Genomic DNA, 215289 nt, shown 5'->3' with positions numbered 1-215289 from the left:
ATTCCAGTTTTGAACAACTCGTGTTAAAAGCAACCGGCCCTGTACTCGTTGACTTTTGGGCGGCATGGTGTGGTCCTTGTAAAATGATTGCCCCTATTCTAGACGAAATCGCCGAAGAATATGCAGGGAAAATTACCATCACTAAACTGAACATTGATGATAACCCGCAGACCGCGCCTCAATACGGCATCCGTGGTATTCCCACACTGCTGCTGTTTAAAGATGGCAGCGTGAAAGCGACCCAGGTTGGTGCAGTGTCTAAGACACAACTGAAAACGTTCATCGATAATAATATCTGATTGTTCATTTTAGTGCATATTATTAAGACGTCCGGGGGCGGCAACAAATTATCAGTGTTCACCCGCTGGACGTCTTGTCTGAAGCATGTTAAGTTACCGCCAGCTGATCAGGTATTGTTTAAATTCTGCTGACAGCATAGCATACTGACTACTCTGTAGTGTCTGAAAGTCTGTTATCTCCGGATACATCTTGGTATCCGATACGCCGGTCACATTATCCGGTTATCCCTCGGAGATAAATCTAATTTGCGGGAATGTCACCCAATTTGTTCTCTCAAAATAGGATGTGTATCACATCTTGCCTTGCGCCCGGTGTGCACAGTCAGTCTTGCAGGCGATTACGCGGAAATACACATAACAGTCGTATAAACCGTGAACATCGGTTCTGTAACAAATTAACCTGGTAACGCTGACGTTACCTTACTATTCACGTTCATAATCCGAGATACACCCCGAGTCAAAGAACCCACCATTATGAATCTTACCGAATTAAAAAATACGCCGGTATCAGACCTGATTACCCTTGGCGAAAACATGGGGCTTGAGAATCAGGCCCGTATGAGAAAACAGGACATCATCTTCTCTATCCTCAAGCAACATGCGAAGAGCGGAGAGGATATTTTCGGTGATGGCGTGCTGGAGATATTGCAGGATGGATTCGGATTCCTCCGCTCCGGTGACAGTTCATACCTCGCAGGTCCTGATGATATCTACGTTTCTCCAAGCCAAATCCGCCGTTTTAACCTCCGTACCGGTGATACCATTTCAGGTAAAATCCGTCCGCCGAAAGAAGGCGAACGTTACTTTGCGTTATTAAAAGTTAATGAAGTTAACTTTGATAAACCTGAAAATGCCCGTAACAAAATCCTGTTTGAAAACTTAACCCCGCTGCACGCAAACCGACGTCTGCGTATGGAACGCGGTAATGGTTCAACAGAAGATTTAACCGCGCGTGTTCTGGATCTGGCAGCGCCTATCGGCCGTGGTCAGCGTGGTCTTATCGTGGCACCGCCGAAAGCCGGTAAAACCATGTTGCTGCAAAATATTGCGGCAAATATCGCGCACAACTATCCTGATTGCGTTCTGATGGTACTGCTTATTGATGAGCGTCCGGAAGAAGTGACCGAGATGCAGCGTCTGGTGAAAGGCGAAGTGATTGCCTCTACGTTTGATGAGCCTGCGGCCCGTCACGTTCAGGTTGCTGAAATGGTTATCGAGAAAGCGAAACGTCTGGTTGAGCATAAAAAAGACGTTATTATTCTGCTCGACTCCATCACCCGCCTGGCTCGTGCTTACAACACCGTTGTACCATCATCCGGTAAAGTATTAACCGGTGGTGTGGATGCGAATGCCTTACATCGTCCTAAGCGTTTCTTTGGTGCGGCACGTAATGTGGAAGAGGGCGGAAGCCTGACCATCATCGCAACCGCGCTGGTTGATACCGGGTCTAAGATGGATGAAGTCATTTACGAAGAATTTAAAGGAACAGGTAATATGGAATTACACCTGTCCCGTAAAATTGCTGAAAAACGTGTCTTCCCTGCGATTGATTACAATCGCTCCGGTACACGTAAAGAAGAGCTGCTGACGACTCAGGATGAATTACAGAAAATGTGGATCCTGCGCAAAATTATCCATCCGATGGGTGAGACTGATGCAATGGAGTTCCTGATCAATAAGCTGGCGATGACGAAGACGAACGAAGATTTCTTCGACTTTATGAAACGCTCGTAGCTTTTCGACGACACTTTATAACTAACGCCGCATGCAATGTGGCGTTTTTTTTTACCGGTTATGTTTGAAACCCTTGCCGGGTAGGGCATGGTATGTTTCTTGCATATATTATTTTGCCTGAAAATGGCAAGTTCTGCGCGGTGCTGTCAGCCGGCAGGGATAATAAAAAATAGCTGAAAAGGGTTGTTGTGAATCTCACTATGTTAACTGAACTCCTAATCATATTTGTGTTCGCTACAGTAACGGTCTTTGTTGCCCGTAAAGCCGGCGTCGCTATCGGTTTGGTGGATAAACCCAATTACCGCAAAAAACACCAGGGACTGGTCCCGTTAGTCGGCGGGATTTCTATATTTATCAGTGTCTGTTTTGCGTTCCTCATCAGTGATGAGTTTATTGCACATAAATTTATTTACCTCGGTTGTGCGGCGCTGCTTGTTTTTGTGGGTGCGCTGGATGATCGGTTTGATATCAGTGTGAAACTGCGCGCAGGTATTCAGGCGGCAGTTGCTATCGTGATGATGGTGTTTGCCAACCTGAAGCTCGACAGCCTGGGTCATGCATTCGGCGGATGGGAGCTGACCCTCGGTCCGTTCAGTTATGTGCTGACATTGTTCGCGGTATGGGGCGCGGTAAATGCGTTCAATATGGTGGATGGCATTGACGGGCTGCTCGGCGGGCTTTCCTGTGTGTCTTTCGGCGCGCTGGGAATTTTGTTTGCGGTGAGTGGTAACAGTGGTCTGGCGTTCTGGTGCTTTACCTTTATTGTCGCGATCCTGCCATATATCTGCTTTAACTTAGGGCTGTTCGGCCGCCGCTTTAAAGTCTTTATGGGTGATGCGGGCAGTACATTGATCGGTTTTACGATTATCTGGTTACTGACGTCCGCATCACAGGGCGCGCAGCCGCATGCGATTAATGCGGTTACGGCACTGTGGATTATTGCTATTCCGCTGATGGACATGGTGGCAATCATGTACCGCCGTCTGCGTAAAGGAATGAGTCCGTTCTCACCGGATCGCCAGCATATTCATCATCTGATTATGCGTTCCGGGTTTACGTCCCGTGAATCTTTTGTGGTGATAACCCTGGCGGCTGCTGTGTTAGCCGCGATTGGTATTGCCGGACAGATGCTCAGCTTTGTCCCTGAATGGGTGATGTTGGCACTGTTCTTGCTTGCTTTTATTATGTATGGCTACTGCATTAAACGCGCCTGGAAAGTCGCCCGTTTTATCAAACGCCACAGACGCCGTATGCGTCGCAAATCGGCCACACACTAAATTTTTAACCACAGAGGCTCGTGTTGATATGCGTTCAGAAAATAATCCGGACCCGCAACAAATGCAGTATGACCAGGAATTAGATATCCGCGCGCTGTTTGTTTCATTGTGGCGCGGCAAGGTATGGATAGTTGGTATTGCTGTTGTGTTTGCGCTGGTATCTCTGGGTGCCAGTTACTTTATGCAGCAAAAATGGAACTCGACGGCGATCACTGATTATCCGACGGTTAATAATTTAGGCGGATATTATTCACAGCAGCAATTTATGCGCAATCTGGATAACCATCTGAATGCGGCTCAGGAATCGGCGGCACTGCTGCCTATCCCGAATGAAGCTTACCAGGAATTTATTACTCAGGCGGCCTCTTATGATACCCGTCGTGATTTCTGGCTACAGACGGATTATTACAAATCCCGCATGGAAAATGATGCCAAAGCAGATGCTGCATTGCTGGATGAGATGATCAACAACATCACGCTGACCCCGCGTGATGATACTAAAAAACTGGTCAATGATACGCTGACATTAACCGCTGAATCAGCGGAAGAATCCGCCGCACTGCTGCGTCAGTATATTGATTTTGCCAGCAACCGTGCAGCTCTGAATCTGAATGATGAACTGAAAGGCGCGTGGGCAACCCGCACACAGTCACTGAAAGCACTGGTGAAGCGTCAGAAGATGGTGGCTGAATCTCTTTATCAGCGCGAAACCGGTCTGCTGAAAAATGCGCTCACGACTGCACAAAAACAGGGTATCAGCCGCAGCCAGACAGATATTCCTGTCAATGAACTGCCGAAATCACAGCTCTTTTTATTAGGCACACCAATGTTGCAGGCACGCCTGGAAACACTGGAAGCCACCGGGCCGGATTTTGATAAAGACTATGAGCAGAATATCGCCATGTTAGCGACACTGAATGTCGGTCCGACACTGGATGACAATTTCCGTGCATATCGTTACCTGCGTACACCGGATGAGCCAATCAAGCGCGACAGTCCGCGCCGTGCGTTCATGATGATTATGTGGGGCTTTATCGGTGCGCTGGCGGGAGCCGGTGTGGCATTAGCCCGTCGTCGTCCGTAGTTGCAATAGTTGCGATAAGAAATAACCGGCCGGAAACCTGCGTTCCGGCCTGTTTTAAGGTGGGAAACCGCCACCGGCTTAACGCCGGATATCATATAAATAAAAGAGAATCTCAGTGAAAGTATTGACTGTATTTGGTACCCGTCCTGAAGCCATCAAAATGGCTCCGCTGGTACATGCGCTGGCCGCAGATAACGCTTTTGAAGCAAAAGTCTGTGTCACCGCGCAACATCGTGAAATGCTGGATCAGGTCTTACACCTTTTTGAGATCACTCCTGATTATGATCTCAATATTATGCGCCCGGGGCAGGATTTAACGGATATCACCTGTCATATTCTTGAAGGTCTGAAACCGGTTTTTGCCGATTTTAAACCCGATGTCGTTCTGGTTCACGGCGACACGGCAACAACTATGGCGACCAGCCTGGCGGCGTTCTATCACCGCATCCCGGTCGGACATGTTGAAGCCGGTCTGCGTACCGGAAATCTCTACTCGCCGTGGCCGGAAGAGGCCAACCGGAAAATCGCCGGACATCTGGCGATGTATCATTTTGCACCCACCGAAAACTCACGTGAAAACTTACTGCGTGAGGGGATAAACGGCAGTCATATTTTTGTCACCGGTAATTCGGTGATTGATGCGTTGTTGTCTGTCCGTGACCGTATCCTGCAGGATAAAGATTTGCTGGATCAACTGGATGCGAAGTATCCGTTTATCGACAGCAGCAAAAAAATGATCCTTGTGACCGGTCACCGCCGTGAAAGTTTTGGTGATGGTTTTGAGCGGATTTGTCATGCGCTGGCCGAAATCGCCACTGCACATCCGGAAGTCCAGATTGTGTACCCTGTCCACCTCAACCCGAATGTGAGTGAACCGGTAAAACGTATTCTGCATGATATCAGCAACATTGTTTTAATCAGCCCGCAGGATTACCTTCCTTTTGTGTATCTTATGAACCATGCTTATATGATCCTGACCGACTCCGGTGGTATCCAGGAAGAAGCACCGTCATTAGGTAAACCGGTTCTGGTGATGCGTGACACCACCGAGCGCCCGGAAGCGGTTGACGCGGGTACTGTTCGTTTGGTCGGCACAGAAACCGACACTATCGTTCGCGAAGTAACACGATTGCTGACCGATCCGGCGGCTTATCATGAGATGAGCCGTTCACATAACCCGTACGGGGACGGAAAAGCGTGCCAGCGTATTCTTGAAGCATTGAAAAACAATCAGGTGACATTATGAGTTTTGAAACTATTTCTGTTGTCGGTCTGGGTTACATCGGTTTGCCAACAGCGGCAGCATTTGCTTCCCGTCAGAAAAAAGTAGTTGGTGTGGATGTGAACCAGCATGCGGTTGATACCATTAATCGTGGTGAAATTCATATCGTGGAGCCGGATTTAGGCGCCGTTGTGAAAACAGCCGTTGATGGCGGTTTTCTGAAAGCTTTTACCAAACCACAACCTGCGGATGCGTTCCTGATTGCAGTGCCGACCCCGTTTAAAGGGGATCATGAGCCGGATCTGATCTTTGTTCAGTCAGCGGCAGAATCTATTGCGCCGGTACTGAAAAAAGGGGATTTGGTTATCCTTGAATCCACCTCTCCGGTTGGTGCGACTGAGCAGATGGCAGAATGGCTGGCGGCAGCCCGCCCGGATCTGACTTTCCCTCAGCAAGCGGGTGAAGACGCGGATATTGATATTGCCTACTGCCCTGAGCGTGTATTGCCGGGTCAGGTAATGGTTGAACTGATTAAAAATGACCGTGTTGTCGGCGGCATGACAGCAAAATCGTCAAAACGCGCCAGCGACCTGTATTACATCTTCCTGGAAGGGGAGTGTGTAATCACTAACGCACGTACCGCTGAAATGTGCAAACTGACTGAAAACAGCTTCCGCGATGTTAATATTGCATTTGCCAATGAATTATCACTGATTTGTGCCGATCAGGGCATTAACGTCTGGGAACTAATCAGTCTGGCAAACCGCCATCCGCGTGTGAATATCTTACAGCCGGGCCCGGGTGTGGGCGGACACTGTATCGCAGTTGACCCGTGGTTTATCGTGGCGCAGAACCCGAAACAGGCGCGTCTGATCCATACCGCGCGTCTGGTTAACGATGGCAAACCACTGTGGGTTATCGACCAGGTGAAAGCCGCTGTTGCGGATTGCCTGACAGAAACCGGCAAACGCGCAAGTGAAGTGACCATTGCCTGCTTTGGTCTGGCATTTAAACCAAACATTGATGATTTACGTGAAAGCCCGGCCGTTCATGTTACTAAAATGGTGGCTGAGTGGCATGCAGGGAAAACCCTGGCGGTTGAACCGAATGTTCACGAACTGCCGAATAAGCTGAAAGGGCTGGCAGAGCTGACATCAATCGACAAAGCGATTGCTGACGCGGATATTATCTTGCTGCTCGTTGACCACACGCCATTCAGAAATATTCCGGGCAACCAACTGACACAGAAATGGATCATCGACACCAAAGGAGTATGGCGTTGAAACGCATTTTAGTGACAGGCGGAGCCGGTTTTATCGGCTCTGCTGTTGTTCGTCATATTATCCGTGATACGACTGACAGTGTTGTGGTGGTCGATAAACTGACCTACGCCGGGAACCTTGAGTCCCTGGCGCCGGTCGCTGATGATGCACGCTATGCCTTTGAACAGGTTGATATTTGCGACCGTGCGGCACTTGACCGCGTGTTTGCACAGTATCAGCCGGATGCGGTGATGCATCTGGCAGCTGAAAGTCATGTGGATCGCTCCATTGATGGTCCGGCTGATTTTATCGAAACCAACATTGTGGGCACTTACACACTGCTGGAGGCCGCCCGTCATTACTGGCAGGCTCTGGATGCAGAGAAAAAATCCGCTTTCCGTTTTCACCATATCTCCACTGATGAAGTGTATGGTGACCTGGAAGGACCGGATGGCTTTTTCACTGAAACCACACCGTATGCACCGAGCAGTCCGTATTCTGCATCCAAAGCGTCCAGTGACCATCTGGTGCGCGCCTGGCTGCGGACTTACGGCTTCCCGACCATTATTACCAACTGCTCAAATAATTACGGACCGTATCACTTTCCGGAAAAACTGATCCCGCTGGTGATCCTCAATGCGATTTCAGGCAAACCACTGCCGGTTTACGGCAAAGGCGAACAGATCCGCGACTGGTTGTTTGTGGATGACCATGCGCGTGCACTCTATACCGTTGTTATGCAGGCAAAAATTGGCGAAACCTATAATATCGGCGGTCATAATGAGCGCAAAAATATTCAGGTTGTCGAAACCATCTGTTCACTGCTGGAAGAGCTGTATCCTCAAAAGCCCGCCGGTGTTGCTCGGTACCGCGATTTAATCACTTATGTGACTGATCGCCCTGGTCATGACCTGCGCTATGCGATTGATGCTGACAAAATTGAGCGTGACCTTGGCTGGCGTCCGCAGGAAACCTTTGAGTCCGGGATACGCAAAACGGTGGAATGGTATCTGAATAATGAAACCTGGTGGCGCCGGGTGCAGAACGGCTCTTATGCCGGACAGCGCCTCGGGCTGGAAAGGGATAAGTAAGGGACTGATATGAAAGGCATTATTTTGGCTGGTGGCTCCGGCACACGGCTGCATCCTATCACCCGCGGGGTGTCGAAACAGCTGCTGCCGATTTACGACAAGCCGATGATCTATTATCCGCTGTCCGTGCTGATGCTCGCGGGGATCCGCGAAGTGCTGATTATTTCAACACCGGAAGACTTGCCGTCGTTCCGTCGTCTGCTGGGCAATGGTGATCAGTTCGGGATCTCGCTGAGTTATGCGGAACAGCCATCTCCGGATGGTCTGGCGCAGGCGTTTATCATCGGTGAAGAATTTATCGGTGATGATACTTGCAGCCTGGTGCTGGGTGATAACATCTTCTTTGGTCACGCGTTCAGTCCGAAACTGAAAACCGTTGCTGCCCGCACACAGGGCGCGACCGTCTTTGGTTATCAGGTTATGGATCCGGAACGTTTTGGTGTGGTGGAGTTTGATGATGAATTCCGCGCGCTCTCTATTGAAGAGAAACCGGCACAGCCAAAATCCAACTGGGCGGTAACCGGACTTTATTTTTATGATAATCAGGTGGTTGATATCGCGAAGCAGGTAAAACCTTCTGAGCGCGGCGAGCTGGAAATCACCAGCATCAACCAGATGTATCTGGAGCGCGGCGAACTGAATGTCGAGCTGCTGGGACGCGGGTTTGCGTGGCTGGATACCGGCACACACGACAGCCTGATTGAGGCCAGTACCTTTGTACAGACAGTCGAGAAGCGTCAGGGCTTTAAAATTGCCTGTCTGGAAGAGATTGCATGGCGCAACGGCTGGCTGAGTGATGAACAGGTGGCAGAGTCCGCCCGTCAGCTGGCGAAAACCGGTTATGGTCAGTATCTGAAGAATTTACTCCATGTCCGTCCGCGCCAGTATTGAGTCACTCGCGTGGGAAAGTGACTTTTTTGCCCTGAAAACGGCAAAACTGACGCTTTCCCGGGATGCAGTCCTCCTGACAGTCGCAGATTTCGCGCCGTATGACCTGGTGCAGGCAAAAATCACCACCGGCGACCTGAATGCTCTGGATGGTTTATCTGCACTGGGTTTTTCTTTAGCCGAAAGTGAAGTGGATTTCGCGCTGAAATTGCAGGCTGGCACAGAAAATGCAATGTCTTACAGACCGCTGTGTTATGCCGCCAGTGATGATATTGCGGTCATAAAAACAGCGGCGGCACAGGTTTTTGCACAGAGCCGCTTTCGTGCCCCCTGGTATCAGCCGGACGACAGCGCCCGGTTCTATGCAACCTGGGCGGAAAAAGCGGTACTGGGTACATTTGATAAAGATTGCCTGCTGGTTCGTAATGAAAAGAATGAAACAGCCGGGTTTGTGACACTACGCAAACCGGATGAACAGAGCGCCCGCATAGGTCTGCTGGCGGTGCTGCCGGGCAATCAGGGTCAGGGAATTGGCCTGAAATTAATGTCGGCGGCGCAACAGTGGTGTGCAGAACATCACTGCCGTGTATTACGGGTTGCAACACAGCTCAGTAATCTTGCGGCAATGCGCCTTTATACAAAAAGCGGCGGTACGATTGACAGTACAGCCTATTGGTTATACCGAGGATGCAATGATTCCATTTAATAAACCACCTGTAGTCGGCACAGAAGTTGGGTATATGCAGCAGGCCATGACCAGCGGCAAGTTGTGTGGTGACGGACAGTTCACCAAAAAATGTGAAGAATGGATGGAAAAACGGTTCGGCAGCGCCAAAGTCCTGCTGACACCATCCTGTACTGCATCATTGGAAATGGCAGCAATTCTGCTGGATATTCAGCCGGGTGATGAAATCATCATGCCGAGCTACACCTTTGTATCAACCTCGAACGCCTTTGTGCTGCGCGGCGCGAAAGTGGTATTTGTGGATATCCGCCCGGATACCATGAATATTGATGAAACCAAAATCGAAGCGGCAATCACAGATAAAACCAAAGCAATTGTGCCGGTGCATTATGCGGGCGTGGCCTGTGAAATGGACGCCATCATGGCACTGGCGAAGAAATATAACCTGTATGTGGTGGAAGATGCCGCACAGGGCGTGATGTCGACTTACAAAGGCCGCGCACTCGGGTCAATTGGTCATATCGGCTGTTACAGCTTCCATGAAACCAAAAACTATTCTTCCGGTGGCGAAGGCGGTGCAACGCTGATTAATGACCCGGCGATGATCCCGCGTGCAGAAATTATCCGCGAGAAAGGCACCAACCGCAGCCAGTTCTTCCGTGGTCAGGTGGATAAATATACCTGGCGTGATATCGGCTCCAGCTATCTGATGTCTGACTTACAGGCCGCTTATCTGTGGGCGCAACTGGAAGAAGCAGACAAAATCAATGAGCGTCGTCTGGCATTCTGGCAGATTTACTATGATGCCCTGACGCCGCTGGCGGAAGATGGTTTGCTTACATTGCCTGTTGTACCGGAAGGTATGGAGCAGAATGCGCATATGTTTTACATCAAACTGAAAGATGTGGAAGAGCGCACAGCATTCAATGAATTTATGAAATCACATGATGTATTGACGGTATTCCATTATGTGCCGCTGCACAGCTGTCCGGCAGGGGTGGAGTTCGGGCGCTTTAATGGTGAGGATATCTTTACCTCCCGTGAAAGTGATCGCCTGGTGCGCCTGCCGATGTTCTACAACATGAAAGAAGACGAGCAGCAAACTGTGATCCGTCTGATTAAGGATTTCTTCGCGTAATATGTCTTTAGCCAGAGCATCAATCTGGACGGCCGGCTCCACCCTGATCAAAATCGGGGCGGGGTTGTTAGTCGTCAAACTGCTGGCGCTGGCCTACGGCCCGTCCGGTATCGGGCAGGCGGGAAACTTCCGCCAGTTGGTTACGGTACTCGGTGTGTTGTCCGGTGCCGGTATTTTTAACGGCGTCACAAAATATATTGCCGAGCACCATGAGGACGCTGATAAGCGCCGGGCAATATTAGGCACGTCATCGACTATCATTCTTATTTTTTCGACCCTGCTGGCGATTGTATTTCTGCTATTCAGTGCGCAAATAAGTGTGCTGCTGTTCGGACACGATTCATATCGTGAAGTTATCGTTGCAGTGGCTTTTATTCAGATGGGAATTGGTTACGCTAACTATTTCCTTGCGATTTTAAAAGGTTACCGTGACGCCAGCGGCAATGCCCTTGCGATTGTGGCGGGCAGCCTGATTGGTGTGGCGGCGTATTATCTTTGCCTGCGTCTGTGGGGTTACGGCGGTGCACTGGCGGGGCTTGCGCTGGTGCCTGCACTGATTATCTTCCCTGCACTGATTATTATGCTGCGCCGTAAACGCTTCCCGTTGTCTGACCTGAAACCGGCCTGGGATCGCGCGATTGCTTCGCATCTGGGGAAATTTACCCTGATGGCGCTGATGACGGCGGTGACACTGCCGGTCGCCTATATTCTGATGCGAAACCTGCTGGCAGACCGCTACAGTTGGGATGCGGTAGGGATGTGGGTTGGCGTCACCAGTATTTCAGATGCGTATTTACAGTTTATTACCGCATCATTTTCTGTCTATTTGCTGCCGACACTGGCGCGTTTACAGGAAAAAACGGCGATCCGCCGCGAAATTATAAAATCGCTGAAATTTGTATTACCTGCTGTGGCTGTCGCAAGTTTTATGGTCTGGCTACTGCGGGATTTTGCTATCTGGTTGCTGTTTTCTGACGAATTTACCGGAATGCGTGAGCTGTTTGTCTGGCAGCTTACCGGTGATGTGCTGAAAGTGGGTGCATATGTGTTCGGATATCTGGTGATTGCCAAAGCCGCACTGCGGTTTTATATCCTCACTGAAGTGACGCAGTTTGCGTTACTGACGCTATCCGCGTACTGGCTTATCCCTGCACACGGTGCTGTCGGCGCGGCGCAGGCGTATATGGTGACCTATATTATCTACTTCCTTTTGTGTTGTAGCGTATTTCTGATCTATTGCAGGCGAGCATGATAACTTTAATTCACGTTTTAGGATCTGATATCCCGCACCATAACCAAACCGTGCTGCGCTTCTTCAATGATGTGCTGGCACCTGCACTGCCGCGTGATGAAATGCCGGAATTTATGGTCGTTTCCACAGCCGGACAGCTTCTGGCGCAATATCCCAACCTGGAACTGGATGTTTATCCGGATAAAAAAAGCCTGGCAAATGCGGTCACTGTAAAAGCGAAACGTGACCGGCAGTGCCGCTTTTTCTTTCACGGTCAGTTTAATGCCCTGATCTGGCTGGGATTACTGTTTGGAAAAATCAAACGTCATCAGTTTTTCTGGCACATCTGGGGGGCTGATTTATATGAAGATTCCTGTCAGCTTAAATTCAGACTGTTTTATCACCTGCGCCGCCTGGCTCAAAAACGTGTCGGGCATGTCTTCGGGACGCGCGGGGATTTAAATTATTTTGAACAGTTCCGTCCACAGGTACCGGGGGATTTACTCTATTTCCCGACCCGCATGGACCCGTCCCTGACGGTTTTAACACCGCCTGAACCACGCAGTGATGATAATGTCATGATCCTGCTGGGTAACTCGGGTGACAGCTCAAATCGTCATACAGAGGCGCTGACACGCATTCATGCGCAGTTCGGTGACAAGGTAAAGATTATTATTCCGATGGGATATCCGGAAAATAACAGCGCTTATATTGCCGAAGTTGAAGAGTTTGCAGAGAAACTGTTTTCTTCACAACAAGTTGACATTCTGAAAGATAAAATAGACTTTGATGTTTATCTCAATCAACTGAGACAGTGCGACCTCGGCTATTTTATCTTTAACCGTCAGCAGGGGATCGGCACACTTTGTCTGCTGATTCAGTTCGGTATTCCGTTTGTTATCAGCCGTCAGAACCCGTTCTGGCAGGATATGACAGAGCAGCAGGTACCGGTTCTGTTTTACGGTGATGAGCTGACTCCGGCTGTTGTAGCGCTGGCGCGTGAGCAACTGTTTGCGCTCAACCGTGAAAAAATCGCCTTTTTCAGCCCGAACTTTATTCAGGGCTGGGAGCGTGCGCTGACCCTTTCGCAGGAGAAAAAGTCATGAGTCAGTTTGATTTTATCGGGCTGTTTGCCGTCTGGTTTATCTCACTGATGTTCATCCTGCTGCTGACCTACCGTGAGTTCCGGCGGGTTCGTTTCAATTTTAATATCTTCTTTTCCCTGCTTTATCTGCTGACATTCTATTTTGGTTTCCCGTTTACGTTTACGCTGGTTTTTCAGTTTGATGTACAGGTGGTACCGGCTTCCTCGTTGTTGCAGGCATTGCTGGCATCAACCAGTTTCTATGCTATTTATTATGTGGCGTATAAAACCCGGTTACGCAAAACGCAATCAACGGGCAGCCGTCCGTTATTCAGCATGAATCAAACAGAAACAAACCTGACCTGGATGCTGCTGGCAGCGATTGCCATTGGTACTGCCGGAATTTTCTTTATGGAAAACGGGTTGCTGTTGTTCAAGCTGAAAACCTACAGCCAGATTTTCTCAAGCCAGGTCACCGGCGTGGCGCTAAAGCGCTTTTTCTATTTCTTCATTCCCGCCATGCTGGTGGTGTTCTTCCTGAAACCGACCTTTAACCGCTGGATTGGCTTCCTGATAGCGACAGTGGCATTCGGGATCATGACTTATATTATTGTCGGCGGAACCCGTGCCAATATCATTATTGCGTTCGCACTGTTCTTGTTTATCGGGATTGTCCGTGGCTGGATCTCTTTGTGGATGCTGGTCAGCGCCGGTGTGTTCGGTGTGGTGGGTATGTTCTGGCTGGCGCTCAAACGTTACAGTCTGGATGTCAGCGGCGCAGAAGCATTCTATACCTTCCTCTATCTGACCCGCGATACATTCTCGCCGTGGGAGAACCTCGGGCTGCTGCTGGATAACTACGACAAAATCGAGTTTCAGGGACTGGCGCCGATCATCCGTGATTTCTATGTCTTTATCCCGGGCTGGCTGTGGCCTGACCGGCCGGATACCGTACTGAATGCGGCAAACTATTTTACCTGGGAAGTACTGAATAACCATTCCGGGCTGGCGATTTCCCCGACACTGATAGGATCGCTGGTGGTCATGGGCGGGTTCTGGTTTATTCCGCTCGGCGCTGTGGTGGTCGGATTGATTATTAAATGGTTTGACTGGCTCTATGTTCAGGGGCAGCGGGAAACTAACCGTTACAAAGCGGCTATCCTGCATGCATTTTGTTTCGGGGCGATATTTAACATGATTGTACTGGCCCGCGAAGGAATGGACTCATTTGTTTCCCGCGTGGTGTTCTTCTGTCTTATTTTTGGTTTTTGTCTGGTGGTGGCGAAATTACTGTACTGGCTGTTCGAAGTGGCCGGGGTCATCCGTCATTATGTGATTTCACAGGGCAAACGCACCCGTCTTTCATCGTAAGGAATGAGTATGGAACCGTTATCAGCTGATGCCGGCAGTACGGAACAAATCCCGCAATACAGTATCCGTAATTACCCGATTCGGGGATTCCGCGATCAGGCACATTTTCTGAATCATTTGTTTGCGGACGGACAGATTAAATGCGGAACACTGGTGGCAATGAATGCCGAGAAAGTAATGACCGCAGAACAGGACGAGGCACTGAATACGCTGCTGAGCAATGCAGAGTATCTGTATGCTGACGGCATCAGTATTGTCCGTGCAATACGCCGTAAATATCCGCAGGCGGATGTTTCCCGTGTTGCCGGTGCTGATTTATGGGAAGCACTGATGGCGCGGGCCGGGCAGGAAAACACGCCTGTTTTTCTTGTTGGCGGTAAACCGGCGGTTCTGGCGGAAACAGAGGCTAAGCTGAAAGCGCAATGGAATGTGAATCTTGCCGGTACTCAGGATGGATATTTTACCCCGGAGCAGCGTGATGCACTGTTTGAGCGCATCCGTGACAGCGGGGCAAAGATTGTGACTGTCGCCATGGGATCGCCGAAACAGGAAATCTTTATGCGTGATTGCCGTAAGGTTTATCCGGATGCCCTTTATATGGGCGTAGGCGGTACCTACGACGTGTTTACCGGACATGTGAAGCGTGCACCTAAAGTATGGCAAAATATGGGGCTGGAATGGCTTTACCGCCTGTTATCGCAACCAACCCGCTTTCGCCGCCAGTTTAAATTGCTGAAATTTCTTGGTTATTATTACGGAAATAAACTGTAAACAGGGCATTTCAGGGGGCTTTTTGCGGAAAAATGCTCTCTTTCTCAGCGAAACGGATAAAGACTGAGCAAACGATACATTTGTGAAAAAAAGCACTGGACAGATAATAGAGAAATCCGTACTATTCTTTCCCGCAACGGCGTAAAGCGCCCGTAGCTCAGCTGGATAGAGCGCTGCCCTCCGGAGGCAGAGGTCTCAGGTTCGAATCCTGTCGGGCGCACCATTAAGTGTGCACAAGTTACGGATTAAGTATTTCGCTGTTGTAAGTAGTTGTAGTTTGTAGTAAAATGTTACGATGTGATGGTGGCTATAGCTCAGTTGGTAGAGCCCTGGATTGTGATTCCAGTCGTCGTGGGTTCGAGTCCCATTAGCCACCCCATTTTACATGTAGCATTGACTGTAGTGATGAACCTGCGAGGGTGGCGGAATTGGTAGACGCGCTAGCTTCAGGTGTTAGTGTTCTTACGGACGTGGGGGTTCAAGTCCCCCCCTTCGCACCATCATCATGAAAAGTCAGACTTTCGGCGAGTAGCGCAGCTTGGTAGCGCAACTGGTTTGGGACCAGTGGGTCGTAGGTTCGAATCCTATCTCGCCGACCATATTCAGAAAAAGCCCCGCTTATAGCGGGGCTTTTTCGTTTCTGCCGTTCTGTTATTTTTCATATTATTGCTTTCCCCTCTTTGTCTCTTCTGTTTAACTAATCCTGCTAATCCTGCTAATCCTGCTAATCCTGCTAATCCTGCTAATCCTGCTAATCCTGCTAATCCTGCTAATCCTGCTAATCCTGCTAATCCTGCTAATCCTGCTAATCCTGTTTATCTGACTATTTGTGGAAAAAAGGCTGGTGAATATCTTTTGTGTATTTAACGACTGAGTTATTTATATTGAAAATCAATTGGTTATATGGTTTGTGGGTATTTGGCGACAATAGGCATAATTCATGTCGTTAATATGAGACACTTAATCCATTGATTTATAATAAAAATAATATTGATATCAAAAAGCGTCTCAAAAAAGAGACAGTGTGGGCGGAATTGCACCGGTCATTTAACTCAGGGGAGTGGAGCAGAAAAAATAAACCCACGGGATCCGTGGGAAAATAAGGGGGCGTAATAGTTGGCACGGGTTGTGCATTACTCTGCGTGTAGATGCTCATCTCATTTCTTATGATTGCGAAAGCTTCATAAACCCGGAGATGATGCAGAGCTAGATTCGGTGCCTATTGTCCGGGTTATCGATGTAAAAGATCCCGAAATCTTTACATCAACAACAGGACGTAACGTTGAGTGAGGCACCACCCGTCTGTAGACCTGATTGTATTTTTATACACCTATCGTTTCACGATAGGTGTTTTTTTATGTCTTATTTTTGCCATCAATACATGATGCAGTCAATCTCTTTTAATGACGTATCAGTGTATAGTTAATGGTTCTCATCCGGCAGTGTCAGTGTGTCCAGCAGTGCATTGCGGCGGATCATTGCTGACTCTTCATATTTTTTTTGTTTATCCAGCACATCGGCAAGCCAGGCGGCATCATGTGTATCTCTGCGGGTATTCAGGGCGGATTTGAAGTATTGCTCCGCGTCTTCCCACCGGCCTTCCTGCATTGCCATTTGCCCCAATGTACTATTGAGCAACGGTTGTTTGCTGTCATCTTTTTGTAGCTGGTTCAGTATCTTACGGATAGCTTTCGGATTTTCTGTCCGGATGCGTGGCAGCAGTATCAACAGGCGGTCATCTTTCTGTCGTTTCAGCCCGTCAAGTATCACGGCTTCTGCATCACTCATATCATCACCAGCAATAAAGTGCTGTGCAGCGGCTACCGCCAGATCCGGATTATGACGCAGATGGCGGCTCAGATTTTTCCACCAGTGGCGCAGCGCATCACTGCCATCCTGATCGGCAACCTGCTGCATCATACCGAGCCAGGCGCGGGTTTCTGTCTGCTCAACCTGCTCATCAGTAAACTCACCCGATTTTTTCATTGCCGGCAAGATGGCAACCAGGGATTTCCAGGCACCGGAGCGTGCATAAACCTGCTCTGCCAGACGCAGTACTTCCGGATGGCGTGGGGCAATATCCAGCAGGTTATCAATTGCAGTGCGTGCTGCCGGAATTTCATTACGGGTCAGCAAAATACGTGCGCGGGTGATATCAACTGGTAACTGGTGATTTCCGGCCAGCTCTGCTGCCCGCTCAAGATACTGATTAGCGCGGATATTATCACTACGCTGTTGTGCTGCTTCTGCGGCGAGTAAATAGTTGACCAGCGGTTGTTCGGCATTATCTGCGCTGCGGCTGAGTAATTTTTCCACCTGACGGAAATCGCCTTCTGCCAGTTTAAGCAAGGCGTCATTGGTCAGGCTGCGGGCGCGGTTGCGTTTATGTCCGCCAAACCAGCCCAGAGTCCGGGAACTGCCGGTTCTCAGACGACGCCAGCACCAGCCGAGTAATATCAGCGCGGCCTGTAATCCGAGAAAGCAGATAACGAGTCCGGTGACACTGGTTTCAATGTCATAATCATCAGTCTGGATCAGCACATAGCCCTGATGTCCGGCGACCAGCGGTCCGATAATGATCCCCGCGATCAGGACAAGGAACAGAATAAAGAGTTTAAACATCCGTTATCCCTCCTGTTTTGGTGCTGCTTCCGGCTCAGCTGGTGCCGGCTCTGTGGGTACTGCCTGTGGTTCGGCAACAGGCGGTGGCGGAGCTTCATCATTGAGCAAACGGCGGATCCGCGTCTGTACCAGTTTATCCAGCAGTGGCTGGCTGGACAGGCTGTCCGGTATGCTCATGGCAACAGGCTGCGCGGCTAATTCATCAATTTCTTTCAGGAATGCGGTATTTTCCGGGTCATTATCCGCAAAATATGCACGAACCCAGGTGGAGACTGAATCCAGAGCCTGCTTGTAGCTCTCTTCCTGGTGACGTGGTACCGCCTGAGCGGCAATCAGTAACTGGGCGCGGATATTTTCACGGACATAAATATCCTGATTCGGTGCCAGCAGAGGTGCGGCGCTGCTGTCGCGACGGCGGATAGTAATAAAGTCACTCATAAAGCTCTGCCAGCTTTTGGTCAGGTTTGTCCGCCAGTCTGCAACGGATGATGTGATACCTTCGCTGTCGCTGCTGTCCATCGGCGCACCGTCACGGCTGCCGTCATCAATACGCAGGTTATCAACCTGATTTGCCAGTTGATTCAGGCGCAAAATGGTGCCATCAAAATCGATCTGGCTGACTGCTGATAGCGCAGTGATATCATTGCGCAGTGCGGTCCGGACATCCAGCAGACCGGGATCGTTCATTTCTGCCAGGCTGGCATCGGCATTTTTCAGTAATACCATGGCGGTGACAACATCCTGATCATTCCATAGCTTGCGTTCTGCCATTTTGACCAGAAAATCAGCCTGTGCTATCAGCCAGCTTTTTACATCTGCACTGGACAAGGCGCTGACACGGCTGCGCAGTAAATCCAGCTCATGTTTCAGTGTGACATCCTGTTGCTGATACTGAGCGCTGAGTGCTGATTGCTGAGTGATAAATTCCTGCATTTGTTTATGGCTTTGCAATTGTTCCTGCTGCAATTGCGCCATCTGTAATTTCAGCTGTGCATTTTCCGCTTCCAGCCTCTGTGACAGCGTTTGCGTATTGACCTGCGATGCGTACCATACACCGCCGCCGATCAGTAAAATAACGGCGAGTGCAACGGCACTGCGCAGAAAACCGGATTGTGGTTTTTTTTCTGCGGCAGAGGGTTCGGGCGGGATGTGTCCGCGCGTTGGTGCTTCCGGCTGTGCGGTCGTGCTGTTTTTAGCTGACGCCGCTTTTTCAGTGACGTTTTTTCCGGCAGATCTTTCCCGGGCTGCGGTTTGTTTATCCGCCTGCACCGTTGTATCAGATACAGCATCCTGTGTGTCAGGCGTATCAGCAGAACCGGTATTTTTTTCGTGTTCCGTCATAAATGGCGTCCCATATTGATTCATTGAAGAGCCTGAAGTAAGGCTTCATTGTCTGCGCTGCGGGCAATAATAATATGTTGCCAGCCCAGAGAGTGTGCAATCACCGCCAGTCTGTCACTGACAACGACTATCCGGCACTGAAATAACCAGCTGATATGTGCCGGCGGAATAAGTTGTCTGAGCAGTTGCAGCATTTCGCCGCTGGTGACCACCAGGGTGTTCACTTGTTGTTTTTGCCACCGCAGGGCGCACTCTCCGCCATCATACACAACAGGCTCACGGCGGTAACATTCGCAGTAATTTACGTCAGCACCGCGTTCGCGCAGGGTCTGAGCAAGATGCTCTCTGCCGCCGTTACCGCGCAGTAAAAGGATACGGTGTCCGGTCAGTGTCTGTAAATCCGGGCGGGTCAGCAGATGCTCACTGGTTTCGCCGCCGGACATAAACGCGGCGGATAATCCGGTCAGAGTCTGAAAATACTGTGCAGTTGACTGCCCGATACCATAATAGCAAAACTTATCAGACCACAGGTAATTCTGTTGAATCAGCTGCTCATTTGCGTGATAAACCGCATTCTTTGACAGCAGAAAAAGGGCATCACCGGGAGAAAGAGCCGCCATTTTTGTGGTCAGCAGCGGCAGTTCGTCTCCGGGTTGTATCCGGATAAGCGGGGCAAAAACAGCATTCTGCCCGCGCGCGCGCAGTGCGCTGACCAGGGTTTCACCCGCCGGGGAAGGGCGGGTGACCAGGATAGTCATGCAGGTGCATGCCCCTGATAAACCTCAGTCAGGATAGCCCGTGCGCCTTTATCCAGCAGCTCTTCTGCCAGAGAAACGCCGGCGGCGGTGGCCTCCTGCGGCGTACAAAGCCGCTCACCACGGATAACTTCACTGCCGTCCGGTGCGCCGACCAGCGCCCGTAGCCAGATATTATCACCCTGCCAGACTGCATAACTGCCTATTGGTACCTGACAGCCGCCTTCAAGGCGGGTATTCATCGCACGTTCCGCCCGGACACAGATATCTGTCGCATCATGATTGAGTGCGCTGAGCAGAGAACGGGTGTGTTCATCATCCAGACGGCACTCAATACCCACAGCACCCTGGCCGACTGCCGGGAGCGACTCTTCCGGTGATAATGCGCAGCGGATGCGGGCATCCAGTTTCAGGCGTTTCAGTCCGGCGGCGGCCAGGATAATGGCATCATATTCACCGTTATCCAGCTTACCCAGCCGCGTGCCCACATTACCGCGCAGGTCGCGGATCACCAGATCCGGGCGGCGTTCCCGTAACTGACACTGGCGACGCAGGCTGGAGGTACCGACAATGCTGCCGGGCGGTAATGCATCAACAGACGCGTACTGATTGGAAACAAAGGCATCGCGCGGATCTTCACGCTCACAAATAGTGACTAAACCCAGCCCGTCCGGGAAATCCACCGGGACATCTTTCATGGAATGCACGGCAATATCTGCCCGGTTTTCCAGTAATGCCATCTCCAGCTCTTTCACAAACAGACCTTTACCGCCCACTTTTGCCAGCGGCGTATCAAGAATAATGTCACCTTTGGTCACCATCGGGACCAGTTCGACATGCAGCCCCGGATGCCGCTTTTCAAGCGCCTGTTTAACAAATTCGGCCTGCCAGAGAGCGAGCGGGCTTTGACGGGTAGCGATGCGCAACAGTTGATTGGTCATGATAATTATCTGGGATCCTTGTCTTTTTATCCGGATTTCTGGTGTGAAGGGTAACCGGAAAAATAAGAAAAACTGCCCTTGTTTTATCATTTTGCTGATTATTTTTCCAGTTATGTGACGAGATCTGCCCGGCAGATAAGGCTGAAAAATGACGAATTTTATTATCAGGTGGCAGGAGTATGTCAGGAGGTGATTAAAATATATTTTAAATAATGAAATTAATTTGTAGTTCTGGTAATTAATTAAATCCTTTCAATTTAAATAACTAATTAATTGTATTATTAAAATAAGTGAAATAGACATACAGGGATACGTGATGTTACTTTTTTGGTTAAAAAGAATACAGACTGATGCCCGCGCAAGATTTACGGATTATTTCCTTACACTATTTGTGTGTATCATGATAATTTTTATAGAAAATAGAGTATTTACAACTATTTATATCCGGATTGATGACTTTGGGTAATCGTGCCTTTTTTAGTCTCATGCTTTACCCTTTGCCCTGAAGGTGTTAGATTGATCACGTTTCCGGCAATTTAACATTGATTCCAATTCTTATCATTTTCAGCGTCATCATTAGTCTGTATTCATTTGCACATAAAGCCGGGCATCAGGTCATTTCCAGTTACATGAAATAAAATCAGGCGAACCCTTTGTATCTCTATATTGAAACTCTCAAGCAGCGTTTGGATGCAATAAATCAGCTCAGGTCAGAGCGCGCGACCATCGGGATGAGTCGGGCGTTTACAGAAGTGTATGGCTTGTTGCCCGTATTGTTGCATCATCACCATCCTGATATGCCGGGCTATGTACAGGGTAGCGTGCCGCATGGCGTCTGTTTCTGGGCATCTGACGATTTTCAGACTGACTGGATGAGTGATTTTTCCCGTCAGCATGGTGAATGCAAGCCGTGCAATGCCAACGGCGAACTGCCGATCACCGGCATCTACTCTATGGGCAGTACCTCCTCTGTCGGTCAGAGCCATTCGTCTGATCTGGATATCTGGGTTTGTCACCAGTCCTGGCTTGATAATGATGAAAAACAGAATTTACAGCGCAAATGCACATTGATTGAAGAGTGGGCTGCGGGTAAAGGGATTGATGTCACATTCTTTCTGATCGACGAAAACCGTTTCCGTCATAATGCCAGCGGCAGCCTGAACGGCGAAGACTGCGGCTCGACCCAGCATATTTTACTGCTTGATGAATTTTACCGCACTGCTGTGCGGATGGCCGGTAAGCGCCTGCTGTGGACGATGGTACCGGCAGAAGAAGAACATCACTACGATGAATATGTGATGTCACTTTATGCGCAGGGTGTATTAACCCCGAATGAATGGCTGGATTTGGGCGGATTGGGTGAATTATCAGCAGAAGAGTACTTTGGTGCCAGTTTGTGGCAACTGTATAAAAGTGTTGATTCACCGTATAAAGCCGTTATCAAAAGTTTACTGCTGGAAGCTTACTCGTGGGATTACCCGAACGGGCAGCTTCTGGCTACAGAGTTTAAGAAACATCTTCATGCCGGTGAGATAGTTCATTACGGACTGGATGCCTACTGTATGCTGCTTGATCGCATCACGCGTTATCTGAAAGCGATTAATGATGAAACCCGCCTCGATTTAATCCGCCGCTGCTTTTACCTGAAAATCTGTGAAAAACCGCCTGCCGGAGTCAGTGAACGCGCATCCGGCGGCTGGCGCTGCCAGGTGCTGGCGGAGATGGTTACCGCATGGGGATGGTCACCGGAACGTCTGGCGGTACTTGATCGCCGTAATGACTGGAAGATTGAGCAGGTGCGCGATGCGCACAATGAGTTGCTCGACACCATGATGCAAAGCTATCGTAACCTGATCCGTTTTGCGCGGCGCAACAATCTGAGTGTCAGCGCCAGCCCGCAGGATATCGGCGTTCTGACCCGGAAACTGTATGCTGCATTTGAAGCACTGCCGGGGAAAGTGACCCTGGTGAATCCGCAGATTTCGCCGGATCTGTCAGAAGAGAATCTGACCTTTATTTATGTTCCTCAGGGGCGCGCCAACCGCAGCGGATGGTATCTGTATAATCAGGCGCCGACCATTCATACTATTATTGGTCACCAGCCGCTTGAATATAACCGCTACCTGAATAAGCTTGTTTCGTGGACCTACTTTAACGGGCTGCTGACAGACAAAACCCGTGTGTATATTCATAACGGTAAATCTCACTGTGATGAACAAAAATTGCATGAACTGGTGCATGATGTTTCACAGAATTTCCCTATCAGCCTGCCGGCACCGACCCCGCGTGCGCTTTACAGTCCGTGTGAAATCCGTCATCTGGCGATTATCGTCAATCTGGAGCAGGATCCGACGGCTGATTTTGCGCAGCAGGTTGTTCATTTTGATATGAGCAAACCTGATGTATTCAGTTTCGGTCAGGATCAAAAGTGCCTGGTCGGCAGTATTGATTTGCTTTACCGCAACTCATGGAACGAAGTCCGGACACTGCATTTCAGCGGCGAACAGTCGGTGCTGGAAGCCATCAAAACGATTTTGGGTAAGATGCACCAGGATGCCGCACCGCCATCAGGCGTGGAGGTTTTCTGTTACAGTCGTCATCTGCGCGGGCTTATCCGTACCCGTATTCAGCAACTGGTTTCTGAGTGTATTGAGCTGCGCTTAACCACTAACCGCCAGGACCCGGGCCGCTTCAAGGCACTGCGTCTTGCCGGTCAGACATGGGGATTGTTCTTTGAACGTCTGAATGTCTCAGTACAGAAACTGGAAAATGCTGTCGAATTTTACGGCGCTATCTCCAATAACAAACTGCGTGGATTTCCGGTAAAAATCAGTACGGAAACCGGGCATCTGCCTGATGTGGTGGATGGCTATGCGAGTGAGGGGATTATCCAGTTTTTCTTTGAAAACCGTGATGATAACGGCTTTAATATTTACGTGTTGGATGAATCAAACCGCGTGGAGATTTATTCAGGTTGCGAAGGTAGTAAAGATGATCTCGTCCGTGATGTCAGTCGTTTTTACTCGTCTTCCCACGACCGTTTTACTTACGGCTCCAGCTTTATCAATTTCAATCTGCCGCAGTTTTATCAGATTCTGAAAACAGACGGGAAAACACAGGTGAAACCTTTTCACGGTAATGTATTTTCGCATCTGGCGGTTGAAGAGCGCGGTGATACCCTGTATTCGGATTTTCACACTGAGATAGCACCACTTCAGTATCAGGCCGCCGGGCAGCGCGGCTGATGTTTGTGCGCGGCACAGGTTTGTATCATCAGCCTGTGCCGTCAGTCTGTCATGCCTGAGGGTGTCAGAAGCTGAATGCTTCACTACTCTGTTCGCTGACCGCCTCTGACAGCATGGTAAAAAACTCCCCGCCGCTGCGATCACAAATCCATTTATCTGATTTCAGACTAAAGTGATAGCCGCCGTTACGGGCTGCCAGCCAGATCTGATGAAATGCTTCCTGCCGGTTAATAATAATTTTTGAGCCATTTTCAAAGCTCAGAGTCATTACGCCGCCATTGGTTTCGCAGTCAATATCAGCGTCGCCATCGTAATTATCTAATTTATCTTCAATATTCTGCATCAGAACATCGGCTGTCTGGTGAAATTCTGTATCGTTCATCGTCATTTCCTATTTGCTTTTCGACATCTAACTGCGATTATAGAGGGTATTGACCGATGATTAACAGGCATGACTATAAATGAAGAAAAAAATGATCTGTGCGGCATCCGCTGTGATGCTGCTGACCTTGTCCGGCTGTGGACTGAAAGGCCCGCTTTACTTCCCGCCGGCAGAGCCTGCCGCGGCGAAAAGTGCCCCTGCGGATAACGCAGATGTACCGCCGGCTGTACAAAAGAATAAAGCGGCTGAAACCGGCAGCACGAAATAACAGTGACCGGACAGCCACCGGATAATTTCCCCGGTTACTGACGCATACACAGGATCTGAACATGCAGTTCACCAAAATGCACGGTCTGGGCAATGATTTTATGGTGGTGGATGCCATCACCCAGAATATCTATTTTTCACCGGAGCTTATCTGCCGCCTGGCAGACCGGCACACCGGCGTTGGTTTTGATCAACTGCTGGTGGTTGAAGCACCTTATGATCCGGAACTGGATTTTCACTACCGTATTTTTAATGCAGACGGCAGCGAAGTTGCCCAGTGCGGTAACGGCGCGCGCTGTTTCGCCCGGTTTGTCCGCCTGAAAGGGTTGAGTAATAAACGGGATATCCGGGTCAGCACACAGTCAGGGCGGATGGTGCTCAGTCTTACGGATGATGACAATGTCCGGGTGAATATGGGCATACCGGAGTTTGATCCTGCACTGGTGCCGTTCCGGGCGGTGAAAGAAGAAAAAACCTATATTATCCGCGCAGCAGAGCGCACGGTTTTGTGTGGCGTGGTATCCATGGGCAATCCGCACTGTGTTATCCAGGTGGAAAATACAGAGGTAGCGGAAGTGGATGTGATAGGCCCTGTGCTGGAAAGCCACGAGCGTTTTCCGGAGCGGGTGAATATCGGATTTATGCAGATACTCGCGCCCGATCACCTGCGTCTGCGGGTTTATGAGCGCGGTGTGGGTGAAACACGGGCCTGCGGAAGCGGTGCCTGTGCGGCAGTGGCTGTCGGTATCCGTCAGGGATTACTGTCGGACAATGTCCGGGTTGATTTGCCGGGCGGACGCCTGTTTATCAGTTGGGAAGGCGAGGGAAAACCGCTGTTTATGACCGGTCCCGCCACCCATGTATTTGATGGTGTTATCCATCTTTAAATGTCATAAAGAGGATGAATATCGATGGACAGTCTACAGGATACGGCTGCCACGCAGGCTGAACGTCTGTGTGAACCGGATGATGCCGCCGTTCTCGCTTACCTGAAAGCACACCCGGATTTCTTTATCCGCAATGCCTCACAGATTGCAGAAATGACTATCCCGCATCCGGTAAAAGGAGCGGTTTCTTTGGTTGAATGGCAACTGGGGCGTCAGCGTAACCGGATTGATACTCTGACGGATGACCTGGCTCAGCTGATGATGGCGGCCGGGGAAAATGAACAACTGTTCTCGCGTCTTCTCAAACTACTGGCTTCTCTTTCTGCTGCCACATCACTTGATGATTTTTCCGACCGTCTGAATATCTGGGCAAAGAGTCTGAAACTCAGTCATGCGCGGATCCGTCTGTTTTCAGATTGCTGGCGTCTGGGTGCGCCGTTCCGTAATCAGGAACTGGCACTGTCCCGCTCACATTTTGAAACGATGCGACTTTCCCGCTTTGGTGATCGCAACCACTTTCTCGGTCGTCTGACCGCACCTGAAATTCAGCTGCTGCTGCCGGACAGTGCATTTGTCGGTTCAGCGGCGGTATCCCTGCTCGGCGCACAACATGATCTCGGTGTGGTGGTATTCGTCAGCCGTGATAAAGAGCATTACCATAACGGTATGGGAACGGCGATGCTGGATCAGGTTGCGTATTTTCTGCCGCAATTGCTGCAACGCTGGGCAGAACTGGCATGACCGGCACACCAACAGAACAATTGCTTGTACCCGTGGAGCAGTTTTTGCAATATCTGCGGGTTGAGCGCCGGTTAAGTCCGGTGACTATCACAAACTACCGGCGGCAGCTCACGACACTTGCCGGGATGATGATCAGCAGCAAAATCACAGACTGGGCGCAACTCGAACCGGCAACCGTCCGGATGCTGGCGGCAAAAAGCCGCCGCACAGGTTTACAGCCGGCAAGTCTGGCCCTGCGCCTCTCTTCCCTGCGCTCATTTCTGGACTGGCGGGTTAGTTGCGGTGAGATGTCCGCGAACCCCGCAAAAGCCGTCAGCGCCCCGAAACAGGGGCGTCATCTGCCGAAAAATATGGATGTCGATGATATCACCCGCCTGATGGATATAGAAAGCAATGATCCGCTGACCGTACGTGACCGTACCATGCTGGAAGTGATGTACGGTGCGGGATTGCGACTGTCTGAGCTGGTCGGGCTGAATACAGGTGATATCGACCTGGCAGGTGGTGAGGTGCGGGTGCTGGGGAAAGGCAGTAAAGAGCGCAAAGTCCCGCTCGGGCGGATGGCTGTCAGTTGCCTGGAGCGCTGGCTGGAATTGCGCGAATTGTATGACCCGGACTCCACGGCAATATTTATCTCCACCAAAAGCGGCAAACGGATTTCCGGACGCAATGTGCAGAAACGTTTTGAATACTGGGGTATGCATCAGGGGCTGAACAGCCATCTTAATCCGCATAAACTGCGTCATTCATTTGCGACACATATTCTGGAATCGAGCGGCGACCTGCGCGCGGTACAGGAATTGCTGGGGCACGCGAATCTGTCCACCACACAAATTTATACCCATCTGGACTTTCAGCATCTTGCTAATGTGTATGATGTTGCACATCCGCGCGCCAAACGAGGAAAACCCTGATGCGTTTTTACCGCCCCCTTTTACCTGTCCGCGCCATGACCTTTGATCTTGACGATACGCTGTATGATAATCGTCCGGTGATGGATAAAACGGAAGAGGCAGTAATTGCATTTATTCGTCAGTATGACCCGCGTTTCAGTGAGTTACCTGCGGATTATATTACTGTCTTCCGTAACCGGGTACGCCGGCAGCATCCGGATATTTATCATGATGTCAGCCGCTGGCGTATGCTCTCCTGGCGCTCCTTCTTTCTGCATTACGGCTATACCGCTGCACTGGCACAGACCGGTACGGATGCTGTTATGGATCATTTTGCACAGTGGCGCAGCCGTATTGATATACCGCAATCCACTCATGACACCCTCGCTTTGCTGGCTGAAAAAATTCCGCTGGCGGCGATCACCAACGGTAACATGGAGCCGGAAAAGTGCGGACTGGCGGACTATTTCACCTTTATCCTCAGAGCCGGTGCTGACGGACGCTCAAAACCCTTCTGTGATATGTATCAGACTGCCGCAGAGCGTCTGATGCTACCGCCCGCCAATATCCTGCATGTCGGTGATAATCTGAATACGGATGTGGAAGGCGCACTGCGCAGCGGAATGCAGACCTGCTGGATAAATCTTGACGGACGCGATGTTTATCATGATGCCGAAACCCGCCTTTTACCGCATATTGAAATTACACAGTTGGATTCTTTAGTCGGACTGTTATAATTTTATCTGTATAAAAAAACAGTCCTCTCGGGCATAACACAGCCGGGGAGGCGCTCTTTCTCTTGCGGCGACAGCCGAACAACCATTGATGGAAATTATGGACGTCTCTTATCTGCTTGAAGGCCTGAATGATAAACAGCGTGATGCGGTGGCAGCACCCCGCTCAAACATGCTGATTCTGGCGGGGGCCGGGTCCGGAAAAACCCGGGTACTGGTTCACCGTATCGCCTGGCTGATGGCGGTGGAGAACGCATCTCCTTTTTCCATTATGTCGGTCACGTTTACCAACAAGGCGGCGGCAGAGATGCGCCACCGTGTTGAGGGATTGGTCGGTACCAGCGAGGGTGGCATGTGGATTGGTACGTTCCACGGCCTGGCGCATCGCTTGTTACGGGCGCACCATCTTGACGCCGGGCTGCCGCAGGATTTTCAGATCCTCGACAGCGACGACCAGATCCGCCTGATCCGCCGCCTGATAAAAGCCATGAATCTCGATGAAAAACAGTGGCCGGCCAAACAAGGCTCCTGGTACATCAACGGGAAAAAAGACGAAGGTCTTCGTCCGCAACATATTGAAAGTTATGGTAATCCGATAGAAGCTACCTGGCTGAAGGTTTATCAGGCTTATCAGGAGGCGTGTGATCGTGCCGGGTTGGTGGATTTTGCCGAATTACTGCTGCGCGCCCACGAATTGTGGCTGAATAAACCGGTCATTTTGCAGCACTACCGTGACCGTTTTACCAATATTCTGGTGGATGAGTTCCAGGACACCAATAGTATTCAGTATGCCTGGATCAGAATGCTGGCGGGCGATACCGGCAAAGTGATGATTGTCGGGGATGATGATCAGTCAATCTATGGCTGGCGCGGGGCGCAGGTTGAAAACATTCAGCACTTCCTCAACGATTTCCCGGGAGCGACCACTATCCGCCTGGAGCAGAATTACCGCTCCACTAATAATATCCTGAAAGCAGCGAATGCTCTGATTTCTCACAATAGTGACCGGCTGGGGAAAAATCTCTGGACGGAGGGCGAAGATGGCGAGCTGATTTCACTTTACTGTGCGTTTAATGATCTGGATGAAGCCCGTTATGTGGTGAGCCGGATCAAACAGTGGCATGAAAACGGCGGAGCACTGGCAGATTGCGCAATTTTGTACCGCAGTAATGCCCAGTCCCGTCAGCAGGAGGAGGCGCTGTTACAGGCGGCAATGCCGTACCGCATATACGGCGGTCAGCGCTTTTTTGAACGCCAGGAAATCAAAGATGCTCTTGCGTATCTGCGCCTGATGTCCAATCGCCATGATGATGCGGCTTTTGAGCGCGTGGTGAATACGCCGACCCGTGGTATCGGCGACCGCACACTGGATGTGGTACGCCAGACCGCCCGTGAGCGGCAGCTTACTCTCTGGGACAGCTGTGGTGCCCTGCTGGAAGAGCGGGCGCTGGCAGGTCGTGCAGCATCCGCACTGGGACGTTTTATTGAGCTGATTAACCTGCTGGCACAGGAAACGGATGGGCTGCCGCTGCATGTGCAGACTGACCGTGTGATCCGCGATTCCGGTCTGCGTGCGCATTATGAGCAGGAAAAAGGCGAAAAGGCCCAGGCGCGTATCGAAAACTTAGAAGAGCTGGTGACAGCAACCAATCAGTTCAGTTATCAGGATGCTGATGAAGGAATGACACCGCTTCAGGCATTCTTGTCTCACGCGGCGCTGGAGTCCGGCGAAAGCCAGGCAGATGCTTATCAGGACGCGGTTCAGCTGATGACACTGCATTCGGCAAAAGGGCTGGAGTTCCCGCAGGTCTTTATCGTCGGTGTCGAAGAGGGCATGTTCCCGGGCATGATGTCGATGGAAGAGAGCGGGCGTCTGGAAGAAGAGCGGCGTCTCGCGTATGTCGGCGTGACGCGTGCCATGAAGAAACTGACCCTGACGTATGCGGAAACCCGCCGTCTGTACGGCAAAGAAGTGTATCACCGCCCGTCACGGTTTATCGGCGAATTGCCGCCGGAATGTGTGGAAGAGGTGCGCCTGCGTGCCACAGTTTCCCGTCCGGTAAATCATCAGCGGCTCGGTACGCCAATCACCACGAATGACAGCGGTTATACTCTCGGACAACGTGTCCGCCATGATAAGTTCGGTGAAGGTACCATCATCAATATGGAAGGCAGCGGCGAGCACAGCCGCCTGCAAATTGCGTTTCAGGGCGAGGGGATCAAATGGCTGGTCGCCTCTTATGCAAAACTCGTAAAACCCTGATTACCGGCAGAGAAGCGGTGTCAATTCGCGAATAAGCGGTTGACACCCTTTTTCATCTGCGCATACCATGCGCACACTTTTTCTTTTCCCGATGCTCCCGGAGGCCACACACTATGCTGAGCGCATTTAGAGTTGATAATAAGCGTTTACACCGTCTTGATTTAGAAGAGGGTGATACCCTTGCTGATGCGCTGTGGGTGGATGTTTCCGAACCGGAAGAGAGCGAACGTGCCTTTATCCAGGCACAGTTAAACCAGGAGCTGGCGACCAGCCCGGAGCTGGATGATATCGAAGCCTCCGCCCGTTTCTTTGAAGATGATGACGGTCTGCATGTTCACTCCTTTTTCTATTACGAGGATGCGGACGATCACGCCGGAAACTCCACTGTGGCATTTACCCTGCGCGACGGGCGTTTATATACCCTGCGGGAACGTGAACTGCCGGCGTTTCGTCTTTACCGTATGCGCGCCCGCAAGCAAACCATGCTGGACGGCAACGGATATGAAATTCTGCTGGATTTGTTTGAAACCAAAATCGAGCAGCTCGCAGATGTGATTGAAAATATCTACAGTGAACTGGAATCCCTCAGCCGCGCCATTATGAAAGGCAAGCAGGATGACGCGTTTGATAAGGCGTTGTCTAATCTGGCAGAGCAGGAAGATATCGGCTGGAAAGTGCGTTTGTGTCTGATGGATACACAGCGCGCACTGAACTTTTTAGTCCGCCGCACACGTCTGCCGGTTAATCAGCTGGAGCAGGCGCGCGAGATTCTGCGCGATATTGAATCCCTGCTGCCGCACAATGAATCGCTCTTTCAGAAGGTAAACTTCCTGATGCAGGCGGCGATGGGCTTTATGAATATTGAGCAAAGCCGCATCATCAAAATTTTCTCCGTGGTATCAGTGGTATTCCTGCCGCCGACACTGGTTGCTTCCAGCTACGGGATGAACTTTAAGTTTATGCCTGAACTGGACTGGTCGATGGGCTATCCGGCGGCTATCGGGATTATGTTTGTGGCAGCACTCGCACCGTATCTCTATTTCAAACGCAAAAACTGGCTGTAAGCGGATATCAGAAGAAGGTAAATGATATGCCCTTTGCAATCAGCATATAAAGGGCAGTCCAGACCCCGGCGGAGAGCAGGCAGGTAAACAGCACCCGCGTGTGGGAAAAACGCAGTAATCCGGCCGCCATCGGGATCAGATAGCGCAGTACGGCAATAAATCGTGACGTGAATAAAATAACCAATCCACTGTTTTGTAAGCGATTTTGTGCTTTCCCGAGCGCGACATGATATTTCGCCATCAGACCGGGGAAATAGTTACGGGTGATGATAATTCTGCCGAGATAGTATGAAAGCAGTGAGCCACCGGTGGCGCCCAGAGTGATGACCAGCCAGATAATCACAACCGGAACGACAGGAAATGCCAGTGTGACGACCGTCATCAGCATCACGGACGCGGGCGGCAATACTGAAGACAAAATGATGGTCGATTTGCTCAGCGCGATAAAAAACAGGATTAATAACAGCCAGACAGGATGGCTGTGCAATATCGCCAGATGACTATGTATCCATTCCATGAGCCTGCCTCCCCGGATTTTACTGATTGGCGCACCAAACCATACTAACAGGTATCAGCGCGGCATAATAAATTACGCTTTTTTGTAGCGGTGCCGCTGGGTATAGAGTGCATCCAGTGTGAAAACAATCAGACCCGCCCAGATAAAGGCAAATGTGATTAACCGCTCTGTTGAAATCGCCTCACCGTATACCATTGTTGCCAGAACAAACATCAGTGTCGGCCCGATATACTGGAAAAAGCCCAGCGTAGAGAGGCGCAGATGATTAGCTGCTTCTGTAAACAGCAGCAGTGGCACGGTCGTGATAATACCGGCGGCAATCAGCAGCAGGTTCAGTGTCAGCGGATTGAGCGTCATATTGCTGGTGGCGCTGTCAGTGAAGAAAAGCAGATAAACACAGGCTACCGGCAGCAGCCACAGAGTTTCAATCAGCATACCGCCTTGTGCATCCACGCCCAGTTTTTTACGCAGCAAACCATACACACCGAATGTCATTGCCAGGCTCAGCCCGATGACCGGCACCGTACCGAACTGCCAGAGCTGGATAAGCACGCCGGTGCAGGCCAGAGAAACAGCAAACCATTGCAGACGACGGAAGCGTTCGCCCAGGAAAAGCATCCCGAACAGCACGTTGACCAGTGGATTAATAAAGTATCCCAGGCTGGCTTCCAGCATATGATCATGGTTCACCGCCCAGATATAAATCAGCCAGTTCGACGCAATGGTACAGGCGGTAACCGCGAGTATCAGCAGTTTTTTCGGCTGACTCAAAATCAGGCGGATGCGCGGCCACTGGCGTGACACCGTGATAAGCAGGATCATAAAGAAGAATGACCAGATTATCCTGTGTGTCAGGATCTCATCTGCGGGGACTTCTTTGATCATTTTGAAATAAACCGGGGCTATTCCCCAGATAAAGTAAGCGCCGAGAGCACAAAGGACGCCTTTTACTGTCTGTTGCTGGCTCATGATAGTCCAAGTCTGAATAAAAAAGAGAGAAAACGGCCTTTTGGGATGATTACATTTGTATTGAAATTAGATTGTTATCATATAATTAATCACGTAACTAATTATAAGTAAAGTGTGATCATCTGCGGAATATTTCACCGGTCAAAGAGACGTTAAAAAGATGTGAAAGTTTAACGTGCATCACAAAAATACACCAGCAGGGACGCAGAAAAAAGATTCGGTGCAGATCGAATATCTGTTCCGGATGTGCGGATACTCTGTTATCTGATGTCAATCTGAGCTAGCATAGGAACATCTTTTCACCGGCAGAATGCATTGCCAGGATTTCTACTTCACCTGAGGAGCTGCGTGTCTACCGCTGAAGTTATCAACACCCTGCCCGATGCTGACGCTCTCCTGCGCCAGGTCTTTGGTTATCAGCAATTCCGTGCCGGTCAGTCCGATATTATCGCGACCATTACCGCCGGACGGGATTGCCTGGTTGTAATGCCGACGGGCGGAGGTAAATCACTCTGTTATCAGATACCTGCACTGATGTTGCCGGGGCTGACAGTAGTAATTTCTCCTCTTATCTCCCTGATGAAAGATCAGGTTGATCAACTGCGCCTGCTCGGCGTGGAAGCCGGATATCTGAACTCAGCGCAGACACCACAGCAGCAGCAACAGGTCATCGAAGGTTGTCAGAGCAACCGTATCCGGATGCTTTATGTGGCGCCGGAACGCCTGCGGATGGGCAGTTTTCTTCAGCAGTTACAGCGCTGGCAGCCATCACTTCTGGCGGTGGATGAAGCCCACTGTATCTCACAATGGGGGCATGATTTCCGCCCTGAATACAGCGCTATCGGCGAACTTCGCCAGTATCTGCCTGATTTACCGATCATTGCACTGACCGCCACGGCGGATGACACCACGCGCACGGATATCAGCGCGCGTCTGCGGCTCAATGACCCGCTTATCCACATCAGCAGCTTTGACCGCCCGAATATCCGCTACACGCTGGTGGAAAAATACAAACCCTTTGATCAGCTCTGGATGTTTGTCCGGGGTCAGAAAGGTCAGTGCGGTATTATTTACTGTAACAGCCGCAATAAAGTCGAAGATGTTGCTGCGCGCCTGCAAAAGCGAGGGCTGAGTGTTGCGGCGTATCATGCCGGACTGGAGAATTCACAGCGCGAATCGGTTCAGGATGCATTTCTTAAAGACAACTTACAGGTTGTTGTTGCGACCGTCGCGTTCGGAATGGGAATTAATAAATCCAACGTCCGGTTTGTGGTGCACTTTGATATCCCGCGCAATATTGAATCTTATTATCAGGAAACTGGTCGTGCCGGACGTGACGGCGTCAGCGCCGAAGCGGTTCTGTTTTATGACCCTGCTGATATGGCATGGCTGCGCCGCTGTCTGGATGAAAAACCGGCCGGTCCGCAAAAAGATATCGAACAGCACAAGCTGAATGCGATGGGCGCGTTTGCGCAGGCACAAACCTGCCGCCGTCTGGTGCTGCTGAACTATTTCGGCGAAAACCGCCAGACGGCCTGCGGTAACTGTGATATCTGCCTTGATCCGCCAAAACAGTATGACGGATTGCTTGAAGCACAGCAGGCGCTTTCCTGTATTTACCGTGTCGGGCAGCGCTTCGGACTGGGGTATATTGTGGATGTGTTGCGCGGCTCGAATAACCAGCGGATCCGCGAATACGGGCACGATAAGCTTTCTGTTTACGGGATAGGCAAAGACAAAAGTCAGGAACATTGGGTCAGTGTTCTGCGCCAGATGATACATTTAGGGCTGATAACGCAAAACATTGCTAATTATTCTGCATTACAATTAACTGAATCCGCCCGTCCGGTTCTGCGGAGCGAATTGCCGCTGCAACTGGCGGTTCCGCGAATTCAGAATGTAAAACCCCGGCAGACAGCGCGCACCTACGGCGGCAATTATGATAAAAAGCTGTTTGCTAAACTGCGTAAGCTGCGCAAATCCATTGCAGATGAAGATAATATTCCGCCATTTGTGGTCTTCAATGATGCCACGTTAATTGAGATGGCGGAGCAGTGCCCTGTCAAAGCACATGATTTACTCTTGATAAATGGTGTCGGAGAGCGGAAACTGGAACGATTCGGCAATGCGTTTATGGCCCTGATCCGGGAGCATCTTACCGGAACCGATGACTAAAGGAGTACTCTATGCTGTCACCGGATAGCCTGAAAGCAGCCTGGCTGGAACGCGAGGCGCAATACTCTGCCTTTGTGAACGGCCCGTTACTTGATTTCTGGAACCAGCGGGATGAGCGTACTTTTCAGGGCGCGGACGATATCACTATCCGCTATGTGCAGTTTACCCGTCCCGCACACACTAAAGTGCTGGTTATCAGCTCCGGCCGGGGCGAAAGTTACGTTAAATATCCGGAAGTATTATACGATTTTTTTCATCAGGGCTTTGATGTCTTCATTATGGATCACCGCGGGCAGGGGCTTTCCGGGCGGATGCTGGATGATCCGCAAAAAGGCCATGTTGAACGTTTCACTGACTATATTGATGATTTTTCCGCTTTTACCAATATCGCCCTGGCAACAAAACCTTATACCCGCCGTTATGCACTGGCGCACTCGATGGGCAGTGCAATATTGAGCGGATATCTGTTACGCGAGCCGGATATATTCCGTGCTGCGGTATTATGTGCCCCGATGTTCGGCATTAAATTACCGATGCCGATGTGGCTGGCAAATATGATTGTGAACCGGGCCGACAACCGGCCTTCGGAACGCAATGAGTATGCGGTATCAACCGGAAGGTGGCAGCCGTTGCCGTTTTTAATCAACGTGCTGACTCACAGTTACCCGCGATACCGGCGTTACCTGCGTTGTTATGCTGACTATCCGGCTTTGCGTCTCGGCGGACCCACGTATCACTGGCTACGCGAGAGCATTGATGTCGGACAGCAGATAATTGCGCGGGCGGGAGAGATAACCACTCCGCTGATGGTGCTGATGGCATCAGAAGATAAAGTGGTCGACAATCGGGAGCTGTTGGCTTTCTGCGAAAACCGCCGGAAAGCCCGGACAGGAAAAGAAGAAGAACAATTGCCCCTGACTTTTGAGGGCGCATATCACGAAATCCTGTTTGAAGAGGATGCATTGCGTGCAGTTGCACTCAATGCAATTTGCCAATTTTTTGAGCGACACTAACCCAATCCAGGAAATCTTGAATATGTATCATGTAGTTGCTTCGGATTTAGACGGAACACTGTTATCACCTGCACACAGTTTAACCCCTTACACAAAGGAAACGCTTCGTCTCCTGACTATCAACAGCGGCATTAATTTTATTTTTGCCACGGGTCGCCATCATATTGATGTGGCGCAGATCCGTGATTCTCTCGGCATTGATGCCTTTATGATAACCTCCAACGGCGCACGTGTTCATAACACGAAAGGCGAGCTGGTTTTCAGTCATGATGTTGACCCTGATGTGGTGCGCGAGCTGTGCCTGATGGAGTTCGATAACCCGGATATTCTGACAAACTATTATCGTGGTGATAACTGGTTTATCAACCGCGAAAGTCCTGAACAGAAAGAGTTTTTTCAGGAATCCGTGTTTATGTACGAATTATTCGACCGGCATGATTTTCCGGTCGATCAGGTCTGTAAAGTTTACTTCACCTGTGATGATCATGAAAAACTCGTGGCGCTGGAAGCCAAAATCCGCGTGCGTTTCGGTAACCGGGTGAATGTCAGTTTCTCTTTGCGCAGCTGTCTGGAAGTGATGGCGGGCGGCGTATCCAAAGGAGAAGCACTTCAGCAGGTAGCAGAGTCTCTGGGCAAAAAACTGGATGACTGTATTGCATTCGGTGACGGCATGAATGACCGGGAAATGCTGGAGATGGCAGGAAAAGGCTGCATTATGGCCGGCGCACATCAGCGTCTGAAAGATATTCTGCCGGAGATGGAAGTTATCGGATCGAATGCCGATGATGCTGTCGCACATTATCTGCGTCGTTTATATCCGCAATCATAATTTATCTATACCCAACGTCATTCAAGATGCAGCCAACGAACCTGCAGTTTGAATGAATAAGGGTATAAACATAAAACCGCTGACGCAGAATATGCCTCAGCGGTTTTTTATTGTCTGTGATAATTAAATCGTGTTATCAGGAGAATGCCAGGAAAGGTGATATGCATAACAGGATGCCGGTAAATATAATCAGATAAAGCGATGTACCTTTATATTTATGCAACATCGGTACTTTATAGACTAAATAGGCAGGAATAAGGCAACCGACCATCCCGAAAATCGGGCTGCATATTGAAGTGAAGCGCAATACCGGCGCATTGAGAATAATAGCTCCCCATGCGAGCAGTACCGCAAATAACATAATACCGTTTTTCACCCAATTCTCATTGATACGATCAGCCGGCATCATACGTTGCAAAATATTCATCACAATACCTTGTGTCGCTTCACGAAAGCCAAGGTAAACCCCGAAGAATGCGGTCATTACGGCGAAAATATTCAGCATGACACTCACGACAGTTACCCAGCCGCCGGGAAAGAATTTAGCCGCAATCGCCAGCGCAGAAATATTTTGCTCGTAGGCTTTAACGGCTTCTTCATGACCCATTGCCAGAGTAAATGACACGGCATAGAAAAAGACGGTGCAGAACAGAATGATAAAGGCGATATTCATTGCCCGCAGTGCTTTATAACGCGCAACTTCGCGGTTAACGTTCTGGCTGCGGAATGAAATCACCATCGGACTGAGTGTCTGAATAAACAGAATAGATGTCAGTGTGAACGGCAGTGTAATAATCGCTTCTTTAATTAACCGTCCTGCCGGTGGTAATGCGCCAATATTATACAGATACCACATTCCGATCATTGAAATACCGAGTGCGGCGACAACAAAGAGCTTTGTCAGAACCATAAAACTGGAGAGTTTAAATAATAATTTTTCACCACGGGAGGATATCGCAACTAAAATACAAATCAGTACCAGTCCATACCACGGGCTGTCTGATAATAACCCTTCCGTGACACCAAATGTCTGAAAATACGATGCACTGTCATTAGTGATGGCGGTAGAATAAACAAACATCCAGATAACCAGCATGATGAAGTACAGCGCACCTAATAAAATGCCCCAATTCTTACCCAAATAACCGGTAATAACACTCGGGTAGTCTTTACACTCAGGTGATTCTGCCAGTGTATTAATAAACAAACGCTGGAACAGGTACATCGCCGGATAACCAATAACGGAAGAAAGCAGGAAAACCCATAATCCCATCAAACCAACCTGAACCGGTAAAAATACAATTCCCGCTCCGATAGCCATACCAATACTCATTATTACCCAACCAGCATCGGTGTCATCAAATTTAATTGCTGCCTGCCATTGTTCGTCCGTCATTCCTGCACTCGCTGGTGCTGAATTAGTCATATTTATCGCCATAAGTAACACCTTCAATATTTAAATCGTAATCAATGTTTTTTTAAAATAAATGCGATTTAAACAACTTATTATACCCAACGTCATTCAGGATGCAGGCAGGCGGCAAGTTCCGCCCTTCGGGGAGCATAATAAACTATGTGACCCGGCGGGCTGAGCGTAGCCAACGAACCTGCGGTTTGAATGAATAAGGGTATATTTAATAACTTTTTTATTATCAGCAGGCTTTTTATACCTACTATCATAGTGGATATATAAGAGAAAAAATAATGCTTTCTGAGGGCCGCGGGATGGGGTGATATAGAAAAAAATTCTCTTTTAAGGGCAATGCATCGGAAAAAACTCTATTTAGCACAGAAAATAAAAACCAGAGGTATTGTTAGTTTATGAATTTAAGGTAAGAGGTTATTTTGTAAGGTAAAAAATAAAAATCTACTTTCATGGGTGATACTAATATTTATACTATAAAGCCCTTTATTTTGTGTGGACTATCACACTGTAAATGATAATGACTATTAGGTAGGGTGATTATATCGAATGTTACGTGTAGGTAGGCTGTTTTTGGATGAATATACGTTATCTCTTTGGGTGGATATTCACTTCACAGAAAAAAGAGACCGTTATTTATTCCTATAGTATCTGGTAACGTATTCTGGTATATAAACGCGATCATTAAAATACTGTCTGCTTTAAATATCAAAGCCGTACATACCCGCTGACTTATTAACAGTACATAACGGGTAGCGTGAATCATTATAACGATAACCAACGTCATTCAGGATGCAGGCAGGCGGCAAGGGAAGACTGACCTGATCTGGCGGGCGTCGTTCCGCCAACGAACCTGCAGTTTGAATGAATACGGGTATATATGAATTTTAATCAATAATCAGGGCTGTATATGTATAAAAAACGCAATATTATATTTGCTGTGTCAGGTGTTATGTTACTTCTGCTTGCCGGTTGTGATAATGAAGACACTAAATCTAAAGATACCGCGTCTGTTTCAACTTCAGTACAGAGCGGGAACTGGCAGATAAAACCAGGAAAACTATCTTCTGCTAATACTGACGATATTAAGGCAGATTTGGCATTATTAAATCCGGTAATTAATAAATCAAACAGTGAGAACAGTCGTTTATTAGCTGAGATAAACAAGGTGAAAAATGACCCCGAAAAAGTAAAAGAGATATTACTTAAAAATTTTGAAAATCAGTCTGCGATTGAAGGTGAAATTATGGGACTGACTTTCAAAAGCGGAGAAGTACAGGAAATCCGCACACAGATAATCAGCAATATCATGCTGGCAAAAAGAATGTATGACGCTATCGGAAAACCTGATTTTGATCTCACAAAACCCGGTGATGAATTTAAGAAATTAAGTGCGCAGTCATTTCAGATGCAGCAACAGATTGGTATGGCGCTGGATAAACTGAATCAGGAATATCCATAGTCTTCTCTGTTTGGTCAGTACGTACCGTTATTTGTGATGATTGTCGTGAGATTTGACAAAATACTCAGGTACATTGAGTAAACAGGTCAGCCACCGATAATGGTTGACCTGACAAAAATAATAATATGAGAAAGAGTGATTCGGTATTATTAATGTGTAGAAGTCAGGAAATGTCAGATGAAAAAAATACTATTTTTTATATGTTTGGTTTTTTCATTTAATTCTCTTGCGTATATTACAAACGACCCGGATGACCCTAATATAAAGGCCGTGTGCAGAGACGGCTCTTATTCAACATCGACAGGGCGTGGTACCTGCTCTCATCATGGTGGTGTGGATCATTATTTATAAGCGATAAAAAAGCCGGTGATTACCGGCTTTCTCCGTTAAATCACAACCCGCCAGACTTTCTCATCGGATTACGGCCGGAGAGATTTTTGGTGCCGCTGCGCAGAATATTGCCCACCATATCCACGCGTGCTTCAAATGGCGGGAATGGCAGAATAATATTATTTTCCGCGAAGCTGCGCAGGATGCTCTGATGGATCTCATGGCGCGCCGGTAAGCGGTGCCCCATTTCTGCAGCATAGGCCCGCAGTTCAAAGATTTGAATCCCTTGTTGCAAATCAACCAGATAGGCTTCCGGCGTGGGGGTGTCGAGGATCATCGGAGAGTCCTGAGCTGCCATCAGAAGCAGAATGGTCACCTGTTCCGGATTTGCCTCAGCAGGCACCGGAATGGTCAGAACAATACGGGTAACTGTGTCAGAGAGCGACCAGTTGATAAACTGCTCGGTGATAAAGGCTTTGTTCGGCACGATTATCTCTTTGCGATCCCAGTCGGTCAGGGTGGTCGCGCGCGTGTTTATCCGCGTGATGCTGCCGGTCAGGTCACGGATAGTGACGGTATCACCGATACGGATCGGTTTTTCAAACAGGATCATCAGGCCGGACACGATATTGGCGAAGATCTCCTGTAGCCCGAAGCCCAGCCCGACCCCCATTGCAGTCACAAACCACTGCATTTTCGACCATTCGATCCCGATCAGGGAGAAGCCGACAATTCCGCCGATCAGAGTGATGGTGTATTTGGTCAGCGTGGTAATGGCATAACCGGTGCCGGGTGTCAGATCCAGATGCTGTAACAGAGCCAGTTCCAGAAGTGCCGGCAGGTTGCGTACTAACTGAGTGGTGATAATAATCACCAGTATGGCGACAAGGATTGATCCGAGCGTGATCGGCTGGAGAGTATCCACACCATTAATACTGCTGGTGACATCCCACAGCCGGATATTTTCCAGGAAGGAGAAAGCGGTATGCAATTCTGACCACAGCAGAATACAGGAGACAAGCGCTATCATCGTCAGTATTGAGCGGACTAACCCGACCGACTGCGCACTGATGGTATCAAGGTCAATTACCTGTTCTTCAATATCTATCACACCTTCGGCACTGTTGGCATTACTGTTTACATTGCTGTCATCATCACTTTTGGCGCGCTGTGCCAAAATTTCCGCACGGCGCTGTTTGGCGCGCTCAAAGGCAATACGACGGCGCTGGATAAGCATCCACCGGGTGATAATATTGTATACAACCAATAACATAAACCAGATCGCAACAGAGGTTTCCAGGCGTCCGAGCAGTGCCTGCGAGGTTGCAAGATAACCCAGAAGTGCCGCCAGTGCCGCTGCTACCGGAGCCAGCAGGAGCAGCCACCACATCCCTTTGCTGATGACGTTATCACCACTGCCGTGGCGATCGAGATAAAGCGGGACTTCCGCCCTGCGCAGGCTGCTGGTGATGACAAATAGTGCCACACATAGCAGCAGGAAACAGAGACGTCCGAGTGTTGGTGCGAATTCGCGTTCATTGAAATGTTCAAATGTTGTCATTGCCATCATCAGCGGCACAATGACAAAAATAGAGAGCTGATAGAAGCGCATGACCCGTTTGACCCGCACTTCCGGCCAGCGGAACTGTGCGATAAACAAGCCGTTCGGACGGGCAAAAGTGGCACAGAACATAAAGAGCCAGAGAACCGGGGTGGTCGCACTTACGCCGTCGCCGATCGCTTTTGCTATCGGGTACTGCCAGGCATTTTGTAATCCGTAGCCTATAGCAGACCAGAGCACCGGCAGCGGCAGTGAAACCAGAACTGACCAGAACAGCGTGCGCAGTGTGATAGAAAACCGGTCGAGGGTCACTTTTCCGATACGCTGGCTGGTGCGGTCTAAAAATGCCTGATAGTGGCGACGGTAGTTCAGACCGACAAACGCCAGCAGCAGTGTGCTGATGATATAGAGCGCAATTTCCCTGTTCTGCCAGGAAAACATCGTTTTGAATGCACCGCCCAGTTGCGCCAGGGTATCCAGCGAGAGCAGTTTGGTCAGGCTTTGCAGTACTTCAATCGGATAATTAATGTAAACCGGTGTGGCATCCGCGACCCAGAACAGATAGCGGTGGGTCGCATCACGCACTTCAACCAGCACATCACTGAGCTGGCTGGTCGAGACTTTGAGTTTTGTCAGTTCAAGAATTTCGGTGTCGTAGCCGGAGAGCAGGGAGCTGAGCAGTTCTTTGCGGCTCTGAATCAGCTGATGATAAAGTTCAGCCTGGTTTTGCGGGAAAGAGGCTATCAGTGACGCATCCGTTTCAGTTTCGGCAGAAAGCGCATCGAGCATATTTTCATATTTCAGCCGCTCGACACGTAAGTCTGTAATGTCTTTATCCAGTTTCTGCTGCTTCGGCATTTCCGGCAGACGGCTCAGCTGTGCCCGCAGTGCTTCCCCGAGAGCGGTGGAGCCGTTGAGCCACTGCGCCTGTTCCCTGATTGTACCGAGGACCTGACGCACTTTCTGGATATCATTCGCCGCCTGGCGCTGCATATCACCAATCTCGCTCATGTGTGCGGCCTGATTATTCAGATCCTGCGAGAGTGTCCGGTTGGTTTCAATTTGCGACATCAGAAACTGCGGTAAATCCCCGGCCTGTTCTGCGAGCAGCTCAGTGCGCTCAAGTGCGAGTTCGGCTTTCTGCTGGCGTTTGCCATTCAGGACGTCGCGCAGTTGCTGAAGCTCAAGGTCAAGACGCTGATAGCGTTTGCGCAGTAATTCAAGGCGGATGCGGGTCAGTTCCTGGCGGTTATTTGCCGAAAGCTGTGCCAGTTCGAGTTCGTTGACGGTGGCTTTACGCGCCTGTACTTCTGCCAGTGCGAGCGTTGCCTGCGCTTCTGCAAGCGGTGTCAGCGGTATACTTAAACTTTGCTGGCGGCTGGCTGCTTCATTTAACTGGCGGCGGGCCTCTGACTGCTGCTGAGGCAAAAGGGTCAGTGAGTCACTGATTTCGCGGTTTTTATCTTGTTCCTGCTGTAATAATCGTCCCTGCTCCAGTAACTGTCCGCTGAGCTGAATAGATTGCTGCTCCAGCTCAGTGATGGGACGCGTGGTCAGAATTTTGGCAGGTGAATCACTTTCTTCCAGCAATTGCTGACGCAACTCTCTGACCAGTTTAGGAAAATTATCAATAGTGTCCTGGTAGCCCTGCGCTCTGCTGTCAGCGGCTTTACTGTCAGTCAGCCAGTTAAGGGTCGCCTGTAGCGCCTGTGCCATCTCAATATCTTTAGGATCTTTACTGCTTTCTATCCGTTTTAATTCCCGGCGGATTTGAGGTTCATCAATATCCGTTGCCGCGTAAACAGCAGTCAGCGGGGAAAGAAGAAAAACCGCCAGTAAAAATGAGATGATCAGGCGCACAGGGGAGAGTCCTCAGTTGGTCGCAGTGGCGTCCGGTTGTGAGTCAGCGACGGTTTCTTCCGGCGCGTGCGTTTCAGTGTCGGCGCTGATGCGGGTTGCCATCAGTTCACCCATACGGGTTGAGACCCCGTTTGCCAGTGTGCTGTTCAGTGTGACGGTATCAGCCGGAAACAGGTTGATTACCGTGGAGCCGAGTTTAAAGCGCCCCATTTCTTCCCCTTTCTTCAGATTAACCGCGCAGACACTGTCTTTGGCAGGATAAGTCCAGCGCTTGATAATGCCTTCACGCGGCGGCGTTACCATACCGCACCAGACGGTTTCCATACTGCCTACAATTGTTGCACCAACCAGAATTTGCACCATCGGACCGAAATCGGTATCAAACACACAAATCAGGCGCTCGTTACGGGCAAACAGGTTCGGTACATTTGCAGCCGTTAACGGGTTTACAGAGAACAGGTCGCCAGGCACATAAATCATTTCGCGCAGGTGTCCGTCACACGGCATGTGGACGCGGTGGTAGTCACGCGGTGATAAGTAAGTGGTTGCAAACTGCCCGTTACGGAACAGGTCAGCTAACTGCCAGTTACCCGCCAGCAGTGCTTCCAGCGAATAATTATGTTTTTTCGCCTGCAAAATCTGATCATCGCGGATAAGCCCGAGCTGGCTGATGGTTCCGTCAGCCGGCAGTGCCAGTGTATCGCTGCCTTTTACTACCGGGCGGACATCCTCTTTCAGCGTGCGGATAAAAAATTCGTTGAAGGTGCTGTAAGCGATAAATTCGCTCTCTTTCGCTTCATTCATATCCACTTTGTAGGCTTTGGCGAATGCTTTGATAACCAGTTGTGTCAGCCAGCCAAGTTTTTTATTGGCAAAACGCCCCGCCAGTTGAGTAAGCCACTGTTTAGGCAATAAATATTGTAATCTTATTTTAAGAGTATCCAGCACATCGACCTCTGGTATTGTTTATTATCAGCCGGTTTTTTCGGCGAAATCTGAACAAAAGGGGGCTATTGTACCTGTGCTTATTGCGCTTGTCAGTCTTCACCGACCGTAAAGTTACGGCGTGGTTTAACCTGAGCCATACTTTCCAGGATCCGGTGGTAATTTTCAAAGCGTTCTTTGCAGATTTTACCCTTTTCCACGGCATCCCGCAGGGCGCAGCCGGGATCATCCCCGTGTTTGCAGTCGCGGAATTTACAGTGACCCAGATATTCACGAAACTCGGTAAACCCGAGTGTGACCTGTTCCGGTGTCAGGTGCCACAGACCAAACTCACGCACGCCCGGAGAGTCAATCACATCCCCGCCATGCGGAAAATGATACAGCCGTGAGGCTGTTGTGGTGTGTTGCCCCAGCCCTGAGTTATCAGAAACGTCATTAACCAGAATGTCATCCATTTCAGGCAGTAACTTATTCAGTAAGCTGGATTTACCCACACCGGACTGCCCGGCGAAAATAGAAATTCGATCTGCCAGTTCGGCAACAAGCGCATCCATCCCTTCACCTGTGTAACCTGAGACTTCCAGAACCCGGTATCCGATATTACGATAGATGTTCATTAACTCATTGACCCGGACGCGGCTTTCGTTATCCAGAAGATCAATTTTATTCAGAACGATAAGCGGCTCGACACCCACTCTTTCGCAGGCAACCAGGTAGCGGTCAATGATATTGAGTGACAGCTCCGGTAAAATTGCGGAGACAATGACAATCTGATCAATATTCGCCGCAATGGGTTTAATACCGTCATAAAGGTCGGGGCGGGTCAGAACAGATTGGCGATCGTGTACGGCTTCAACAATACCGTTTACGCGTCCGGTTTCTGCATTTTTCAGCGCAGGGCGCCAAAGTACCCGGTCACCGGTCACCAGGGACTTGATGGTGCGTCGCATATTACAGCGCTGTACCGTGCCGTCAGCCGCTTCAATATCGGCGTGCTGACCAAACCGGCTGATAACCAACCCTTCCCGGGCATCACCGAACAGGCTGTCATCTGGTTCAGGTTTCCGTTCCCGGCGCAGTGTCCGCTGCTGATTCGCCTGAACACGCCGTTCCTGACCTTTGGAAAGTTTTTGTTTAGCCAACGAAACCTCGTCTGTCTGTACACTATAATAAATATGGAGGTCCGGTCTTTGTGCTGACTCGCAGACAGACCGGTAAACCGCTATGATACACCATTAATTTTATGCGTCATCCTTCAATCGGCAGGTCTGTTTCTGAAGGCAGCGCGGCATATACCCAACGTCATTCAAGATGCAGGAAGGCGGCAAGCTCCGACCGCCGGAGAGCATAGGTAAACTATGTGATCCGGCTGGCTGGCCATAGCCAACGAACCTGCGGTTTGAATGAATAATGGTATAAATCTATTGATAAACTATAGGACATAACATGGCTGTCAGTGAACAGAATAGCGAACAAAACCTTATCTGGATTGATCTGGAAATGACCGGGCTTGATCCTGAGCGCGACCGGATTATCGAAATCGCCACTATTGTCACGGACGCCAACCTGAATATTCTGGCAGAGGGACCTGTACTGGCGGTGCATCAGTCTGATGAGCAGTTAGCTTTAATGGATGAATGGAATGTCCGCACTCATAACGCAAGTGGATTGGTTAAGCGTGTGCGTGACAGTCATTTTTCAGATGCACTGGCGGAGCAGGCAACAATTGAATTCCTGGAAAAATGGATACCAAAGGGCGTTTCGCCTATTTGCGGAAACAGTGTAGGGCAGGATCGTCGTTTTTTATTCCGCTATATGCCGCTGCTGGAGCAGTATTTTCATTATCGTTATCTGGATGTCAGTACGCTGAAAGAGCTGGCCCGCCGCTGGAAACCTGAGGTTCTGGATGGCTTTACCAAGAAAAATACCCATCAGGCGCTGGATGATATCCGCGAGTCAATTGCTGAGCTTGCTTATTACCGCGATACGCTTATCCGGTTGTAAGTCCGGCAGAGTAATTTCGGGCTGTATGATTTCTGTCCGGTAAGCGTCTGGTGTTTGTTGTTTTGCGTATTTCATCGTGATTTTGCCGTTTTTATCGGCGGTTGAATAAAAAAATTCATTTTTTCGTGCCGGAGGGCTTGCCAGAAAATGAATTTTTCGTATAATGCGCTCCCCATACCGAGATAGATTTTACATCTGAACCGGTGTGGGCAAATTGCAAAATATGCGGGAATAGCTCAGTTGGTAGAGCACGACCTTGCCAAGGTCGGGGTCGCGAGTTCGAATCTCGTTTCCCGCTCCAATTTTGCAGATTGTCAGGTGGTATGCCGTTTTTGATGCGGGAATAGCTCAGTTGGTAGAGCACGACCTTGCCAAGGTCGGGGTCGCGAGTTCGAATCTCGTTTCCCGCTCCAAATTTTAGTTATCAGGTATACGCCGTTGTGATGCGGGAATAGCTCAGTTGGTAGAGCACGACCTTGCCAAGGTCGGGGTCGCGAGTTCGAATCTCGTTTCCCGCTCCAATCTCTTTTCTTCTTATATCGTTTTTCTCTTCTGCTCGTTTTCTGTAGTAAAAATACCATTGTCGTTTTTATTTTTTCTGTCTTTGTGAATGCCCGCCGCTTTTAGTTAAATTGTTGCCGGTATAAATAAGCATCTGTGCCCGCCGTTTGCGGAGAATAATCGCCTGTCATGGTCCATAATGGAATAATGTTGATTATTTAACCGGTTAAGCCGAGTTTTCTGAAAAAACCAGGTAAAACGCTTGCTAATCCGGGGCTGGCGAAATAAAATGTGCGCCCTCTCTGATGAAGGTCAGGCAGCGGATCATCGGTGGTGATTATTTAAACTCAAACAGATCGCCAACGGGACTTTCCGGTAGGTTTTCGGGTTAGTTTCTGGTTTATACCCTCTTTCAGGGGATAATTAAGGTAAACTGACAGATTATTTTTGTCCGCATGTTATTTTTTATCCATAATCAGATGCGCCACGTTATTAACATCCTGCGCGCTCAGTCACACTTTCCTGCACAGAGTTATCCACAGATCAGATTTTGGTGCCTATTCTTCTGAATACGGTAAAACTTCACATATCGCTTATTTAATTCATTGATATTTATATATTAATTTAATTTATGCTATTTGCGTGACAGCTCTCTTGCATTTTTTCTTCACGTTGATAGACAAGGTTTTTTTATATTATTCACAACTCATAGCATTGTGGATAACTTTTTCTGCTATAGGGGGCGGGTTCAGGCGTCGCGGGGTAAACCTTTAGAAATGGCACGAATAAGTCGTTTTTGTTGTGAAGTCTGTATTTCAATACCGGATTCATCTCTTTTCACATACTGACAGGCAACCGCCCAGTCAATATGCTCATCCAGCCAGTCTGTCAGCCCTTTTTTCTCTGTCAGGGCGATCACAATATTATCTTCATAAGGCGCATTGCCGAGTGCAACGCTGATATTTCTCAGCCAGCGCAGATACCCTATACGCCGTATCGCGGAGCCTTCCGTGATGCGTAGAAAGGTGGCTTCATCCCATGCAAAAAGTGTCAGTAACTCAGGCGTATGCAGCTGTTTACGCGGCGAAAAATCATCTTCATCAGTCAGTTGTGAGAAACGGTTCCATGGGCAGATAAGCTGGCAGTCGTCACAGCCGTAGATCCGGTTACCCATCAGCGGGCGGAATTCTTCCGGAATTGCGCCTTCCAGCTCGATAGTCAGATAGGAGATACAGCGGCGGGCATCAATAGTATAAGGCGCCACAATTGCCTGTGTCGGGCAGGTGGTCATACAGGCCACACAGCGCCCGCACTGCTCTTCAACCGGTTGATCAACAGGCAGAGGCAGGTTAATCAGAAGTTCTCCGAGAAAAAACCAGGAGCCGGCATCACGATTTAAAACAAGTGAGTGCTTACCAACCCAACCGAGTCCGGCCTTCGCTGCCAGCGGGCGTTCGAGTACCGGCGCAGAATCAACAAAGGGGCGGTAACTCAGGGAATGATTGAGTGCCAGAGCATCACAGTGTACCTGAATACGCTCACCAAGCTGTTTCAGTCTCAGACGTAGCAGCTTGTGATAGTCCCGCCCCAGAGCATACCGGCTGATGTAACCCAGTGAGGGGTTCTGCAGTGTGGCGGCAAATGCCGCTTTGGCAGGCAGATAGTTCATCCGCACACTGATAACACGCAACGTGCCGGGCAGTAATTCATGAGGCCGCGCGCGCATCATGCCGTGTCGTGCCATCCAGTCCATCTCTCCCTGATACCCGGCATCCAGCCACGCCTGCAATTTCGGCTCTTCGGCACTGAGGTCTGTATCACAGATACCTAACTGCTGAAAACCAAGTTCATTTCCCCACTGTTTTATCTGTGCGGCGAGGGCGTGTAAATCGGGGCTATTGGTCATGATGTGAGTACTTGCTTACTATGCAGAGGGCGGTCCGGAATGGGACGAAGCTTATCACAGACTGCCGGACACAAAAACCGCACATTATTGTCGTTTTATCGCACACGGCTATGCAGGTATAATGCCGTAATGTGGTATGTTTATTGCGAAACACGCTCAACTATTTCAATAAAAATAACCTGTGACGAATAAAGAACATGAAAGAACGCCTTTTTACGCTGGCAGATGAAGCTGCCACGGTTGCACTGGGCCGCGCATTAGCGCAACAAAGCCAGCGCGGGTTTGTCCTGCATCTTTTCGGTGATTTGGGTGCCGGTAAAACCACGTTCAGCCGCGGTTTTGTTCAGGCTCTGGGTCATTCCGGGCATGTGAAAAGCCCGACATACACACTTGTCGAGCCTTATGAGCTCTCCCCGCGTCCGGTTTATCATTTTGATCTGTACCGCCTGTCTGATCCGGAAGAACTGGAATTTATGGGGATCCGCGACTATTTCGGAAAAAATACAGTTTGTCTGGTGGAGTGGCCGCAAAAAGGGGCGGGTTTTCTGCCGGATGCAGATTTGGAATTGCACTTACGGTATGATGGAGAAGGTCGGGAAGCCCGTTTTGCTGCCCGCTCACCCTATGGTGAGGAACTCCTGGATAAGTTAGCGGAGAAATGAGGAATTGCCGAGAATGAATGCATATCTGACACGGAAACCGGGTTTAACCTCAGTGTCATGGCTGACGGGGCTTCTGTTTTGTATGAGCCTTCTGTTTACGGTCGCCGGACAGGCTGCGGTACTGACAGCGGTGAATGTGACCAATGACGGGGCACAGGGTACATTGTTACTCGATTTCAATGCAAAGCCGGATTACAAACTATTTCCGCTGCATGACCCTGAGCGGCTGGTGATTGATATCCGCCAGTCACAGAAAATTACCGGGCTGCCGATGACGCTCAGTAACGGGCTGATTAAGGTTGTCCGGGAAAGCAAGGCACCTGATGCACAACATCAGCGCATTGTGCTGGAGCTGGCGGAGAAAAACAGTGTCCGCGACGCTGTTGTGAATAAGGGCGGGCAGCCTCAGCTGGTCATTACCCTGACCGGTAAAAACGGTTATTCATCACCGGTATCTGCTCCGGTGGCAGCAGCACAGCCGGTGATCGGTTCCGGTAAACCGCTGCGGATGAATAACAGCGCATCTGCTGTTTCTGCACCGGTCGCAGAGCCGGTTCAGGCAAAAATCCCGGTAGTACCGACAGGTAAAATACCGAAAAACAGCCGTCAGGTTGTGGTCGCGATTGATGCCGGGCACGGCGGGAAAGACCCCGGCGCGATTGGTCAGAACGGACTGAAAGAAAAAAATGTCACTATCAGTATTGCCCGCAAGCTTGAAAAACGTCTGAAAGATGACCCGATGTTTAAACCTGTTCTGACCCGTGACGGAGACTATTTTATCTCGGTTGCCGGGCGTTCAGAGGTTGCCCGTAAATTCGGCGCTAATATGCTGGTTTCTGTTCACGCCGACTCTGCACCAAACCGCACTGCGCGGGGTTCTTCTGTATGGGTGTTGTCTAACCGCCGTGCAAACAACGAATTAGGCAGCTGGCTTGAGAAGAGCGAGAAGCAATCTGAGTTACTTGGCGGCGCAGGTGATGCACTGGCAAATGGCGCGGATCCGTATCTCAGCCAGGCGGTGCTGGATTTGCAGTTCGGTAACTCTCAGCGGGTCGGCTATGCCGTGGCGCAGGATGTTATCCGCCAGCTCCGTCAGGTGGGTAAAGTCCATAAAGGCACACCGGAACATGCCAGTCTCGGGGTTCTGCGCTCACCGGATATTCCGTCTATTCTGGTGGAAACCGGGTTTATCAGTAATGAATCCGAAGAGCAGCTTTTAGGATCAGATTCGTATCAGGAGCAGGTTGCTGCGGCGATCCACGGTGGCTTACGCGCCTATTTTACAGCGAATCCGCTCCAGGCCGCGCCGTCTAAATAACAGAGAAACGGGAGCGATTATGGCAATCCGGATTTTACCGCCACAGCTGGCAAACCAGATAGCCGCCGGCGAAGTGGTTGAACGCCCTGCATCGGTGGTAAAAGAGCTGGTGGAAAACAGCCTGGATGCCGGAGCAACCCGTATTGATATTGATATCGAGCGGGGCGGGGAGAAGCTGATCCGCATCCGTGATAATGGCTGCGGAATAGCCAAAGATGAGCTGGCATTAGCGCTGGCACGCCATGCGACGAGTAAGATCGCCACGCTGGATGACCTTGAAGCCATTATGAGTATGGGATTTCGCGGCGAAGCGCTTGCCAGTATCAGTTCGGTATCCCGCCTGATGCTTACTTCAAGGACTGAAAATCAAAACGAGGCCTGGCAGGCGTATGCTGAAGGCCGCGACATGGCAGTAACCCTGAAACCGGCGGCACATCCCGTCGGCAGTACAGTGGATGTGATCGATCTCTTCTTCAATACCCCCGCGCGGCGTAAGTTTATGCGCACAGAAAAAACTGAGTTCGGTCATATTGATGAGATTGTCCGCCGCATTGCGCTGTCACGTTTTGATGTGGCGATAAATCTGACCCACAATGGCAAGCTGATGCGCCAGTACCGCGCAGTTAAAGCGGACGATCAGCATGAACGGCGCTTAGGGACTATTTGCGGCACTGTATTTATGCAGCAGGCGCTGGCTGTAGCCTGGTCTCATGAAGGGCTGGATATCAAAGGTTGGGTGGCATCTCCGGCGAACTACAGTGGTCCGGCTGATTTACAGTACTGCTATGTAAACGGACGGATGATGCGGGATCGCTTAATTAACCACGCGATCCGCCAGGCGTATGAAGACAAACTGGGCAGCGACCGGCAGCCGGCCTATGTGCTCTACCTGGAGATTGATCCGCGTCAGGTGGATGTTAATGTTCATCCGGCAAAACATGAGGTGCGCTTTCATCAGGCGCGTCTGGTGCATGATTTTATTTATCAGGCCGTACTCAGTGTGCTGAAGCAGCATGAGCAGCCTGCACAATTATTTGCACAGGAAGAGTCTGCCGCCCAAACTCATCATGTGATTGAAAACCGGGCCGCCGCCGGTAAAAATATTTTTGAACATGAGCAAGCGCTCACATCTGTTTCCCGTTCTGCGGGTGCAGAAAATCATTCTTCCCGCAGTGAGCGCAGCGGAGCACTCCCGGCATATTCTGCGGAAAAACCCGTTTACAGCGCAAAAGAAGCCGGAGTATATCAGTCACTAATGCAGGTTCCGGCAGAAACAAAGCCGCAGCTGTTCCCTGAACGAAGCCGTTTTCTGTCAGAAAGCCGGGTTAGTGCGGGAAGTCAGCCGGTAACGGAAAAAAATGAGCGTGTAAGTTTTGGTAAAATCCTTACGCTTTATCCGCCGTGTTATGCGTTAATTGAAACAGATGCAGGGATAGCCTTGTTTTCCCTCAGTAAAGCGGCACATTATCTGCGTTGCCAACAGCTTCTTCCGGGCGTTCAGGGACTGAAGGCTCAGCCGCTGATGATACCGCTTCAGATTACGCTGAACGCGCAGGAGTGTGAGACATTTACGCAATTTTCCGGGGTATTGCATGCTTTCGGCATAGAAGGCTCAATTTCCCGTGGAAAAGCGACGATTCGTACGGTATCGTTACCGCTTCGTCAGCAAAATTTACCGCATCTTATCCCCGCGTTACTGAATTTTCTGGCCGCCACACCTGATGCTGCGTCTGATGCTATTGCCGGCTGGCTGGCAGAGCAGCTTGTCAGTGAACCGGAGGTACAGAGCAAAGCGCAGGCGGTTCAGATAGTCGCTGAGGTTGAGCGGCTCTGTCCGTCCCTGGTACAGAACCCGCCAAAGAATTTATTACAATTGATTGATTTAACTGAGGTTGTTTCGACATTTTGTCATGAATGAACTGAATAATCATAAACCTGCCGCCCTGTTTCTGATGGGACCGACGGCCTCAGGAAAAACGGCGCTGGCGATTGAATTGCGTCAGCACCTGCCGGTGGAAATCATCAGTGTGGATTCTGCACTGATCTACAGGGGTATGGATATCGGAACGGCAAAGCCGACCGCAGCCGAACTGGCTCTTGCCCCGCACCGGCTGATTGATATTCTGGACCCGTCCGTTGCTTATTCTGCGGCTGATTTTCGCCGTGATGCACTGGCCGCCATGAATGAGATAACCGCACAGGGAAAAATCCCGTTGCTGGTGGGCGGAACCATGCTGTACTTCAAAGCCCTGCTGGACGGATTATCACCATTACCGTCAGCAGACCCGGTTATCCGGGCGCAGATTGAGACGCGGGCAGCACAGGATGGCTGGCAGGTACTGCATGATGAACTGTGTGCTGCTGATCCGGTTGCCGGTGCGCGTATCCATCCGAATGACCCGCAGCGCCTGAGCCGGGCGCTGGAAGTGTATTATATTTCCGGCAAAACAATGACAGAACTGACGCAAACGGCAGGGGATAATTTGCCCTTTAATGCTTATCAGTTTGCCATTGCGCCGGCAGATCGTAAAATATTGCATCAGCGAATTGAAAGGCGTTTTCAGATGATGCTGGAAGCCGGTTTTGAGGACGAAGTCCGCGTGTTGTATCAGCGTGGTGATCTTCATCCTGATTTGCCGTCGATCCGTTGTGTCGGCTATCGCCAGATGTGGTCTTATCTGGCCGGCGAAATCGATTATGACGACATGGCGTACCGCGGCATTTGCGCCACCCGCCAGCTTGCCAAGCGGCAGATGACGTGGTTGCGGGGTTGGGAGGGCGTTCAGTGGCTCAACAGCGAACAGCCTGAACAATCTCTTAAAACCGTTATGCAGGTTCTTCGTGCATAGCGCCGTTGATTGTGTACAATTAACGGGTTATGAAAGTTTTTGAGTAGTTATTTTTCGAACCCTGTTTGGGTTTAATCTAAAAAACAACAAAATAAGGATAATACAGAATGGCTAAGGGGCAATCTTTGCAAGATCCGTTCCTGAACGCATTACGTCGCGAAAGGGTTCCGGTTTCTATTTATTTGGTCAACGGCATTAAGTTGCAGGGTCAGATCGAATCATTCGACCAATTTGTTATTCTTTTGAAAAACACGGTCAGCCAAATGGTTTATAAACACGCGATCTCTACCGTCGTACCTTCGCGTCCGGTTTCTCACCACAGTGGTGGCGCAAACCCGGGTACTGGTGGCAGCAGCAATTACCATCAGCCAGCCGGTAATGGCGGAGCACAACAGGATACTGATGGCGCTGAATAAATCAGTGTCCGGACGTCATTCGCGGAAAAACATGGGTAGGGAGACTTTACCTGTGTTTTTTCCTGCGCGTTTTTCACCTGTCCTGAGAGGTTATGCTGTTGTTTGACAGATATGAAGGCGGTGAACGGGCCGTACTGGTCCACGTATTTTTCTCACAGGATAAAAACACTGATGACCTCAGTGAGTTTGAATCCCTTGTGACATCCGCGGGCGTGACTCCCGTCCAGATTGTTACCGGCAGCCGCAGTTCCCCGCACCCGAAATATTTTGTGGGTGAAGGTAAAGCGGAAGAAATCGCCGGTGCAGTGAAAGACAGCGAGGCGGACGTGGTGCTGTTTAACCATGCCCTCAGTCCGGCACAGGAACGCAACCTTGAGCGTTTATGTGAGTGCAGAGTGGTCGGAAGAACCGGGGTTATCCTGGATATTTTCGCCCAGCGGGCACGGACACATGAAGGTAAACTACAGGTGGAACTGGCGCAGTTACGCCACATGTCCACGCGTCTGGTTCGTGGCTGGACGCACCTGGAACGCCAGAAAGGCGGGATTGGTCTGCGGGGACCGGGTGAAACACAGCTCGAGTCTGACCGCCGGATGCTTCGGGATAAAATAAAACTTATCGCCGGTCGTCTGGAAAAAGTAGAACGTCAGCGCGGACAAGGTCGTCAGGCGCGCAGCAAAGCGGATATTCCGACTGTGTCACTGGTCGGTTACACCAATGCCGGAAAATCCAGCCTGTTTAATCACATAACTGACGCGAAAGTCTATGCTGCGGATCAGTTATTTGCGACACTCGATCCGACACTGCGGCGGATTGATGTTGATGATGTCGGCACGGTCGTGCTGGCGGATACCGTAGGGTTCATCCGTCAACTGCCTCACGATTTGGTGGCTGCATTTAAAGCCACATTGCAGGAAACGCGTGAAGCCACTTTGTTGCTTCATATTGTGGATGCTGCAGATAACCGTGCTGATGAAAATATTCAAGCCGTTGATAGTGTACTGGAAGAAATAGATGCAAATGAAATTCCGGTACTGATGGTAATGAATAAGATCGATATGCTGGAGGATTTTGAACCGCGTATCGACAGAAATGAGGAAAATCTGCCGGTCAGAGTCTGGCTTTCAGCGCAGACCGGGGCAGGTATCCCGTTGTTGTTCCGCGCGCTGACCGAACGCCTTTCAGGTGAGATCGCACATCTGGAATTGTGTTTGCCTGTACAGGAAGGCCGTCTGCGCAGTCGTTTTTATCAGCTTCAGGCGATTGAGCGTGAATGGCTTGATGACGATGGCCGGATTTGCCTTGAAATCAGACTGCCCATTGTTGAGTGGCGCCGTCTCTGTAAGCAGGAACAACAGTTAGCCGATTACGTTATCTGATTATCAGGGGGCGTAATATATTAATTAAGAGTGCGTTTTTGCGCTCTTAGCCCTGGAAAACCGATCATAAAAGAGTGGAGCGAAGGCATGGCGTGGAATCAGCCCGGCAATAACGGACAGGACCGCGACCCTTGGGGGAGCAGCAATAAAGGCGGCAACTCTGATGGTAACAAAAGCGGCCGCAACCGTGGGGCATCTGATCTCGACGATCTGTTCCGGAAAATGAGCAGAAAACTCGGTGGTCTTGGTGGTGGTAAAGGCGGAAATAACAACGGGCAGTCCGGCGGAAACAGCCGTCCGCCAATGCAGTTCGGCGGTGGGCGTCTTCTGGGCCTGGCTGCGGCTGCAGTTGTCGTCGTCTGGGCAGCAACCGGCTTTTATACGATTAAAGAAACAGAGCGTGGTGTTGTTACCCGCTTTGGTAAGTTCAGTCATGTTGTTCAGCCCGGTCTGAACTGGAGACCGACCTTTGTTGATCGCGTTACTGCGGTTGATGTGGCGACTGTCCAGGATCTGGCAACGAACGGAATGATGTTAACCGCAGATGAAAACGTTGTCCGCGTTAACATGAACGTACAGTTCCAGGTCGTGAATCCGGAGGATTATCTCTTCAGCGTCACAAACCCGAATAACAGTCTTCGCCAGGCGATGGACAGTGCGGTACGTGGTGTTATCGGTAAGTTCACGATGGAAAAAATCCTGACGGCGAACCGTACCGTTGTCCGTAACGAAACCCAGAAAGTACTCGAAGAAACAATCCGTCCTTATAAAATGGGGATAGCGATTGTGGACGTCAACTTCCAGGAAGCCCGTCCGCCGGCAGAAGTTCAGGCCTCATTTGATGATGTGATTGCCGCCCGTGAAAACGAGCAGCAGTCTATCCGTGAAGCTGAAGCCTATTCGAACGAAGTCTTACCACTGGCAAAAGGTAACGCGCAAAGTATGATTGAAAGCGCACAGGCCTATAAAGCCAGTATCGTGCTTAAAGCACGCGGTGAAGTCGCAAGCTTTGCCAAGATGCTGCCGGAATACCGTGCGGCACCGGATATCACCCGTGAACGTCTCTATATCGAAACAATGGAACGTGTGCTGAGCAATACCCGTAAAGTGATCGCAAATGACAAGAGTAACAGCATGATGGTGCTGCCTCTGGATCAGCTTATGCGTGAACAGCGGGCAGCTCCGTCTGCATCAGCACCTGCGGCATCAGCAGGAACACCATCCAAGCCGGCACCCCGTCCGGCACAAAACAGCAGTCAGAATCCGAATGTACCCGCTGAATACGGCGATACGTACGGGGTTCGTGGCAACTCTGATCGCGTAGGGAGACAATAATCATGCGTAAGTATTTAGCCGTTATTGTTATTCTGGTTTTAGGCGTCCTGTATGCCTCTGTCTTTGCTGTTCAACAGACAGAGCGCGGTATTGTGCTGCGTTTTGGTAAAGTTCTGCGTGACTCAGATAACAAACCGATAGTGTATGAACCCGGTCTGCACCTTAAAGTGCCGTTTATCGAAACTGTTAAAACGCTGCCGGCCCGTATCCAGACGCTGGATATTCAGGCTGACCGTTTCTTAACCAACGAAAACAAAGACCTGATCGTCGATTCCTACCTGAAATGGCGGATCAGTGATTTCAGTCTGTATTATCTCGCGACAAACAGCGGTAATATTAATCAGGCAGAAAATCTTCTGAAACGTAAATTCAGTGACCGTCTGCGTTCTGAGTTTGGTCGTCTGAGTGTGAAAGAGATTGTGACGGACTCCCGTGGTACGTTAACAACAGAAGTTAAAAACGCACTGAATGAAGGTAGCTCAGGTAACGATCCGAAGGCAACTGATGCTGATAACGCTATTGCTGATGCAGCCGCCCGTGTTCAGGAAGAAACCAAAGGCGCACAGCCGCTGGTGGTAAATCCGAACAGTATGGCCGCGTTAGGTATTGAAGTGGTGGATGTCCGTATCAAGCAGATTAACCTGCCGGCGGAAGTCTCTGAAGCTATCTTCCAGCGTATGCGTGCAGAACGTGAAGCGGTTGCTCGTCGTCACCGTTCACAGGGTCTGGAAGAAGCGATGAAAATTCGTGCTATTGCAGACAAAACCCGTACTGAAATGCTGGCAGAGTCAGAGCGCCAGTCATTAACACTGCGTGGTGCCGGTGATGCGGAAGCGGCTAAACTGTTTGCTGATGCATTCAGTCAGGATCCGGATTTCTATGCCTTTATCCGAAGCCTGCGTGCCTACGAGCAGAGCTTTAAGCCCGGCGGTAATGACATTATGGTGTTAAGCCCTGATACGGATTTCTTCCGTTATATGAAGGCTCCGACATCATTGCGTCCGGCGTCTGGTCAGTAAATCCGGTGCCGCCCGGCGGCACGGATAAATCATCAGCATGCTGATGATCGCGACAGATATATAAAGCCCGCTACCGCGGGCTTTATTATGTAAATTGCGCAGCAGACATTTCAGAATGTGAGAAAAAGTGCTGAAAGGGCGGTCATGAGATGCTAGAATCCTTTTTTAAGCAACCAGGTAAAAACGAAATGGGTAATAACGTTGTCGTATTGGGCACCCAATGGGGTGACGAAGGCAAGGGCAAAATCGTCGACTTGCTTACTGAACGAGCTAAGTACGTTGTTCGTTATCAAGGTGGCCACAACGCGGGTCACACTCTGGTTATCAACGGTGAAAAAACCGTCCTTCATTTGATTCCGTCAGGTATTCTCCGCGAAAATGTCGTCAGCATCATTGCTAACGGTGTTGTTCTCGCACCCGATGCACTGTTAAAAGAAATGACTGCGCTGGAAGCCCGTGGTGTGCCGGTACGTGAGCGTTTACTGATTTCTGAAGCCTGTCCTCTGATCCTGCCGTATCATGTCGCACTGGATAACGCCCGCGAGAAAGCACGCGGCGCGAAAGCTATCGGCACGACCGGACGTGGTATCGGACCTGCTTATGAAGATAAAGTGGCCCGTCGTGGTCTGCGTGTCGGTGACCTGTTTGATAAAGAAACTTTTGCGCTGAAACTCAAAGAGATCCTTGAGTATCACAACTTCCAGTTAGTGAATTACTACAAAGAGCCTGCGGTTGATTACCAGAAAACGCTGGATGACATCATGGCTGTTGCTGACATCCTGACCGCGATGGTCGTTGATGTTTCAGATCTGCTGTATAAAGCAACCGTTAACGGTGAGCGGGTCATGTTTGAAGGTGCGCAGGGTACATTACTGGATATCGACCACGGTACGTATCCGTATGTGACCTCATCAAACACCACTGCCGGTGGCGTTGCGACAGGGTCAGGCTTAGGTCCGCGTTATGTGGATTATGTCCTGGGTATCATCAAAGCCTACTCTACCCGTGTGGGTGCAGGTCCGTTCCCGACTGAACTGTTTGATGAAACAGGTGAATACCTGCGTACGCAAGGTCAGGAGTTCGGTGCAACAACCGGACGAAGCCGTCGTTGTGGCTGGTTAGATATCATTGCTATCCGTCGTGCTGTGCAGATTAACTCCCTGTCTGGGTTCTGCATGACTAAACTGGATGTTCTGGATGGTCTGAAAGAAGTGAAAGTGTGTGTCGGCTACCGTTTACCGAATGGTGACGTGATTGAAACCACACCACTGGCAGCAGACAACTGGGAAGGTATTGAGCCAATCTACGAAAGCATGCCTGGCTGGAGTGAAAAAACATTCGGGGCGAAAAGCCGTGAAGAACTGCCACAGGCAGCACTCAATTACATCAGCCGCATTGAAGAACTGACGGGCGTTCCTGTTGATATTATTTCAACTGGTCCGGATCGTTCTGAAACCATGATCCTGCGCGATCCGTTCGACGCATAAGATTTTTCAGACGAAACCAGTCAGGGCCGGGCATTATTGTCCGGCCTTTTGTTTTTTAGCGCCGGGCTTTCTGACATAGTTTGTTGCAGGAAATCCGGCGTTTTCAGTAACACTTTTTGCTTAATAAGCAAAAGAAACACATAATGATTATTCATTACATATCGTGTGATCCCCGCGTGGGATGACAGAACTTTCGGGGTAAAATGTGCAGTTAACCAGTTTTACAGATTATGGCTTACGTGCGCTTATCTATATGGCGTCACTTCCTGACGGCAAAATGACGAATATCACAGAAGTGACAGAAGTCTATGGCGTGTCACGTAACCATATGGTCAAGATAATTAACCAATTGAGTCATTTAGGTTATGTCGAGGCGATCCGTGGCAAAAATGGCGGGATTCGCCTGGGAAAACCTGCTAATACTATACGTATCGGTGAGGTTGTCCGTGCGCTGGAGCCATTGACCCTGGTGAACTGTAGCGGTGAATTTTGTCACATTACCCCGGCATGCCGGCTGAAATCGATTCTGGGCAAAGCTATCCGGGAATTTTTGCAGGAACTGGATAAACACACGCTCGCTGATATGGTGCAGGACAATCAGCATCTTTATAAATTGTTGCTGACGGACAAATAGCGTCGGTCATAAAAACCACGGAGGACAAGATGTCAGTGGAGAAACAATCAAACGACCCTTACCGGGAACGCGAAGCGGAAAAATATGATGCCCCGATCGCGAGCCGTGAATTTATTCTTGAAATTATCCGTAACCATACCAAACCGGTCAGTCGCGATGATCTCGCGCAGGAACTGGGGTTAACCGGGGAAGAAGCACAGGAAGCATTGCGCCGCCGTCTGCGCGCAATGGAGCGTGACGGACAGTTGGTCTTTACCCGCCGTCAATGCTACGCGCTGCCGGAACGCCTTGATTTAATTAAAGGAACCGTTATCGGACACCGGGATGGTTTTGGTTTCTTACGCGTTGAAGGACAGAAAGACGACCTATTTATTGCACAAGATCAGATGAAGCTGTGTATGCACGGCGATGTGATCCTGGCGCAGGTGATGGGTGCCGACCGTAAAGGGCGCCGTGAAGCCCGTGTGGTACGCGTAACTGAACCGAAAACCGGTCAGATAGTTGGCCGTTACTTTATGGAAGAAGGCATGGGGTTTGTCGTACCTGATGACAGCCGCCTGAGCTTTGATATTCTGATCCCGAAAGAATCCATCAACGGTGCCCGCATGGGTAACATCGTGGTGGTGGAACTGACCCGCCGCCCGGCTAAACGCGTACAGGCTCTCGGTGTCATCACCGAAGTACTGGGCGAAAAAATGGGCACCAGTATCGCGGTGGATATCGCACTGCGTAAACATGATATTCCGTATACCTGGCCGGCTCAGGTTGAGCGTCAGGTTGCTGATGTCAGCGAAAACGTTCCGGAAGAGGCTAAAAAAGGCCGCGAGGATTTACGCTCGCTGCCATTAGTCACCATTGACGGCGAAGACGCCCGTGACTTTGATGATGCGGTACACTGTGAAGCCAAACGCGGTGGTGGCTGGCGTCTGTGGGTGGCGATTGCTGACGTGAGTTACTATGTGCGTCCGCAAACTGCGCTGGATGACGAAGCCCGCAGCAGGGGTAACTCGGTATACTTCCCGTCCCAGGTCGTTCCGATGCTGCCGGAAGTGCTTTCTAACGGAGTCTGTTCACTGAATCCGCAGGTTGATCGCCTGTGTATGGTCTGTGAAATGACTATTTCATCGAAAGGTAAGTTATCCGGTTACCGTTTCTTTGAAGCCGTGATGAGTTCCCACGCCCGTCTGACTTACACAAAAGTGTGGAAAATTCTTGAAGGGGATGAAGAACTGCGTGAGCATTATGCGCCGTTGGTAAAACATCTCGAAGAGCTGCATAAACTGTATAAAGCACTGGCGGAAGCCCGTGACGAACGTGGCGCGATTGCATTTGAATCGGAAGAAGCCAAATTTATCTTTAATGCAGAAAAACGGATCGATCGTATCGAGCCGGTGAAGCGTAATGATGCGCACAAACTGATTGAAGAGTGCATGATCATGGCGAACGTGGCAGCGGCAAGATTCGTTGAGAAAAACAACGAACCTGCACTGTACCGTGTTCACGATCGTCCGAAAGAAGAGAGTGTCGGTAATCTGCGGACAGTATTCAACGAGCTGGGACTGACCCTGCCGGGCGGACTGACGCCGGAGCCGAAAGATTATGCACAGGTCATGCGGGATGTGGCTGAGCGTCCTGACTGTGAACTGTTACAGACCATGCTGCTGCGCTCCATGAAGCAGGCAATTTACGATCCGGACAACCGCGGACACTTCGGTCTGGCGTTGCCGGCATATGCGCACTTTACATCGCCTATCCGTCGTTATCCGGATCTGTCGTTACATCGCGCGATTAAATATTTGCTGGCAAAAGAGCAGGGTGAGAAACCATCCAAAACCGGCGCCTGGCATTACGATACACAAAGCATGCTGCAACTGGGGGAACACACCTCCATGACAGAGCGCCGCGCGGATGAAGCAACGCGTGATGTGGCGGACTGGCTGAAGTGTGACTTTATGCAGGATCAGGTCGGTAATGTATTCAAAGGGCTGATTACCAGTGTGACCGGTTTCGGGTTCTTTGTACGTCTGAATGAGCTGTTTATTGATGGCCTGGTACACGTCTCAACACTGGATAATGACTATTACCGCTACGATAATGTCGGCCAGCGCCTGATTGGTGAGTCCTCAAACAATGTATACCGCCTCGGTGATGAAGTTGAAATCCGTGTGGAAGCCGTACATATGGATGAGCGCACGATTGATTTCGCATTGATTTCAAGCACGCGACGCGCCCGCAATGAAGGTAAAACCGCGAGAACCCGCGCGCGCACCGGTCAGACCGGTGATAAACGCCGCAGCGGGAAAAAAGACGACGTTAGCCGTGAGAAAAACTTTGAGCCGGACAGTGCGTTCCGTAAGAAGAAAAAAGACGGTGACGCTCCGAAAGCACCAAAAAGTCCGAAATCACCCCGGACCAAAAAAATTGAAGCGAATATAAAGGCGAAGCGCGCGAAGAAAAAAGCCGCAAAATAATTGCCTTTAGTTCACCTTTTCCCCGGTGAGGCGGCAGCGCCTCACCGGGTATATTATCCTGCAACAAACGGAACGTTATGAGTGAAATTATTTATGGTATCCATGCCGTGGATGCCTTGCTGGCGAGTGATCCCAGCCGTTTTATTGAAGTTTATATTTTAAAAGGGCGTGAAGACCGCCGTCTTATCCCGGTTGCTCAGGCTCTGGAAGCTGCGGGTATCCGTGTTCAGGTGGCAAACCGTCAGTGGATGGACAGCCAGGCTGAAGGCGGCGTACATCAGGGTGTCATTGCCAAAGTCAAAGGCGGGCGTCAGTACCAGGAGCAGGATCTGCCGGATTTACTTGCTGAGCATGAAACGCCGTTTCTGCTGGTACTGGATGGCGTGACTGATCCGCACAACCTGGGTGCTTGTCTGCGTACCGCGGATGCTGCCGGTGTTCATGCCGTGATCATCCCGAAAGACCGTTCGGCTCAACTGAATGCGACAGTTAAAAAAGTGGCATGTGGCGCGGCGGAAAGTGTTCCGCTGATCCGTGTGACCAACCTTGCCCGTACGCTGCGCCAGTTGAAAGATGAAAATATCTGGATTGTCGGTACTGCTGGTGAAGCGACACACGATCTGTATCAGAGCAAAATGACCGGTCCTGTGGCTCTGGTAATGGGTGCGGAAGGTGAGGGTATGCGCCGCCTGACCCGTGACCTGTGTGATGAGCTGATTAGCATCCCGATGGCGGGAGCGGTATCCTCTCTGAACGTCTCTGTGGCAACGGGTGTGTGTCTGTTTGAAGCAGTACGCCAGCGCGGGAAATAATCCCTGATACGTAAACTATTACCTTGTTTTTTGCATCGGGCATGGGTATAGTTATGCGTCAAATTTTTCAGCCGCACTTAAACAAGTTCCTTGCCTCTCAGGGTTGCGGTTGCCCGGACTGGAGGCTAATAATCCGTAAGGAGCACTACTAATGCGTCATTACGAAATCGTCTTTATGGTTCATCCGGACCAGAGCGAACAAGTACCGGCAATGATCGAGCGTTACAAAACTGCTATTACTAATGCAGAAGGTCAGATCCACCGTCTCGAAGACTGGGGTCGTCGCCAACTGGCTTACCCAATCAACAAACTGCACAAAGCTCACTACGTTCTGCTGAACGTTGAAGCACCGCAGGAAGTGATTGACGAGCTGGAAACTATTTTCCGCTTCAATGATGCCGTTATCCGCAGCATGGTTATGCGCGTTAAGCACGCGGTGACTGAACCTTCTCCGATGGTTAAAGCGAAAGACGAACGTCGCCCGCGCGACATGTCTGACGACATTGAAGAAAATGATGAAGCTGAGGAAACTGAAGAGTAATAACGATGTCCGCTAACCGTCTGGTGTTATCCGGCACAGTGTGCAGGGAACCCATCCGGAAAGTAAGCCCGGCCGGAATTCCGCATTGTCAGTTCGTGCTTGAGCACCGCTCACAACAGCAGGAAGCCGGACTTAGCCGGCAGGCATGGTGCAGAATGCCCGTGGTTGCCAGCGGACTAACCATCCAAACCATTACTCGCAGTATAACGGTCGGCAGTCATATAACCGTTCACGGATTCATCAGCACCCATCAGGGTCGCAATGGATTAACGAAACTGGTTCTTCATGCCGAACATATTGAATTAATAGATTCTGGAGACTAGCCTTATGGCACGTTATTTCCGTCGTCGTAAATTCTGCCGTTTCACCGCAGAAGGCGTTCAAGAGATTGATTATAAAGACATCGCTACGCTGAAAAACTATATCACTGAAAGTGGTAAAATCGTACCAAGCCGTATTACCGGTACAAGTGCGAAATATCAGCGTCAGCTCGCTCGTGCTATCAAGCGTGCCCGCTACCTGTCTTTACTGCCTTACACTGATCGTCATCAGTAATCGGCATCGTCCATTTAAGAGGATAAGGTAATGCAAGTTATTCTGCTTGATAAAGTAGCGAACCTGGGTAGCCTGGGTGACCAAGTAAATGTTAAGTCTGGTTATGCACGTAACTTCTTAGTACCGCAAGGTAAAGCTGTTCCTGCTACCAAGAAAAATATCGAATTCTTCGAAGCACGCCGTGCAGAACTGGAAGCTAAATTAGCTGACGTTCTGGCTGCAGCTAACGCTCGTGCAGAGAAAATCAATGCCCTGGGCGTTGTGACTCTCTCTTCTAAAGCGGGTGACGAAGGCAAATTATTCGGTTCTGTCGGTACTCGTGACATCGCTGATGCTGTTACTGCAGCTGGCGTTGAAGTTGCGAAAAGCGAAGTTCGTCTGCCTAACGGCGTTCTGCGTACTCTGGGTGATCATGAAGTTCACTTCCAGGTTCACAGTGACGTGTTTGCAGAACTGAATGTGAAGATTGTTGCTGAGTAATCTCTGATTACGATGTAAACATCTTTGAAAGACGCTGGCTCAGGCCAGCGTTTTTTTATTTTTTACATCATGAACGGCGGTAACTGCCGTCTTTCTGGCGTTTAAAAGTCACGGACTGCCCGCTGGTCTTATCAATTCTCAGTTCTGTAATCGTTTTGTCTTTCCCCCGGATAACCCGTATTTTATCACCGGCCCCAACCTGGTTCAGCGGCTTCTGCGCTCCTTCAACGGCGGTCATCCGAAATAAATCATCAACCGGTAACCCGTTATTACGGAAAACCTGCGCGATTGTCTGTCCTTTTTTTACCGTAAACCGCTGCGACACAAGCGGAGCATCCTGTGCAGTTGTAGCGACAGGTGCTGTTTCTGTTGTGACCGGTGGCTGTTCTGCTGTGGGTTGCGGTGCCGGATCCTGAGTCTGAGCGACAGGCGGCAGGTTATCATCCTGCGGCAGGGTATTTTCGGTTGTGTTCGGCGTGTCGGTAAGCTGACGCTGTGCCATCAGGTCACCCAGCGGATCATCCTGTACCGGTGGTGTCAGACCGATAGTTTGTGGCGGAGACGTTACTGGCAGCTTGGGTGCGGATGGCCATAAAAACAGCACAATAATAACAATCAGCGCGATGGCGGCGATGGTATAAAGATGGAATTTGGGTAGTAACCGCATAGTATTTCCCCGCTATTGTGCATGCGTTATATACCCTTATTCATTCAAACTGCAGGTTCGTTGGCGGAACGATGCCAGCCGGGTCACATACTGATGTATGCTCCCCGTCTGTTTTCCCTTACCGCCTGCCTGCATCCTGAATGACGTTGGGTATAGCTCATCAGACGTTCTTTCAGTGTAGCAGTCGGCTCCCTGAAATTATTCGGAATTAATCCTGTTTTATAATTTGTTTTCCGTGTTTATCTGTAATGGCGGATTGCATCAGTTTTCACTGATAATCGGGTTTACCGGGGTACATGCTGCTGTTATGCTTATCCATCTTACTTATTAATCAGGTATCTCTCATGACACAACCGACTTTTGACACGATGGAAGCACAGGCAAGCTACGGAATTGGCTTACAAATCGGCCAGCAATTACAGGAATCCGGACTGAGCGGATTAGTACCGGAAGCGATTCTTGCCGGTATCACTGACGCATTAGCCAATAATCAGCCTGCTGTCGCGGTTGATGTTCTTCATCGCGCCCTGCGTGAAATGCATGAGCGTGCTGATGCTGTCCGCAATGAAATGCAGGCAGAGCTGGTAAAAGACGGTATGCGCTTCCTGGAAGAGAATGCGAAGAAAGAGGGTGTTTCATCCACTGAGAGCGGTTTACAGTTCTCTGTTATCACTCAGGGTAATGGTCCGATTCCGGCACGCACTGATCGTGTCCGCGTTCACTATACCGGTCGTCTGACTGACGGCACTGTATTTGATAGCTCTGTACAGCGCGGTGAGCCGGCTGAATTCCCGGTCAATGGCGTGATCGCAGGCTGGATCGAAGCACTGACCCTGATGCCGGTTGGTTCTAAATGGGAACTGTATATCCCGAGCAACCTGGCTTACGGTGAGCGTGGTGCCGGTGCTTCTATCCCGCCATACAGCACATTAGTTTTTGAAGTTGAGCTGTTAGAGATCCTGTAAGTACGGATTGTGTTACCAAAAGCAGAATATGCGAAATGGCCGGTTTTCACCGGCCATTTTTGTTTCTATACTCAGGTCTCCGGAGACGTAAACAGGATAACGCGGCTCACTAACTGTTCTGTGAAAGAGGTGAAGGATGCTCAATCAAATTTGTCACCTGGCCCGGCGGGCGGGTGAGGCTATCATGGATATTTATCATCATCCCGACACGATGAATATTTCAGCCAAGGCGGATAATTCACCGCTGACCGCCGCCGATCTCGCGGCACATCATATTATCCTTCAAGAGCTGACTGCACTGACCCCGGACATCCCGGTGCTCTCTGAGGAAGATCCGCAAGCCTGGTCTGAACGTCAGCACTGGACACAATACTGGCTGGTGGACCCTCTCGACGGCACAAAAGAATTTATCAGCCGTAACGGGGAATTCACGGTCAATATTGCGTTGATAAGCAATGGTGTCCCTGTCATGGGCGTGGTGTATGCCCCGGTGGCAGATGTACTCTATTTTGCAGAAGGACCGCGTGCCTGGCGTGAACGTGGCGGGCAGCGGATGCAGATTAAAGTGATAAACGCGGAGTTACCTATGGTGGTTATCAGCCGCTCCCATCAGGATGATGAGCTGGCAGATTACCTGGTGCAACTGGGACCGCATGAAACACAGGCAATTGGTTCATCTCTGAAATTCTGCCTGGTGGCGGAAGGGAAAGCTCAGTTGTATCCCCGCTTTAACCCGACCCATATCTGGGATACCGCCGCCGGTCATGCTGTTGCGTTGGCTGCGGGTGCGCATATCACTGACTGGAATGGCAAGACTCTCGATTATACGCCGCGCGAATCGATGATTAACCCGGGATTTCGTGTCTCCAGTTTCTGACCACCATTTTATCTCTGAAAAGCCAGTGTGATATGCATGTTTATGCAAATTACACTGGCTTTTTTCTGTTTAGTGAAACTACTCGGTATGTTGTTTGTCAGTTAAGTGCTCATGCTTTTTATTATTTATAAAAGTTATAATAATTATAAGGTTATTATTTATATATCATATTATGATGCAGTATGTTTCTGGTGTGATGAAGATCTATTTTCTTATTGTTTTGTGAAGTACATCGTAGCAGAGTGTCATTTTATGTAAAAAAAGTGATTAAAACACATGATTAGTGAACCCTTGGCGGGGATTTTAGTCTACCTTGTAGTATAAAGGTGATGTCAGTAATTTTACCTGCCACCGAAAGACCGAAAGACCGAAAGGTAAAGGGGAGGACATAAGAGTGATGAAAATTTTTGCCCGTTACAACCCGTCTCAGATAGCGCGCTATGTGAAAACATTGTTCCGTGGCCGGCTGTATATCCAGGGAATGGGGGCGTTCGAGTTTGACTACGGTAAGATTTTACCGCCGAAAGTCAGAGATAAACGTCATCTGAGCGCAATGAGTGAGATTAATCAGCAGGTATTGTTGCTCCAGGCGCAACTGGCTTAGTAATCAACAATACCCGGTGAAAAATAAGGGTTGGTTTTACGGCTGTTGACCGCGGGTATCCGGTGTTACGTCAGACTAACCCTCTTTGTTTTCTCCTGCCGCAGGCGGCAAGGGGGAAACCGGTAAAATAACCGCTGTAACCGGGGAGTCCGGAATTCGCGTGACTAATAACTGGTCAATTTTATAGTTATCAATATCAACGACTTCAAATTTATAACCGACGTATTTTACAAAATCTGTGCGTTTCGGGATCCTGCGCAGTTTGTACATCATAAAGCCGGCAATAGTTTCATAGTTGCTGTCATCCGGAAACTCATCAATATCCAGTACCCGCTGCACATCTTCAATCGGCGTACCGCCTTCAACCAGCCATGAGTTTTCATCACGGGCGACAATTTGTTCTTCCTGGCCCTGACCCACCAGGTCACCCATCAATGTAATCATCACATCATTGATAGTGATAACACCCATCACCATCGCGTATTCATTGAGGATGATAGCAAAGTCTTCACCGGCGTTTTTAAAACCTTCCAGGGTATCAGACAAACTGAGTGTGTCCGGGATCATTAGTGCCGGTCGGATTTGCACGCCATCATGCAGGTTCAGACTCTGACCAATCAGTACACGGTTGAGCAGATCTTTGGAATCAACATACCCGAGGACATGATCAAGACCCCCGTCACACACCAGGAATTTTGAATGTGGCTGTGTGGAAATTTTTTCTTTAATACTCTCTTCGCTTTCCTTCCTGTCAAAGTAAACGATACTTTCACGCGAGGTCATGGCAGACGGGACAGTACGGGATTCCAGTTCAAACACGTTTTCAATCAGTTCGTGCTCTTGCTTGCGCAGTACACCGGCGACAGCGCCGGCTTCCACAACGGCGTAAATATCATCAGATGTAATATCTTCATTACGTGCCAGCGGAATTTTGAATAGTTTGAAGAACAGATTAGATAAGCCGTTAAACAGCCAGGCCAGCGGGCGCAGTACAGCCAGACAAAAACGCATCGGCTGAACAATACGGATAGCCACGGCTTCGGGCTTGATCATTCCCATCCGCTTAGGCGTCAGGTCAGCCAGCAGGATAAACATGGAGGTGACGATAATAAATGAACATATGGAGCCGAGTTGCTGTGCGGCGGTATCAGACACAATGTTCTGAAACATGGTGCGCAGAGCCGGTGAAAAAGCAGATTCCCCGACAATACCGGCGAGGATCGCCACGGCATTCAGCCCGATCTGCACCACGGTGAAAAACATACCCGGTGCTTCCTGAAGGCGGAGAACCAGCGCGGCATTCGCGTTGCCCTCGTCGATCATGATTTTGAGCTTTATGCGCCGTGAGGCGGCAAGCGAAATTTCTGATAATGAAAAGAATGCGCTGATGGCGCAAAGTAACAGTACAATTAATACACTATTTAACATATAGGTTCCGAATGGCCGGCACGTTTGCCTGAGGCAGTGCTGTTATTAATTATGCGTGGCGACCGGTTATTTTTGAGAGATATATATACCCGTCATACTTCAAAATGCCCGGGTGCTGACTGCGCCCGGCAGGCGTATCTTGTCGCCTGTATGCATCCCGAATTATGTAGAGTATTGAGCATAAATATCGGATATAAAAAGAGAAATACGCACAGAGTATTGATATTTTCTGTGCGTGGATGTGCAGTATAACACCGGATCAGGAAAAACGGTTAGTTTCTCAGCGAAGGCGGCATGCAAACGCCGATCCCGCCCAATCCGCAATAGCCCTCCGGGTTTTTATCCAGATATTGCTGATGATAATCCTCTGCCACATAAAACGGGCCGGCAGGGCGGATTGCTGTGGTGACCGGCCGGAGATCACCGCTCTCCGACATCGCCTGCTGATATTGCTCCCGCGAGGCGATTGCCTGCACGCGCTGGCTGTCTGATTGTGTGAAAACAGCCGAGCGGTACTGCGATCCGATATCGCCGCCCTGTTTCATGCCCTGCGCCGGATCGTGGTTCTCCCAGAACAGACGCAGCAAATCAACATAGCTTATGATTGACGGGTCATAGACCACCCGCACCGCTTCTGTGTGTCCGGTGTTGCCGGTACATACAGCGTCATAGCCCGGATTCTGAGTGACTCCGCCGGTATAACCTGCGGTGGTACTGTAAATTCCCGGTTGCTGCCAGAACAGACGCTCCACACCCCAGAAGCATCCCATGGCAAAGTAGGCGATATCAAAGCCTTCCGGGACATGATTCACATCATTCCCGGTGACGGTATGACGGGGGCTGATGGTCAGCGCAACAGTACTGCCGGAGAGTGAATTTTCAGCAGAAACAGGTGAAATAATTGTGTCCTGAGGGTAATTAATTATCGTTTTTATCATATGCGGTGGCTCCTGTTTTAAGAATAATCGGTGTATTATCAATAGAATTCAGGTTATTTATCTTATGTATCTATAGTAAACTTCAAATAATTTTCATATTGTTTTCAATCAAATCTAAGACACTCAGGAGTTGATGTGATCCGATACCCTCTTATTTGTGTTGTGGCCGTGTCTCTCACATCCCCTCTGGCATATAGTGCAAATCTTCGCTTAAAAGTGGAAGGGCTGAACGGCCAACTTGAAAAAAATGCAAGAGTCCAGCTTTCGACAATCTCAACGGATGAAGTGGTGGCAGATGGCCGTTTCCGCGCCCGTGTGGAAAAAGCCATTAAAGAAGGTCTGCGCCCGCTTGGTTATTATGACCCCACTGTCACCTTTGAATATCAGGATAATCAGCCACCTGCACGCCCTGTATTGCTTGCCCGCGTTACTCCGGGTGAACCTGTCAAAATTGCCGGGGTGACCGTCGATATTGAAGGTGCGGCAAAGGACGATACTGCGTTCAGTCAGTTTGTGACTAAAAATAAACCTGAAATTGGTACGGTCGTCAATCATGGTGAGTATGAAAGTTTCAAAGGCGGATTATCCGGGCTTGCATTAAAACGGGGTTATTTTGATGCGGAGATGGAAAAAAGCCAGCTCGGTATTGCACTGTCACGCAATGCGGCATATTGGGATTTTGTGTTTAACAGCGGCAAACGATACCGGTTTGGTAAAGTGAATTATGAAGGTTCACAAATCCGCGACACTTATCTGGAAGGATTGGTGCCCTTTAAAGAGGGGGATTATTATACCTCTGAACAGTTAGCTGATTTTAACCGCCTGCTGGCACAAACCGGCTGGTTCCAGTCTGCGATTGTAACGCCAAATATCACGCAGGCACGGACAGATAACAGTGATTATCTGACGATGGATGCCTCTTTTACCCCGCGTGCACAAAATTTTGTGGAGCTGGGCGGCGGTTTTGCCACTGACGTGGGGCCGCGCGTACAGGCAAAATGGAATAAGCCATGGGTTAACTCACGCGGGCACAGTCTGACTTCCAGCATCAGTCTGTCAGCGCCTGAACAAATTATCGACACATCCTACCGGATCCCGCTGAAAGTAAACCCTATTGAGCAATATTATTCTGTTTCCGGCGGCTACAAACGTACTGATCTGAATGATACCAAATCCGATACAGCAACTGTTGGTGTGTCCCGTAACTGGGATTTATCGAGCGGCTGGCAGTACGGTATCAATATGCGCTGGAGCTTCAGCCACTTTACACAGGCAGATATCACCAATACCACCATGCTGCTCTATCCCGGCGTCAATGTCAGCCGTGTCCGCTCCAGGGGCGGGATGATGCCGTCATGGGGAGACAGTCAGCGCTATTCTGTTGATGTATCAAATGAAATGTGGGGCTCGGATGTGGATTTCGCTGTGTTCCGCGCCCGTAATGTCTGGGTCAGAACACCGTGGGAAGGTCATCGTTTCGTGATGCGCGGGACACTTGGCTGGATAGAAACGAATAATTTTGACCGTGTTCCGCCGGACCTGCGGTTTTTCGCCGGGGGTGACGGCAGTATCCGTGGCTATCGCTACAACAAAATCTCGCCCGAAGATGCTGACGGCAAACTGACCGGTGGCTCGAAATCAGCAGTCGGCTCCCTGGAATATCAGTACAACGTGACCGGTGACTGGTGGGGCGCGGTATTTGTGGACAGTGGCGAAGTGGTGAATGACATCAAACGGAGTAATTTTAAAACCGGTGCGGGTGTCGGGGTACGCTGGGCATCACCGGTCGGACCGGTGAAGTTTGATCTGGCGGCACCTGTCGGTGACGATCAGACAAAAAATATTGAGTTTTACATCGGATTGGGAGCAGAACTCTGATGAAATGGCTGAAGTATCTGAAGTGGCCGGCAATCGTTCTGCTGGTGCTTATCCTGATGATCGGCGGCACGCTGGGCTGGGTGCTGGGCACTCAGTCCGGGCTGCATTTTGCCCTGAATATGGCACCGCGTTTTGTGTCCGGTCTGACTCTCGGACAGGTGGAAGGGGATCTTCGTAACCTGACTCTGAAGCAGGTGAAATACACCATGCCGGGCATTGATGTCAGCGTGGATAAAGTAGATCTCGCACTGCGCCTCAGTTGCCTGAAAAATATGACGTTATGTGTTGAAAATCTCAGCACAGACGGCACCCGTGTCACTGTTGATACAACAAAATTGCCGCCGTCAGAAGAAACACCGCCGTCTGAACCACTGACGGAACTGAATGCGCCACTGACTATTTTTCTTGATTCGCTCTCTGTCACCAATACGCAGGTGACCGTTGATGATATGGCGATCAATTTAGATACGTTCCGCACGGCCATGACCTGGGAGGGCGACCAGCTCACACTCAAACCTACTGTGATTAAGGCGCTCTCTGTTGTGCTGCCGGAATCCGACCCTGCGGTTGTTGCGGAAAAACCGGAACCGGTAACCGATGAGCCGGAAAAACCCCTTAGTGAAACCATTAACGCTATTTTTGCCAAACCGCTGCTGGCGGCGTTGCCGGACGTTATTCTTCCTCTGAATATTTCGGTTGAAGGTATTTCCGGAGATAACTGGCAGGTGAGCGGTGATACGCCGGTAACTATAAATTCTCTGCATCTGGCACTGTTTAACAAAGGGCAGACACTGACACTGAGTGATTTCTCAGCGGACGCACCGCAGGGAAATATTAGTATCAGCGGAGAAGCCACTCTCAGTGATAACTGGCCGGTGGTGCTCTCAGTTAAAGGTGCGGTTCGTGATTTTGATGAATTCAGCGGGCAAAATATCGATCTGAATCTGAATGGCGGGTTGCTGGATGAACTGAAGCTGGTTCTGGTACTGAAAGGGCCGGTCAATGCGACCCTGGATGCACAAACGAATCTGACACAGGCGGATTTACCGGTATTGCTGACGCTGGAGAGTCAGAAAGTCAGCTGGCCGTTAACCGGTGAGGCGGATTATCAGCTCGGTGGTGTGAAATTACGCCTTAACGGTAAAGTCAGCGGATATGATCTCTCCCTGCGCTCAGACATCAAAGGGAAGGATATCCCGCCTGCGCTGCTGACGCTGGATGCCAAAGGCAATACAGAACAGCTTAATCTCACCCGGCTGCGCCTGAATGCGTTACAGGGCTTTGCTGAGGTCACCGGTGTGGCGGACTGGCAGAAAGCCATCAGTTGGCAGGCAGTGCTGACACTGTCCGGTCTGAATACGGCAAAAGCCTACCCTGAATGGCCGGCGAAAGTGGATGGCAAAATTACCACACGCGGCAGTCTGTACGGCGGTAACTGGGAATTGTCTGTTCCGGATATCACGCTTGACGGAAAAGTGAAAAATTATCCGCTGAAAGCGCGCGGAAATGTAAAAGGTAACGCCGGCGGGCAGTGGACTATCCCTGAGCTGAAACTGGCGCTGGGTAATAATAAGCTGGATATCAATGGTCAGCTGGCAGACAACTGGAAGCTGGATGCAGATATTAATGCCCCGGCGCTGGGTGGCCTGGTTCCGGGTCTTGCAGGGACCATTAAAGGTAAGCTGAATGTCCGCGGTAATATGGAAAAACCGCAGATTCTGGCGGATCTCACGATCCATAATCTGAAGTGGCAGAATGAGTTGTCTGTCGCCAATGCCACGATCAAAGGGGATGTTACCTCAGCCGAACAGATCAAAGGTCAGCTGGATGTGACTGTTACTCAGCTGAAGCAGGCCGATCTGGTGATAAGCAATCTGACTCTGAATGCAAAAGGAACAGAAGCACAGCACGCGCTGAAACTGACGATGAAGGGAGATCCGGTATCGGCACAACTGATGCTCAACGGCGGGTTTGATCGTAAAACACAAATCTGGAAAGGCTCTCTGAATAATACCCGTTTTGAAACGCCGGTGGGTGAATGGCAGCTCAGCAAAGCAATGGCGCTGACGTATCTGAATGAAAAACAGGAAGTCACAGTCGGTACCCACTGCTGGGTGAACCCGGATGCGCGTATCTGTGTACCGAAACCGATTACAGCCGGCGCATCCGGTAATGCGGCGGTTGCGCTGGAGCGATTTGATCTGTCGATGATAAAACCGTTCCTGGATCAGGGAACGAAACTGAGCGGCGTATTCAGCGGGAACGCGAATGTCCGCTGGTTTGCTGATGGTTCGCAGCCGGTGATGGATGTCTCCCTTAAAGGGAATGGCGTAAAAGTAGTGCAGAGCCTTGAGGGTGTAAATCTGCCGGTGGCGTTTGATACCCTTACACTGACTGCGGCGATGAAGAGTGGCAAACTGAATCTTCAGTGGCTGATTGCTATTGCCGGAAACGGAAAAATCAACGGTAACGTACAGATTTCTGATTTGGAAAAGCGCCGTCAGCTGAGCGGAAATATCGGGATCGACAATATCTCACTGGATTTGATCAAGCCGCTGCTGGGTAAAGGTGATAAAGCCACCGGGCGGCTGAATGCAAATCTGCGCCTCGGTGGTAATGCTGCCGGACCTCTGCTGTTTGGTCAGCTGGGGTTGTCAGATCTTGCTGTCAGCGGGAAGTTGCTGCCGTTTGATATTACACAGGGCGGCCTGACCGTTAATTTTGACGGCGCGCGCTCTGATCTGAACGGACAAATTAACACCCCGGAAGGGCATCTTAACCTCAGTGGTAATGCAGACTGGCGCAAGATGGATGCGTGGTACGCTAAAATCAGTGCTCAGGGTGATAAACTGCGGGTTTCATTGCCGCCGATGATACGGATAGATGTCAGCCCGGATCTGGTTTTTGAAGCAACACCGTCAGTGCTGAAGCTGGACGGAACTGTCAATATTCCGTGGGCGCGGATAACAGTACATGATGTGCCGGAATCGGCGGTTGCATCAACATCTGATGAAGTGATGCTGGACGATAATCTGCAACCGGTTCATGAAAAACCGGTCAGTATTCCGATTCAGAGCAACCTGAAAATCCATATTGGTCCTGATGTGGCGCTTGATGCATTTGGCCTTAGTGCGATGCTGACGGGGAACCTGAGAGTTGCGCAGGACAAACAGGGCCTGGGGCTGAACGGACAGGTTGATATCCCGCGCGGGCGTTTTAAAGCGTACGGGCAGGATCTGCTGGTGCGCAAAGGACAGATTCTGTTCTCCGGTCCTGCCGACCAGCCGTTCCTGAATATGGAAGCGATCCGTAATCCGGATAACACCGCTAATGGTGTCATTGCCGGAGTCCGGGTGACCGGGCTTGCGGATCGTCCGAAAGTGGAAATATTTTCTGACCCTGCAATGTCACAGGAAGAGGCCCTTTCTTATCTGTTACGGGGTGAGGGACTCAATTCCGGTGATGCTGACAGTTCCCAGATGACATCCATGTTAATCAGCCTTGGGGTAGCACAAAGCGGGCAGTTAGTCGGAAAAATTGGTGAAACATTCGGCATTTCAGACCTGGCGCTGGACACTCAGGGTGTGGGTGATAAGTCACAGGTTGTGGTCAGCGGCAAGATAACGAATGACTTGCAGGTAAAATATGGTGTCGGTATATTTGACTCTTTAGCGACCTTGACGTTACGCTATAGGTTAATGCCCAGGTTATATCTGGAAGCGGTGTCTGGCGTCAGCCAGGCGATCGATCTGCTTTATCAGTTTGAGTTCTAATATATGCGAGTGATCGTTTATGGCAGTTTGCGGCAAAAACAGGGAAACCATCACTGGATGACCTACGCCGCCCTGCTGGGTGAGTATACGCTTGAAGGTTATGATCTGTATGATCTGGGGCACTATCCTGCGGTTGTACCGGGAACCGGTAAAATCGAATGTGAAGTGTACCGGATCTCCTCGTCGATCCTGACAGAGCTGGATGAATTGAAAAAAGATGGTCAGGATTACCGGCGTGAGCTGGTTTCAACGCCTTACGGCAGTGCCTGGATTTACCTGTATCAGCGTTCTGTGGACGATTTGGTGCGGATAAACTGCGGTGACTGGCTCAGGCGTCACGGGGAACCTGGGCCGGAAAGCGAATAACATACCTGCAAAAATAAAAAACCGCTGTGAAAACAGCGGTTTTTTTATCAAAACGGGATGCGGATTATTTTTTCGCAGCGCGTTCGAAAGAAGCAATAATTTCTGCTTTTGCTGACGCGGCATCTTCCCAGCCGTCAACTTTAACCCATTTGCCTTTTTCCAGATCTTTGTAGTGCTCGAAAAAGTGAGTGATTTGCGCTTTCAGCAGTTCAGACAGATCGCCCACATCTTTGATGTGATCGTATTCTTTGCTCAGCTTGGTGTGCGGAACCGCAACCAGTTTGGCATCTTCACCGGATTCGTCAGTCATTTTCAGAACACCGACCGGACGGCAGCGGATCACAGAACCCGGCTGTAACGGATACGGAGTCGGAACCAGGACGTCTACCGGGTCGCCATCCAGTGATAACGTATGGTTGATATAACCATAGTTGCACGGATAGAACATTGCCGTTGACATAAAGCGGTCAACAAACAGCGCACCGGATTCTTTATCCACTTCGTATTTAATCGGATCGGCGTTTGCAGGGATTTCGATAACAACATAGATATCTTCCGGCAGATCTTTACCTGCAGGAACATTATTCAGGCTCATGAGCGGTTTCCTTTAAGTCTTCAAACCAAATAGCGTGGCGGACATTATAACGAAAAAAAGGCGGTGGTATACCGCCTTTTCCTCCGCTTACTTCCCGTGTTCGTCCGGGAATTCAGCCATAAAGCTTTCTGCTTTCTCTACCATGGATTTTGTGCCGACAAAGTACGGCGAACGCTGGTGGAGTTTTTCAGGAATGATATCAAGGATACGGTTTTTACCATCACTCGCTTTACCGCCCGCTTGTTCTGCGAGGAAAGACATCGGGTTGCACTCATACAGCAGGCGCAGTTTACCGGTAGGGTGGCTTGCTGTGCTCGGGTAGATATAAATCCCGCCTTTGAGCAGGTTGCGGTGGAAGTCTGCAACCAGTGAACCGATATAACGGGTGGTATAAGGGCGGTTTGTTGCCTCATCTTCATCCTGGCAGTATTTAATGTACTTTTTCACACCCTGCGGGAAGCGGATATAGTTCCCTTCATTGATGGAGTACATATTGCCTTTTTCCGGGAATTGCACGTCTGCCTGGCACAGGCAGAATACGCCTAATGACGGATCATACGTAAAGGCGTGAACCCCGTTGCCGGTAGTGTAAACCAGCATAGTGGAAGACCCGTATACCACATAACCGGCTGCGACCTGGCGGTTGCCCGGTTGCAGGAAGTCAGCTTCGGTTACCGGCTGACCCAGAGGCGTGATACGGTGATAGATAGAGAAAATGGTCCCGACAGACACATTTACGTCAATGTTGGATGAACCATCGAGCGGGTCCATCAGAACAACATATTTGGCATTCTCGGCACGTCCGCCTTCAAAAATGACGATGTCATCTTCTTCTTCGGAAGCAATACCGGCAACTTCACCACGGGCTTTTAGTGCCGCTTTCAGTTTCTCGTTAGCGTAGAGATCCAGTTTCATCTGGACTTCACCCTGCACATTAGAGATACCATTGGTACCAAGGATATCAACCAGCCCGGCTTTGTTGATATCACGATGAATAATTTTAGCACCTAACTTAATCGCAGAGAGGAGAGCAGTCAGTTCTCCGGTTGCGTGAGAAAAGTCCTGCTGTTTTTCGACGATAAATTCGCCTAATGTTTTCATGACGTGCGTCCTGAAGTGGGTGAAATAAAAGTATTACGAAAGCGGTTGCCCGGAAACGCGCGTGCAAGTTTAGCCAAAGAAAATCATAATTGATAGGCTAATCCGTTTCAGTTCTTTTGATAGATGGTTAGAATAGTGACCAACGTCATGCTATTGGATAAAAATAATGCATATTCATATTCTCGGTATCTGTGGCACCTTCATGGGCAGCCTCGCAATTCTTGCCCGTTCGCAGGGACATAAAGTGACCGGCTCCGATCAAAATGTCTATCCGCCGATGAGTAGTCTGCTGACAGAGCAGGGGATTGACCTGATCCAGGGCTATGACCCGGCGCAGCTTGAACCCCGCCCGGATATTGTGGTGATCGGCAACGCCATGAAGCGCGGAAACCCGTGTGTGGAAGCCGTGCTGAACCTGGGTATCCCATATACCTCAGGACCGCAGTGGCTGCATGACCATGTATTACCTGAGCGCTGGGTGCTCGCCGTGGCGGGAACGCACGGCAAAACCACTACCGCCGGTATGCTGGCGTGGATTCTGGAAGACTGCGGCTATCAGCCGGGTTTCCTGATCGGCGGCGTTCCGGGTAATTTTGATGTCTCTGCCACACTGGGTAACAGTCCGTTCTTTGTGATTGAGGCGGATGAATATGACTGTGCATTTTTTGATAAGCGCTCGAAATTTGTGCATTACAGCCCGCGCACACTGCTGCTCAATAATCTTGAGTTTGACCACGCAGATATTTTTGAAAATCTCGCCGCGATTGAAAAGCAATTCCATCATCTGGTACGTGTTGTTCCCGGAGACGGAAAAATTATTGCTCCGGCAAATGATTCTAATCTGAAACAGATGCTCGCTATGGGGTGCTGGAGTGAAGAAGAATATACCGGTGAAAACGCCCGCTGGCAGGCGGAGAAAGTCACAAATGACTGCGGTGAGTTTGATGTGCGCTATGACGGTGACATCAAAGGTCGAGTGAACTGGGGACTGGTCGGCGAGCATAACATGCAGAATGCCCTGATGGCGGTTGCGGGAGCACATCACGTCGGGGTTCCTGTGGCGGAAGCCTGCCGCGCACTGGGTAAATTTATCAATGCCCGTCGCCGTCTGGAGCTGCGTGGTGAAGTGAACGGCATCAGTGTCTATGATGATTTCGCCCATCACCCGACAGCCATACTCGCAACGCTACAGGCATTGCGCAGTAAGGTTGGTGGCACAGCCCGGATACTGGTGGTGCTTGAGCCGCGTTCAAATACCATGAAAATGGGGATCAGCAAAGACGATATCGCTCCGGCACTGGGACGCGCAGATGAAGTGTTTATTCTCCAGCCGGCAAATATTCCGTGGCTGGTGAGTGAAATTACTGAGCACTGTGTCCAGCCGGCGTACTGGAGTGGTGATCTGGATGCGTTGACTGCGATGGTGGCAGAGCATGCCCAGCCGGGCGATCACATCCTGGTGATGAGTAACGGCAGCTTTGGCGGTATTCACGATAAGCTGCTGGAAAAACTGAAGTAATCTGATATTAATTATACCCAACGTTATTCAGGATGCGGGCGGGCTTCGTTCCGCCAACGAACCTGCAGTTTGAATGAATAAGGGTATACAAAAAAAACCGCGCGGCAGCATCAGCTTACCGCGCGGTTTTTTTATGCAGGAAGCCGGTATTACAACTCTTGCTCGAACAGTGCCAGAATGGCCTCACAAAGCTGTTCTGTTGTGAAACCCTGTGCCGGTGTTGAGAAAATTGTGTCATCACCGGCAATACTGCCGAGGATACCTTCTGATTTTCCGATGGAATCCAGCAGGCGGGCAATCAGCTGTGCAGCTCCCGGACTGGTGCGGATCACCACGACAGAGTCGTTATAATCAATATCCAGCACCAGATTTTTTAAGGGGCTGGTGGCGGTCGGAACGCCCAGTTCCGCAGGCAGACAGTAAACCATTTCCATTTTCGCATTACGGGTACGGACGGCGCCGAACTTCGTCAGCATTCTGGAAATCTTGGATTGATTTATATTTTCAAAGCCCTCTTCCTGCAGGGCAGTGACAATCTCCCCCTGAGAACTGAATTTTTCTTCTTTCAACAGCGCTTTAAACGCTTTGATTAAATCTTCTTGTTTAGAAGGTGCGCGCATAGTCATTCCTGAAAAATTGGCAACAAACGCTATTATTATGCGTATAAATGCATTTTTATGCAAATTAAACCCGCACGCCTGAATATATAAAATGGCATCAATGATCAAAACTGGTGAGTGGCTCACGTAATGGGTTTTACTTTTTCTCCCGGCTGGTTTATCCCCATAGGTAAAGGTAATGTTAATCAAATGATGTTGTTAGCAGTCGTTCATTGATATATTAATGAGAGTGGTCATAAGTGCGTTTAAAGTAAAATAATTGTCAGAATAGTGCCCCTTATCTCATTAACAGATAAGCGATTTGTTTAGAATAACGTCACTATAGACAAACAGATTTAAATGCGTGAATATGCAATCAGTCTGTTAAAATATTGTATTTTCAGCCCTCATGCACTGATTCGTGCCAGGCACTGAATCGGTGCTCACAGTTCCAAGTCAAGGAGTATCAGATGAAAGTTGCAGTTCTCGGAGCAGCAGGTGGTATTGGTCAGGCACTCGCCCTTCTTCTTAAAACCCAACTTCCTTCAGGCTCAGATCTTGCCTTATATGATATTGCGCCGGTCACTCCCGGAGTGGCGAAAGATCTCAGCCATATCCCGACAGATGTCCGTATCACCGGGTTCGCCGGTGAAGACCCGACACCGGCATTAGAAGGTGCGGATATTGTGCTGATTTCTGCCGGTGTTGCCCGCAAACCGGGAATGGATCGCTCTGATCTGTTCAATATCAATGCGGGGATCGTTCGTAACCTGGTCGAAAAAGTGGCAAAAACCTGCCCGAAAGCATTGATTGGAATCATCACTAATCCGGTTAACACCACAGTGGCGATTGCAGCAGAAGTACTGAAAAAAGCCGGTGTGTATGACAAAAACCGTCTGTTTGGTGTAACCACGCTGGATATTATCCGTTCCAACACATTTGTGGCTGAACTGAAAGGGAAAAAGCCACAGGAGCTGGAAGTCCCGGTCATTGGCGGACACTCAGGTGTTACTATTCTGCCGCTGCTGTCACAAATTCCGGGTGTCAGCTTCAGTGATGCTGAGATTGACAGTCTGACCAGGCGCATCCAGAACGCCGGTACAGAAGTTGTGGAAGCTAAAGCAGGTGGCGGGTCTGCAACACTTTCTATGGGTCAGGCAGCGACACGTTTCGGTTTATCTCTGGTGCGCGCAATGCAGGGTGAAAGCAATGTGGTGGAGTGTACCTATACCGAAGGTGACGGCAAATATGCGCGTTTCTTCGCTCAACCTGTGGTATTAGGGAAAAACGGGGTTGAAAAACGTTTGGATATCGGTTCACTCAGTGCATACGAGGAAAAAGCCCTGAATGGTATGCTCGATGTTCTGAAAGCGGATATTGCGCTCGGTGAGAAATTTATTAACAGTTAAATTAGTCGAATAGTTGTATTTGTTTTTTTGAATCGTAAATAAAACCGCTAATAATGATTAGCGGTTTTATTGTTTTATAACTATATATAAAAATTAATTAGTTATCTTCTCTCTTATTTTCCTATCTAATAATTCACCTGTGATAGAATTAAAATAACGGCTGGGCCATATCTCAGACGGATGGACTGCAAGAAAGTTTGCAATGATCCATTCTCCTTTAGGCCACGGGCGCGAAAGGGCGTTTGCAAGTGTTGAGGAGCTGAGTCCGGCTCCCCGGGATAGCGCGGCCAGGGTTGTCCCCCGTTTTTTCAGCGATGCGATAATATCGGCAGGGTGCCAGTCGGATTTACCGGAATCCATATATTGAGTCCTTTTTATTTTAGATTAATGTCGTGTTAGTGGTATAAATAACGGGTCGCTATCACATTAAAGGTGAACCAAATTCGTTATTAAGAAAATAAAATACCATTATTTTTCTAAATATTTTCTTAAATTTTTTCTTAAAAATATCTTTTTTGAACTCTGTTACAGAATTAAGAAACAGAATGAAAATGTGTAGGCAGCACAAAGGAAATGACCGCGGTAAGCATATTTACTTACTTAACATAAGGAGCTTGTTGATGAAACGAAAGAGATTTTTACCTGTTGTCAGGCATGATGCGTCAGAGAGGACACCGGGTCGGGTATCATTTTCTGATCTATTTTCATTACACGAATGATTTACAGTGTTTAGGTTGAAAAATGCCGACTATTCATAAAAAGGTGATGTTTTATCCTTGCGTTTGTCAAATAATGTCGAATAATTTGGTGTTTATCCAGAAACTGTTAAAAAATTCAGTGTAACTAACGCATTTGTCATTTTTGGGAAAGTACTTGGCAAACTGACTACGTTTTAACACTTGGAGAGCCAGTTTTTTGCTGAAAATGGGTTGCAGGAGAAAAGATGAAAAAAGAATGGTATTCCGCGAAGGAATTGGTTGGTTTGGCGGGTTTGCCATCATCTCCTCAAGGTGTCAACCTGATGGCGAGACGGGAAAGCTGGCATCAGCGGCGTAAACGCGGCGTGCAGGGTAAAGCGGTTGAATACAGCGTGGATAGCCTGCCGGATGAAGTTCAGGCTATTTTGCATGCATGCGATAACAGTGCAAGTTACCAGGCGAAGCGGCAGGATGCGTTTCTGATATGGGTGGAAGCCTATTATCAGCTGACCCGCGAGGAGCGGGAGAAAATTGTGACATTTATCCTGCGGGAAGGGCTGGCTCAGTTGATCCAGCATCTCGATGCACATGAGCTTCATCTTCCGGGGAACCGGGAGCAGGACGAAAAGCCGGAATAGTAAAACGGGATCCTCAAAAGGATCCCGTTTGCTTATGGTCAGGCGGAGCGGCGTACTGCGATATGCGCAAGGCCTGCCAGTGCGGCTTTATAAGGTGAATCCGGCAATAAGGATAACGCGGCAATAGCTTTGTCCGCTTCTTCTTCAGCCCGGTTATAGGTATATGTCAGGGAGCCGCAACGTTTCATCGTGGCGAGAACCGCCTCCAGCAGATGACGCCCGTTACCCTGCTCAATGGCCTGACGGATAAGTGCGGACTCTTCCGGTGTGCCGTTATGCATGGCATGAAGCAGCGGAAGCGTGGGTTTACCTTCATCCAGGTCATCACCGGTATTTTTACCGAGTGTCGTATTATCTGCATCATAATCCAGCACATCATCAATCAGCTGAAATGCGGTACCGAGATAACGGCCGTAATTCTGAAGGGCAATTTCCTGTTCCGGTGTGGCACCGGCCAGGATCGCGGCAGATTGTGAAGCGGCTTCAAACAAACGGGCCGTTTTACTGTAGATAACCTGCATGTAGTCCGCTTCGCTTACCCCCGGATTATTGCAGTTCATCAGTTGCAGTACTTCACCTTCCGCGATCACGTTCGTGGCTTCTGCCATCAGCTTCAGGACGCGCATGGAATCGAGATCCGTCATCATCTGAAACGATCGTGTGTAGATAAAATCACCGACCAGCACGCTTGCGGCGTTGCCGAACACTTCATTTGCCGTCTGTTTACCACGGCGCATATCCGATTCGTCCACCACATCATCATGCAGCAGTGTTGCAGTATGGATGAACTCGATCAATGCGGCGACCTGAATATGTTTGTCACCTGTGTATCCCAGAGCCCTGCCGGTCAGTACAGCGATCATCGGGCGGATCCTTTTCCCTCCGCCGCTGATAATGTAATAACCCAGTTGGTTGATAAGTGATACGTCTGAGGTTAACTGTTTTTGAATCTTTTGATTGACTGCGGTCATATCATCAGCAGTCAGCGCGATTATTTGTTCTGAGTTCATGATACTGGCTTTAACCTTGTTTTTGACATCCCGATCAAAGGTAATGGTTTATGATAGCAGTGTTTTTTGCCCTTTATGATTGTACTGTAAAAAAGGTTCAAATAAACGGCTATCTGCAAAGTGACGTTTTTTTCCTATTAGATCGGTTTCAGCTCTTGTCATTAGCAGCGTTTTTGCGTAAAATCCGCGCCCTATGTGAATAATTTTATAGTGCACTCTCAGAATCAAATTTATGGGGTGTGCGGAAAGCGGAGTTTATATGTACGCGGTTTTCCAAAGTGGTGGTAAACAACACCGGGTCAGCGAAGGTCAAATCGTTCGCTTGGAAAAGCTGGACATCGCAACAGGTGAAACTGTTGAGTTTGACCAGGTTCTGATGATTGCAAATGGTGAAGACATCAAGATCGGCGCTCCAGTCGTTGAAGGTGTTACAATCAAAGCTGAAGTGGTTACACACGGTCGTGGCGATAAAATTAAAATCGTTAAATTCCGTCGTCGTAAACACAGCCGGAAACAGCAGGGCCACCGTCAGTGGTTCACTGATGTTAAAATCACCGGTATCGCTTAAGAATTAGGAGAGCAGATCAATGGCACACAAAAAGGCTGGCGGCTCGACTCGAAACGGTCGCGATTCCGAAGCAAAACGTCTGGGTGTAAAACGTTTCGGTGGTGAAGCTATCTTAGCAGGCAGCATCATCGTTCGTCAGCGTGGTACTAAGTTCCACGCCGGCATTAACGTAGGTTGCGGTCGCGACCACACTCTGTTCGCATTAGCAGACGGAAAAGTAAAATTCGAAGTTAAAGGCCCGAAAAACCGTAAATATATCAGCATCGAAGCTGCTGAATAAGTTTTTCACGTCTTAACCGAGTCCGAAGCCCTGCAAACCTTTTTGCAGGGCTTTTTATATGCGTAAAACGTCATCCCTGGGCATACGGACCCGATAGTCCGGACACGGCAACGTTACGGAGAAAAATAATGAAATTTGTAGATGAAGCGAAGATCCTGGTCGTGGCAGGAGATGGCGGTAATGGTTGCGTCAGCTTCCGCCGCGAAAAATATATTCCGAGAGGCGGGCCTGATGGCGGAGATGGCGGCGACGGTGGTGATGTTTACCTCGAAGCCGATGAAAATCTCAATACCCTGATTGATTACCGTTTCGAAAATTCGTTCCGTGCAGAGCGGGGACAAAACGGACAAAGTCGTGACTGTACCGGCAGACGCAGCAGTGATGTCTTTATTCATGTGCCTGTAGGTACCCGTATCCGTGACACGGCGACCAATGAGGTATTGGGCGACATGTTGCAGCACGGACAGCGTCTGATGGTTGCCAAAGGCGGATATCACGGCCTGGGCAATGCCCGCTTTAAATCCTCCGTCAACCGGGCACCACGTCAGCGTACCATGGGAACGCCTGGTGAAACCCGCGAACTGATGATGGAACTGATGTTGCTGGCTGATGTGGGCATGCTGGGTATGCCGAATGCCGGTAAATCCACGTTTATCCGCTCTGTCTCTGCGGCGAAGCCAAAAGTAGCGGATTATCCGTTTACTACCCTGGTACCAAGCCTGGGTGTGGTACGGATGGATAACTCACAGAGTTTTGTGGTTGCCGATATTCCCGGGCTGATTGAAGGCGCATCCGACGGCGCAGGCCTCGGTATCCGCTTCCTGAAGCATCTGGAGCGCTGCCGCGTTCTTTTGCACCTCATTGATATTTTCCCGGTTGATGAAAGTGATCCGGTTGAAAATGCGAAGATCATTGTGGGTGAGCTGGAGAAATACAGCGAAAAACTGGCTGAAAAGCCACGTTGGTTAGTCTTCAACAAAATTGATCTTGTGGATCCGGAAGAAGCGAAAGCGCGCGCTCAGGCGATCGCTGATGCGCTGGGCTGGGAAGATAAGTTCTATATGATCTCTGCGGTGAATCACGAGGGCGTGAAAGCACTATGCTGGGATCTGATGGAATTCCTGAATACGCATGCGCGTGAAGCTGCGGAAGCCGCCGTTGTTGTTGTTGATGCGAAAGTCGATTTCATGTGGGATGATTACCACAAGGAACAACTTGAGCAGGCAGACGATCTGACTGATGACCTGGACGATGATGACTGGGATGAAGATGATGAAGAAGGTATCGAATTCATCTACCAGAAATAATATCCTGAGTGATAAGAAACCCGGTGCTGATGCCCCGGGTTTTTTTATGCCCGGATAAAGCCGGTATGAACGTATTTTTATTTATAATAATCAGAAAAATAAGAGCATGCTAATTTCTTAAAAGGAGGTTTTTTTTGCATGGAGCTACACCCGGATAAAACCGGTATAAGTCGTTTATTGAAAAGATTATCTACCGATATTTTATGCGTAAAGTCACATCATTATGGGTAATGATTATCCCCCGAAGGTTAATTATTCAGAGATTAATCTATTTTCATATGTTGATTTTTATATATTTATTTTGTATTAAATGAGTAGCTTATTTCATCATACAATTAAAATTTATTTTTCATGCCATTAAAAGGTATCATTACTATTATCAGGTGCCAGATTATATTGATAACTATACCCTTATTCATTCAAACTGCAGGTTCGTTGGCTACGCTCAGCCAGCCGGGTCACATACTGATGTATGCTCCCCGTCTATCTTCTCTTGCCGCCTGCCTGCATCTTGAATGACGTTGGGTATATATTATTATAGTGATTTGTCAATAAGTTGTATTTATAAATCAGTTACGTATAACGACCTGTTTTTTTTAATCTTTAGTGTGTTGTTTGCTGAATAAAATTACAGCGTTATAAATTATTATAAAATAGTATTAAGTATCCCTGATAATGCAGGGATACTTAATTATACGCAGACTACGATTAATAGTTACGGTAGAGATCTTTATACAAATGACCTTCAAACCGGACCAGCGGTACACGACGGCTGCGCTGCTGAGCAGGCGGAACGGCATAAGCCGAGATAAATTGCACGAATGCAATACGCTGCCCGCTGGCGGTAGTCAGGAACCCTGCCAGATTATAAACGCCCTGTAAGGAACCTGTTTTGGCAGAAAGCTTGCCGTTTACTCCCGCTTCTGTCAGACCGCCCCGGTATTGCAGCGTTCCGTCATAACCTGATAGCGGAAGCATTTTGATAAATTGCAGCTGATCATCATGTTTGGCTATAAATTGCAGCGCATCCATCATTGTCGCAGGTGTTATCAGGTTATGGCGCGATAATCCGGAGCCATCAACCATCACCGTATTGCCCATGTCGATTCCGGCTTTCTCTTTCAGAATATGTCGTACAGCTTCCTGACCAGAGCGCCAGGTGCCCGGCACGCCATAATAACTGCGCCCGATTGTCCGGAAAACTTCATCGGCAATCATGTTATCGGATTTTTTCAGCATTTTTGTCAGCAGATCATGCAGCGGCACAGATTGTGCCTGTGCCAGCACGGTGCCCGGCTGATCCGGATGTGTCTGACGGCGGACATTGCCGCTCAGTGTGATCCCGGCTTGTATCAGCTCATTTTTTACTATTGCCCCGGCATAGCTTGCGCCGTTTTGCACACCAAAGGCCAGCGGCAGAGGTTCACTGCGCTGGTTCATACAGCCGGTGACGGTATAGCGGTTCAGTTCGCCCGGAACGACATCCAGCTCGCAAAAGCGGGCCTCCGCAGAACCGCGCTCCAGGGTTTTTACTTCACTGAACATGGTGACAGGATAGTAACTTGCCGTACGGATAGTCGCGATATCGCCGGGTTTTTCACCAGGGTAAAGCGTGACCGAAAAGCAGTTTCGGTCAATAATTGCCGCACCCGGAGGGGCACTGAAGCATTGTGTCAGGTCATTCCACACCCAGCCCGGCGCTTTGTCATGGCTGGCGTACGCGGAGATATCAATCACCAAATCGCCCTGAATAGTCTGTACACCTGCTTTACGCAACTCATTGACCATATTGCGGATCTGCTGGCGGGTTAGTGTCGGATCCCCTGTAAAACGGGTGATTAAATCCCCTTGCAATGTATTGCCGTTCAGCTGTCCTTTGGTTTCCATGGTAGTAATAAAACGGAAGTCCGACCCCAGTTGCAGGAGGGCGGCAAGCGCAGTGACCACTTTCTGGGTGCTGGCAGGCATTGCCATTTGCTGACCCTGATACTCGACAATAGGCTGTGAATCCCCCACGCGCTGCGCGATCAGAGCCAGGTTTGTACCTGCCGGCAGATATTGGGTATATTGTTCAACCGGGGTGGCCGGTGCGTTACCGGTAAGTAATACAGACAATCCCATCACATAAGCTGTCCGGGTAAAAAAGTTCATTGAGCGACCTATCCATCACAATCCGGGTTGAGAAGCCGTTATACTAAAGCCCCGGGCCGGTAAAAGTAAACGATGACCGACACTGCACACCGGGATAGAATGCCGGGTACGGATTTCAGTACAGCCCGCGCATATAACGCGTTACAGTGCTGATAACGTCCGCATTACGATGACAGTATCAGCGCAAATTTACACGGTTTTACTTAATAGTAGTGTGCCACACATGGCGCATAAGGTACTGTTATCGTTTAATCAGGATGATATGAATATTACTTAGGAATGATTCAGAGGTAGAGAATGAAACAAGTCCCTATGACGGTCCGCGGCGCAGACCAACTGCGTGAAGAATTAGAATTTCTGAAAAATGAGCGCCGTCCGAAAATTATCGCCGATATCGCGGAAGCCCGCGCGCACGGTGATCTGAAAGAAAATGCAGAATACCACGCTGCCCGTGAACAACAGGGTTTTTGTGAAGGCCGCATTCAGGAGATTGAAGCTAAACTCTCCAACGTGCAGGTGATCGATATCACAAAAATCACTAATAACGGCCGGATTATTTTTGGTGCCACAGTCACTGTACTGAATGTCACCACGGATGAAGAACTGACTTACCGTATCGTGGGTGATGATGAAGCGGATATCAAAGCAAATCTGCTCTCAGTCAACTCACCGATTGCCCGCGGGCTGATTGGGAAAGAAGTCGATGATGCTGTCGTTATTCAGACGCCGGGCGGTGAAGTTGAGTTTGAAGTTCTTAAGGTGGAATACCTGTAAGTCTTGTTGTTCAGCAGGCCGGATGACGGTTGCCGGAACGATATTTCATAATTCGGGTATCTCATGCAGAAAAGGCACTGAGGTGCTTTTTTACTGAACTTTACATTTCAGAAGACGACACCGGAACAGATGGAAATCACATAGGTTGCCGGACGGATGATGAAGAAAACGTAAAAGGAATGCCACCAACAAGATGATATATTCAGAAATCTTCTGTTGGTGGCATTTTTTTATAAATATGCAATTATCATTTAGGTAGAATGATCTTCCGTGTTTCTGACGGACGATACAGTACCAGGATCTTACCGATAATTTGCACATTGTACGCACGGGTCTCGCGCACAATCGCATCAGCTATCAATGCTTTCATTTCGCGGTCTTCGCCCGCGATTTTAACTTTGATAAGCTCGTGATGTGTAAGAGCGACTTCAGTTTCTGCGAGAACGCCTTCAGTCAGTCCGTTGTTGCCAATCATGACAACCGGATTTAAATGATGCGCGAGCGCTTTCAGGTGCTGGACTTGCTTTTTAGTGAGGTTCATTGTTTTTTTTACTTAATAACTATTGAAAACGGTGTATTCTACCGCCATATCATGCTTATCACCATCATTAGGTGAGAGGTATTATTCGCGGTAATCGCAGTTTACGTATCGTTAAGCGAAAAAACTGAGTCAGAAATAACAGGTTAGTCGGAAATCACAATGGCCAATAAAAAACGTTCAGCAAGCTCCAGTCGCTGGTTGCAGGAACACTTTAGTGATAAATATGTCCTGCAGGCGCAAAAAAAGGGGCTTCGCTCTCGTGCCTGGTTTAAGCTCGAAGAGATTCAGCAGGGCGACAATATTTTTAAACCGGGTATGACTATTGTGGATCTGGGTGCCGCCCCCGGCGGTTGGTCACAATATGCTGTAAATCACATAGGTCAGTCCGGGCGGGTAATTGCCTGTGACCTGTTACCGATGGATCCTATCGTCGGTGTTGATTTCCTTCAGGGAGATTTTCGTGATGAAAACGTGCTCAATGCTCTACTGGGGCGCGTTGGTGACAAAAAAGTCCAGGTTGTTATGTCAGATATGGCACCAAATATGAGCGGAACACCAGCAGTTGATATTCCGCGCGCGATGTACCTGGTTGAGCTGGCGCTTGATATGTGCCGGTCTGCTCTGGCACCGGGGGGTAGTTTGATTATCAAAGTCTTTCAGGGAGATGGCTTTGATCAATACCTCCGGGATGTTCGTTCCCTGTTCACCAAAGTGAAAGTCCGTAAACCCGATGCTTCGCGGGCCCGATCGCGTGAAGTATACATTGTAGCGACAGGGTGGAAAGTGTAGTACCCTGTGCTTTATTTGTTAACACAGATGTAAAAAGAGGTTAATCCCTTGAGTGACATGGCGAAAAACCTAATTCTCTGGCTGGTCATCGCAGTTGTGCTGATGTCTTTGTTTCAGAGTTTTGGCCCAGGCGATTCAAACAGTCGTAAGGTGGACTACTCTACCTTTATCACTGAGTTAGCACAGGATCAGGTGCGCGAAGTTCGTATTTCCAATCGTGATCTTAACGTCTCTAAAAAAGACGGCTCAAAATACACCACATATTTGCCGATGCAGGATAACCAACTGCTGAACACCATGCTGAACAAAAACGTCAGCGTAGTGGGCGAACCACCTGAAGAACCGGGGATTCTGACCACTATCTTCATTTCGTGGTTCCCGATGCTGCTGTTAATTGGTGTCTGGATCTTCTTCATGCGCCAGATGCAGGGCGGTGGCGGAAAAGGTGCGATGTCCTTCGGTAAAAGCAAGGCGCGCATGCTGACAGAAGATCAGGTGAAAACCACTTTTGCAGATGTGGCCGGTTGTGATGAAGCCAAAGAGGAAGTGGGCGAGCTGGTGGAATACCTGCGCGAACCAAGCCGCTTCCAGAAACTCGGTGGTAAAATTCCGACAGGTATCCTGATGGTGGGACCTCCGGGTACCGGTAAAACGCTGCTGGCAAAAGCTATCGCCGGTGAAGCGAAAGTACCGTTCTTTACTATTTCCGGCTCTGATTTCGTTGAAATGTTTGTGGGCGTGGGTGCATCCCGTGTCCGTGATATGTTTGAACAGGCGAAAAAAACGGCACCTTGTATCATCTTTATCGATGAAATAGATGCGGTTGGTCGTCAGCGCGGAGCAGGTCTGGGCGGGGGTCACGATGAACGTGAACAAACCCTGAACCAGATGCTGGTAGAGATGGATGGTTTCGAAGGTAACGAAGGTATTATCGTTATTGCAGCAACTAACCGTCCTGATGTGCTTGACCCTGCATTACTGCGTCCGGGCCGTTTCGACCGTCAGGTCGTGGTCGGTCTGCCGGATGTGCGCGGGCGTGAGCAAATCCTGAAAGTTCACATGCGTCGTGTTCCGTTAGCGCCGGATGTTGAGCCATCAGTACTGGCGCGCGGTACACCAGGCTTCTCAGGTGCAGATCTTGCCAACCTGGTGAACGAAGCGGCATTGTTCGCGGCACGCGGTAACAAGCGTGTGGTGACAATGAACGAATTCGAAAAAGCCAAAGATAAAATTATGATGGGTGCTGAACGTCGCTCCATGGTGATGACAGAAGCGCAAAAAGCGTCGACTGCCTACCACGAAGCCGGACATGCCATTATCGGTCGCCTGGTTCCGGAGCATGATCCTGTCCATAAAGTGACGATTATTCCGCGCGGACGTGCGCTGGGTGTGACATTCTTCCTACCGGAAGGTGATCAGATCAGTGCCAGCCGTCAGAAACTCGAAAGTCAGATTTCTACTCTGTACGGTGGCCGTCTGGCTGAAGAAATCATTTACGGGCCGGAACATGTCTCAACAGGCGCATCAAATGATATCAAAGTGGCAACTAACATTGCCCGCAGCATGGTGACACAGTGGGGCTTCTCAGAAAAACTGGGACCGTTACTGTATGCGGATGAAGAAGGTGAAGTGTTCTTAGGCCGCTCTATGTCGAAAGCACAGCACATGTCTGATGAAACCGCCCGGACCATCGATGAGGAAATCCGTGAGTTAGTCGGGCGCAACTATAAACGTGCCCGCCAGATCCTGATGGATAACTTAGATGTTCTGCACACCATGAAAGATGCATTAATGAAGTATGAAACCATTGATGCACCACAGATTGATGACCTGATGAACCGCGTAGAAGTGCGTGAGCCTGCCGGTTGGGAAGGTGATAAGCCGAAAGCGGATACCCGTCCGCCGGAAAGCAGCAACCAGGTACCGGTTCAGGAAAATACCGGTTCTGATGATGCGGATGTGCAATCGTCTGAAAACGATAAGCAGCCTTAATCATCACCATGGTTGTATCAACGGTATAAATTTTTGTAACAAAAACCCGGCGGAAACATCAGCCGGGTTTTTTTATGTCTTTATCCCGCCGGGGTCAGGCATTACAATCTGTTTATGTATTGATTAAAAATAGTAAGAAGGCCGGATTATGAAACTTACCGCACGCGGTCAGACACTCTCCCTGGCAACACCACAGGTGATGGGGATCCTCAATGTGACTCCTGATTCATTCTCTGACGGCGGCACACACAACACACCTGTACAAGCACTGGCACATGCCCGCCGGATGATCCTGGAAGGTGCCGCAATTATTGATATCGGTGGTGAATCAACCCGTCCGGGTGCAGCCGGGGTCAGCCCGGAGCAGGAAGCAGAACGCGTAATACCTGTTGTTGAAGCGATTGCCCGTGAATCTGATGTCTGGATTTCAGTCGATACCTCGAAAGCACTGGTTATCCGGGAAGCCGCGAAAGCCGGCGCGCATATCATCAATGATATCCGCTCATTAACAGAGCCCGGAGCACTTCAGGCAGCGGCCATAAGTGGTTTGCCTGTCTGTGTCATGCACATGCAGGGTGAGCCCCGTACAATGCAGCAGGCACCGCATTACGCGGATGTGGTGCGTGATGTTTATGCGTATCTTGACGCGCAGGTGGCACGCTGCATAGCGGCCGGTATTGAAAAAAATCACATAATTCTCGATCCGGGCTTCGGTTTTGGTAAAACTTTAGCGCATAATTACCAGCTGTTAGATAAATTAGACGAATTTCATAAACTGGGATTACCGGTTCTCGCCGGAATGTCACGTAAATCAATGATTGGTCAGCTGATGGATCTTCCCCCGGATGAACGGGTTGCCGGCAGTGTGGCTTGTGCGGTGATTGCCGCAATGAAAGGGGCACACATTATTCGTGTCCATGATGTAAAAGAGACTGTTCAGGCCATGAAAGTGGTGGAAGCGACCCGTTTAGCAAAGGAAAAAAACGATAATGAGTGAGCGCAAATATTTTGGTACTGATGGTATCCGCGGAAAAGTGGGCGACAGCCCGATTACCCCTGATTTTGTGCTCAAGCTGGGCTGGGCTGCCGGGAAAGTACTGGCGCGTCATGGTTCGCGGAAAATCATTATCGGCAAAGATACCCGTATTTCCGGTTATATGCTGGAATCCGCTCTTGAAGCCGGGCTGGCCGCGGCCGGGTTATCGGCCTCATTCACCGGCCCTATGCCGACACCGGCAGTTGCTTATCTGACCCGTACTTTCCGCGCGGAAGCTGGTATTGTTATCTCTGCATCTCATAATCCGTTTTATGATAACGGCATTAAATTTTTCTCTATCGACGGCACAAAATTACCGGATCATGTGGAAGAAGCCATTGAAGCTGAAATGGAAAAACCGCTGACCTGTGTGGAATCCGCTGAATTAGGCCGTGCAAACCGAATTGTGGATGCCGCCGGGCGCTATATTGAATTTTGCAAAGGTACTTTCCCGAACGAACAGAGCCTGAACGGGCTGAAGATGGTGATCGACTGCGCACATGGTGCGACTTATCACATTGCGCCGAATGTCCTGCGCGAGCTGGGTGCGGAAGTTATTGCTATCGGTTGTGATCCTAACGGGATCAATATCAACGAAGAGTGCGGCGCGACGGATGTCCGTCAGTTGCAGCAACGCGTTATTGCGGAAGGTGCCAGTGTCGGACTGGCGTTTGATGGTGACGGTGACCGCCTGATCATGGTCGATCACCTGGGCGAGAAAGTAGATGGTGACCAGATCCTTTACATTATTGCGCGTGAAGCGTTACGTCAGGGGCAACTGCGCGGTGGTGCGGTAGGCACACTGATGAGTAACATGGGTCTGGAGCTGGCACTGAAACAACTGGGTATCCCGTTTGAACGCGCGAAAGTCGGCGACCGCTACGTGCTGGAAAAATTGCAGGAAAAAGGCTGGCGTTTAGGTGCGGAAAACTCCGGACATATCATTTTGCTGGATAAAACCACAACTGGTGACGGGATTGTGGCAGGCCTGCAGGTACTCAGCGCCATGGTGCGCAATAATATGAGTCTGCACGACCTGTGCAGCGGCATGAAACTGCTGCCGCAGATCCTTATCAATGTCCGCTTTACCGGGCAACACGATCCGCTGTCGGCTGACGAGGTTATCCGCGTGACGCAGGAGGTTGAAAAAGAACTGAATGGCAAAGGTCGCGTGTTGTTACGTAAATCCGGTACAGAGCCGCTGATCCGCGTTATGGTGGAAGGTGAGGATGAAGCTCAGGTTACTGCGATGGCGAATCGTATCGCCGATGCGGTAAAGCGGGTGTAGTTACCTTACATTGTTTATAATGTGATAAACCCGTAATTATTATCAGGGGTATGAATGGTTTTGCCGGAAAAAATTATTGAGATTTTACGCCGGCTCTGTCAGAATCCGCCCCTTGTTGTTGTTTTTTTCCGCAACTGATGCGGCAGGCTGAAAATTGACTTGCGTGTCAGCGTTTGTTTGGTTAGTATTCTGACCCGCTCAGCAAGGTAATTCATTTTACCTGTGGGTGTGCAGATTAATACCGAATCAGTCGGTATACCGTACGGGGAACAGGTATATAGTTATGACTTTTTATACAATACTCTTGATCGTTTTTTTACTTGTTGCGATTGCCTTAGTCGGCATGGTATTGCTGCAGCAGGGTAAAGGCGCGGACATGGGTGCTTCGTTCGGTGCAGGCGCTTCTGCAACTCTGTTTGGTTCTTCAGGTTCAGGTAATTTCCTGACCCGCACGACCGGCATTTTAGGAACACTGTTTTTTGTACTGAGTTTAGTTCTGGGCAACATGACCAGCAATAAAGTCGGAACAGGCAGCAAGTTTGATAATCTCGCTGTGCCGGCGCAGACAGAACAGAAAACAGATGTACCCGTAGCACCAGCAGCACCTAACAGCGATATTCCACGCTGATTGTTGCAGGACCGGAAAGTAGTAACGTTTTAAAAACGGGATTGATATGACACCATCAGTCAGTTCCGTCAGAGTAATCAGTGCCGAGGTGGTGAAATTGGTATACACGCTACCTTGAGGTGGTAGTGCCTACAAAACAGGCGTACGGGTTCAAGTCCCGTCCTCGGCACCATTTTAGTTTGAAGCTTGCGTTTTGCAGGTGATCGGCGTAGAATTTTTCACGTTTCGAACGCGGGATGGAGCAGTCTGGTAGCTCGTCGGGCTCATAACCCGAAGGTCGTCGGTTCAAATCCGGCTCCCGCAACCACTTCTTAAAAACGAATCGTTTTTTCCTAGGTTGATTAAATCAACAACTCTTTGAAGTTATCCCCTGATTTGGAAAAGCGATTAAGAAGTGAGAAGTATACAGGGTCCAGTTGTTGCTTAAAGCCCCGAAATTTCGGGGTTTTTTGTTATAAAACAACAGAACTACTGGGCGTTATGCCCTTTTTTTATGTCCTGGGGGTGGTCTTGTCCACATTAGAGCAGAAATTAACAGAGATGGTCACAGCACCTGTCGAAGCACTCGGTTTTGAGCTTGTCGGCCTGGAATTTATTCGTGGTCGTGTCTCAACACTGCGTATTTATATTGATAGTGATGAGGGTATCACTGTTGATAATTGCGCGGACGTCAGCCATCAGGTCAGTGCCGTTCTTGATGTTGAAGATCCTATTACCGTCGTTTATAACCTTGAAGTGTCGTCTCCGGGTATGGAGCGTCCGTTATTTACGGCAGAGCATTATCAGCGGTTCACAGGTGAAGAAGCTAGTCTGACTTTACGTATCGCTATGCAGAACCGTCGCAGATGGCAGGGTATTATTAAAGCTGTTGACGGCGAAATGATCACGGTTACAGTGGATGGCAAAGACGAAGTGTTCGCACTTGGCAACATCCAGAAAGCTAACCTGGTACCCCACTTTTAATATAAAGTTCAAAAGAGGCAACTAGGATGAATAAAGAAATTCTGGCTGTTGTTGAGGCAGTTTCTAACGAAAAATCGCTTCCTCGTGAGAAAATTTTTGAAGCCCTGGAAACTGCACTGGCAACCGCCACTAAGAAAAAATACGAGCAGGAAATTGAAGTTCGTGTTTGTATTGACCGTAAAACCGGCGATTTCGACACTTTCCGTCGCTGGGTAGCAGTTGATGAAGTCACTCAGCCAACCCGTGAAATTACGCTGGAAGCGGCTGAATACGATACGCCGGGCATCCAGCTGGGTGAATATATCGAAGATCAGATTGAATCTGTTACCTTTGACCGTATCACCACTCAGACCGCCAAGCAGGTTATCGTTCAGAAAGTCCGCGAAGCAGAGCGCGCAATGGTCGTTGACCAATTTCGTCAGCATCAGGGCGAAATCATCACAGGTGTGGTGAAAAAAGTGAACCGTGAAAACATTACGCTGGATTTAGGCAGTAATGCAGAAGCAGTTATCATACGTGAAGACATGTTACCGCGTGAAAACTTCCGCCCGGGTGACCGCATCCGTGGTGTCCTGTATGATGTCCGTCCGGAAGCACGTGGCGCACAATTATTTGTGACGCGCTCCCGTCCGGAAATGTTGGTCGAATTATTTAAAATCGAAGTACCGGAAATCGGTGAAGAGATTATTGAAATTAAAGCGGCTGCCCGTGACCCCGGTTCCCGTGCTAAAATCGCGGTAAAAACCAACGACAAACGTATTGACCCGGTAGGCGCGTGTGTCGGAATGCGTGGCGCCCGTGTACAAGCCGTTTCCAGTGAACTGGGCGGGGAGCGGATTGATATCGTATTGTGGGATGATAATCCGGCACAATTCGTGATTAATGCAATGGCTCCGGCAGATGTTGCATCTATTGTGGTTGATGAAGATAACTGCACAATGGACGTTGCTGTGGAAAGCAGTAACCTTGCACAAGCCATTGGTCGTAACGGCCAGAATGTGCGTCTCGCCGCACAACTGCTGAAGAAACATCGCGATAATGACAAGTGGGAACTCAATGTCATGACCGCTGATGAACTTAACGCGAAACATCAGGCGGAAGCACACGCCTCCATTGAAACTTTTGTTAAGCATCTCGACATCGATGAAGATTTCGCCACCATATTAGTGGAAGAAGGTTTTTCCACACTGGAAGAACTGGTCTATGTGCCGGTCAGCGAACTGCTGGAAATCGACGGCCTCGATGAGGAAACAGTTGACGCCCTGCGTGAACGTGCAAAAGCCGTTTTAACAACGCTCGAACTGGCACAGAAAGAGAGCCAGTCAGGTGCAACACCGGCGGATGATTTGTTAAATCTTGAAGGCATGGACCGCACACTGGCATTTAGTTTGGCTTCTCGTGGTATTTGTACTCTTGAAGACCTTGCCGAACAGGGTATCGACGACCTGACTGATATTGAAGAACTGAATGATGAGAAAGCAGGTGTTCTCATTATGGCAGCACGTAATATCTGTTGGTTTGGCGACGATGCATCTTAATTTGTAGCGGGAAGGAGCAGCATGACAGAATCAGTAAAAACACTGGCAGATGAAATTCAGACTTCAGTAGAGCGCCTGGTACAGCAATTTGCTGATGCAGGCATTGAAAAAACTGCGTCGGATAACGTCTCTCAGCAAGAAAAAGAGGCCCTGCTGGCCCATCTGAACCGTGAACAAGGCGGGGCAAGTCAGTCGGGTAAATTAACACTTCAGCGCAAAACTCGCAGTACGTTGAGTGTTCCGGTAACCGGTGGTAAGAGTAAATCGGTTAATATTGAAGTCCGCAAAAAACGCACTTATGTCAACAGCGATACCGTAGAACAGGCGAAAGCCGCGGAAGAGCAGGCGCAGCGTGAAGCGGAAGAGCAGGCAAGACGCGAAGCTGAAGAACAGGCCCGTCGTGAAGCTGAAGAGAAAGCTAAACAGGACGCGAAAGCGAAACGTGACGCTGAAGAAAAGGCAAAACGCGAAGTGGCAGCAGCGCAGGCAACTGATAAAGCAGCAGAACCGGCTAAGCGTGAAGTAGCGGAAAAGAATAACGTGAAAGAAAATAAAACGAAATCAGCACCGGCTGATACACGGGAACACAGCGAGAAAGTACGTCGCGAAGCTGAGGCCGCTGAGTTAAAGCGTAAAGCCGAAGAAGAAATGCAACGTAAACTGGAAGCTGAAGTAAAACGTACAGCAGAAGAAACCCGTCTTCTGGCAGAACAAAATGCAGAAAAATGGTCTGCAGCTCCGGCAGGTGACGAAACTGAAAGCGCTGACTATCACACCACCACGTCTGCTCACGCCCGTGAAGCTGAAGACGAAAGTGATGCGAAAGTTGAAGGTGAAAACCGCGCCCGTACCCGTCCGGTTAAAAATGTCCGCCAGAAGAAAAATAACCGCCATTCCGAGAAAGCCGATCGCGAAGAAGCCCGTGCGCAGCAGCCACGCGGTAAGAAACAGCGTAAAGGCAGCTCACTGCAGCAGAGCTTTAACAAGCCGGTTGCAGCTGTTACCCGTGATGTGGTTATCGGCGAGACCATTACTGTCGGCGAATTAGCCAACAAAATGGCAGTGAAAGGTTCACAGGTTATTAAAACCATGATGAAGATGGGCGCTATGGCGACTATCAATCAGGTGATTGACCAGGAAACCGCTCAGCTGGTTGCCGAGGAAATGGGTCACAAAGTTATCCTGCGTCGTGAAAACGAGCTGGAAGAGGCGATTCTGAGCGACCGCGATATGGGTGAAGCATCTGCTGAGTCCCGTGCACCGGTTGTGACTATCATGGGTCACGTTGACCATGGTAAAACCTCATTACTGGATTATATCCGTTCAACGAAAGTAGCCTCCGGCGAAGCGGGTGGTATTACCCAGCATATCGGTGCTTATCACGTTAAAACGGATAAAGGCGCGATTACGTTCCTGGATACTCCGGGACACGCCGCGTTTACCTCAATGCGTGCACGTGGTGCGCAGGCAACGGATATCGTTGTTCTTGTTGTTGCGGCAGACGATGGCGTAATGCCACAAACCGTCGAAGCTATCCAGCATGCGAAAGCCGCTGGTGTGCCGGTTGTGGTTGCGGTGAACAAAATTGATAAGCCTGATGCAGATCCTGAGCGCGTAAGAAGTGAACTGTCTCAGTACGGTATCCTTTCTGAAGAATGGGGTGGTGAAAACCAGTTCATCAGTGTTTCTGCGAAGCAGGGACTGGGTATCGATGATCTGCTCGATGCTATTCTGCTCCAGGCTGAAGTTCTGGAGCTGAAAGCGGTTCGCGCAGGCATGGCCAGCGGTGTGGTTATCGAATCCTACCTTGATAAAGGTCGTGGTCCGGTTGCTACCATTCTGGTTCAGAGCGGCACCCTGAATAAGGGCGATATCGTACTGTGTGGCTTTGAATATGGCCGTATTCGTGCAATGCGCAATGAGCTGGGTCAGGATGTGACTGAAGCGGGTCCTTCTATGCCTGTCGAGATTCTGGGTCTGTCCAGCGTACCGTCAGCCGGTGATGAAGCTACAGTTGTCCGTGATGAGAAGAAAGCCCGTGAAGTGGCACTCTATCGTCAGGGGAAATTCCGTGACGTGAAACTGGCACGCCAGCAGAAATCTAAACTGGAAAACATGTTTGCGAACATGGAAAGCGGTAAGGTTTCTGAACTGAACATCGTACTGAAAACTGATGTTCAGGGTACATGTGAAGCGATTACTGAATCACTGATGAAATTGTCTACCGACGAAGTCAAAGTGAAAATTATCGGTTCCGGCGTGGGTGGTATCACCGAAACGGATGCAACACTTGCTGCGGCATCCAACGCGATTATCCTTGGCTTCAACGTCCGTGCTGATGCATCTGCACGCCGCGTAGTTGAAAGCGAAAGTGTTGACCTGCGTTATTACTCTGTAATCTATAGCCTGATTGATGAAATCAAACAGGCTATGAGCGGGATGCTGGAACCTGAGTACAGACAAGAAATTATGGGTCTGGCAGAAGTCCGTGATGTCTTCCGTTCACCTAAATTCGGTGCAATCGCCGGTTGTATGGTGACAGAAGGTAACATCAAGCGTAATAACCCAATCCGTGTTCTGCGCGACAACGTGGTTATCTATGAAGGCGAGCTGGAATCTCTGCGCCGCTTCAAAGATGACGTTGCGGAAGTCCGTAACGGGATGGAATGTGGTATCGGTGTGAAGAACTACAACGATGTTCGCCCTGGCGACATGATTGAAGTCTTCCAGATCATCGTAGTCAAACGGACTATCTGATCACCTGACGGTATTACAATACATGATATAATTGGGGGGCTTATATAGCCCCCCAAATTTTCAGGAGAGAAACTATGGCAAGAGAATTCAGCCGGTCTCAGCGCGTTTCACAGGAAATTCAGAAAGAAATTGCGATTATCCTGCAACGCGAAATTAAAGACCCCCGAGTGGGCATGGCAACAGTATCCGGTGTTGATTTATCCCGTGATATGGCTTATGCCACTGTATTTGTTACTTTTTTGAATTTTATAGGTGAAGATCATAATTCAGAACAGGTCAAATTGGGTATCAGAGTCTTAAATGATATTTCCGGTTATATCCGCTCTTTGCTCGGAAAAGAGATGCGTTTACGCATTATCCCGGAGCTTAAATTTGAATATGACAGTTCCCTTGTCGAAGGGATGCGGATGTCCAATCTCGTTTCTGATGTGATTAAACATGACGAAGATATGCGCAAATCTGCGGACGACAAAGAGGATAACTGATGGCGCGCCGTCGTCGTGGCCGTGAAATCAACGGCATTTTCCTGCTGGATAAACCGCAGGATATTTCATCAAATGATGCGCTGCAAAAGGTCCGCCGCCTTTTTAATGCCAGCAAAGCCGGGCATACCGGGGCGCTGGACCCGCTGGCGACCGGGATGTTACCGATCTGCCTGGGTGAAGCGACTAAGTTTTCTCAGTTTCTGCTCGATTCGGATAAGCGTTACCGTGTGATTGCCCGTTTAGGGCAGCGTACAGATACCTCAGATGCGCATGGTGAGGTGATAAGCGAACGCCCGCTGACTTTCACACAGGAACAGCTTGATGTTGCTCTGGATACATTCAGGGGCGATACCTTACAGGTGCCGTCCATGTATTCCGCGCTCAAACATCAGGGGCGTCCGCTGTATGAATATGCCCGCAAGGGAATAACCATTGAGCGCGAAGCCCGTCCGATCACTGTATACGAACTGCTGTTCATCCGCCGGGAAGGCGATGAGCTGGAGCTGGAAATCCATTGCTCAAAAGGCACGTATATTCGCACGATCACTGATGATCTCGGTGAAATGCTCGGCTGTGGTGCGCATGTGATTTTCCTGCGCCGTTTACAGGTGGCAACGTATCCGGCAGAACGGATGGTTACCCTGGAGCAGTTACAGGCACTGCGCAGCAATGCTGATGAAACAGAAACTCCGCTTGAAATGGTATTAGATCCGCTTTTGCTGCCGATGGATACTGCTGTGTCACATTTTCCTCAGGTTAATCTGACGGATGTGACGGCGGCTTATTTTAAGCAGGGACAGCCGGTACGGGCACAGCATGAGCTTGCTGCACAGACGTTAACGCGCGTGACGCAAGGGAATGATGCCTGCTTTATCGGTCTTGCTGTCATCAGTGATGAAGGATTGGTCGCACCGCGCCGTCTGGTGGTTGAACACATACCCGAACAGGCAGAATAAGCACCGGACGCATCTTGCGTTCAGGTGCGTTGCAGCGTAGAATAGTGCGGCAATTTCCTTGAGATGCTGAATTAGAGATCGGCACTCATTTTGTTTATCAATCAATGTATATTGGAGTTTTTTATGTCTCTAAGCACTGAAGCAACAGCGAAAATTGTCGCTGATTTTGGTCGTACTGAAAACGACACCGGTTCAAGCGAAGTTCAGATCGCGCTGCTGACTGCACAGATTAACCATCTGCAAGGTCACTTCTCAGAGCACAAAAAAGATCACCACAGCCGTCGTGGTCTGCTGCGTATGGTTGCTCAGCGTCGTAAGCTGCTGACTTACCTGAAGCGTAAAGATTTAGCTGGCTATACCTCGATTCTTGAGCGTCTTGGTCTGCGTCGCTAATTCGACAAGTTTCAGTGGAAAGGGGCCGAAGATGGCCCCTTTTCTTCTGAAAGCGGCATATCTCGCTGTTATCCGCTTACAACGACTCTTTAAATACAGCGATTCGCGCGACTAATGACAGCGCTTTCCGGCGAACGGAAAAGGCTGTCATTAGTCGCGAGGATGTATCTGAAGAGACCATTTCATCGCTTGCCCCTGCCGGGGTGAGAGACCCAGAAGGATATTATTTTGTTAAATCCGACAATTCGTAAATTCCAGTATGGTCAGCACTCTGTCACTATCGAAACCGGTATGATGGCTCGCCAGGCGACAGCTGCTGTTATGGTTAATATGGACGACACTGCGGTATTCGTTACCGTTGTTGGCCAGAAAAAAATGAAACCGGGTCAGGACTTCTTCCCGTTGACGGTTAACTATCAGGAGCGTACATATGCTGCTGGTCGTATTCCGGGAAGTTTCTTCCGTCGTGAAGGTCGTCCGGGCGAAGGCGAAACGCTGATCGCACGTCTGATTGACCGTCCGTTACGTCCTCTGTTCCCGGAAGGTTTCCTGAACGAAGTTCAGATCATTGCAACCGTTGTTTCAGTTAACCCACAGGTTAACCCTGATGTGGTCGCGATGATTGGTGCCTCTGCGGTACTGGCACTGTCCGGTATTCCGTTCAATGGCCCGATTGGTGCAGCGCGCGTTGGTTTTATCAATGACCAGTATGTGCTGAACCCGACAACTGATGAGCTGGCTGTCAGCCGCCTGAACTTGATCGTTGCCGGTACCAAAGGTGCTGTACTGATGGTTGAGTCAGAAGCTGAGCTGATGACTGAAGAACAAATGTTAGGCGCAGTCGTATTTGGTCATGAACAACAACAAGTTGTTATCGACAACATCAATGCATTAGCAGCAGAAGTCGGTAAAGACAAATGGGACTGGCAGGCAGAGCCTGTTAATCAGGTACTGCACGACCGTGTGGCTGAGCTGTCTGAAAAAGCCCTGGGTGATGCTTACCTTATCACTGAAAAACAAGAGCGTTATGCTCAGGTTAATATCATTAAAGATACAACCATCAGCGCACTGGAGCAGGATTATACTGCGCGCGGCGAAGAGCTGACCAGTGAACTGAAACATGAAGTGTCTGATATCCTGGCAGCGGTTGAGAAATCAGTTGTCCGTACCCGTGTTCTGAACGGCGAACCGCGTATCGATGGCCGTGAAAAAGATATGGTTCGTGCACTGGATGTCCGTACCGGTCTGCTGCCGCGTACCCACGGTTCTGCACTGTTCACCCGTGGTGAAACACAGGCGCTGGTTACTGCAACACTGGGTACTGCGCGTGATGCACAGACTCTCGACCAGGTTATGGGCGAGTACACTGATACCTTCTTATTCCATTACAATTTCCCTCCGTACTGCGTAGGTGAAACAGGTATGGTCGGTTCGCCTAAGCGTCGTGAAATTGGTCACGGTCGTCTGGCAAAACGCGGTGTGCTGGCTGTTATGCCATCAGCCGAAGAATTCCCGTACACCATCCGTGTGGTATCTGAAATTACAGAATCCAACGGTTCTTCTTCCATGGCATCAGTCTGTGGTGCGTCTCTGGCGCTGATGGATGCAGGTGTTCCGATTAAATCAGCTGTTGCGGGTATCGCAATGGGTCTGGTTAAAGAAGATAACAAATACGTTGTTCTGTCTGATATCCTTGGTGATGAAGATCACCTCGGCGACATGGATTTCAAAGTGGCAGGTAGCCGCGACGGGATCAGTGCTCTGCAGATGGATATCAAAATCGAAGGTATCACCAGCGAAATCATGCAGGCAGCTCTGAACCAGGCTAAAGGTGCGCGTCTGCACATACTGGGTGTCATGGAACAGGCTATCAATTCACCACGTGCTGATATTTCTCAGTTCGCGCCACGTATTCACACCATCAAGATCAGTCCGGACAAAATCAAGGATGTGATCGGTAAAGGTGGTTCTGTTATCCGTGCGCTGACTGAAGAAACCGGTACAACTATCGAAATCGAAGATGACGGTACGGTGAAAATTGCTGCAACTGACGGCGACAAAGCGAAAATGGCTATCCGTCGCATTGAAGAAATTACCGCAGAAGTTGAAGTCGGTCGTATCTACAGTGGTAAAGTTGTGCGTATCGTTGATTTCGGTGCATTCGTTGCTATCGGCGGCGGAAAAGAAGGTCTGGTGCATATTTCACAGATCGCAGACAAGCGCGTTGAAAAAGTGTCAGATTATTTACAGATGGGCCAGGAAGTTCCGGTTAAAGTACTGGAAATCGACCGTCAGGGTCGTATTCGCCTGAGCATGAAAGAAGCGGTCAGCGAAGATGCTGCACCTGCTTGTGATGCAACCCCTGATATGAATAACGCTGAATAAAATTTGACGTAAGGCATGGCGTCCTGTAAAAAGGGCGCCATTCGGCAAAAAAGCAAAAATGCACTCGGTTATTGTCAGTCAGAGGATTTTCCTTTAAAAGGATCTGACTTCGGGAGTAGGAAATGAATTTTTTTCTGCGTTGGTGGAGCATTGCGGCTATACTTTTTATCGCAGGATGTAGCGGCGGTAAAAATTGGCACCTTCGGGAGCCTCTTGCGGTACCCTTGCAACCATCTTTACAGCAGGAAGTGATCCTCGCCCGTATGGAGCAAATCCTGGCAAGCCGGTCATTGACTGAGGACGAGTACGCCCAGCTGCTTTATCAGCGTGGTGTGTTGTATGACAGCCTCGGATTGCAGGCATTGGCACGTAATGATTTTACCGTTGCGTTATCAATGCGTCCGGATATTCCGGAGATATTTAATTACCTGGGCATTTATTTTACGCAGGCGGGCAACTTTGATGCTGCCTACGAAGCGTATGATTCTGTATTAGAGCTTGATCCAACTTATAACTACGCGCGTATGAATCGCGGTATCGCTCTGTATTACGGGGGCCGGTATCCGGTAGCGCGGGATGATCTGCAGGCGTTTTATCAAGATGATCCAAACGATCCGTTTCGCTCGCTGTGGCTCTATCTGGTTGATAAAGAGATAGATCCGAAGAAAGCACTGGCTGATTTACGCCAGCGTTATGAACAGGCGAAAGGCGGACAATGGGGCTGGAATATTGCTGAATTCTATCTGGGTGACATCAGTGAAAAAACACTGCTGGCACGCGTCGCAGAATTCTCAACGGATAACACTTCGCTCGCTGAACATCTCAGTGAAACCTACTTCTATTTAGGTAAATATTACCTAAGTCTGGGGGATACGGATAGCGCTGAAACGCTATTCAAGCTGACGGTTGCCAACAACGCACACAGTTTTGTTGAGCACCGCTACGCATTGTTGGAATTAGCTCTGTTAGGTGATGAAGAACAGGACCTGACGGATTCAGATCCACAATAGCTACGAACAAACTTCAACCCATTTTTTTTCACCATCGCTGATGTGATGGGGGGATTATTTGTTCGTTTAATAATCTTATTTGAGCCAGTTCACACTTTTAAATGAAAACAACCGACATGCGTTCCAAAGGGTTGTGTAGACTGGCCGCCATTTTGTATGAGGCACCTTTACATGACTACTGAGACTGAACTCTCTTTTGCTGAAATTGGTTTATCAGCTGATCTTTTGACTGCACTGGATGATCTGGGTTACGAGAAACCGTCCCCAATCCAGCAAGAATGTATTCCACACTTACTCGCCGGCCGTGATGTTCTGGGTATGGCTCAGACGGGGAGTGGTAAAACGGCGGCATTTGGCCTGCCATTACTGCACAATATTGATGCATCACTGAAAGCGCCACAAATCCTGGTGCTGGCACCGACCCGCGAATTAGCGGTTCAGGTTGCAGAAGCATTTACTGATTTTTCAAAACACATGCGTAACGTTAACGTGGTTGCCCTGTACGGCGGCCAGCGCTATGACGTGCAGTTACGTGCCCTGCGTCAGGGACCACAGGTTGTTGTCGGGACACCGGGCCGTCTGCTGGATCACTTAAAACGCGGCACATTAGATTTATCCAAACTGAAAGGTCTGGTTCTGGACGAAGCAGATGAAATGCTGCGTATGGGCTTCATCGAAGATGTTGAAACCATCATGAGCCAGATCCCTGCTAATCACCAGACGGCATTGTTCTCTGCAACAATGCCGGAAGCGATTCGCCGTATTACCCGTCGTTTCATGAAAGATCCGCAGGAAGTGCGCATTCAGAGCAACGTAACAACCCGTCCGGACATCAGCCAGAGCTACTGGACTGCATCCGGTGCGCGTAAAAGTGAAGCACTGGTACGTTTCCTGGAAGCTGAAGATTTTGATGCGGCGATTATCTTCGTCCGTACCAAAAATGCAACCCTGGAAGTGGCTGAAAGCTTAGAGCGCAGCGGCTACAACAGTGCGGCACTGAACGGTGATATGAATCAGTCACTGCGTGAGCAGACACTGGAGCGCCTGAAAGATGGTCGTCTGGATATCCTGATCGCAACGGACGTTGCCGCCCGTGGTCTGGATGTTGAGCGTATCAGTCTGGTTGTTAACTACGATATCCCTATGGATGCTGAGTCTTATGTTCACCGTATCGGCCGTACCGGTCGTGCAGGTCGTGCAGGTCGTGCACTGCTGTTCGTGGAAAACCGCGAACGTCGTCTGCTGCGCAACATTGAGCGCACCATGAAGCTGACTATTCCTGAGGTTGAGTTACCAAATGCAGACCTGATTGGTCAGCGCCGTCAGGCTAAATTTGCTGAAACTATCCGCAGACAACTGGAAAGCAGTGATCTGGATCAGTACCGTGGCCTGCTGAAGAAACTGGTTTCATCTGAAGGTGATGAGACTGAAGTTGATATCGACATGGAAACGCTGGCAGCAGCGCTGCTGAAAATGGCTGAAGGTGAGCGCAAGCTTATCCTGGCACCGGATGCACCGCGTCGTCCGCGTCGTGAATTCAATGACCGTAATGACCGCGGTGATGATCGTCGTCGTGGTGATCGTAATGACCGTGGCGGTGACCGCAATGACCGTGGCGACCGTGGTGGTGATCGTTTCAGCGACCGTGCTGCGGCTGACCGTGGCGCTTCTTCTGCAGCACCGCGTCGTGAACGTCGTGATGTTGGCGATATGGAACTGTACCGTATTGAAGTGGGCCGTACTGATGGTGTTGAAGTTCGTCATATCGTGGGCGCGATTGCTAACGAAGGCGATATTAACAGCCGTTATATCGGTAACATCAAACTGTACGATACGCACTCAACTATCGAACTGCCGAAAGGCATGCCTACTGATATGTTGCAGCACTTCATCCGTACCCGTGTCATGAACAAACCAATGAACATGACATTAGTCGGTGATGCAAAACCATTTACCCGTGAGCGTCGCCCCGGCGGCAGTACTGGTGGTAATGGCGGAAACGCAGGCAATGGCGGCCGCAGCTTCGGTGGTGCTAATCGTCGTGAAGGCGGTTCTGATCGTCCGGCAGGTGACCGTGGTAATGGCGAGCGCCGCAGCGTCCGTCGTGATGAAGGCGGCAGTGCCGCTCCGCGTCGTCGCAGCAGCAGCAGTAACGGCAGCAACAATGCATAATTGATTCTCTGAATCATAAAAAGCCCGGCAGGAGATTGAAATTCTCCGCCGGGCTTTTTTTATGTATACCCTTATTCATTCAAACTGCAGGTTCGTTGGCTGCATCTTGAATGACGTTGGGTATATATCAGGACAAATCAATACTAAACCAGCCCCAGCGCCTCTTTCAGCGGTTTGAGATAGCGGCGGCTGACCGGGATAGTCTCTCCGTTACTCAGGATAAGCTCTGCCTGGCTGTTATCGCCCAGCAGGATTTCCCGCAGCCGGGTCAGATTAACCAGATACTGCCGGTGACAGCGCAGCAGCGGAGTCCGGGTTTCAAGGGTGCGCAGCGTCAGTTCAGTAAAGCCTTCCTGCCCTTGTGCGCTCATCACAAACACACCACTGATACGCGAATTCACATACACCACATCTTCAACCGGCATCAGCCAGATACGATTGTGCCCGCTACACGGAATATAGCGCAGTTGTTCTGTCTGCCCGGGTAATTCCGCCGGGCGAACCTGTCCCTGGCGCAGGCGGTTCAGGGTTTTATCCAGCCGCTCTTTTTCCACCGGTTTAAGCAGATAATCAAATGCATCTTCCTCAAACGCCTGCAAGGCGTACTCTTCAAAGGCGGTCAGAAAGACAATTGCCGGGCGGTGACCGGGATCAAGCATACCCACCATCTCCAGACCGGTGACACGCGGCATCTGAATATCCAGAAACACCACATCCGGTTTCAGACGATGGATTTTACCTATTGCATCAATGGCATTGGTACATTCACCCAGAATATGGATGTCAGGGTATGCATCAAGCAATAAGCGCAGATTTTCACGGGCCAGCGGTTCATCATCAACAATTAAAACATTCATTGTGTCATTATCATTTTTTTAGTTATCAGGCGGCACAGTGGTACCTGCCGATGAATCGAGAGGTAAGGTCAGCGTAATCGTTGTTTGTACTTCGGGCACACAGTGAACACTAAGACCGTACTGTTTACCATAGCGGACCTTGATGCGTTTATCGACCAGGCTCATTCCCAGTCCGTCGCTTATTCCGTCCGGACAGTACAGCCCGGCGTTGTCAGTGATACTGACGACAAGAAGAGGGCCTTCTGTATGCGCTGTCAGGGTAATTTTTCCCTGCTCAAATATCTGTGATGTACCGTGTTTTATTGCATTCTCGACGATAGGCTGCAAAGAAAAGACCGGCAGTCTGGTATGTTTCAATGCATCCGGGATGGCTATCTCCACACAGAGTTGTTCGCGGAAGCGGGCTTTCTCTATTTGTAAGTAAGCATTCACATGCTCAATTTCGGCTGCCAGTGTCGCAATTTCTCCCGGACGTTTTAAATTTTTACGGAAGAATGTCGAGAGATTCTGAACCAGGCTTCCGGCCTGTTCCGCATCTCTGCGGATCACCGCCTGAAGTGTATTCAGGGCATTAAACAGGAAATGTGGATTCACCTGTGCGTGCAGCAGTTTTACCTCTGTTTCCAGTAGTGATTGCTTACTTCGTTCAAACTGCCCGGCCAGAATTTGTGCTGATAACAGGCTGGCGATCCCTTCCCCGAGAGTCCGGTTAATGGAGCCGAACAGACGGTTTTTGACTTCATACAGCTTGATGGTGCCCACCACCTGATTGTTTTCCCCGGTAAGCGGGATAACCAGGGTGGAGCCGAGTTTGCAATGCGGATTAATCGAGCAGCAATAAGGCATTTCATTACCGTCCGCATAAACCACTTCATTATTGATAATAGCCTGGCGGGAGTAAGGGGACGCAATTGGCGTACCGGGAAGATGGTGATCATCACCGACACCAATGAATGCCAGCAGTTTTTCTCTGTCTGTGATCGCCACGGCGGCAACATTCAGTTCGTCATACAGAACCTGCGCCACCTGGCGGCTGTTGGTTTCATTAAACCCCTGGCGCAGTATGCCGTCAGTACTGATCGCCAGTTTCAGTGCCCGTGCGGAAAACGCACTGGTGTATTTTTCAAAAATGGCACGTCTGTCCAGAAGAATACGGATAAACATGGCGGCACCAATGGTATTGGCGATAATCATCGGTGCGGCAATATCTTTTACCAGGTTCAGTGCTTCATTAAACGGGCGGGCGAGTAACAGAATAATAGCCATCTGTGCCAGCTCGGCGATAAAGGTAACACCCGCTGCCGTCCAGGGATTAAATAATTTATTGATTTGCCCGCGCTTCATATAGTAGCGGTGAACCAGCCCGCCAATCAGCCCCTCCACAATGGTGGATATCATACAGCTGAACGCGGTCATTCCGCCGAGGGAATAACGGTGCAGTCCGCCGGTAAAACCCACTAACAGCCCGACTGACGGACCACCAAGCAGCCCGCCGAGTACGGAGCCGATGGCCCGGGTATTGGCGATTGAGTCATTGATATTCAGCCCGAAATAGGTGCCCATGACACAGAAAACGGAAAAAATCAGGTAGCACATCAGTTTATGCGGCAGGCGGACGGTGACTTGCAACACCGGCAGCACCAAGGGCGTTTTACTGAGTACCCAGGCAATGACCAGATACACACACATCTGCTGGAGTAGCAGGAAAATCAGATTAGGATCATACATTTCGCTATCAGATTGCTCGTCCGGGAAAGATTATTTGTAACTAACTGAGATTTTATATCAAAAGTAGTTGTACCGCAGGGGTGTAAGGTTAATATTATCGCTGATACATTGTGACTCAGCGCACAAAGATCTAAGCAGTTTACTGAAGAATCAGTGATACTGACGCGTTTCCCTTCTGGTAGTTTCTGGCGTGATAATTAAGGTCGAAATTAATAATGAAAAAAAGAACCATTTTCCTGATCCTTCTGATGCTGGTACTGATTGCAATGGCGGCACTTTTCCGCGCGCATAACCAGTATCTTTTATTGCAGGGAGAAGTTGATGCGCCTGAAGTCATTGTTGCTTCTAAAGCAAAAGGGCGCGTAATTGACCGGCTGATTGAACGTGGTGATGATGTGAAGCAAGGGCAGGCACTGATCCGTCTGGTCAGCCCGGAGCTTGATGCCCAGATTGCATCGCTGGTGGCGGCACGTGATCAGGCACAGGCGCAGTTAACCGAATCGCTGAACGGCACCCGTGAAGAGAGTGTCCGTAACTATGCTGCGCAACTGGCACAGGCACAGGCTGAGCTGGCAAATGCACAGCGGGATTTTCAGCGCATGAGCAGTATGTCCGGCAAGGGATATGTCTCAAAAACCGAGCTGGACCAGTCACGCCGTGCGCGTGATGTGGCACAGCAGCGTGTACTGGCGGCGAAAGCGCAGCTTGATCAGGCAAAAAACGGTGACCGGAGCGAGCAGCGCCTGCGTTATGAAGCCGCGCTGCGTCAGGCAGAACAAAAACTGGCTGAACTGAAAGTACAGCAGGATGAGTTAACCGTGACAGCCCCTGTGACCGGGGAAATCGGTCCGATACCGGCAGAAATTGGTGAATTATTTAACGCCGGTAGCCCGCTGGTGACGATCATCCGTCTTCCGGAAGCCTATTTTGTTTATAACCTGCGGGAAGATATCCTGGCAAATGTGAAGAAAGGCGACAAAATCACGCTTACGGTTCCTGCCCTGAATAATCAGGAAATTGAAGCTGAAATCCGCTATATCGCGCCAATGGGGGATTACGCCACTAAACGTGCCACCCGTGCCACCGGGGATTTTGACCTGAAAACCTTTGAGGTCCGCCTGTACCCGGCGGAGCCGGTTGACGGGTTAAGACCGGGAATGAGCACATTATGGCGCTGGGATAAATAAGGTTGCTGTGATGAGATTCCCGTCAATCTGGCGCGGCTTTCGCAGCGCGTTTTCACAAGAAACACGCCAGGCTATCCGCAGCCCGGTTTTTCACTGGCTGAGCTGGCTGTTTCCGCTGATTCTGTTTACGCTCATCAGTGCAAATTTTTCGGAAGGTACATTACTGAACCTGCCGGTTTCGTCTGTTGATTACGATCACAGTCCGTTATCACGCACGCTGGTGCGTAATCTGAATGCGGGCTCTCACGCCAGCGTCACATCGCATGATGATCCGTCTGTTGCACTGGAGCGGATAGGCAGCGCGGAAGATTACGCGATGCTGATGATCCCCGCACGCTTTGAAAGTGATGTGTTATCCGGGAAACAACCAACAGTGAGGATGTATTATAATGCGCTGTTTTATGCCTCCGGCAGCTATGCTATCCAGGATTTCAGCGGGCTGATTACAGAACTGAATGCGCAGTACCGCGCCACACTTGCCACAGAGATGGGAAAAACGGTACCAAGGCTGGCGCAGGTGACAATGACCTATGACAGTCTGTTTAATGCCAGCGGCAGTTACATTTATTATCAGCAGTTTGCGGCGACTATCCACATGCTGCAATTATTTGTGGTCACTCTCACTATCTACAGTATGTCACGCGGAACCATGCTGTTATCCATTAAACCGCTGTTCAGCGGCGTGCTCGGAAAACTGGCACCTTATACTTTTTTCTTCACCACCCTCCTGATGATTGAACTCGCAGCACTGGTCACATTTTCCGGTGCGAAAATGGCAGGTAACCCATTGTATATGTTACTTATCGGTTTCTTCTATGTGATGGCGGCACAGAGTGTCGGGTTGCTGCTGTATACCTTCACCAGCAATGCAATTATGGCTTACAGTATGATCGGGATGCTGGTGAGTATCGCGATGGCATTCTCCGGGATGGCGGTGCCTGAGCTGTCGATGATTTTACCGGCGCGGATTATCTCTAATCTTGAACCGCTGACCCATGCCCTTAACGCGATGTTCGATATCTTCCTGCGCGAAGTGTCATTGCAGCATATTTTGTATGTCTGCTCGGTATTGCTTATTTATCCGGTAGTGAGTGCGTTTTTTGTCCGTAACCGGCTGCCGAAACGGCTGGCATTGCAGGGAGGTGCGGCGTGAAACTCTATTTTCAGACCTTCGTGAAAGTCCTGCTCGGGATGCTGGCAAAACCCATGTGGATGCTGCTGGTGGTATCACTCTGTGTTATGAGTCTGGTGTATATCCGTCCTGTACTGTGGGATTTACCGGTTGCTGTAATAGACCAGGATCACTCTGCTGCCAGCCGCTCACTTATCCGCGATCTTGATGCGACCGCAAAAGTAGAATTGCACAGTTACGATAATCTCAATACCGCGCGGCAGGATATGATAATGCGTGAGTTATTCGCCATTATTATCATTCCTGCAGATTTCGAAAAGAATGTCCTTCAGGGTAAAAATATCACTGTACCGGTCTTCGGGGATGCGACAAACCGCCTCGCCAGCGGGCAGATCCAACAGGAACTGGGTAAGGCGTATCAGGAATTGCTGGCGGGTTACAATACGCGGATTTTACAGAATGCCGGATACAGTCCGGAACAGGCATCACTGATTATCTCGCCTATTCAGGCAGAGACAGTGGCGATGTATAACCCGGGCGTCAGTTTTGCGGCGATTGTTTTTCCGGGTTTGTTGGTAATGCTATTGCAGCACTCCCTGCTGATCGCCTGTGTGCGGGTCAGTATCGCGGTGCGCGGTACACCGAAAGGGAAACCTCCGCTGGCGGTCTATCTCGGCGCTCTGAGTGCGCTGCTGCCAATATGGCTGTTTCTTTCGACAGTCTTCTTTGCACTCTGGCCGTGGGTGCTGGGCTACCGGCAGGAAGCGCCGATGTATGAATTGTGGCTGCTGACTTTCCCGTTCCTGCTGGCAGTTCTCGGACTGGGAAAACTGGTGACAGAATGTCTGCGCAGCGTGGAGATGATTTACCTGACGCTGGCATTTGTCACCACGCCGGTATTTTACATGTCCGGGACTATCTGGCCGTTACAGGCGATGCCGGAATGGGTACGTTTTATAGCCTCGGCGCTGCCGTCCACCTGGGCGACAAAAGCCATCGCGGGGATTAACCAGCTTGATCTGCCGTTCAGCAGTGTGCAGGGCGATATTATTATGATGTTGGTGCTGGGGATTATTTACACAGTGATCGGTGTGTTTATCGGCATGCTGCGCGACGGCGAACTGCGCCATATAACTCAGGTGTTGCGGCGGATGTTCCGGCGAAAGCATAAGAAATCAGTATGATATAAAGCAGGTAAAAATAATAAACAAACGGGCGAAACGATAAGGGTTCGCCCTTTTTTATAAATAAATTTTAACTTTATGATTTATTTATAATAATAAACATTATCCATTGATGGTTTAATCAATGACAGGCAGATATTAATCGCCTTTCTTATGTTCATGTGGTTTAAGACCAGGGTGTTTTCCCTTATTTTCAGGGGTAACACGCTGTCTTTTATCTTCTTTCCCTGTTGTATCAGCAACAGGTTTTGGTCCTGGTTTGATTCCCATGATAAAGCTCCTGTATCTTGAATGATGATGGGTATGTAACTTAAATATAATTTAAGTATTATTGGTACGCAGAACACTTTAATACATTATTTTTTTTATTAAAGTTAAATTTTCAGTTTCAGGTATTTCAGGGGCAGATTCATGGAATGGGTGATTGGTATTATTATTTTTCTTGCTGTTATTAATACGATTTTTAAACCAAGGCGCTGCGGTGTATGCGGACAAGGTTTTAAAAAGAAATATCATACATGGACGATAGAGGGTAAAAAGGAGCATCTGTGCCCCAACTGTAATTCGAAGATGACCAGAAGGGTCAGTTCTCAGCGGTTTACTGACCGGTTCGGGAAATGAAAATGACAGTGAATAATTCGTTTTTCACTGTCATTACGGGATGGATGCGATATCACTCCGCCAATTCAAGACCTGCAATGTTGCGCCAGTAGCCGTTACAGTCTTTTGTCTGTGTCAGATCCAGTGGTTGTGTGCCGTCCCGGTTGCGGCGGAAATCGTCGATAACGGCGATATCTTCCGGGGCATCAGGTGAAATGCGCACAATATCCACCAATCCCTGCATTGAGCGAAGATCGTTACCGAGGTTATAACAGTAGCCGCTTTGGGTCTGTGTACCGTTGAGTACAAAGACCTGCTGATTTTCCTGTGAGAGTACTTTGCGCCCCTGCGGGTACTTAATACAACAGGTTTCGCATTCATCTTTACCGCGGTTTTCTGACCGCGCCGTAAAACAGCGGGCGGAATAGGCCAGCGGCAGATGTCCGTAGCTCATCACTTCCACTTCAAATTTGTCGCGGATCTTCAGCTCTTCGCATTGTTTCAGCAAATTAACAAGCCAGTCACGGGATAATTCAACCGGCATACACCAGCGCATCATGCCCTGTTTTTGCAGGATTTTCAGTGCGGGTGCGTTATAACAGTTCAGTCCGTGTCCTGCCACAAAAGGCAGCCCGCGTTCATGCAGCATGTTAATTACACCAAAATCATGGGCTTCCAGCATAAATTCGCCGTTATCCACCAGTTTGGTTATCTCTTTCAGTTCGGAAGGCGCCTGGAGCATTGCCAGGGTGGAGATAACCACCTGTTTGCCGTTTTTCGCCACCGTTTTTGCGAGATCTATCCAGTTATCCGGTTTCATTTCCCGGCGCTTGCTGCACACGGTTTCCCCGAGATAGATGATATCGGCACTGCTTTGTACCGCCTGCTGATAAAACTGCTCCAGCGTTGCGTTCGGCCAGTAATAGAGGACTGAACCTAATGAAAATTGCATTGTTTTTCTCCCCGTTACTGCCATTTGCGGTGATAAGCGCCGAGTGTGGTCTGACGCCCTTCAGACATACTGCCCAGCGTCTGCATCCAGGCGTCATCCGGGGCATAATTTTCCGGGTCGGCTTTACAGCGATCTATCGCCTGCCGCCAGACTTTCGCCACATCAGTGACATACGCCGGGCTGCGCTGACGACCCTCAATTTTCACGGAAGCAATATTTGCCGCCATCAGTTCCGGCAGTAATTCCAGTGTATTCAGGCTGGTTGGTTCTTCGAGGGCATGATAAGGTTTGCTGTCCACACAGTAGCGACCTTTGCACAGTGTCGGATAACCGGCGTTTTCATCAGCACCGTAGCGGTCTATCAGTACATCATTAAGGCGGGACTCCAGTCCCTGCGGGGTTTCCTGCCAGCGGACAAATCGTGCCGGTGAACAGGCACCAACCGTATTCGGTGATTCGCCGGTCAGGTAGGAGGAGAGATAACAGCGGCCTTCCGCCATAATACAGAGACTGCCGAAAGCAAAGACTTCCAGCGGCACCGGGCTGGTGCGGGCAAGTTGTTTTACCTGCTGAATGGAGAGCACACGCGGCAGTACAATGCGGTGGACAGCAAAATTGCGCTGATAGAAGCGGATAGCTTCGGTATTCGTGGCAGACGCCTGAACGGAGACATGGCGCTCAATATGCGGATAGCGCTCTGCGGCATATTCGAGCATGGCAATATCAGCGAGGATCAGTGCATCCGCACCCAAATCTGCTGCCATATCCACGGCACGCTGCCAGCGGCTGAATCCGTCCGGATGCGCAAAGGTATTAATCGCAATATGCAGATGGCGCTGATGACGGTGAACATACTCCACCGCCTGTTCGAGTTTTTTTTCAGTAAAATTCAGACCGGCGAAATGACGGGCATTGGTATCATCTTTTAAACCGATATAAACCGCATCTGCGCCGTTGTCGACGGCGGCTTTCAGTGCGGGTAAGTTACCGGCGGGACACAACAGTTCCATGGTGAGACTCTCAGACTGAATAATAAAATGATCAGAAATTGTAAATGGCAGGCTAAAAAAGGTATTGACCTGAGGCAGGTTAGTGAACAATTTGTCGCAAAAAATAATACCGTTTTCGTGCATATAGGCGGGATGTTGTCTGCCACATGCATGTATCCCGGATTATTTAGAGTATATATCCTTATTCATTCAAACCGCAGGTTTGTTGGCCGCGCTCAGCCAGCCGGGTCACATAGTTTATCTATGCTCCCCGGCGGTCGGAGCTTGCCGCCTGCCTGCAATTCTAATGACGTTGGGTATATAATTGAGTGAATAATGCGAAAATTTGACCGGAAGCCTGAGTTATTACGCAATCTTCTGGCACAATGATGCAGGAATTCAGATTAAGGAGTCAGTACGGTGTTTGCCAAAATTCGTTCCTCGCTCGTGCAAAACGGGCCTGCGTTATTGCGGTTTCCGCTGAAATTAACGCCGTTTACCCTGCAAAAACAGGTTCTTCAGCAAGTTCTGGCGCGTCAGTTTGAAGAGGCGATGACAGAAGGCGATCTCGATTTTCTGGAAGACAAGTGGCTGAAAGTGGAAGTCCGCGATATGGCGCTGTGCTGGTTTATCAGTAATCAGAATGGCCGGCTGGTGGTCAGTGCGGATGAACAGGAAGATGTCAGTTTCAGCGGTAATGCCAATGATCTGGTACTGATTGCTGCCCGTAAAGAAGACCCGGATACCCTGTTTTTCCAGCGCCGCCTGCGTATTGAAGGTGATACCGAGCTGGGGCTGTATGTTAAGAACCTGATGGATTCGATTGATCTCGATGCCATGCCTGCGTTGCTGCGCAGTGCGTTAATGCAGCTGGCTGAATTTATTCAGGCGGGCATGGAAGCGGAGGCCGCGCAATCACACACCGCGGTGCCGTCATGTTGATCCGCACAGAGATCCCGGTTGATGCCGCCGGTATTGATGCATTGCTGCGCACGGCGTTTGGTCGTGATAATGAGGCTGACCTGCTGCACGCACTGCGTGAGGATGCACTGCTGACCTTGGGCGTGGTGGCAACTGATGATGACGGACAGGTAGTCGGCTATGCCGGCTTTACCCCGGTTGATGTGGAAGGCGAGGATTGTCAGTGGGTGGGGCTTGCACCGCTTGCAGTAGCAGAAGAGTACCGCGCTCAGGGAATTGCCCGCCAGCTCGTTTATGAAGGGCTGGACAGCCTCAATGAGTTCGGTTACGGCGCAGTCGTGGTTCTCGGTGACCCGGCAATGTATGCCAAATGGGGTTTTAAACCGGCAGCAGAATTTGATCTGCACTGCAAATGGCCGGACAGCGCCGCATACTTTCTTATTCACCCGCTGGATAACGATGCCACAGATGATTACCATGGCTTAGTCAATTATTCAGATCACTTTGATAGTTGTGAATAATCACCACCGTTAAGATATGCGGTTAAATCAGAAGGCTGGTCAGTGACCAGCCTTTCTTTTTTCTTTTTCGTCAGTTGTTTAACTCTGTACTCTTCCTTTGACGCACGAGCGCGATCAGCCAGTGCTGCCTGATAAACCACGCCCAGACCTGTTTTTCCCCGCAGGTATTTAGCCCCTTTCCCGGACTGATGTGTCGCGAACCGTTTTGCGACATCCCGGGTGATTCCGGTATAAAGTGAGCCGGATTCTGTTCTGATTATGTAAAGAAACCACATTTTTATATCTGGATTACGGGTCATTTTTGTTTAATCGTGCGTTTTAATGGTTATATGAAAGGCGAATATTTTGTTGATTTTAGTCGGGTTATAATCACGCAAGTAACTAATTAATCAATGATATTCCCCATGGTAATTCTGCCGGGTGATTAATTAATTTTATTATCATCAAATATTTTGAATAACTATGGCAAAAATAGCTAATTTTCTTTTTTGTCGAAAGCGCATAGTATGACTCACATCACAGAGAGAGACTAAAAACGTCTCACAATATTATTAAAATTCTAAGGAATCATATTATGAAAATGTCTGCAATCATCCCTGCTGTTTTAGCGTTAAGTGCTGTTTCATTTGGTTCAATGGCTGCAACTGAAGTACAGGATAGTACATCTGTACCTGCAGGCGTTGTATCTGTCAGCAATGTTGACACCCTGGCAAATGTCACTGCTGCCTTGTCCAAAAAAGCTGATGAAGCTGGTGCGTCTTCTTTCCGTATTATCTCCGCTGGTGGTGAAAACCTGATGACCGGTACTGCGGAAATTTATAAATAATCACTGAAGCCTGCCATAAAACAGCCCGGATATCCGGGACTGTCTGAACCAGCACCGGATGATATACTATCACCCGGTGTGGTTTTATTTGGGGATCAATATGGACGGGCAGCACGATTTATCAGAGATCCGACGCTATCTGAAGAAAAATCATGTTTTTACCTTATGTACCACGGCGGATAGAGAGCTTTGGTGCGCGAGTTGCTTCTATGTGGCTGATACTGACGCCATGCTGCTGTATTTCCTCACTGAACCTCATACACAACACGGTACCATGATGCAGCAGAACCCGCAGGTTGCGGGAACCGTTTCTGCGCAGACAGTCACTGTCGCTAAAATTCGCGGGATCCAGTTTTGCGGTGAAGTGATTGTTCTGTCAGATGAAGCAGAAAAACAGGCACGGGCGCAATATTGCCGGCGGTTCCCGGTTGCCATCGCTGCAAAGACCCCGGTCTGGGGTCTGCGGCTCGATGAGATAAAAATGGTTAATAACACGCTGGGGTTTGGTAAGAAGCTGCACTGGTCGCGGATCAGCGCAGATAGTGAATAACCTGATTTGAACTGCCGCGCCAGATAATCATCGGGTCATGCAGATCCTGCACAAATTTCCCGTCGACTAATACATTGATGTGCTCAATAACTTCCCTCTGAGCATCATTCAGTTCATCCAGTTTATAGCCGGTCCACATCCAGATATCTTTCTCCGGCGGGCATTCCAGGCGGATACGCTGCACCAGTGCCAAAATCACCGGGACATTCTGCGGATGCAGCGGATCACCGCCTGACAGTGTAATTCCCTGACGTTTAATCCGTTCATCACAGAGATCGGCGATAATCTGCGCTTCCAGTTCCGGTGTATAAAGCGCACCGGAATCGGTGCGCCAGGTGCTCTGGTTATAGCAGCCGCGGCACTGATGCACGCAGCCTGAAACAAACAATGTACAGCGTGTACCCGGCCCGTTGACGACATCAACGGGATAGTACTGATGATAATTCATATACTCAGCCTAACTGCCCGTTTGACAGATGTTTCACGCGGCGTTTTACTTCCTCCTGCTTCCCGGCGTTGAACGGACGCGCATCCGGGCTGCCCAGATAACCACATACACGGCGGATCACAGACACGCGGGCGGCATCATGGTTGCCGCATTTCGGGCAGACAAATCCTTTGCTGGTACAGTTAAACTCCCCGTTAAAGCCGCATTCATAACACTCATCAATCGGTGTGTTGGTACCATAATACGGAACGCGGTCGTAACTGTAGTCCCAGACATCTTCCAGGGCTTTCAGGTTGTGCTGAAGGTTCGGGTACTCGCCGTAGCAGATGAAACCACCGTTCGCCAGTGGCGGATACGGGGCTTCAAAATCCAGTTTGTCGTACGGATTAACTTTTTTCTCAACATCCAGATGGAAGCTGTTGGTGTAATAGCCTTTGTCTGTCACGCCCGGGATCACACCAAACTCAGCGGTATCCAGACGGCAGAAGCGATCGCACAGATTCTCACTTGGTGTACTGTACAGGCTGAAGGCGTAGCCGGTTTCTGTTTTCCATTCATCTGTCGCACGGCGTAAACGTTCAATAATTGCCACACCCAGCGCACGCTGCTGTTCATCGTCATACATGTGGGTATCTGTACCCGCCAATGCATTAATCGTTTCGTGGATGCCGATATAACCCAGGGAAATGGATGCGCGACCATTTTTAAAGATCTCCGTTACGGAGTCATCCGCTTTCAGTCGCACGCCACAGGCACCTTCCATATACAGGATAGGTGCGACACGGGCTTTGACATTTTCCAGCCGGGCAATACGGGTCATCAGCGCTTTTTTGGCAATAGCCAGGCGTTCATCCAACAGCGTCCAGAACTGCTCTTCATCAGCGTGTGCTTCAATTGCAATACGCGGCAGATTCAGACTGATAACCCCGAGGTTATTACGCCCGTCATGAATTTGTTCGCCGTTCTCTTCGTATACGCCGAGGAAACTGCGGCAGCCCATCGGCGTTTTAAACGATCCGGTCACTTTTACAACCTGGTCGTAGTTCAGAATATCCGGATACATGCGCTTGCTGGCGCACTCTAATGCAAGGCGTTTGATGTCATAATTAGGATCGCCGTACTGATGGTTCAGACCTTTTTTAATGGCAAACACCAGTTTCGGGAAGACCGCAGTTTTATGATTTTTACCCAGTCCGGCAATGCGGTTGCGTAAAATCGCCTGTTGGATCATCCGGGATTCTTCAGAGGTTCCCAGCCCGAAGCCAAAGGTGACAAACGGGGTTTGTCCGTTGGCCGTGTGCAGGGTGTTGACCTCATATTCCAGTGACTGGAATGCGTCATAGCACTCTTTTTCGGTGCGGGAATCGGCGTAACCTTTTGCATCAGGAATTTGCCATTCTTCAGCCGTTTTCAGATGTTTGTTGTAGCTGGCGGCAACAAACGGAGCCAGAATTTCATCAATCCGGTTAATGGTGGTGCCGCCGTAAATATGGCTGGCAACCTGTGCGATAATTTGTGCTGTTACCGCAGTCGCGGTAGAGATGGACTTAGGCTGCTCTATCTCGGCGTTACCCATTTTAAAGCCATGAGTCAGCATGCCTTTTAAATCGATCAGCATACAGTTAAACATCGGAAAGAACGGCGCGTAATCCAGATCGTGATAGTGGATTTCACCACGTTCGTGTGAAATTACAACATCACGCGGTAAAATATGCTGTTTTGCATAATGTTTAGCCACGATGCCCGCCAGCAGGTCGCGCTGTGTCGGAATAACTTTGCTGTCTTTATTAGCATTCTCATTGAGAATGGACATATCACTTTGCTCGACCAGCCCGCGGATCTCATTATTCAGACGGCCACGCAGCTCACGCTCGACATCACGATCATGACGGTATTCGATATAGGTTCTTGCTAACTCTTTGTAATTACCGGACATTAACTGATTTTCAACCGCGTCCTGGATTTCACGGATATCAACATTTTCCCGGTTTTTCATTAACGAAGTGACATGAGACGCCACCTGAGAGCAGTAGTCATTATCATTAATTTGCGCGGCTTCAGCAGCTTTTTTAATGGCATCCCGGATGCGCGATTCATCAAAATTGACCTGACATCCATCACGCTTAATCACGATAGTGTGCACTTTGCTTCTCTCCGGAAATTTGGTTATCCACAGGCAAAAGCCAGCAATAATGCCTCTCTTGGGGGGTGTGGATAACACTGTGAATAAATACTACATCTTGTGTGCTTTGTATTATATAGCACTAGATATAGATTTCCTCCGGAATAAGGCGCTTAAAATTGACCTGTGTCAAAGAATTTCGGTGACATCAGAGAAACCGCACACTCCGGTGAAGTGTAAAAATGTGCGGTCTGGTTACAAAGGTTATGCTAAAAGTTATTTATGTTACTTATAGCCGGTATTTTTATCATTTTTGAAGACGAAAACATAACCGGCAACAGCAATGAGCAGGACACTGACACCGGCACCGATAGCAAGTAAGAAGCCGGTACCGATACCATAGGTATCAATAATCATCCCGACACCGGCAGAGCCGAGAGCAACCCCGACAGCCAGCCCGGTGATAAGCCAGGTGAAGCCTTCTGTCAGCATGTTAGGCGGTGCTTCCCGCTCGACAAATCCGATGGCCAGGATCATGGTCGGTGAGAAGAAGAAACCGGCGACAAACATCGTCAGCCCCAATCCGGTAAGATCAGTGACCAGCAGCAACGGCAGAGTGGTTAACAGTGTTGCTGCGGCCGTGAAGACAAATTGTTTTGTATAACTGAAGGGCAGGCGGACTGCGCCGAAGATAAACCCGGCAATACAGGAACCGGCGGCGTAAACGGATAAAACATAACTGGCACCTTCCGGATATCCCTGCGCATTGGCGAATGCCACCGCCAGAACATCGACTGTCCCGACAATCACACCAAGCGCGAGCAGTGCCAGCATCAGTAACTGAATCGCCGGCAGGCGCAGCACTGTGCCTTTTGCCAGTCCGTCCCGCTTATGTACCGGCGGCTCTGTGCGTTTCTGGCCGACTACCAGGAGTGTGCCGACGACCAGGAAAATAATGGCAACCAGCGGGCCTGCCTGCGGGAAGAGCGCAATACTCAGTGTGACGGAAAGCGGCGGGCCGACAATAAAGCTGATTTCGTCGAGTACGGACTCAAATGAATATGCGGTTTGCAGGCGAGGATCGCCTTTATAGATGTGTGTCCAGCGGGCGCGGATCATCGCCGGCATACTCGGGATAGCCCCGACAAATACAGCGGAAAGCCAGATAGCCCAGTCCGGCGCGTCATAAACAGTACACAACAGGAGTGCGATGGTACCGAGCACACTGATGATAATGCTTTTTGGCAGAATACGGCTTTGTCCGTAGCGATCCACCAGGCGGGCTATCATCGGCGCACAGAAAGCAGCAGAAAAGGTATAAACAGCGGCGGTGATACCTGCCATAAAGAAGGAATCACGCAACTGCGCAATCATCGTAATGATCCCGATCCCCATCATGGCGACGGTCATCCGTGCGATGAAACCCGCGCCGGAGAACGCCCGGGAGCCGGGATGCTGAAAGATGACGCGATAGGAACTAAACATAACAACCTCACAGAATATCCGCCCGTTTTCGCCTTCAGGGGGATAAATATATTTTGTCACTGCCGCCGTCACCGGCGGTAATACGATTCAATGGACAGGTAATTAACATACATTGCGTATGTGAATCTATTGATATACGCGATGTATGTCAATTAAAAAGTGATATAGTGAGCAGATGAAATATGTTAACCCCCGGAGTGACAAGATGGTTCATAAACCACGCGTAGAGATGATAGAAGAGACCAGGAAAAAGCTGATTACTGCTGCCCGCAGGCAGTTTGGTACAGAGGGTTATGCCGCGACAGTGATGGATGACCTGACCGCTCAGGCGGGTCTTACCCGTGGCGCGCTTTATCATCATTTCGGGGACAAACGGGGCTTATTCCTGGCGGTATTACAGAATCTGGATCAGGAACTGGATGCGCGCCTGGATATGGCAGAAAAAGAAGCAACGGATGAATGGCAGGCATTCAAGGCGCGCTGTCAGGGCTATCTGGCAATGAGTCTGGAGCCGGAAGTGCAGCGTATTATGTTTCGTGATGCGGCATCGGTACTGGATTATTCCATTCTTAAATCTAATGAACTGGCGTGTGTGCAGGGAATTACCCGGCGTCTTACCCATCTGATGGAAAAGGGATTGATAAAGCAGGTTTCACCGCAGGTGCTGGCGCTGTTTATTAATGGCGGGTTATATGAATGCGCAATGTGGATAGTCCACAGTGATGAACCAGATATCACGTATAAAAATGTACGGGTTTCATTTAACCAATTAATGGAGAATTTGCGTAATGATATTTAATATAATCCATTTACGGTAATTGTGTTAAATAATATCCATGCGTTACAAATTGTGTAAGTTAGTGAGTTAATGATTCTTTAAATACAGGGAGGGGGATTTTTTAAAATCTCTATTTTTAATGTTTGCTATTTCCTGTGAGTCTGTGAAGTAATGTCTATGTATTACTGATTGTGTAAATTTATGAATTAATGATTCTAAATAATATAGAGAATTGATTATTTTAAAATTATCGTTTTTTAATATAATCCACTATTCACCATTATATTTAATATTCATGGCTATAACATATACAATTAAATAAAAACATAATTCCAACATTTAAAAGCGTCAATAAAATCAATGTCTTGAAATAATTCATTCATTTATAAATAAATTATCGCTACGTAGTTTTACTCTAATTACGCGTAAAATAATCATTTGTCTGTCAATAAGTAATTATACAAATTATATATAAATCACCTCTAAATATTTATATGTAAATTACTAATTACAAGGTGGCAATAATATGAAGATGAAAACGGTCTGTTCTATTTCCTTTTTTGTCGTTCCGGTTTTACTTCCGTTGTCCGGTTATGCCGGAACCGTCATGTGTAATAACACGCTGTATTACTGTGGTACATCGGAAGGCGATGACGTCATTGTTAATACAACAAGCGGAGGAGCCGTTACTCCTTCACTGACAGGCTACGGGATATATCTGAACAACAGTAATTACAAACTGAATAATGTAACTGTTAATACAACCGGTGCTAAATCTGATGCGATATTCAGTAACGGTAACAACGGCAGCCGGTTTATAGCATCCGGCAGTGTCAATATCAAAACAACCGGCAGCAGTTCGGATGGCATTAACTTAGGCGCCCGTGGCGGACCCGGCTCAAGTAATAACCCCTCAGTCAATATCGCCGTGCTTTCGGGAGAAAATGGTGTGATCGAGGCGGAAGGCATGGCTGTCCGGGCAAATAATAACCTGGGTAAAGGTTCGCAGAGTGTCATTGTGCTGGGGGACGGATACACTATCCGGCAGACAGGAAAATCGACGGATAATGGTCTGGAAGGTGATGGCTATGCGGTCTATGCCGGTAACCGCGATGATGATATCAGTGGTTTTGGTGCTGCAGACTGGGCTTTGCGGGGATATCGTAATAATAACAAAGGTGACTCTTATGTCTTTATCGGCAAAGGCGCCACTATTTCTTCTGCTGCCGCATCAAAAGGCAAATATCGCAGCGCCGCTGTTTATGCCAATAAAGGTGGTTTGATTCAGCTGGGTGATAATGTCACTGTCAGCGCACCATCCAATGAATACTATCTTTTTGCCTCAGCTGAAAAACAGAACATCGGCACCAATAACGCTGGTGATGCTGCAGAAGTACGCCCCGGAACTATCCTGCTTAACGGCGATGTGACATTCAGCAATGTGGCGGATGTGAGCAGTGTGGTGATGCACAGTAAAGGTGAAAAATCGCTGATTAAAAGCGGCTATCGCAACTATGCCATTGATAATAATGGTCTTGATATTACAAATGATATTAAAGAAAGCGGCGGAAAATTCATCCTGGACGGCACTCTGCTTGCCACAGAGGGCGGGACAATTGCACTGAATATGCTGGACGGCTCTTATTTTAACGGCATGACTCAGATTGATGACAAACAGTCTGTTATTAACCTGGTTGTTGATGGTGCTGCTGCCCGCTGGCGTCTTGCCGGGGATTCAACCCTGACGCAATTGTCTCTGACTAACGGCGGCACGTTACTGGCTTATCATGAAGAGAATGATGTTGTAACGCCACTGATACTGACCGGTAATGTAAAAAACAGTGGTGGTGTGATTGACCTGACAGATAATAAATCCCTGACAGATACGGCAAAACTGACTTCACTGACTATCAACGGAGACTATCTGGGCGGAATAAACATGCCCTCCGTTGCTAATCCGTATCCTGCCGGTAATGGTGTATTGCGGGTAAATACCATCTGGAACAGTGATGATTCATCATACACAGATAAACTCAATATTAACGGTACTGCCACCGGATTTACCCGCGTTGAAACTAAAAACGGGATTATCGGGGATGTGGAGCAGGGAAAACTGGATAAGTATTCTGTGCCGGTTGTGACGGTCAGTGATCATGCAGCGGGCGCTAATGCATTTTATGGTTTTGCTGATACCAGTGGCGCCGGGCAGGCACTGTTAGTGCAGTCAGGTGATAATAATTATGTCTGGAAGCTGCCGAAGAAAAATGATTCAGGCCCGGGACCAGACCCGAAACCAGACCCGGGACCAGACCCGAAACCAGACCCGGGACCAAACCCGGGACCAGATCCTGATCCTAAAAAACCGGAAGTGCCCGCTTTTAATCTGATGCCGCGTGCAAATATGGAGCTGGGTTACAACCTTATCCGATCATTGCATGAGCGGGTTGGTGAGCAGCAGACAGCCCGTTGGGGAGCATCTGCACAAGCTGATAATCAGATGTGGGGTAAGTTAACCGGCAACCTGGAAAGTGTAAATGCTGAAAATCGTTACGGCTATCAGTCCAAATTATGGGGTGCGCAGTTTGGCTATGATATCAGTATAACGGAAGATGAAGAGAGCAAAACCCGGCGCCACAGTGGTGTGATGGTATCTTACCTGAAAGATAATCTGAGTTTTTATGACAGAAAATCGGTGCGCTTTAATAAGGACACCAAAAAGTATGATATCTATGAAGCCCGCAGCGGTAAGGGACAAACAGATACTGTTGCTGTCGGAGCATATACCACTGCGTACAGTGAAGACGGTACTTATACCGATTTTGTGGCAAATCTCGACTACAGCCGTAACAAATACACCTCGGGCAGAGAGTCAGAAAGCAGTAACCATTCTTATGGCGCGGTATTGTCTGCCGAAGCCGGCAAGCCTTATACAGTGACAAAGAATGAACAGACCGGCAGCCGTTGGTTAATTGAACCGCAGGCGCAGTTAATTTATCAGTACCGGGCATTCAGTTCATTTACAACGGATCACAGTATTAAGGTTGATCAGGATAACCGCCACGGGCTGCGCGGACGGGCAGGCGTGAGACTCGCCCGCAATTCCGGCACACCGGGCTCTGCGCCGGGCACAGTGTATTTTACCGCCAATGTGATTCAGGATTTTGTGAATTCAGATAAGGGCACCCGCGTCGGCTCTGATTACATTAAAGACAAAACACCGGGAACCACCGGCGAACTGGGGGCCGGGTTGCAATTGCCGCTGGGGAAGCAGGCTAATATGTATGTGGATACGCGTTATTCTCACTCTTTGGGTAACAGCAGAGGGAACAGTGAGGGCGTCAGTGGTAACATTGGCTTACGCTATCAGTTCTGATAATAAAAAACCCCGCACAGCAGTGCGGGGTTTTCTTTTTCTTTCTCAGAAAGCGCAGTAATTATTTACGGACTGCGATTGCTTCGATTTCTAATTTCACGTCTTTTGGCAGACGGGCAACTTCAACGCAAGAACGTGCAGGAAAATGCGCTGCATTGTTCTCTTTGAAGAAGGCTTCGTATGCTGCGTTCACAGTAGTGAAGTCATTCAGATCTTTAACGAAAACAGTCGTTTTCACGATATCAGCAACTTTCAGGCCTGCTTTCTCGATGATTGCTTTGATGTTTTCCAGAGATTGGCGTGCCTGAGCAGTAACGTCATCTGCAACCAGACCTGTTTTAGGGTCAACCGGGATCTGACCTGAAGTCATAACCATGTTACCCAGGTCTACAGCCTGTACATATGGGCCGATTGCTGCTGGTGCGTTTTCTGTTGCGATTACTTTAGTCATTACGGACTCCTGTAGGGTTATTATTGCTGTTAATTTTTTAAAAACGCGATCATTATAATCGTCTGAAATATCCGGACAACTGACCTGGATCTATCTTATCCGTTATTAATGATGGCGTGGTGATCAAATTCCTTCTCACAATACTTACAGGTTAACACAATTTCCTGTGCAATGGACTTAACAGTAAAGCTACTTTCTACCGGCTCATTGTGACTGATGCAGTTCCCGTTCGGGCAGACAATCACCCCGGTTATCCTTTCAGGCAGATTAATCGGTAATTTTTTAACTACCTGATAATTTTCAATAATATTAATCGTGGCTTTCGGCGCATAAAACCCGAGCTGGTTTGCCTGCTCCGGCGTCAGAAAGGTATCTTCCAGCTTAATCAAATCTTTACGACCCATATTACCGGACGGCAGATTCAGCCCGATAGTAATGCGGCTGTCTGTTTCCGTCAGGCGGAAAAAGGAGAGCAGTTTAAACCCGACGTGAGCCGGAATATGGTCGATGACAGTGCCGCATCTGATAGCTTCAACCAGTAATTTATGATCCTGAGTCATGATGTGCTCCTTATGCCGGAAAATTTTCGTTTAACACCAGAGATAGCAGCGCCTGACGGGCAAAAATCCCGTTACCGGCCTGCGGGAAGTAGTACGCGTAAGGCGTTTTATCCACATCCGGAGATATCTCATCAATGCGCGGCAGCGGGTGCAGCACTTTCAGGTTTGGCTTCACATTCACAAGATCGGCTGCGCGCAGCACAAATTGCGCTTTGACATTGGCGTATTCTGACGGGTCAAGGCGCTCTTTCTGTACGCGGGTCATGTACAGAATATCCAGCTGCGGCAGAACATCATCGATAGCATTATGTTCGCTGTACGCCACGCCTTTTTCATCCAGCATGTGCAGGATATGGTCCGGCATCGCCAGGGCTTTTGGTGCGATAAAATGCAGGTGGTTGCCGCCAAATTTCGACAGCGCCTGTGCCAGTGAATGCACCGTGCGTCCGTATTTCAGATCCCCGACCATAGCGATGTGCAGGTTTTCCAGCCGTCCCTGAGTTTCCTGAATGGTAAAGAGATCCAGCAATGTTTGTGTCGGGTGCTGGTTTGCCCCGTCACCGGCATTGATAACCGGCACGGCACCTGAAAATTCAGATACCAGGCGTGCCGCTCCTTCCTGTGGGTGGCGCATCACGATGGCATCAGCATACTGACTGATCACACTCATGGTATCTGCCAGCGTTTCCCCTTTTTTGCCCAGTGAGGTGTTGCTGCTGTCTGAGAAACCGACTACCGATGCGCCGAGGCGGTGGATAGCCGTTTCAAAGGAGAGCCGTGTGCGCGTCGAGGCCTCGAAGAAGCAACTTGCTATCACTTTGTGCTTCAGTAATTCAGGCTGAGGGCGTTGTTTCAGTAGTGCGGCTGTGTTTAATACCAGTTCCAGTTCATCGCGGTTAAGGTCATTAATCGAGATGATATCGCGCAGGTATAACGGATTAGCCATTGGGGGTATCCTCATGTTCGTGTTCGGCCAGGCAAAAAAAAACCCCTCAATGAGGGGTTTCCAAAAAAATACGGGAGGAACGCAGACTGCGCCACGTTGTGGCTGTCTGTGATATGCCGCGTTGTGCGGCACCGTCTGTGCGATGCAAGCGGTGTAAATAGTCACGCTGTACATTTTCCCCTTCCGACAAAATTGCGGGGGATTATACGCAACCTGTTATTCCGCGCAAGCGTTTGCATCACTTTTTTTACGCAAAATACCTGCGATTATCCCGATATAATTAAAATTCTATGTCTTTTGAAAGAGATGCCACCATAATGGCTTTAATCGAATGCAACCGGTTTTCGGCCTGATCAAATACCACACTGTGTTTTGACTCAAACACATCATTGGTGACTTCAATACCGTTGGTAAAACCATATTCTTTTGCGAGCGCCAGTCCGATAGTGGTGTCAGTATCATGGAATGCCGGCAGGCAATGCAGAAAAATCACATCCGGATTCTGTGTTTTAGTAATCACATCCTGATTCACCTGGTACGGCGTCAGCAGTTTGATGCGTTCTGCCCAGACTTCTTTTGCTTCGCCCATTGAAACCCAGACATCGGTATACAGCACATCGGCATCTTTCACGCCTTCGGCGACATCTTCCGTCAGGGTGATTTTACCGCCGGTTTGTGCTGCGGCTTTACGGCACTCTTCAATCAGTGATGCGGACGGCCAGCAACTTTGTGGTGCGACAAGCCGGACATCCATCCCGGTCAGTGCTGCCATCTCTGCAATGGTATTTCCCATGTTATTACGGGAATCGCCTAAATATGCAAATTTTACCTCTGACAGAGGCTTTTTCACATGCTCCTGAATGGTCAGCAGATCGGCGAGTAGTTGTGTCGGGTGAAACTCATCCGTCAGTCCGTTCCAGACCGGAACACCGGAATATTTTGCCAGCTCTTCAACGGCTTTCTGTGAATATCCCCGGAACTGAATACCGTCATACATCCGTCCCAGTACGCGGGCAGTATCTTTAATCGATTCTTTATGTCCTATCTGACTGCCGGATGATCCCAGGTAAGTTACCCGCGCGCCCTGATCGTAAGCACCCACTTCAAAAGCACAGCGGGTACGGGTGGAATCTTTTTCGAAAATCAGCGCAATATTTTTACCTGTCATCAGCGGCTTTTCAGTACCGGATTTTTTCGCCTTTTTCAGATAAGCAGAAAGATTGAGCAGTTTTTCAATATCGGCGGGTTTATAGTCAAGTAACCGCAGAAAGGATTGTTGATAAAAAGGGTTCATAGTAATACCTCCGATGAATTTATATTCAATATAAATAAATAAAAATTCAATTGCAACTCCGGGCTGAAATTCTTTTTTTTTATGGGTGGCTCAATGACGCCCGCTGTGGGAAAATGCGCGGGTATCACTTATCAGAGGGCATGGCCATGTCAGAATTAGATGCGTTTTTAGAAGAACAGCGTGAAGAAACCCGCGCGATTATTACTGAGTTATTAGAGGACGGCAGCGATCCTGATGCGCAGTATACTGTTGAGCACCATTTTTCGAGTGAAGATTACGACAAATTAGAAAAAGCGGCAGTTGAAGCCTTTAAACTGGGCTATGAAGTGACTGATGCTGAAGAGCTGGAAGTGGAAGGCGGTCAGGTTGTATTATGCTGCGACATCATCAGTGAGTGTGGCCTGAAAGCAGAACATATTGATGCTCAGGTTGAGCAGCTCGCCCGTCTGGCTGAAAAGATGGACGTGGATTACGACGGCTGGGGCACGTATTTCGAAGATCCTGATGGTGAAGACGAAGACGGTGAAGAAGATGACGAAGGTGATGATGAAGGCGATGACGAAAGTCAGGGCGAAACACCATTACATTGATTATCCGTTCCCCTGAAAAACCTGCCGCGGCAGGTTTTTTTGTTTTTTACTCATCAATATCAGCAGAAAGAGCCGATGGCGGCAGGTTCCGTTCACGGCGTGAATCTGTACTGTTATCCCGCATCATCGGGCGCAGCGGCGAACAGCCGAGATATTCCACATCCAGCATATTGATATCATCTTCCGTCTCCTTCATCGCTTCCACGGTCTGATAAAGCACCGCTCCCTTGTGCTTATTGAGTGACGGGCTGCGGCTCTCTCCGCCGTAGCCTGTCTGCTGTGCGGTATCCTGCTCATCCTGCTGTGTGTGACAAAGCACAGTATTCTGTTGTGCTTCTTCTCTGGGCTGTGTGCCGGTAAGCTGCGGAACCGTCATTCCCTGAATCGCATTGATCATCCTGATCTCCTCTGTTGCCGGATATAAAATGTGACATCAATCACACTAAATACGACTGTAGGGAAATTACCGGGGAATGACTATCAAAAAAGCAACATAGATTATATGTCAGGCGGCACTAACTCTGTCTCATTATTTTTATAGTCAGAAAATAAAAAACCAGTCCGGAGACTGGTTTTCAGGTCATTCAGACAGGATCACAGTGCAGCAATTGTGGCTTTCTGAGCAATCAGTTTTTCTTTTGCTTCGTAGTTTGCCGCCAGGCGCTCACGCTCCTTGGCTACAACTGCTTCCGGCGCACGGCTGACAAAGCCTTCATTCGCCAGTTTGCCTTCGATAGCGGCGATTTCCTTCTCCAGTTTTTCCTGCTCTTTATCCAGACGCGCCAGTTCGTCCTCTTTATTGATAAGATCAGCCATCGGGATCAGGATTTCCGCACCTTCCACCAGTTTAGTCACACAAACCGGAACCGTTTCACCTTCTTGCGTGATACGGATAGAGTCAAGACGCGCCATTGCTTTGAGGAAGTTGCTGTTTTCTGCCACACGGCGCTGTGCATCAGCACTTGCACCACGAAGCATCACTTCCAGCGGTTTACCCGGAGCAATATTCATTTCTGCACGAATATTACGGATAGCAGTGATACTGTCTTTGATCCACTCCAGGTCACGCAGAGCCGGTTCATCAACCTGAGCGGCATCGAATTCAGGGAACGGTTGCAGCATGATGGTATCGCCCGCAATGCCTTTCACTACTTTCACGCGCTGCCAGATAGTTTCAGTGATAAACGGAATAATCGGATGCGCCAGGCGCAGCAGTGATTCCAGAACCGTGATCAGCGTATGGCGTGCTGCACGTTTCTGTGCGTCTGTCCCTTTATGAACAGCCGGTTTGGACAGCTCCAGATACCAGTCACAGAATTGGTTCCAGGTGAATTCATACAGAATGTTGGATGCCAGGTCGAAACGGAAAGTATCCAGCGCTTCGCGGTAGGCTTTCACGGTATTGTTATATTCCGCGAGGATCCAGCGGTCTGCCAGGGAGAATTCCATTTCACCGCCATTCTGACCGCAATCCTGTTCTTCCGTATTCATCAGCACGAAACGGCTGGCGTTCCACAGCTTATTACAGAAGTTACGGTAGCCGGACAGACGTTTCATATCCCAGTTGATATCACGCCCGGTCGATGCCAGTGCCGCCAGGGTGAAGCGCAGGGCATCGGTACCGTGAGCTTCAATCCCGTCCGGGAACTGTTTTTCTGTGCGTTTGGCGATTTTCTCTGCCATCTGCGGCTGCATCATATTACCGGTACGTTTTTCCAGCAGTTCCGGCAGTGAAATGCCGTCGATCATATCGAGAGGATCAAGTACGTTTCCTTTCGATTTCGACATTTTCTGACCTTCATCATCACGGATAAGACCCGTCATGTAGATGGTATTGAACGGAATTTGTGGCTTGCCGTTTTCATCTTTGATGAAATGCATGGTCATCATGATCATGCGGGCAATCCAGAAGAAAATGATGTCAAAGCCGCTGACCAGCACATTGGTCGGATGGAATGTTTTCAGTTCCGGTGTGTTGTCCGGCCAGCCCAGTGTTGAGAATGTCCACAGACCGGAGGAGAACCAGGTATCCAGCACATCTTCATCCTGGCGCAGCTCAACCATCGCCGGGATATTATTTTCGCGGCGGACTTCATCTTCATCACGCCCGACATACACATTGCCCTGGTTATCATACCAGGCAGGGATGCGGTGACCCCACCACAACTGACGGGAGATACACCAGTCCTGAATATCGCGCATCCAGGAGAAATACATGTTTTCGTACTGCTTAGGCACAAACCGGATATCACCGTCTTCGACCGCTTTAATTGCTTCTTTTGCCAGCGGGGCAGTGCGCACATACCACTGGTCAGTAAGCATCGGCTCAATAACCACGCCGCCACGGTCGCCGTAAGGGACGGTCAGGTCGTGCGGTTTGATTTCTTCGAGCAGACCGAGCGATTCAAATTCTTTTACGATAGCTTTACGGGCAGCAAAACGTTCCATACCACGGTAAGCTTCCGGAATGTCATTGCAGCACTCTGTTGATACTTCACCATTGGTATCAAACACTTCGGCTTCGGTACGGATGTTTCCGTTGAAATCCATAATGTTGATCATGGTTAGCTGGTGGCGTTTACCGACTTCATAGTCGTTAAAGTCATGCGCCGGGGTGATTTTCACACAACCGGTGCCTTTTTCCATATCTGCGTGTTCGTCGCCGAGGATTGGAATACGGCGGTTGACGATTGGCAGAATAATTTCTTTGCCGATTAGATCTTTATAACGCGGATCTTCCGGGTTCACTGCCACACCGGTATCACCGAGCATGGTTTCCGGACGGGTGGTGGCGACAACCAGGTAATCTTTACCATCAGCGGTTTTTGCACCATCAGCCAGCGGATAGCGGATATGCCACATGAAGCCTTTAACGTCGCGGTTTTCCACTTCGAGATCAGAAATCGCGGTGTGCAGTTTCGGGTCCCAGTTGACAAGGCGCTTACCGCGATAGATCAGATTATCTTTATACAGGCGGACAAACGCCTCTTTTACCGCGCGGGACAGACCTTCATCCATGGTGAAACGCTCACGTTCCCAGTCCACAGAGTTACCCAGACGGCGCATCTGGTTGGAGATATTACCGCCGGATTCGGCTTTCCATTCCCAGATTTTATCAATAAAGCCTTCACGGCCGTAATCGTGGCGGGTTTTACCTTCTTCGGCGGCGATCTTGCGCTCAACAACCATCTGCGTCGCGATACCCGCGTGGTCAGTCCCGGACTGCCAGAGGGTATTTTTACCCTGCATGCGCTGGTAGCGGATCATGGTGTCCATAATGGTTTGCTGGAACGCATGACCCATGTGCAGATTACCGGTGACATTCGGCGGCGGAATAACAATACAGAAGCTTTCTTTGTCTGTATCACCATTCGGTTTGAAATAGCCGCTCTTTTCCCAGTGCGCGTAAAGTGGCCCTTCGATTTCCGTCGGATTATAGGTTTTATCCAGAGACGGTTCGTTTGTCTGTTGGCTGTCGGTTGTTTTTTCCATTTTTAATCTTTGTTTATCAGTAAATTGGCGGCATGGCCATTGTTAGGGTAAAGCCGGCGCTGCGATAGATTTTATATCGCTCGCGCGCCAACTGTTTCAATTGTTCGTCGATAGGCACAAAGTCTATCACTTCACGGAAGGTTGTCGCAAAATCTGTGAACTGCGGCAGTAATGTAATCAGTAAATCACGCGGCGAATTTCCGCGCTTCTGCGGCCAGCACAGTTCAACAGGCGCACCATAACGCGGCCCTTCACCTGCTAAATTATGGGGAACAAATGCATCCGGCTCGCGCGCCCAGAGGGCTTCGTCGAGTTTTTCAGCCTGCTGTTGAGATTCACAGGCGATAAGTACCCGTTTCCCGTTGCGCCATGCCTCTCCCGCCAACTGACACGTCAGCCACTCGTGGGCTTCAAGGTCATCAAAGGGGGATGGCTGTTCCATCTGATAGAAGGTGGCGTTTTTCATAATATCTCTGATAGCAGAAAAGGGGATTGCACAATAATATCACAATCCCCATTACCTTTATTTATCCGGACTTGCCCTGCAATACCGGTCAGTCGTCGGTGCTGATACCCGCACGATTTAACAGGAATTGTGCCAGCAGTGCAACCGGACGACCTGTTGCGCCTTTATTTTTTCCTGAACGCCATGCTGTACCGGCGATATCCAGGTGCGCCCAATTATAGCGCGTTGTAAAGCGTGACAGGAAGCAACCCGCGGTAATCGCGCCACCCAGACGCCCGCCGGTATTGGCCAGGTCGGCAAAGTTCGACTCGATTTGCTCGTAGAACTCATCTGCCAGCGGCAGTCGCCATGCGCGGTCACCCGCTTGTTCAGAGGCATTCAGCAGCTCGTGTGCCAGCGGATTGTGATTTGCCATCAGACCGCTGAAATGGTTACCCAGTGCGACCATACAAGCACCGGTCAGGGTCGCGATATCAATCACGGTTTCCGGCTCGAAACGCTCGACGTAAGTCAGTGCATCACACAGCACCAGGCGGCCTTCCGCATCCGTATTGAGCACTTCGACAGTCTGGCCCGACATGGTGGTGAGGATATCTCCCGGGCGATAGGCATTGCTGCCCGGCATGTTTTCACATCCCGCCAGGACCCCGACCACATTGAGTGGCAGACTCAGTTCAGCCACCATCCGCATTACGCCGTAGACAGTCGCTGCGCCGCACATGTCATATTTCATCTCATCCATGCCATCGGCAGGTTTGATAGAAATACCGCCGGAGTCGAACGTCAGCCCTTTCCCGACTAATACAATCGGACGTGCTTCCGGGTCCGGATTACCTTTATATTCAATCACCGACATCAGCGATTCATTGCGTGATCCCTGACCGACAGCCAGATATGCCAGCATTCCCAGCTCTTTCATCTGCTCTTCGCCTATAACACGGGTGCTGAGGACAGATGAATGATTGTCTGCCAACTGACGCGCCTGCGACGCGAGGTAAGCCGCGTTACAGATGTTCGGCGGCATATTTGCCAGATCTTTTGCTGCTTTGATGCCGGCAGAAATGGCCAGACCATGACTGATCGCTTTCTCACCGGCAGGCAGTTCGCGGCGGGTAGGCACATTGAAGACCAGTTTACGCAGCGGGCGGCGTAATTCGGTTTTATTGCTTTTCAGCTGATCAAAGACATAGAGAGATTCTTTTGCTGTTTCAACAGCTTGTCTTACTTTCCAGTAATTATTGCGTCCTTTGACGTGTAACTCAGTCAGAAAACAGACCGCTTCCATCGACCCGGTTTCGTTCAGGGTGCTGATGGTTTTTTGAATAATCTGTTTGTACTGGCGCTCATCCAGCTCGCGTTCTTTCCCGCAGCCGATTAACAGGATGCGCTCGGACAGGACATTCGGGACATGGTGCAGAAGCAGAGACTGCCCGACCTTGCCCTCCAGCTCGCCGCGGCGCAGCAGAGCACTGATGTAGCCGTCGCTGATTTTATCGAGCTGTTCCACAACCGGGGACAGACGACGCGGTTCGAAAATGCCGACCACAATACAAGCACTGCGTTGCTTTTCCGGACTGCCGCTTTTTACACTAAACTCCATGCGCTCTCCTGAATCTTAAAGACAAAGACATCTGCTGTCGCTAAAATGTAGCGTTCGCACTAATCTGCACCATCGATTATAAACAGTTTATGATAAGCTACGTGCGCACTTTATGAGTCCTGAACAGCACTAAAATTCCCTTTCTTTCCTGACGGGAAGGAAGAAAAGAGTGGTTTGATACCAGAATTACCCTCAGGCCGGCAAATAATGCACACAAATAGTCAACACAGAACGAAGTTAGCTATTTTCATGCAAAAACACAAGTTTTCACAGGCGTATTAAGCGTGATCATTATTAGATATCTAGTGAGAGAAACACTCAAGGCACAGATTGCGATTCTGTTTATCCTGTTGTTGATCTTCTTTTGTCAGAAACTGGTTGAAGTGTTGGGTGCTGCTGTTGAAGGAAGCATTCCGCCCGGGCTCGTGTTGTCATTACTGGGATTAGGTATCCCGGAGATGGCGCAGCTTATTTTGCCGCTGAGTCTTTTCCTCGGGCTGCTGATGACCTACAGCAAGCTGTATACCGAAAGTGAAATTACCGTAATGCATGCCTGCGGACTGGGTAATAATGTGCTGGTAAAAGCTGCTATGATCCTGGCATTCCTTACCGCAGTTGTGGCGGCAGTCAATGTCGTCTGGCTTATTCCGTGGTCATCTCAGTATCAGGAACAGGTTCTGGCAGAAGTGAAAGCCAACCCCGGCGTGACCGCGATGGTCGGCGGACAATTTAAAACCTCCAATGACGGCAGTATGGTGCTCTATCTGGGGGATGTGAATGGCAGCGAGTTCAAAGATGTCTTTATTGCTCAGCTCTGGGCGAAAGATGAACAACGCCCGTCAATTGTGATTGCCGAAAGCGGACACATGACTGAAAAAAATAACGGCAATCAGGTGGTTACGCTTGATAAAGGCACCCGCTACGAAGGTACTGCATTCCTGCGGGATTTCCGTATTACAGATTTTTCTGATTATCAGGCGATTGTTGACCACCGCAGCGCAAAAGTGGGTGACAATAACTATCAGCAGATGACCTTGTTTGAACTGTGGCCGGAAAATGATAATGCAGCCCGCGCAGAATTTCACTGGCGTCTGACACTTATTGTCTCTGTCGTTGTGATGGCTCTGATGGTGGTTCCTCTGTCTGAGGTGAACCCGCGCCAGGGTCGTGTGTTGAGTATGTTGCCCGCAATGTTACTGTATCTTATTTTCTTTTTATTACAGAGTTCGCTGCGCTCAAGCGGTGAGAAAGGTAAGCTGGACCCGGCTTTCTGGCCGTGGGTGGTGAATCTCAGCTATCTGGCACTGGCTGTGGCACTGAACCTGTGGAACACCACACCGGTACGCCGTCTGCGTTTTGGCTTCACACGTTCTCAGGGAGTTGCCTGATGTTTAAAGTGCTTGTGCTTGACCGCTACATCGGGCGGACTATCCTGCAATCCATTATGATGACGTTGTTCATGCTGGTGTCGTTGTCAGGGATAATCAAGTTTGTCGATCAGCTGCGCAAAGTCGGGCAGGGAGAGTATTCCACGCTGGATGCCGGGCTTTATACCATTATGAGTATTCCGAAGGATATTCAGATTTTCTTCCCGATGGCGGCGCTGCTGGGCGCACTGATGGGTCTGGGCGCACTGGCATCACGTAGTGAGCTGGTGGTGATGCAGGCATCCGGCTACAGCCGTTTGCAGGTTGCCAGCTCAGTGATGAAAACAGCTATTCCGCTGGTGATCCTCACTATGGTGGTTGGCGAATGGCTGGCTCCGTCCGGTGAGCAATGGGCGCGGAACTACCGCGCTCAGAAGACAAGCGGCGCATCACTGCTGGCGACAAACAAAGGAATGTGGGCGAAAGACGGTAATGATTTTATCTATATTCAGCGCGTGGACAGTGAAAACCAGCTTAACGGCATCACACTGTACCGGATGAATGGTGAACACAAACTCAGCTCGATTATGAATGCCGCGAGCGCGGGCTATGACAGCGCCACCAATACCTGGACACTGAACCAGATCCGTGAATCTGTCCTGAAAGACACGTATGTGATTACCGGTGAGCAGCGGCTATCCATGGTCTGGCAGACAAAACTGACCCCGGAAAAACTGAATGTGGCGGCACTGGACCCGGAAGCACTGTCAATCAGCGGGTTATATCAGTATGTGAATTATTTACAGCAGAGCGGGCAGGATGCCGGGCGTTATCAGCTTAATATGTGGAAAAAAGTTTTCGCGCCGCTTTCTGTGGCAGTGATGATGCTGATGGCACTGTCGTTTATCTTCGGACCGCTGCGGTCTGTGCCGATGGGTGTGCGGATTGTCACGGGGATAGCCTGCGGATTTGTGTTCTATGTCTCCAACGAGATTTTCGGCTCCCTGAGTCTGACCTATAAATTCCCGCCGTTCCTCGGCGCATTGCTGCCGAGCCTGCTGTTCCTGGCGATCAGCCTTTATTTACTGATTAAACGTAAGTAACCGGGATCTGCAATTCTGTAACAGAATAATGATGTGATAAAACAACGCCGATCAGTATTTACTGACCGGCGTTGTTGCTTTATTCACAATGAACCGTATTTCTCACAAAAAATCGCGGGTATGTAAATCCGCCAGAGAGCGCACCAAATCATTGACACCATTAGGTAACGGGCTGAATTTACTGCCATCTTTACGGGTCATTACCACAAAGATACCGACATTTTTCTCCGGGATCATGGCCATATAGGTATTAAATCCGCCGCCGCCGCCGGTTTTTTGATAAATAGCCGGAATATCCCCTACAGGCGCCAGATACACCCAGCCGAGCCCCAGTCCATCAGCATTACCCGCAACATCCATCCCTTTGATTTCATTAAGATGTCCACGTTTGAAATAGATAGTCTGCTCTTTGGAGGCTGTTGCTTTGGGTGCTGAATGTCCGGATGAGAGAAAACCCTGCATCCACCTCTGCATATCCGCCGGCGTGGAATAAACCCCGCCACTGCCGGCTGCCGCCAGTGTGCTGTAACAATCACTCGGCTTGAAACCGACCATCAGGCGCTTACATTGTGCGGAAGAAGGATTGTAAGTTGTATCTTTCATGCCTGCCGGTTGCGTAACATATTGTCTGAACAGCTCAGGATAAGGACGTTTTCCGGCTTTTTCGAGCGCATCTGCCAGTAAGTCATACGCAATATTGGAATAGGCGGCTTCCGTTCCCGGCTGGGCGGTCAGTTTTGCTGTTTTCAGCCATGTCCAGCGCTGGTCATGGTTCGGCCAGGTAAACACAGGGCGTCCCCATTTTCCGCCGGGTTGCTCGCGCGGCAGAATACTGGTGTGGCTTGCCAGATGAAATAAGCGGATAGGCTTGCCATTATAAGCCGGAACTTTTGTCTGCCCGTACGTGTATTTTTGCAGCGGATCATTAAGATTTACCAGCCCGTCATCTGCCATTTTTACCAGTACTTCGCTGGTCATCAGTTTACTGACAGATGCAATGCGGATCAGCGAATCTGTCCGTGGTTTGACTCCATTACCCGGACGGGTTTCACCATAGCTGCGGTGAAAAATTTCGTTGTTATCAATCACCACCATAAACATACCGCGGGCATCCGTGCCTGAGAAAATTTTCTCCCCGATTTCATCCACCAGTTGCGGCGCCAGTTTCAGATGCGTTGTACTGTTATCAACAATGGACCAGTCCAGAGGCGGGCGTTCTGCGGGCGAAACAGCTTGCTTCGCAGGCTGTGAGGAACAGGCGGAGAGAGCGATTGCCAGTAATGAAAAAGGCAGCAGATGCACAATATGACGGTGTAATTTACTCATGATGATTTAACAAGCCTTCCGTGCAAACATAAGAATATGAGAATCAATGTAAGTCAGTTATTTTTTGAAGACACGTAACAAAATACCAATGGCGATACCAATAAAAATACCCATTGCAATCCAGCCGACAAAGCCCATATCTACCTCACATTTATCAGGAACCGGGGGTGATTATATAAGCAATTGTATTGATGTCTATTCATCCGGGGACTAATCTCCATAAATAAAACGACAATAACCCGCAGAGCTAAAAACGGGCGTAAATGTATCGGATGTAAAATAAAGCATCATCTTACTGAAATGATGGATTTTTAATCACTCAACAGACCGATGATATGATAATTGTTGCACCTCCCGGTGCCACACGTATAATAACGCCGTTATCGAGAACACACTTCAGTGCCGGAGTGGCGGAATTGGTAGACGCAGTTGATTCAAAATCAACCGCTTTAGGGCGTGCCGGTTCGATTCCGGCCTTCGGCATTCTTAAGTGAAATCAAGCTACCGCAAGGTGGCTTTTTTTGTGCCTGAAATTCGCTATCCGGCTGTTTTTAGCCGCTTTTCTTGTTTGTAAATTATTGTAAAATAACATTTTAATTTCCAATTACCGGCTCGTGTAACGCGTTTCGGTTACGCCGTCGCCGTCCGGGCGCTACCCGGGCAAAAAAAGTCAATTTCAGGGTCAATTCGCTTCGATTTACATTTTGACCCGGAAACTGGGGTATTTGATCGCGTCATGTTTGTACAAATGGTGAGTGTTCAGCCTGAAATGTGGGTGCTGAAGTAGTACTATCATGAGGTAACTTAATAACACAATTATATTATTGGTAAGTAATTGGACAACAAGGTGAGAAAAATGGGGCTTTATCGTATCTTTGACAAAAATCTTACAGCATTAGATAAAACAACATATGCTAAGGAGGGATTACAGGAGCGATATGATTTACAAGAGGCTATCAAAAAAAATATAGAAATTATTGCTCCTGATTGCCTGGTTATTTCTGAGGAGTTCTCCGATTGGGAAGATAGTCGGCGAAGAATTGATTTGTTAGCTATAGATAAGCAGGCAAACCTTGTTGTTATTGAATTGAAACGTGATGAAAGCGGCGCTCATATGGAATTACAGGCATTAAGATATGCTGCGATGATTTCAACAATGAGTTTTAGTAAAGCGTGTGAATGCTACGAAAAATACCTTAAAAGCAATAATATAGATATTGATGCTAAAGAAAGTATTCTCGACTTTGTTGGGTTTGACGAAACAGAACTGGCTAAATTTGGTAAAGATATTCGTATTATCCTGGCTTCTGCTGATTTCGATAAAGAACTAACAACTACAGCGATATGGCTTAATGATAAAGGGGTCGATATCAGGTGTATCAGGCTTTCACCATATAATTTTAATAATGAAATATTAATTAATGCCGAGCAAATTATTCCTGTTCCTGAATTGGAAGAATATCAGGTCAGATTTAGAGAAAAACGTACTGAACAGATCGCCAGCAGCCAACAATCTGAAAGAGATTATTCAGAGTATAAATATAACGGAGTTATATATAACAAACGAAAGCTGGCACTTGCGCTTTTTACTGATTGGATAACTAAACATAACCCTGCTGACTTTAATGAGCTTAAAGATAAGTTAAGCGCTGTTCTGAAAAACAGAACGATTGCTCTGGCAGACCAAATTTCAGAAGAAATAAGAAGTAGGTTTCATCTTCAGGAAGATTGCCTTGTTGAACTTACTTCCGGAGAACTTGTTGCTATCTCTAATCAGTGGGGAATAGGAAATATCGACAGATTGCTCGATTTTGTCCGGCAAGATGGTTTTATTGTGGAAAAAGTAGAGCGGTAAGTCATTTATATCCGCAACTTGTCCATTGTGTGTTCACTGTTCATCCGGTGATGTGGACATGATGAACAGCGGTAACCACTTCGTTTCGTATTTGATAATGTGTCGGGGTATTTGATCACATCATGCTTGTACAAATGGTGAGTGTTCAGTCTGAAATGTAGATGCTGAAGAAAACATGAATGACTAAAGGTTAGTACCCGGCGGATTTGGTTTTTGTTCCATAAATGGAGCGTATCACCTTGGTATGCTCAATTTATGGAACAAAATGAGCTTGTAGTTCAGGCGTTGTAATAGCCAACTGATTTTAGTCACCGCTTTAGCGTGAATCTATAATTGATTTTCTGATTCATTTGGCGGTAGCCCGCTATTATCGGTGATAATAACCGTTACGAGCTATAATATTGACGAAATAATATTGTTATTTTCTTTAGTGTTAATTTACTCAATCCTTTTTGATTTTTTTATCTGATGCTGAGTGAATGAAAAGATAATTATGGTGTATCATCTTTCGTATATCAGAAGTTTCAGGTCTCAAAAAAATATTTAATATTTAATTTTTAAACTACTAAAAATGGAGTATCTATTGTGATGAATTTTCTAAAAATTAGTCTGTTTTTATCCTGCATCCTCCCTGTTTCCGTTTATGCAAATTCGGATTGTGATCTTACCGGTGTGTATGAGATAGCTTCTTCACCAAGAGATGGAGCAGTGGACGTATTTAAGGAAGAAATAGCCAATAGTATTAATGAACAAAGATACATAGACAAAACATACCTCAAGCTGGGCGTTCTTGAAAAGAATCAGATTGTTGATACTTTTACCATTAACAAAGACAATAATAATATTTACGTTTTAAATGGCAATGCACAAAGTATCTCGTACCCTATCAATAAAGATGTAGCGGCTGCTTTAGTGGGACTTCAGGTTGATCTTCTTGGTGGTACACCAAATAGTGTGTATCAATGTGGAGTAGAGTTATACAAAGATAAAAATATTTATTTAGTAAAATTAAATACTAAAAACATAATGAATTCAGAAGGAAAAGAAGATAAATATTTCCCAAGATTGTTTCTTACAAAAAAAACACCGGCTGAAATAAAAAAATATCAATATTTTTTGGCATATAGCTACAGTGTTCCTGGTGTTATTGGCGAGATTAAATTTATTCCGTTAGAAAAGTTAAAATAATAGGTCTGCAAAGACATCATTTGCCAGATGTAATAGTTATATAGTTAAAACAGTAGTTTATATTCGGCCTTTAGTGTCAGCATAATTGTCCCTCTCTGAGATAGATAGTTGTAACCTTAGCTAACACGTTTTTGATTCAGGGCTATACCCAACGTCATTCAAGATGCAGGAAGGCGGCAAGCTCCGATTGCCGGGGAGCATATATTAGTATGTGACCCGGCGAGCGTTGTGCAGCCAACGAACCTGCGGTTTGAATGAATAAGGATATATATCTAATCTGGCACACAGCGCTGTGCCAGATGTAGGACATTATTGTTCTATGAAGGGTTATGGTTCCAGTCGGATTCATCGCTGTAAATCGTGCCTTCGTCATCCATTACCTGAGCGTTGAGGCATTTTGCAATTTTTAACATTTTTCTATACAAATATGTGTCTGGCCATTTTGTGTAAATATTGCCATCGATCCAATCCAGCCATGGATCATCATACAGTGATGGTCCTGACCACTGTGCATGATAATCGCCGTTTTGATAATCTATACTCAATTCATCATCACTATTGATATAGGAAATCCATTCATCAGATGTTATTTGGGCTTCGTCATTTTCTGCCCAATATTCAGCTCTTGTTATGTGAAATTCAACGCCCATAATATTCCTTTGAACACAATTCCGGATTGTGATTTTATCCGATTTACTGTTGTTATGACTTAACTCATACGTACTAACATAGAGATCAATCAGGAATAAATCCATTTGGGTATGTCCAACCCCTAAAATGGAATAACTATAATTAGATTTTCTGCCCTGAAAACAGCAGAGGTCATGATGAAAAAAGTACGTTTTACCTAATTGCAGATCGTCAGTATTTTAAAGCTGGCTGACTCTGGTATGAATATCGACGAAATTTGTCGCCGGAATGGAATAAGCAACACGGCGTATTACAATTGAAAGTAAAAATACGGTGGTATGAAGGAGGCTGATATTAAACGACTTAAAGAACTTGAGGATGAAAATATCAGGCTTAAAAGGTTGTTTGCAGAAGTCAGTCTGGAAAATCATGCTATGAAGGTGCTGTTCACAAAAAAGGGTTGGCGATGACTGAGAAAAAGATCTGCGCTCAGGAATTAACTCAGGCAGGCTTATCGATCATAACTGCCTGCCGGTTGGTATCGTTGCCCAGAACGTCATTTTACCGGGTATATTGTCAGCTGGGCGATGGATTTTATGTGTGACAGCCTGTATTGCGGTAACCGTTTCATAACATTAAATATTATTGATGAAAGTACCCGTGAGTGCCTGGCGATTGAAATTGATACGTCATTACCGGCAGAACGGGTTATCCGTGTTTTATCCCGCTTAAAAGAAGAAAGCGGGTTACCGGAATACATCCTGGTGGACAACGGACCAGAATTTATATTGGATAAACTGATTCAGTTTTGTACAGAAAGCGGTGTCACATTGAATTATATTCAGCCGGAAAACGCTAATCATGACTGTTTCAGATAAGGGTAAGTGGTGTAGGTGACCAGTGTTCCATTACGCATTGGAAGGCTCGCGGATATGTTTGTACCTGAACAGTGTAATGAACGCAAAGACCAGCACCAGTGAGTAACCGGCGAAAATCAACCAGACTTTATGCCAGTCGGTTATGTTATTGATGGTGTACATTTCCACAACTTTGCCACTGACAATGCCGCCAAGAATACAACCAAAGCCATTAGTCATCATCAGAAACATCCCTTGTGCACTGGCACGAATTTCAGGTTTTGCCTCCTTTTCCACAAATACTGAACCGGAGATATTGAAGAAGTCGAACGCGCAACCGTAGACAATCATCGACAGCACCAGCAATATCGTACCAAATGGTGTCGGATCACCGTAGGCAAACAGGCCGAAGCGTAACATCCAGGCCAGGATGCTGATCAGCATTACGTTTTTAATACCGTAGCGGCTAAGGAAAAACGGGATGGTCAGGATGAACAGGGTTTCGGAGATTTGAGAAATAGACATCATCACCGAGGCGTGCTGAACAATAAAGCTGCCGGCGAACAGCGGATCTTTATCAAAGCTGTGCAGGAATGTGTTGCCGAACATGTTGGTTATCTGCAATTCTGCACCCAGCAGCATCGAGAATATAAAAAAGACAGCCATACGCTTATTTTTGAACAGTGCGAAGGCATCCAGACCGAGCATACTGCTCCAGGTCTGTTTGGTCTGCCGGTTAGATACCGGAATATACGGCAGAGAGAGGGTAAACAACGCGAGTATCAGCGAAAGCGCTGCACCGATGTACAGTTGCATGTGACTCAGTTCGAAACCGGAGAAACTCACCGCCCACATTGCCGCAATAAAGCCGATAGTGCCCCAGATGCGGATAGGTGGAAAATCGGTGATGATGTCCATTCCTTCAGATTTCAGACGGTAATAGGAAATGGTGTTGATGAGTCCGAGCGTCGGCATATAGACCAGTGAGTTGAGCAGGATGACTATAAACATCACTCCGGGCGTGGTGACTGCTGCCGCAATAAACAGTGTACCTGCGCCAATCAGATGACACAGTGCATAAATCCATTTTGCGCTGACCCACTTATCAGCCACGATGCCGAGCAGCGTCGGCATAAAGACGGCGGCAATCCCCAGCGAGCTGTACACCGCACCAATGGATGCACCATCAAATTTCAGTGTGACGAACATATAGGAGCCTAACGTGGTCAGCCAGCTTCCCCATAGACAAAATTGCAGGAATGACAATATCTTGAGTTGCAGTTTCAGGTTCATTGTTATTTGCCCCACAACATGTTGAGAGTTGTATAGTTATAAAAAGATTTATGACCACGATTTGGTGCGATTCTATCGCGGTGTTATGAGGCGTTTTGTTACCTTTCTCAAAAAAATGTAATATTTAATTTTTTGCAGAGTGGTTAAGTGATACAGACAGCATTTCCGCAGAGTTACAAATCGGGATAAAAAGGGGCAGGCCCGTAATCGGATCGGTCATCAGGTACTTATTTTCTGCAGTCGTTCTTTTGCGTTATAACGTAGTGACAACTATGCTGACATTAAGGGGAACCTCAGCAACGGACTGTCTAACTCAGCATAATTCGTCATTCAAACTTTGCAGCAATGCCATTATTCCTGATAACGGTAACCGGCACTGTGTATGGTTTTAATTAGTATTGGAGTAACCGGGTCCGGCTCAATGAGTTTACGCAGTTTGGAAATGTATTGGTCCAGTGTGCGGCTGTTAGGCAGGTGGTCATAGCCCCAGGCGTAATTAAACAGCATATCGCGGGTGACAACCTGATTTTTATGCTGCCACAGGCACATCAGAATTTTAATTTCGCGCAGGGATAATTCAATGACCTGATGTCCGCGTTTTGCACAGAGCTCAGCCGGATATACCAGCAGATCGCCGAATTGGAAAGGTTGGTCCGGTGAATTGTGCTTGGTTTTCAGGCAGCGGCGGGCGATGGTTTTAATTCTGGCGCGGACTTCATGAATACCAAAAGGCTTGTTGATATAGTCATCGGCACCCAACTCAAGACCCAGTACCTTGTCAATTTCGTCTCCTTTGGCGGAAAGAAAAACAATAGGCGTATGTTCATCACTCTTTCTGATTTCTTTGCACACCGAGTAGCCATCTAATTCAGGCATCATAATATCCAGAATAAGGAAGTCTGGTTGTTCTTGCTGATATTTTGCTAATGCCACTTTACCGTTTTCAGCCGTAATAATGGTGTAACCTTCGGAGGAGAGCATATCGCTCAATCCATTACGAATGTGAATATCGTCTTCAGCAATTAAAATTTTCATCGTTATTTATCCATACCATCATGCTGTCCGTTCTTTTTCAGCGGCGGGGAATACATAAAGTAAATTCCAGCCCTCTATCGCAGTTTTCTGCCATCAGGGTGCCGGACAGACTCTGAGCTAACTGACGCGCTATTGTCAGGCCAATACCGGTTCCGGTAACCCCTTCGGTAATCTCTGATTTCACCCGATAGAATGGCCGGAAGATATGTTTCAATTCTTTTTCTGACAATCCTTTGCCATAATCCCGCACACGGATATAAATATTTTTATCATCTGAACACGCGCTGAGCCGGACTTCCCTGCCTTCGGCAGCATACTTTTCCGCATTGCTGAGCAAATTGCTGATGATTTGAGTTATTCGGTCGATATCGCTGCAGGTATTCAGCTGTTCCTCAATCGTCAGTACCAAATGAATACCTTTCACCTTAAAGGCCGGCATAAAAATAGTGTGGATCTGCGCCAGTAACTGATTGATATCCACTGGTTGCAGATTGATTTTAGGCGATTTTGTAAACGTCAGCACATTTTGAATCAGACGAGACAGGCGACCGCTTTCACTGATGATCACCTCCAGATAATGAGTATTCCGGCTATCCTCTTCCTGCTCCCTCTCTTTCAGTAGCTCTGCATATAGCATGATATTGGTGAGCGGGGTTTTAAGCTCATGAGATACCTGACTGACAAAACTGACTTGTTGACCGGCCAGACGGGTAGCCCGGTTGAATTCACGATACAACGATAATGCAATAATTCCCACGGACAGGATCACAACAGCCAACAGCCCGATGGTGAAATAATAGAGTGAGTAGTTACTGTTGTTAGCGGCGTAGTAGTCAATTTTCCAGGCATGAAGCGGAAAAGGCAGAGCCTGAACATAGGTCGGCTGTTTGGTTTTATCATAAGCACGGGTCAGTGACTGATACAGCACCTGACCGTTATCTGAGATAACCAGACTGTCCGGCTCATAGTTGAAATCGATGCCGGAAATGATATCTGACAGTAATTTCACATAAGACAACTTAAAGCCAATAATTTGATTGTCGAGTTTATGCCAGTAAATCAGTACCGGCTGTTGCTGCTCCTGCATCACGTACCAGCCGGAATCAGGTTGTTTATCGTCAGACGGATGCTGTCCGGTGATAAGAATGGCCGGGTCCTGAACAATCGGAGTGATTAGCTCAATAAAACGGGATTCTTTTTGATTCAGTGGATTATACGCATCGGGAAATACCAGTTTGTTATGTTCCAGTACAAACAGATCTTCAATATCACTGTCTTGAGCAATCAGTGTATTGAGCGACAGAGGATCCGGTTTCAGGTAGGCCAGAATAGCGCTGAAGCGAATTTGCTTTTGTCCCAACTGCTGCAAAATAAAATTCTGAGTTTGTGCCACCCGGGTTTTTGCCAGTTGCTGAGTCTGGTATTCATTTAAGGTACTTTCCTGTGACAGAGTACGGTATCCGAAATAGCCAATCAGTCCGGTAATCAGGACGGTAATGACTATAAACAGATAAAGAAACTTTTTAGATTTCATTCCATATCCAATCATGTAATTAATAAACCTGAGATTAGATTACCTAATCTCAGGTGAAAAACACTATTATTTAGTTTTTAGATTGCTGCTTTTGTGTCTTATAGGTGTTCTCTTTCATACTTTTACGGGAGACTGCCTCAGACTTGCTATCAAGGTCTTCAGATAATTTTTTATTCTCAACCGCGCTGTTACTTGCTTTAAGTTTAGCTGAAGGGCTGCTGACGGAACCCGATAAAGCATCTAAAGTAAAGGCATTTTGTTGAATAATCCGGTTAGCTTCGTCTTTTTTACCTTCATCGAGTAATGTGATGGCTTTCTCATTTTCAATATTGGCTTTTTGAATTGCCGAGTCAACGACGATCTCTTCCTGCACCGCCTGTTTTACCATCTGTCCGGATTTACTATAAGCAATATCAATGCGGTTTTCCAAATTATCCTTTTTATTGGTTTGTAAATTGTCGTAGCTGATAACCACATCGGCTAATGGCTTCTTCTCGTTCTCTTTGCCTTTAGGCGGAATAACTTCTAACAGAACATATTTTTCCTGATTGGAATACAGCTGGTTCATTTTTACTGTCACGTTATTGCCTTTAATATCACCTTCACGACCCAGAAGACGAACCGGTTTAACACCCTCTTGTAAGCGGATAGTTACCGTGACTTCCTGAGCAACCACAGACATCACATCTTTAAATTCACGTGCAAATGCGGCTTCCAGATCGGCTGATTTCTCAACGAAAGCATGATTACCATCGCTATAGCTGGCCAGCGCGGTCATCAGGTCTTCATTGTAGCTGGCACCTAACCCAATGGTGGTAACGGCAATGCCCTGTTTTGCGGCCACAATACCTAAGTCAGCCAGCGCTTTAGTGCTGCTTGGCCCTACGTTAGCCTGACCGTCAGACAGCAGAATAATGCGGTTTACCTGGTCTTTTTTATGGAATTTATTTACTTCTTTAATGCCTTTGCTGACACCGGCAAACAGTGCTGTCATACCTTGCGGGGTAATTTTGTCATTAATAGTTTCAATCAATTTTTGTTTGTTATTAGCGTTGGTCGCGGGAATAACCACGTAAGCGTCGTCGTCGTAAGCAATAATCGAGATGATATCGTCATCTTTCAGCATGTTGATTGCCAGTATCGCAGCTTCACGCGCCTTTTCGATACGGTCACCGGACATAGAGCTTGAACGATCAATAACTAATGCCAGATTGATGGGGACTCGTTTATCTGTGTCTTTTTTGGTACCCGTCAGAGAAACCTTCAGATAGTTATGCTCTTGTGATCCTTCCAGGATAATTGGCGATGAAAGTTCACTTTTAGTGATGACATAAGGAGCAGGGGTTACGGCAACCGATGCAGCGAAGGCTGAAGCAGATAAAAGGGTCAGGGCAGAAAACAGATACTTTATATTCATCACATAACTCCTGTAATTGGTGGTGTTCGGTTATTATGGGTGAATTGATTTTTGAGTTGTGTGTTTAATGTATAAACATGTAACTAACTGTAACTGCTATCTCTGAACACTAATTATCCATGGTGCACGGGCGAGATAATTGCAGCAACCATTTCTCTGCATTGTAAAATATAACTAACTGTAAAATATTGTATTTTCCAAAATTCCATTTAATTCATACATCGTACTCTTAGCGACCATCCACATCCAATATAACTATTTACAGCCTACAAGCTGTTTATAAGCCTATAGGCTGTACTTTGCATTTACACCTTATAAAGTACTGGCGGTTTCGCTTTGGCGGGGAACAACACCTGATGGTTTTTGGTGTTTATCCTGAAACTTCACTAGCTATGGCTGTATTAGGGCTCTCCCTGAGTATTGGCCTTACAGCTTCTTCGATAGCAATTATGAGTGCTGTTGACGGGAGTAAAGGCGCTGCGGCAGGTTCATTAGAAGCAACTGCCTATGAATTGGGATCGGGATTAGGGATCACTCTTTTCGGGGTATTTATGTCGGCTATTTATACAGGCAACTTCCGGGCACCACCGAATTTACCCGCAGATATCGCGGCTCAGGCAGCACAATCAATCGGAGATAGCTATTTGGTGGCTCATCAACTAATGGCTGAACAAAGTAACGCCGTTATTTTGGCTGCTAAGGCTGCTTTTTCAATGACTCATTCTATTTTGCTCATGACCGCTGCGGTACTGATCGGAGGGCTTTGTGTATTAGTATTTTTCCTACTTGGAAATGGGTGTAAAAAAAATTAATTTTATCCCGTTCAGCAAGACTGTTGCTGTAAACAAATAGCTTTAGATAGAGCGAATTGACAAGTACGCCCTCGTTCTTTTGAGGAAGCATAAGATGAGCCTGAATTATCACCAAAATATTATTAATGATTTACTTCAGTGGATTGAAAAAAATCGTGATGAAACCATCACTACGCGCATTATTGCGGAACGAGCCGGTTTTTCTCTGTGGCATACGCAGCGTTTCTTTAAGAAACATACAGGAATCACGCTTGGCCGATATACTAAAATTATACGATTAGGATATGGTGTTCTCGATTTGTTAGAGGCAGAGCGAACAGTGACCGATATTGCGCTACAGTATGGTTATGATTCATCACAATCTTTTATTCGTTCGATAAAAAATTACACGGGGTTGACCCCGGGGGAAATTAAAAGGTTACCAGAGCGTAAAAAAATGAAATTACATATGATAATTGAATTAGGTTTGCAGTTTTCCTGCCAATGTTCTGTGCAACAAAAAACAGCGCTGCAGTACTTTGCGCACTTTCGCTAATGAGTCACGTTTCTCAATTTTACGCAGCACGTTGCCATTTTGGCTTTTTTAAGCGGAATGCTCCTGCTGCTAAAAATAGGAAATGCAGACATCACATCATAAAGTGGCGTCATCCGGAACGATGTTTCAGGCTCGATAAACACGCTGAAATTCTTCCCGTGACCATCAATTGCAGCCAGCATCCAGAACAGAATCTGTGATTTAAAAATAACTCACGATCTTGTGTGGCCAGGCGGGAGCCTAACAACAGATTCATTGCATCCGCTATTCCCGGGCCGCCATGTGACTCATATTTCAATGCCGGAGATACGCCCGGAGCCTGACAAAAATCTTCCTGAGGCAACCGCATCAGCCAGCCTTCTCTGACCACTTCCGATCAAAGCGCCTGACGATCAGTACCTTTTTCTGACCAAATACGGCTAATTGAGCATCAGCCACCGTAAATCTGAAGGCTTTGGCGATGCGCAAACACAGCCACTTGTTTTCACAGCTCTCCCGCAGATCGATATTATTCTGTTCTATCCGCCCAATCGGGAGCTTAAAAATATGACCGGGTAGTTGCTGAAGTTTTGCAGCAGTACCGGTTATATTTCATTGTTTTTTCTGAAAACGGCTGACCAGCATTAGCCCCAGGAAATAGCAGCCACCAAGGACAGATACCAATGTTCCGGCCGCTATCTGTGACGGCCAGATAAGCGTCTGTCCCAGCCAGTCCGCCCATATCATCAGAACCGCCCCTGTCAGTCCGGCAAAAATCAGCTGTGATTTAACTTTTTGAGCACCACACAAAGCCGCCATATGTGGTGCGATCAGGCCGGTAAAGGCCAGTGGTCCGACAGTCGCTGTCACCAGTGCACACAGCAATGCGACCAGCGTCAGCACCAGCAGGCCGGTACGGCCGGTATGTAATCCGCGGGCCTGAGCGAATGCTCTGCCGATGGATATCAGTGTCAGGCGGCGGCTGAGCGCCAGTATGACAAGTGTTAGTCCGGCAATTATTGATGCGAAAAGCAGGCTTTGCTCTCCGCTGACACGATAGGTGGAACCGGACAGCCACAGCAGTATCCGGTAATTACTCAGCGCCCCCTGCGCCAGAAAGAATTGCACAAAGGCCTCCAGTCCCGCAGTGAGCGCAATCCCGGTAAGAATTAATGTGGCTGGTGCAAACTGGTGCCGGCGTCCGAGTAAAAGCAGAAGTCCGAGTACCAAAGCACTGCCGGTCAGTGCTGCCCCCCAGAGGGAGGTCTGAATCATACTCCCCGTTAACACGCTTATCAGGATAAGTGCAACCGTCGCACCGGATGACACACCAAGAATGTCCGGGCTTGCCAGCGGATTATAAATTAACCGTTGCAACAATGTTCCGGCCAGTGCCAGAGCAATACCTGCCATGGCAGCAGACAGCAGTCTCGGCCATCTCAGAGACCAGCGGAAAGGCTCCGGAGACTCCCACAGAAATCCGGTCTCTGATTGCTGAAAAAAGACAGTGGTAATCAGCCCGGCAAGCAGCAGTAGTATAACGACACTCATCGCGTACGGCAGAAAACGGGGTGAAATAACCGGTTTCAGAATAATTGTCATCTGATCCTGTGCGGTGAAACGGCGGCGACTGAACACAATAAGTGCAGGCGCACCAATGGCAGCAGTCATCACACCGGTTGGGATCACCGTCTGTATCAGTTGCCCGAGTGTCAGTGCCAGAGTGTCAGCAAACAACAGCAGAAATGCCCCGGCAATCATAGAGGAAACCAGCTCCCGTAAAGCGGTGCGTGCGCCGGCAATCCGGACAAGGTTTGGTGCCAGTAAACCAATAAAGCCAATCATACCGGCTGTACTGATCACGACAGAAACCAGCCATGCTGAGAGTACCATAAACAGCAAAAATACCGGCAGAACAGATAATCCCCGGGCTTGCGCTCCCTGGTGTCCCAACCTTAATACAGTCAGTATCCGCGGGGCAAATAACAGGATAAACAGTACGGGCAGCAGACGCGGCATCACTTGTATGACATTCTGCCAGCCATCCTGAGTCAGGTCACCGGCTCCCCACATAAAAATATTTTGTGCAAACTGTGAATTCAGGGTAATCACTGCTGTTGCAACAGCACCAAGCAGGATATTGACCACCATACCGGAAACAATCAGTGGCAATCCGGTAATATTACGGCTTCCCGTAATCAGAATGACGAATGCAAATGCCAGCAGAGCGCCTCCGGTTGCAACGGGAACGGCATAATCAGCAGATAATTCGCTGAAACTGACAGATAAAATAACCAGCGCCAGCCAGGCACCGGATGACGTCCCGAGTGTCATCGGAGAAGTGAGGTTATTTTGTGTCAGTTGTTGCATCAGGCTGCCGGTCAGCCCCAGTGTTGCGCCGGCCAGCAATGCCATGCAAAGTCTTGGTAACTGTCCGTAAAGATAAAATACAGCCGGAAACGTTTGTGCCGTATCCGGTGTGAAAATCAGGCTGAGTTGCTGCTGCACAGATAAGCCCGGTTCAAGCTGTAAGTTAATTACTATCAGCAGAACAAACAGCAACGGAAAGAGTATAAGGTAACGAATTTTCATGAGGCGGGGGCAATCTCCAGCAAACTATCAGTAATCGCATCCGCCATCCGCTGCAATGAATACACGCCACCGTAATTCCAGACCGGGGCAACGCCATTGATTTTGCCCTGCTTCACAAATGGCATAGCCTGCCACAGGCGGGTATCTGCCAGCTTTTTTTCTTCAGGAAAAGGGCGGAGCCAGAGAACATAGCCGTCACCGACCTGCTGTAATGCATTGATCCGCCGCTGAGCGATCCCCCAGGGCTGTGCGTGCAAGGGGATTGCCGGTGTCAGGCCAAGGTTGTGCAGTACATAGTTAACAGCAGAGTTATCAGCCGGCAGAAAGACGGTGGTCAGCGTGGAGAAACGAATTACAGCGACCCGTGTACCCGGAGGATAGACAGCCTCCAATTTATTGCGCAGCTCCGTAAACCGCTGAGTTAACGCAGCCAGTTGTTTATCCGCCAGCCGTTCTTTGTCAAAAAGTATCCCCAGCGTTTTAAGATGACGGATAGCCACCGGAGCGGCATCATCTGCCGCTGAAAAATTGGTCAGATAAACCACGGGAGCTATCTGCTCTAACAGCGGAATCAGATCCGCCTGTGATGCACCTGCCAGGATGACATCCGGCTTCAGTCCGGCAATTTTTTCAAGATTCGGTTCAGCCCGGGTTCCGGTTTCAGCAACATTTTCTGTCAGTACCGGCAGTCCGACCCACTGCCGGTAGCCGCTGGTTTCTGTTGCCCCGACAGGCGTTATCCCTAATGACAGTGTTTGTTCAAGCAGATCCCAGTCCAGTACGACTACCCGCTGCGGTATGGTTTTAAACGTGTGTCCGCCGCGATCATCATTTATTGTGACAGCCGCGTGTCCTGCTCCCGCAATCATCAAAAATAATATGACGGATGTCCGGGCTAAACGTAGTAATATCAGTTGCATACGACCGCTACTTTTCGTTGTTCCGTATCCGGGTGCGGTATTAACCGGATAGCCGTTTCATATAACCCGGAAAGACGGGTTTCATCTTCCAGCAATGCAGCATCCCCTTCGAACGCTACTTTGCCTTTTTTCAGGGCGATAATATGGGTTGCATACTGCAATGCAAGATTAAGATCATGAAGGATAACGATGATACCGGTACGCTGTGTGCGGTTCAGATCCTGCAGCAGACTCATCAACTGGTACTGATGGTGAATATCCAGCGCGGATGTCGGTTCATCGAGGATCAGTACCGGTGATTGCTGTGCCAGTAACATGGCAACCCATGCACGCTGGCGTTCACCACCGGATAAATTATCGGCGGGCGTTTGTGCAAATTCCGTGACACCGGCACTCTCCATTGCTTGTGAGATGATAATGTTATCTTCCGGATGCCAGCGGCCAAATGTACCGCGCCAGGGAAAACGTCCCAGTTTGACCAGTTCACGAACGGTCAGCCCCGCAGAAACCGGCAGTTTTTGCGGCAAAAATGCCACTTGTTGTGCCAGTTCCCGCCTGGTGTAACCGGTGAGATTTTTACCATTCAGCAAAATCTCACCCTGATCCGGCCGGGTCTGACCGGCCAGCAAATCAACCAGGGTGGATTTTCCTGACCCGTTATGGCCCAGTACAACAGTCAGTTCCGTTGCCGGGATCGTCAGGGACGGGATGGTTAAAATTACCCGCCCGTCACGTACAATACGAATATCATTCAGTGTAAACATAACTACCAGCTGTATTTGGTCTGAACGACAACAGAACGGGATTGGCCGTAATAGCAGTAATAATCACATGCGGAAATATATTCTTTATTCAGCAGGTTATTAACATTAGCCTGAAGCTGCCACTGTTTGTTCAGCTTATAAATTACCGCAGCATCCCACAATGTAGCGGCGGATACGGTACGATCACTGCTTGCCGGGCTGTCTTTTGATTTACCGAGATAGCGGACACCTGAGCCGAGCGTCAGTTCTCCGTTACCGGCTACCGGCAGTGTGTAATTGACCCAGGCGGATGCCATATGTTCAGGGATAAGCGCAATCTGCTTACGCCCCTGACCACCGGTATTATCTGTTTTGGCATTTGTATAGGTATAGGATGCCTGAACATTAACATTATCTGTCAGCTGCACAAACCCTTCAGTTTCTGCTCCGGTTGACGTGACTTTTCCTGTCTGTGTGGCAACAAAGGTATCCGGATTGGTCACCAGTGCATTTTTTTGCTCAATACTGAACCAGGCAATATTCAGATAACCATCGAGGAATGAAGGCGTATATTTCACTCCGGCCTCAATTTGTTCACCTTTCAGTGGTTTATACAAATCACCGGTCGCAGGGTCGATGGTGCTCATCACTTCAAATGACTGTGAATAGTTGGTGTACGGTGATAGCCCGTTATCTGCCAGATACATCAGTCCGGCATTGACGCTGACCTCACCATCATTCCGGGATTTATCATTATGATCTTTCTGATTTTTATTCTCAGTTTTTACCTGATCATAGCGCACTCCGGCAACACCAATCCATTTGCCGTCCAGTTTGATTTGATACTGGGAATAGAGGCTTGCCTGCGTTTTATTAATTGTCCGGTTAATATTATCGGCAGGATCCAGTGGTGTGTATTGTCCGTAAACCGGATCCCACGGATTGATCGGATTGAATGAATAACTGTCCTGTTCATCACCTTTCGTCCGGTGATACTGAATTTCAGCCCCTGCCAGTAGTGTGTGTTCCAGACGTTCTGAATCCCATTGTCCCGTCAGGTTGTTATCGAATGTTACACTCTGGCTGTTACCGTCACGGAATACAACTCCGCGGGCGAGGGAGGTTGCAGATGTATCTGCGTTCGGGAATGCATATACACTGCGCAGTGTCAGTGAATTATAACCATAATTCAGGCGCTGGGAGAAACGCCAGGTCGTGTCAATATCGTGTTCCAGCAGATATCCGGCTGAAAATTGTGAACGCTTGTATTTATCATAATCCGGCTCACCAAGATTTGTTGACGGTTTAATTTTTCCGTAAGGCGAATCGATCAATGTACCGGCAGCAGGGAAAAACGGATTGGTTGGTGTGCCGTCATCATGCAGATACGTTGCCATGAGCGTAAGCATGGTATCGTCAGAAAGGGACATTGCAAGCGAAGGTGCCAGATAAATTCGTTTGTTATCAGTTTTGTCCAGCTCACCGTCAGCCTGTTTCATCAAACCGACTACCCGGTAACGGATATCGCCATCTTCGCTGGCATTACCTGCAACATCAAAACCAAACCCGCGCTGATCATTGTTTCCTGCTTCGAGGAAAAATTCACCTTTCGGGGTAAACAGCGGCTTTTTTGTCACTACGTTTACAGCACCACCCGGGGTCGATTCGCCAAACAGAACAGCAGAAGCACCTTTAACGACTTCAATTTGTTCAAAACCATAAGGTTCAAGCAGCCAGGTATAATACCCGTCGCGGAATAAACGGCTGTTATCCAGATAGGTCGCGGCATCAAAGCCACGTACTTTAAACCAGTCAGTATCATTATCCGCACCGTAAGGCTGGGTTGTTACCCCCGAGGTGTAGCGCAGAGCTTCATCCAGCTTTTGCGGTGCGCGGGTTTCCAGTTCTTTTTGCGTAATAACGGAAACTGATTTCGGTGTTTCCTGTAATGCGGTGTCAACTTTCAGAGCCTGGGCGCTGACAATAACAGTGTCAGAATTATTGCTGTTTGCTGTTTGTGAGTACGCGGGTACAGCACAAAGGGCAACGGAAATATGAAGTGTAATAACTGAAAGTCTGAAATATAAAATATTACCCATGATAACCCACAGAGACGAATGATAACGATAATGAGTATTATTAATCATAATCGTTCTATATGGAACTAATTATAAGAAGTACCCCCCGGGGAACACGGAAACTCATCAGACATCTGACCTTCTGTTAGGATAAGTTAATTTATACTTTTGATTTTAATGAATAATATGTATCACTAATGAATGCGTCATGGACAATTCCTCAGCCTTTAAATGCGGGCATCATCCACTGAGTTGTCAGGTATTCGTATATTGAACAGGGAAAATTGTCGGCAATAAGTGGCCGGGGACGTTGCTGAAAGGACATAATTGGCGGGTCGGAGCACATCAGGAGATACGGAGTCAGAGTAAATCAATGTACCCTGGTACGTATGTACAACAATCAATACACGAAAGTTTATGTTCAGCGACAAACAGAGAAAGACTGCTGGCGAAAGTGATGTACGTTACCTCAAATTCTATATCGCCAGAGAATTTTATCTGATTATTTTGACTGGGTTGGGGCGGATCCGATTATATGGGCCGATATAAGAGCGTTAATGTTATCTCTGATAAAATGTTAATAATAATTAGTTAATTAGACTAACAATCTCAATTTATTTTTTCAGGTAAAAAACGAAGCATCAGAATAGTAATAACAAGCGCAATAACAGTCAGTAATACCCGGTCCGCAGCCAGATAAACAGAACCAGCACCAGGTGCCAGATTAAATGTCAGGGCTATATCGCCGGAGATTTATCGCTGCGCGGTAACAAAATAATGGCCGGAAATATGCCAACACACCTAATGCAACAGGTACCCACAGGTATGAGCCACGCAGTTCTGCAATAGATTGAAGAATTGCACAAACTACCGAACAAATAAAAAATGATATACTGCCAAACGTAATACTGAACCCCAAAACGGCAAAGAGAGAAATTATACCAGCCCGCGGAGCAGGAAAAGCAGTGAGTATCGCAGGGGAAGAACGGGGAAAGAAACAACCAGCAAATAAGCACCGAAAGCCATAAGGCTACCCAATGTTGGTTGTCTTGCTATAATCCCGATAACCCATGGAGTGATAATCCGGATAGCCGGCAAAAAAGCGGCTAACGCTTTGGATAATGAGTTTATCATCAGCATGTCCCGGTTTAGAAAGTTGCCCTTGTCACTGAGCAATACTTATATCACACACCTGACAACTGCAGGAATATCTGCTGTATCTCAGCACAGGCAGGTCGGTAGTCAAATATCCGGTAGCAGGTTCCAATCGGCTATCAAAATAACCTGGTATATAATTATGGAGTGGCTATCTGTTTTTGGGAAAATAAGAATAACAACATATATTTTCCGGGATAAGTAGTTCCATGATGAATATTCATTAATAAATTGCTAATCTGATTAATGTGTTATTACTACTATACAATATACAAGCGAGAAGATAATGAAAAAACTAATCATTGTTGGTGTAATTGTCACGGCTATGGCCAGTGCCTATGCTGAGAGCTCCGACACGAAAAACGATGTTACGCAGAAACCGGTCTCACAATGGACATGTGGAGATTTCCTTTCTATTGATGAAAATTTCTATCCGACAGCTATTGGTATGGCCGGGATTATAACTAATAAAAATAAGGTTGAAGATTCCACGATCGATATACAGGGAATTATGACCACAATTCCGGTAATTATTGAATCATGTAAAAAAGATCCAAAATCCTCCTTTTTACAAAGAGTGGAAGAATTTGGTAAAAAATACTCACAAATATCAGGTTGATAACCCGCTAGATCCCATATGGCAGGGGGATTATCGGATAGCTGACCGGAATTTATATCGGATAAACTGGTTCAGTTTTGTACAGTGAACGGAGTGACACTGAATCATTTTCAACCGGAAAACTCTAATCAGAATTGTTACAGGTAAGAGGGGAGTGGACAAGTAGCCACTCCCGAATGTTTTCATACTCTTTTATTGCCGCGCTGTTGCAAATATACGCCTTGTTTCTGACCTGTGTTAGTCTGTTCCGGCGTGTAGTAATCGCAACAGTGCTGCAATAAAATAACGATGCTCAACTAATATTTTTTCCATTCAATGCATGATTCATTTTCTCAGTATCAAGTGCATTTTCCCAGCGGGCAATTACGATACTGGCGCATGCATTCCCCACTAGATTTGTTAATGCCCGGCACTCAGACATAAATCGATCGATACCCAAAATCAATGCCATCCCGGCAACCGGGACAGTTGGTACAACAGAGAGCGTTGCCGCAAGAGTAATAAAGCCTGCACCGGTTACTCCCGCAGCACCTTTGGAGCTAACCATTGCAACCAATAGCAGAGTTATTTGCTGGGTTAGCGTTAATTCAATATTAGTTGCCTGGGCAATAAACAATGCAGCCATCGTCATATAAATATTGGTTCCATCCAGGTTAAAGGAATAACCTGTAGGAATAACTAATCCCACTACAGATTTTTCACAACCCGCATTTTCCATTTTTCGCATAAGACTTGGTAACGCTGCTTCTGATGAAGATGTTCCCAGAACAAGCCATAGTTCATCTTTTATATATTTAATTAGTGCCAGGATAGAGAAACCGTTATATCGCGCAACTGCACCGAGAATCACAAGTACGAATAACAATGCCGTAATATAGAAAGTCATGACCAGTAACAGAAGATTACCGATAGAGGAAATTCCGTACTTTCCGATAGTGAATGCCATTGCACCAAATGCTCCGATTGGTGCCAGTTTCATCAGTATAGAAACCATTTTAAATACCGGCTCAGATATATTCTGAAAGAATGCAAGAGATGGTCCGGCGAGTTTACCTGATGCAGCAAGTGCAATACCAAATATCACAGAAACAAATAGAACCTGCAAAATATTGCCGTTTGTCAAAGGACTGATAACCGTTTCCGGAATAATATTCATCAGAAATCCGACAATGGATGATTCATGAGCCTGCTGTACGTAGCCTTCTACTTTACTGGCATCGAGTGACTCTACTGGTATATTCAGTCCGTCCCCCGGACGAATAATATTAGCAACGACCAGACCCAGCAGGAGTGCTACCGTGGAAAAAAAAAGAAAATAAGCCATCGATTTACCTGCTACTGTTCCGACAGCTTTCATATTACTCATTCCGGCAATACCCGTTACGACAGTTAAAAAGATAACCGGTGCGATAACCATCTTAACAATTTTGATAAAAGCATCACCCAAAGGCTTTAAAGACTCACCGGTATCCGGAAAGAAGTGGCCGAGTAAAATCCCCAGAATAATGGCAACAATAACCTGAACATACAGCACACTGTAAAATGGCTTTTTTTTAGACGTTAATTGCATGAGGTGAACCTATGTTGGTATTTATCATAAATAGGAAATATTTGCGTAACAAAAAAAACCATTTTAGGTTTAAATTATTGCATATGTAAAAAGATAATCAAAAAATGATATATATTGCAATTATATTGCAACAATAAGGGGCGGTATGATCGTTTTTATTTTAAGTGAAACGATTAAGCTAAAAAACAAAACTGAAATAATCAGTAGAACTACAGTAATCAATTATTTAATGAGTTGTTCCGGTTAAATACACGATATTATTGCAGACATGACAGTCCGCTTAAATTTTGACTTCCTCTTCTTCCTGAGGTGAGAGAGAGAGGTTGTCTGGCCATTGAAGTTGATACCTCATTACCGTCCGAACGGATTATCCGTGTTTTATCCCGTTTAAAAGAAGAACGTGGGTTACCGGAATATATCCGGGTGGACAACGGACCGGAATTTATATCGGATAAACTGGTTCAGTTTTGTACAGAAAATGGAGTGGCACTGAATTATATTCAACCGGGAAAACCACAGCAGAATGGGTTTATTGAGCGATTTAACGGTTCATTCCGTCGTGAATTTTTAAATGCGTATTTATTTGAATCACTGAGTCAGGTAAAAGAAATGGTCAGGTTCCGGATGCAGGATTATAACCGGAACCGGACATATAAAAGTCTGAATAATTTTCCGTCTGCGATTTACCGTATGCAACGGGAAAACGCTAATCAGGACTATTTCAGATAAGGTGAAGTGGACAATGTAATTTCATTTCAGCTTGAATTTTTTGTATTTAATTCGCATTGTGGGGTACGATTGGTGACGTTGAGCACAACGATAAAGACCACGATGATCCGCTACCATCTTAGCCCGGCTAATGGGCGAACAATAAGATGCGAATAGCCGATGTTGTCAGGGAAACTGGCCTGAGCCGCAATACCATCACTTTGCTTTACAAAGAGACAGCTCAGAAGGTTGACCCGGATACCTTAGAAAGGTTTTGCGTGCTTTTTGACTGTGAAATACACGATTTACTGCAAAAGGTTCCAACATCGCAGAGTCGTCCAGAGAAAAATTAATGACACTGATTAACCTGAAAGACCTCGAAGCCCATCTTTGGCATGCTGCCCATATCATCACCGGGCCTATTGATGCGTCAGATTACAAAACGTACATTTTTCCAATTCTGTTCTTCAAGCGTATTTGTGATGTTTATGACGAAGAATTTGCTGATGCGATGGAGAGTGTTGGAGATGCTGAGCTTGCCAAAGGCAAGATGTTCCACCGAATTCAGATACCTGAGAATTGTCACTGGCGTGATGTTTTTGCCGAGACTAAAGACATCGGTCAGGCCTTAAAAGACTCCTTCCGTGGAATAGAGCTGGCAAATTCTAAACTACATGGCATTTTTGGTGATGCCAGCTGGACTAATAAAGAACGCCTTTCTGATGAGTTACTGACTACACTACTTAATCACTTCAATAAGGTAAACCTTGGTGTCGCAAGTGTCCGTGATGATGTTATGGGCCGTGCATACGAGTATCTGATCAAACGCTTTGCAGACAAAGCTAACAAAAAAGCTGGTGAGTTCTACACCCCACGTACTATTGTTCGCTTGATGGTTAACATTCTCGATCCAAAAGCCGGTGAGAGCGTTTACGATCCAGCCTGTGGTACTGGCGGTATGTTACTCGAGACTATTCACCATGTAAAAGAAAACGGTGGTGATCCGCGCCTGCTAAAAATCAAAGGTCAGGAAAAAAACCTGACGACAGAAGCTATCGCGCGGATGAACCTATTCCTGCACGGTCAGGAAGATTTCGATATTGTTCGTGGAGATACGCTGCGTGAACCTAAGTTTTTAAAAAGTGATCGTTTAGAAACGTTCGATTGTGTTGTTGCCAACCCACCGTTTAGCTTAAAGGAATGGGGCTACGATCTGTGGTCGAACGATCCCTATGGCCGCAAGCAATATGGTCTTGCACCTAAAACAAATGGTGATTTTGCCTGGGTGCAGCATATGTTCGCTTCACTTAACGACAATGGGCGTATGGCAGTCGTATTACCTCATGGTGTGCTGTTTCGTGGCGGTGCTGAGGGGGCAATTCGAACCAAATTGCTGCAAGAAAATCGTATTGTGGCAATTATTGGTGTCGCTTCCAACCTGTTCTATGGCACTGGTATTCCTGCATGTATTTTGGTGCTGTGCAAATCACGCCCGGCAACGCATAAAGACCATGTATTGATCATCAATGCTGAAGAAATCTATACCAAGGGCCGTGCGCAGAATACGCTGTCCAACAAGCAGGCCGATGACATATACCAAATCTATCATGACCGGGCACTACAGGGGCCAGACGCAAAAGAAATCGAAGGTGTTGCGCGCTGGGTACCTTTAAAGGAGATTGAAGAAAATGACTTCAATCTTAATATTGCTCGTTATGTGCAAAAGCCACTTGAAGAAGAAACCATCACTGTGGAAGAGGCGCTCAAAGATTTTCAACTGAAGCTCGCTGAGCTGGAAAAAGCAGAAGAGGAGCTGGAAGCCCTGCTTATCAAAGAAGGGTTTGAGATATGAGTACCATGAGTAATAAAAAACTGGAAGAGCTGCTCTGGGGAGCAGCCGAGTTTCTTCGTGGCCAAATTGACGCATCAGACTACAAGCAGTATGTCTTCCCCTTGCTGTTTTATAAACGCCTGTCAGATGTCTATCTGGAAGAATATGACGAAGCGATGGAGCTCCATAAAGGTGATGCTGAATACGCTGCCATGCCGATGTTTCATCGTTTTAGCATTCCCTCAGAAGCCAGTTGGGAAAAGGTTCGCAATACCACTAAGAACATTGGTGAAGCGATCCAGAATGCGCTTCGACTGATTGAGGCCAATAACCCACGTTTACATGGCGTCTTTGGTGATGCGCAGTGGACCAATAAAGAGCGCCTGCCCGATCATCTGTTGACGGACCTGATTGAACATTTCAGTAAAATTCCGCTCGGTATTAAATCTGTCGCTCAGGATGATCTTGGTGAAGCCTACGAATACCTGATTAAAAAGTTTGCTGATGATTCCGGTCATACTGCGGCAGAATTTTATACCAACCGGACAGTCGTGCATTTAATGACGCGCATTATGGGCTTAAAACCGGGTGAAATTGCCTACGACCCTACTTGCGGTACTGGCGGGATGTTGCTAAATGCAGTGATGGATCTCCGTGCCAGAGGAGAAGAGTGGCGCTCTGTGCATCTTTATGGACAGGAAGTGAATCTGCTGACTTCCGCTATTGCTCGTATGAATATGTTCCTGCACGATATTGAAGAGTTTGATGTGCTGCGCGGTGATACTTTGGCTGAACCAAAGTTTATTGAGAACGATCGGCTCAAGCAGTTTGATGTGATTTTTGCCAACCCGCCGTATTCCATCAAAAAATGGAATCGTGACAAGTTTTCCGCCGATCCCTATGGACGTAATCTCTATGGCGTGCCGCCGCAAGGCTGTGCCGACTATGCGTTTTATACCCATATTATCAAAAGCCTGAAGACAGATACCGGTCGTGCTGCCATGCTATGGCCGCACGGTGTTCTGTTCCGGGATTCTGAGCAATCCATACGTAAACAGGTGATTGAATCGGACATCATTGAAGCGGTAATTGGGTTGGGGCCGAACCTATTTTACAACTCGCCGATGGAATCTTGCGTGGTGGTGCTTAATTGCAATAAACCAGCCGAGCGCAAAAATAAGGTGTTGTTTATCAACGGGGTTGAGCATGTCACCCGTGAACGTGCCCATAGCCGTTTATCTGATAACGATTTGTCGGTGTTATGTGAAGCTTATTTTAAGCCGGAGATGCAAAGTGACATTACTGCTTTAGTAGATATTGAGGCTATCAAAGATAATCTCTACAACTTGTCGATCCCACTGTATGTCCAAGCACAAAGTAATGTCGAAACGCATGACATTCAGCATGCTATCGAGGCATGGAAAGTCAGCCGTGTGCAATTAAAAAAACAGACTAATAAATTATTCGATAGCCTCACGCAGTTAGGTTATGAGGTGGAAAAAAATGGCTGATAAGATATCTGTTAAATTTGGTGATATTTGCCGCGAGGTAAAAATTAGTACTAAAGATCCCATTGCTGATGGCTATGAGCGATATATTGGTTTAGAGCATTTAGATTCTGGATCGTTAAAGATAAAGCGTTGGGGACTTATCAAAGAAGACAACCCTAGTTTTACCCGGGTTTTCAAAAAAGGTCATATTCTATTTGGGAAGCGACGAGCCTATCTAAAGAAAGCTGCAATTGCTGAGTTTGATGGTGTTTGTTCGGGTGATATTATAGTTATGAAGTCAACTCATAATTTTATTTCAGAAGAATTGCTTCCATATATAGTTCAAAGTGAATTAATGTGGAGTTGGGCAATAAAAACATCATCAGGGTCACTTTCTCCTAGAACGAAGTTCAAATTATTGGCCGATTTAGATGTACCTTTATTACTTGATGTTGAACAGAAGCGAAAAGTAGATATTTTCAGTTTCTTTGATAAGGTTGATAGAATTAACGAAGGTGTTTCTAGTTCTTTTGAGCAACTATGGGCGGTTGTTTACAGGGAGTTCTATTTTTCTTCGGATTCTTCACCAAATGGAAAACTGAAGGATGTTATTCTGAAGCTTTCTCCAGGAAAAAGTGTTAAATCTTTTTCCTGTGCAGCAGATAAAGATCAAATAGGTGTCCTAAAAGTTAGTGCTGTATCTTCAGGCAGTTATAAGTCTGAGGAAAACAAATTAGTTACAGTAAATGAGGAAGTTGAGAAATTAAATATTTGTCCTGAGGTGAATGATTTACTTGTTACTCGAGCAAATACGTTACAGCTTGTTGGGGATAGTTGCCTGGTTAAAAAGAAAGCTCATAACATGTTTACGCCAGATAAAATATGGAGAGCTGAGGTTGCTGAAGGTGTAAACAAATACTGGTTATTGCATTTACTCCAGTACCTTAGAATAAGTGGGCGATTGAGTAAAGTTGCTACTGGCACTAGCGGGTCTATGAAGAATATTTCTCAAGATAAAATGTTAGATATAGATATTTATATCCCAACCAAATCAAAGCAAGATAAAATTGGCAATTTAATCAATTGTTTAATGAATGCCCAAGATGTAATGAAAAACAATCAGAGCAAAAGAGATAACATTAGAAATAATATTATAGGTGCATAAATGTTTAACGAACAGACCGTCACAGAAAATGGAATTATCGACCGTTTAAAAGGTTTAAGCGGGGTCAGGTGGACTTACTGCCACGGCGAAAACCTGCCTAAACAAGCGCAGGATATCTTCGTTGATGAGTGGCTAAAAGACGCGCTTTGTTCGTTAAACCCTGATATCGGCAGACAGCCAGATTACGCTGATGAGGTCATCTACAAACTGCGGGGTGTGGTTTTAGAAGCCCGCCATACCGGTTTGGTAAAGGCCAATGAAAACTTTCAGGAATGGTTGATGGCCGAAAAAACCTTGCCGTTTGGTGAGAATGGCGACCATATCACCATCAACCTAATTGATTTTGAACACATAGAAAACAACCACTTTGTGGTAGCTCAGCAGGTGCATTATATCGCGTCCACTGAAGTCTATTTTGATATTGTCCTTTATGTGAACGGTATACCGTTAGTCGTGGGGGAAGTTAAAACCGCAACACGTCCCAGTGTGACCTGGCAAGATGGCGCCGCTGATTTTATGGGTGGTAAAAAGCACTACTGGAAAAATGTTGAATCTTTCTTTGTTCCTAATTTGCTGTGCTTTGCCAGCGAAGGAAAAACTTTTGCCTATGGTGCCATTAACGCCCGGGTAAAAGATTGGGGGCCCTGGCATAATACTGAGCTTCGAGATGAGATTCTGCCGGGATTGGCATCGGTACTCAATAGCTGCGGGGGTCTGTTAAATCCGCAGACTTTGTTGCAGCTACTGGAATCTTTTGCATTATTTTCAACCGTCAGAACAGGCAAAAATATCCCGCCTAAGCGCATTAAAATCCTGCCGCGTTATCCGCAATTTGAAGCAGCAAAACAAATCGTTGAACGTGTTCGCAGAGGCTATCCAAAAAAGGGTCTGATTTGGCATTTCCAGGGGTCGGGTAAATCCTTGCTGATGCTTTATGCCGCCAAAATGCTGCGTGCCGACAATGCGTTAAAAAACCCGACGGTACTCATCGTAGTGGACCGGCGAGATCTGGACAGTCAAATTAACGAAACCTTTGGCGGAGCTGACGTTAAGAATCTGATTAAAGTGCAAAGCTGCAAAAAACTGGGCGAATACATTGAGCAAGACAGTCGTGGTATTTTAATCACCACCATCTTTAAATTTAAAGATATCGACATTGATGATAGCAATCCCAATGGTCTGAACAACCGTGACAACATCATTGTGCTGGTTGACGAAGCCCATCGGACTCAGGAAGGGGGCTTAGGTGAGAAAATGCGCTGGGCGCTGCCCAATGCCCACTTCTATGGACTGACTGGTACACCAATTTCCGGCATTGATCGTAATACATTTAAGTTGTTCGGTGCCGAAGAAGATCCTGGTCGCTATATGAGTCGCTACAGCTATAAGCAGTCGATCCGTGATGGTGCGACCAACCCGGTGAAGTTTGAACCCCGTCTGGCTGAGTTACGGGTTGATCGTGATGCCATCAATGAAGAGTTCGAGCAACTCGTTAACGAAAATAATCTGGATGAAGAAGAAAAAGCGGCATTGTCCAGACGTGCCGGGAAGTTGGCTATCATGCTGAAATCCCCGAGACGAATGGCTGCGGTGAGTAATGACATTGTTGAGCATTTTACCAGCCATGTCATGCCGAAAAGGATGAAAGGCATGGTTGTGGTATACGATCGCGAAGCCTGCGTGCAGATGTATTATTTGCTCGGTGAAAAGCTTGGTTTTGATGCGGTTGAAGTGGTTATGAACGTTGACCAGGCGCCGGTTAAAGTTGAAGAAGGTGGTAAAAAAGATAAGCTCAACAAGGACTGGCTAAAATGGCATGATGAGTTGGATCTGCCTGTTAAACAAGCCGATTTCGAACGCTGGCAGCATATTGATGCGGAAGAACAGGTACAGAAGGATCTGATTGAAAGTTTTAAAGATCCGGAGCATTCATTACAGCTGCTCATCGTTACCGCCAAACTACTTACGGGTTTTGATGCACCGATTTGCTATTGCATGTACCTTGATAAGCCTTTACGCGATCATACCCTTTTGCAGGCTATGTGCCGAACCAACCGGTTGTACGAAACCGATGATGCACGCAAGGATATGGGATTAATTATCGACTACCTGGGCGTTTTCGAAAACCTGCGTACCGCTCTGGCCTATAACCCTGAAGAAATTGAAGGGGTTGTAGAAGGAATTGAGGCATTTAAAGAGTTATTGCCATTACAACTGAATAAGTGTTTGTCCTTCTTCCCTGGTGTGGATCGTTCCTTAGAAGGTTTTGAAGGCATTATGGCCGCGCAGGAATGCCTGCCAACCAACGATAAACGTGATGAATTTGCTGCCAGTTTTGGTGTGTTATCCAAATTATGGTCAGCTATCAACCCCGATCCTTTTTTATCTCCGTATCGTCAGGATTATAAATGGTTGGCGCAAATTTATGAATCGGTGCGTCCGGTTGGTCAGACCGGAGCACTGGTTTGGGCTGCGCTTGGTCCTGAAACCATCAAGATGATCCATGAGCACACTGATATCAACCGTATCCGCGATGATATTGACGAGTTGATCATGGACGAGCACGCCATTTTTACCCTGACCACTAAAGAGCAGGAACAACGAGCCAAACGCCTTGAGATTGATCTTATGGGGCGTTTGCGCGGCAGTCATGACCCAAAATTTGTAGCATTGGGTGAGCGCCTGGAAAAATTACGTCAGGACTATGAAGCTGGTGTTATCAAGGCTATCGACTGGTTGAAAGGCTTGTTGGATGCGGCGAAAAAGACAGTACAAGCCGAGCGCGAAACGGGTGAACGCCCGGTAACTGAAGCAGATAATAAACAGGCTTTAACTACGCTTTTCCTGGAAACCCGCCCGGAAACTACCCCTAAGTTAATCGGTGATGTTGTCGAGCAAATCGATAAAATAGTTAAAGCGACCCGCTTTGATGGCTGGCAAAATTCCAACAGTGGTCCGCGTGAAATTCAAAAAGCGCTTTTTCTGACTCTGACTCAATTTGGATTAGGTAAAGATAAGGAGCTATTCGGAAAGGCATACGGGTACATTGAGGAATATTATTAACGATAACCTCGATAGTACAGATGTTGTGGCTTAACGTGCAATCAGGAGCAGGGTGATTATAGATACCCTGCTCTTGTAATTTATTGTTACTTATTGTCTGTTCAATGTTAGATATTGAATTACTAAAAACATTATATGGGTTTTGCTCTTTATCTTTTAAGAGTAAGTTATAATGCATGATGGTATCAGTCATATCTATAAACCATGAGTGTTCAGTTATTTTGCTTTTTTTACGTGAGTATTTTTCGCAATTGTTTAAATTATAAAAAAATATTTTATCAGTCGGACCGGAATTACTAATGAAAAGAATATAGTTTTACGGCGGTGTAGGGGAGCAACGCACCTGACGGTATAGATAAAATATATCCCACATTATAATGTAGAAAAAGCTTATCTTTTAGAGCAATACATTCTTTGCTCAAATCATATAAAAAACGTTCGGGTGATATTATGGCTGCTTTGCTATTAATACATCTTCAACACTATTACGGTATCTCCTATAAGACCACATAATAATCGTTTCTTCTGCACAAACAAATCATTGCGCTCTTGCCCGCATAGTGCACAATGTTTAGCCATGAATTATGTCAATATCAACGAAATCAATAATTTTATTTAAGTTATGGGATAGGGAATGGACAGCAATACTCAGGGATTCACTTCATACTGGCGTAATGCCTTAGCTGATGCCGAGTCTGGAAAAGGGGCATTTGAGCGTAAAGATGAAGATTCATTCACGCAGTGGATGGATGTCGCGGCTGGAAGGTTAAATGAGAAGATCGTTCATTCGTTCTTCGATGGTGAAGAGGTTCAGGTTAATGCCGTAGAGATTCTGTTACGACCACAGGTATGGATCCGCCTGTTAAAGCATGGCAAAGAGCGGACTGCTGGTGCTCCCGGTATAGTGACACCTTTGGTTACCTCTGCTCTCATGAACCGTGAAGGATTTTTATTTCCCACTGCGTCAACCACCATTCCCCGTGACCTGCTTGAGCCACTCCCCAAAGGCACCTTCTCAATTGGCGAGATGGCTCAATATGACAAATACAAAACCACGCATAATTCGATCACCTTTGGTAAGGATGACGAACAGCAATGCAGTGAGGAAAATGACGAGCAGCGAGCTGAACGTTATGCAAAGCATCAATTGCAGTGGCAACAGTATCTCACTGAGTCAAAGAATCTCCTGAAAAACGTGGCCGAAACATGGCTCTCTAACCACGAGCAATATGAACCGGCCGGATATGGTTATGTTATCAAAGCGAACCAACCCGGAGGGGCAAGTATCCATATCTTGCCCATGTACGATCATCTGCTGTCGTGCAAAAAAGAGGTTCCATTACTAACGCGTTTTGCCTCGAAAGGAACGTTTCCTGTTGAGCCGCTCCTTGCCGGCAATGCCATGTTCAGTGAGCGTTTGGGGCATTCCGGGGATAAGTTCCCGCTGGCTGTCGCGCAGCGTGATGCTCTGAGCCATTATCTCACTCAACAGCCGGGCGATATTCTTGCTGTAAACGGTCCTCCCGGAACCGGGAAAACCACTCTGGTTCTCTCCATCATTGCAACTGAGTGGGTGAGGGCTGCACTGAATAAAACTGAGCCACCGGTGGTGATTGCCGCATCAACCAATAATCAGGCTGTGACCAACATTATTGAGGCCTTCGGTAAAGATTTTTCTACCGGTACCGGAGCGATGGCCGGGCGCTGGCTGCCTGGACTGAATAGCTATGGCGCTTACTTCCCGTCTGCGGGCCGTAAGGCTGACGCAGCGAAAAAATATCAGACGGATGCTTTTTTTGAGCGTGTTGAATCTCTCGGATACGTTGAAGAGGCACAAATATTCTTTCTGGAAATGGCGAGGACGGCATTCCCAACGAAGGATTGCAGCTCTCCCGAACGGGTTGTGGAGCACCTGCATAAGTGTTTACTCGGGCAGTCGGTGCAGCTTAATCAAATAGAGCAAACATGGAACCACCTGAATCGTATTCGCCGCGAGCGTAGTGCTATCAGTGAAGATCCCGACCAATACATTCATAACAAAAATACGTTACTACTCGGCAGTACGAATGAAATCACATTTTTGGACCAAGGCAAAAAACAGTGGCGGCAATATCGGGCTGGTGAGTCGATATTGTTCGCACTCTTCTCATGGCTCCCCGCTGTTCGTACTAAGCGCCACTATCAGATTAGCCTCTTCCTGGATGAGACGCTTGGCACAAGAATGGCTGCATTTCAGGGTTCTTTACCTGAAGGAGTTGATGTATTTATTGATGGTCTGATTGCAGAAGCGCTTAAAGAGCAGGCTGAGTACCAGCAACAGATTGAACTTGCTCAGGGCGTTTTCCGACGTGAAAACGAAGCTGCCATATGTTGGCGTGAGATTACCAATTCGCTGGGGTATACAGGCGAAGCTGAGCTGAGTCTGAGCGAAGCTGACGGGCTTGCCGATACACAGCTTCGTTTTCCGGCATTCCTGTTGGCGACCCACTACTGGGAAGGTCGCTGGCTGATGGATATGGCGGCGATTGATAATCTTCAAAAAGAAAAAGGCCGTAACGGGGCAAAAGGCGTGAAAGCCCGCTGGCAGCGAAGAATGAAACTGACACCTTGCGTCGTGATGACCTGCTACATGCTGCCCCTCCACATGAAAATCAGTGAATTTGCAGGAAAGGGCAAGCCATTTGATAAAAGCTATTTTTATAACTTAGCCGACCTGCTGATCGTCGATGAAGCAGGGCAGGTGCTCCCCGAAGTGGCAGCTGCCTCCTTCGCTCTGGCGAAGAAAGCGTTAGTGATTGGTGACACGGAGCAGATTGCGCCTATCTGGAACAGCCAGCCAGGAATAGATATTGGCAATATGGTTGAGGAGAACATTCTTCCCGGAGGCACTCAGGAAGAACTTACTGAAGCGTATGCACTGGTGTGTGACTCAGGAAAGAGTGCTGCATCCGGCAGTGTCATGAAGGTCGCACAGTTTAACTCACGCTACCAGTACGATCCGGACCTGGCCCGGGGGATGTATCTGTACGAGCATCGTCGTTGCTTCGATAGCATCATTGGTTACTGTAATACCCTTTGCTATCACGGTAAATTGCAGCCCAAACGAGGGGAAGAAAAAGGAGCGATTTTCCCTGCAATGGGCTATTTGCATATAGATGGTAAAGGTATGCAGGCAAACGGCGGGAGCCGTTATAACGCCTTTGAAGCTGAGACGATAGCAGCGTGGCTTGCGGCTCACAAAAAAGACATTGAGCGTCATTACGATGAACCTTTGCATAAAGTGGTCGGAATAGTCACGCCATTTTCCGCGCAGGTCAATGCTCTAAAGTCATCATTACGTAAGCTGGATATCAATTGTCACGGCGATGAAAATTCACTGACAGTCGGCACAGTTCATTCCTTGCAGGGAGCGGAAAGGGCGATTGTGCTTTTCTCTCCGGTCTATTCGAAGCATGAAGATGGCGGGTTTATCGATAGTGACAGCAGCATGCTGAACGTTGCGGTTTCACGTGCTAAAGATAGCTTCCTGGTCTTTGGTGATATGGATCTGTTCGAGATCCAGCCAGGCTCCTCGCCGAGAGGATTGTTGGCAAAATACCTGTTTGCGTCCACCAGTAATGTGTTGGAGTTTGAGTACAAAGAACGCCGGGATCTTAGTACAACGCAAACGCAGATCTCTACCTTGCACAGTGTTGAGCAGCATGATGCGTTTCTGAACCAGACTTTTGACGCTATCGGTAAGAGTATTACCATCGTTTCCCCTTGGCTGACCTGGCAAAAGTTGGAACAAACCGGTTTTCTTGCATCGATGGTCCGGGCTCGCGCTCGTGGTATCGACATTACTGTGGTAACGGACAAAAGCTTTAATACCGGGGATGCCGATTATGAAAAGCGCAAAGCAAAACATCAGCGCCTTAATGATGCAGTGGAAAAATTAAATGAGATGGGTGTCGTGACGAAGCTGGTCAATCGTGTTCACAGTAAAATCGTGATAGGTGATGAAGGGCTTTTGTGTATAGGGTCGTTCAACTGGTTCAGTGCAGCCAGGGATGAGAAATATCAACGATACGATACATCTATGGTATACCGCGGTGAAACCTTAAAAGGTGAAATTAAAACGATACAATCCAGCCTGGAACAACGTCAGCTGTAATCACAGGGGCTCGTTTTTCAAATTAACTTCCGGGATCTCAGCCAGGCAATATCTATAAAGCGATGTTGTCTGGTGGTTACATACAGAGAGAACAGAGGATGTTTCTTCTATTTTAAATAAATAACTATTTGCAAAATAGATATTTATTTAAGAAACAGATATAACAGGTAATAAATAAAAAAGTCGCAGGAATACTCCTGCGACAGTCAATTTGATTACAGAATCGGCAGTGCGATACTTGCAATCATTGGCAGTAAATATAGGGCTGCACATTATATGTTCGCTGTTGACTCTAAATATATAGGTGTGAATAATGCATTTTTTTATAAGGAAAATACGCTTGAATTGAGCTGATTTTTAATCTGCCGGCGGAATTTTTCCTGACATTGGTAAAATCTCTGAAGGTTGATTAGCCTTGTTTTTTTTATTTTCTGCAGGTGCGGTATCAGGAGTGTCTTTTTGCTTAATCAATGTTGCGGTGACATAAGTTACCCAGCCGACTCTGGCGCTGGTAATTTTATATGTCGCTCCGGCTTTTTCTGCTTGCTTTGCAATACCGGCTTCTGCATCAGAGAGTGTGTCGCCCCAGGCCGTGATGGTCTGTGCTGTACTCACAGAAGACATCAAAAATAATGCAGAGATCAGTGTTATTTTTAGTATGGGTTTGATCATCATATTGCCTTTATTTTTCCGGAAAGAGGTAAGTAATCGTACTGCCGGGAGAGAATAAAATAAAGCAGGAAATGGCAGGTAAAATGGTATTTTTACCTGCCATTGTGGCGTTAGTGATATGCCGGAGTCAGTTTACCGGAAATAAGATCTACTTTGCCGTGATGACAGAGGCAAATTCCGGGTTTAATGCCAGGCTTTCTATATAGCGGGCAATAACCGGTGATATTTCAATTAAATTATGTTTTGCCAGAAAAAACAGGAAAGTACCGACATAGACATCAACTGCGGTTAATGTGTTACCGCATAAATACGGTTTGGCGTCTGTTAATCCTTTTTCCAGGCAAGCCATCACCCGTTCAAATGATCCGAACCCTGACCTTGCTTGTTGTTCTTCATCTAATTTCATTCCCATTTCACGGGCGGTAAATGCCGCTTCAACCGGTCCCGCCGTAAATAAAAACCAACGGTAATAAGTTGCCCGTGCAGGTGAATCAATTGCGGGAGCAAAACCCTTTTCAATAAATTTATCGGCAAGATACATGCAAATTGCGGCAGTTTCGGTGATGATGTTATCGCCATCAACCAGCGCGGGAACTTTGCCCATAGGGTTAATGGCGAGATATTCAGGAGTATGCATATCCGCACCATAACCGAGTTCAATGCGTTGATAAGGAACGGATAAAATCTTAAAAAATAAATCCACGGTATTCCCGCGTGACATCGCATTGGTATAAAGTGTAAGTCCGCTCATGATGATTTCCTGTTTTTATGTTGAGCCATCATCATAGAGCAGAGGTGTGTCAGAAACTGTCAGGAGTGATTATACCCTTATTCATTCAAACTGCAGGTTCGTTGGCTGCACTCAACCAGCCGGGTCACATACTGATGTATGCTCCCCGTCTGTTTTCCTTTGCCGCCTGCCTGCATCCTGAATGACGTTGGGTATATACTCTTATTCATTCAAACTGCAGGTTCGTTGGCTGCATCTTAAATGACGTTGGGTATACACAGGATATCTTTACGCCAGCGTTCGAGTAAATAATGTTTGGGATAAGGTAGTTTATCCGGCAAAATAGTATAGGTTTGGATCCTGTCCAGACGGAAATGCCGGTAATTTTGTCGTAATTCACACCAGGCGGCGAGCACCTGAACGTCTTTCATATATCCGACAGCTACCGGCCAGATAACCCGGCTGCTTAATTGTTTTTTTTCATCCTGATAATCAATTTTTGCTTTCAGTTCTTCCCGCAGGCTGCGACGTAATTCTCTGGCGATTTGATTATCAACCTGAGTAAGTTGTGTTGAGAGAGCAAATAAAGTGCTCTGGCTGAATATCACCTGAGATTCATTTTCAACAACAGAATTAATTTTATTTGCTGCCCGTTTTGCCGAGGCTTTCAGTTCATCATCTGCATTACTTTGTACCCAGCGTAATCCGAGGATCAGCGCTTCCAGCTCATTGACATCAAATATAAGTGGCGGCAATAACAAGCCTGATTTCAGCTGATAGCCGATACCTGCTTCCCCGGTAATGTCTGCCCCCTGGCAACGCAATGATTCAATATCCCGGTAGATAGATCGCACACTGATTTGTAATTGTGAAGCAAGGGATTCCGCAGTCACAGGATAGCGATTTTCTTTCAGGATCTGTAATAACGTGAGCAGGCGTTGGGTTCGGGTCATTAAGGTATCAGCCGGTGGTTGTTTGTGACGCGGTTGTATGAGGGCATCATAACAGTGATGCACCTATTATAGTACCGGATGGTTATCAGGGGTTGATAACCATCCCTTCGTCTGTTATTTCACCATAGAGAACACCACTTATCAGCCAGGTTTTTATTAATGTAAGCAGTATTTGGTCGCTGAGCCTGGTTTTTCCGGTCAATGCGCACTCGCGAATAATTAATGTACGGATCCCGATTTTGTGTAATTCACGGATATTTTTTTCATCACGTGCTTTATTTTCAGACAGTTTTTTTTGCCAGAATTCTGTTCGTGTGGCGGGAAGGCGGAATTTATCACAGTCATGCATATGCCAGAAGCAGCCGTGGATAAATATAGCTGTGCGGTATTTTGCCATCCGGATATCGGGTTTCCCGGGCAGGTTGGCAGAGCACAAGCGGAAACGAAAGCCATTGTTATGCAGTAATTTTCTGACATGATGTTCGGGTTTGGTATCCCGGTTTTTAATTGCCCGCATGTTTTTCGAGCGGGTTTCTTGATCATGTACATCCATAATAGGATATTCCGGCTGATAGTCTGTTCAGTATAATGACAAGGATACACTTATTATAAACTGAAAAATCAGGGAGAGGGTCATGAAGATAAAGATGATGGAACCACTATCTGTAATATAGCGCAGAGGAATTCCTCTGCGCTATTACTATTTATTACCAGCCGATAGCAAGGCCTGCACCAACAACAGAGTTGTTATCATTATCGAGAGAGGTATTGATACGGATATTAGTATTCTCAAATGGTTTATATTGCGCACCTGCGGCAATTGCATTTCCGTTTTTATAATTACCAACACCTATCCCGAACGAAAAATTATTTGCAGTAACATAAGGAATTGATGATATAGCAGTTACACCGGCAAGACCGGCATTGACACGTTTTTCAAAAGTATCGATACGCTGTTCGTTTTTAGCAAACTGTGTTTTTATTTTTTGAAATTGTTGATCATTTTTTTTCGTTGATTCATTAACCTGATTATTTGTATAGTGTGTACTTGTATTTATAGCATCGTTTTTGGAAGTGTTAATGTTTTCCTGAATACTCTTTCCTTTCTGGTTTAATTGCAGGACATTAACTGCATCATTGTCTTCAGTACCGTCTGCCACATTTATTAATTGTTTTTTGATATAACTGTTCCCGATAGAAACTGTTCGTGAACGATCTGTATATGCACCATATCCGAGTGCGACAGAGTCTTCCCCGGCTGCTCTTGAATAAGCACCAAGGCTGACAGTATGGTGCTTTTCAGATTTTGCATTGTTACCGACAGCGACAGTATAGTCGCCCTGAGATGTGGCTGATGCGCCTGAAATAACGGATTTCTGGTAGTGATGGCTATCTGAAAATGAATGATATTTAACGGCGGTAGTACCAAAAACAGGCGACTTGTGTGTGATGTCATACGGTGAATCAGCAAGAGTATTTCCGGTATAACAAGATGATACGAATAATCCAATAAGCGTGCTGTATTTAATTAATTTCATAATTAACATCCATTTTATTATGTTATTTGTGACTTGTTTATATTAAAAACGGGCGAGAATATATCAATAAAAGTATTGCTTTGCTTTCACATTTCAAACATATGGACTAACTATAAATGTAGCATCTGTTTTTTGTTATGCAGATATAACTCTGTATGAAATATACAGAGTTATATCCCGTCGATATTTTTATTTTTTCGGGTGAGAAGAACCGGCGGATTTTAGTGCGGAAGTTAATTTTTTAGCAATGGCATCGACGACTGTCATACAGACAGAGTTACCAAACTGTTTATATATCTGCCCCTGTGAAACAGCATTGATAATATAATCAGCCGGAAATCCCTGAAGATTAGCACATTCGCGGGGAGTGAGTTTCCGTGGGTTTTTACCTGCGTGTGACTGGTCAATCAAAATTTCTGAGCCGTCTTTATAATAACGGGCGCTGAGTGTATTGGTGTATTCGCTATTTTCATTAAACAAGCAATAACCAAATCCGTTACCCCGCTCTTTATGTTCTTTTTTCCGTTTCTGATGTCCTTCCCATAATCTATCCGAGATGGTAAAGCGATCTTTTTTATATTGCAGTGCATCGTCTGCCAGGGCTTTCCTGCTTTGCAGGATATTGCCGAGCCGGGTAGGGGTATGGCTTGGTTCAGGCCAGGAAAATAAGGTGTCGAAATCAGCATCCGGGAATTGGTTGCGATCAAAACCAACAATAAAGATACGTTCCCGGTTCTGTGGAATACCAAAGTCTGCGGCACGCAGTACCCGGAAATCCACCCAATAATTGAGTTTTTCAGACAGCGCGCTCCGGGCTTCTTCACTCAGCGGAAGATGATCCGGTACGGCTTGTTCGTGTGTGCCGCGCAGAATGTTGAGAATGGTTTGTAATGTGCGTCCGCCATCATGTCCGCGCAGTTGTTTTACGTTTTCCAGCAGAAACGCTTTTGGTTTCTTTTCAGTCATGATGCGCTGAATTTCAAAGAACATGGTACCGCGCGTGTCATTAAATCCCTGACGGAATCCCGCCTGAGAGAATGCCTGACAGGGAAAGCCACCGAGCAGTACATCATGATCCGGAATGTCTTTTGCGGCTATCTGTGTGATATCGCCGTTGGGCAGATCACCGAAATTGGCCAGATAGGTACGCTGGGCAAATTTATCCCATTCTGAGGTGAAAACACAGCGTCCGCCCTGTTTCTGAAAGGGAAGGCGGATCCCGCCGATACCGGCGAACAGGTCAATAAAGGTGAATGTGCATTCATCTTTTGGTGACTGCCGGAAAGGGGCATCCTCAGGGTGTTTTTTCAATGTTATCTCCGGTTCGGTAAACAGCCGCCGGGCAGTGCGCCGGTTTTATCCGGGCACTATAGCACTGCCCGGGGCTCCGGGAAACTGCATTGCAGTTATTGCCGCAGTAAAAATCCGGCTGTAAAAGGTATTAGTCAAAGTTGGCAACGAATCAGGCTGATCCCTGATAATGGCGGCTTTCTGCATTCGTACCCCCGGCGGCTGTTCCTGTCGTCGTTCTCCTGCCGGTAATAAACCCGGCCTGTGCAATAAAAAGATGCGCAGGCTGAGTTATTTTTTTCAGATATACTGTTTCTGCATTATCATTATTGCCTGATTACTGATGCTTTACCGGCAATAATAACGTGATCTCTGCATATGGCGTGTCAGTCAGGTGCCGGGGAACATAAAGGAACCGTGTATGAAGGCAACATCGGAAGAAGCTCGTGTATTTATTGAAGTCGTTGAGCACAAAAGTTTTACTAAAGCCGCAGATAAACTGAATCTGGCGAATTCCGCCGTCAGCCGTACTATTAAAAAGCTGGAAGACAAACTTGGCGTTAATTTGCTCAACCGGACAACCCGGCAGATTGATTTGACGGCAGAAGGTGAACTTTATTTTCAGCGGATGAAAGGTATCCTGCAGGAAATGCAGGCTATAGAAAACGAACTGCTCGGTTCACAGAGTTCGCCGAAAGGCGTATTACGGATTGATGCGGCAACCCCGGTTGTCCTGCACCTGCTTATTCCGTTTATTTCGGTGTTCCGCCGGCAATATCCGGATATTGTATTATCACTGGTTTCATCCGAAACCTTCGTTAATCTGATTGAGCGTAAAGTTGATATCGCGATACGGGCAGGGCAACTGACAGATTCCAGTTTGCGTGCGCGTCTGTTATTTAGCAGTTACCGGAAAGTCGTGGCATCTCCCCGTTATATTGAAACTGCTGGTAAACCCTCCTCAGTGGCTGATTTACATCATCACACCTGCCTGACATTTACTGAACCGGCATCACTGAATACCTGGCCGCTGAATACAGAAAACGGCCAACTGATTAATGTTGCGGACGGAATCTCTTCGAACAACGGGGAAACATTACGGCAGTTGTGCGCCAGTGGGGAAGGTATCGCGTGTCTGTCTGATTTTATGGTGAATGAAGGGATTGAGAACGGCGAGTTTACTGAATTGCTCAGTGATGAATTGCAGCCGGTTCCGCTGCCGTTTCATGCGGTTTATTACAGTGACAGAGTGGTCAGCCGGCGAATCCGGGTCTTCATCGACAGTCTGACACACTATCTGGCACACATTCAGAAGCCATGATTATTTATGACTTCTGAATCACAACACGGAATTAATCCCATTCAGGAGCCAGTCCTTCCGGGCTGACCAGACGATCATTGCAGTCGAGTTTTGCAATCGCATCACGATCGGCCAGGTCAAGCTGCAAGTCTGCTGAGTGCAGGTTGCTTATCAGGTTTTCACGTTTGGTTGACGCGGGGATAACGGAATAGCCTTCACCCATCGCCCATGACAGAATAACCTGTGCCGGTGTTGTATTATGTTTTTCCGCAATAGACTGAATAATCTCGTCTTTTAACGCTTTGCCATAAGCCAGCGTCATATAAGACGTGATATGAATACCCAGCTCTTTTGCCCGCTTGGCCACTGTACGGTTTTGCAGATAAGGAGACAGTTCAATCTGGTTGGTGGCAATATTTTCCGCACCCACTGCGGCGACAGCTTTTTCCATTAGCGGAATAGTGAAGTTGGACACCCCTATTTCACGGGTCAGACCCTGTTTTTTAGCTTCTGTCAGTGCAGACATAAACTCTTCAACTGAGACTGCATCATTCGGTGACGGCCAGTGGATCAGTGTTAAATCGACATAATCGGTCTGTAAATCACGCAGGCTTTTTTTCAGGCTGGGAATGAGCTTATCTTTGCTCAGATTCTCAATCCAGATTTTAGTGGTGATGTATAACTCTTCACGCGGAATACCACTTTCTGTCAGTGCCCGGCCAATAGCCGCTTCATTTTCATAAATCTGTGCAGTGTCGATCGCACGATAACCAACGTCTAATGCATTTTTGACGGATGCAATAACAACATCACCTTGTAAACGAAAAGTACCTACACCTAATACAGGAACGCTCATATTATACCTCTGCGATAAATAAAGTTGGGATGGCTAAATAAAGTAAGATTATTATTTATTTAATACAGCACTGATTGTTGTGGTATTTCCCACTCTTGCACTGGTAATTGTGTAACCGGAAGCACCTGCTTCTTTTGCTTTCTGTGCAATAACCGCTTCAGCTGAATCCAATGTATCACCAGTTGTGGTAACTGATTCAGCAGATGAGCTGAAAGACACCAGTGACAATATTGTTGCTGCTAATGCTAATTGTATGTTTTTCATATTTAATCCTGTTTAAATTTTAATTTTTTATCTTTACGACCCGGATAAGGCCTGATGGCGAAAAAGAATACGGCGTTATACCGGTGATAAAAAGCGTCAATGGAACAATAGACTTTTCTCAAAAGAGCAATAATCACAGACACCCATGTGATATGCTTTACTCATGCAGCTAATAGGGGGCATTAAACAGCATCATATTTTCAGTTATTTAAATTAAGGAGTGAATGATGAATATATTACTTATTAATGGCGGACAGGTTTTTGGTCATTCAGCTGGTCAGCTTAACCGCACTTTACATGATATTGCCGCAGCTCATTTAACCACGTCTGGTCATAATGTTCAGGAAACACAGGTTGATGAAGGCTATAACATAGATGAAGAAATTAATAAATTCATATGGGCAGATGTCATCGTATACCAGATGCCGGGCTGGTGGATGATGATGCCATGGAAAGTAAAAAAATACATGGATGATATATATACAGCCGGTCATGGGGAATTATATGAAAATGACGGACGCACTCGTCGCGATCCTAAAAAGCAATACGGAACTGGTGGGTTATTACAGGGTAAAAAGTATATGTTATCAGTGACCTGGAATGCACCGGAAGAAGCCTTTAATGAATTCGGCAATTTTTTTGATGGCAGAGGTGTTGATGGTGTGTATTTCGCCTTCCATAAATCGCAGCAGTTTCTCGGAATGTCTCAGTTAAAGACATTTATGGTCAATGATGTTATCAAAGAGCCGGCTGTTGAACAAAATATTGCCGAATATAAACGCCATTTAACCATGATATTAAATTAATGCGACAGAACCGGCTGTGTTACCGTTATCAGCCAAAATCCGTTGATGAAAATCAGTTAATTGCCGATTTTATGGCAGAATAAACGACAACAAATAATCAGAGGCGATTCAGATTATATTTTTTATTTCTGCGGAACGTAAAAGGTTTTTACCTGAACTATAATCGCACCAAATTGGTTATTCTCTTAAACGTCAATGTTACTTATTTAAAAAGATTATTTTGAGATGGATTTTAAGTGTTTTTTGTTAATAACATTGAAATTAAAATCCATATAGAAAATTTATCGATATATTTAGCTACTGTGAATTATCTATATTCTATAATTATCCGAAGGTCGTAATCCTGTTTTATTTATAATGAGGTTGCTTTACTGATATTTTTATCCAGTGGAAACGAGTATTCATCGAGTAATTTCCATTCAATTTGATTATTTTCAGGTATGCCTTGTGGCACATTAAACATTTGCTCAGATAATGGTGGTACCGGTTTGAATAATTCCTTGTTGTCAATTTCCTTTGAATTGATACGTAACGTATCAAATGTAACAAAAATTGGGGAGTTATTTTTTACCAGTAGAGTGTTACCCCGGCGATGAAATGAAATCTTATCCTGAATATCGTTGATTTTTATTGTTTCAATGTTTTTTGGTCTGTAATAGATTTTAAAAATAAATGATCGAATGACAGATATATCTGTATTATCTGTTTTATTCTTTTGAGAGGAAGGGATAAATAAAAATTTAGCAAGATAGACCGATTCCCTGTCTTTTGGTAAGGATCTTTCATCACCGGAAAAAACAATACGCCAGTCATAATAAGAATTTGGCGTGAATTTATGTAACGGAGGAATAACAATAAATGGAATATCGGTGTTATCTTCTTCCAGTTGACTAACACCATTACTTATGTCCAATTTTACCATGCCGGATTGAACCAGATACGGCTCAGTCTCTCCGTTCCTGAGGCCAATTGAAACACTTTTCGATCCTTCAATATAAGTATGTCGCTGTAATGAAAACAAAATGTTATTTTCTGACTGACTATGTGCGGCAACTGAAAAGAACAATGTAAGAAATAAAAATAAATGTTCTGTGATTCTTATCATAATTATTCCTGTTATCTTATTAACTACTCACTATTTTTATTTCAGCATATCAGTCTGATATGATATCTTAACGTTTCATTCCTGACGCTATATTCATATAATAATGGCTAAATAAATTAAATGCAAAAATATCACTGTTACATTTTTGTATAAATATTTATTACTGTTTTCCCCCGGTAATTACCAGCCGGTACTGTATCATCAGAGCAGATTGCCCACTTGATACCGAGGCGATATAACTGGTTGAGATTGGCTTTTAACGGCAATGTCATTTCCTGATTATTAAATTTAATAAGGTCGTTGGCATTGGCGTTATTACATGTTAACGCCGGACTGGCATCATCCATAAACGTTTTTCCGATAACCCAGGGCCTGTTCTTAACCGATGGTGAAGTTATATTAGTTAATAACAATCGGTTCGGGTTAGCGGTGTCCGCAGTGCCCTCAGTAACTTTTGCTGAGAAATAAACCTGCTGTTGTCCTTCCCCGGTACAACTGAATGTCAATGATGATTCTTTAATTATTTCATTTGAGAATCCCATCGTAACATCGATATTATTGTTAATAATATTACTTATCTGACATGTCGACATTATATTGATATCTGCGGATATATTTACTCTCAGATATCCCTTTGCAGCCTCAGCAATACCTTCCGTTGTAATATACAGAGGCGTGCCGGTGTAATGTACCAGGCCCGGCGCTACCGGACGGGAGATGTAAACAGGATATGAACCGGCATTACTGACCATAATCTGCTTTGTCCAGGTTGATGGTACGGACAAGCCGTTCGGATAAATACAGGCATTCAGACCGTCAAGTGATGCAGCACCATTCCCTCGTGGCGGACTAAAAAAACTACCGTTGGTAGTCCAGCCTGTTGATTGATCCAGAATGGCCATCCCCACGTAATTAAATTCAGGTATAACATAGGCTTTTACAGCAGGATTGGTGCTGTATGTCAGTTCCAGTCCCTTTTTATTTGTTCCGGGAACAGCATGGAAGGCACTCGTTCCGGACTGGCAGGATGTATTATTGCCGGATATCCCGACTATTGAGATCACATTTAACCACGTGGCTGTTGTCGTATTATAAGCGGTCGGCAGTGACATAGATGTTGTTCCCGTCAGTGCCCCGGACAGGTAATGAGGCGTCGCCGGGTTCGGTGTTTTTGCCAGATCAACCTCACCGCTCAGTTTCAGGGTCATTGTGCCGTAATTGGTTGCTCCGATTACCGCGGCCGGTGATAAAATTGTGCCGGTGATCAACAATAATTCAGCCAGTCGTTTATTTATTTTATTCATTTTGCCTCGCCCGTTATACAGGAAAATAGTATACCGTTATTCATTGTTATGCCCGGAATACGTCAGTTCAGGATTGACACCTGCGGGATTACTCACACACCGCATTAAACACCCGGATTGGTTGTCCCGGGGAAACCGGCAATTTCCCGATATCGGTAAAATTCACCCGGCACTGCTGCTTCTGTCCGTTACCCCAGCCGATGTTCAGGCTGCCGGACTCCTGCAATCCACTCATAAACAACTGATTGTTATCACCGACAATTCCCCCGTTTTCTTCTCCGGCACGGCTGTCAGCCACGGTAGCCACGGCGCCGAACGGGATCATTGTACCGTCACGACGTTTCAGGTTAATAATGACCTGATACCCGATTTTTGTATCAAATTTAACTTTTACGATCGCACCGGCCGTCGGATAAATTGTTTTGGTCGTTTCATTCAGCATCACATCATCCGGCAGAGTATTAACATCCAGACTGATAATATTTGCATTGTATGGAGAAACATACGGATATAATCCGTATCCGCCCCCATTAATTATGCCATTTTGATTGCTGATATACGTTCCGCCTGCTCCCGGAGCCTCTATAATGGCCATGCTGCTGCCCAGATTCTGACCAGCCAGGAACCCGCCCGAATGTATTACCAGACTTCCGCCGACGCTGCCGTTAACGGATCGGTAATCTTTATTATAATTATACCCGAGCGAGACCGTTCCTTTATTGCCGGAATAGTTGGTATACACGTTACCGCTGTTGCCCTGACCTTTATTAGTATGACTTTGTGAAACCCCGTATGTGAGACGGTTATCCAGAGCAGAACCGGACAGACCTGCCTGCTGGCTCACCCGGCCGTTATTATCCTGCGAATAACTGTAGGTGCTGTTGATATCCCGGACCAGGCTGTTATTAGAAAAAATACTGAATGGTATACTGATATTCACAGACAATTGTCGGTTTTCAGGCCAGCTGTTTTCTGATTTAACACGGTCAATACTGTAGTTCAGTGAATAATTCACCGATTTATAAGAGCCGTTATACCCTGCCGAAATCTGCCTCACCTCACTGGAGGACTCCCAAAAATCATAAATGCTGCCGGACAGGTAAAGACTGCCATAATCACCCAGAGACTGAGTAATTGATGTTGTAAAGCTACTACGTTGACGCTGGTTCAACCAGGGCGATACTCCGTCTTTTAACCGGTAATCATGGTTATTAAAATCAGCAAAGCTGAAATAATCCCGTGTAGAATAACGCAGTGCAGTCAAATCCACTGAGGTGCCGGTGGTTGTCATACTCTTCGAATAGCGTAAACGGTAGGACTGTCCTTTTTTCTGACCGGTATCGCCATCAAATCCTGCTGAAGCATGTGTCATATCAGCAGAAAGAGCGCCGAAGACACCGAGTGAAATCCCGGCACCACCGACAGCAGAAAGATAACTTTCTGCTGCCAGAACACCGCCGTACAGCGTAATATTATTCGGCAGACCATAAATACCTGTGGCACTGGCAAAGGTGCTTTTTTTGTTTCCTTCGGTAATCCCGCCGTTATACTGCCCGGCGACAACTTCATATTTCATTCCGCCCGGACGCAACATTACCGGTAACGAGGAAAATGCAACGGTAAATGTTTTTTCTGTTCCGTTTTCTTCCGTGATAGTGACATCCAGGTCACCGGTATTACCGGACGGGGAAATATCTTTCAGGCTGAACGGACCCGGTGCCACGTAAGTCTGATAAACCACATAGCCGTTCTGTCTGACGGTCACCCGTGCGTTTGTCGTCGCAATTCCGCTGACCTCAGGCGCAAATCCGCGCAGACTGTTTGGCAGCATTTGCTCATCAGATCCCAGTTTTCCGCCACGGAAGGGAATGCTGTCAAACACATCAGCAGATGATATTGTCTCGCCCAGTGTCAGAACAGAGTTGAGTTGATTGAATGCCCGCATGATATAGGTATTGCTGAAGTTGGTATCAGATACTGTGTTTCCCGACGCATGGCTCTGGCTGTAAGATGCGGAGGAACGGGCCCGCCAGGCTCCCAGGTTGATACCGGACTGAACAGTGGCGAATGTCGAGTCACTGGTATTGGTGCCGGTACCGGTTCCGGGAGTGTCATTCCGGCTCCTGCTACCGCTGACGAAGTAGCTGAAAAATATAGCGGGGATCCCATCGTCCAGTAATGACGGGTCAATAAACCCTTCCGCTTTATCTGTCATGGCTATCTGCGGAATACTGACCTGCATTGCCAAACCCGCGATATCGATCTGTATCCGGGAATCCGGAATATATGCTGCCAAATCCGTAATAACAGTATCAGGCGGCAGTATGCTCAGTTGATTTATTGCTTTAATGTTGACACCCCAGCTTTCCAGAAGGGCAGGGGTCAGCCCGGGTACTGTTTTTCCGTCAGCATCCGGTACAAACGTGATTACCTGATCTCCCAGGTTATTCCGGTTAACCAGTACATTAACAGCAAATTTACCTGTTGGTACGCTGTCATCTTTTGCAAACTGTGAAAGGTCAATCTGTCCCGGATCTATGCCCAGCTGGCTATCCAGCATGGCAGGGTCAAAATAGTCATCGCTGTAGGAATAAAAAGATAAGCATATCAGTGAAGACAGCAGACTGATCCTGAATTTTGAGCATTTCATTCCGGTACCTTTTTATTCTTCATAAGGGATTGCAATATGTGACGCCATTCAATCCGCAAAAATTATTCCGGTGTTGCTGTCATATTATTTTTCTGGCCGGAAGACTGAAAATGAATACTGTCTGATCGGCTGCCGTAATCATTAATTACCTGCCAGGATGCCTGCTGAATATTGGCCGGACTGTCTATTTTTTTCAGGCCTGACGGCGGAATGAGGATACTGCCGGGTTGCTGGTGGTGATTCACGGTCAGGTCTGTCACGGTCAGGTAGTAAGGTGTCGGGTTATAAATATTCCAGCCCTGATTATTTTTGACCAGCGTGGTTTTTTCAAAAACAGATTGATCCGGCACCGGCAATTTACCCGGCCGGTAATGCAGTTTAATGATTACGGAGGTGACAAAAACCAAATCAGCTCCGGGATGGTCGCGTTTATTGGTATTTAATGCAGGGATAGCCCGGACCTTTAAATAAAATAAGGATTCCTTATCCCCGGGTAATTCACTGATATTTTTAGGTATGATCCTGACAGTGTAATCACTGTTTGCATTAAGCCGGAACAACGGTGGGGTAACAATAAACAACTCAGTCGGCTGGCCCTCTGGTGACTGAATGACAGATGTCTGGATCAGGTACGGTTTATCACTGCCGTTATTAATATCAACGGTCTGATTTTTTTCTGCCGCAGAAAAAATAATCCGGCTTTTACTCAGGCCGATGCCTCCGGCAGATGCAGACAATGCTATCAGTGACAGGAATACCACCAGTACTATATTACGCATAAACAATACCCTGAATTCATTCTGATTTTTTAATCGACCATGTAGGTCAGTGTGACTGTCGCTTTAAAATTACCGACATTCTCTGCTGATGCAGAACAGTCAGCAATTCCGTTTCTGCACATCAGGTAGGCTGTAAACGTTTTTGTGGCTGTTGCTGATGTAAATCCGGTCCACATCGTATTATTTACGTTAGTGAAAAAAACATTTTGCGACTGTGTGGCATTATTTTTATCCGATATTCTTACCGCGAAATTTTTACTTCCGGGGGAATCCAAATACCCGTCATTAATGTAATTACCTGAAATCAATATTTTATTTTTGGTGAAGTTATTATTTCTGCAGCGTACCAACTTGACAATAAATTCTTTTTTAATATTTCCTGCTGCTGCATCTGATTTGAATTTCTCAAGCGGCACACTGCCAAAATCAACTATATTGGCAGCCGTACCTTCAACAGCAATTTCACAGGTGTTGGCCAGTACCTTCACGTTAAATGTAAATTCAGCATTATCAGCAGCCGTAAGTATTCTGCTCCAGAGAAACAACAAAGATATAGTGGCCATAAACAGATATTTTTTCATTATCATGGTTCTTTATGATTACGGCTGAATGAGTGTTAAATCTACCGCTGCAACCAGATTGCCGGACCGGGCAGGTAGCTCATTGATTTTAACAATACTGACTTCAAACTGTGTTTCCAGTTCACCATTGTGTGTCACAACGGATGGAATTCCGGCAGCAGAGGAAGAAAAAGGCACAATCTGACAGCCGGTCTTATCCTGACTGCAATGCCTCAGTACGAACCCTGCATTCTGCAGGTCAGCATCGGGAAAGATCTTATTATCTGTGCTGACCCGGGTTCCGCTTGCCGGGGTTATTTTTATTATCTGCACCGGCAGCCCGGATGAGGTATCGAACCCGGAACATGTATACCTGAATGTGAACGGTACGGTATACGTGGTGTCGCTGGTATCCGTTTTCAGATTTTGTGTTTCAATCTGCCCTGTAAATAAAACGTCCCTGTCCGGCATGTTAACGACACAAGATCCGCGGGTGATGGTTCCTGTCACCGTGAATGTTTCTGCCCGGAGCATACCCGGCAGGCTCAGACTGAGTACGGTAAATAGCATCACCTGAGCGCAGAAATCAGAAACGCTGTCAGTGAATTTGCGTACTGAACTCATTGTCGCCCCCCAAATCATTAATGGCCGTCCATTCTGCTGTTCCTTTACGGGCATTTACCGGCACGGTGTAACTGAGGGAATCAAACGGTGGGATCATTGTATTTTTTTGGGCCATATCCAAATCAACTTTGGTACCATTTAATATCAGGCGGCTAAGAGAAATATAATAGGGTGAATTATTCATGACGGTAACACCTGAAGATGTTGCCTTAATTGTCAGCTGACGGTACGCCTCTTCAGGTAACATTGTAAGGTTAGCCGGGCGGTAAAATATTTTAATGATATTTTCATATGCAATACTCAGCGCATTACTTTGGGTACCACTGCTGACCGCCGGTATCATCACCGCATGCAGATAAAAAACAGTTTCGCGATCTGCCGGTAAAGAGGACGTATCGGCATAAATACGGATCTCCTGACTTTTTCCTTTCAGGATTTTAATCAGTGGTGGCGAAATATTGAATAACGATGATGGTATATTTCTGCTGTCAGTTACACTAAATTTGGATAAAAAATTAATATCTGTATTGTTTCTGGCATGAACAGAAATACTTTTACTTCCCTGATCATACACCAATCGGGTCGCATTCAGACTGACACCGGCAGAAAATGAAGGTAACGATATAAATAAAAATATTATAAAAAAAATAGATTGTTTTATATGTGAAAATACTTTTTTTTTGTTTGGAAACATTTTTATTTATACCCTTATAAAAAATATTATACAGAGGCTTTTTCAAGCCTCCGGGTGTTGCAATATCTTATATTACTTAGTTATAAGCTACGCTGAAGGTTACCGGAACACTCATAATTTCAGGTGTTGCAGTACTGCCCGCCTGAGTCAGCATTAAATTGGCTTTTAACGGAATGGACGCGTTTGTTCCTGCTGTCACTTTTACAATATCAGTTAACTGAGTCTCTTTATTCGGAACAATGGTGGTACCGGTTGCGGCGTCAGCACCATGGAAGATCCGGACCGCAAGAGACTGTGCTGCTTTGTTGGCAAAATAGTTCTGAGAATAATTTGATGCCTGACCGTCAGCATAAACAAACACCTTGGCAGGATCAGTGGCTTTGGAGCAGTTAGTCAGAACCAGGCTGAACTCTTTGGTTGAGCCAATCTGGGTGTCAGCGGCTGCTGCACTCAGGGTGTCAGCTGTGAAAATACCAAAATCAACAGTATCACCTTCAGTAGTTGATGACACATCACAGGCAGCTTCACGTAACTGAGCTTTAAAGGTGACGGTTGCCCCTTGTTTAGTGGCTTCATCAGCGGCAAATGCAGCAGTAGATACCATCAGACCAGTCAGAACAGCAGCAGAAATTACTTTTTTTGAAAAAAACATAATAAACCTCATATTTATTAAGGGTAAGTACGTCTGTCTGTTCTGAATAGACAACAGGCAGAAGATAGTTTGCATATAAAGGCAACGGAATAACATTAATAATATTTCACTAAATTTATATGCCAATATAAATTAGTCATAAAAAGATGAATGAATTATTTAACGATGTATTACATTAATTGAGTTTTATTAACACATTGATCTTTTTTATAAATGGTAAAACAGAAGCTCTGGTTATTTGTAACCGGATTTCTTTATTCACACTGAATTTGATTTCATACATTATAGTAATAACTATAATTAAATGTAAGTAGGAATATCGGCAAGCAACTCATGAAATATAACGTTTTATTCTAAAATATGTTTTTTTATCATTGAACTATATTTTTTTCTGTTTTTGTTCATTAAAACGAAATTTTACACTGATACTAGACATTTAAATTTCAAATTTAATGATAAAAAACCAATAACAATAAAAATCAATTTGAATTGAATGCATGAATTAAATCATAATAATATCATGTTGTTATAGTTTACTCCCCTGTGCTGATCCTTGTGAATTCTTTCTGATTCATAGTCTGCTCCGGTAGAGTTTTATTCCGGACAATTACACCACAGGTAAAATGCCGCATAACCGCATAATTTTCGATCTTTTTCTCCTGCCATTGCGCGTTATGCCCTTTGTTCATGCACTGATGAAGATGTTGATCCGGCCTGGCCTGAAGAGTGGCCCCCGGCTTTCAAATTTTTCCGGGCTGATGCTCCACCGGGCTGTATAGCGGTCTGATTATTCCGGACAATATTTCGGGTTATTTAATAAAATAATTTTTTTATTACTCTGCCGTATTTTTATTTTCAGCATAAAAAACCACAAGAACACGCTGTTTAGTTTCACGTAATCACTTTATTATCCCGGATAATAATTAGTACAGAGTTTATCCATTAGTTTAAAACCCGGGAAAATTAAAATGGAATGTAGTATAAGAAAATGTAAAAACGATTATTTTTAAGGGATTTATAAGGACACCGCAATGCCCGTAACTAACCCGGCTATTCTGAATGCCAAACTCTTACATGATATGTACAACGACAGCTACTTCCCGGATCACCTGGTAAAGCAGGGGGAGGATATTTTGTTGAGTTTGTGCGAAACCCTGGAAAGTAACCCGCCGGCAGATTTGGCGGCACTGTATGTGCTGACAGAGCGGGCGACAGAAGAATTTAATGATTTGCAGGAGGCATTTGGTGAAGCGGGAAGTGAGATTGAAACCGTTGCCCGTGAGTCTATCGGTAATTCTTTCTATATTATTGCCTGTGCCTATGGCTTTGAGGATGCCGATCCGGAGATGTTAATCACGGAACGGGACTGGTAAGCCGATAAAAAATAAGAGACGGGAACCGGCGGAAAGCCGGCACCTGATTTATTTTACCGCCGCTGCATTGTCAGCGGGTTTTCGTTTTTTTCCCTGGCTGACCAGCAGCCAGACGGCAGCACTGACAATTAATGCGCCGAAGAAAAAATTCGGACTGAGCGTTTCATCAAGTACCAGATATCCCCACAGAATACCGAATGGCGGGATCATAAATGTTACTGTCAGTGAGCGCATCGGACCAATGTCGGCAATCAACCGGAAATAGAGGATATACGCCACTGCGGTGCACAGCAGACCGACCGTTATCACACTGCCCCAGACCATAGGTTGCGCCCAGTTAATGTCCGGTCCGGTTGTGACTGAAAAACCAAAAAACGGCAGCAGGAAAAGTGTGGCACCCAACTGACTGCCAAATGCAACCAGTTTGGCATCCAGCCCGCCTTTTTCGTTTATCCAGCGGCGCGTCAGGAAACCTGCGAATCCGTAACAGGCAGTTGCAGTCAGACACGCGAGAACCCCCCACAGTAAATAGGCAGAGGCCTGACTTTCACCTACCGTGGTGATGACGACTATGCCAATCAAACCCAGTAACACACCCAGCCATTTGCGCAGAGTCAGGGTTTCTGAAAAGAAAGCAAAACCAATTAATGCACCCATCAGCGGTGTGGTGGCATTGAGGATCGCTGAGTAACCGGCGGGAAGCCATTGCGCTGCCAGACAATACATAAAGAAAGGAATGCCGGAGTTAATCACGCCCAGTAATAATATTGATTTAAGTTTTCCGTCAAACCGGAGTGCCCGGCGCATGACCAGCAGGATCACGGCCAGACCGGCACAGCCGAAAAACACGCGCAGAAATGCCGTATTGACGGCACCTAACTGCGGTGCTGCCACCCGCATAAAAAGAAAACTGGCGCCCCAGATTGCCGCCAACAGTGTGAGTCTCAGATAGTCCGCCGCCCGCATGGGGGTCTCCTTGTTTTATGATGATTACGCGCCTGTGCTCAGGCGGGATAGGCCCGCAGGGATCCGGGATACCCAACTGCACAATAATACACTTTGCATAAATACAGCAGATAAATCATCATCACGAATATTTCTTCTTGTGATAATCATTCTCAATCAATATTATTTACCTCCAAATGATGCCCTATTGACCCCCACTTATTCTCACAGGAATTATGACATGCGTATTCGTTCGTTTTGGCTGCTCACGCCCTGCCTGACTGTTCTCACGCCGCCTCCGCTTCTGGCGGCACAATCACCGGATGCTGATGAGCCGATAGTGGTATCTGCCACGCGGGGTTACCGGACAGTTGCAGAAATGGCGCAAACCACCTGGGTTATTGATAATGCGGATATTGCCCAACAGGCGGAAGGCGGCAAAGAGCTGAAAGATATTTTAGCGCAGCTGATCCCGGGGATGAGTGTCAGCGGACAGGGGCGGACGAACTACGGCATGAATATGCGCGGGCGCTCAATGATTGTGATGGTGGATGGTGTCCGTCTGAATTCATCACGCAGTGACAGCCGCCAGCTTGATTCTATTGACCCGTTCAATATCAATCATATTGAAGTGATCTCCGGTGCAACCTCTCTGTATGGCGGCGGTAGCAGCGGCGGTCTGATCAATATCGTGACTAAAAAAGGGCAGGCGGAAAAGCAGGTTGAAGTACAGATTGGTGGCAAAAGTGGTTTTCATAATGGTTCTGATCATGATGAAAATGTGGCGGCAGCCGTCAGCGGCGGAAATGAGCAGGTGACCGGGCGGATGTCGGTTGCGTATCAGCGCTATGGCGGCTGGTATGACGGCAAAGGTAATGAAGTACTGATTGATAACACACAGACCGGACTTCAGTATTCTGATCGTCTGGATGTGATGGGCTCCGGGACACTGAATATTGATGAAAACCAGAAGCTGGAGCTGATGGCGCAATATTACAACAGTGAATCAGACGGTAAGCATGGGATTGATCTGGGCAAAGATTTCTCTGCCGTGCTCGGCAAAGGGTCGGCGCGTAACAGTGATAAGCTGGATTCTGACAGGATACCCGGCACCAAACGTCATCTGGTCAATCTGCAATACAGTAATCAGGATGTGCTCGGACAGGATCTGGTGGCACAGGTTTATTACCGCGATGAAACGCAGACCTTCTATCCTTTCCCGGCCCTCGGCGGTAAAAAACCGGATTATGTGGTGAGCAGCATCAGTGCATCGGAGCAGAAAACCGATTTCTACGGCAGCAAAATTACCTTTAACAGCAAGCCACTCGATAACCTGACACTGACTTACGGCGCAGATGCCGAGCATGAAAAATTCAGTGCCAATCAGAAGTTTTTCAATCTGGAAAAAGCAAAAGAAAGTAACGGACTGACGCTGGATTCGGCGTATAACACCGGGCGCTACCCGGGCTACACTACGACTAATATGGCGGCTTTCCTGCAAAGCAGTTATGACATTAATCCGTGGGTGACGCTGAGCGGCGGCATGCGTTATCAGTACACAAAAAATAAAGTGGATGATTTTGTCGGGTATCAGCAGCAGCAACTGATTGCGGAAGGAAAAGCGACGTCTGCGGATGCGATTCCGGGCGGAGAAACGGATTACAACAACTTGTTATTTAATGCAGGTGTGCTGGTGAATATCACCGATACACAGCAAACCTGGTTTAATTTCTCACAAGGCTTTGAAATTCCTGATATTGCTAAGTTTTATGGTACCGGCACGTATGGCAGTTCAGTTAACGGTCATTATCCGCTGCTCAATAGTGTGAATATTAATGATACACGGGTTAAAGGCATTAAAGTCAACTCATTTGAGCTGGGTTGGCGTTACACCGGTGACAGCCTGCAAAGCCAGTTAGCTGCCTATTATTCGCTGTCTGACAGCAGTTATGACATCAATAAGAAAGACATGACTATCTTTCTGAAAGATGACAAACGCCGGATTTATGGTGTGGAAGGTGCGGTGGATTATTTTATTGCTGATACTGACTGGCGGGTGGGCTCAAACTTTAATTTGATCAAATCTGAGACAAAGTCGGGTGAACAATGGCAGAAATGGAGTGTAAAATTCGCCAGCCCGTCAAAAGTAACTGCCTATGTCGGATGGGAGCCGGATGACTGGACATTGCGTCTGCAAAGCCAGCAGTCATTCAACCTGACGGATGCGGACGGACAAAAACTGGATGGGTATAACACCGTTGATTTCCTTGGCAGTTATCTGTTACCGGTTGGTAAAGTCAGCTTTGCTGTCGAAAACCTGCTGGATAAAGATTACACCACGGTCTGGGGACAGCGCGCACCTATCCTCTACAGCCCGGCATACGGCGCACCGGAGCTTTACAGCTACAAAGGGCGCGGCCGGACATTTGCACTTAATTATCAGGTAACATTCTGAGATCCTTTCTATGCGTATATTGTTGTTGGTTGTAACCCTGGTCCTGAGCGTGGCAGCACAGGCTCAGACCCGGATCATTACTGATTTGCAGGGCCGCCCGGTTGCCGTGAATACCCCGGTAAAACGACTGTTTCTGGCGGATGCCCGCGATATTCTGGCGGTGGATATTGCTGCCGGAAAGAATCACCTTTCCTCTCTCAGCGGATGGAGTGATACGCTGGCACACTATGCGCCTGATCTGGAAGCGGCGTATCTGGATGTGGTGCCGGAGCTGGCGCGTTTGCCGGTTCTGCCTAAGAGTAAAGACGGTACGTTTGTGGTGGAAAATCTGCTGGCACTGTCGCCGGATGCCGTGCTGATGCATAAATCGTCTTACGGACTGATGAAAAGCTCAAATCTGCTGCCGCAACTGGAAGCTGCCGGGATCCCTGTGATTTTTATTGATTTTCGCAGTGATATGACAGAAAACACACCGAAGAGTATTCAGATCCTCGGGGAGCTATTTGACACACAGGACCGGGCTGACGCATTCACTGAATATTATCAGCTGAAACTGGCGGCATTGCGCAAACGGCTGCCGGAGCAGACCGCTTCTGTACTGATTGAAAGCAATGCCGGATTATTCGGTAATGAGTGCTGCAAGCTGTACGGGCGCACTGGTTTTGGTGAGTTAGCGGCACTGGCGGGCGGAAACAATCTGGTCAGTGAATCAATACCGGCAAACGGCGCGGAAAGTAACACAGAGAATATCCTGCATCTCAATCCGCAGTTTTATGTGCTGACGGGTGCCGACTGGAAGCAATATAACCGGCGTTCAGAGGCGGTAAGCCTTGGTTACGGTGTACCGCCTGAACCGGCGCGGAAAGAGATGAACGCGCTGATGAACCGGCAGGGGCTTGCGTCACTGGAAGCGGTAAAATCACACAGAGTGATGGCGATTTACCATAACTTTTATAACAGCCCGCTGAATATTTTTGCCGCAGAGGCACTTGGGGCATTTTTCCACCCTCAGGCATTCAGTGACTTGAATCCGCAGGCGGAAATTATCTCATTTCACCAGCGGTTTACGGCAATCAGTGGCGCCGGGACGTTTTGGGTGACGGCGCAGTAATCTGTTCCTTCATTAAGGTATATTATGAATAAGGGCAGCATCCCCGGTTGCCCTTATTTTTTGGTTCATTTTCTCTCACCGGTTAAAATTTCTGCGATTCAGTCCCCTGATTTGATCTTCCTCCCAATCTCATTATTCAACAGCTATGTAAATGTGATGTAAAACTCATTTTTGTAAGAATAAATCTGAGTCAGAGCACATATTCCGGCATAAAAATAAAAACAAAAAAAATCACTGAAAAAAATAACATAATGAATTTATTGCATTATATTTTGCTTTAAACGATAAAGCGCTATTTCAGGTAAACGAGACGACACTCACATTTTTAAAACGGGAATGTGATCCGTATCGCTACTTATTTACACATATTTAGTCCATCTTTAAAAATAAGAAAATTCACATCAGGAGCGCGGTTTTGGAGATTTATTTCGACAGTGAGCTGTTATCCCTGAATCAGCATTTTGCCTCTCCGGAGGAGGGAATACGTTACGCCGGAGGGTTGCTATACCAGGCCGGAGCCTGTAACCATGATTATATCGAGGAGATGATCCGCGTTTATCATGAATTTGGTCCGGTTATTGTTCTGGATACCGGTGTGGCGATGCCACATGCAAGACCGGAAAAAGGCGCGTTAAAAACTGCATTTTCTGTTGTGGTAACCGGAACGCCACTGGTGTTTCATCATGAAGAATTTGATCCGGTAAACGTTATTATTGCGATTACCGCAACGGACCCGGATACCCATATTCATCTGATTCAGACAGTGGCCTACCTTATTGAGAATAATATTACTGAATTTGTAAAAGAAAATAATAAAGAACAGATTTTACACTTTATCCGGGCGTCGATAGAGAGGACAGCATGATTAAAATAAGAACCGTATGCGGCAATGGTATAGGCAGTTCGTTAATGGCGGCTAATAATGTAAAAAAAATTTGTGAGGAGATGGGGATTAAAGCCGATGTCGCATCAGTTGATTTTGCTAATGCGGTTGGTGAAAGAGCAGATTTATACGTCACGATTAAAGAACTGGCTTCGCAATTCCCTGCACACTGTCAGGTTGCCGTGATCCGTAGTTATGTTCATAAAGCAAAAATTGCTGAAGATATTAAAGAGGCTTTACTTAAACTGAGTCAGTCCTGATATTCACTTATTCCTTCAAACTGTAGATTTATTGGCGGTGCTCCGTCTGCCGCCTGTCTGCATTCTGAATGACGTCGGGTATAGTTCATTTCTTTTACAGGAATTAAAATATGACTTATATTCTCTCATTTCTGACTGAGATATTCAGTCAACCTGCTTTTCTCATGGGTATTATTTCCCTGGTGGGATTGCTGGCATTACGATCACCGGTTAATAAATTATTAACCGGTACATTAAAACCTATTCTCGGTTATTTAATGTTGAGTGCAGGTGCCGGTGTTATTGTGGCAAACCTGAACCCGCTCGGTGGTATTATTGAAGCCGGATTTAATATCCGTGGTGTTATTCCGAATAATGAAGCCATTGTTTCTGTTGCCCAGAAAGTACTGGGTGTGGAAACCATGAGTATTTTATTACTCGGCTTTATTTTTAACCTCGCAATTGCACGACTGACCAAATATAAATATATCTTTTTAACCGGACATCACTCTTTCTTTTTAGCTTGTTTATTTTCTGCAGTATTACAGGCGGCGAGTTTTAAAGGTTGGGAAATGGTGCTTATCGGCGGTTTCCTGCTGGGTTCATGGTCTGCTATCTCTCCGGCTATCGGGCAGCGTTATACCAAACGCGTGACAGAAGACGGCGGGATTGCCATGGGACACTTCGGGTCGCTCGGCTATTACCTGTCGGCGTGGATTGCGGGCAAAGTCGGTAAAGCGGAAGACTCATTTGCCGATACTGAAATCTCAGAAAAATGGGGCTTCCTGCGTGATACCACAGTCACTACCGGTATTGTTATGGTTGTTATCTATCTGGTGTGCAGCATTGTGGCAGGTTCCGGTTATATCAGCACTATCACTGAACAAAATATGGTTATCTTCTCCATTATTACCGGTCTGCAATTTGCGGTCGGGGTGGCGATTGTCTACAGCGGTGTCCGCTTAATTTTGGGTGATTTGGTGCCTGCATTCCAGGGGATCAGCCAGAAGCTTATCCCGAATTCTATTCCGGCAGTTGACTGCGCGGTCTTCTTTACTTTCAGCCCGACAGCGGTGGTTATTGGTTTTATCAGCTCCTTTATCGGCGGGTTGGTGGGTATGCTGATGCTCGGTGGTCTGGGTATGGCACTGATTATCCCGGGCATGGTGCCGCATTTCTTCTGTGGTGGTACATCCGGTGTTTTCGCTGACAAACTGGGCGGGAAAAAGGGGTGTATTATTGCATCCTTCATCGGCGGTATTTTCCTGGCATTTTTACCGGCGATGTTATTACCGGCACTGGGTAATCTCGGTTTTGAAAATAGTACATTCGCAGACTTTGACTTCGCGGTTTGGGGTATTGTTATCGGAGAAGCATTTACTCACTTCGGACAAATTGCGATTTACCTGATTTGCTTTGTCTTATTGCTGGCATTATTAATCCCGTTTGCCTTTAAATCAGTCAAAGTGGTTGGTGATACCCTCAGTTATGACGAATTAATTGAAAAAGACCGTGCACATAAATAAATACTATACCCAACGCTATTCAAGATGCAGGCAGGCGGCAAGGGAAAACAGACGGGGAGCATACATCAGTATGTGACCCGACTGGCATCGTTCCGCCAACGAACCTGTGGTTTGAATGAATAAGTGTATATGCTGACGAAATGTTTTAAGGAGTTGTCATGGCAGTAATTTCTGTCGGTTTATCCTGCTTCGACCAGTTCTTTTTTCTTAACCGCTGGCCGGAAGAGAATACTAAAAATTTCTCCGGGGATTTTATTGAAAGCGGAGGCGGCCCGTGTGCAAATGCCGCCTGGTTATTAGGGCTGTGGGGTGAAGACATCTATTATACCGGACACCTTAATAACGACATTTATGGTCAGAAAATTATTAATGAGTTTCATGATGTTGGTGTGAATACAGATTATGTCATTTTTAATGATGAAATGATCACTCCGCTTGCATCAGTATTAGTAAATCAATTAAATGGCTCACGAACAATTATCACGCGGAAATTACCATTACCACCCCGCATGACATTTGAAGAAAAGCATAAAATTGATGAATTAATTAATAAACTGACACAAAAGGATAAAGGAGAAGTGACCACAATATTAATTGATGGTCATGAACCGGAGTTAAGTGAATATATTATTCAGCGATTACCCGATGCCCGCGTCGTAATGGATGCGGGGTCACTGAGAGAAAGTAATTTAAATCTGGCTAAATATACCGATTATCTGGTCGCCAGTGAAAATTTTTCCCGTGATCTGATTGAAATTGATAAATTTACAACTGACAGTCAGTTAAAGTCAGCATTAACAGAGTTGAATAAGCTCGCACGCGGGCAGGCGTTTATTACGCTGGGGGAGAAAGGATGCGCTTATTTACAGAACGGAATGCTGACAATATCACCGGCATTTGTCTGTAATGCCATTGATACAACCGGTGCAGGTGATATTTTCCACGGCGCCTTTACGTATGGCGTTCATTATAACTGGCATATAGAAAATATTATTTTGTTTGCCAGTTTATCTGCCGCTATTTCTATTGAGAAAAAAGGGGTGCGCGAATCAATGCCTGATTTGGCTGATGTTCATAATGCTGTTAATAAATATGAAAGAAACCTGAAAAATTATTTTGATTGATTTCTGAGTTATATACCCAATGTCATACGGGTATACGCCAACAAGGGGAATACCAATGCTAGTTTCGATGCAGAATATGCTCAATCGTGCCTTCGCACATCAGTATGCCGTCGGTCAGTTTAATATTAATAATATGGAGTGGACGGGGGCGGTATTAAGCGTCGCTCAGGCATTGCGTTCACCGGTTATTTTAGGCGTCTCCGGCGGGACGATAAAACACATGCTCGGGCTGAAATGTATTCACGATATTGTTATTAATGCGATGGATTACCTGGAAATTGATGTCCCGGTTGCGCTGCATCTGGATCACGGCCAGTCTTATGAAGCCTGTGAAGCGGCAATTAATGCGGGGTTCAGCTCTGTGATGTTTGACGGCTCTCATATGCCATTTGCTGAAAACCTGGCAATAACCAAACGTCTGGTAACCTATGCCCACCGCCGTGGTGTTTCTGTTGAAGCTGAGCTGGGAACCATTGCAGGCAGTGAGGACGGTATTATTAATTCCCATGTGATTTACGCCGATCCGCAGGAGTGTCAGACGCTGGTGGAAGAAACTGGTGTAGATTGCCTGGCCGCCGCACTCGGTTCTACTCACGGGCTGTATAAAGGTAAGGCGAAACTGGGCTTTGCTGAAATGCAGCACATCGCACAATTGGTGAGTGTTCCGCTGGTATTGCACGGCGGTACAGGAATTTGTGATGAGGATATGAAGAGAGCTATTTCACTGGGCACGGCAAAAATCAATGTGAATACTGAAAATATGTATGCCTGGTGCCTGGCCGTAAAAGAGCAGTTCGACCAGCAAGGCGCACATGATATTAATGATCCGCGCAAAGTGATTATGAAAGGATTAAAACCGGTTGCAGAGAGAGTGGAAGAGCGGATGCGTCTGTTCGGCTCTGCGGGTCAGGCAATTTAACCTGTTGTTTATTCTTATAATGACCGCCATTCAGGCGGTCATCGGAGACTGAGTCAGGTAATTTTTTGCGTTTTCAATAATTGCCTGAGAGATGCGTTGTAATGTGGCGGACTCCGGCTGATAGCGATGCCAGTAAAGTTGTTTCTGCTGAACCAGTTCCGGTACAAGATTAACCATCCTGCCTGATTCAAGCTCATGTTTAATCTGATGTTCTGCAATCATACAGCAGGCTGAATTTTGTAATATCAGCTGAATATAAGCTTCTGATGAAGGCACTATGTGGCTGTTCAGGCTGCCGGGGGTTAACCGGAAGTATTCCTGAAGAAAAATATGGTGCATATCAGATGAATGGTTGAATGAGATGACAGGTGCACGCAGCAATGCCTCTTTGGTAACCCCGTTTTTAAAATGTTTCTCTGCAAATGCCGGGCTTGAAACAAAGATATAATCCATCGCGCCCAGATAATCACAGGTTCCGCCGACCGCAGGCAGCGGCTGCATACTGATTGCCCCGACGGCTTCACCTTTCAGCAGATAGTCGAGTGTGCGGCTTTCATCATCCACTTTAATATCCAGGCGGATTGCCCGGTCATCCAGAATCGGTTTTATTGCGCCGAGAAACCAGGTTGCCAGTGAATCGGCGTTAATAGAAATAGGGATGGTCACCACATGGTTGCCGCTTTCATTATCAAACGCATCATGCTCAATTAAATCAACATGATATAAAAGTCCGAGTAATTTTTGCCCCAATTCTGTCGGTTTTGGCGGTACTGTCCGTGTCAGGAGCAGAGAGCCGACCTGGTTTTCCAGTTGTTTCACGCGCTGAGAGACTGCTGACTGGGTAATAAACAGTTTTGCCGATGCTTTTTCAAATCCCTGCTCTTTGATAATAAGATCAAGCAATCTCAGTGATTTATAATCTACATTCTTCATGGCGGCTCAGCGGTGGTGGCGAAAAGTAGCGCTATTCTACACGAAAAGGCAGGCAGGAGGAAAACGCCGGCACAGAGTACAGCCGGCGCATAACGGAATATCAGTCAATAGTCATGATAATAGATATCATACCACTGAATGCCCCCGGGGCGACGGTTCCGGTTGTTTCCAGTGTACTTTTCAGCTCGGCATTTGTCGGGTAATCACTTTGGACAAACATCTGAACGCCTCCCTGTGATGCGTTCAGCGGGTAGTTATTCAGTGTCAGCCGGCTATACAGATTTTGTTTGAGTTTCAGACGACTTTCTGTGTCAGAAATGGAATACACCCGGACAATCGTATCTTTACTGCATTTTACGGTCAGGTATTGCGAGGCGACATTGCCATTAATCATATCGTCCTGAATACGGCCATGATCTAAAAAAATGTTCGGGTTACCGACATCAAAACTGCATATTCCGCCGGGTGGCGGGGATACACCACAAATAGCACCGGGAAACATATAGCCTCCGCCCTCCTTTGATTTAGCTGTCAGGAAAAGGGTGACACACTCGTTACGGATAGTATCCCCTTTATGATTTGTCTCCCCCGTGTAAGGTAATCCGCCAAAGCAGTTATTATAAATATAGTCATAGACATCACGCGCATCCGGCAGAATAGCTAAGTTTCCCTGACAGCGACTGTTAAAATTACTGTCGTTACGTGATGTGACACCACCTTTGTTGGCATTAGTGTGGCGGTGATTAATATTCGCATAGCAGGATTTAGTCAGTCCGGCAGTAATACAGGGATTCAGAGTGCCACGTGGTGGCGGAGTCCAGGCCGCAATGGTGTAGTCATAAACAATTGCGGACCCGTCTTTGGTTGAGCTCGTAATATAGCTGTAAATTTCTGCCTGTGCGGTGGAAAGAGTGAATAAAAAGAGCGTAGTCAGTACACTCAGATAACGGATAATATTTTTCATACCGGCCTCAGAAGTAGTCGATAGTCAGAAAGGCGGTGGAGTTAAATGCACCATACTTAATTGTTTTATCTGCCAGTGCTTTAGGCACGACTTTTAAAAAAGCGATAAACCGGATTTTATTTTCACCGTTGCCGGCAATATTAATGGCATTGGAGAACTGATTCAGCGGGATAATGGATGCAGCTTCTGTTTTGATGCCGATAGCAAAGCCCCCGGCATTACTGGAAGCATCAAGTGCAAGATATTCTTTCAGCTCTGCAGAGGCCGCACCGGTAAATTTAATCTTAAAACGGTTCAGGTCACTGATATTACACTCAGATAAAACCAGCGAAAATGACTTGCTGACTTCTGTTCCGTCATAAAGATCCGGTAATGAAACGTCACTGAAATCAACCAGTAATTCTTTATTTTCAGGTAATAAGGTACAGGGGTCATTATATAACTCACCTGTTACCCGCAGATTATCCGCCGCATTAGCGGCAGGGATAAAGCCGGCTGAGAAAGAGAGTGTGGCACCGAATATCAACGCACAGAGAGCAGACGGACGAAATATCATCAAAAATACTCCATAGTCACAGTACCGGTCCCGCTGAAGTGACCAGGCGACAACTCCCCGTTCGGATTCTTTGTCAATACCATCGTCAGTGTCAGATGACGACTGTTAACCAGTTGCGCTTTACCTAAATCCAGCTTTGTTCCCGCCAGCTCGATATTGAATGCCAGATTGCTCAGGTTGGTTTTAATCAGCTTATTATTGAACTGGGCACGCGGGCCATCCACGGTCAGATAGTATTTGAAATCAGTGCCTTCCTGCTCACAGACAAAGGGGATATCCACATCCCTGCGGGTATCTGCTTTTTCCAGCGATTTTATCTGTACACGCTGAAAATCAACCAGAATCTCTTCATTATTATTGACCTTGCAGGGCGGCGGTGGCACCAATTTTCCGGTGATAATGATGTCGGCAGAACTGTGAGCTGCACCCGCGTATACCGGTACGGTTATACATGCCAGGAGCAGAGCAGCGGAAAATAGTTTCATCACAGCGCCTTATTCGTATTCAATATGGATAGTTGCATTTGCACTGAAATTTCCGGACGGCAATTTGGCACCGGGCTTTTTGGCCAGTACCACTCTTATTTCCGGCTGAGACGGATACTGAACATTTATTTTTTCATTCAGCGGAAGAAGGTTGTTATCGGCCTGAAATTTAACAGCCAGATCAGTTGCACTGGTGGACAGATAGCGCTTGTCGACTGTAGAGGCTGAGCCGCTGATATACATTTTTATTCCGCGGGCCCGGTTATCCTGACACTCTATCCGGTAATCCAGCTTTTCACTGTAATTATCATGATCAATGCGTGTGGTAATAACATCTTTAAAATCCACCAGAATATTTTTACCCTGATTGACTTTGCAGGGGGCGGAATAAATTTCCCCCCTGACATAAACATCAAGATAGGTATAGGACGCGCCGGATACCGTCAGAGGCAGACACAAAAGTGCTGCACATCCTGTGCGGGTTAAAAATGACTGGCTCACCGGCGTTTCTCCTTTTATTTCCGGGCGGATTATTTATTGTCTGCCTGTACGGTACAGGTACTTCCGTTACAGCTGAATTTCAGCGGCTTGGTATCACCATAATCATTAACGTAGTAAGCCGTTGGGGCATTCCCTAAAGCCGGAGCACTGAAGGTTGCGGAGGATTTCGGGGCCACCATGATCGGGTCGAATTTCACTTCTTTTCCGCCGCTGGCTTCCATGCGTGTGACTGAAAGATGGAAATTAGTTGTATTATCAATGGTATATTGCCCGCCATTTTGTGTCATACGGATCCCCTGCGCACCGTCAATAATCTCCATTCTGTCCTGTACCTGAATGGCTTTCGGGCGGTAGAACAGTTTGATTTTGGTCTGAAGCGCAATTTGCAGTACATTGCTTTTTTCAACCGCCGGCGGGATTTCACGGACATTCAGATAAAATACAGACTCACGATCTGCCGGTAATGATGTGGCTTCCGGTGATAACTGAACTTTTATCTGACTTTTGCTGTTCGCTTCTATCCGCTGAACCGGCGGGGTGACAAAGATAGGGGATGTAATTTTCTGACCGGCGCTGTTTTCAATCCAGGATTGTGCCAGATACGGTTTACTGAGGTGTTCATTTGTCACTGTCAGCGGCACAGATTTATCACCTTCATTATAAATTACACGGGTTCTGTCCAGTGCGATTGCCGCATTGGCCGCCAGTGGTGTTAATGCCAGGGTCGTCAGTGCAGCACAGAATAATATTGTTACTTTTTGCATGTCTCGTTCCTTACGGAGTCATCTATCAATTCAGGTATATACATGTCTGTGCCGCTTTATTTTTTCAGGCAGGGCAACAGCATATTAAATTTAAAATTATCATCCAGTGTTGCCGGGATGTGGATTGAACATTGTGTCTGTCCGCTCCAGGCGACATTCAGATTTTGGTCCGGCTGGATCCCTGTCAGGTAAGCTGCGCCATTATCTGCAATAATTCCGATTTCCACATTTTTGTCATTCAGAACGGATGCACCGAATGGCGGATGAGAATTATCACTCATGGCAATAATACTCATAATTTTATAGCCTTCGACAATATTAAATTTACGGTAGCCGATAGCGCCGGATGTCATTGTTGCGGCCTGGACTGATGTCAGTGCTTCGGCATTATCCGGTAAATCATCCAGATCCAGGGATAACTGACTGCGTGAATAGGCCGTCGCTGTCGGGATAACTGCTTTTCCGAAATGGTTTGAATGTACTGATTTCCCGGTACCGCGCACAGATATACCGGCAGCACCATTGGTATCGATAAGAATACGCGGTGCCATTGTATTTCCGCTACGGTGGAATGCCGCACCTTCTTTTGTCAGAGTCATACCGCCGCGGGACTGACCAGATAATGTCACAATATCATCCCGGACATAAGTACCGCTCAGTGAAAGGTAGTTATTTCCCCCTTCATTGCTGTAAAAACCGGCGACATTAATATTATTATCGCCTTCCCCGACAGAAAGGGAGTAGCTGCTGGCATTATCAATATCTGTGTAATAGTTAATATTGTTACTGTGTGCTTTCTTATTATAGCTGCCGCTGTAACTAACCATACCTTTGTGGTCGTCAAGTGGCACGGATAAGCTGGCATAAATACCATTATCTTTTGATGTGTCAGATTCAGTTCTGTATGCCGACATACTGACACTAAGATTGCGTTTATCTGCCCAGTCAAAGCTGCGTGACAATGTCATGCTGTAGTTATTGATGCTTGGCTTATTCCAGAATGTCTGATGGCTGTAGTTCAGATAGACGTTCATGCGCAGAGACGGAAATACCTTATTAAAGATGATGTTATACATCTCTTTGCTGCTTTCGGTATTACTGCCGCGATAGCGCTGGTCGACAAACTGATTCATTGTCATGTAATCCCGCTCGGAGAAGCGATAACCGGCGAAGGTCAGCTGACTGTTGATGGCATCAAATTCTTTTGAATAGGTAACACTGTAAGATGCGCCGCTCTTATTTTGTTTATCTGCAAGATTATCCAACTGCGCCCGGGAATAGGATACTTTCACGGAGAATACTCCGAATGGTGCGATATCGCGCCCGACCCCGACAGAGACGTTCTGGTAATCAGCGGCTGCCAGCGCACCACCGAATAACGTGGTGTTATTGTTCATCCCCCAGGAGAAACTGCCCACACCAAAATCGGGACCTTCCGTTTTGTGGTTATCTGCCATCGGTTTTCCGGCGGCCAGTTTAAACAGGAATTGGCCCGGGCGCGTTAATGTCGCCAGGCGGGAAGTTTCAATAGTGAAATGCTGCTCACTGCCATCTTGTTCTTTAATAGTGACATTCAGAATACCATCACCGATATAGTTCATATCACGGATACGGAACGGACCTCTGCTGACCTGCTCCTGATACACGATACGCTCGCCCTGGCGGATAATAACGGTCGCATTGGTGCGTGCAACCCCGGCCACTTCCGGCGCATAACCCCGTAAAAGTGGCGGAAACATATTTTCATCTGTCTCCAGGCTCAGACCGAGGTAGCGGAAGCTTTCAAACAGTTCGGAGGTCAGATATTGCTCACCCATCATCAGGCGGGCACTGATTGAACGCAGTGCGCGATAGCCGTATACCTGGTTCCACTGCCAGCGTTTTGTACTGTCAGGCTGGTCGCCTCCGGTTCCCTGCCATTCAGCACGGACCCGCCAGGCGCCGAGGTTTACTCCGACATCACCATAACCGACGACCTCTTTCTTATCGTTTTTTCCGTTATCCTGATCTTTTTGGAATTTGCTGTAGGTCGCGGTGGCATTATAGTCAAAAATAAAGCCGGCAATACCGTCATCCCAGCGGGCAGGCGGATCCCAGGATGGATCGTTGTACTCCATATACGCTTGGGGAATATTAATGTTCAGCTTATTACCGGGAATATCACCGGTTGCCTGCATCTCAGGAATAGTGCGTATATCCAGACACTGTAAGTTATCCTGAGTCAGCCAGTTTGCTTTATTTTTCCATTCTTCTTTAAGGTCAAGCTGTTTGAATAATTCAGGTGTAATACAAGGATGGGTTATTTCCTGATCATCTTCAGGAGTGTAGAAAAGGATATTTTCTTCACTATCAATAATATTATTATTTAGTTTTATAGCTAAAAGATAAGTACCGGGCATAACATAGTGAGCACGGCTAAATTTGGAGAAGTCTATTTCCTGGCTATCTGCATCAAGAAAAGAGGTATTGAAATTAACCGCCTCTTCTGCAAATGCATTGCCTATCTGGAGGGATACAATGATCGAAGCGGCGAGTATTTTTATTGTTGTTGCGAGCTTCATAAATAACGCCGACCACCATTGATTTATTCATTAATGCAGTGGCGGAAGCAGTCCGTGCATACCACTGCATATATTCAATCTTTAATCAGTAACGATCCTGTTATTGATAGAAAATCTGGAAGTTAACCGGGGTATCGAAACGACCTGTTGTTGCCTGTTCACCGGCAACAGCAGACTGATTACCTTTCACGTAGGCTGCAAAGTTCAGTGGCGTGATCTGATCTTTACCACCGTTCAGGGTGTATTTTTCAGCCGGGAAACGTGAACCCAGTTCAATTGCTCTACCACCGCTGTCAGTCAGTGCGATACCGGCATTTTGAATAGAACCCAGACCAACATATTTAGAGGTTGCGGTACCATCTGTCAGTTCGATAGTGGGTGCAGTAAATTGAATCTGAGCTGTTTTGTATGTTGTGGTATCACAGTTTTTCAGTTCAATATTGAAGTTTTTGCTATCAGTACGGTAAGTACCAGTAGTTAATTCATTACGGCTGATTTCACCGAAATCAACTGTCTGGTCCAGGAATTTACTATCAATAGAGCATGGTACGTTATTAATGTAACCTTTGAAATGAACGGTACCAAGACCACTTTTTACTTCTGGAACAGCATCTTCAGCTTGAGCGTAGCCGATAGTAAATAATGATCCCAGGACAACTGAGAGTAATACTTTCTGAAGTTTCATGTTATTTCCTTTATCAGGGATATTTGTCAGTGTTAAAAGTAATGTCTTATTTTTGATAACAAGGGTAATGAAATAGATAACGCCACGACATATAATAATATCGTGTATATTTAATTCGGGTAATTAAGGGCTGTACACTCTAAATACTTGCTCATATTATGTTGTTTGTTTTATAGCGTGTCAATTTAGTGGTGAGTACTGCTATTTTTTATATTACATTAACATTCAACGTTAAGTTTCAGGATGTGTATCGCAGGTAGAATTATATCTCTGACATGAACACAATTAGTTCACGAAATGCATTTATGATGAAGATGTAAATATCGGGTTGTTTTGTGACTGGGTTATATATATATCACTAAAATTAAAATTTCTGGTGTTTTAGTATGCCTGGTTAGCATGAAAGTGAAATTTTAACCTGAATCATCCATCATTAAATGCACATTTTTGGTTATCATTACTATTTACGTAACCCATTTGATTATAATCATGTAGTGAAGTGATTAGTTTTTGTGCTTAGGTATATGCCTGTAATCGGTTATTTAAGGTAACAGGATCTATTATCAATTACATCATGAAGGTTTATTTACTATTTTTATTTTGTGGGACTGCTCACAATCTCATTGACGGTAGCAATATCGTACCAATATAGTTGTTGCGCAAAAATATTACATGGATAAGAGTTAAATTATTTTTACTTATTTACAGTGGCACAGAGTATATCGATTAACTCAAAAATGGACGGGTGATTGCATGTTATTGTATGTAGACCGGTATATTTTTTTTATTTGTGCGCAGGCTCTTTTCCCCCTGAAAAGTCATCTATACCTTTTCATAACATAAAACAAACAAACGGTCGCGTTTATTTAATATAAGCAACGTGTTCTCTGCCGGTACCCGGATAGGATAAAAAATAGTCTGAAATGTTACCCCGTAATGAGCTATGCCACTTACGTAACCTCCCTTTGTCTGGTTTTTGGGTATATAACGGAGAGAATACTCAATAGTGTGAGCTACATCTATATTTACATCATAGCGTGATCTATATCTGATTTATTTATCCTATCGTTATCTGACCTGTCTTTCAGTAAACAGTTTAATATTCTGACCTAACGTTGGTAATAAGGTGTAACTGAGCGTTGTGGCTGGGGACTGCTGAATAAATTCAGGGATAAAGTTCTATTTTCGTGATTATATAAAATTATCAATAATGTGATTTTATGGAGGAATAATTAAAAAAACAGGGGCGGGCTCACATTATGGATTTATTTGACGATTTTTATGATTATTTGAATAAAAACAAACATCACTTATCGAATAATATTTTTCACAAAAAGATATCAAATCTCATCTGATTGAAAAGTAACATTATTTTTATTAATTATTATCCCGAAATAAGTGAAAGAAGCAGGGTTAATCAATAAATATTAATTTATTTATTTTCATCATTCCTAAAAGGCATGGAAGAGGAGTTTTCGGAATATTGTCAGGAAAACAGTCTCACAGGTAGTATGAATAAGGAAGGGGTACGTTTTTATATAAATACACACGAGTAATTCTCAATAACAATTCCTATAAAGGTAACACTATGGATATATTAAAAGATAGTAAGTTGCTTTTGGTCAGCTTATTTATCATTCTCCTCGCGGAAGCAATAGGGCAAATTAAGATCAGTTTGGTGATGATTTTCCCGATGCTTTATTCGATGCTGATGGGTGGTATTATCAGTTTTCCGAAATTCAAAATCCTCAATGAAAAGAACATGGCCCGTGCTGCCTCCATTATGAGTGTGGCGTTGGTTATCCTGATTGCCAAACTGAGTACATCTGTCGGGGCGTCCTGGGAAAAAATCATTCAGGCGGGTGGTGCGCTGGTTTTACAGGAAGTCGGCCACTTTATCGGTACCATTCTGATGGGTCTGCCGCTGGCTATTATGTTAGGTATGGGACGTGAAGCGGTTGGTGCGACGTATTCTGTCGGCCGGGAACCTAATATTGCCATTATCGAAGCCAAATACGGATTAAGTTCACCGGAAGGCCGTGGTGTGATGGCGATGTATATCTGCGGTACGTTATACGGTGCCGTCTGGATGGGTATTCTCGCGAGTGTGATTGCCGGTCTTGATATTATGAGCCCGCTTGCTCTGGCGATGGGCGCCGGTGTGGGAAGTGGTTCAATGCTGGCGGCGGCTGTTGCACCTCTGCTGGAACTTTATCCTGATCAGGCTGCTGATATTCAGGCATTCTCATCTTCTGCAAACCTGATGTCCTCTGTATTAGGTCTGTACATCTATATCTTCTTCTCCTTACCGTTTGCGTCTTACCTGTACAACAAATTTAAAGGAAAACGTGCTACGGCGACTGCGGATACTAATAAGGATAATTAATCATGAAAAAGATGACAGAAATTGCCGTAATCCTGGTTTTGGTTGTGTTGTTTACCGCGCTCGGTGATGCCGTCGGCGGCTCTATGTACGGGCGTGGTGAGTTCGGGCAGGTGTTCAGTGATACCTTGCTGGCGATGAGCCTGTTGGGCGGGATGTCCTTTGTGGCTTACCTGATCGCAATGATCCCGCCGTTAGGCAAACTGCCGGTTATCTTCTGGGTTTCCCTGATTGCTGCCGGTCTGTGTTCACCGCTGTTCCCGTACGACAAAGAAATGATCGCGATGACAGGTAAAGTTTCCATTGCGGTTATCAGTACGACAGTACTGGCCTTTGCCGGTCTTTCACTGGGCAAAGATATTGATAAGTTCAAAGCTATCTCCTGGCGCATCATCCCGGTATCGCTGGCAGTGTTCTCCGGGACATTCTTATTTGCTGCACTTATCGGTCAATTGACGCTCACATGGAGCGGTGTTATTTAATCAGGCGGAGTATTCAGCATGACAATGACTAAAGACCAACTGAAAGCGAAAGTCTGTGAGGCAATTGCTGCCCGCAAGAGTGACATTAAGAAACTGGCAGAGAATATCTGGGCGGAGCCTGAACTCGGTTATAAAGAGACCAAAACGGCGAAGAAAGTTGAAGCTGCATTTGATTCTCTGGGCGTAAGCTACCGTAATCAGCTGGCTCTCACCGGGGTTAAAGCCCGTCTTAAAGGCGGAAAAGGCAGTAAGCGAAGTGTTGCGGTGATCGGTGAGCTGGATGCCATTATTTGTGCTGAACATCCTGATGCTGATGATCAGACCGGTGCGGCGCACTGTTGTGGTCATAATGCGCAGATAGCTAATATGATGGCCGTCACCATGGGATTGATTGATTCCGGGGCGATGGCGTATCTTGCGGGGGACGTTGTACCTTTCGCTGTTCCTGCGGAAGAGTATGTGGAACTTGCATATCGTAATAAACTGATTGAGCAGGGAAAAATCAGTTATATCGGTGGTAAGCCGGAGCTGATTTCTCTCGGCGAATTTGATGATGTGGATATGGCAATGCAAATCCACTTAACCAGCGTCAAATCTGAGCGTGCTAACGGGTTTATTGAAATCTCCACAACCACTAACGGGTTTGTCGGTAAGCTGATTAATTATAAAGGCAAACCGGCACACGCGGCGGCGGCTCCGCATCTGGGCATTAATGCCCTGAATGCGGCAATGATTGGTATCATGGGCGTCAATGCTCTGCGTGAAACCTTTCAGGAGAAAGATTACATCCGCTTCCACCCGATCATCACCCAGGGTGGTGATCTGGTGAATGTCACACCGAGTGATGTACGGATGGAAAGCTATGTCCGCGCATCAAACGTTCCGGCTATGATTGATGCCAACGAACGCATTACCCGTGCTCTGGTGGCTGGTGCGATGTCTGTTGGTGCGGAAGTGGAAGTGAAAGATTTACCGGGCTATCTGCCGCTGTATAACAACGCCATACTGAATGACCTGTTACAGCAGAATGCGGGCGAGTTGATTGGTGATGAAAATGTCTGGGTTGCCGAGCACATGACCGGCAGTACAGATACCGGGGATCTCTCCCACATCATGCCGGTCAGTCATCCGTGGATTGGCTCAATCCGCGGCGGTCTGCACGGGAAGGATTATGTGGTCTTTGATGATGATATGGCCTATATCCGCCCGGCTCAGATGATGGCAATGACCATTATTGATCTGCTGTTTGATGATGCTGCCGGTGCTGAAACACTGTTGGCAGAATACACGCCGCTGATGAAAAAAGATGAGTACCTCAAATTTATCGGTTCCTTTAAAAACTGATAATCCCCGTCAAGGCCCGGAAACGGGCCTTTTCTCTATGGTTTCCCGCTTTCTGTTGATTTTGTCCCGCTTTCAGACAGACGGAAAAGATTTATCCTGTTGTTGGTGATAAAATCACCATTGCATAAGAAAGATGCAGACAACACTCAGGGACAGAATGGCGATAATATCAGCACCTTTATTAATTTATCAGTCACAGCGACGCAGGGATGATTACCGTACGGATGATATGCGGTCTGGTGATCTGGATACTCTTGCGCTTCGTGACCAGTTGCGGCTTTGCGATGTTTCTGCTCAGGTAGATCCGTATACTATGCAAAAATCCGAAGCTGCTGCGGGTTGTCATCCTGCCTTTATGGGACTGAATTACAGGCCTCAGGTTTTTAACCTCGGCGCAAAAGTGTGCAGCCGGATCCTGTTTGATGAAATGCGGCAATTATCCTCTCAGTTTTCCTGGTCATGTGGTTACAGGGGAATTTTAAGTAAACTTATCTCCCATATGCAGCGTGCAAACGGTAAACCGTATCGTGATCGCGCGCTGGATTATTCGTTCCGTGACAATATACTGAATCGGGATGCACTGAATCCGGTGCTGGCCTCTGTCAGAAAAACACTGACGGCCCATATCGACTGGCAGGCAGGAAAATTGTGCAACAATGTGAATATTGAGAATAAATTTCGTGAAGGGCTGAATAAGACATTGTTACCGGCATACAGTCGCTGGCATGATTTAAAAAGAAAAACACCGGTTATTCTCAATGATACCTGGGCGACTGAGATTACCCTGGAATCGCTGAATATTAAGAATGGCCATTTTACCGCACTGCTCAGTTATCAGCTTCAGGGGCATTTCGGATTAAGCACCGGCGACATGCAACACTTTAATGGTAACAACCGGTTTTTCCGTCTCTGGTATGTATTGCAGCGCTATGAAAAATTCGGCTTTAAACCGTTTGTTATCAATATAAAAACAACGGCAGAAGTTACCGGAAAGCGCCCCGGCAGCATACAAATCAGTGATACTGAGGACAGCGTATAAAAATGGCATAAAAAAAGACCCGTAAAGGGTCTTTTTTGTACCTGCAAAAATATCTGTTATTTCAGCGGCATAATATATTCAATAGCACCGGATTTATTAGCAACCCAGTCATACAGGCGCTGACCGCGGGTATTGTCTTTATGGGTATGCCAGTAGAGGCGCCCGCACGGACGGGCGACCGCCTGTTGCTGAACAAATTCAATCAGTTGCTTACCGATATGCTGCCCGCGCACAGTCGGGTCCACATATAAATCTTCCAGGTAGCAGAACTCTTTTTCTGCCCAGCACGAACGGTGATACAGATAATGAACAAATCCCACCACTTTGCCGTCCATGCGGGCAATGGCGCAGTACATAGGTTCATTTTCATCAAAGAAACGTGACCAGGTGGTCAGTGTGACTTCTTCCTCAAAACTGACTTTATAAAATTCCTGATACGCCAGCCAGTGCGGCAACCAGCCCGCATAATCATTTTGTGTGGCAGGTGAAACAGTTACTTGTGCCAGCGCTGGTGCTGACGATGTCATTGTATTATTCATGGTTTTTCCCTCATCATTCTTAACGCGACAGCACCCGGTGTGTCGCAAAATTGTGAAAATAAGAAGAAAACGCGCTTTCCATGACGTGAAGAGTACGTGTTATTTTGGTTCTTTATAAGATACACTTTTTGTATTTTTAACAGATCCACTTTTCAGCAGATAATTTGGCAGGTGATGATGAAAAAATCCGGCGCAGCAGCGTTTCCTGAGTTACTTACCGGTCACGGAATAATCAAAGATCAGGTATATCATGCCCTGCGCGAGGCGATTCTCAGCGGACGTCTGCATGCCGGCAGTAAAGTACCGTCCGGGCGGGCGCTGGCGGAAATGATGGGAATTTCCCGTAACTCTGTTATTGCCGGATTTGAGCGTTTGCAGGATGAGGGCTATCTCATCACCAGGCGGGGCTCGGGAACCTTTGTCGCCGATAATCTGCCGGATCACCGTATCAGCCGGCCGGTTTCATCTCCGGCAGAGGATGCGGCGTCGGCGGTGATTGCAAATATCAGCCCGCTGGCGGATCAGCTGCTGTCCTTGCGGGCATCCTCCGGCGCGCCGTCAGATTCGTTATTTATGGTCGGCACCGGGTGTGTCGATCTTTTTCCTCATGATGTCTGGGGGCGGTTGTTGGGGCGGGTCTGGCGTCAGTCCCGTCACGCGTTGCATACACACAGTGATCCCCATGGTTACCTGCCGCTGCGCCGGGCAATTTGTCATTATGTTCGTGCTACCAGAGGATTGCAGTGCGATGAAGATCAGATTCTGATTGTGAGCGGCACACAGCAGGCGATTAATCTCACGGTTCAGACACTGTTACAGCCGGGAGAT

At 47.6% G+C, this 215289-nt stretch carries 188 protein-coding genes, 10 tRNA genes and 2 pseudogenes (1 of these 200 only partly in view); 121 read left to right on the top strand and 79 right to left on the bottom strand.

What is annotated here, in order from left to right; translation table 11 throughout:
- From trxA to ACMHKJ_RS07025, 18 genes are all read left to right on the top strand, one after another.
- Positions 1–299, top strand: a 299-nt coding sequence (trxA, locus tag ACMHKJ_RS07110) for a thioredoxin TrxA (protein WP_413482932.1), incomplete at its 5' end; no start/stop codon positions are given.
- Between the two features lie 474 nt (positions 300–773).
- Positions 774–2033, top strand: coding sequence for a transcription termination factor Rho (gene rho / locus ACMHKJ_RS07105; RefSeq protein ID WP_413492754.1), 1260 nt, complete (start codon positions 774–776; stop codon positions 2031–2033).
- A 200-nt stretch (positions 2034–2233) separates the two neighbouring features.
- Positions 2234–3310, top strand: a complete 1077-nt coding sequence (gene wecA / locus ACMHKJ_RS07100; protein ID WP_413492753.1) for a UDP-N-acetylglucosamine--undecaprenyl-phosphate N-acetylglucosaminephosphotransferase — start codon at positions 2234–2236, stop codon at positions 3308–3310.
- A 28-nt stretch (positions 3311–3338) separates the two neighbouring features.
- Entirely contained in the window at positions 3339–4394 is a 1056-nt protein-coding gene (gene wzzE, locus ACMHKJ_RS07095) for an ECA polysaccharide chain length modulation protein (protein ID WP_413492752.1), read from the top strand.
- Positions 4395–4509: 115 nt separating this feature from the next.
- Positions 4510–5640, top strand: coding sequence for a non-hydrolyzing UDP-N-acetylglucosamine 2-epimerase (wecB, locus tag ACMHKJ_RS07090; protein ID WP_413492751.1), 1131 nt, complete (start codon positions 4510–4512; stop codon positions 5638–5640).
- On the top strand, positions 5637–6899 hold the full coding sequence (gene wecC / locus ACMHKJ_RS07085; protein WP_413492750.1) for a UDP-N-acetyl-D-mannosamine dehydrogenase: 1263 nt from the start codon (positions 5637–5639) through the stop codon (positions 6897–6899). Before wecB ends, wecC begins: the two co-directional genes overlap by 4 nt.
- Complete coding sequence (gene rffG, locus ACMHKJ_RS07080) at positions 6890–7969, top strand: dTDP-glucose 4,6-dehydratase (protein ID WP_413492749.1); 1080 nt, start codon at positions 6890–6892, stop codon at positions 7967–7969. The genes wecC and rffG overlap by 10 nt, the downstream gene beginning before the upstream one ends.
- Positions 7970–7978: 9 nt before the next feature.
- Positions 7979–8860, top strand: a complete 882-nt coding sequence (gene rfbA / locus ACMHKJ_RS07075) for a glucose-1-phosphate thymidylyltransferase RfbA (protein WP_067400811.1) — start codon at positions 7979–7981, stop codon at positions 8858–8860.
- Entirely contained in the window at positions 8838–9563 is a 726-nt protein-coding gene (gene rffC / locus ACMHKJ_RS07070) for a dTDP-4-amino-4,6-dideoxy-D-galactose acyltransferase (RefSeq protein ID WP_413492748.1), read from the top strand. Before rfbA ends, rffC begins: the two co-directional genes overlap by 23 nt.
- Positions 9550–10680 (top strand): dTDP-4-amino-4,6-dideoxygalactose transaminase, encoded by a 1131-nt coding sequence (gene rffA, locus ACMHKJ_RS07065; protein WP_413492747.1) that lies wholly within the window; start codon positions 9550–9552, stop codon positions 10678–10680. The genes rffC and rffA overlap by 14 nt, the downstream gene beginning before the upstream one ends.
- Position 10681: 1 nt before the next feature.
- Positions 10682–11932, top strand: coding sequence for a lipid III flippase WzxE (gene wzxE / locus ACMHKJ_RS07060; protein WP_413492746.1), 1251 nt, complete (start codon positions 10682–10684; stop codon positions 11930–11932).
- Positions 11929–13017, top strand: a complete 1089-nt coding sequence (gene wecF, locus ACMHKJ_RS07055; RefSeq protein ID WP_413492745.1) for a TDP-N-acetylfucosamine:lipid II N-acetylfucosaminyltransferase — start codon at positions 11929–11931, stop codon at positions 13015–13017. Before wzxE ends, wecF begins: the two co-directional genes overlap by 4 nt.
- Positions 13014–14366, top strand: a complete 1353-nt coding sequence (wzyE, locus tag ACMHKJ_RS07050; protein WP_413492744.1) for an ECA oligosaccharide polymerase — start codon at positions 13014–13016, stop codon at positions 14364–14366. The genes wecF and wzyE overlap by 4 nt, the downstream gene beginning before the upstream one ends.
- Positions 14367–14375: 9 nt before the next feature.
- Entirely contained in the window at positions 14376–15137 is a 762-nt protein-coding gene (wecG, locus tag ACMHKJ_RS07045; RefSeq protein WP_413492743.1) for a lipopolysaccharide N-acetylmannosaminouronosyltransferase, read from the top strand.
- A gap of 146 nt (positions 15138–15283) precedes the next feature.
- A tRNA-Arg gene (locus ACMHKJ_RS07040) sits at positions 15284–15360 on the top strand.
- 80 nt (positions 15361–15440) lie between these two features.
- Positions 15441–15516: transfer RNA gene (locus ACMHKJ_RS07035), tRNA-His, on the top strand.
- A gap of 34 nt (positions 15517–15550) precedes the next feature.
- Positions 15551–15637 (top strand) — tRNA-Leu (locus ACMHKJ_RS07030).
- Between the two features lie 22 nt (positions 15638–15659).
- Positions 15660–15736, top strand: a tRNA-Pro gene (locus ACMHKJ_RS07025).
- A gap of 823 nt (positions 15737–16559) precedes the next feature.
- Here the strand turns inward: ACMHKJ_RS07025 and ACMHKJ_RS07020 are convergent.
- Genes ACMHKJ_RS07020 through hemC form a run of 4 tightly spaced genes read right to left on the bottom strand, consistent with a single transcriptional unit; the run spans position 16560 to position 20796 of the window.
- Positions 16560–17759 carry a heme biosynthesis HemY N-terminal domain-containing protein gene (locus tag ACMHKJ_RS07020; protein WP_067365378.1) on the bottom strand — a complete coding sequence of 400 codons (1200 nt, stop codon included), beginning with the start codon at positions 17757–17759 and terminating at the stop codon, positions 16560–16562.
- Between the two features lie 3 nt (positions 17760–17762).
- Entirely contained in the window at positions 17763–19100 is a 1338-nt protein-coding gene (hemX, locus tag ACMHKJ_RS07015) for a uroporphyrinogen-III C-methyltransferase (RefSeq protein ID WP_413492742.1), read from the bottom strand.
- Positions 19101–19120: 20 nt separating this feature from the next.
- Entirely contained in the window at positions 19121–19858 is a 738-nt protein-coding gene (gene hemD, locus ACMHKJ_RS07010) for a uroporphyrinogen-III synthase (protein ID WP_413492741.1), read from the bottom strand.
- Entirely contained in the window at positions 19855–20796 is a 942-nt protein-coding gene (gene hemC / locus ACMHKJ_RS07005) for a hydroxymethylbilane synthase (RefSeq protein ID WP_413492740.1), read from the bottom strand. Before hemC ends, hemD begins: the two co-directional genes overlap by 4 nt.
- Positions 20797–21449: 653 nt before the next feature.
- On the opposite strand from hemC, the gene ACMHKJ_RS07000 reads away from it, so the two are divergent.
- The gene (locus ACMHKJ_RS07000) at positions 21450–24041 is read left to right on the top strand and encodes a class I adenylate cyclase (RefSeq protein ID WP_413492739.1); all 2592 of its coding nucleotides are present in this window, start codon (positions 21450–21452) and stop codon (positions 24039–24041) included.
- Positions 24042–24105: 64 nt separating this feature from the next.
- On the opposite strand, the gene cyaY is transcribed toward ACMHKJ_RS07000, so the two are convergent.
- The gene (cyaY, locus tag ACMHKJ_RS06995; RefSeq protein WP_413492738.1) at positions 24106–24423 is read right to left on the bottom strand and encodes an iron donor protein CyaY; all 318 of its coding nucleotides are present in this window, start codon (positions 24421–24423) and stop codon (positions 24106–24108) included.
- Between the two features lie 79 nt (positions 24424–24502).
- Here cyaY and lptM point away from each other — a divergent pair, with 79 nt between their 5' ends.
- From lptM to corA, 7 genes are all read left to right on the top strand, one after another.
- Entirely contained in the window at positions 24503–24691 is a 189-nt protein-coding gene (gene lptM, locus ACMHKJ_RS06990; RefSeq protein WP_413492737.1) for an LPS translocon maturation chaperone LptM, read from the top strand.
- 61 nt (positions 24692–24752) lie between these two features.
- Complete coding sequence (gene dapF, locus ACMHKJ_RS06985) at positions 24753–25577, top strand: diaminopimelate epimerase (protein ID WP_413492736.1); 825 nt, start codon at positions 24753–24755, stop codon at positions 25575–25577.
- A gap of 24 nt (positions 25578–25601) precedes the next feature.
- Positions 25602–26318, top strand: a complete 717-nt coding sequence (locus ACMHKJ_RS06980) for a DUF484 family protein (RefSeq protein ID WP_413492735.1) — start codon at positions 25602–25604, stop codon at positions 26316–26318.
- Positions 26315–27232, top strand: coding sequence for a tyrosine recombinase XerC (gene xerC / locus ACMHKJ_RS06975; protein ID WP_413492734.1), 918 nt, complete (start codon positions 26315–26317; stop codon positions 27230–27232). The genes ACMHKJ_RS06980 and xerC overlap by 4 nt, the downstream gene beginning before the upstream one ends.
- Positions 27232–27948 carry a 5-amino-6-(5-phospho-D-ribitylamino)uracil phosphatase YigB gene (gene yigB / locus ACMHKJ_RS06970; protein ID WP_413492733.1) on the top strand — a complete coding sequence of 239 codons (717 nt, stop codon included), beginning with the start codon at positions 27232–27234 and terminating at the stop codon, positions 27946–27948. The genes xerC and yigB overlap by 1 nt, the downstream gene beginning before the upstream one ends.
- Positions 27949–28045: 97 nt before the next feature.
- Entirely contained in the window at positions 28046–30208 is a 2163-nt protein-coding gene (gene uvrD, locus ACMHKJ_RS06965) for a DNA helicase II (RefSeq protein WP_461435645.1), read from the top strand.
- 113 nt (positions 30209–30321) lie between these two features.
- Positions 30322–31272: a magnesium/cobalt transporter CorA gene (corA, locus tag ACMHKJ_RS06960; protein ID WP_413492731.1), complete on the top strand. Its 951-nt coding sequence runs from the start codon at positions 30322–30324 to the stop codon at positions 31270–31272.
- Between the two features lie 7 nt (positions 31273–31279).
- Here the strand turns inward: corA and ACMHKJ_RS06955 are convergent, their stop codons facing one another.
- Positions 31280–31789, bottom strand: a complete 510-nt coding sequence (locus ACMHKJ_RS06955) for a DedA family protein (RefSeq protein ID WP_413492730.1) — start codon at positions 31787–31789, stop codon at positions 31280–31282.
- Positions 31790–31861: 72 nt separating this feature from the next.
- Complete coding sequence (rarD, locus tag ACMHKJ_RS06950; RefSeq protein WP_413492729.1) at positions 31862–32758, bottom strand: EamA family transporter RarD; 897 nt, start codon at positions 32756–32758, stop codon at positions 31862–31864.
- Positions 32759–33106: 348 nt separating this feature from the next.
- Between rarD and recQ the strand changes: the two genes are divergently transcribed.
- Genes recQ through yigL form a run of 3 tightly spaced genes read left to right on the top strand, consistent with a single transcriptional unit; the run spans position 33107 to position 36775 of the window.
- Complete coding sequence (gene recQ, locus ACMHKJ_RS06945) at positions 33107–34933, top strand: ATP-dependent DNA helicase RecQ (protein ID WP_413492728.1); 1827 nt, start codon at positions 33107–33109, stop codon at positions 34931–34933.
- Positions 34934–34944: 11 nt separating this feature from the next.
- A complete protein-coding gene (gene pldB, locus ACMHKJ_RS06940; RefSeq protein WP_413492727.1) occupies positions 34945–35946 on the top strand; it encodes a lysophospholipase L2 in 1002 nt (333 codons plus the stop codon).
- 22 nt (positions 35947–35968) lie between these two features.
- Positions 35969–36775, top strand: a complete 807-nt coding sequence (gene yigL, locus ACMHKJ_RS06935; protein ID WP_413492726.1) for a sugar/pyridoxal phosphate phosphatase YigL — start codon at positions 35969–35971, stop codon at positions 36773–36775.
- Between the two features lie 136 nt (positions 36776–36911).
- Here yigL and ACMHKJ_RS06930 read toward each other — a convergent pair whose 3' ends face one another.
- On the bottom strand, positions 36912–38213 hold the full coding sequence (locus ACMHKJ_RS06930) for an SLC5/6 family protein (protein WP_413492725.1): 1302 nt from the start codon (positions 38211–38213) through the stop codon (positions 36912–36914).
- Between the two features lie 895 nt (positions 38214–39108).
- Between ACMHKJ_RS06930 and ACMHKJ_RS06925 the strand changes: the two genes are divergently transcribed.
- Together ACMHKJ_RS06925 and ACMHKJ_RS06920 are read left to right on the top strand one after the other, a co-directional pair.
- Positions 39109–39660: a hypothetical protein gene (locus tag ACMHKJ_RS06925; protein WP_413492724.1), complete on the top strand. Its 552-nt coding sequence runs from the start codon at positions 39109–39111 to the stop codon at positions 39658–39660.
- A 177-nt stretch (positions 39661–39837) separates the two neighbouring features.
- Positions 39838–40011 (top strand): DUF3761 domain-containing protein, encoded by a 174-nt coding sequence (locus tag ACMHKJ_RS06920; protein ID WP_413492723.1) that lies wholly within the window; start codon positions 39838–39840, stop codon positions 40009–40011.
- A gap of 40 nt (positions 40012–40051) precedes the next feature.
- Here ACMHKJ_RS06920 and mscM read toward each other — a convergent pair whose 3' ends face one another.
- From mscM to rsgA, 3 genes are all read right to left on the bottom strand, one after another.
- Positions 40052–43411, bottom strand: coding sequence for a miniconductance mechanosensitive channel MscM (gene mscM / locus ACMHKJ_RS06915; protein ID WP_413492722.1), 3360 nt, complete (start codon positions 43409–43411; stop codon positions 40052–40054).
- Between the two features lie 12 nt (positions 43412–43423).
- On the bottom strand, positions 43424–44356 hold the full coding sequence (gene asd / locus ACMHKJ_RS06910) for an archaetidylserine decarboxylase (RefSeq protein WP_413492765.1): 933 nt from the start codon (positions 44354–44356) through the stop codon (positions 43424–43426).
- 92 nt (positions 44357–44448) lie between these two features.
- Positions 44449–45498, bottom strand: a complete 1050-nt coding sequence (gene rsgA / locus ACMHKJ_RS06905; protein ID WP_413492721.1) for a small ribosomal subunit biogenesis GTPase RsgA — start codon at positions 45496–45498, stop codon at positions 44449–44451.
- 304 nt (positions 45499–45802) lie between these two features.
- Between rsgA and orn the strand changes: the two genes are divergently transcribed.
- The 4 genes from orn (at position 45803) to ACMHKJ_RS06885 (ending at position 46881) form a co-directional block, all read left to right on the top strand.
- Positions 45803–46360: an oligoribonuclease gene (orn, locus tag ACMHKJ_RS06900; protein WP_413492720.1), complete on the top strand. Its 558-nt coding sequence runs from the start codon at positions 45803–45805 to the stop codon at positions 46358–46360.
- A 225-nt stretch (positions 46361–46585) separates the two neighbouring features.
- Positions 46586–46661 (top strand) — tRNA-Gly (locus ACMHKJ_RS06895).
- Between the two features lie 36 nt (positions 46662–46697).
- A tRNA-Gly gene (locus ACMHKJ_RS06890) sits at positions 46698–46773 on the top strand.
- Positions 46774–46805: 32 nt separating this feature from the next.
- Positions 46806–46881, top strand: a tRNA-Gly gene (locus tag ACMHKJ_RS06885).
- Between the two features lie 728 nt (positions 46882–47609).
- Here ACMHKJ_RS06885 and queG read toward each other — a convergent pair.
- A complete protein-coding gene (queG, locus tag ACMHKJ_RS06880; protein WP_413492719.1) occupies positions 47610–48767 on the bottom strand; it encodes a tRNA epoxyqueuosine(34) reductase QueG in 1158 nt (385 codons plus the stop codon).
- 197 nt (positions 48768–48964) lie between these two features.
- Here queG and tsaE point away from each other — a divergent pair, with 197 nt between their 5' ends.
- The 16 genes from tsaE to rplI all read left to right on the top strand — a co-directional run bounded on the left by tsaE (position 48965) and on the right by rplI (position 64725).
- Positions 48965–49429 carry a tRNA (adenosine(37)-N6)-threonylcarbamoyltransferase complex ATPase subunit type 1 TsaE gene (gene tsaE, locus ACMHKJ_RS06875; protein ID WP_067365946.1) on the top strand — a complete coding sequence of 155 codons (465 nt, stop codon included), beginning with the start codon at positions 48965–48967 and terminating at the stop codon, positions 49427–49429.
- Positions 49430–49442: 13 nt separating this feature from the next.
- Positions 49443–50747, top strand: coding sequence for an N-acetylmuramoyl-L-alanine amidase (locus ACMHKJ_RS06870; RefSeq protein ID WP_413492718.1), 1305 nt, complete (start codon positions 49443–49445; stop codon positions 50745–50747).
- Between the two features lie 19 nt (positions 50748–50766).
- A complete protein-coding gene (gene mutL / locus ACMHKJ_RS06865; protein ID WP_413492717.1) occupies positions 50767–52665 on the top strand; it encodes a DNA mismatch repair endonuclease MutL in 1899 nt (632 codons plus the stop codon).
- On the top strand, positions 52658–53596 hold the full coding sequence (gene miaA, locus ACMHKJ_RS06860) for a tRNA (adenosine(37)-N6)-dimethylallyltransferase MiaA (RefSeq protein ID WP_413492716.1): 939 nt from the start codon (positions 52658–52660) through the stop codon (positions 53594–53596). The genes mutL and miaA overlap by 8 nt, the downstream gene beginning before the upstream one ends.
- Positions 53597–53703: 107 nt before the next feature.
- On the top strand, positions 53704–54012 hold the full coding sequence (gene hfq, locus ACMHKJ_RS06855; RefSeq protein WP_413492715.1) for an RNA chaperone Hfq: 309 nt from the start codon (positions 53704–53706) through the stop codon (positions 54010–54012).
- A 98-nt stretch (positions 54013–54110) separates the two neighbouring features.
- The gene (gene hflX / locus ACMHKJ_RS06850; protein ID WP_413492764.1) at positions 54111–55391 is read left to right on the top strand and encodes a ribosome rescue GTPase HflX; all 1281 of its coding nucleotides are present in this window, start codon (positions 54111–54113) and stop codon (positions 55389–55391) included.
- Between the two features lie 87 nt (positions 55392–55478).
- Complete coding sequence (gene hflK, locus ACMHKJ_RS06845; protein ID WP_413492714.1) at positions 55479–56726, top strand: FtsH protease activity modulator HflK; 1248 nt, start codon at positions 55479–55481, stop codon at positions 56724–56726.
- A 2-nt stretch (positions 56727–56728) separates the two neighbouring features.
- A complete protein-coding gene (hflC, locus tag ACMHKJ_RS06840; RefSeq protein WP_413492713.1) occupies positions 56729–57745 on the top strand; it encodes a protease modulator HflC in 1017 nt (338 codons plus the stop codon).
- A 188-nt stretch (positions 57746–57933) separates the two neighbouring features.
- Positions 57934–59232 (top strand): adenylosuccinate synthase, encoded by a 1299-nt coding sequence (locus tag ACMHKJ_RS06835; RefSeq protein ID WP_413492712.1) that lies wholly within the window; start codon positions 57934–57936, stop codon positions 59230–59232.
- Positions 59233–59437: 205 nt separating this feature from the next.
- The gene (gene nsrR, locus ACMHKJ_RS06830) at positions 59438–59866 is read left to right on the top strand and encodes a nitric oxide-sensing transcriptional repressor NsrR (protein ID WP_413482963.1); all 429 of its coding nucleotides are present in this window, start codon (positions 59438–59440) and stop codon (positions 59864–59866) included.
- A gap of 29 nt (positions 59867–59895) precedes the next feature.
- Positions 59896–62337 (top strand): ribonuclease R, encoded by a 2442-nt coding sequence (gene rnr, locus ACMHKJ_RS06825; RefSeq protein ID WP_413492711.1) that lies wholly within the window; start codon positions 59896–59898, stop codon positions 62335–62337.
- 77 nt (positions 62338–62414) lie between these two features.
- Complete coding sequence (gene rlmB / locus ACMHKJ_RS06820) at positions 62415–63149, top strand: 23S rRNA (guanosine(2251)-2'-O)-methyltransferase RlmB (protein WP_150384871.1); 735 nt, start codon at positions 62415–62417, stop codon at positions 63147–63149.
- Positions 63150–63300: 151 nt separating this feature from the next.
- Positions 63301–63690 carry a 30S ribosomal protein S6 gene (rpsF, locus tag ACMHKJ_RS06815; protein ID WP_004241366.1) on the top strand — a complete coding sequence of 130 codons (390 nt, stop codon included), beginning with the start codon at positions 63301–63303 and terminating at the stop codon, positions 63688–63690.
- A gap of 5 nt (positions 63691–63695) precedes the next feature.
- Complete coding sequence (priB, locus tag ACMHKJ_RS06810) at positions 63696–64013, top strand: primosomal replication protein N (RefSeq protein ID WP_067365973.1); 318 nt, start codon at positions 63696–63698, stop codon at positions 64011–64013.
- Between the two features lie 4 nt (positions 64014–64017).
- Positions 64018–64245, top strand: coding sequence for a 30S ribosomal protein S18 (gene rpsR, locus ACMHKJ_RS06805; RefSeq protein ID WP_004234502.1), 228 nt, complete (start codon positions 64018–64020; stop codon positions 64243–64245).
- A gap of 30 nt (positions 64246–64275) precedes the next feature.
- Entirely contained in the window at positions 64276–64725 is a 450-nt protein-coding gene (rplI, locus tag ACMHKJ_RS06800) for a 50S ribosomal protein L9 (RefSeq protein WP_413492710.1), read from the top strand.
- A gap of 67 nt (positions 64726–64792) precedes the next feature.
- Here the strand turns inward: rplI and ACMHKJ_RS06795 are convergent, their stop codons facing one another.
- Positions 64793–65392 carry a LysM-like peptidoglycan-binding domain-containing protein gene (locus tag ACMHKJ_RS06795; protein WP_413492709.1) on the bottom strand — a complete coding sequence of 200 codons (600 nt, stop codon included), beginning with the start codon at positions 65390–65392 and terminating at the stop codon, positions 64793–64795.
- 344 nt (positions 65393–65736) lie between these two features.
- On the opposite strand from ACMHKJ_RS06795, the gene ACMHKJ_RS06790 reads away from it, so the two are divergent.
- The 3 genes from ACMHKJ_RS06790 (at position 65737) to ACMHKJ_RS06780 (ending at position 67838) form a co-directional block, all read left to right on the top strand.
- Positions 65737–66357, top strand: a complete 621-nt coding sequence (locus ACMHKJ_RS06790) for a peptidylprolyl isomerase (protein WP_413492708.1) — start codon at positions 65737–65739, stop codon at positions 66355–66357.
- Between the two features lie 136 nt (positions 66358–66493).
- Entirely contained in the window at positions 66494–67234 is a 741-nt protein-coding gene (gene cysQ / locus ACMHKJ_RS06785; protein WP_413492707.1) for a 3'(2'),5'-bisphosphate nucleotidase CysQ, read from the top strand.
- A gap of 397 nt (positions 67235–67631) precedes the next feature.
- On the top strand, positions 67632–67838 hold the full coding sequence (locus ACMHKJ_RS06780; RefSeq protein WP_067406994.1) for a DUF1107 domain-containing protein: 207 nt from the start codon (positions 67632–67634) through the stop codon (positions 67836–67838).
- Between the two features lie 75 nt (positions 67839–67913).
- Here the strand turns inward: ACMHKJ_RS06780 and paeA are convergent, their stop codons facing one another.
- Positions 67914–69266, bottom strand: coding sequence for a polyamine export protein PaeA (paeA, locus tag ACMHKJ_RS06775; protein ID WP_413492706.1), 1353 nt, complete (start codon positions 69264–69266; stop codon positions 67914–67916).
- A gap of 272 nt (positions 69267–69538) precedes the next feature.
- Complete coding sequence (gene msrA / locus ACMHKJ_RS06770; protein WP_413492705.1) at positions 69539–70204, bottom strand: peptide-methionine (S)-S-oxide reductase MsrA; 666 nt, start codon at positions 70202–70204, stop codon at positions 69539–69541.
- Between the two features lie 135 nt (positions 70205–70339).
- Here msrA and tamA point away from each other — a divergent pair, with 135 nt between their 5' ends.
- The 3 genes from tamA to ACMHKJ_RS06755 are packed head-to-tail and all read left to right on the top strand — an operon-like array spanning position 70340 to position 76221.
- Positions 70340–72082 carry an autotransporter assembly complex protein TamA gene (gene tamA, locus ACMHKJ_RS06765; RefSeq protein ID WP_413492704.1) on the top strand — a complete coding sequence of 581 codons (1743 nt, stop codon included), beginning with the start codon at positions 70340–70342 and terminating at the stop codon, positions 72080–72082.
- The gene (gene tamB / locus ACMHKJ_RS06760) at positions 72082–75855 is read left to right on the top strand and encodes an autotransporter assembly complex protein TamB (protein WP_413492703.1); all 3774 of its coding nucleotides are present in this window, start codon (positions 72082–72084) and stop codon (positions 75853–75855) included. The genes tamA and tamB overlap by 1 nt, the downstream gene beginning before the upstream one ends.
- A gap of 3 nt (positions 75856–75858) precedes the next feature.
- Positions 75859–76221, top strand: coding sequence for a gamma-glutamylcyclotransferase family protein (locus tag ACMHKJ_RS06755; RefSeq protein WP_067365997.1), 363 nt, complete (start codon positions 75859–75861; stop codon positions 76219–76221).
- 64 nt (positions 76222–76285) lie between these two features.
- On the opposite strand, the gene ppa is transcribed toward ACMHKJ_RS06755, so the two are convergent.
- Positions 76286–76816, bottom strand: a complete 531-nt coding sequence (gene ppa / locus ACMHKJ_RS06750) for an inorganic diphosphatase (RefSeq protein ID WP_067366000.1) — start codon at positions 76814–76816, stop codon at positions 76286–76288.
- Between the two features lie 87 nt (positions 76817–76903).
- Positions 76904–77917, bottom strand: a complete 1014-nt coding sequence (gene fbp / locus ACMHKJ_RS06745; RefSeq protein WP_067366004.1) for a class 1 fructose-bisphosphatase — start codon at positions 77915–77917, stop codon at positions 76904–76906.
- Positions 77918–78083: 166 nt separating this feature from the next.
- Here fbp and mpl point away from each other — a divergent pair, with 166 nt between their 5' ends.
- Positions 78084–79436 carry a UDP-N-acetylmuramate:L-alanyl-gamma-D-glutamyl-meso-diaminopimelate ligase gene (mpl, locus tag ACMHKJ_RS06740; RefSeq protein ID WP_413492702.1) on the top strand — a complete coding sequence of 451 codons (1353 nt, stop codon included), beginning with the start codon at positions 78084–78086 and terminating at the stop codon, positions 79434–79436.
- Between the two features lie 149 nt (positions 79437–79585).
- Here the strand turns inward: mpl and argR are convergent, their stop codons facing one another.
- Positions 79586–80056: a transcriptional regulator ArgR gene (argR, locus tag ACMHKJ_RS06735; RefSeq protein ID WP_067367210.1), complete on the bottom strand. Its 471-nt coding sequence runs from the start codon at positions 80054–80056 to the stop codon at positions 79586–79588.
- 449 nt (positions 80057–80505) lie between these two features.
- Between argR and mdh the strand changes: the two genes are divergently transcribed.
- Complete coding sequence (gene mdh, locus ACMHKJ_RS06730; RefSeq protein ID WP_067366007.1) at positions 80506–81444, top strand: malate dehydrogenase; 939 nt, start codon at positions 80506–80508, stop codon at positions 81442–81444.
- A gap of 93 nt (positions 81445–81537) precedes the next feature.
- On the opposite strand, the gene ACMHKJ_RS06725 is transcribed toward mdh, so the two are convergent.
- A complete protein-coding gene (locus ACMHKJ_RS06725) occupies positions 81538–81804 on the bottom strand; it encodes a helix-turn-helix domain-containing protein (protein ID WP_413492701.1) in 267 nt (88 codons plus the stop codon).
- A 583-nt stretch (positions 81805–82387) separates the two neighbouring features.
- On the opposite strand from ACMHKJ_RS06725, the gene ACMHKJ_RS06720 reads away from it, so the two are divergent.
- Positions 82388–82780, top strand: coding sequence for a DNA-binding protein (locus ACMHKJ_RS06720; protein WP_413492700.1), 393 nt, complete (start codon positions 82388–82390; stop codon positions 82778–82780).
- 38 nt (positions 82781–82818) lie between these two features.
- Here ACMHKJ_RS06720 and ispB read toward each other — a convergent pair whose 3' ends face one another.
- Positions 82819–83790: an octaprenyl diphosphate synthase gene (gene ispB, locus ACMHKJ_RS06715; RefSeq protein WP_413492699.1), complete on the bottom strand. Its 972-nt coding sequence runs from the start codon at positions 83788–83790 to the stop codon at positions 82819–82821.
- A gap of 259 nt (positions 83791–84049) precedes the next feature.
- Between ispB and rplU the strand changes: the two genes are divergently transcribed.
- The 3 genes from rplU (at position 84050) to cgtA (ending at position 85945) form a co-directional block, all read left to right on the top strand.
- Positions 84050–84358, top strand: coding sequence for a 50S ribosomal protein L21 (gene rplU, locus ACMHKJ_RS06710; RefSeq protein WP_067366017.1), 309 nt, complete (start codon positions 84050–84052; stop codon positions 84356–84358).
- Positions 84359–84377: 19 nt separating this feature from the next.
- Positions 84378–84638: a 50S ribosomal protein L27 gene (rpmA, locus tag ACMHKJ_RS06705; RefSeq protein WP_067406960.1), complete on the top strand. Its 261-nt coding sequence runs from the start codon at positions 84378–84380 to the stop codon at positions 84636–84638.
- Positions 84639–84766: 128 nt separating this feature from the next.
- Complete coding sequence (gene cgtA / locus ACMHKJ_RS06700; RefSeq protein WP_413492698.1) at positions 84767–85945, top strand: Obg family GTPase CgtA; 1179 nt, start codon at positions 84767–84769, stop codon at positions 85943–85945.
- Positions 85946–86653: 708 nt separating this feature from the next.
- Here the strand turns inward: cgtA and dacB are convergent.
- The gene (dacB, locus tag ACMHKJ_RS06695) at positions 86654–88096 is read right to left on the bottom strand and encodes a serine-type D-Ala-D-Ala carboxypeptidase (RefSeq protein ID WP_413492697.1); all 1443 of its coding nucleotides are present in this window, start codon (positions 88094–88096) and stop codon (positions 86654–86656) included.
- Between the two features lie 297 nt (positions 88097–88393).
- Between dacB and greA the strand changes: the two genes are divergently transcribed.
- Positions 88394–88870: a transcription elongation factor GreA gene (gene greA / locus ACMHKJ_RS06690; protein ID WP_413492696.1), complete on the top strand. Its 477-nt coding sequence runs from the start codon at positions 88394–88396 to the stop codon at positions 88868–88870.
- A gap of 247 nt (positions 88871–89117) precedes the next feature.
- Here the strand turns inward: greA and yhbY are convergent, their stop codons facing one another.
- Entirely contained in the window at positions 89118–89411 is a 294-nt protein-coding gene (gene yhbY / locus ACMHKJ_RS06685; protein WP_413492695.1) for a ribosome assembly RNA-binding protein YhbY, read from the bottom strand.
- Between the two features lie 159 nt (positions 89412–89570).
- Here yhbY and rlmE point away from each other — a divergent pair, with 159 nt between their 5' ends.
- The 16 genes from rlmE to ACMHKJ_RS06605 all read left to right on the top strand — a co-directional run bounded on the left by rlmE (position 89571) and on the right by ACMHKJ_RS06605 (position 107803).
- Complete coding sequence (gene rlmE / locus ACMHKJ_RS06680) at positions 89571–90200, top strand: 23S rRNA (uridine(2552)-2'-O)-methyltransferase RlmE (protein WP_150384874.1); 630 nt, start codon at positions 89571–89573, stop codon at positions 90198–90200.
- Between the two features lie 48 nt (positions 90201–90248).
- Positions 90249–92192, top strand: a complete 1944-nt coding sequence (gene ftsH, locus ACMHKJ_RS06675) for an ATP-dependent zinc metalloprotease FtsH (protein WP_413492694.1) — start codon at positions 90249–90251, stop codon at positions 92190–92192.
- Between the two features lie 148 nt (positions 92193–92340).
- Positions 92341–93189, top strand: coding sequence for a dihydropteroate synthase (gene folP / locus ACMHKJ_RS06670; RefSeq protein ID WP_413492693.1), 849 nt, complete (start codon positions 92341–92343; stop codon positions 93187–93189).
- Complete coding sequence (gene glmM, locus ACMHKJ_RS06665; RefSeq protein WP_413492692.1) at positions 93182–94516, top strand: phosphoglucosamine mutase; 1335 nt, start codon at positions 93182–93184, stop codon at positions 94514–94516. Before folP ends, glmM begins: the two co-directional genes overlap by 8 nt.
- Before the next feature lie 283 nt (positions 94517–94799).
- Entirely contained in the window at positions 94800–95144 is a 345-nt protein-coding gene (gene secG / locus ACMHKJ_RS06660; RefSeq protein ID WP_067366043.1) for a preprotein translocase subunit SecG, read from the top strand.
- 82 nt (positions 95145–95226) lie between these two features.
- Positions 95227–95316, top strand: a tRNA-Leu gene (locus tag ACMHKJ_RS06655).
- Positions 95317–95374: 58 nt separating this feature from the next.
- Positions 95375–95451, top strand: a tRNA-Met gene (locus ACMHKJ_RS06650).
- A 203-nt stretch (positions 95452–95654) separates the two neighbouring features.
- Positions 95655–96107 (top strand): ribosome maturation factor RimP, encoded by a 453-nt coding sequence (rimP, locus tag ACMHKJ_RS06645; RefSeq protein ID WP_067422415.1) that lies wholly within the window; start codon positions 95655–95657, stop codon positions 96105–96107.
- A gap of 26 nt (positions 96108–96133) precedes the next feature.
- On the top strand, positions 96134–97645 hold the full coding sequence (nusA, locus tag ACMHKJ_RS06640) for a transcription termination factor NusA (RefSeq protein WP_413492691.1): 1512 nt from the start codon (positions 96134–96136) through the stop codon (positions 97643–97645).
- Between the two features lie 21 nt (positions 97646–97666).
- Positions 97667–100402 carry a translation initiation factor IF-2 gene (gene infB / locus ACMHKJ_RS06635; RefSeq protein WP_413492690.1) on the top strand — a complete coding sequence of 912 codons (2736 nt, stop codon included), beginning with the start codon at positions 97667–97669 and terminating at the stop codon, positions 100400–100402.
- A 74-nt stretch (positions 100403–100476) separates the two neighbouring features.
- Positions 100477–100887: a 30S ribosome-binding factor RbfA gene (rbfA, locus tag ACMHKJ_RS06630; protein WP_067366049.1), complete on the top strand. Its 411-nt coding sequence runs from the start codon at positions 100477–100479 to the stop codon at positions 100885–100887.
- Positions 100887–101843 (top strand): tRNA pseudouridine(55) synthase TruB, encoded by a 957-nt coding sequence (gene truB, locus ACMHKJ_RS06625; protein ID WP_413492689.1) that lies wholly within the window; start codon positions 100887–100889, stop codon positions 101841–101843. The genes rbfA and truB overlap by 1 nt, the downstream gene beginning before the upstream one ends.
- 123 nt (positions 101844–101966) lie before the next feature.
- A complete protein-coding gene (gene rpsO, locus ACMHKJ_RS06620; RefSeq protein WP_067366054.1) occupies positions 101967–102236 on the top strand; it encodes a 30S ribosomal protein S15 in 270 nt (89 codons plus the stop codon).
- Positions 102237–102464: 228 nt separating this feature from the next.
- Positions 102465–104621, top strand: coding sequence for a polyribonucleotide nucleotidyltransferase (gene pnp / locus ACMHKJ_RS06615; RefSeq protein ID WP_413492688.1), 2157 nt, complete (start codon positions 102465–102467; stop codon positions 104619–104621).
- 122 nt (positions 104622–104743) lie between these two features.
- On the top strand, positions 104744–105631 hold the full coding sequence (gene nlpI / locus ACMHKJ_RS06610) for a lipoprotein NlpI (protein ID WP_067366060.1): 888 nt from the start codon (positions 104744–104746) through the stop codon (positions 105629–105631).
- 171 nt (positions 105632–105802) lie between these two features.
- Positions 105803–107803, top strand: coding sequence for a DEAD/DEAH family ATP-dependent RNA helicase (locus ACMHKJ_RS06605; RefSeq protein WP_413492687.1), 2001 nt, complete (start codon positions 105803–105805; stop codon positions 107801–107803).
- A 143-nt stretch (positions 107804–107946) separates the two neighbouring features.
- On the opposite strand, the gene btsR is transcribed toward ACMHKJ_RS06605, so the two are convergent.
- The gene (gene btsR / locus ACMHKJ_RS06600; RefSeq protein WP_413492686.1) at positions 107947–108660 is read right to left on the bottom strand and encodes a two-component system response regulator BtsR; all 714 of its coding nucleotides are present in this window, start codon (positions 108658–108660) and stop codon (positions 107947–107949) included.
- Between the two features lie 18 nt (positions 108661–108678).
- Positions 108679–110388 (bottom strand): LytS/YhcK type 5TM receptor domain-containing protein, encoded by a 1710-nt coding sequence (locus tag ACMHKJ_RS06595; RefSeq protein WP_413492685.1) that lies wholly within the window; start codon positions 110386–110388, stop codon positions 108679–108681.
- Between the two features lie 215 nt (positions 110389–110603).
- Here ACMHKJ_RS06595 and ACMHKJ_RS06590 point away from each other — a divergent pair, with 215 nt between their 5' ends.
- From ACMHKJ_RS06590 to ACMHKJ_RS06580, 3 genes are read left to right on the top strand one after another with little or no spacing between them, the layout of a single operon-like run.
- The gene (locus ACMHKJ_RS06590; RefSeq protein WP_413492684.1) at positions 110604–111575 is read left to right on the top strand and encodes an HlyD family secretion protein; all 972 of its coding nucleotides are present in this window, start codon (positions 110604–110606) and stop codon (positions 111573–111575) included.
- A gap of 10 nt (positions 111576–111585) precedes the next feature.
- Positions 111586–112728, top strand: coding sequence for an ABC transporter permease (locus tag ACMHKJ_RS06585; RefSeq protein WP_413492683.1), 1143 nt, complete (start codon positions 111586–111588; stop codon positions 112726–112728).
- Positions 112725–113891 (top strand): ABC transporter permease, encoded by a 1167-nt coding sequence (locus ACMHKJ_RS06580; RefSeq protein WP_413492682.1) that lies wholly within the window; start codon positions 112725–112727, stop codon positions 113889–113891. The genes ACMHKJ_RS06585 and ACMHKJ_RS06580 overlap by 4 nt, the downstream gene beginning before the upstream one ends.
- 138 nt (positions 113892–114029) lie before the next feature.
- Here ACMHKJ_RS06580 and ACMHKJ_RS06575 read toward each other — a convergent pair whose 3' ends face one another.
- From ACMHKJ_RS06575 to ubiU, 3 genes are all read right to left on the bottom strand, one after another.
- The gene (locus ACMHKJ_RS06575) at positions 114030–114161 is read right to left on the bottom strand and encodes a hypothetical protein (protein WP_268873004.1); all 132 of its coding nucleotides are present in this window, start codon (positions 114159–114161) and stop codon (positions 114030–114032) included.
- Between the two features lie 403 nt (positions 114162–114564).
- Positions 114565–115443: a U32 family peptidase gene (locus ACMHKJ_RS06570; RefSeq protein WP_413492681.1), complete on the bottom strand. Its 879-nt coding sequence runs from the start codon at positions 115441–115443 to the stop codon at positions 114565–114567.
- 14 nt (positions 115444–115457) lie between these two features.
- Positions 115458–116453, bottom strand: a complete 996-nt coding sequence (gene ubiU, locus ACMHKJ_RS06565) for a ubiquinone anaerobic biosynthesis protein UbiU (protein ID WP_067422334.1) — start codon at positions 116451–116453, stop codon at positions 115458–115460.
- Positions 116454–116852: 399 nt separating this feature from the next.
- Between ubiU and ubiT the strand changes: the two genes are divergently transcribed.
- Both ubiT and ACMHKJ_RS06555 read left to right on the top strand, forming a co-directional pair.
- Positions 116853–117374 carry a ubiquinone anaerobic biosynthesis accessory factor UbiT gene (ubiT, locus tag ACMHKJ_RS06560; protein ID WP_067406892.1) on the top strand — a complete coding sequence of 174 codons (522 nt, stop codon included), beginning with the start codon at positions 116853–116855 and terminating at the stop codon, positions 117372–117374.
- On the top strand, positions 117368–117874 hold the full coding sequence (locus ACMHKJ_RS06555; protein WP_413492680.1) for a GNAT family N-acetyltransferase: 507 nt from the start codon (positions 117368–117370) through the stop codon (positions 117872–117874). The genes ubiT and ACMHKJ_RS06555 overlap by 7 nt, the downstream gene beginning before the upstream one ends.
- On the opposite strand, the gene ACMHKJ_RS06550 is transcribed toward ACMHKJ_RS06555, so the two are convergent.
- On the bottom strand, positions 117853–118149 hold the full coding sequence (locus tag ACMHKJ_RS06550) for a GIY-YIG nuclease family protein (protein ID WP_413492679.1): 297 nt from the start codon (positions 118147–118149) through the stop codon (positions 117853–117855). The genes ACMHKJ_RS06555 and ACMHKJ_RS06550 overlap by 22 nt on opposite strands.
- Positions 118150–118448: 299 nt before the next feature.
- Here ACMHKJ_RS06550 and ACMHKJ_RS06545 point away from each other — a divergent pair, with 299 nt between their 5' ends.
- Positions 118449–118700, top strand: coding sequence for a YdgH/BhsA/McbA-like domain containing protein (locus ACMHKJ_RS06545; RefSeq protein WP_413492678.1), 252 nt, complete (start codon positions 118449–118451; stop codon positions 118698–118700).
- A gap of 100 nt (positions 118701–118800) precedes the next feature.
- Positions 118801–119250 (top strand): YhbP family protein, encoded by a 450-nt coding sequence (locus ACMHKJ_RS06540; RefSeq protein ID WP_413492677.1) that lies wholly within the window; start codon positions 118801–118803, stop codon positions 119248–119250.
- Here ACMHKJ_RS06540 and nrdG read toward each other — a convergent pair.
- From nrdG to ACMHKJ_RS06525, 3 genes are all read right to left on the bottom strand, one after another.
- Positions 119231–119698, bottom strand: coding sequence for an anaerobic ribonucleoside-triphosphate reductase-activating protein (nrdG, locus tag ACMHKJ_RS06535; RefSeq protein ID WP_413492676.1), 468 nt, complete (start codon positions 119696–119698; stop codon positions 119231–119233). The two genes, ACMHKJ_RS06540 and nrdG, sit on opposite strands and share 20 nt — an antisense overlap.
- Before the next feature lie 4 nt (positions 119699–119702).
- On the bottom strand, positions 119703–121841 hold the full coding sequence (gene nrdD / locus ACMHKJ_RS06530) for an anaerobic ribonucleoside-triphosphate reductase (protein WP_413492675.1): 2139 nt from the start codon (positions 121839–121841) through the stop codon (positions 119703–119705).
- A 264-nt stretch (positions 121842–122105) separates the two neighbouring features.
- Positions 122106–123305 (bottom strand): MFS transporter, encoded by a 1200-nt coding sequence (locus ACMHKJ_RS06525; RefSeq protein ID WP_413492763.1) that lies wholly within the window; start codon positions 123303–123305, stop codon positions 122106–122108.
- 205 nt (positions 123306–123510) lie between these two features.
- Here ACMHKJ_RS06525 and ACMHKJ_RS06520 point away from each other — a divergent pair, with 205 nt between their 5' ends.
- Positions 123511–124104 (top strand): TetR/AcrR family transcriptional regulator, encoded by a 594-nt coding sequence (locus ACMHKJ_RS06520; RefSeq protein WP_413492674.1) that lies wholly within the window; start codon positions 123511–123513, stop codon positions 124102–124104.
- Between the two features lie 505 nt (positions 124105–124609).
- Positions 124610–127456 carry an autotransporter family protein gene (locus tag ACMHKJ_RS06515; RefSeq protein ID WP_413492673.1) on the top strand — a complete coding sequence of 949 codons (2847 nt, stop codon included), beginning with the start codon at positions 124610–124612 and terminating at the stop codon, positions 127454–127456.
- A gap of 61 nt (positions 127457–127517) precedes the next feature.
- Here ACMHKJ_RS06515 and ridA read toward each other — a convergent pair whose 3' ends face one another.
- From ridA to argF, 4 genes are all read right to left on the bottom strand, one after another.
- Complete coding sequence (ridA, locus tag ACMHKJ_RS06510; RefSeq protein ID WP_067366111.1) at positions 127518–127907, bottom strand: 2-iminobutanoate/2-iminopropanoate deaminase; 390 nt, start codon at positions 127905–127907, stop codon at positions 127518–127520.
- Positions 127908–128002: 95 nt separating this feature from the next.
- Positions 128003–128467 (bottom strand): aspartate carbamoyltransferase regulatory subunit, encoded by a 465-nt coding sequence (pyrI, locus tag ACMHKJ_RS06505; RefSeq protein WP_067366113.1) that lies wholly within the window; start codon positions 128465–128467, stop codon positions 128003–128005.
- 10 nt (positions 128468–128477) lie between these two features.
- A complete protein-coding gene (gene pyrB / locus ACMHKJ_RS06500) occupies positions 128478–129413 on the bottom strand; it encodes an aspartate carbamoyltransferase (RefSeq protein WP_413492672.1) in 936 nt (311 codons plus the stop codon).
- Between the two features lie 280 nt (positions 129414–129693).
- On the bottom strand, positions 129694–130707 hold the full coding sequence (gene argF, locus ACMHKJ_RS06495; RefSeq protein WP_413492671.1) for an ornithine carbamoyltransferase: 1014 nt from the start codon (positions 130705–130707) through the stop codon (positions 129694–129696).
- A gap of 140 nt (positions 130708–130847) precedes the next feature.
- On the opposite strand from argF, the gene rraB reads away from it, so the two are divergent.
- A complete protein-coding gene (rraB, locus tag ACMHKJ_RS06490) occupies positions 130848–131297 on the top strand; it encodes a ribonuclease E inhibitor RraB (RefSeq protein ID WP_413492670.1) in 450 nt (149 codons plus the stop codon).
- Positions 131298–131343: 46 nt separating this feature from the next.
- Here rraB and ACMHKJ_RS06485 read toward each other — a convergent pair whose 3' ends face one another.
- From ACMHKJ_RS06485 to pepA, 4 genes are all read right to left on the bottom strand, one after another.
- Entirely contained in the window at positions 131344–131694 is a 351-nt protein-coding gene (locus ACMHKJ_RS06485) for a hypothetical protein (RefSeq protein WP_413492669.1), read from the bottom strand.
- Positions 131695–131891: 197 nt separating this feature from the next.
- A complete protein-coding gene (locus ACMHKJ_RS06480) occupies positions 131892–134747 on the bottom strand; it encodes a valine--tRNA ligase (RefSeq protein WP_413492762.1) in 2856 nt (951 codons plus the stop codon).
- Between the two features lie 58 nt (positions 134748–134805).
- Positions 134806–135255, bottom strand: coding sequence for a DNA polymerase III subunit chi (locus tag ACMHKJ_RS06475; RefSeq protein ID WP_413492668.1), 450 nt, complete (start codon positions 135253–135255; stop codon positions 134806–134808).
- 88 nt (positions 135256–135343) lie between these two features.
- On the bottom strand, positions 135344–136855 hold the full coding sequence (gene pepA, locus ACMHKJ_RS06470; RefSeq protein ID WP_413492667.1) for a leucyl aminopeptidase: 1512 nt from the start codon (positions 136853–136855) through the stop codon (positions 135344–135346).
- Positions 136856–137139: 284 nt separating this feature from the next.
- On the opposite strand from pepA, the gene lptF reads away from it, so the two are divergent.
- Entirely contained in the window at positions 137140–138243 is a 1104-nt protein-coding gene (gene lptF, locus ACMHKJ_RS06465) for an LPS export ABC transporter permease LptF (protein ID WP_413492666.1), read from the top strand.
- Positions 138243–139325, top strand: a complete 1083-nt coding sequence (lptG, locus tag ACMHKJ_RS06460) for an LPS export ABC transporter permease LptG (RefSeq protein WP_413492665.1) — start codon at positions 138243–138245, stop codon at positions 139323–139325. Before lptF ends, lptG begins: the two co-directional genes overlap by 1 nt.
- A 102-nt stretch (positions 139326–139427) precedes the next feature.
- Here the strand turns inward: lptG and ampH are convergent, their stop codons facing one another.
- Positions 139428–140651 carry a D-alanyl-D-alanine-carboxypeptidase/endopeptidase AmpH gene (gene ampH / locus ACMHKJ_RS06455; RefSeq protein WP_413492664.1) on the bottom strand — a complete coding sequence of 408 codons (1224 nt, stop codon included), beginning with the start codon at positions 140649–140651 and terminating at the stop codon, positions 139428–139430.
- Positions 140652–141052: 401 nt separating this feature from the next.
- Here ampH and ACMHKJ_RS06450 point away from each other — a divergent pair.
- The 3 genes from ACMHKJ_RS06450 (at position 141053) to ACMHKJ_RS06440 (ending at position 143694) form a co-directional block, all read left to right on the top strand.
- Positions 141053–141134 (top strand) — tRNA-Leu (locus tag ACMHKJ_RS06450).
- 373 nt (positions 141135–141507) lie between these two features.
- On the top strand, positions 141508–142506 hold the full coding sequence (locus tag ACMHKJ_RS06445; RefSeq protein ID WP_413492663.1) for a hypothetical protein: 999 nt from the start codon (positions 141508–141510) through the stop codon (positions 142504–142506).
- 585 nt (positions 142507–143091) lie between these two features.
- On the top strand, positions 143092–143694 hold the full coding sequence (locus ACMHKJ_RS06440; protein ID WP_413492662.1) for a hypothetical protein: 603 nt from the start codon (positions 143092–143094) through the stop codon (positions 143692–143694).
- A gap of 317 nt (positions 143695–144011) precedes the next feature.
- Here ACMHKJ_RS06440 and ACMHKJ_RS06435 read toward each other — a convergent pair whose 3' ends face one another.
- Positions 144012–144344: a hypothetical protein gene (locus ACMHKJ_RS06435; RefSeq protein WP_413492661.1), complete on the bottom strand. Its 333-nt coding sequence runs from the start codon at positions 144342–144344 to the stop codon at positions 144012–144014.
- A 201-nt stretch (positions 144345–144545) separates the two neighbouring features.
- Between ACMHKJ_RS06435 and ACMHKJ_RS06430 the strand changes: the two are divergent.
- Positions 144546–145196: pseudogene (locus ACMHKJ_RS06430) on the top strand (transposase); the annotation flags it as partial.
- Positions 145197–145232: 36 nt separating this feature from the next.
- Here the strand turns inward: ACMHKJ_RS06430 and ACMHKJ_RS06425 are convergent.
- The 4 genes from ACMHKJ_RS06425 to ACMHKJ_RS06410 form a co-directional block, all read right to left on the bottom strand.
- Entirely contained in the window at positions 145233–146474 is a 1242-nt protein-coding gene (locus ACMHKJ_RS06425) for a nucleoside permease (RefSeq protein WP_413492660.1), read from the bottom strand.
- A gap of 351 nt (positions 146475–146825) precedes the next feature.
- Positions 146826–147509 (bottom strand): response regulator transcription factor, encoded by a 684-nt coding sequence (locus ACMHKJ_RS06420; protein ID WP_413492659.1) that lies wholly within the window; start codon positions 147507–147509, stop codon positions 146826–146828.
- Between the two features lie 37 nt (positions 147510–147546).
- Positions 147547–149043, bottom strand: coding sequence for a sensor histidine kinase (locus ACMHKJ_RS06415; protein ID WP_413492658.1), 1497 nt, complete (start codon positions 149041–149043; stop codon positions 147547–147549).
- 70 nt (positions 149044–149113) lie between these two features.
- On the bottom strand, positions 149114–150460 hold the full coding sequence (locus ACMHKJ_RS06410) for a vWA domain-containing protein (RefSeq protein ID WP_413492657.1): 1347 nt from the start codon (positions 150458–150460) through the stop codon (positions 149114–149116).
- A 356-nt stretch (positions 150461–150816) separates the two neighbouring features.
- Here ACMHKJ_RS06410 and ACMHKJ_RS06405 point away from each other — a divergent pair, with 356 nt between their 5' ends.
- Both ACMHKJ_RS06405 and ACMHKJ_RS06400 read left to right on the top strand, forming a co-directional pair.
- Positions 150817–151272: an MFS transporter gene (locus ACMHKJ_RS06405; RefSeq protein ID WP_413492656.1), complete on the top strand. Its 456-nt coding sequence runs from the start codon at positions 150817–150819 to the stop codon at positions 151270–151272.
- 94 nt (positions 151273–151366) lie between these two features.
- Positions 151367–151807 (top strand): helix-turn-helix domain-containing protein, encoded by a 441-nt coding sequence (locus ACMHKJ_RS06400; RefSeq protein ID WP_413492655.1) that lies wholly within the window; start codon positions 151367–151369, stop codon positions 151805–151807.
- On the opposite strand, the gene ACMHKJ_RS06395 is transcribed toward ACMHKJ_RS06400, so the two are convergent.
- From ACMHKJ_RS06395 to ACMHKJ_RS06365, 7 genes are all read right to left on the bottom strand, one after another.
- The gene (locus tag ACMHKJ_RS06395; RefSeq protein ID WP_413492654.1) at positions 151804–151989 is read right to left on the bottom strand and encodes a HipA domain-containing protein; all 186 of its coding nucleotides are present in this window, start codon (positions 151987–151989) and stop codon (positions 151804–151806) included. The two genes, ACMHKJ_RS06400 and ACMHKJ_RS06395, sit on opposite strands and share 4 nt — an antisense overlap.
- Before the next feature lie 166 nt (positions 151990–152155).
- Positions 152156–152308, bottom strand: a complete 153-nt coding sequence (locus ACMHKJ_RS06390; protein WP_413492761.1) for a HipA domain-containing protein — start codon at positions 152306–152308, stop codon at positions 152156–152158.
- 90 nt (positions 152309–152398) lie between these two features.
- Positions 152399–154378, bottom strand: coding sequence for a Fe(3+)-hydroxamate ABC transporter permease FhuB (fhuB, locus tag ACMHKJ_RS06385; protein WP_413492653.1), 1980 nt, complete (start codon positions 154376–154378; stop codon positions 152399–152401).
- On the bottom strand, positions 154375–155298 hold the full coding sequence (locus tag ACMHKJ_RS06380) for an iron-siderophore ABC transporter substrate-binding protein (protein ID WP_413492652.1): 924 nt from the start codon (positions 155296–155298) through the stop codon (positions 154375–154377). Before ACMHKJ_RS06380 ends, fhuB begins: the two co-directional genes overlap by 4 nt.
- Positions 155289–156062, bottom strand: coding sequence for an ABC transporter ATP-binding protein (locus ACMHKJ_RS06375; protein ID WP_413492651.1), 774 nt, complete (start codon positions 156060–156062; stop codon positions 155289–155291). The genes ACMHKJ_RS06380 and ACMHKJ_RS06375 overlap by 10 nt, the downstream gene beginning before the upstream one ends.
- A 2-nt stretch (positions 156063–156064) precedes the next feature.
- On the bottom strand, positions 156065–158188 hold the full coding sequence (locus ACMHKJ_RS06370) for a TonB-dependent siderophore receptor (RefSeq protein WP_413492650.1): 2124 nt from the start codon (positions 158186–158188) through the stop codon (positions 156065–156067).
- 867 nt (positions 158189–159055) lie between these two features.
- Positions 159056–159253, bottom strand: coding sequence for a hypothetical protein (locus ACMHKJ_RS06365; protein WP_413492649.1), 198 nt, complete (start codon positions 159251–159253; stop codon positions 159056–159058).
- A 307-nt stretch (positions 159254–159560) separates the two neighbouring features.
- On the opposite strand from ACMHKJ_RS06365, the gene hdeA reads away from it, so the two are divergent.
- Complete coding sequence (gene hdeA, locus ACMHKJ_RS06360; protein ID WP_413492648.1) at positions 159561–159893, top strand: acid-activated periplasmic chaperone HdeA; 333 nt, start codon at positions 159561–159563, stop codon at positions 159891–159893.
- Between the two features lie 292 nt (positions 159894–160185).
- Here hdeA and ACMHKJ_RS06355 read toward each other — a convergent pair whose 3' ends face one another.
- Positions 160186–161463: a dicarboxylate/amino acid:cation symporter gene (locus ACMHKJ_RS06355; protein ID WP_413492647.1), complete on the bottom strand. Its 1278-nt coding sequence runs from the start codon at positions 161461–161463 to the stop codon at positions 160186–160188.
- A gap of 318 nt (positions 161464–161781) precedes the next feature.
- On the opposite strand from ACMHKJ_RS06355, the pseudogene ACMHKJ_RS06350 reads away from it, so the two are divergent.
- The 7 genes and pseudogenes from ACMHKJ_RS06350 to ACMHKJ_RS06320 all read left to right on the top strand — a co-directional run.
- Positions 161782–162192: pseudogene (locus ACMHKJ_RS06350) on the top strand (integrase core domain-containing protein); the annotation flags it as partial.
- Positions 162193–162338: 146 nt separating this feature from the next.
- Entirely contained in the window at positions 162339–162524 is a 186-nt protein-coding gene (locus ACMHKJ_RS06345) for a helix-turn-helix domain-containing protein (protein ID WP_461435644.1), read from the top strand.
- Positions 162524–164023 carry a type I restriction-modification system subunit M gene (locus tag ACMHKJ_RS06340; protein ID WP_413492646.1) on the top strand — a complete coding sequence of 500 codons (1500 nt, stop codon included), beginning with the start codon at positions 162524–162526 and terminating at the stop codon, positions 164021–164023. The genes ACMHKJ_RS06345 and ACMHKJ_RS06340 overlap by 1 nt, the downstream gene beginning before the upstream one ends.
- Positions 164024–164028: 5 nt before the next feature.
- Positions 164029–165513 (top strand): type I restriction-modification system subunit M, encoded by a 1485-nt coding sequence (locus ACMHKJ_RS06335; RefSeq protein WP_413492760.1) that lies wholly within the window; start codon positions 164029–164031, stop codon positions 165511–165513.
- Positions 165506–166657 (top strand): restriction endonuclease subunit S domain-containing protein, encoded by a 1152-nt coding sequence (locus ACMHKJ_RS06330; protein WP_413492645.1) that lies wholly within the window; start codon positions 165506–165508, stop codon positions 166655–166657. Before ACMHKJ_RS06335 ends, ACMHKJ_RS06330 begins: the two co-directional genes overlap by 8 nt.
- Positions 166658–169720, top strand: coding sequence for a type I restriction endonuclease subunit R (locus tag ACMHKJ_RS06325; protein ID WP_413492644.1), 3063 nt, complete (start codon positions 166658–166660; stop codon positions 169718–169720).
- A gap of 634 nt (positions 169721–170354) precedes the next feature.
- A complete protein-coding gene (locus tag ACMHKJ_RS06320; RefSeq protein WP_413492643.1) occupies positions 170355–173873 on the top strand; it encodes an AAA domain-containing protein in 3519 nt (1172 codons plus the stop codon).
- 357 nt (positions 173874–174230) lie between these two features.
- Here ACMHKJ_RS06320 and ACMHKJ_RS06315 read toward each other — a convergent pair whose 3' ends face one another.
- The 6 genes from ACMHKJ_RS06315 to dcm all read right to left on the bottom strand — a co-directional run bounded on the left by ACMHKJ_RS06315 (position 174231) and on the right by dcm (position 179077).
- On the bottom strand, positions 174231–174548 hold the full coding sequence (locus ACMHKJ_RS06315) for a YdgH/BhsA/McbA family protein (protein ID WP_413492642.1): 318 nt from the start codon (positions 174546–174548) through the stop codon (positions 174231–174233).
- A gap of 145 nt (positions 174549–174693) precedes the next feature.
- Complete coding sequence (locus ACMHKJ_RS06310; RefSeq protein ID WP_413492641.1) at positions 174694–175296, bottom strand: glutathione S-transferase family protein; 603 nt, start codon at positions 175294–175296, stop codon at positions 174694–174696.
- A 236-nt stretch (positions 175297–175532) separates the two neighbouring features.
- Positions 175533–176228, bottom strand: a complete 696-nt coding sequence (locus tag ACMHKJ_RS06305; protein ID WP_413492640.1) for a helix-turn-helix transcriptional regulator — start codon at positions 176226–176228, stop codon at positions 175533–175535.
- A gap of 85 nt (positions 176229–176313) precedes the next feature.
- Positions 176314–176781 (bottom strand): very short patch repair endonuclease, encoded by a 468-nt coding sequence (locus tag ACMHKJ_RS06300; RefSeq protein WP_413492639.1) that lies wholly within the window; start codon positions 176779–176781, stop codon positions 176314–176316.
- 154 nt (positions 176782–176935) lie between these two features.
- A complete protein-coding gene (locus tag ACMHKJ_RS06295) occupies positions 176936–177766 on the bottom strand; it encodes a YadA-like family protein (protein ID WP_413492638.1) in 831 nt (276 codons plus the stop codon).
- A gap of 189 nt (positions 177767–177955) precedes the next feature.
- The gene (gene dcm / locus ACMHKJ_RS06290) at positions 177956–179077 is read right to left on the bottom strand and encodes a DNA cytosine methyltransferase (protein ID WP_413492637.1); all 1122 of its coding nucleotides are present in this window, start codon (positions 179075–179077) and stop codon (positions 177956–177958) included.
- 400 nt (positions 179078–179477) lie between these two features.
- Between dcm and ACMHKJ_RS06285 the strand changes: the two genes are divergently transcribed.
- A complete protein-coding gene (locus tag ACMHKJ_RS06285; RefSeq protein ID WP_413492636.1) occupies positions 179478–180377 on the top strand; it encodes a LysR substrate-binding domain-containing protein in 900 nt (299 codons plus the stop codon).
- Positions 180378–180408: 31 nt separating this feature from the next.
- On the opposite strand, the gene dkgB is transcribed toward ACMHKJ_RS06285, so the two are convergent.
- Together dkgB and ACMHKJ_RS06275 are read right to left on the bottom strand one after the other, a co-directional pair.
- Positions 180409–181212, bottom strand: a complete 804-nt coding sequence (gene dkgB / locus ACMHKJ_RS06280; RefSeq protein WP_413492635.1) for a 2,5-didehydrogluconate reductase DkgB — start codon at positions 181210–181212, stop codon at positions 180409–180411.
- Between the two features lie 51 nt (positions 181213–181263).
- Positions 181264–181476 (bottom strand): YdgH/BhsA/McbA family protein, encoded by a 213-nt coding sequence (locus tag ACMHKJ_RS06275; RefSeq protein ID WP_413492634.1) that lies wholly within the window; start codon positions 181474–181476, stop codon positions 181264–181266.
- A gap of 227 nt (positions 181477–181703) precedes the next feature.
- Here ACMHKJ_RS06275 and ACMHKJ_RS06270 point away from each other — a divergent pair, with 227 nt between their 5' ends.
- The gene (locus ACMHKJ_RS06270) at positions 181704–182282 is read left to right on the top strand and encodes an NAD(P)H-dependent oxidoreductase (RefSeq protein ID WP_413492759.1); all 579 of its coding nucleotides are present in this window, start codon (positions 181704–181706) and stop codon (positions 182280–182282) included.
- A 352-nt stretch (positions 182283–182634) separates the two neighbouring features.
- Here the strand turns inward: ACMHKJ_RS06270 and ACMHKJ_RS06265 are convergent, their stop codons facing one another.
- The 8 genes from ACMHKJ_RS06265 to ACMHKJ_RS06230 form a co-directional block, all read right to left on the bottom strand.
- Positions 182635–183387 carry a fimbrial biogenesis chaperone gene (locus tag ACMHKJ_RS06265; protein ID WP_413492633.1) on the bottom strand — a complete coding sequence of 251 codons (753 nt, stop codon included), beginning with the start codon at positions 183385–183387 and terminating at the stop codon, positions 182635–182637.
- 137 nt (positions 183388–183524) lie between these two features.
- On the bottom strand, positions 183525–184691 hold the full coding sequence (locus ACMHKJ_RS06260; RefSeq protein ID WP_413492632.1) for a hypothetical protein: 1167 nt from the start codon (positions 184689–184691) through the stop codon (positions 183525–183527).
- An 88-nt stretch (positions 184692–184779) separates the two neighbouring features.
- A complete protein-coding gene (locus tag ACMHKJ_RS06255; RefSeq protein WP_413492631.1) occupies positions 184780–187341 on the bottom strand; it encodes a fimbria/pilus outer membrane usher protein in 2562 nt (853 codons plus the stop codon).
- 62 nt (positions 187342–187403) lie between these two features.
- Entirely contained in the window at positions 187404–188120 is a 717-nt protein-coding gene (locus ACMHKJ_RS06250) for a fimbrial biogenesis chaperone (RefSeq protein ID WP_413492630.1), read from the bottom strand.
- Positions 188121–188149: 29 nt separating this feature from the next.
- Positions 188150–188701, bottom strand: coding sequence for a fimbrial protein (locus ACMHKJ_RS06245; RefSeq protein ID WP_413492629.1), 552 nt, complete (start codon positions 188699–188701; stop codon positions 188150–188152).
- An 18-nt stretch (positions 188702–188719) separates the two neighbouring features.
- Positions 188720–189304 carry a hypothetical protein gene (locus ACMHKJ_RS06240; RefSeq protein ID WP_413492628.1) on the bottom strand — a complete coding sequence of 195 codons (585 nt, stop codon included), beginning with the start codon at positions 189302–189304 and terminating at the stop codon, positions 188720–188722.
- Positions 189279–189998 carry a fimbrial biogenesis chaperone gene (locus ACMHKJ_RS06235; protein ID WP_413492627.1) on the bottom strand — a complete coding sequence of 240 codons (720 nt, stop codon included), beginning with the start codon at positions 189996–189998 and terminating at the stop codon, positions 189279–189281. Before ACMHKJ_RS06235 ends, ACMHKJ_RS06240 begins: the two co-directional genes overlap by 26 nt.
- Before the next feature lie 76 nt (positions 189999–190074).
- Positions 190075–190650 carry a fimbrial protein gene (locus ACMHKJ_RS06230; RefSeq protein ID WP_413492626.1) on the bottom strand — a complete coding sequence of 192 codons (576 nt, stop codon included), beginning with the start codon at positions 190648–190650 and terminating at the stop codon, positions 190075–190077.
- Between the two features lie 1031 nt (positions 190651–191681).
- On the opposite strand from ACMHKJ_RS06230, the gene ACMHKJ_RS06225 reads away from it, so the two are divergent.
- The gene (locus tag ACMHKJ_RS06225; RefSeq protein WP_413492625.1) at positions 191682–192023 is read left to right on the top strand and encodes a DUF5713 family protein; all 342 of its coding nucleotides are present in this window, start codon (positions 191682–191684) and stop codon (positions 192021–192023) included.
- Positions 192024–192071: 48 nt separating this feature from the next.
- Here ACMHKJ_RS06225 and ACMHKJ_RS06220 read toward each other — a convergent pair whose 3' ends face one another.
- On the bottom strand, positions 192072–192989 hold the full coding sequence (locus ACMHKJ_RS06220) for a DMT family transporter (protein WP_413492624.1): 918 nt from the start codon (positions 192987–192989) through the stop codon (positions 192072–192074).
- Positions 192990–193209: 220 nt separating this feature from the next.
- Between ACMHKJ_RS06220 and ACMHKJ_RS06215 the strand changes: the two genes are divergently transcribed.
- From ACMHKJ_RS06215 to fba, 7 genes are all read left to right on the top strand, one after another.
- Positions 193210–195423, top strand: a complete 2214-nt coding sequence (locus ACMHKJ_RS06215) for a TonB-dependent siderophore receptor (protein WP_413492623.1) — start codon at positions 193210–193212, stop codon at positions 195421–195423.
- A 10-nt stretch (positions 195424–195433) separates the two neighbouring features.
- Entirely contained in the window at positions 195434–196534 is a 1101-nt protein-coding gene (locus ACMHKJ_RS06210; protein WP_413492622.1) for an ABC transporter substrate-binding protein, read from the top strand.
- Between the two features lie 415 nt (positions 196535–196949).
- Positions 196950–197399, top strand: a complete 450-nt coding sequence (locus tag ACMHKJ_RS06205; protein ID WP_413492621.1) for a PTS sugar transporter subunit IIA — start codon at positions 196950–196952, stop codon at positions 197397–197399.
- Positions 197396–197677 (top strand): PTS sugar transporter subunit IIB, encoded by a 282-nt coding sequence (locus tag ACMHKJ_RS06200; protein WP_067366226.1) that lies wholly within the window; start codon positions 197396–197398, stop codon positions 197675–197677. Before ACMHKJ_RS06205 ends, ACMHKJ_RS06200 begins: the two co-directional genes overlap by 4 nt.
- A 110-nt stretch (positions 197678–197787) precedes the next feature.
- A complete protein-coding gene (locus ACMHKJ_RS06195) occupies positions 197788–199182 on the top strand; it encodes a PTS ascorbate transporter subunit IIC (protein ID WP_067366229.1) in 1395 nt (464 codons plus the stop codon).
- A gap of 158 nt (positions 199183–199340) precedes the next feature.
- Positions 199341–200306 carry a carbohydrate kinase family protein gene (locus ACMHKJ_RS06190; RefSeq protein ID WP_413492620.1) on the top strand — a complete coding sequence of 322 codons (966 nt, stop codon included), beginning with the start codon at positions 199341–199343 and terminating at the stop codon, positions 200304–200306.
- A gap of 55 nt (positions 200307–200361) precedes the next feature.
- Positions 200362–201225: a class II fructose-1,6-bisphosphate aldolase gene (gene fba / locus ACMHKJ_RS06185; protein WP_413492619.1), complete on the top strand. Its 864-nt coding sequence runs from the start codon at positions 200362–200364 to the stop codon at positions 201223–201225.
- 30 nt (positions 201226–201255) lie between these two features.
- On the opposite strand, the gene ACMHKJ_RS06180 is transcribed toward fba, so the two are convergent.
- The 8 genes from ACMHKJ_RS06180 to ACMHKJ_RS06145 all read right to left on the bottom strand — a co-directional run bounded on the left by ACMHKJ_RS06180 (position 201256) and on the right by ACMHKJ_RS06145 (position 208674).
- Complete coding sequence (locus tag ACMHKJ_RS06180) at positions 201256–202158, bottom strand: LysR family transcriptional regulator ArgP (RefSeq protein ID WP_413492618.1); 903 nt, start codon at positions 202156–202158, stop codon at positions 201256–201258.
- 100 nt (positions 202159–202258) lie between these two features.
- Entirely contained in the window at positions 202259–203122 is an 864-nt protein-coding gene (locus ACMHKJ_RS06175; RefSeq protein ID WP_413492617.1) for an MrpH family fimbial adhesin, read from the bottom strand.
- A gap of 7 nt (positions 203123–203129) precedes the next feature.
- Positions 203130–203678: a fimbrial protein gene (locus ACMHKJ_RS06170; protein WP_413492758.1), complete on the bottom strand. Its 549-nt coding sequence runs from the start codon at positions 203676–203678 to the stop codon at positions 203130–203132.
- On the bottom strand, positions 203678–204163 hold the full coding sequence (locus tag ACMHKJ_RS06165; RefSeq protein ID WP_413492616.1) for a fimbrial protein: 486 nt from the start codon (positions 204161–204163) through the stop codon (positions 203678–203680). The genes ACMHKJ_RS06170 and ACMHKJ_RS06165 overlap by 1 nt, the downstream gene beginning before the upstream one ends.
- A 9-nt stretch (positions 204164–204172) precedes the next feature.
- Positions 204173–204664 carry a fimbrial protein gene (locus tag ACMHKJ_RS06160; RefSeq protein ID WP_413492615.1) on the bottom strand — a complete coding sequence of 164 codons (492 nt, stop codon included), beginning with the start codon at positions 204662–204664 and terminating at the stop codon, positions 204173–204175.
- A gap of 29 nt (positions 204665–204693) precedes the next feature.
- Entirely contained in the window at positions 204694–205428 is a 735-nt protein-coding gene (locus ACMHKJ_RS06155) for a fimbrial biogenesis chaperone (RefSeq protein WP_413492614.1), read from the bottom strand.
- Between the two features lie 56 nt (positions 205429–205484).
- Positions 205485–207989, bottom strand: coding sequence for a fimbria/pilus outer membrane usher protein (locus ACMHKJ_RS06150; protein ID WP_413492613.1), 2505 nt, complete (start codon positions 207987–207989; stop codon positions 205485–205487).
- Positions 207990–208089: 100 nt separating this feature from the next.
- Positions 208090–208674 (bottom strand): fimbrial protein, encoded by a 585-nt coding sequence (locus tag ACMHKJ_RS06145; RefSeq protein WP_413492612.1) that lies wholly within the window; start codon positions 208672–208674, stop codon positions 208090–208092.
- 1588 nt (positions 208675–210262) lie between these two features.
- On the opposite strand from ACMHKJ_RS06145, the gene ACMHKJ_RS06140 reads away from it, so the two are divergent.
- The 4 genes from ACMHKJ_RS06140 to ACMHKJ_RS06125 all read left to right on the top strand — a co-directional run bounded on the left by ACMHKJ_RS06140 (position 210263) and on the right by ACMHKJ_RS06125 (position 213922).
- Positions 210263–211060 carry a DUF3100 domain-containing protein gene (locus tag ACMHKJ_RS06140; protein ID WP_413492611.1) on the top strand — a complete coding sequence of 266 codons (798 nt, stop codon included), beginning with the start codon at positions 210263–210265 and terminating at the stop codon, positions 211058–211060.
- 2 nt (positions 211061–211062) lie between these two features.
- Positions 211063–211539: a hypothetical protein gene (locus ACMHKJ_RS06135; RefSeq protein ID WP_413492610.1), complete on the top strand. Its 477-nt coding sequence runs from the start codon at positions 211063–211065 to the stop codon at positions 211537–211539.
- An 18-nt stretch (positions 211540–211557) separates the two neighbouring features.
- Positions 211558–212883, top strand: coding sequence for an amidohydrolase (locus tag ACMHKJ_RS06130; protein ID WP_413492609.1), 1326 nt, complete (start codon positions 211558–211560; stop codon positions 212881–212883).
- A 157-nt stretch (positions 212884–213040) separates the two neighbouring features.
- Positions 213041–213922 (top strand): DUF3289 family protein, encoded by an 882-nt coding sequence (locus tag ACMHKJ_RS06125; RefSeq protein ID WP_413492608.1) that lies wholly within the window; start codon positions 213041–213043, stop codon positions 213920–213922.
- 56 nt (positions 213923–213978) lie between these two features.
- On the opposite strand, the gene ACMHKJ_RS06120 is transcribed toward ACMHKJ_RS06125, so the two are convergent.
- Positions 213979–214461 carry a GNAT family N-acetyltransferase gene (locus tag ACMHKJ_RS06120; protein WP_413492607.1) on the bottom strand — a complete coding sequence of 161 codons (483 nt, stop codon included), beginning with the start codon at positions 214459–214461 and terminating at the stop codon, positions 213979–213981.
- A 177-nt stretch (positions 214462–214638) separates the two neighbouring features.
- Here ACMHKJ_RS06120 and pdxR point away from each other — a divergent pair, with 177 nt between their 5' ends.
- A protein-coding gene (gene pdxR / locus ACMHKJ_RS06115; protein WP_413492757.1) for a MocR-like pyridoxine biosynthesis transcription factor PdxR crosses the window boundary here: on the top strand, positions 214639–215289 show its 5' portion. The gene runs 837 nt beyond the window's last position; only the first 651 of its 1488 coding nucleotides appear in the window; the start codon lies at positions 214639–214641; the stop codon falls past the right edge of the window.

Origin of the sequence: Morganella psychrotolerans (genome assembly GCF_965118875.1) — a bacterium.
Lineage (GTDB): Bacteria > Pseudomonadota > Gammaproteobacteria > Enterobacterales > Enterobacteriaceae > Morganella > Morganella psychrotolerans_C.
Note: the sequence above shows the minus strand (reverse complement) of the source record. Positions and strands in the feature narration are given on the sequence as shown.

Excerpts from the sequence above, each read along its gene's own strand:
- rarD (WP_413492729.1), bottom strand. The coding sequence starts at position 32,758 with ATGAGCCAGCAACAGACAGTAAAAGGCGTCCTTTGTGCTCTCGGCGCT.
- ACMHKJ_RS06265 (WP_413492633.1), bottom strand. The coding sequence starts at position 183,387 with ATGATAAGAATCACAGAACATTTATTTTTATTTCTTACATTGTTCTTT.
- wecF (WP_413492745.1), top strand. The coding sequence starts at position 11,929 with ATGATAACTTTAATTCACGTTTTAGGATCTGATATCCCGCACCATAAC.
- rpsF (WP_004241366.1), top strand. The coding sequence starts at position 63,301 with ATGCGTCATTACGAAATCGTCTTTATGGTTCATCCGGACCAGAGCGAA.
- cysQ (WP_413492707.1), top strand. The coding sequence starts at position 66,494 with ATGCTCAATCAAATTTGTCACCTGGCCCGGCGGGCGGGTGAGGCTATC.
- truB (WP_413492689.1), top strand. The coding sequence starts at position 100,887 with ATGGCGCGCCGTCGTCGTGGCCGTGAAATCAACGGCATTTTCCTGCTG.
- ACMHKJ_RS06835 (WP_413492712.1), top strand. The coding sequence starts at position 57,934 with ATGGGTAATAACGTTGTCGTATTGGGCACCCAATGGGGTGACGAAGGC.
- corA (WP_413492731.1), top strand. The coding sequence starts at position 30,322 with ATGCTGAGCGCATTTAGAGTTGATAATAAGCGTTTACACCGTCTTGAT.
- ACMHKJ_RS06415 (WP_413492658.1), bottom strand. The coding sequence starts at position 149,043 with ATGAAATCTAAAAAGTTTCTTTATCTGTTTATAGTCATTACCGTCCTG.
- ACMHKJ_RS06255 (WP_413492631.1), bottom strand. The coding sequence starts at position 187,341 with ATGAAATGCTCAAAATTCAGGATCAGTCTGCTGTCTTCACTGATATGC.
- wecA (WP_413492753.1), top strand. The coding sequence starts at position 2,234 with ATGTTAACTGAACTCCTAATCATATTTGTGTTCGCTACAGTAACGGTC.
- ACMHKJ_RS06870 (WP_413492718.1), top strand. The coding sequence starts at position 49,443 with ATGAATGCATATCTGACACGGAAACCGGGTTTAACCTCAGTGTCATGG.
- ACMHKJ_RS06755 (WP_067365997.1), top strand. The coding sequence starts at position 75,859 with ATGCGAGTGATCGTTTATGGCAGTTTGCGGCAAAAACAGGGAAACCAT.
- ACMHKJ_RS06555 (WP_413492680.1), top strand. The coding sequence starts at position 117,368 with ATGTTGATCCGCACAGAGATCCCGGTTGATGCCGCCGGTATTGATGCA.
- ACMHKJ_RS06345 (WP_461435644.1), top strand. The coding sequence starts at position 162,339 with ATGCGAATAGCCGATGTTGTCAGGGAAACTGGCCTGAGCCGCAATACC.
- btsR (WP_413492686.1), bottom strand. The coding sequence starts at position 108,660 with ATGAATGTTTTAATTGTTGATGATGAACCGCTGGCCCGTGAAAATCTG.
- tamB (WP_413492703.1), top strand. The coding sequence starts at position 72,082 with ATGAAATGGCTGAAGTATCTGAAGTGGCCGGCAATCGTTCTGCTGGTG.
- ACMHKJ_RS06135 (WP_413492610.1), top strand. The coding sequence starts at position 211,063 with ATGAAAAAGATGACAGAAATTGCCGTAATCCTGGTTTTGGTTGTGTTG.
- ACMHKJ_RS06545 (WP_413492678.1), top strand. The coding sequence starts at position 118,449 with ATGAAAATGTCTGCAATCATCCCTGCTGTTTTAGCGTTAAGTGCTGTT.
- fhuB (WP_413492653.1), bottom strand. The coding sequence starts at position 154,378 with ATGAAAATTCGTTACCTTATACTCTTTCCGTTGCTGTTTGTTCTGCTG.
- wzxE (WP_413492746.1), top strand. The coding sequence starts at position 10,682 with ATGTCTTTAGCCAGAGCATCAATCTGGACGGCCGGCTCCACCCTGATC.
- ACMHKJ_RS06920 (WP_413492723.1), top strand. The coding sequence starts at position 39,838 with ATGAAAAAAATACTATTTTTTATATGTTTGGTTTTTTCATTTAATTCT.
- infB (WP_413492690.1), top strand. The coding sequence starts at position 97,667 with ATGACAGAATCAGTAAAAACACTGGCAGATGAAATTCAGACTTCAGTA.
- ACMHKJ_RS06570 (WP_413492681.1), bottom strand. The coding sequence starts at position 115,443 with ATGCAATTTTCATTAGGTTCAGTCCTCTATTACTGGCCGAACGCAACG.
- rplI (WP_413492710.1), top strand. The coding sequence starts at position 64,276 with ATGCAAGTTATTCTGCTTGATAAAGTAGCGAACCTGGGTAGCCTGGGT.
- cgtA (WP_413492698.1), top strand. The coding sequence starts at position 84,767 with ATGAAATTTGTAGATGAAGCGAAGATCCTGGTCGTGGCAGGAGATGGC.
- rlmB (WP_150384871.1), top strand. The coding sequence starts at position 62,415 with ATGAGTGAAATTATTTATGGTATCCATGCCGTGGATGCCTTGCTGGCG.
- orn (WP_413492720.1), top strand. The coding sequence starts at position 45,803 with ATGGCTGTCAGTGAACAGAATAGCGAACAAAACCTTATCTGGATTGAT.
- pldB (WP_413492727.1), top strand. The coding sequence starts at position 34,945 with ATGCTGTCACCGGATAGCCTGAAAGCAGCCTGGCTGGAACGCGAGGCG.
- ACMHKJ_RS06230 (WP_413492626.1), bottom strand. The coding sequence starts at position 190,650 with ATGTTTTTTTCAAAAAAAGTAATTTCTGCTGCTGTTCTGACTGGTCTG.
- ACMHKJ_RS06245 (WP_413492629.1), bottom strand. The coding sequence starts at position 188,701 with ATGAAAAAATATCTGTTTATGGCCACTATATCTTTGTTGTTTCTCTGG.
- ACMHKJ_RS06605 (WP_413492687.1), top strand. The coding sequence starts at position 105,803 with ATGACTACTGAGACTGAACTCTCTTTTGCTGAAATTGGTTTATCAGCT.
- hflK (WP_413492714.1), top strand. The coding sequence starts at position 55,479 with ATGGCGTGGAATCAGCCCGGCAATAACGGACAGGACCGCGACCCTTGG.
- pyrI (WP_067366113.1), bottom strand. The coding sequence starts at position 128,467 with ATGACTCAGGATCATAAATTACTGGTTGAAGCTATCAGATGCGGCACT.
- paeA (WP_413492706.1), bottom strand. The coding sequence starts at position 69,266 with ATGTTAAATAGTGTATTAATTGTACTGTTACTTTGCGCCATCAGCGCA.
- hemX (WP_413492742.1), bottom strand. The coding sequence starts at position 19,100 with ATGACGGAACACGAAAAAAATACCGGTTCTGCTGATACGCCTGACACA.
- fbp (WP_067366004.1), bottom strand. The coding sequence starts at position 77,917 with ATGAAAACATTAGGCGAATTTATCGTCGAAAAACAGCAGGACTTTTCT.
- ACMHKJ_RS06175 (WP_413492617.1), bottom strand. The coding sequence starts at position 203,122 with ATGAAAAATATTATCCGTTATCTGAGTGTACTGACTACGCTCTTTTTA.
- ACMHKJ_RS06725 (WP_413492701.1), bottom strand. The coding sequence starts at position 81,804 with ATGGATTCCGGTAAATCCGACTGGCACCCTGCCGATATTATCGCATCG.
- argF (WP_413492671.1), bottom strand. The coding sequence starts at position 130,707 with ATGAACCCTTTTTATCAACAATCCTTTCTGCGGTTACTTGACTATAAA.
- msrA (WP_413492705.1), bottom strand. The coding sequence starts at position 70,204 with ATGATAAAAACGATAATTAATTACCCTCAGGACACAATTATTTCACCT.
- ACMHKJ_RS06210 (WP_413492622.1), top strand. The coding sequence starts at position 195,434 with ATGCGTATATTGTTGTTGGTTGTAACCCTGGTCCTGAGCGTGGCAGCA.
- ACMHKJ_RS06195 (WP_067366229.1), top strand. The coding sequence starts at position 197,788 with ATGACTTATATTCTCTCATTTCTGACTGAGATATTCAGTCAACCTGCT.
- ACMHKJ_RS06270 (WP_413492759.1), top strand. The coding sequence starts at position 181,704 with ATGAATATATTACTTATTAATGGCGGACAGGTTTTTGGTCATTCAGCT.
- cyaY (WP_413492738.1), bottom strand. The coding sequence starts at position 24,423 with ATGAACGATACAGAATTTCACCAGACAGCCGATGTTCTGATGCAGAAT.
- dapF (WP_413492736.1), top strand. The coding sequence starts at position 24,753 with ATGCAGTTCACCAAAATGCACGGTCTGGGCAATGATTTTATGGTGGTG.
- xerC (WP_413492734.1), top strand. The coding sequence starts at position 26,315 with ATGACCGGCACACCAACAGAACAATTGCTTGTACCCGTGGAGCAGTTT.
- ACMHKJ_RS06435 (WP_413492661.1), bottom strand. The coding sequence starts at position 144,344 with ATGGGCGTTGAATTTCACATAACAAGAGCTGAATATTGGGCAGAAAAT.
- ACMHKJ_RS06425 (WP_413492660.1), bottom strand. The coding sequence starts at position 146,474 with ATGAACCTGAAACTGCAACTCAAGATATTGTCATTCCTGCAATTTTGT.
- ACMHKJ_RS06540 (WP_413492677.1), top strand. The coding sequence starts at position 118,801 with ATGGACGGGCAGCACGATTTATCAGAGATCCGACGCTATCTGAAGAAA.
- ispB (WP_413492699.1), bottom strand. The coding sequence starts at position 83,790 with ATGAACTCAGAACAAATAATCGCGCTGACTGCTGATGATATGACCGCA.
- ubiU (WP_067422334.1), bottom strand. The coding sequence starts at position 116,453 with ATGGAACTGTTGTGTCCCGCCGGTAACTTACCCGCACTGAAAGCCGCC.
- ACMHKJ_RS06215 (WP_413492623.1), top strand. The coding sequence starts at position 193,210 with ATGCGTATTCGTTCGTTTTGGCTGCTCACGCCCTGCCTGACTGTTCTC.
- rplU (WP_067366017.1), top strand. The coding sequence starts at position 84,050 with ATGTACGCGGTTTTCCAAAGTGGTGGTAAACAACACCGGGTCAGCGAA.
- rlmE (WP_150384874.1), top strand. The coding sequence starts at position 89,571 with ATGGCCAATAAAAAACGTTCAGCAAGCTCCAGTCGCTGGTTGCAGGAA.
- ACMHKJ_RS06285 (WP_413492636.1), top strand. The coding sequence starts at position 179,478 with ATGAAGGCAACATCGGAAGAAGCTCGTGTATTTATTGAAGTCGTTGAG.
- ACMHKJ_RS06980 (WP_413492735.1), top strand. The coding sequence starts at position 25,602 with ATGGACAGTCTACAGGATACGGCTGCCACGCAGGCTGAACGTCTGTGT.
- ACMHKJ_RS06330 (WP_413492645.1), top strand. The coding sequence starts at position 165,506 with ATGGCTGATAAGATATCTGTTAAATTTGGTGATATTTGCCGCGAGGTA.
- ACMHKJ_RS06420 (WP_413492659.1), bottom strand. The coding sequence starts at position 147,509 with ATGAAAATTTTAATTGCTGAAGACGATATTCACATTCGTAATGGATTG.
- rffG (WP_413492749.1), top strand. The coding sequence starts at position 6,890 with ATGGCGTTGAAACGCATTTTAGTGACAGGCGGAGCCGGTTTTATCGGC.
- ACMHKJ_RS06125 (WP_413492608.1), top strand. The coding sequence starts at position 213,041 with ATGGCGATAATATCAGCACCTTTATTAATTTATCAGTCACAGCGACGC.
- ACMHKJ_RS06520 (WP_413492674.1), top strand. The coding sequence starts at position 123,511 with ATGGTTCATAAACCACGCGTAGAGATGATAGAAGAGACCAGGAAAAAG.
- ACMHKJ_RS06410 (WP_413492657.1), bottom strand. The coding sequence starts at position 150,460 with ATGAATATAAAGTATCTGTTTTCTGCCCTGACCCTTTTATCTGCTTCA.
- ACMHKJ_RS06400 (WP_413492655.1), top strand. The coding sequence starts at position 151,367 with ATGAGCCTGAATTATCACCAAAATATTATTAATGATTTACTTCAGTGG.
- ACMHKJ_RS06180 (WP_413492618.1), bottom strand. The coding sequence starts at position 202,158 with ATGAAGAATGTAGATTATAAATCACTGAGATTGCTTGATCTTATTATC.
- mpl (WP_413492702.1), top strand. The coding sequence starts at position 78,084 with ATGCATATTCATATTCTCGGTATCTGTGGCACCTTCATGGGCAGCCTC.
- ACMHKJ_RS06240 (WP_413492628.1), bottom strand. The coding sequence starts at position 189,304 with ATGAGTTCAGTACGCAAATTCACTGACAGCGTTTCTGATTTCTGCGCT.
- ACMHKJ_RS06575 (WP_268873004.1), bottom strand. The coding sequence starts at position 114,161 with ATGGGAATCAAACCAGGACCAAAACCTGTTGCTGATACAACAGGGAAA.
- dacB (WP_413492697.1), bottom strand. The coding sequence starts at position 88,096 with ATGAACTTTTTTACCCGGACAGCTTATGTGATGGGATTGTCTGTATTA.
- ACMHKJ_RS06165 (WP_413492616.1), bottom strand. The coding sequence starts at position 204,163 with ATGAAACTATTTTCCGCTGCTCTGCTCCTGGCATGTATAACCGTACCG.
- nusA (WP_413492691.1), top strand. The coding sequence starts at position 96,134 with ATGAATAAAGAAATTCTGGCTGTTGTTGAGGCAGTTTCTAACGAAAAA.
- ACMHKJ_RS06955 (WP_413492730.1), bottom strand. The coding sequence starts at position 31,789 with ATGGAATGGATACATAGTCATCTGGCGATATTGCACAGCCATCCTGTC.
- ACMHKJ_RS06790 (WP_413492708.1), top strand. The coding sequence starts at position 65,737 with ATGACACAACCGACTTTTGACACGATGGAAGCACAGGCAAGCTACGGA.
- ACMHKJ_RS06320 (WP_413492643.1), top strand. The coding sequence starts at position 170,355 with ATGGACAGCAATACTCAGGGATTCACTTCATACTGGCGTAATGCCTTA.
- ACMHKJ_RS06355 (WP_413492647.1), bottom strand. The coding sequence starts at position 161,463 with ATGCAATTAACGTCTAAAAAAAAGCCATTTTACAGTGTGCTGTATGTT.
- rho (WP_413492754.1), top strand. The coding sequence starts at position 774 with ATGAATCTTACCGAATTAAAAAATACGCCGGTATCAGACCTGATTACC.
- nlpI (WP_067366060.1), top strand. The coding sequence starts at position 104,744 with ATGAATTTTTTTCTGCGTTGGTGGAGCATTGCGGCTATACTTTTTATC.
- ACMHKJ_RS06310 (WP_413492641.1), bottom strand. The coding sequence starts at position 175,296 with ATGAGCGGACTTACACTTTATACCAATGCGATGTCACGCGGGAATACC.
- secG (WP_067366043.1), top strand. The coding sequence starts at position 94,800 with ATGACTTTTTATACAATACTCTTGATCGTTTTTTTACTTGTTGCGATT.
- ACMHKJ_RS06395 (WP_413492654.1), bottom strand. The coding sequence starts at position 151,989 with ATGCTGGCTGCAATTGATGGTCACGGGAAGAATTTCAGCGTGTTTATC.
- rpsR (WP_004234502.1), top strand. The coding sequence starts at position 64,018 with ATGGCACGTTATTTCCGTCGTCGTAAATTCTGCCGTTTCACCGCAGAA.
- ACMHKJ_RS06595 (WP_413492685.1), bottom strand. The coding sequence starts at position 110,388 with ATGTATGATCCTAATCTGATTTTCCTGCTACTCCAGCAGATGTGTGTG.
- hdeA (WP_413492648.1), top strand. The coding sequence starts at position 159,561 with ATGAAAAAACTAATCATTGTTGGTGTAATTGTCACGGCTATGGCCAGT.
- tsaE (WP_067365946.1), top strand. The coding sequence starts at position 48,965 with ATGAAAGAACGCCTTTTTACGCTGGCAGATGAAGCTGCCACGGTTGCA.
- uvrD (WP_461435645.1), top strand. The coding sequence starts at position 28,046 with ATGGACGTCTCTTATCTGCTTGAAGGCCTGAATGATAAACAGCGTGAT.
- argR (WP_067367210.1), bottom strand. The coding sequence starts at position 80,056 with ATGCGCGCACCTTCTAAACAAGAAGATTTAATCAAAGCGTTTAAAGCG.
- ACMHKJ_RS07020 (WP_067365378.1), bottom strand. The coding sequence starts at position 17,759 with ATGTTTAAACTCTTTATTCTGTTCCTTGTCCTGATCGCGGGGATCATT.
- ACMHKJ_RS06375 (WP_413492651.1), bottom strand. The coding sequence starts at position 156,062 with ATGTTTACACTGAATGATATTCGTATTGTACGTGACGGGCGGGTAATT.
- miaA (WP_413492716.1), top strand. The coding sequence starts at position 52,658 with ATGAATGAACTGAATAATCATAAACCTGCCGCCCTGTTTCTGATGGGA.
- ACMHKJ_RS06405 (WP_413492656.1), top strand. The coding sequence starts at position 150,817 with ATGGTTTTTGGTGTTTATCCTGAAACTTCACTAGCTATGGCTGTATTA.
- ACMHKJ_RS06190 (WP_413492620.1), top strand. The coding sequence starts at position 199,341 with ATGGCAGTAATTTCTGTCGGTTTATCCTGCTTCGACCAGTTCTTTTTT.
- ACMHKJ_RS06585 (WP_413492683.1), top strand. The coding sequence starts at position 111,586 with ATGAGATTCCCGTCAATCTGGCGCGGCTTTCGCAGCGCGTTTTCACAA.
- ridA (WP_067366111.1), bottom strand. The coding sequence starts at position 127,907 with ATGACTAAAGTAATCGCAACAGAAAACGCACCAGCAGCAATCGGCCCA.
- hemD (WP_413492741.1), bottom strand. The coding sequence starts at position 19,858 with ATGACTATCCTGGTCACCCGCCCTTCCCCGGCGGGTGAAACCCTGGTC.
- ACMHKJ_RS06590 (WP_413492684.1), top strand. The coding sequence starts at position 110,604 with ATGAAAAAAAGAACCATTTTCCTGATCCTTCTGATGCTGGTACTGATT.
- ACMHKJ_RS06155 (WP_413492614.1), bottom strand. The coding sequence starts at position 205,428 with ATGCAAAAAGTAACAATATTATTCTGTGCTGCACTGACGACCCTGGCA.
- ACMHKJ_RS06795 (WP_413492709.1), bottom strand. The coding sequence starts at position 65,392 with ATGCGGTTACTACCCAAATTCCATCTTTATACCATCGCCGCCATCGCG.
- ACMHKJ_RS06315 (WP_413492642.1), bottom strand. The coding sequence starts at position 174,548 with ATGATGATCAAACCCATACTAAAAATAACACTGATCTCTGCATTATTT.
- hemC (WP_413492740.1), bottom strand. The coding sequence starts at position 20,796 with ATGACCAATCAACTGTTGCGCATCGCTACCCGTCAAAGCCCGCTCGCT.
- queG (WP_413492719.1), bottom strand. The coding sequence starts at position 48,767 with ATGACCAATAGCCCCGATTTACACGCCCTCGCCGCACAGATAAAACAG.
- ACMHKJ_RS06170 (WP_413492758.1), bottom strand. The coding sequence starts at position 203,678 with ATGATATTTCGTCCGTCTGCTCTCTGTGCGTTGATATTCGGTGCCACA.
- wecG (WP_413492743.1), top strand. The coding sequence starts at position 14,376 with ATGGAACCGTTATCAGCTGATGCCGGCAGTACGGAACAAATCCCGCAA.
- yigB (WP_413492733.1), top strand. The coding sequence starts at position 27,232 with ATGCGTTTTTACCGCCCCCTTTTACCTGTCCGCGCCATGACCTTTGAT.
- folP (WP_413492693.1), top strand. The coding sequence starts at position 92,341 with ATGAAACTTACCGCACGCGGTCAGACACTCTCCCTGGCAACACCACAG.
- ACMHKJ_RS06485 (WP_413492669.1), bottom strand. The coding sequence starts at position 131,694 with ATGATCAATGCGATTCAGGGAATGACGGTTCCGCAGCTTACCGGCACA.
- rraB (WP_413492670.1), top strand. The coding sequence starts at position 130,848 with ATGGCCATGTCAGAATTAGATGCGTTTTTAGAAGAACAGCGTGAAGAA.
- mutL (WP_413492717.1), top strand. The coding sequence starts at position 50,767 with ATGGCAATCCGGATTTTACCGCCACAGCTGGCAAACCAGATAGCCGCC.
- lptM (WP_413492737.1), top strand. The coding sequence starts at position 24,503 with ATGAAGAAAAAAATGATCTGTGCGGCATCCGCTGTGATGCTGCTGACC.
- rfbA (WP_067400811.1), top strand. The coding sequence starts at position 7,979 with ATGAAAGGCATTATTTTGGCTGGTGGCTCCGGCACACGGCTGCATCCT.
- ACMHKJ_RS06445 (WP_413492663.1), top strand. The coding sequence starts at position 141,508 with ATGGGGCTTTATCGTATCTTTGACAAAAATCTTACAGCATTAGATAAA.
- ACMHKJ_RS06130 (WP_413492609.1), top strand. The coding sequence starts at position 211,558 with ATGACAATGACTAAAGACCAACTGAAAGCGAAAGTCTGTGAGGCAATT.
- dkgB (WP_413492635.1), bottom strand. The coding sequence starts at position 181,212 with ATGAGCGTTCCTGTATTAGGTGTAGGTACTTTTCGTTTACAAGGTGAT.
- yhbY (WP_413492695.1), bottom strand. The coding sequence starts at position 89,411 with ATGAACCTCACTAAAAAGCAAGTCCAGCACCTGAAAGCGCTCGCGCAT.
- nrdG (WP_413492676.1), bottom strand. The coding sequence starts at position 119,698 with ATGAATTATCATCAGTACTATCCCGTTGATGTCGTCAACGGGCCGGGT.
- mdh (WP_067366007.1), top strand. The coding sequence starts at position 80,506 with ATGAAAGTTGCAGTTCTCGGAGCAGCAGGTGGTATTGGTCAGGCACTC.
- ACMHKJ_RS06200 (WP_067366226.1), top strand. The coding sequence starts at position 197,396 with ATGATTAAAATAAGAACCGTATGCGGCAATGGTATAGGCAGTTCGTTA.
- ACMHKJ_RS06275 (WP_413492634.1), bottom strand. The coding sequence starts at position 181,476 with ATGAAAAACATACAATTAGCATTAGCAGCAACAATATTGTCACTGGTG.
- ACMHKJ_RS06335 (WP_413492760.1), top strand. The coding sequence starts at position 164,029 with ATGAGTAATAAAAAACTGGAAGAGCTGCTCTGGGGAGCAGCCGAGTTT.
- ACMHKJ_RS06235 (WP_413492627.1), bottom strand. The coding sequence starts at position 189,998 with ATGTTTCCAAACAAAAAAAAAGTATTTTCACATATAAAACAATCTATT.
- wzzE (WP_413492752.1), top strand. The coding sequence starts at position 3,339 with ATGCGTTCAGAAAATAATCCGGACCCGCAACAAATGCAGTATGACCAG.
- ACMHKJ_RS06925 (WP_413492724.1), top strand. The coding sequence starts at position 39,109 with ATGTATAAAAAACGCAATATTATATTTGCTGTGTCAGGTGTTATGTTA.
- ACMHKJ_RS06300 (WP_413492639.1), bottom strand. The coding sequence starts at position 176,781 with ATGGATGTACATGATCAAGAAACCCGCTCGAAAAACATGCGGGCAATT.
- ACMHKJ_RS06120 (WP_413492607.1), bottom strand. The coding sequence starts at position 214,461 with ATGAATAATACAATGACATCGTCAGCACCAGCGCTGGCACAAGTAACT.
- ACMHKJ_RS06250 (WP_413492630.1), bottom strand. The coding sequence starts at position 188,120 with ATGCGTAATATAGTACTGGTGGTATTCCTGTCACTGATAGCATTGTCT.
- ppa (WP_067366000.1), bottom strand. The coding sequence starts at position 76,816 with ATGAGCCTGAATAATGTTCCTGCAGGTAAAGATCTGCCGGAAGATATC.
- ACMHKJ_RS06380 (WP_413492652.1), bottom strand. The coding sequence starts at position 155,298 with ATGCAACTGATATTACTACGTTTAGCCCGGACATCCGTCATATTATTT.
- ACMHKJ_RS06145 (WP_413492612.1), bottom strand. The coding sequence starts at position 208,674 with ATGAAACTTCAGAAAGTATTACTCTCAGTTGTCCTGGGATCATTATTT.
- rnr (WP_413492711.1), top strand. The coding sequence starts at position 59,896 with ATGTCAGTGGAGAAACAATCAAACGACCCTTACCGGGAACGCGAAGCG.
- ACMHKJ_RS06295 (WP_413492638.1), bottom strand. The coding sequence starts at position 177,766 with ATGAAATTAATTAAATACAGCACGCTTATTGGATTATTCGTATCATCT.
- hfq (WP_413492715.1), top strand. The coding sequence starts at position 53,704 with ATGGCTAAGGGGCAATCTTTGCAAGATCCGTTCCTGAACGCATTACGT.
- ACMHKJ_RS06150 (WP_413492613.1), bottom strand. The coding sequence starts at position 207,989 with ATGAAGCTCGCAACAACAATAAAAATACTCGCCGCTTCGATCATTGTA.
- priB (WP_067365973.1), top strand. The coding sequence starts at position 63,696 with ATGTCCGCTAACCGTCTGGTGTTATCCGGCACAGTGTGCAGGGAACCC.
- ACMHKJ_RS06550 (WP_413492679.1), bottom strand. The coding sequence starts at position 118,149 with ATGTGGTTTCTTTACATAATCAGAACAGAATCCGGCTCACTTTATACC.
- fba (WP_413492619.1), top strand. The coding sequence starts at position 200,362 with ATGCTAGTTTCGATGCAGAATATGCTCAATCGTGCCTTCGCACATCAG.
- greA (WP_413492696.1), top strand. The coding sequence starts at position 88,394 with ATGAAACAAGTCCCTATGACGGTCCGCGGCGCAGACCAACTGCGTGAA.
- glmM (WP_413492692.1), top strand. The coding sequence starts at position 93,182 with ATGAGTGAGCGCAAATATTTTGGTACTGATGGTATCCGCGGAAAAGTG.
- ACMHKJ_RS06305 (WP_413492640.1), bottom strand. The coding sequence starts at position 176,228 with ATGACCCGAACCCAACGCCTGCTCACGTTATTACAGATCCTGAAAGAA.
- wzyE (WP_413492744.1), top strand. The coding sequence starts at position 13,014 with ATGAGTCAGTTTGATTTTATCGGGCTGTTTGCCGTCTGGTTTATCTCA.
- rffA (WP_413492747.1), top strand. The coding sequence starts at position 9,550 with ATGATTCCATTTAATAAACCACCTGTAGTCGGCACAGAAGTTGGGTAT.
- ACMHKJ_RS06515 (WP_413492673.1), top strand. The coding sequence starts at position 124,610 with ATGAAGATGAAAACGGTCTGTTCTATTTCCTTTTTTGTCGTTCCGGTT.
- ACMHKJ_RS06780 (WP_067406994.1), top strand. The coding sequence starts at position 67,632 with ATGAAAATTTTTGCCCGTTACAACCCGTCTCAGATAGCGCGCTATGTG.
- ampH (WP_413492664.1), bottom strand. The coding sequence starts at position 140,651 with ATGAGTAAATTACACCGTCATATTGTGCATCTGCTGCCTTTTTCATTA.
- ACMHKJ_RS06260 (WP_413492632.1), bottom strand. The coding sequence starts at position 184,691 with ATGAATAAAATAAATAAACGACTGGCTGAATTATTGTTGATCACCGGC.
- ACMHKJ_RS06930 (WP_413492725.1), bottom strand. The coding sequence starts at position 38,213 with ATGGCGATAAATATGACTAATTCAGCACCAGCGAGTGCAGGAATGACG.
- wecC (WP_413492750.1), top strand. The coding sequence starts at position 5,637 with ATGAGTTTTGAAACTATTTCTGTTGTCGGTCTGGGTTACATCGGTTTG.
- ACMHKJ_RS06340 (WP_413492646.1), top strand. The coding sequence starts at position 162,524 with ATGACACTGATTAACCTGAAAGACCTCGAAGCCCATCTTTGGCATGCT.
- rffC (WP_413492748.1), top strand. The coding sequence starts at position 8,838 with ATGTCCGTCCGCGCCAGTATTGAGTCACTCGCGTGGGAAAGTGACTTT.
- ACMHKJ_RS06220 (WP_413492624.1), bottom strand. The coding sequence starts at position 192,989 with ATGCGGGCGGCGGACTATCTGAGACTCACACTGTTGGCGGCAATCTGG.
- hflC (WP_413492713.1), top strand. The coding sequence starts at position 56,729 with ATGCGTAAGTATTTAGCCGTTATTGTTATTCTGGTTTTAGGCGTCCTG.
- ACMHKJ_RS06140 (WP_413492611.1), top strand. The coding sequence starts at position 210,263 with ATGGATATATTAAAAGATAGTAAGTTGCTTTTGGTCAGCTTATTTATC.
- ACMHKJ_RS06475 (WP_413492668.1), bottom strand. The coding sequence starts at position 135,255 with ATGAAAAACGCCACCTTCTATCAGATGGAACAGCCATCCCCCTTTGAT.
- ACMHKJ_RS06720 (WP_413492700.1), top strand. The coding sequence starts at position 82,388 with ATGAAAAAAGAATGGTATTCCGCGAAGGAATTGGTTGGTTTGGCGGGT.
- pyrB (WP_413492672.1), bottom strand. The coding sequence starts at position 129,413 with ATGGCTAATCCGTTATACCTGCGCGATATCATCTCGATTAATGACCTT.
- lptG (WP_413492665.1), top strand. The coding sequence starts at position 138,243 with ATGTTTAAAGTGCTTGTGCTTGACCGCTACATCGGGCGGACTATCCTG.
- rpsO (WP_067366054.1), top strand. The coding sequence starts at position 101,967 with ATGTCTCTAAGCACTGAAGCAACAGCGAAAATTGTCGCTGATTTTGGT.
- ACMHKJ_RS06225 (WP_413492625.1), top strand. The coding sequence starts at position 191,682 with ATGCCCGTAACTAACCCGGCTATTCTGAATGCCAAACTCTTACATGAT.
- rbfA (WP_067366049.1), top strand. The coding sequence starts at position 100,477 with ATGGCAAGAGAATTCAGCCGGTCTCAGCGCGTTTCACAGGAAATTCAG.
- pepA (WP_413492667.1), bottom strand. The coding sequence starts at position 136,855 with ATGGAGTTTAGTGTAAAAAGCGGCAGTCCGGAAAAGCAACGCAGTGCT.
- ACMHKJ_RS06325 (WP_413492644.1), top strand. The coding sequence starts at position 166,658 with ATGTTTAACGAACAGACCGTCACAGAAAATGGAATTATCGACCGTTTA.
- ACMHKJ_RS06370 (WP_413492650.1), bottom strand. The coding sequence starts at position 158,188 with ATGATTAATAATACTCATTATCGTTATCATTCGTCTCTGTGGGTTATC.
- ACMHKJ_RS06365 (WP_413492649.1), bottom strand. The coding sequence starts at position 159,253 with ATGATAAACTCATTATCCAAAGCGTTAGCCGCTTTTTTGCCGGCTATC.
- yigL (WP_413492726.1), top strand. The coding sequence starts at position 35,969 with ATGTATCATGTAGTTGCTTCGGATTTAGACGGAACACTGTTATCACCT.
- ACMHKJ_RS06525 (WP_413492763.1), bottom strand. The coding sequence starts at position 123,305 with ATGTTTAGTTCCTATCGCGTCATCTTTCAGCATCCCGGCTCCCGGGCG.
- rpmA (WP_067406960.1), top strand. The coding sequence starts at position 84,378 with ATGGCACACAAAAAGGCTGGCGGCTCGACTCGAAACGGTCGCGATTCC.